Below are 230,686 nucleotides of genomic sequence, written 5' to 3'. Positions count from 1 at the left end.
CGATGCAGATGCAGGCCGACATCCTCGGCGTACCGGTGAGCAAGCCGGTCGTGGCCGAGACCACGGCCCTGGGTGCGGCGTACGCGGCCGGCCTGGCGGTCGGGTTCTGGAAGAACAAGGAAGAGCTCGTCCAGAACTGGAACGAGGACAAGCGGTGGGAACCGCAGTGGAACGACGAGCAGCGGGCGAAGGGGTACGCGGGCTGGCAGAAGGCCGTCTCGCGCACGCTGGACTGGGTTGACGTCGACTAAGTAGCAGTACCGGAATCGGAAAGAAGGGCAGCACAGTGGCGGTAGTAGCTCTGTCACCGCAGGCAAGGGCCGACGCGATCGACGCGATGGCCGACGGACGAGAGCTGGACGTCCTGGTGGTCGGTGGCGGGGTGGTCGGCACCGGCTCGGCACTCGATGCCGCGACCCGGGGCCTGACCACCGGACTGCTGGAGGCGCGCGATTTCGCGAGCGGTACCTCCAGCCGGTCCAGCAAGCTGATCCACGGCGGTCTGCGCTACCTGGAGATGCTCGACTTCCGACTGGTGCACGAGGCGTTGCAGGAGCGCGGCCTGCTCCTGCAACGCCTCGCACCGCACCTGGTCAAGCCGGTGCCGTTCCTCTACCCGCTCCAGCACCGTTGGTGGGAGCGGTTCTACGCCGGCGCCGGCGTCGCCCTGTACGACGGGATGGCGATCAGCTCGGGCCTCGGCGCCGGTCTGCCGATCCACAAGCACCTGACGCGTCGGGGCGCGATGCGGCTGGTCCCGTCGCTGAAGAAGTCGGCGCTGGTCGGTGCGCTGATGTACTACGACGCCCAGGTCGACGACGCGCGGCACACGATGGAGCTCGCGCGGACGGCCGCGTCGTACGGCGCTCATGTCGCGAACCGGGTGAAGGTCACCGGTTTCCTGCGCCAGGGCGAGCGCGTCACCGGGGTGCAGGCGAAGGACCTGGAGAGCGGGCGTGAGTTCGAGGTCCGCGCCAAGCAGGTCGTGAACGCGACCGGTGTGTGGACCGATGACACGCAGGCGATGGTGGGGGAGCGCGGGCAGTACCACGTGCGCGCTTCGAAGGGCATCCACCTGGTGGTGCCGAAGGACCGCATCCAGTCCAGCACCGGCATGATCCTGCGCACCGAGAAGTCCGTGCTGTTCATCATCCCGTGGGGCCGGCACTGGCTGATCGGCACCACCGACACCGACTGGAACCTGGACAAGGCCCACCCGGCCGCGACCAGCAAAGACATCGAGTACCTGCTCGAGCACGTGAACTCCGTGCTCGTCACCCCGCTGACCCGCGAGGACGTCGAGGGCGTGTACGCCGGACTGCGGCCGCTGCTGGCCGGTGAGTCGGAGAGCACGTCCAAGCTGTCCCGCGAACACGTGGTCGCCCACGCCGCGCCGGGGCTGGTAGTGGTTGCCGGTGGCAAGTACACGACGTACCGGGTGATGGCCAAGGACGCGATCGACGCAGCCGCGGCGGCTCTCGACGGCCGGGTGCCGAAGTCGGTCACCAAGACCACGCCGCTGGTCGGTGCGGACGGCTATCACGCGATGTGGAACCAGCGGCACCTGATCGCGCAGCGGTCGGGTCTGCACGTGGCCCGGATCGAGCACCTGCTCAACCGGTACGGCGCTCTGATCGACGAGGTGCTCGCGCTCGTCGAGGAGGACCCGTCGCTCGGTGAGCAGCTGCCCGGCACCCAGGACTACCTGCAGGCCGAGGTCGTCTACGGTGCGAAGGCGGAGGGCGCTCGCCACCTGGACGACGTACTGGCGCGGCGGACCCGGATCTCGATCGAGGCCTGGGACCGGGGTGTCGCCGCGGCGGAGGCGGCGGCCCGGTTGATGGCGCCGGTCCTCGGCTGGGACGAGAAGGCGATCGAGCGCGAGGTGTCGTTCTACCTGCGGCGCGTCGAGTCCGAGCGGGCCTCGCAGGACCAGCCCGACGACGAGTCGGCCGACAAGGTCCGCCTCGAGGCACCGGACATCGTCTCCCCGGCATGATGGCCGTGTGGAACTGACTGAGCGGATCGAGCGGGCCGAGGCGGAGTTCGTCTGGAGTTTTGGCGACGACTCCGGCCCCGGCCCGTCGCTGCTGGGCATGACGCGGCGGCGCTTCGGTTCCGTCGTCGCGTTGGCAGCGCCGCGGGACACGCTGTCGTTCTGGTCCCGCGTGTCCGGGTTCGGTCTGGACGGGCCGGTCACTGCGGCGGTGATCGGTGAGGTCGTGGACTATCTGACGGCGGCCGGCTGTACGACGGCCAGCCTGAGCATCATGCCGAGTGCCCTCCCAGCGGATTGGGACGACATCGCGGCGGCGTTCGGAATCACCCCTGGCCCGACCGAGGTCCAGGTCGTCGGCGAGGCGTCGCCGGTCCGGCAGGCGCCCACCGACCTCCGCATCGAGACGGTCGGGCCGGAGCATGCCGAGGCCTGGGCGCAGGTACAGATGGACGCGTACCAGATGCACGAGGACGGTTTCCGCGCCATGGTCGAGGCTTACACCGACTGGCCGGGCATGACGGCGTACGCCGCCTGGGACGGTGACACGATCGCCGGCACCGGCTCGCTGCACGTCGTGGACGGTGTCGGTCGGCTGCGCAGCGGAGCGACCCGGCCGGAGTACCGGGGGAGAGGCGCCCAGTCCGCGCTGCTCACCCGACGGATCGCGGACGCCTTCGCGCAAGGCTGTGACCTGGTCACCACCGGCTCGGCCAAGCCGGAGCCCGGCGGACACAATCCCTCGCTGGCCAACATGCTGCGGCTGGGTTTCACACCGCTTACAGATCGCACACCGCAGACCTGGAGCCTTTCTTAACTGGCTACAGTATTCGTTATGGAGCTGACTGAGCGGTTGGAACGGGCCGAAGGCGAGATGATCTGGGCGCTCACGCAGAGCCCGCCGGCAGTGCGGGAGGCGCTCGGCATCAGCGGGCAGCGGATCGGCAAGGGCATCGTCGTTGTCATGAGCAACGACTCGATCGACTACTGGTCGCGCGCCTCCGGCTTCGGATTCGACGGACCGATCGACGGCGCCCTGGTCGGCGAGATCCTCGACGCCGCCCGCGCCGCCGACGCCCGCGCGCTGAACTTCCACCTCGCCCCCGAGGTGCTCCCGGCGAACTGGGCCGAGATCTGCGCCGAGCACGGCATCGTTGCCGGCGGCACCTGGGTGAAGGCCGTCCGCGAGGCCGGCCCCGTCGACCCGGTCCCGACCGACCTGCGGATCGGCGTGATCGAGCCCGACGAGGCTGCGACCTGGTCGGCCCTGCAGATCGAGGTCTTCGGCATCCCCAAGGACCAGACCGACCTGCTCACCGCCTTCGCCTCCGCGCCCAACGTCACCGCGTACGGCGCCTGGGACGGCGACACCCTGGTCGCGACCGGCGGCCTGGTCATCACCGGCGAGGTCGGCGAGTGCGTCAGCGGTACGACGCTGCCGCCGTACCGAGGGCGTGGTGCACAGTCGGCGATCCTGGCCCGCCGGGCCGAGGACGCCTTCGCGGCCGGCTGCCGCTGGGTCGCCTCTGAAACCGGCAAGCCCGGACCGGGCGAGCACAACTCCTCCCTGGCCAACATGGAACGCGTCGGCTTCAAGGTCGCCTACGACCGCCAGATCTACCGCTGGAAGGCTTGAACGCTCCTGACGCCCGCCGACCGACTCAGGCACGCCGAGGTCGGCTGGGGCTCGATGCAGGAACTACGGCCGGCAGGACTCGTACCTGCGATCAACGGATTAGAAGTTGCGACCATCAGCCCAGGTCAGATTAAGTCACCAAACCTCACCTGACCTGGGCTTTCACGCCGTCGCGAAGGTGCTTGACTTCATCAACCATCAGGCCGATTCACCACCAATAACCCCCATCACCGGTAACTCCACCGGTAACTCCCGGGCATGCAGATCTCCGCACAATCATTCATGACCGTGCGGTCACCGCGACCTGTGGCAAGCAGGGGATCGCGCGTGGCCTAGGGCGCTACCTGCGGAATTCACTCGCTCGATCCATGTGACGTCGTGTACTACGTGTCCATGGGTACTCCGCCGAGTGAGGTCGAACTCACCGAGCAAGTTCGGCCTGGCGAACATCGACATCCATCGTGTAGCAGTGCCGGTCGAATTGGCTGACGGAACAACCGCGGTGAGCCGGGCATCGATGATCCGGCTTCCTGAGGGCACGGCACCCAGCCGTTCGGGACACTACTGGATTGACCTCTCGAGGGGCTGGCTGCTGCACGGTGACAGGAAGCGGACGCTTGCTTCCCTCGAGGCCGCGCGACGGGTCGCGCCACAGGTGACCCGCTATCACCCTCAGGTTCATGAGACCGTACAGTCGCTCGCCGTCAGTGATAAGCGATCGACCGCCTCACTTGCGAGGTTTGCCGCCTGGTGCGGCATTCGCATCTGAGGAGAGAGGTACGGCGACCATGCCCTCGACCCGCTCGCCAGTTCTGTATGCCCTGGTGACAGGATCACCCGCTGCGCGAGATATCGGCCGGCTCGTCGACCTGGCCCAGGCCGACGGTTGGGAAGTTTGCGTCATCGCCTCGCCGGACGGGCGGCGCTTCATCGATTGTGACGCGCTGGCTGCGAAGACCGGGCACGTGGTGCGAAGCTCGTACAAAGACCCCGATGCTCCCGACATCCTGCCGCCGGCGGACGCCATGATCGTCGCGCCGATCACCTGCAACAGCCTTGCCAAGTGGGCGGCGGGGATCTCGGATACGTTGCCGCTGGGCTTCCTCGTGGAGGCGGTGGGGAAGAAGCAGCCTGTGGTTGCGATGCCGTTCTCCAACTGGGCACAGATCGGCTTCCCTGCCGTGCAGGCAGCCATCGTGAGCCTCACTGAATGGGGCGTGACTGTTCTTGTGGGGGACGGGGTCTACAAGCAGCACGACCCTGGGACGGGCGCGAAATACATTCACCTGTTCCCGTGGCACCTTGCCTGGCAAGCGGTTCTGGATCATCCCTGGCTCCCGCCGGACCTCCGATCAAGTGATCGAGCGGTCGGCGGCCTGTAGCCAAAGGAGCAGAGACCCCAGCCGTCGCGACGGCTGGGGTCCTTGCCGTGTCTGAACGACGGGCTCAGCCGATGCTGACGGTGTAGTGGGCGCCGTCGTCGGTGAACTCGTAGTTCCCGGCGCCGGTGATCCGCTTGGCACCGAGGTTGTCGTCGTCGTCGGGGAAGTCGCCCTCCATTACCGTCAGCACCTTGCCCTGCTCGATCGGAATGTCGGCGATGTCCTTGTCGTCGCCGTTGGTGAACTGAATCGAGTTCATGATCACGGTGCCGTCGACGGTCAGATAAATGTCGTCCGCGCCGGTGTTGTCCTCCTGCGCATGACATTTGATCCTGGTGATCTTCAACGCCTGCGTACTGTCGGTGGAAGCCTGCGCCACCACCGGCCCCGCGCCCACTGAAGCCACCCCGAGTGCTACCGCCGCCAAGACCCTCATGGTCGAAGACATTTCATTTCCTCCCGAGTTCGTTGTATTTCCCGGGACATTAGACGTGCCCTGTATCAAGCGTTTGAAAGTAACATCACGATCGACGCTCTTCGAACACCGCCGAAAGGCTTGCGGATTCAGTAACCGGCTCATTGACCGGCCGTCCGATGGGGAAATCATCGAGATGTCAGCGAGCAGTCAGTGACGTGGCGTGTACTCAGGGCAGTAGTTGTCCGCCCCACGTCGAGGAGTTGTCATGCTCAGAGTCCTAGCCGCGCTGGTGCCAGTGGTGGCACTGGCTACACCTGCTGTCGCGGCCGCACCGCCGCCCGCGACGGTGAACCACAGCTATCAGGCCCGGTCCGCGCAGACCACGGCGTACTGGACGGCCGACCGGATCGCGTCTGCGCGGCCGGCGCCGGTGCCTGCCGGCAGTGTTCGGTCGACGCCTGCGGCCGGTGGCGCGGAGTACGGCATGCCCCAGAACGGGCCGGCCGACCAAGGCTCCGCGCACACGACACAAGGCACCGTGCAGCGCTACACCACACCCGGTTTCCTCAAGCGGGTCAACGGCAAGGTCTACTTCACGTCCGCCGGCCAGAACTATCAGTGCTCCGGGAGCGCGGTGAACAGCGCGGACCGGGACATCGTGGTGACCGCGGCCCATTGTGTGTACAGCAACAACGCGTTCGTGACGAACCTGGTCTTCATCCCCGAGTTCGAGGACAACGTGCGGCCCTGGGGCACCTGGACCGCGACCGAGGCGCACATCACCCGGTTCTCGGCCCAGCCGCAGCCCGATCTGGCCTACGACTACGCCGTCTTCGAGGTCGCCGCTCAGAACGGCCGCCAACTCGGCGACGTGGTCGGCGGCCTGGGCTGGGCGGTGAACTCGGCGAAGTCGTACGCCGGCACCACGTTCGGCTACCCGGCCGACAGCGTGAACCAAGGCCGGTATCTGGTCTCCTGCAGCGACACGACGTACGAGAACTCCCGGGACCCGCGCACGATCGGGCTGGCTTGTGACATGTACGGCGGGACCAGCGGCGGACCGTGGATCCGGCAGGACCCGGGCAACACCTACATCAACGGCGTCAACTCGTTCAGCTACACCTCGGACTCGTCGCAGGAGTACAGCCCGTACTTCACGAACGACTTCCGCAACCTGATCACCAACGCCGACGCCGACTGACCCCGGAACCTTCGGCTGGGTCCGTTCACTGATCGGGGCGGATCCAGTTGAAGGTTCGTTCGACGGCGGCTTTCCAGTTGGCGTACTCGGAGGCTCGGCGGGCGGGGTCCATGTCGGGCAGCCACTGGCCGGCGCGGTGCCAGTTGGAGCGGAGGCCTTCGAGGTCGGGCCAGTAGCCGACGGCCAGGCCGGCGGCGTAGGCGGCGCCGAGGGAGACGGTCTCGGTGACCATGGGGCGGACGACGCGGACGTCGAGGAGGTCGGCGAGGAACTGCATGAGGAGGTTGTTGGCGGTCATGCCGCCGTCGACCTTGAGGGCGGTGAGGGCGATGCCGGAGTCGGCGTTCATGGCGTCGACGACTTCGAGGGTCTGGAAGCCGGTGGCCTCGAGCACGGCGCGGGCCAGGTGGCCTTTGGTGATGTAGCCGGTGAGTCCGGCGATGACTCCGCGGGCCTCGCTGCGCCAGTGCGGGGCGAACAGGCCGGAGAAGGCCGGGACGATGTAGGCGCCGCCGTTGTCGTCGACCGTGCGGGCCAGCGTCTCGATCTCGGCGGCGGTGTGGATCAGGCCGAGGCCGTCGCGGAACCACTGGACGAGGGAGCCGGTGACGGCCATCGAGCCTTCGAGCGCGTACGACGCGGGCTCGGTACCGATCTGGTAGGCGACCGTGGTGAGCATGCCGTGTTTGGAGCGGACGATCTCCTGGCCGGTGTGCAGCAACAGGAACGAGCCCGTGCCGTAGGTGCACTTCGCCTCGCCCGCGCTGAAGCAGGTCTGACCGAACAGCGCGGCCTGCTGATCGCCGAGCGCGGCGCCGATCCGGACACCGGGCAGCACCTCGGTGGCGGTGGCGAAGACTCCGGACGACGGCCGGATCTCCGGCAGGACAGCCCGCGGTACGTCGAACGCCGCGAGCAGCTCGTCGTCCCATTCCAGCGTGGCGATGTTCATTAGCATCGTCCGGCTGGCGTTCGTGACGTCGGTCGCGTGCAGGCCGCCGTTCGCACCACCAGTGAAGTTCCAGATCAGCCAGGTCTCCATGGTGCCGAACAGCACCTCGCCACGTTCGGCGCGCGCCCGCAGACCGGGGGTGTGGTCGAGCATCCACTTCAAACGCGGCGCGGAGAAGTAGGTGTTCAACGGCAGGCCACACAGGTCCGCGAACCGGTCCGGGCCTTCGTCGCCGGCCAGCTCGGCGACGAGACGGTCGGTGCGGGTGTCCTGCCAGACCACGGCGTTGCCGATCGGGAGGCCGGTCGCGCGGTCCCAGAGCAGGCTGGTCTCGCGCTGATTGGTGATGCCGATGGCAACGATCTGACTCGGTGCCGCGCCGATCTGGCGCAGCGCGGCGGGAACCACTCGGGTCACGTTCCGCCAGATCTCGGCGGCGTCGTGCTCGACCCATCCCGGTTTGGGGAAGACTTGGCGATGCTCGCGTTGCGCCACCGACACGAGCCGGCCGCGCCGGTCGAACAGGATGCAGCGGGTCGAGTTCGTGCCCTGGTCGACGGCCGCGACGTACTGCTCAGCCATTCAGGTCAGCCATTTCAGGAGTCTCCCCGCAGGTCGCGCGCGATGGCCTCGGCGGTGGCGCGGACCATGGTGACGAGATCGGTACGGTGCCGCAGACGGCTGTCGCAGATCCGTTCGATCCGGCCGGTCAGGCCGACCGCGCCGACGACCAGGCCGCCGAGTCCGCGGATCGGTGCGGCGATCCCAGCGGTCTCGATGGTGTGCTCCTCGAACTCGCCGGCCCACCCGCGGCCGCGGACCGTGGCCAGTTCCTCGAGGAGCCGGGCCGGGTCGGTGATGGTCCGGGTGGTGAAGGCCTCGAGACGTTTGGGCTTGGCGACACCGCTCGCGTCGTACGCGAGCACGGCCTTACCCAATGCGGTCGCGTGCGGCGGCAACGTCGTACCGACGTCGAGGTCCTGGTCGCTGTCGTCGGGGCGAAAGACGTGATGGACGACGACGACCTTGCTCTCGACGAGCCGGCCGACGCGCACGACCTCGCCGCTGCGAGCGGCCAATGAGTCGGCCCAGTTGATCGCGCGGCTGCGCAGTTCGTTCGGGTCGAGGTAGCTCTCGCCGAGCCGGCCGAAGGCGTCGCTGAGGTGATAGTGCGCACCGCTGCGGTCCTGCTCGACGAACCCGACCTGATGCAGCGTCCGCAGGATGCCGTGCACGGTTGTCTTGGCCAGGCCGAGTGCGTTGCCGACATCGGCGACGCCGAGCCCGTTCGGGGCGGCCGCGAGCAAGCGGAGCACGGCCGCAGCCCGCTCGATGGACTGCACGCTGCCCGGCACACCCGCAGGCTACCGGTGAAACCACCGCCTGGCTGCTACTCACTGGCGATGGCCGCGCAGGACGTTCAACCGGGTTGCACGGCGTGACGGCCAGACCGCAGTGAGTACTTCGATCTCAGCCGGCTATGGCCGGATCGAGACTCTTCATCGTGTCGACTACGGCCTCGGCTGTTGGGTCGGGCAGCTCCGAGCGCAGCCGGCCGTCGGCGAGGAACAACACCCGATCCGCGTACGACGCCGCGGTCGGATCGTGGGTGACCATCACCACGCTCTGCCCGAACTCGCGCACCGACTGGTGCAGGAAGCCGAGCACATCGGCCGACGACTGCGAGTCGAGATTGCCGGTCGGCTCGTCGGCGAAGACCACATCCGGCCGCGACGCGAGAGCGCGGGCGCAGGCGACGCGCTGCTGCTGGCCACCGGACAGCTCGGACGGCTTGTGCTTCAGCCGGTCACTCAGACCGATCGAGTCGATGACCGTTCTGAGCCACTCGCGATCCGGCGTCCGCCCGGCGAGATCGATCGGCAGCGTGATGTTCTCGAACGCTGTCAGCGTCGGAACCAGGTTGAACGCCTGGAAGACGAAGCCGATCCGGTCGCGGCGCAGATGAGTCAGCTGATCGTCGGCCAGCCCGCTCAGCTCGACATCGCCGATGAACACTTGCCCGGACGTCGGCTGGTCCAGACCGGCCAGGCAATGCAGGAGCGTCGACTTGCCCGACCCCGACGGCCCCATGATCGCGGTGAACTGGCCCTTGCCGAACTCCGCGCTGAGCCCCACCAACGCGTCGACCTGCGTCTGACCGGCGCCGTACCGCTTGGTCACGCCGACGGCCCGCACAGCAGCTTCATTCACGCTCATCCGACGAACCGTATCGAGTGCAAGTTCCGCTGGCGGGCTGCGGTCAGCCGTCGGCGCTGATCAGGTCGACGCCGGCGGACTCGACTGCGACCTCTTCGACGCTTCGTCGGGGCAGGGGTGGCGGGGTGCCGCCCCAGGACGGGCACAGCGGCTTGTAGTCGCACCAGTCGCAGAGCGGGCCCTTGCTCGGCCGCCAGTCACCGGACTCCAGCGCGTGGCTGATCGCCTTCCACAGAGCCGTGACCTTCCGCTCGCAGGCGCGCAGGTCGGCCTCGTCGGGGATGTAGCGCACGATCTCGCCGTTGCCCAGGTAGACCAGCTGGAGCATCGCCGGCACGACGCCGCGCATCCGCCACAGCACCAACGCGTAGAACTTCATCTGGAACAAAGCCTTGGCCTCGAAGAACTCCGACGGCGACCGGCCGGTCTTGTAGTCGACCACCCGGATCTCGCCGGTCGGCGCGACATCGAGGCGGTCGACATAGCCGCGCAGCACCAGGCCCGACTCGAGCTCGGTCTCGACATACAGCTCGCGCTCGGCGGGCTCCAAGGCATTCGGGTCCTCGAGGGCGAAGTACTTCCCGAGGAGTTTGTGCGCTTCGGCCAACCAGCTCGCGAGCTCCTGGCCGTCGGCGTCCTCGGCGAACAGCTCGGCCACCTCGGGCTCGGCCTCCAGCACCTGCTGCCACTGCGGCTCGAGCATCTCGGCAGCGTGCTCCAGCGTCCGCTGACCGCGCGGAAGATCGAACAGCCGCTCCAGCACCCCGTGCACGACCGTGCCGCGCACGGCCGCGGACGACGGTTTCTCCGGCAGCCGGTCGACGACCCGGAAGCGGTACTTCAGCGGGCAGCTCATGAAATCGGCCGCACGGGACGGCGACAACGCCCCCCGGGGATGCCCGCTCACTGGAACCTCGACCGCAACACTCATACCGAAACCCTAGGCGAGGCCATGGACACTTTCCGCCAAAAGGGCTTCCCGGCTCCCAGACAATTCCCAGCGGACTTTCGGTCAACCATCGGTCCGGCTTGCCAGGCTGTTGATATGAAGCCGCCACGTGAACACGATCTCGGCCTGGAGTACGACCTCGGCACGCTGCGCCGTCGGCAGGTCCTGAGCCTGTTCGCCGGTGCCGGCCTGGTCGCCGTCGCGGGCTGCGCCCCCGACCCGGCCCCATCAACCTCGACCACTCCAGCAACGTCGGCCACTCCCGCAACCTCGACCACTCCGTCGACGTCGAGCACTCCGTCCACGTCCACCGCGGGCGTTGACGAAATCCCCGCCGAGACGGCCGGCCCCTACCCGGGTGACGGCTCGAACGGCCCGAACGTCCTCACCGAATCCGGCATCGTCCGCAGCGACATCACCAAGTCGTTCGGCTCCGCGTCCGGTACGGCGACCGGCGTACCGCTGACTGTCGAGCTGACCATCCTGGACGCGGACAAAGACACGCCCCTGACCGGTGCTGCTGTTTATGTCTGGCACTGCGATGCGCAAGGCCGCTACTCGCTCTACTCCGAGGGCGTCACCAACGAGAACTACCTGCGCGGTGTCCAAGCCACCGACGCCGACGGCAAGATCACCTTCACGACGATCTTCCCGGCCGCGTACCCGGGCCGGTGGCCGCACGTCCACTTCGAGGTCTACGCGAGCCTCACCGAGGCCACAGCCGCCGGAAAGATCAGCGCCACCTCACAACTCGCCTTCCCCGAGAACGTCTGTACGGCGGTCTACGCCACCACCGGGTACGACGGGAGCGCGGATAATCTGCGCCGTACGCCGCTTGCCGACGACAACGTGTTCGGCGACGACGACGGCGTCCACCAGCTCGCGGCGGTCGCCGGTGACGCGGTCAAGGGCTACACCGCGCGGCTCACCGTCGGCGTGTGACGTGGGTAGGTAGCAGCTTGTTACCGCTGGACCAGTAGCGTTGGGGTGATGTCCGAACAGCGTGAGCCCCAGAGCCCCGCCCAGTCGGCCGGCCCACCGCCGCCCGGAACCTGGGTACTCGGTCGTATCCGGGGGATCCGGCTCACGATGCGGTTCACCTGGTTGCCGGTGGCGATGCTGCTCGCGTTCGGGTTCTCCGCGGTGATCGGCCAGCAGTTCCCCGAGATCGGCGTCTGGCGCTACGCGGCGGCGTTCGCCTTCGTGGTCGCGTTCACGCTGTCGATCCTGGTGCACGAGCTCGCGCACGCGCTGATGGCCTTGAGGTTCGGGATCGGCGTGTCCGAGATCAACCTCGGGTTCTTCGCGGCCGGCACCCACATCGAGGGTGAGCGGAAGACGCCGTTCGAGGAGTTCGCGGTCTCCGTGGTCGGGCCGATCGCGTCCCTCGTGGTCGGCGGACTGGCCTTCGTCGGTTCGCGTGCGGTCGATGACGGCGGAGTCGTGTACATCGCGCTGTGGCAGCTCGCGGTCGCGAACCTGATCGTCGGCGCCACCAACCTGCTGCCCGGCCTGCCGCTGGACGGCGGCTGGGTGCTGCGGGCGATCGTCTGGAAGTTCACCGGCAACATGCACACCGGCACCATCGTGGCCGCCTGGGGCGGCCGGGTGATGGCGATCCTGGTGCTCGCGCTGCCCGTCATGCTGCAGGAGATGTGGGGCCGGCAGCCGACGCTGATCGACTTCGTGATCGCACTCGCCGTCGGGTTCTTCCTCTACATGGGCTCGACCGCCCAGCTGATGAACGCGCGGCTGCGGCACAAGCTGCCCACCCTGCAGGTGCGGACGATGGCTCGCCGCGCGATCGCCGTACATGCGAACACGCCGTTGTCCGAGGCGGTGCGGATGGCCGGCGCGTCGTCGGCCGGTGCAGTCGTCGTCATCGACGGCGACGGCAAGCCGCACGCACTCGTCTCCGAGAACGCGGTTGCCGCGGTGGCCGAGAACCAGCGTCCGTGGACCACGGTGAGCGAGGTTTCGACCCGGATCGGCGCGGGCCACATCATCGGGGTGAACGACACCGGCGAGGAGATCCTGAAGACGCTGCGCGAGCACCCGGCGTCGGAGTACCTGGTCCTCGACGCGGCCGGCAGCGTGTACGGCGTACTGGCGACGGCCGACATCGAGCGGGCCTTCCGCGGCCGCTGACGACCCTCAGTGACGGGCGCCGCCGTACCGAAAGTTAAGGTGAGCGCCTTATGGCTGACTTGCGCGACTTTCCCGATCAGGCGTTCTCCGGGGTCCATCACGGCCCGCTGCAAGCGGGGGAGTGGATCACCCTGCAGGACTCCAAGGGCCGCCGGCACTCGGTGTTCCTGGAGCGCGGAAAGGTCTTCCACACCACCAAGGGCGGGATCGAGCACGACGAGCTGATCGACGGCCCGGACGCCGTCGTGATCCGCTCCAAGGGCAACGTCGAGTACCTCGCCCTGCGCCCGTTGATGGCCGACTACTCGGTCTCGATGCCGCGGGGCGCCGCGGTGATCTATCCCAAGGACACCGCGCAGATCGTGACGATGGCCGACATCTTCCCGGGTGCGAAGGTGGTCGAGGCGGGCGCCGGTTCGGGCGCGCTGACCACCGCGCTGTTGCGGGCGGTCGGCATCCACGGCCAGGTCATCTCGTTCGAGCGGCGCGAGGACTTCGCCGAGGTCGCGCGGAAGAACGTGACCGGCTTCTTCGGCGCCGAGCACCCGGCGTGGCGGCTCGAGGTCGGTGACCTGGTCGAGAAACTCGACGAGACCGACGTCGACCGGATCGTCCTGGACATGCTGGCCCCCTGGGAGTGCGTGGAGGCCGCGGCCGGTGCCCTGAGCCCCGGCGGCGTGCTGTGCGCGTACGTCGCCACCACGACCCAGCTGAGCCGTTTCGTCGAGACGTTGCGGGCACACGGCGAATTCACTGAGCCGCGCGCGTGGGAGTCACTCGTGCGAGACTGGCACGTGGAGGGTCTGGCGGTTCGTCCGGGACACCGGATGCAAGGTCACACCGCCTTCTTGGTCACTGCCCGACGGATGGCGCACGGGGTTCAGGCACCCCGCAAGAAGCGCCGGCCGGCACCGGGCGCGTACGGCGACGACTACACGGGCCCCCGTCGCGGTGAACCAAATAACGACGCTGTTGAAGATGTGTCGAATGCAAGCGGTTCATCCGCAACCGACACGTGATGGGATTCAGCTTGCCCGGACCGGTTTTCTGGGTAAGGTCCATAGGGTCGAGCCCCACATGGTGAGGTGATGATCGTGGCTGGAGACGAGAGTCCTACCGCGGCAGAGCTGCGTAACCAGGTCCGGTACCTGGAGGCCGAGGTCGCAGCGTTGCGGCGTCGGTTGTTGGAGCACCCGGCTGACAGCCGGTCGCTCGAAAGCAGGCTGTCCGAAACACAGGCCTCCTTGGCGAGTGTCACCGCTCAGAACGAGCGGCTGGCCGACACGCTGCGGGAGGCGCGAGAGAAGATCATCGCCCTGAAGGAGGAGGTCGACCGGCTGGCGCAACCGCCGTCCGGATTCGGCACCTTCCTCGGCCGCAACGACGACGACACGCTGGACGTGTTCACCGGGGGCCGCAAGCTCCGGGTGGCGGCCAGCCCGTCGATCGACCTGGACGAGCTCAAGCTCGGCCAGGAGCTGATGCTGAACGAGGCGCTGAACGTGGTCGAGGCCTGCGACTTCGAGGTCGTGGGCGACGTGGTGATGCTGAAGGAACTGCTGGCCGACGGCGAGCGGGCACTGGTGATCGCGCAGGCCGACGAGGAACGGGTCGTCCGGCTCGCCTCGCCGCTGCTCGACATCGCGCTGCGCACCGGCGACTCGCTGCTGCTGGAGCCCCGCTCCGGCTATGTGTACGAGAAGATCCCGAAGTCCGAGGTCGAGGAGCTGGTCCTCGAAGAGGTGCCGGACATCGACTACACCCAGATCGGCGGTCTGGCGGGCCAGATCGAGCAGATCCGGGACGCGGTCGAGATGCCGTACCTGCACAAGGACCTGTTCCTGGAGCACGAGCTCAAGCCGCCGAAGGGTGTCCTGCTGTACGGACCGCCCGGCTGCGGCAAGACGCTGATCGCGAAAGCGGTGGCGAACTCGCTGGCCAAGAAGGTCGCCGAGAAGACCGGTGTCGAGGGCAGGTCGTTCTTCCTCAACATCAAGGGTCCGGAGCTGCTGAACAAGTACGTCGGCGAGACCGAGCGGCACATCCGCCTGGTCTTCCAGCGTGCCCGGGAGAAGGCGTCCGAGGGGATGCCGGTGATCGTGTTCTTCGACGAGATGGACTCGCTGTTCCGCACCCGCGGATCCGGTGTCTCCTCCGACGTCGAGAACACCATCGTCCCGCAGCTGCTGAGCGAGATCGACGGTGTCGAGGGCCTGGAGAACGTCCTGGTCATCGGTGCCTCGAACCGTGAGGACATGATCGACCCGGCGATCCTGCGTCCGGGCCGGCTGGACGTGAAGATCAAGATCGAGCGGCCGGACGCCGAGTCCGCCCGCGACATCTTCTCGAAGTACCTGACCACCACGCTGCCGTTGCACGCCGACGACCTCGGCGAGTTCGGCGGTGACCGGGCGTCCTGTGTGAACGGGATGATCCAGCGCACCGTCGAGCGGATGTACACCGAGGCCGACGAGAACCGGTTCCTCGAGGTCACCTACGCCAACGGTGACAAGGAGGTCCTGTACTTCAAGGACTTCAACTCGGGCGCGATGATCCAGAACATCGTCGACCGGGCCAAGAAGATGGCGATCAAGGCCTTCCTGGACGAGAACCAGAAGGGTCTGCGGGTGCAGCACCTGCTGCAGGCGTGTGTCGACGAGTTCAAGGAGAACGAAGACCTCCCGAACACGACCAACCCCGACGACTGGGCCCGGATCTCCGGCAAGAAGGGCGAGCGGATCGTCTACATCCGGACGCTCATCTCCGGCAAGCAAGGCACCGAGCCCGGCCGGTCGATCGACACCGCGACCAACACGGGTCAGTACCTGTAAGACGTGTTCACGAACCGCCTCGGCACCTACTGGGTGTCGGGGCGGTTCGTCGTTCGGGCGTAGCGGCGGTCGACGGCCAGGGGAGCGACGGTGGCGAGGCCGGCCTTGGCGAGTACGAGGAGCCAGAGCCCGGCCAGCACGAGCAGCTCACGAGGCCGGAACCACCGGTCCAGGTCGGTGCCGAGCGTGGCGAGCAGCCAGGTGCCTCCGACGAGCCAGTAGGCGCTCAGTACGGCGTACAGGATTCCTAGGACACCGATCGTCCAGGCGACGGTTCGGACTGCGGTTCTGATGATTTCTCGACGCACGCGGAGGAGTCTCTCAGGGGTGCCGCCGAGGGGCAGGGGAAGGGTGGGGGTTTCCCCCGATATCTCCGGAGGCCCGGCGGTCCTACCGTGATCGATATGGCGACGGATGATGTGCGCAAGGACCTGCGGGCAGCGGTGGCGGCGCGGCAGGAGCTGGGTCCGGAGTACGAAGCCGAGATCATCGAAGGCTTCCTCGAACGGCTCGACGCCCAGCGCCGGGCCACCGCACTTCCCGTACCGGTGCCGCCGCCGGCGAACCCGAGCCGCGAGAAGGACCCGGGCGGCCTGGCTCTGGCGATCGTCTCGATGGGCGTCGCGATCCCGATCACCGCGATCTCCGCCAACATGATCGGCCCGTTCGGCGTGGTCGTCAGCTGGGCCGGTCTGGTCGGCATCAACCTCGCCCGCTCCTGGGGCCGCCGCCGCTAGCGGAACGACCTCACCAGCGGACCGACCAGAGCGGCGGTGTCGGGCATGACTGGCCATGAGGGGTCGTCCAGCTTGGCGATCAGTTCGGCCGGGGACATCCAGGCGCCCCACGCGACCTCCGAGGGCTGGTGTTGGATCGGGCCGTCCCAGACACAGCTGTAGAGATAGGCGTGGTACGTCGTGGCGTCGTCCGCGTAGTCGCCCTCGGGCAGCTTCACCAGGTCGACGCCGCTGATGCCGAGCTCCTCGGCCAGTTCGCGCACGACCGCGTCGTACGGGTCCTCACCGGCCGCCACGACGCCGCCGGCCATGAAGTCGTAGTGCGACGGGTAGACGTCCTTGGTGGCGGTCCGGCGGTGCACGTAGATGTCACCGGCCGGATTCCGGACGAGTACGCCGGTCGCGGAGTGGCGCAGGTTGTCGCGGCGCATCACCGAACGCGGCTGGGCATCGATGACGACGTTGTCGGCACTGAGAATCGCGACCATTTCGTCCACGCGGGCAGTCTCACACGGTGCCTGTGGACAAAGCACCCCGATTTGGGGGCGCAACCGCGTAGGCTCGGAAGCATGAGTGTGCGGCGGATCATGGGAACCGAGACCGAGTTCGGCATCTCGGTGCCCGGCCAGCCGGGGGCCAACCCGATGCTGACCTCGAGCCAGGTGGTGAACGGGTACGCCCAGACGCAGCCACTGGCGCGCAAGACCCGGTGGGACTTCGACGAGGAGCACCCGCTGCGGGACGCGCGCGGCTTCGACCTGAGCCGGGAGGTGGCCGACTCCAGCCAGCTCACCGACGAGGAGACCGGCCTGGCCAACGTCATCCTCACCAACGGCGCCCGCCTGTACGTCGATCACGCCCACCCGGAGTATTCGGCGCCCGAGTGCACCAACCCGCGCGACGTGGTGGTGTGGGACAAGGCCGGTGAGCTCGTGATCATGGAGGGCGCGCGGCAGGCCCGGCAGATCCCCGGTGCCCCGCAGCTGAACCTCTACAAGAACAACACCGACAACAAAGGCGCGTCGTACGGGTCGCACGAGAACTACCTGATGCGCCGCTCGACGCCGTTCGCGTCGATCGTGCGGCACCTGACGCCGTTCTTCGTGAGCCGCCAGGTCGTCACCGGCGCGGGCCGGGTCGGGATCGGCCAGGACGGCGGCACGCACGGTTTCCAGATCAGTCAGCGGGCGGACTACTTCGAGGTCGAGGTCGGCCTGGAGACGACGCTGAAGCGGCCGATCATCAACACCCGCGACGAACCGCACGCGAATCCGGACCGCTACCGCCGCCTGCACGTGATCATCGGCGACGCGAACCTGTCCGAGATCTCGACGTACCTGAAGGTCGGGACGACGTCGCTGGTGCTGGCGATGATCGAGGACGGCTGGCTGACCGACGACCTGGGCGTCGACCGCCCGGTCACCGCGCTGCACGAGATCAGCCACGACCCCACCTGCACGCATCTGATGACGCTCAAGGACGGTCGCAAGCTGACCGCCGTCCAGCTGCAGACTGAGTACTTGGAGCAGGCCCGCAAGTATGTCGAGGACAAGTACGGCGACGACGCGGACCGCCAGACCAAGGACGTGCTGCACCGCTGGGAGTCGGTGCTCGACCAGCTCGCCACCGACCCGATGAAGCTGGCCGACCAGCTCGACTGGGTGGCGAAGTACAAACTCCTGCAGTCCTACCGCGACCGCGACGGCCTGGAGTGGGACGACTCGAAGCTGCATCTGGTCGACCTGCAGTACGCCGACCTGCGCCCGGACAAGGGTCTCTACTACAAACTCGTGAACTCCGGCCGGATGCAGCGCATCGTGTCCGACGAGGAGATCCGGATGGCGGTCTCGCACCCGCCGACCGACACCCGCGCCTACTTCCGCGGCCGCTGCATGCAGCAGTACGCGGGCCAGGTCGCGGCCGCCTCCTGGGACTCGGTGATCTTCGATCTGCCGGGCAAGGAGTCGCTGCAACGGATCCCGACCCTGGACCCGCTACGCGGCACGAAGGCCCATGTCGGTGCCCTTCTGGACCAGTGCGACACCGCGAGTGACCTGGTTCGCACCATCACTGGGGGTGCCGCCGGGTAGGGTCGCTCCTAGAAGCACGGAGAAGCGGTTGGGCGTCTTCTCCACTGCGGTTCTAGGAGGTGTGTGCGATGGCGAAGGACGGCGGGCAGCAGCACAAGCAGCCGAAGCGTTCGACGACCGAGGAAGAGGTCGAGCAGGCGAAGACGTCGGAAGACGTGGCCGAGCGCAAGGAACGGCTCGACGACGACGTCGACTCGATCCTCGACGAGATCGACGAGGTGCTCGAGGAGAACGCCGAGGAGTTCGTCCGCGGGTTCGTGCAAAAGGGTGGGGAGTGAACCGCTCGATGACATTTGACGCCTCCGGCCGGTTGCCGGAAGCCTTCCTGACCCCAGGTGGCACGTCGTTCATGGACTTCCTGGCCGGGCACGCGCCCGACCTGTTGCCCGGACGGCGCAGCCTGGGGCAGGCCGACTTCTCCGACCAGGTCCCGCACGGTACGACGATCGTCGCGGCCACCTTCGCGGGTGGCGTGCTGATGGCCGGCGACCGGCGGGCCACGATGGGCAACATCATCGCGTCGCGGGACATCCAGAAGGTGTTCCCCGCCGACGAGTACTCGGCGGTCGCGTTCGCCGGATCGGCCGGTTTCGGGATCGAGATGGTCCGGCTGTTCCAGGTCGAGCTCGAGCACTACGAGAAGCTCGAGGGCACCACGCTCAGCCTGGACGGCAAGTCCAACCGGCTGAGCGCGCTGATCCGGGGCAACCTGGCGATGGCGATGCAGGGGCTGGCCGTGGTGCCGCTGTTCGCGGGCTACGACCACGACCTCAAGGGCGGGCGGATCTTCTCCTACGACGCCACCGGCGGCCGTTACGAGGAGACCCACTTCCACAGTGTCGGTTCGGGCTCGCTGTTCGCCCGGGGCGCGCTGAAGAAGCTCTACCGCGAGGACCTGTCCGCGACCGAGTGCGCGACGGTGGCGATCCAGTCGCTGATCGACGCCGCCGACGACGACTCAGCCACCGGTGGTCCGGACATGCTGCGGCGGATCTTCCCGGTGATCGGGGTGGTCACCGCCGACGGCTACCAGCGGCTGCCCGAGGACGAGGTCGCCACGCTGGTCGACGCGGCCTGGGCGCAGCGCCACGAGCGCCCCGACGGCCCCGCCACGGCGTCCCTGACCTGATCCCATCGACTGATAGAGGACGACACCTTCGATGAGCACGCCGTTCTACGTATCCCCAGAACAGCTGATGCGCGACCGGGCGGACTTCGCCCGGAAGGGCATCGCCAAGGGCCGCAGCGCGATCGCGCTGCAGTATGCCGACGGCATCCTGTTCGTCGCCGAGAACCGCTCGCCCGCGTTGCACAAGGTCGCCGAGATCTACGACCGGATGGCGTTCGCGGCGGTCGGCCGCTACAACGAGTTCGAGAACCTGCGGATCGCCGGCGTCCGGCTGGCGGACATGCGGGGCTACTCCTACGACCGGCGCGACGTCACCGGCCGGGCGCTGGCCAACGCGTACGCGCAGACCCTCGGCGCGATCTTCTCCTCCGGTGGCGAGAAGCCGCTCGAGGTCGAGATCCTGGTCGCCGAGATCGGCGCGACCACGGCCGACGACCAGATCTACCGGCTCACGTACGACGGCTCGATCGCCGACGTCCGGGGGTACGCGGTGATGGGCGGCCAGGCCGAGCAGGTCGCGGAGTATGTCGGCGAGCACTACCGCGAGGGCATCTCGCTGGCCGGCGCGCTGCGACTGGCCGTCGACGCGCTCGGGCACGACAGCAGTGAGCCACGCGAGCTGACCTCCGACCAGCTCGAGGTCGCCGTACTGGACCGGACCCGCACCCAGGTCCGGAAGTTCAAGCGGATCTCCGAGGAGACGCTGGCCCGGATCCTGTCCGAGTCCCAGCCGTCGGCCGACATCGAGGAGGCCACCGCCGCGGAGGCCGCCGAGCACGCCGACGCCACCACGGCGGAGACCACGGCCACGTCGGCCACCTCGCCTACGTCGGCCTCTTCGGTCACGGAGTCGGCTTCCGATGACGACGCACCGATCGCGCCGCCGGAGGATCCCGACGACACCCGTCCGCTGTGACGGACCGATCGCTGGACTCAGCCGCCACGTCCGACGTGGCGGCTGAGTCGTCTCGGGCCCCCGACCCGGAGCCCTGGGAGCTGCTGGGGGAGAAGGTCGCCTACCAGCGGTTCCTGACGGTGAAGGTCCGCCGCTACCGGATGCCGAACGGTCACGAGGTCGACTGGGACGTCACCGGCCCGGAGTCCGCGGGAGCCGTCGCGGCCGGTGTCACCGTGCTGCCGCTCACGCCGGAGGGCCGGATCGTGACGATCCGGATGTTCCGTCCCGGGCCCGACAGCGTGGTCACCAACCTGCCCGGCGGCCTGATCGAGCCCGGCGAGGATCCCGCGGTTGGCGGGGCCCGCGAGCTCGAAGAAGAGACCGGTTACACCTGCGAGAGCATCGAGGTCGTCGGCTGGCTCTGGGCCGGCACCTCCTCGACCTTCCGCAAATACGTGGCCATCGCCCGCGGCTGCCGCCCCAACGGCACCCAGAACCTCGACGAAGCCGAAGACTGCGTCCCCGTCGAGCTCACCGTCGCCGCCTTCCGCGCCGAACTCCGCACCCCCGGCGCCACCACCGGCACCGACACCGCCTACCAAGCCCTGGACCACGCCAACCTCCTCTAACAGACCACCCACGCGGCCGGTGCACCCCGCCGCCTTGAGCACCCACCAACCGTTTTCGCCGGGTCCAAGTGGTCGATGGGTGCCCAAAGCCACGCGCAGTCGTCCGCCTTGAGCACGCCTCAACCATTTGCGCGCCTCCTGGACGGTTGATCGGTGCTCAAGGCCCGCGATCTCCCACCCACCCCCCACCCCGCCGTACCGCATCACCCCCGCCCCGCCGTGCCGCATCACCCCGCCCCCGCCGCGCCGTACCGCATCACCCCGGCCCAGCCCGCGATCCGCGCAAAGGTGGGTCGGCTGCTCTTTGGGCACGAAGTGCATCTTTGGGTATCCACCAACCGTTCTGCGGGCCCGCGGATGGTTGGTCGGTGCACAAAGATGGCGTCGGTGCACAAGGGTGGGTGGGCTGCTCTTTGGGCGGGGTGGGCGGCGGTGGGTAGGGTTGGGGTGGGTCGTGACTGGCGTTGGGGTGGGGTACCACCGGGGAGCGGCCTGCCGGATCAGCCGGCTCGAGAGCGAGAACGCTCTGCCGCGCGCCTGGGCATAGGACTTGATGCCTGGAGGAGTGCGTGCATGACTGCTGAATTGATGGTTGGGACCGAGCTCGCGGCCGAGATGGTGGCGCGGGCGGGGGTTCGGGCGGAGAAGTTGCGGGAGAGCGTCGGCGTGCAGCCGTGCCTCGCGACGGTGCTGGTGGGTGACGATCCGGCGTCCGCGACGTACGTGCGGATGAAGCAGAACCGCAGCAAGAAGGCCGGGATCGGTTCGCGCAGCGTTGTGCTGCCGGCCGCGACTACCACCGACGAGCTGGTCGCTGCGCTGACCGAGCTGTCGAACGATCCCGAGGTGCACGGCATTCTGCTGCAGCACCCGGTGCCGAGCCACATCGACGAGCGGGCGGCGTTCGAGGCGATCGACCCGCGCAAGGACGTCGACGGTGTGACCATGCACGGGTTCGCGGCGATGGCGTTCGGCGAGCCCGGGTTCCGGTCGTGTACGCCGGGCGGGATCATGCGGCTGCTCGAGGCGTACGACGTACCGATCTCCGGGGCGCACGCGGTGGTGATCGGCCGCAGCCCGATCCTCGGCAAGCCGGCCGGGATGTTGCTGCTGGCATCGGATGCGACCGTGACCTACACGCATTCGCGGACCGTCGGGCTGCCGGATATCGTCCGTACGGCGGACATCGTGGTCGCCGCGGTCGGCAAGGCGAACTTCGTCCGGGGCGACTGGCTGAAGCCGGGCGCGGTCGTGGTCGATGCCGGGTACAACGAAGGCAATGTCGGCGACGTGCACTTCGGCGAGGCGTCCGAGGTGGCGCGCCTGATCACGCCGGTTCCGGGCGGGGTCGGGCCGATGACCATCGCGCTGCTCCTGGAGCAGACCGTCGACGCGGCGGAGGCCCAATCCGAGACGGCTGTCCAGCCTGTGGTTGGTCTGGCCTAGGCTGTATTCGTTGCGAAGGTGATTTGACGAGGAGGCGTGACGTGGCGGTGCGGGCGATCCGGGGAGCCACCCAGCTGGACGCGGACGAGCGCGGGCATCTGCTCGAGCGGTCGGCCGAGCTGGTGAAGGCTGTTCTGGAGGCGAACGATCTGGACAGCGCTGATCTGATCAGCATCCTGTTCACCGTCACGCCGGACCTGCACGCGGAGTTCCCCGCCGTGGCCGGCCGGCAGATCGGGCTGACCGACGTACCGCTGATGTGCATGCAGGAGATCGACGTACCGCACGCGCTGCCGCGGGTGGTGCGGATGATGGTGCACACCGAGACCGAGCGCTCCCGCGACAAGATCCAGCACGTCTACCTGCACGGCGCGTCCGCGCTCCGTCCCGATCTGACAGGCGCCCAGTGACCGAATTGCGTGGCCCGGTCCGCGTTGTCGGCGCCGGCCTGATCGGTACGTCGATCGGCCTCGCGCTGGCGCGGTTGGGTGTCGTCGTGGAGCTGGTCGACGCGAACCCGGACAACGCGCTGATGGCCGAGCGGATCGGTGCCGGGTCGCGGCTGGTCCAGATCGAGCCGCAGCTGGTCGTGGTCGCCGTACCGCCGGATCATGTCGGAGCGGTGATCGCCGAGCAGCTCGCGCAGACCGACGCGATCGTCACGGACGCGGCGAGCGTGAAGTCGAAGCCGTTGACGGATGCGCGGTTGCTGTCCGCGGACCTGACCCGGTACGTCGGCGGTCACCCGATGGCAGGCTCGGAGCGCAACGGGCCGTTGGCCGCGCGCGCCGATCTGTTCGACGGCGCGACCTGGGCGATCACGCCGCATGAGACCAGCTCGCCCGAGGCCGTCGAGCTCGTCCGCTGCCTCGCCGAGGCGTGTGGTGCGCGAACGGTCGAGCTGTCGGTCGAGGACCACGACCTGGCCGTTGCCCGGGTCTCGCATCTGCCGCAGCTGATGTCGTCGCTCGCGGCCGGCACGCTGGTCGACGCGCCGAACTCCCACCTGCAACTGTCCGGCCAGGGCGTTCGCGATGTAACCCGGATCGCCGCCGGTGACCCCGGCCTGTGGACCCAGATCGTCTCGGCGAACTCGGTCGCCCTCACCGGCCTGCTCGAGCAGATCCGCGACGAACTCGACCGCGTCCTCGTTGCCCTAGGCAAGGAAGAGGCCGGCGAGGAACTCACCTCGATGCTCGCCCGCGGCGTCTCCGGCGCCATCCGCGTCCCCGGCAAGCACGGCTCCCCGCACATGGACCTGGTCAGCGTCCTGGTCACCATCCCCGACCGCCCGGGCCAGCTGGCCCGCCTCTTCAACGACGCGGCCGCGTCCGGTGCCAACGTCGAAGACCTCCGCATCGACCACAGCCCCGGCCGTCCCGTCGGTGAGGTCGAGCTCCTCGTCAAACCAGGCTCCGACGACCAGCTGGTCGACACCCTCACTGAGCGAGGCTGGGTAGTCCACCGCTAGGCGAAGAAGTCCCGCAGCGCTTCGACCACTAGCTCCGGTTGTTCTTCGGGGAGGTAGTGGTCGCAGGGGAGGGCGTGGCCGCGGACGTCGGCGGCGTACTCGTTCCAGACTTTCAGTACGTCGTAATGCGTGCCGACGAAGCCGCGTTGGCCCCAGAGCGCGAGCAGAGGCATCTCCAACCGGTGGCCGGTGTCTGTGTTGTCGTGGGTGAGGTCGATGCCGGCGGCGGCGCGGTAGTCGGAGCAGGAGGCGGCGATGGCGGCTGGGTCGGAGAAGCAACGGATGTAGTCGGCCAGCGCGGCGGGGTCGAAGGGGGAGCCGCCGGCGTGGCGGGCGTTCAGCCGGGCGGTGATCCAGAATTCGGGGTCGCCGCCGATCAGGCGCTCGGGAATACCGTTGCCCGCGGCCAGGAAGAACCAGTGGTAATAGCCGAGGCCGAAGGCGAGGTCGGCGTTCTCGAAGGTGTGCCGGGTCGGCACGATGTCGAGCACAGCCAGTGCGGAGACCGCCTCGGGCGCGTCGAGGGCGAGGCGGTGGGCGACCCGGCCGCCGCGGTCGTGACCGGCCACGGCGAACCGCTCGAAGCCGAGCGCCTTCATCACGAGCAGTTGGTCGTGGGCCATCGCCCGCTTGGAGTACTCGCGGTCCCCGGAAGTCGGCGCGGGTTTCGCACTATCGCCGTACCCACGGAGGTCCGTCAGTACGACGGTGTGGTCGGCCGCGAGTTGCGGCGCGACGTGATGCCAGATCAGGTGGGTCTGCGGGTAGCCGTGCAGCAGCAGGAGCGGCGGTCCGGAACCCGCGACCGCGCAGTTGATCTCGATGCCGTCGGCATCGATCTTCTGGTAGCTGAAGGGCAGCGGGATCGTCATGTGAACTCCAGGAGGGCGCGGGTGAACTCCACGGTGGTCGCGGTTCCGCCGAGGTCCGGCGTCCGGATCGGGGTCCTGGCCAGTACGTCGGCCATCGCGGACCTGATCTGGTCGGCGGCCTCGGGGTGTTCCAGGTGATCGAGCAGCATCGCGGCCGTCCAGATGGCACCGAGCGGATTCGCGATCCCGCGCCCCGCGATATCCGGCGCCGAACCGTGCACCGGCTCGAACATCGACGGAAACTCGCGCGACGGGTCGAGGTTCGCGGCCGGCGCGATCCCGATGCTCCCGGCAACGGCCGCGGTCAGGTCGCTGAGGATGTCGCCGAACAGATTCGACCCGACGATGACGTCGAACCGGCCCGGGTCCAGCACGACCTTCGCGCAGAGCGCGTCGATGTGCTCCGAGTTCCAGGCGACCGATGGATGCCGGCCCGCGGTCTCCGCGACGACCTCGTCCCAGAACGGCATCGTGTGGATGATCCCGTTCGACTTGGTCGCCGACGTCACGTGCCGGCGGCGGCCGGCGGCCAGGGTGAACGCGTACTCCGCGATCCGGGTGATCCCGGTCCGGGTGAAGACCGACTCCTGTACGGCGAGCTCCTCGGGGAACCCGCGATTCAGCCGGCCGCCGATCTCGCCGTACTCGCCCTCGTTGTTCTCCCGGACGACGACCAGGTCGACCTCGCCCGCCCGAGCGCGCCGTACCGGGCTCTCGACGCCCTCGAAGACCTTCACCGGGCGCAGGTTCACGTACTGGCGGAAGCCGCGCCGGATCGGGATCAGCAGACCCCACAGTGAGACGTGGTCGGGGACCGACGGATCGCCGACCGCGCCGAGGAAGATCGCGTCGTGCCCGCGGATCTGGTCGAGTCCGTCGGCCGGCATCATCGCGCCGAGTTCGACGTACCGGCGGCAGGACCAGTCGAACTCGTCGTACCCGAAGGTGATGCCGTGCCGCTTGCCGACGGCGTCCAGGACCTGGCAGGCCGCGGGGGTCACCTCTTGGCCGATGCCGTCGCCGGGGATGAGTGCGATGCGGTGCGTGGTCATGGTCCGATCGCACCATCTGGGCGAGGCCGGCGTCCAAGACCTGGATTCACTGCGGCTGATCGCATGTGGCTATAGGACGGCTTCGAGGAAGGCGCTCGCGGCCGGCGTCCGGCCCGGTCGGCTAATCAGCGCGAGGTGCAGGTGGCGTGGCGGGGTGAGCTCGAGGACCCGCGCGCCGGCCCGGCGAGCCAGCGGCGCCCAGGACTCGGTCAGCACGGTCACCCCGACCCCGGCCAGGACGAGCGGCAGGATCATCTCCCGGTGCTCGGTCTCGACAACCTCGGTCAGCTCGACCCCGCTTGCCTGGATCTCGTCCACGACCCGGCGCATCCCGCTGCCGACCTGCCCGACGATCACCCGCTGACCAGCCAGAGCCGAAGCCGGTACGGCGTCCTGTCCGGCGAACGGACCGTCCGGCGGGGCAACGAGCACGAACCGTTGGTGCCCGATCTGATGCACCTCGATGCCGCTCGCCACCAGCGGCTCCTCGGACGCCAGCAGGCCAAGCTCGGTCTCGCCACCCCGGACCTGGCCGACGATCTCGTCGACCGTGAACGAGGCGCGGACCGAGACGGTCAGGCCCGGGTACTGCGCGGTGACGGCGCTGATCATCCCGGCGAGTGGGTCGACCGACTGGGAGGGCATCGCGGCGATCTCGACCCGCCCGGCCTGGAGGCCGGCGACCGAGTCGACCTGGGCTTTTGCGTTCTCCAGGCCGCGGACCACCTGGCGAGCTGGTTCGATCAGGGCTTCGCCGGCCGAGGTGAGCACCAGCCGACGGCCGACCCGGAGGAACAACGCGGTCCCGAGCTCCCGCTCGAGCGCCCGGATCGCCTGCGAGAGGGACGGCTGAGCGACGTACAGGGCCTCGGCCGCCCGGCTCACGGTGCCGTGGTCGACCACCGCCAGGAAGTAGCGGAGGTGCCGGGCATCCATCCTCGCAGTTTCACACACGCAGCTAGTTGGTCAGGGGATGTCCGAGGCGGCGGATATTCTCTGGGCATGATCATCGCTGTGGACGGGCCGAGCGGGTCCGGTAAGTCGAGTACCGCTCGGGGTGTGGCCGACCGGCTGGGGCTGCGGTTCCTGGACACGGGCGCGACGTACCGGGCGGTGACGTGGTCGGCGATCGAGCACGGGCTGGACCTGGACGACACCGCGGCCGTCGCCGAGCGGGCCCGCGAGCTGCGGCTCGAGCTCAGCACCGATCCGCTGCACCAGTTCGTCATCGCGGACGGGACCGACATCACCGCGGCGATCCGCGAGCCCGGGATCAGTGAGCGGGTCAGCAAGATCGCGACCAATCTCGACGTTCGCAAGGAGTTGATCCGACGCCAGCGCGAGATCATCGACGACGCCCAGCCCACCGGCGGGATCGTCGTCGAGGGCCGCGACATCGCCACCGTGGTCGCGACCGACGCCGAGCTGAAGGTGCTGCTGACCGCCGACCAGGAAGCCCGGTTGGCCCGTCGCGGTGCTGAACTGGCCGCGGGGTCGGTCAGCGCGGAGCAGTTGCGGGACCAGATCGTCCGCCGGGACGCGGACGACTCGACCGTGGCGGAGTTCCAGGTCGCGTCGGACGGCGCGGTCACCATCGATTCCACCGATCTTTCCCTGGAGGAGGTCATCGACGTGATCAGCAGACTCGCGAAGGAGGCCTCGACAGGGTGACAGCCGAGCTCACCAGACGGCAGGAACTGCCGGGCACCGACGATCTCTCGTCGATGCCCTATCGGCTGGCGCTCCCGGTCCGGGCGGTCGCCGGCCGGTACTTCGCGCGGAGATACGACCTGCGGGTGCACCACGAGGAGCTCTTCCCGCGGACCGGGCCGGTGCTGATGACGCCGAACCACCTGAGCCTGCTCGACGGGCCGCTGCTGGGAGCGATCGCACCCCGGATGCTCCATCAGCTGGCCAAGATCGAGGCCTTCGGCGGCCTGCAGGGCTGGTTCCTGCGCCGGGTCGGGCAGATCGCGATCGAGCGGACGTCCTACGACCCGCGCGCGATCCGCCAGTCGATCCGGGTGCTGCGGGACGGCCGGGTGCTGAACATCTACCCGGAGGGCACCCGCGGCGCGGGGGACTTCGGCCGGATCCACCTCGGTACGGCGTACCTGGCGATGGTGACCGGGGCCCCGATCCTGCCGGTCGCGCTGCTCGGGACCCGGCTGCCGGGCGGCGACATCGAGGGGTTCCCGCCCGCCGGGAGCCGCGTGGACGTGGTGTACGGCGAACCGTTCACGGTTGACCGAGTATCCTTTCCTAGGCGGCACTCCGACGTACGGGCGGTTGCCGACCAGATCGGCGACATGCTGCGTGCCCATATCAAGGCCGCCGTCGCAGCCACCGGCCACCCGCTCCCGGGTGCGCCAGACAAGAAGGACCCTGATGACTGACCTGCCCACGGGCTACGACTTCGCCGAGCCGACGCACGACGAAGAGGACTCTGGTCCCCTTCCCGTGCTCGCCATCGTCGGCCGGCCGAATGTGGGCAAGTCCACGCTCGTCAACCGCATCATCGGCCGCCGCGAGGCGGTCGTCGAGGACACCCCGGGCGTCACCCGGGACCGCGTCTCGTACGACGCCGACTGGGCCGGCCGGAGCTTCACCGTCGTCGACACCGGCGGCTGGGACCCGGACGCGGTCGGCATGGCCGCCCTGGTCGCGGCCCAGGCCGAGGTCGCGATCAACGCCGCCGACGCGGTGCTGTTCGTGGTCGACGCGACGGTGGGCATCACCGACTCCGACGAGGCCGTCGTCCGCGTCCTGCGCAAGTCCGGCAAGCCGGTCGTGCTCGCGGCGAACAAGGTCGACGACCAGCGCGTCGAGTCCGAGGCGATGAAGCTGTGGGGGCTCGGCATCGGCGAGCCGTTCCCGATCTCGGCCATGCACGGCCGGGGGACCGGTGACATGCTCGACGCGGTCCTGGCCGCGCTGCCCGAGGCGCCGCCGGAGCGCGACGCCGCGACCGGTGGCCCGCGCCGGATCGCGATCGTCGGCAAGCCGAACGTCGGCAAGTCCTCCCTGCTGAACAAGGTCGCCAAGGAGGACCGGGTCGTCGTCAGCGACATCGCCGGGACGACCGTCGACCCGGTCGACGAGCTGATCACCCTGGTCGGCAAGGAGTGGCGGTTCATCGACACCGCCGGTATCCGCCGCAAGGTGAAGAACGTCCAGGGCCACGAGTACTACGCCTCCCTGCGCACCAACGCCGCGATCGAGCGGGCCGAGGTCGTCGTCGTGGTGGTCGACTCGTCCGAGCCGATGACCGAGCAGGACATCCGGATCATGAACTCGGTGGAGGAGGCCGGCAAGGCCCTCGTCATCGCCTACAACAAGTGGGATCTGGTCGACGAGGACCGGCGGTACTACCTGGAGAAGGAGATCGACCGGGACCTGGTCCAGTTCCGCTGGGCGCCGCGGGTGAACATCAGCGCGCTGACCGGGCGGCACATGGAGAAGCTGGTGCCGGCGATCGAGGCCGCGCTCGAGGGCTGGCAGACGCGCGTCCCGACGGGTCAGCTGAACGCTTTCCTCGGCCGCCTGGTCGCGGCGCACCCGCACCCGGTCCGCTCCGGCAAGCAGCCGAAGATCCTGTTCGGCACCCAGGCGACCACGATGCCGCCGACGTTCGCGATCTTCACCTCGGGCGCGATCGAGCCGTCGTACCAGCGGTTCATCGAGCGGCGGCTGCGCGAGGACTTCGGCTTCGTGGGAAGCCCGGTGCACGTCCAGATCCGGCCCCGGAAGAAGCAGAAGCGCTGAGCCTGCGGTCCTTCGGGGCTGGATTGACCAGCCTTTGGACCGGCCTCAAATAGCTGGGCAAGTAGGTGAGCTGTCAGGCAGAGTGGTCTGGTCCGACACGCTCTCCGGAGGCCGCCCGTGTTCCGCTCGCTCAAAGTCGCCGTCACTCTTGCCGTTCTGACGGCACCTCTGGTGGTCGTCACCGCTCCCGCGGTGGCGGCCGAGGTGGTCGGCGTCGCCCGTTCGTACGAGGTTGAGGCCGTCGGTGCCGTCCCCTCCGGCTGTACGACGCCTGCCGGGAAGGGCGCCGCTGCCGTCAGCACGGAACGCGGTGTGAACGCGAGTGCTCGTTCTCTCGTCATCAACGACGTGTCGACTTCGTCACACACGGTGGTCGTTTGCCCGCTGGATGCTGCGCCGAGCACGTCGCTGTCGTTCGCGACGTACCCGGCCAGCGTTCCGAACGGGTTCCTGGTCAGCCTGCTCGGTCGCTGGCAAGGCGGCGCCGCCGGGGTGATCTACCACCTGAACGTTCAGTCCAACGGCGCGATCCAGTGGTACAACGGCACCAGCTGGTCGCCGCTCGCCCCGGCTGGGACCGTTCACCTCGGGGCCTGGAACACCTTCCGGATCGACGGGGGAGCGGCCTCCGCACAGGTCACGGTGAACGACGCCGTGGTCGGTACGGCGAATCGCGCCGGAACCGCGGCCGTCCTCGACCTGACCAGCTACCAGTTCGCCAGCAACGGCACGGTCCCGCAGGGCGACAAGGTCTTCTTCGACGACGTGCGCACCACGGCCGGCCGCAGATTCGAGTCCGAACCGGTTGACGCCGTACCGGCCGGATGCAGCACGCCTGCCGGCAAAGCAGCCGCGGTGGTCAGCACGCTGCGCGCCAACACCGGAGCGCGGTCGCTGCGGCTCAACGATCGAGCCGCCGACAAGCAGACCGTGATCTCGTGCCCGGTCGTCCCGCAGCGCGGGGTGGACCTGAAGCTCGCGGTCTACCCGGTCGCGCTCGCTCAAGGCTTTCAGATTTCGCTGCTGGGTCACATGGAAGGGTTCGCCGACCAGCGGCTCGTGTTCCACATCGCGGTCGGTGCGGACGGCAGCCTGCGCTGGTACGACGGGAACTTCTGGACGACCGTGAGCGCGCCGGGCGCCGTACGGGTCGGGGCTTGGAATCAGGTCGCGGTGAAGGTTGCCGCAGACCAGGAAGAGGCGCAGGTGTCGGTGAACGGCGTCCGGCAATTGGCCGGTGGGCCGATCGGGATGCGGCGGGTCACCGACCTCACAACCTTCGAAGTGTCCAGCAATGGGACCGCGCCGGTTGGGGACGAGCTCTTCATCGACGATGTGTCAGCGTTGCAGGCTCCCGATGTTGCGGCGCCTGGGCCGGTCGCGGTCGGGCCCGCGGTCACGGTCGACTCGGTGAACAACGATCTGCTGCAGATGCCGCATTCGGCGATCAACAACGGCTCTGAGGCCGTGGTGACCTACGCCGCACACCCGGACGTCACCGCCAGCAACGGCACCCGCATCGCCACGTCACCCGACCAAGGCACAACCTGGCGACCGGATCCCGCGCGCAACCCGATGCCGACCGCGCAGTCCTACGCGCTGTCCCGGCTGGCCAACGGTGATCTGCTCGCGGTTTCGTACCACACCTACATGCGCACCGGAAACCGCAGCGCGGACGTCGAATCGTCCGTCTCTCACGACGGCGGCCAGACCTGGAGCGCGGTCCGCGTCGGCGCGATGACGACTCCCGTACTGATGAAGCCGATCAGCTCGACCAGCAGCCGGCCTGGCCGCACGATGGGCGGCTTCGTCCTCGTCCACAGCGTCGTCGAGGACCCGGACGGCACTTTGTACCAATCGGGGTACGGCTACTACGACGGCGACACCCGCTACCGGCAGCTCCTGCTGCGCTCCACCGACGGCGGCATCAACTGGACGACGCAATCCACGATCGCCTACAGCGGGACCATCAACGGCGAAGGCTTCTGTGAGGCCGGCGTCGCGCGGGTCGCCGACGGCAGCCTGATCGCAATCATGCGCATGGGCTCCTACCTGAACATGTACCAGGCGCGCTCCACCGACAACGGCAAAACCTGGACGGCCCCTACAGTCATGCGCGCCACCAACGGCGTACCGATGACCGGCGTCTATCCCAGCCTCGTCGTCCTCCCCGACAACCGCGTCCTCCTGTACTACGGCCGCCCGGGCCAGTCCCTCGCCGTCTCCACCGACAACGGCACCACCTGGGCCCCACCGACCTACATCGACTACCGCAACTCCGCCAACGGCTCCCTCATCCAGACCGGCCCCACCACCGTCCTCACCTTCGGCGACCGAGGCGCCAACTGGAGCCTCAACAAGCCCACCACCTCCACCATCTGGTCCCGAACCATCACCCTCCCACCCCGTTCATAACCACCCCTCCGGATAGGGTAAGGTTCTTCCTGCTCGCTTCTTCGGAGTCGAGCGGCGGGCTGTGGCGTAGCTTGGTAACGCGTCTGGCTGGGGGCCAGAAGAGCGCAGGTTCAAATCCTGTCAGCCCGACCCCAAGAGGGGCACCGATTTTGTCGGTGCTCCTCTTTAGTTTTGGGCTCATGAACACTCTGGGGGATCGACGAAACTGGACCGACGATGATCTGCGGTCGGCCATCAGCACCAGCCACTCCTGGCGCGGCGTGGCGAGAGCACTCGGTTTGAAAGGGACATCCGCCGGCTCGATCCGGGTCCTGAAGCGGCACGCCGAGCGGCTCGGTCTCGACTCGGCTCACTTCACTGGTCAGCGCCCGTGGTCCGACGCCCAATTACGGGCCGCCGTGCCGGCGGCGACCTGCTGGGCGGACTTGCTCAGCGCACTCGGGATTCTGGACAACGGTACGGTCCGCACTTCCGTCAAGGGTCACGCGGTTCGGTTGGGCCTGGACCTCACCCATTTCGAACGTCCACGAGACCCGGTGCCGGATGGTGAGCTCTTCGACCGCCCGGTCCAGCTGACGACCTTGCGGTACGCGGCCTCCGCGGTCGCCATGGCCTGGTTCACTCTGCGAGGCTGCGCGGTCGCATTGCCGATAGAGCCGCAGGAGTACGACTTGCTCGTCACAACCTCCAACGGCGTTCAGCGGGTTCAGGTCAAGACGTGCGCTACGCGTAACAAGAAGAAGAACTATTGGCATGTGGGCATTGGCCGCCGGCCCTATACGCTCGACAAGACCGCGAGCAAGATGCCGTACGACCCTGACACGATCGATCTGTTCTTCATCCTGCTCGGTGACGGCAGCATCTACCTCATCCCCAGTTTGGTGGTGGCCGGGCGAATCTCGATCTCGGCCGAGAGCTACCTGCCGTATCGGGTGGGGGATGCGTCGAGCCTGTTGCAGTGAAAATCGTTTGATGGGTGGTGCCGGAGCGGACAGTATTGACGGCTGTGCCTGAACCGGATGTGCGGCCGCTTCGGTCGGCTCCGTTCCGGTGGTTCTTTGCCGGGTGGTCGATCTCCGCCGCGGGCAGTGCGATGGCGCCGGTCGCGCTGGCGTTCGGCGTGCTGGAGCTCACCGGCAGCGTCGGCTGGCTGTCCGCGGTTCTGACGGCTTCGATGGTTCCGATGGTCGCGGCCATGATCTTCGGCGGGGGTGTCGCCGATCGCTACCGGCGCGACGTCGTACTGGGGTGGTCCAGTCTCGGTGCCGGTATCAGTCAGGCCGGTGTGGCGATCGTCCTGCTGACTCACCAGGACCCCGGCTTCTTGCTGCCGCTCGCGGCCCTCAACGGCATGTGTCAGGCGCTGATCGCTCCGACGATGCGCGGCATCGTTCCGCAACTCGCCGGCGGGCGTGGCATCCAGGTGGCGAACTCGCTGCTGGCGTCGAGCAGAAATCTCGCGAGGATGATCGGCCCGGCCGCGGCCGGATTCCTGACGGTCTCGGTCGGTGGCGGCTGGGCCATCGCCGCGGACTCCGCCTCGTTCGTAGTGGCGGCGTTCTGCTTCGGCCGGATGTCGCTTCCCGCCCGCCCGACTCGCGCCGAGGCTTCCTCGAGCATGCTCGACGAACTGCGGGAAGGCTGGAGCTACTTCAGCTCCAACGCGTGGATCTGGTCGGTGACGCTGGCCTTCGCGGTCCTGAACGCCGTCTACCAAGGCGTCTGGCAGATCCTCGGTCCGGTGATCGCCGCGGACACGATCGGCCCGCAAGGGTGGGGCCTGGTGCTGAGCGCCCGCGCGGTCGGCGCGCTACTGGCCACCCTGGCGATGGTGAAGCTGACGGTACGACGGCCGATGGTCTGGGCGCTGTCCCTGATGACGCTGCCTGCCGTGCCACTGGTCTTGCTCGGGACCGGCGCGAACGTCTTGTGGTTGGCCGCGGCCGCATTCGCCGCCGGAGTCGCCTCGGAGTTCTTCACCGTCGTCTGGTCGACGGTCTGTCACCAGCAGATCCCCGAACGACTCCTCTCGCGCGTCGGCGCCTGGGACGAGTTCGGGTCGTTCGCGTCGATTCCGGTCGGCCAACTGTCCGTTCCGTTCCTGGCCGCAGCCTTCGGTACGGCGGCTGTCGCGGTCACCGGTGGGGGACTGCTGGCCGTGGCGATGCTGCTGCCCCTGCTCGTCCCGGCGCTGCGACGCGTCGAATTCGGCGCCGACAGGTGAGGGGGCACCGGATCGGTGCCCCCTCACATGCTCAGTGGACTTCGGCTAGTTCTTTGGGTTCGGGCTTTTCTTGGACCCGGAGGGATTCGCCTTCGATGTCTACGTTCGGGGTGATGCGGTCGAGCCACTTGGGGAACCACCAGGCGGCCTTGCCGAGGAGGCTGAGGACGGCTGGTACGAGGGTCATGCGGACGATGAAGGCGTCGATCAGGACGCCGATCGTGAGGCCGAAGCCGATGGCCTTGATGATCGGGTCGTGGACGAGGATGAAGCCGGCGAAGACCGAGGCCATGATGAGGGCGGCCGCGGTGACGACCCGGGCGCCGTGGCCGAGGCCTTCGACGGTGGCGGGGGTGGCGGGCTTGCCGTGCACGAACTCCTCGCGGACGCGGGAGACGATGAAGACCTCGTAGTCCATCGCCAGGCCGAACAGGATGCCCATCATGATGATCGGCAGGAAGCTCACCATCGGGCCCGGGTTGTCGATGCCGAAGAGGCTCGCGAGGTGGCCCTGCTGGAAGACGGCGACCGTGATGCCGAAGGTCGCGCCGATCGTGAGGACGAACCCGAGGGTCGCCTTGAGCGGGACGAGGATCGAGCGGAACGCCAGCAGCAGGAGCAGGAAGGAGAGCCCGACGATCAGCAGGAGGTAGATCGGCAGCGCGTCGGCCAGCTTCTGGGATACGTCGACACCGACGGCCGTGTTACCGGTCACCGAGATCGTCGCGCCGTTTGTGGCGAGCGGTTTGACCGTGTCCCGGACGGTCTTCACCAGGTCGCTGGTGGCCTCGGAGGCCGGTCCGCTCTTCGGGATGATCTGCAGCAACTGCGTCGTACCGTCCGGGCTGGCCGCTGCGGGCTGCGCCGCGATGACGTCCGGCAGGCTCGGCGCCTTCGCGAGCACCTGCTGGACGATCGCGCCGGAGACCTTCGGGTCAGTGCTCTTCACCACGACGATGAGCGGGCCGTTGGCACCCGGGCCGAAGGCCTCGGCGGTGAGGTCGTAGGCGACCCGCTGGTGACTGCCGGCCGCCGCGGAGGCGCCGTCGGGCAGCGCGAGCCGCATGTCCTTGGCCGGGATCGCGAGCAAGCCCAAGCCAATGATGCCGACGGCAACGATCGGCACGCGGAAGCGCGTCACGAACCGTCCCCACCGGAACCCGAAGCCTTCCTTGACCGGTACCGCGGCCGGTGCCTTGCGGATCTTGCGCGGCAGGATCCGGTCACCGATGAAGCCGAGCATGGCCGGCACCAGCGTGAGTGCGACCAGTACGGCGGTCAGCACGGTCGCCGCGGCCGCGAGTCCCATCGCGGTGAGGAACGGTACGCCGACCACCGACAACCCGGCCAGCGCGATCACCACCGTCGCCCCGGCGAACAGCACAGCGGAACCCGCGGTCGCGGTCGCCCGTGCCACTGACTCCTCGGCGTCCAGGCCCTCGGCGAGCTGGGTGCGGTGCCGCGAACTGATGAACAGCGCATAGTCGATGCCGACCGCGAGGCCGAGCATCAGCGCCAGGATCGGGCCGGTCGACGACACGTCGGTGAACGCGGTCACGATGAACAACCCGGCCATGCCGGCCAGTACGCCGAGCAGCGCGGTCAGCAAGGTCATACCGGCTGCGACGAGCGAGCCGAAGGTGATCACGAGCACGAGTGCCGCGACGACCACACCGATGATCTCGGTGACGCCGATCTCCGGTACGCCGCCGACCACCTGACCACCTGGGACCACCTGCAGGTCACCCGTGCTGAGGCCGGACAGGCCGTCGTACCCCTCGGTGGTTGCCTTGGACAACTCGTCGGCGGGCTTGGCGAACTGGATGCTGATCAGGCCGGTCCGCCCGTCCGGGCTGATCGCCTTGCTGGTGAAGGGGTCGATCGCGGCGATCACGTCCGGCACCTTCGCGGCCTTGGCGACGGTCGCGCCGACGGCGGCCTTCACATTCGGGTCCGCCAGCGTCCTGCCTTCCGGAGCCTTGACCACGACGGTCGCCGACGCGCCACTGGCCGCCGGGAGGTCGTGCTTGAGGGCGTCGAGCGCGCGCTGCGACTCGGTCCCCGGGATCGAGAAGGTGTTCGTCGTCTTGCCGCCGAGGGTCAGCGCACCGACTCCGAGCGCGACGATGATCACCGCCCAGATCGCGGCGACCAGGCGCCGCCGCTGGTAGGAGAACCGGCCGAGCCGGTACAGGAGGTTGGCCATCGGAAAGGCATCCGTTCTGACGTGCGGGCAGAAGCCGGCCGCCCCTCAACTGTCGGCAGACCGGTGGAACAAAACTCTGGTGTGATCAGCTGGGTCTGAGCAGGCGGCGCAGGCCGATGTCGCAGAACCGGCGCAACTCCTCGTCGTTGCGGTCGCCGGGGAAGCGGCACTCACCCATCAGGCCGTTGATGGCGAATCCCGCCAGGTCCTGCTCCAGCGGATCGTCCGACCCGGCGAGGTAGTCCTTCAGCCGGATACCGTCCGCGACGAGCTGCCCCAACTCCGGCACCTCTTCGATCACCGGTATCAGCTCCTGGACCACATCCATCACCCCGCGGTAGCGCACGGCCAGATCGGTGAACTGCCCGATCGTGTACTCCTGCGCGTCAGTGCGCGACATCTTGCCGGCAGCCGCCACGATCACGGCGAGGTCGGCCGCAGCCGGCTCCAGCACCGCGGCCAGTACGGCGGCCTTGCCGTTGAAGTGGTAGAGCACAGTCGCCTTCGAACACCCCGCGGCCGACGCGATGTCCTGCAACGACACCGCGCTGAACCCACGCCCCTGGAACAACCCCGCCGCCTGCCGCACGATCTCGTGCCGGGTGCGCTCACGCGCCGGAGTGGTCATGCCCACAGCATGCCTGACCGATCGGCCAGTTTTCAACCGATCGGTCAGGATTGTGCCCCGCATCACGAAATCCCGAGGCGCCCCACGCCCGAACCCGACACACTGACCAAGTGATCCTGATGCACCCCGACGCCATCCGGCTCACCATCGACACCTACCCGGGCGGGAGACGGCAGTCATCACCGCCATCACCCGGGTGCTCGATGTGGTCGGCTAGTTCACCGGAGACTTACGGACAGCTGGGCTGTGGTCGGCCAGGTGGTGGGGACCTCGTCCGTGTAGTAGACGTACTCGAGGTAGCTCAGCAGGCCGTCGTCGACGAACAGGATCACCGAGCCTGGTACGCCGTCCGCGTCCGGTTCGACCTGCAGTTCCGCGGGAACCAGCCGACCCGGCATCGGCGCCCGGGGTGCTGCCTGGTCCGCGACGAGTAGGTCGATGGACGGGCAGCCGCACGCGCAGCCGCCGACGGACTGGGCGCTGGTCGCCTGGATGCGCAGGTCGGGTGCTCCGGGGAAGTCTGCTGAGAGCAGGAGGTCGAGGACGTCCTGCTCGTCAGCGGTCAGTGGGCGTGGTGCCCACCGTGGTGCGGCTACCAACCGCGCTCGCGCCATTCGGCTACGTGGGGGCGTTCGGTGCCGAGGGTGGTGTCGCCGCCGTGGCCTGGGTAGACCCAGGTCTCGTCGGGGAGGGTGCCGAAGAGTTTGGTGTCGACGTCGTCGACGAGGGACGCGAAGCGTTTCGGGTCCTTCTCGGTGTTGCCGACGCCGCCGGGGAAGAGGCAGTCGCCGGTGAAGACGTGCGGGGCGCCGTCGGGGTCGTCGTACACGAGGGCGATCGAGCCGGGGGTGTGGCCGACGAGGTGGACGACGCGCAGGCGGCAGTCGCCGACGGAGATCTGGTCGCCCTCGTCGGCGAGCTGGTCGGTCGGTACGTCGATGCCCTCGGCGTCGAAGCGGCCGGCGACCGTGGTGGCGCCGGTGGCGGCGACGACCTCGGCGAGGGCCTGCCAGTGGTCGCCGTGGCGGTGGGTGGTGACGATCCGGGCCAGGCCGCCGTCGCCGATCAGGGTGATCAGCGTGCTCGCGTCGTTGGCGGCGTCGATCAGCACCTGCTCGTCGGTCTGCCGGCAGCGCAGCAGGTAGGCGTTGTTGTTCATCGGGCCGACCGCGATCTTGGTGATCATCAGCTTGGCCAGCTCGTGGGTCTGTGCGGGTCCGCCGACCTCGACGTTTCCGTGGTACTCCGGCATGCGCCTGCTCCTGGATTCTAGGTGGGTACCCGATCCTCGCACCCCGCCCGATTTGCGCGGAAGCCGGTTCCGATCGAATATACTTTCGAACACGGTTGCTCCGCTCAGCGCCGACCGATCCACCAGTGAAGGCCCTGAGATCCGCTGCCGGAAGTTTTTGTCGGTGGGCCTCGTTAGCATCACGGGGCATGCCCCGGTCAACCCCCGAGAACGTCTGAGAGTGAGCTTGTGTCTGACCGTCTGATCGTGCGCGGAGCACGTGAGCACAACCTGAAGGACGTCTCGGTCGACCTGCCCCGGGACGCGATGATCGTCTTCACCGGGCTGTCCGGCTCCGGGAAGTCCAGCCTGGCCTTCGACACGATCTTCGCCGAGGGCCAGCGGCGCTACGTCGAGTCACTCTCGGCGTACGCACGGCAGTTCCTCGGTCAGATGGACAAACCCGACGTCGACTTCATCGAAGGTCTGTCGCCGGCGGTCTCCATCGACCAGAAGTCGACCTCGCGCAACCCGCGCTCGACGGTCGGCACGATCACCGAGGTCTACGACTACCTGCGGTTGCTGTTCGCCCGCGCGGGCCGGCCGCACTGTCCCGAGTGCGGCGAGGCGATCGCGCGGCAGACACCGCAGCAGATCGTCGACCGTGTGCTGGAGCTGGAGGAGGGCATCCGCTTCCAGGTGCTCGCCCCGGTCGTCCGCGGCCGCAAGGGGGAGTACCTCGATCTCTTCCGCCAGCTGAGCGGCCAGGGCTTCGCCCGGGCCCGGGTGGACGGCGAGATCATCCAGCTCACCGAGCCGCCGAAGCTCGACAAGCAGAAGAAGCACACCATCGAGGTGGTCGTCGACCGGCTCGCGGTGAAGGGCTCGGCCAAGCAGCGCCTGACCGACTCGGTCGAGACCGCGCTGAATCTGGCCGGTGGCCTGCTGCTGCTCGACTTCGTCGACCTCCCCGCTCAGGACCCGGGCCGCGAGCGCCGGTTCTCCGAGAAGCTCGCCTGCCCGAACGACCACCCCCTCGCGATCGACGAGCTGGAGCCGCGGTCGTTCTCGTTCAACTCGCCGTACGGCGCCTGCCCGGTCTGCTCGGGTCTCGGGACCCGGATGGAGGTCGACCCGGAGCTGCTGATCCCGGACCCGGAGAAGTCGCTCGAAGAGGGCGCGATCCAGCCGTGGTCCGGCGCGAACGTCTCGCAGTACTTCGAGCGTCTGCTCGGGGCGCTGGCCAAGGACCTGAAGATCAAGACGAGTACCCCGTTCGCCGAGCTGCCCGCGAAGGCGAAGAAGTCGCTGCTCACCGGGCACGATAAGCAAGTGCACGTGTCGTACCAGAACCGCTACGGCCGCGAGCGGTCCTACTACACGACCTTCGAAGGCGTCATTCCGTATGTCGAGCGCCGGCACGCCGAGGCGTCCAGCGACACCGGCCGGGAGCGCTTCGAGGAGTACATGCGCGAGGTCCCGTGCCTGGCCTGCAACGGCGCCCGGCTGAAGCCGATCTCGCTGGCGGTCACCCTGGGCGGCAAGAACATCGCCGAGATCAGCGCGATGTCGATCGACGAGGTGCACGACTTCCTGCGCGGGATGGAGCTGTCGCCGCGCGAGAAGCAGATCGCCGAGCGGGTGGTGAAGGAGATCGGCGAGCGGCTGCGGTTCCTGCTCGACGTCGGCCTGGACTACCTCGCGCTCAGCCGGCCGGCGGGCTCGCTGTCCGGTGGTGAGGCGCAGCGGATCCGGCTCGCGACCCAGATCGGTTCCGGCCTGGTCGGCGTGCTGTATGTGCTGGACGAGCCGTCGATCGGTCTGCACCAGCGCGACAACCGGCGGCTGATCGACACCCTGGTCCGGCTCAAGGACCTGGGCAACACGCTCATCGTGGTCGAGCACGACGAGGACACCATCGACCACGCCGACTGGGTGGTCGACATCGGCCCGGGCGCGGGGGAGCACGGCGGCCAGGTCGTCGTCTCCGGCACGGTCGAGGAGCTGCGCAACCACCCGGACTCCATCACCGGTGCGTACCTGTCCGGCCGCAAGGAGATCCCGATCCCCGCGGTTCGTCGGCCACTCACCGAAGGCCGCGAGCTCACGGTGTACGGCGCCCGCCAGAACAACCTGCAGGACATCGACGTGACCATCCCGCTCGGGGTGTTCGTCGCGGTCACCGGAGTGTCGGGCTCGGGGAAGTCGACGCTTGTCAACGACATCCTCTACACCTCGCTGGCGCGGCAGATCTACGGTGCCCGCACGGTGCCCGGACGGCACACCAAGATCTCCGGGATGGACCAGGTCGACAAGGTCATCCACGTCGACCAGTCACCGATCGGCCGCACCCCGCGGTCGAACCCGGCGACGTACACGGGCGTCTGGGACCACGTCCGCAAGCTGTTCGCGGAGACGCCGGAGGCGAAGGTCCGCGGATATCTGCAGGGGCGGTTCTCGTTCAACGTCAAGGGCGGTCGCTGTGAGGCCTGCTCCGGCGACGGCACGCTGAAGATCGAGATGAACTTCCTGCCGGACGTCTACGTCCCGTGCGAGGTGTGTCACGGCGCGCGGTACAACCGCGAGACGCTCGAGGTGCACTACAAGGGCAAGACGGTGGCCGATGTCCTGGACATGCCGATCGAGGAGGCGGCGGAGTTCTTCGCGGCGATCCCGGCGATCTCCCGGCACCTGACCACGCTCGTCGAGGTGGGTCTCGGGTATGTCCGGCTCGGGCAGCCGGCGCCGACCCTGTCCGGTGGTGAGGCGCAGCGCGTGAAGCTGGCCTCCGAGCTGCAGCGCCGGTCGACCGGCCGCACGGTCTACGTGCTGGACGAGCCGACCACGGGTCTGCACTTCGAGGACATCCGCAAACTGCTCGGTGTTCTCGGTGGGCTCGTCGACAAGGGCAACTCGGTGCTGGTCATCGAGCACAACCTCGACGTGATCAAGACCGCCGACTGGATCATCGACCTCGGTCCCGACGGCGGCCGTCGCGGCGGCACGCTGGTGGGGGAGGGGACGCCGGAGGAGATCGCGGCGAACCCCGCGTCGTACACCGGCGAGTTCCTCCGCGAGATCCTGGAGGGCCGCGCCGCGAAGCCGAGCGCGAAGGTCCTGGCCGCCGAAGCCAAGGCCCTACCGACCAAGAAGGCAGCCGCGAAGAAGACCGCCCCGGCCAAGAAGGCGACGGCTACCAAGGCGGCTGCCGCCAAGGCTGCACCTGTGAAGAAGGCTACGGCGACGAAGGCCGCCGCGAAGAAGGCTCCGGCCAAGAAGGCGCCGGCGCGCAAACGCGTCGCCGGCTGACACCGACGTAGCGCGTCGGGCTTCGGCTGGGACCGAAGCCCGGCTGGCAGGTCGGAGAAGGTTTGCGGCTGGGGTTCAAAGCTTCCCAGGAACGGCCGCGTGGGCCTCACCCCGCGACGAGCGCGTACCGGATAGTTGCCTGTATCAACGAGGCCGGGCAGGTGAACGGAATGACCCGGCGCTCCGTCTATGGTGGCGTTCGCGGCGTGCCGAATTCAGGAGGAGACACAGTGAACCAAAAGTGGGAAATCGTCGATCAGGCGCTGGGGAACCTGGCGAAGCAGACTTCGACCAGCACCCAGGATCTCGGTGGCCTGGTGAAGAAGCTTGTTGAGGTGGCGGCGCCTCTCGAGGGCAAGATCGAGGGTGCGGGCAAGGCCGCCTTCGACGGTCTGAAGGCCAACGTCGACCAGATCGCCTACGACCTGAACATGGGAATGGGCAGTATCGCCCAGGGCCAGCAGGGCATGGATGCCGCCTTGAACGCCGGGCAGACTGCGATGGCTGACGAGGCGAACCGGGCCAAGAAGAACTCGGGCTTCGACGCCGCCAAATTCAAGGGCTGAGGACAGGACTGAAATGAGCGACAAGAACAGCTACGACACCGGCGTCTCCGCCCAGGTCCAGTCCGCGATCAACGCGCTCTCGGGCCAGATCACCGCGCTGATCGAGCAGCATCGGGGCAATGTGGACAAGGCCTCGGCGCAGGCGAAGATCGACGGCGCCATGGACACCTACCTGGCCAAGGAAGCGAAGTTCAACACCGCGGCGGACGCGACGCTGGGTGCCATCAAGGCTGTGCAGGACACGATGGCCAAGAACGACAACACCGCCAGGGACGCGATGAAGAAGGCACAGGCCGCCGCCGACAGCATCGGCGGCTGAACGCGGTCAGGTCCGGCGGCAAGTCTGAGGAGTAGCAGTGGACTGGGATATCAGGCCCGAGGGTGTGCAGAAGGTGCTGACGGACACCCAGACGGCGGCCACGCAGTTCGATCCGCTGGCCAAGCAGTACAGCGACAACATCCGGAACGCGATGGTCGGCACGAACGATTTGATGTTCGGCGTGATCGCGGTGGCGATCGGTGAGTATTCCGAGCACTGGGGCCCGAGCTTGGAATCGGCCGCGAAGCAGGTCGGTGCCTCGATCACCGGGGCCTACAACGCGACCAAGGCCTATATCGATGGGCAGAACGAGATGGTGCTGAACGCTCAGCGTGAGGCAGCCGCCGGCTACACGCCGCCCCAGCCCGGTGATCCCGACTACGGCAGTGGCGGGGCGAAGGCGATATGACGGCGCAGCAGGCAGCAACTCGACCCGTGTGAACGAGGACTGAACTGACATGATCGAACCGAACGGCATCCCGATCTCGACGCTGACCAATGTCCTGGAGACGCTCGACTCCTGTGGTCCGCAATTCCGCGATCTGGGGCCCAAGTTCGCCACCCTGGGCAACGATGTGCACCAGAAGTTCCAGGGGCTGCGCGAGGTCTACCACGCGCCCGAGGGCGAGCAGCTGTTCATGTCGACCTTGAAGGTCCAGACCGAGCTGAACAAGTTCGGTCCGAGTCTGCCGGCGATGGCCCAGCACCTGCTGAACATGCGTGACTTCATCGCCCCGCGGCTGAAGACGCTCAAAGATATTCGCCTGCAGGGATTCGAGTGGCACAAGAAGAAGGATGCCAACCCGGACTGGCGGGCCGACCATATGATGGTCGACTGGAACAACCGGATGGTCGGCGACGTCACGCGGATCATGAAAGAGTTCCGTGAAGGCGCTATCGCCTGTGCCAACGCGATCGCCGGGTTGCAGGGTGGCAAGCAGTGGAACTCCGAGACCGGACTGCGCGAAGGTGAGGAGCCACAGGCGGCTCCCGAGGGAGACCCGCCACCGCCGGCCTGGGGAACCACCGAAGAGTTCGATGAGCCGTGGATCATGGACGCCCTGCACGAGCTCGGTCAGTTCGGCCTGGGAATCCTGACCACCGTCGGGGAGTCCGTGGAAGGCCTGCTGACTCTGATCCCGGTCCTGCCGGCGCTCGGAAGCATCCCCGCCTTGCGCGACTGGGCGCACAACGAGCTCAAGTACGACATCCCGACCTGGGGGAAGTCCTGGGAAGCGTTGAAGGGCGTCGGCCAACTGGGTCAGCACATCATGTTCGGTGCGGTCGAGTTGCAGTGGTGGGCCTTCGACAAGCTCACCGGACTGGACACCCGTCCCCAGTTCGTCAAAGAACTGGGCGAGTCGGGTGTCAACATGCTGAAGGGAATCTCCGCCTGGGACGAGTGGTCGAAGAATCCCGCGAAAGCCCTGGGCATGGTCCTGACGAACATCGTCACCACGGTCGGTACGGGTGGTGCCGGCGCCGGGGTCAAGGGCGCGGCCCTGGCAGGAAAGTTCGGAGCCGTCGGTGCGAAGGTAGCCAAGGCCGCCGACGCCGCCGCCGCCGCGAAGGTCGCGGCTCACGACGGTGTACTCGCCCTGGCCAACAGGGTTCCCGGGGTGAAAGCTGTCACGGACGGTCTACAGAAGATCCCGATCATGGGCGACCGCTTCAAGCCCTACGCGGTGCCGAAGGTCCCGGACGTTACGACAGTCCCGGCGCACGTGCCTGTGGGCAAGGTCGACGCGACGCCGTCCACACCGCTGACGCACCCGTCAGCTGTCCCACATCCGAGCGACCCGGTCTCGGTTCCCGGCTCTCATGCCGACCCCGGGGTGCCGGCTCACGCGGACCCGATGACGACGCCGCGGACCACTCCGGGATCACACCCGGATCCGTCCACGCCGAGCGGTCACCCGGACCCGGTGCTGCCTCCTCCGACCAACCCGTCCCCTGGTATGCCAGGTGCCCACGGGCGGCCGGGCGATGGCCCGGGGCCCACGCCGCCTTCCCACACCGAACCAGGTACGACACCGGGCAGCACGCCCGGTACGACACCGGGCACCACGCCCGGTACGACACCGGGCACCACGCCCGGTACGACACCGGGCACCACGCCACCTGGTACGCACGGGCAGCCGGGCAACCCGCCCGCATCGGACGGTGAACTTGGAACCGGACCGGGCCGGACCGGCGAACCAGCGTCTCCTCCCGGAAGAGTCGACGGGCCTGGTCACCCGACTGCGCAGCATCCGCCGGTCGACCCCCAGGTCGGCGGGCACGGCCGCACCGATGGTCCTGATCTGAAGCAGCCGGTCGGTCCGGTCAAGTCGAACGACGACTGGCACAAGGGCGACGAGCCCGGCACCCCACCCGGCCGCACGCCTCCTCGCTCGGACACTGGCCAGGGCCGGCCGACGCCCCCGGCAACGCCTCATACCCCCGACACTCCGGGGACGTCTCACCCGTCCAGCGACCTTCCGGGAAAGGTGCATACCCCCGGCGATCTTCCCGGCAGGCCGCGGGAAACGCCGCCTACCGCTGAGCCTCCGGCAACGCCCGAAGGTCCGCATGGACCGGAGACCAACCCGACCGCACCCGCGACCCGGCCAGCAGATCCGGCCGTCGTCAGCCCGCCCTACCTGCCGACGCCCGGCATGCCGCACCCTGGTACGCCGGGCACTCCGCACACCGGAGTACCAGATGCTCCGCACAGCGGTACTCCCGGTACGCCGTCGGGTCGCACACCTGAGGGAGGTCGCCCGCCCCGCACGCCGGAGACTCAGCCGACCCCGAACCGTGGCGACTACGGCAAGCCGTCGATAGCGGATCGTCTCGGCGGCAAGGAACCGCCCTCGACCCCGACGCGAGGCGGTTCTGAGGGGCGGCAGCCTCACGACGGCATGGATGCCGACAAGACTCCTGACGGCCGCAGGGAGCCCGGGAACCGGACTCCCGACTCAGGACGGCAGCCGGACCAGCCTGCAGCGCCGACGCCACCGCACGAGCAGCCGCCGCGTGGAGAGTCGCCCAAAACACCGGAGCGCCCGCTCAGTGACCTTCAGGCTCGTCTTGAGGGTAAAGACGCGCCAGAGGCGCCGCCGCGCCGTCCGGCCGCGTCGCCCGAGGGCGACGGCATTCGCCGTCCCGAGTGGCAACGCCGGCCCGAACCGGCGGACTCGCCTGCAACTCCGGCGTCACACGTGCCAGAAGGCCGGCACGCGCCGGAACCCACGAGTCCGCACACTCTGGACGGAACGCCCGAAGCTCCGCATCCGACGCGTTCCCCGGACGGCACCCACGTCCCAGACCTGGACCGTGTGCCGGAGGGGCGCCGGCCGCATGAGGATCCAGATGCGACGCAGCGGGTTCCGCGTGACGAGATCGGTAAGGCGGACGGGCAGGGTAGTCCGCGTCGGCCGCATGAGGATCCAGATGCGACGCAGCGGGTTCCGCGTGACGAGATCGGTAAGGCGGACGGGCAGGGTAGTCCGCGCCGGCCGCATGAGGATCCAGATGCGACGCAGCGGGTTCCGCGTGACGACATCCGCAAGGCGGACCGTCAACCAGGCGACCCGGGACAACCTCGTGAGGCGTCGCGGCACGCGCGGCCGTCTCCGGAGCAGCCTCGGCCTGCCTCGCCGAGCAATCACCAGCCCGATCCCCACCAGCCCGATTCCCACCGGCCCGAGTCACGGCAGCCCCAGGCGGAGAACAATCTGGAGCGCCTGTACAAGAACCATCCCGACGCGGACGCGGTTCCGACCGATCTGGACCGCAAGCTCGACGACCTCTACAAGAACCACCCGGACACGCCGGACTCGGCCGCGGACGGGTGGCCGATGGGTGACAAGGAGTTCCGGGCGTCGGACGCGGACCAGGCGGCTTTCCGTGAGCGGTTCCCGAAGTACGACGCGGGCCGGATGCAACTGCATCGGGAACGTGGCCGGGATCAGCTCGGTGACGGGATCGACGACCTGACCGACGTCGACATCGAGGCGACCGAGAAGCTGCTGCAGATGGATCACCAGGGCATCAACCGTGGTCTGCGCGACGGCGACCCGGCAGTCGAGGCGAGTCCGATCGTCCGCAACGCGATGTCGGCATTGCACAAGCTGCCGGACACCAAGGCGCTCGTGCACCGGGGCATCGGGTGGACGGACCCCGCGAAGATCCAGTCTTTCCTGGATCGGTACGTGGTCGGTGGCACTGTGCGCGAGAAGGCGTTCACGCACTCGGACAAGCAACTGGAGGCCAGCCACCCGGGCAAGGTGCAACTGCACATCGACAGCCGGCACGGCAAGGACCTCACGTTCCTGCGCGACAAGCACATCGGCATCCAGGAGGTCGTGCACCTGCCGCACACCGATTTCTACCCGACCGCCAAGCGCTTTGATCCGGAGACGGAGACCTGGCACGTGTATGTCCGCGACTATGGTGGACCTTTCGTGGAGGGTGCGGCGCCGACCCACCTGGCAGGAGGTGCGCCCGATGTCGGGTAGTTACGGCACGCAGGTGATCGAGTCGGTGGCGGTTCGCCGCCGCCGGCTGCGGGAGGCCTGGCTGTTCGGGGCAGACCGGATCCGGAACACGTTGAACGAGCAGACCGGCAAGGTGTTCGCGAGCGTGGTGATCGCGGCGGTCGCCTGCGCGGGTTGTGCCGGCGTCTCGTACTACAAGACGTCGATGGCCAAGGACCAGCAGAAGCAGCAGCCGGTCAACGGCTCGACGACCGGTCCCGCCAGCCCGCAACCCAGCCGCTAGTCAGCGTCCGAAGAGGTGCCGCAGCCACGTTCGTCGCGGCTGCGGCTTCAGCGCGCCCGGCAGTATGGCGGTCGGCGGCGAAGCCAGCGTGACAGGGACGTGGACGAGTTGGTCCCCTTGCAGCCAGAACAGATCGGGCGAGCACTGGTCCGGTGCGTCCCGATAGGTCTGCGCGATCCACCGCGCGAGTTCGTCGGCGCGTTCCTGTCCGGCATCCGCGGGGCAGTATCCAACTGTGCTCAACCGCGGTACGCCCACCAGCAGACCGGCCCCGATAGATGCTGCTGGCAACATCGTCTCGCGGTCGACCAGTGCCATCGAGATCAGCGGATCGCCGGCACGTCGCAAGAACGAGAAGTTTCCGGCGTCCACAGCAGTCAGGCCGGTGATCTCGGCGAGGGTCAACTGCACCGGAGACGGCACGTCCGGATCGCCGAGCCCCAGCATCGATCGCCGGACGACTGTCAGTCGGCGCAACTGTGCTCCGGTCCGGATGAACACCACGACCTCGAAGTAGTCCCCGAACGGCAGTAGGACGTCCGCAACCGGCCCGGCGGTCCGGGCAGACCAGCCACGCTGAACCAGGAGGGTCCGCTGCCGCTCGGCGACGTCGCCGTACCGGTGCTCCTCGGTGGCGAGTTCGCCCTCGGCGACGACGGCCAGCAACCACGCCTCGATCTGCTCCGGCCACAGCCGCCTTGGTAGCTGTTGGCAACGTTCGACGATCTCCGAAACGTCGACCACCGCCGACATCTGGCTGGCACCGCGGCCCCAGCCGACCTCGACCGTACGCTGCTCGCGATCGACAGTGGTGCCAGGCAGCCAGATCGGCGCCAGTTCGCTGAGCACGTCAAGAATCGCCGCGTGGTGGTCGGTAGGTGTCATTCAATTGACCTCTGGCCACCACTAGAGTGTGTGGCGGATCCGATCGGTAGAAGTCCCCCGCGAGAAGCGGGCTGGTCAGCGGAGGAAACTTTAGTGGCAAGCCGGCTCGTGCACCGCCCCGCGCGGCGCACTCCCAGCCCGGGGGCACAACAACAACGCGTCATCGAGCCCGGCCCGACGCTCGGTGGAGCCGGCGGTGGTGGCGGTGCCGGAAGCATGGTGCAGTCCCTGGTGCCGATGATCGGCGGTCTCGGATCGGTCGCGATGATGACCATGGGCCGGTCCGGCCCGATGGTGATGGTCGGGATCGTGCTGCTCGTGGTGACTCTGCTCGCGTCGCTGATCGGCGCGTTGTCCTCCCGCGGCAAAGGGGGCAAGGACCGTCGGCACCAGCGCACTCGCTACCTCGACTATCTGGAGCGGCTGCGCGAAGAGTTCTCGGTCGAGGAGCGCAAGGCTCGTGGTCAGGCCCTCGAGCTGAACCCGCCGCCGGACGCGCTGCTCGACTGCGTGACCGATGTATCCCGCCTGTGGGAGCGACGCCGTACAGACAGCGACTTCATGCAGCCGCGGTGCGGTAGCGGCCGGGTTCCTGTGGTGCCGGCCGTTGTCGGTCGGTCCGGCTCGGCGATGGAGCCGCCGGATCCGTTCATGATGGCCGAGGCGAACGCACTGGTCCGGCGATTCACGCTGATCCCGGACATGCCACTGACCGTCCCGCTGGACCATGTCGGCAACGTGAGCATCGTCGGCGACCGTGAAGGTGTCGTACGGGTCGCCCGTTCACTGATCGTCCAGTCCGCGGTATGGCATGCTCCCGAGGACCTGGAGATGGCTGCCAGTTTCCCGCCGGCCGCGTCACCCGAGTGGCAGTGGATGACCTGGCTGCCGCACGTGCAGGACCCGGACCGCAGGCAAGGCGGGGTGCCGTTCCGGCGGCTCGCGGAGACGCCGGACGAGCTGACCCAACTGTTGTCGGACGACCTCGGTCGACGAGTCCGATGGGCGACCGAGTCCCGCCGTGGATCCGTCGACCTCAACGACCGCCGCAAGCTGACCCAGCGGCTGCTGGTGCTGCACGACACCTACGGCGATGTCAGCTCCGAGGTGCGCCCACAGGCCGACGACTCGCTGGTGCCGGGGGAGCTCGGCGTCACGGTGCTGCACCTGGTCGCCGACCGCGTCCAGGAGCCGAGCACGGTGACGATCCGCATCACCGTCTACGGAGACGACGTACGGGTCGAGGATCTGCGCGGGCCGTACCCGATGGTGGCCGGCGGTCAGGTAGACAAGTTCGACGCTGCCGCGGCCGAAGGCATCGCGCGCGAACTGACGCCGCTGAGACTGTCCGCGGAGTCTCTTGAGGAGGACGCGCAGCTCGAGGACGTCGAGTTCATGGGGCTGCTCGGCATCGAAGATCCTGCCAACCTGGACTTCCGGCGGCTCTGGCAACGCCGACCCGACCGTGCCTTCCTCCGCGTGCCCGTCGGGATCGACGAATCCGGTGCTACGACGCTGATCGACCTGAAGGAGTCTGCCCAGCTGGGGATGGGCCCGCACGGACTGTGCATCGGGGCGACCGGATCCGGAAAGTCGGAGCTGCTCCGGACCATGGTGATGGCGCTGCTCGCCACTCACAGCCCGGACGATCTGGCGCTGGTGCTCATCGACTTCAAGGGCGGTGCCTCGTTCGCGCCGTTCGAGGGCGCCCCGCACGTGGCCGGCATCATCACCAACCTCGCCGACGACGCGTCACTGATCGAGCGGGCCTATGCCAGCCTCTCCGGTGAGGTCCAGCGGCGCCAGCAGGTCCTGAAGGACGCCGGCAACGTCGCCAACATCACCGACTACCGGCTGCTCCGCGATCAGCGACCGGAGATGGATCCGCTACCTCATCTGTTCGTGATCATCGACGAGTTCGGCGAGTTGCTGAACGCGCGGCCGGACTTCATCGACCTGTTCCTGTCCATCGGGCGGATCGGCCGGTCGATCGGCGTACACCTGTTGCTGTCCAGTCAGCGGATCGAATCGGGTGCGCTGCGTGGACTCGACACGTACCTGTCCTATCGGCTTGGTCTGCGCACGTTCTCCGAGGACGAGAGCCGGACGGTGCTGGACACGAACGACGCGTTCCATCTGCCGCCGCTGCCCGGATTCGGGTACCTGAAGGTCGACACCAGCGTCTACCAGCGCTTCAAGGCGGCCTACGTGTCGGGTCCTTACACCGGTGTGACCGAGCTGCAGGTGGATGACGGCGATCAGGCGGTTCGGCCGTACCCGTTGCCGCTGTACCAGCAACCCGAGTCGGAGGTAGCCGCGGCACCCGACGCCGAGCAGCAGGCCACCGTGCGGACCACCGGTCCGACGGTTCTCGGTGTATTCGTCGACCAGGTACGCAAGGCCGCTGACTCGGTACTGAAGATCTGGTTGCCGCCGCTGCCGGCCGCCTGCACACTCGACCAGGTGTCCGGACGGGCGGACTTCTTCGATGACCGCGGTCTGCAGCTCGCGGTCCCGGTGCCGGTGATGAATCCGCCGATCGGCGTGATCGACGACCCGCGGAACCAGCGGCAGGAGGTCTTCCGGCTGGACCTGACCAAGGCCGGCGGGCACGTCGGCATCGTTGGTGGTCCGCAGTCGGGCAAGACAACCGCCCTGCGAACCATCGTCACGGCCCTGGCCCATACGCACACACCGCGCGAAGTGGCGATCTATGCGATCGACCTGGCCGGTGGCGGTATGCAGGCGCTGGAGAACCTGCCGCACGTCGGCGGTGTCGCACTGCGGACCGACCGGGAGCGGATCCGGCGGACGCTCGAAGAGATCCGGGGCATGCTGGACCACCGTGAGCGGGTGTTCCGCAACAACGGTATCGACACCATGGAGGCACTCCGCCAGGAACACGCGGCCGGGCGCCTGCCGGAGCTGGCCACCGCCGACATCGTCTTGGTGATCGACAACTTCGGTGCGATCCGGACCACTTTCGACGAGCTCGACGAGCCGGTCTCGGACCTGCTGCAGCGCGGCAGCAGCTACGGCATTCACGTCGTTACCTCGATGATGCGCTGGAACGATGTACGCATGCAGAACCAGTCCCTGTTCGGCACGATGCTGGAGCTGCGACTGAACGACGCCGCCGACTCCAACATCGACCGCCGGTTGCAGGAGGTTCTGCGCAAGGCCGGACCTGGGCGGATGCTGGTGCCTGGCAGCAAGCTGTTCGTTCAGATCGCGCTGCCGCGGGTGGATGGGACTCCGACCGACGACAACCTCAGCGACGTACTGGCCGCTCAGGCAGTGGCCGTTCGGTCGACCTGGCAGGGACCGACGGCACCCCAGATCCGGATCCTGCCGTTGCAGCTGCCGCGCATCGAGGTCCCCGACGAGATCCGGCAGCCGGGCGTCATCCCGATCGGTGTGGACGAGCGGGTCCTCGGGCCGGTGTACTTCGACCTCGCCGGTCGCGACAGCAACCTGGTCGTGTTCGGCGACAGCGGGTCCGGCAAGACGAACGCGGTCAAGCTGATCGTTCAGCAACTGCTGGAGCGGCACACGTCCGAGCAGCTGGTCTTCGGCGTGATGGACCCGCGGCGCGGACTGCGCGGCCTGATCCCGGACGGCTATCTGGGCGGCTACGCCCCGACCTCACGGGTAGCAGCCGGCCTTGCCGCGGGCATCTCGGAGGAGCTCGCCAAGCGGATGCCGGACGATTCGAGCACCGCCGTCAGTCCGGCGCCGACCGGCCCGCGCATCGTCATCCTCGTCGACGACTACGATCTGCTGACCGCTGGTGCTCAGGCGCCGATGACGCCGTTCCTCCCGTATGTCGCGGCCGGACGCGACATCGGCCTACATTTCATTGTGACCCGACGGGCTTCCGGGGCGTCACGGCAGATGTACGAGCCGTTCCTGGCGGCCGTGCTGGAGACCGGTTCCGCAGGTTTGGTGCTGTCCGGTGAGCGCAGCGAGGGGCAGCTCTTCACGGGCGCGGCCCCGGGCGACTACCCGCCGGGACGTGGCTTGTTCGTCCGACGGGGTGACGGTCCGGAGCTCGTTCAGACGGCTCTTTCCGACGTGCTACCGATCGAGGGCAGTGGAGGAACGGTATGACCTACGACTTGGTGGCTTTGGTGGACGGGCGACCGTCGTCCAAGGATGTGCTGGCCGGACTGATGGCCGCGGGCGAGGACCTCGGGGTGCGCGCCGTCAGTGAGGGTGCGGTGATCCAGCTGTGCGACGAGGAGAACAATCCGCTGGTTTCGATGGAGGCACCGCAGCTTGTGCAGGTGCCGGGCGAGGTCGAGCGGATGCTCGGCGTCGGCATCGGTCCGATCCAGACGCCGGTGTGGTGGATCGAGGTCCGGGCGTCCGCGACCCAGGGTGCGCGAGAGCTGGCCGAGAGGTACGTGGACACCTTGACGACGCGGCTCGGTGGGCGGGTGTGGAGCCCCGAAGGCGCCGGCGAAGTGCGGCTTCCGAGCACGGCAGACGGGGAGTAGTCGAGATGCCGAACCAACTGAGCTACAGCCCCGGCGTGGACCTGATCACCGACAAGGTCGCCGTGGTCATGCAGGACCGCCCGGTGGTCGGGATGTCAGCCTGGCTGAGTGATGCTTTGGTCGCGGCCAAGATGGAAGATCGCGACGTGCAGCTGGTGACCTCCACGAAGGCCACGCTGACCTGGCCGGTCCGTTCGATGTTGTTCCGGGGCCGGTACTCGCGCTGGGTGGTCACCACCGGCAGCGGGGAGTCCTTCGACGGCATCACGGGCGTCCGCCTCAAGTGGAACGGCGACATGTTCGTGCCGCGGGCAGCCGTGCCGGCGGGGGAGAGCACTTCGGACATCCACCCGGATTTCGTGGTCATGGAGGACCTGAACGGAATCCTGCAGGTGACGGTGCGGGTTCGGCACAAGCCGGTCGCGGCGACGGAACTCGGCCGCGTGGCGGAGTTGTTGTTCAACCGGACCACCGGAGCGGGACCCGCGGGCTGGTCGACCTCCGAGCCGGTGACCCAGCCGTGGAGCACGGAGGCCCTGACGGAGTATTGCCGCGGCCGGGCGCCGGAGCCTACCTGGCTCGTGGTGACCGGTCAGCCGGGCAAGGAGCTCAAGCCCGCCGTCGGCACGCTCGAGGCCCGACGTGGCCGATCCGGGCTGGACGAGACCGTGTCGTTGGCGATCGGGCAACCAGGAAAAGACTTTCCCGCCCTAGGCGTGATCGGCGACCTGATCGATGAGGTCGCCGACCACTTCGAGCTGATCTCGGCGACGGTGCTCGGCGGGAACGGCTCGTCCGACGGTACCTACCAGCCGCGGTTCGTCGGGATGACCTGCCCGGTCGGCCTCGCCTTCGGCAACGAAGCGGTCGAGGCATCGTCGCTGGAGGACATGCTGGCGGTCGAGGGCATCAATGCCCAGGCGATCGGTCCGGTGCACACGCCGGCTGTCTGGTACCCGGTCGGCGACGGTCGCGACCCCTCCGCCTGGGAGCGGTACGCGACGGTGGTCAAGAAGATGATGCCGATCCAGCAAGCGGCCGACGCCGCCATTCGGCGATGAAGTACGAGCAGGACAGGAGTTCGGAACGATGAGTGTCTACAGCCGTGTGACGGTGATCGGGCAGCGCCGTCGGCTGGATGCGGTGCTGCCGGCGGACCAGCCGCTCGGCGTCCTCCTGCCCGACCTGCTCCGGATGCTGGACGAGCCGCTGCAGCCCACGCCGCAGCGCCGGTTCCTGACGACTGCGACCGGAGTGCTGGTGCCCCCGGAGGGGACGCTGGCTTCCGCGCAGATCATCGACGGGACAGTGCTGCGGCTGGCGTCCGAGGGCGAGTTGCCGCCGCCTCCGACCGTGTACGACGTGACCGAAGAAGCCGTCGAGGACCTCAAACGACGCGGTACGACGTTCAAGCCCGCCCACCGGCGCGTGCTGGCTGGGACCGGGCTGGTGTTCTCGGTCGTGTCGGGGGCGGTCTCGCTGCTGGTCGCGGCGCCGAACGCGATCACTGCCGCGGTGTTGCTGGTGATCGCTGCGATCGGCGCCTTCGTCGGCATCGCGCTCGGGCGGTCGGGCAACAAGGTGATCGCGATCCCGCTGGTCTTCGTGGCGACGGTGCTGCTGTCGCTGGCGGTCGGGTTCTGGGGGCTGGACGCGGGCTGGGACCTCGGGCTGGTCATCAGCATCGGGGCACTGTGCCTGGCGATCGGCCCGTTGTTCTTCTCGGCAGCCGGGCTCGCCGGTGGCGGAGTGGTCGCGGGTGCGACGTCCGTGCTGTTCGTTCTGGTCTGGATGGTCGGTGTCGGCACCGGTCTGGCCGCGGACCGGATCGGTGCGCTCGCTGCGCTGCTCGCCGTGCTGCTGCTCGGTCTGCTGCCCCGGATGGCGCTCGCGCTGTCCGGACTGTCCGGTCTGGACGACAAGCGCGCCTCCGGTCAGGAGATCATGCGCGGTGACGTGCAGAGTGCGCTGAACGCGGCCCACCTCGGGCTGGCGCTGGCGACGGTGCCGATCGCGGTGTCGTCTGGTGTGGCGGGCATCATGCTGCTCCGGGCCGGTGGCCCGTGGGCGGTCGCGCTGGCTCTGGTGCTGGCGTTCCTGCTCGCTTCGCGGTCGCGGTTGTACCCGCTGGTGCAGGAGGTCGCCGTACTGTTCGCAGCGGCGTTCACTGTGGTGTCCGGGTGCGTGCTGATCGCCGCGCTGAACGGTCAGGGCGGTGCGTTCATCGCGCTCGGGCTGCTGGTGCTGGTGGCGATGTTCTGTGCCTTCGGTCTCGGTTTCGCACCGGCGGAGCATGTCCGTGCGCGGCTGACGCAGCTGCTCGACTATCTTGAGGTTGGCGCGATCATCGTGACGGTCCCGCTGGCGCTGGGAGTGTTCGGCGTCTACACCAACCTGCTGCACGCATTCTGACGACCGGATGGAATGACTGAATCTGACTGGCAGGGTGACATGCTGCGCCGGATGGCGGCGGAGCAGTCACCGGCCGAAGAGCCGTCCCGCCCCGACACTCCGCCGCCGGCCGACCAGCCGGTAGCGGAGGAGCCGCCCGCTCCGCCTGCGCCCGGGCCCGCTTCCGGGCCCCCGCCTGAGCAGCAGCCGCCGTGGCCCTGGCCTACGCCGGACCAGCAGCCGCCGCCTGCCCAGCAGCAGTACACCCAGCAGCCGTATCCCGAGCAGCAGTACCCGCCGCAGCAGGCGCCGTACCAGCAGCCGGGGTACCCGCCGCAGCAGTACCCACAGCAGGGGTACCCGCCGCCACCTCCTCCGCCTCCGTACCAGCAGCCGCCGCAGTACGGGCAGGTCCCGCCGGTGGAGCCGCCGCCGTACCCAGTGCCCGAGTACCCGGCCCAGTACCCGCCGCAGCAATACCCGCCTGCCCAGCAGCAACCGCCGTACCCGCCGCAGCAGTATCCGCCGCAGCAGGGGTACCCGGAGCAGCAGCCGTACCAGCAGCCCTATGCGGATCCGCAGTACCAGCAGCAGCCCCCGCCGTACCACCAGCAGCATCCGGGGCAGGCGCCGTACCAGCAGGCCCCGCCACAGCAGCAGCCGAACACCGGCTGGGGCCCGCCACCACAGACCGACCAGCCCGGTACGCCGGCGAACGCCGGGGAAGGCGACTCGGTGTTCCGGCGCTTCCGGCGGTTCGCCTCCGAAGCGGCGTACCTGGTCGGCGCCTCGGGCCGCATGCAGCGCGACGTGGACAACATCGCCACCATCCGCCGCCCGATCGCGATCATGCGCCGGGTCGGCGTCCTCAGCCCGGTCACCAACTCCGGTACGTCGACTGTGAGCGCCCTGCTCGCGATGATGCTGGCCAGCCAGCGCTCGGACCGGGTCGTCGCCATCGACGCGGATCCCGGCGGCGCCGAACTGTCCCGCCGCCTGGAGTTCAACGTAGGCGCCGGTCCGATCGAGCGTGTCAGTCTCGTCCGCAGCGAAGGCACCGCCGACGCAGTACGTCGATCACTCGCTGAGGCCCAGAGCCAAGGCGCACGTGATGTCGGGCTCGCCGTCGTCGACTGCCCAGGCAGCATGTACGACGAGGTCAGCATGGAGATGGCCTCCTCGGCGCACTGCATCGTGCTGGTCGTTCCGTCTGTGCAGCACCTGGCGAACTACTGCCTCCAGCAGCTCGACCAGCTGACACCGGACGGCCAGAACGTGCTGCTGACCCGCGGCGTACTGGTGATCACGATGGTGGAGCGGGCGGAGCCAAGCACGGTCGACTGGCTGATCGAGGCGTTCCGCCAGCGCGGTCTCGAGCCGCTGGTCCTCCCGCACGACGCGCATATCGCCCAAGCCTGGCCGCTGCGCTCCGAGGAGGTGCAGGACGAGACCCGCCGATCCGTCCTGGATCTGTCGGCCCGAGTGGTCCAGACCGTCACCGGTGCCACCTAAAAGTCTCAAACTGCGGTTCAATCGAGCAGTGGATTGAACCATCCGGACCGCCCACCCGTTTGTCAGAGCATTCAACTATTTCTGCCGGCAAGCTCTTGGAGGTCCAGATTCATGAGCGATGACACGATGGCACCACCCACCTCGCAACCAGGCGCGGAACCAGACGGCCTGTTGCGCGACCGGAGGTCGGTGCTCCGCTGCGCGGCGATCGCCGCGATGGTGGGTGCCAGCGCCCCGATCCTCGCCGCGTGCGGTAGCGGCGACAGCACCACCGGAGCAGGTCCGACGACCGGCTCCAGCTCCGGGCCGACGAGTGCACCGACCACTGCACCCAGCAGCAGTGCACCCACGACGGGCGGCAGCTCGAGCGCTCCGAGCGGCAAGGTGCTTGGAGCGGTGTCCGACGTACCGGTCGGTGGCGGCAAGGTGTTCGCCGACGCCAAGGTCGTCGTGACACAGCCGACCGCGGGCCAGTTCAAGGGCTTCTCCGCGGTCTGCACGCACCAGGGCAACCCCATCGGCTCGGTGGAGGGCGGTCAGATCATCTGCCCGTTCCACCAGAGCCACTTCAGCATCACCGACGGCTCTCCGGTCAGCGGACCGGCGCAGACGCCACTGCCCGCGGTCAACGTCGCGGTCAGCGGCACGAACGTCGTACAGACGGCCTGACCCACGAAAGGCCCGGCCACTCGGCCGGGCCCCTTCGGGGGAGTGCTGCTACTGCTGAGCCGGATCCACCTTGCCGGCGAAGAGCAGCTTGTTCGGCGAGCCGGTGCCGGGGTCGCCGACCTTGTCCGGTGTGGATGCACCGACGAGTGCGGTGGCCACATCAGCAGGCTTGGCGTCCGGGTGGTCAGCCAGGTAGAGCGCGATCGCACCAGCCACATGCGGCGTGGCCATCGACGTACCGCTCATCTTCGCGGTCGAGTCCGGCCCGGTGATCCCGACCGACACCACGTCCACGCCCGGACCGAACAGGTCGACGCACTTGCCCCAGTTCGAGAACGACGCCTTGTGGTCCTCGTCGTCGGTCGCGCCGACGGTGATCGCGCTCGCTTCGCGCGCCGGTGACGAAGTGCAGGCATCCGCGCTTTCGTTGCCAGCGGCAACGGCATAGGTGATGCCGGCATCGACCGACGCCTTCACCGCCGCGTCCAGCGCGTCGTCGTTCGGGCCGCCGAGGCTCATGTTCGCGACTGCGGGCTTCTTCGCGTTCTTGGTCACCCAGTCGATCCCGGCCACCACGGTCTCGGTCGTGCCGGAGCCCTTGCAGTCGAGGACGCGGACCCCGAAGATCTTCGCGCTCTTCGCGACGCCGAACGTCGTACCGGCGATGGTGCCGGACACGTGGCTGCCGTGGCCCATGCAGTCGACGCCGTTCTGCCCGTCGCCGACGGTGTCGGTGCCGACCGAGGCACGGTCACCGAAGTCCTTGTGGGCCGCGTAGATCCCGGTGTCGATCACGTAGACGTTGACCTTGTCCGCGGGCGAGGTCGGGTCATACTTCTTGTCGAGCGGCAGGTCCCGCTGGTCGATCCGGTCCAGACCCCACGGCGGGTCGTCCTGGTTCGCCGTGAACTTCTGGTTCTGCTGCACGAACGCGACCCGCTTGTCGCCGGCGATCTTCTTCGCCTGCTCCTCGCTCATGTTCGCCGAGAAACCCTTGATCGACGCGTCGTACTGGTCACGGACCTTCACGTCGTACGTGCTGGACAGGCTCTGGTTGGTCGCGCGGGTCTCGCCCTGGCTGCGCTGGCCGGCCAGCACGACGATGTAGCTGCCGGGAACGGCGGTCGGGCTGCCCGCGCCGCGGATCGCGACACCGGTCTGCTCCGGTTGCGCCGCCGTACTGGTGGTGGCGATGCCGGTCACGGCGAGCGCTGCTGCGGCGAGCGCACCCAGTGCGACGCGTGGTCTGATGAGCTTCAGGGACATGGGCGGAAACTCCCTCGAGTCGACGCAAGGCCTTGTTGCCTCACGCAAAGGACCTGCGCATCTACCCTGTGTCACAGGTTACGCACCGCGCGCATCCCAGCTGGGGGTCAACTTCGCCTTATGACCGAACCCGCAACACGACCGCCGACCAATCGCAAGGTCACTGGGGGAGGCGGCTTTGGTGGTTGGCGTATTTGCGGGCGGCGAACTCGTAGGCCTCGGTGATCAGGGGGAGGAGCGGGTCGAGGGCGGTCGGGTTGACGATCGCGACCCAGTGCTGGGAGGCGTAGAAGGGGTGCGGCATCAGGGTGTCGCGGGCGGCGTAGTCGTGGCCGGAGGTGAGCACCCAGTCGGCGTCGCGCTCGGTCGGCGGTGTGCCGAAGAGACTCGTGTACGTCGCCTTGGTCAGGCCGAGGTTGAGCCGCCAGGAGCCGGGTTCGTCCAGCCGGGAGACCCGCTCGTAGTGGTCGCGGGTGACAATGGTCGCGAAGGGTTGCTGCCGCTCCGGTGGGAGGTCGGCGGCCGGGTCGTAGAGGTGGAACAGGTCGCCCTGGGCCTCGAGCACCCGCACCCCGTCGTACCGGCGGATCAGCCGATCGAGTTCGTCAACAGTCATGCCTTCAAGTCTGTCATTGAACTGGCAATGGAGACTTCGGCAGAATTCCGGTTTTGTCGGCGGGCCGAACTAGGGTTGTCGAGTGGCTGATCCAGCGTCCTACCGACCCGCCCCTGGGTCGATCCCTGACTCGCCCGGTGTCTATCGCTTCAGCGACTCCGCCGGGCGGGTGATCTACGTCGGCAAGGCGAAGAACCTGCGGGCGCGACTCTCGTCGTACTTCCAGGACCTGGTCAACCTGCATCCGCGCACGCAGGCGATGGTGACCACCGCGGCGAAGGTCGAGTGGACCGTCGTCGGCACCGAGGTCGAGTCGCTGCAGCTGGAGTATTCCTGGATCAAGGAGTACGACCCGCGCTTCAACGTGAAGTATCGCGACGACAAGTCCTATCCCTGGCTCGCGATCACCCTCGACGAGGACTACCCGCGGGTGATGGTCGGCCGCGGCCAGAAGAAGAAGGGCATCCGGTACTTCGGCCCCTACAGTCACGCCTGGGCGATCCGGGAGACCGTCGACCTGCTGCTCCGGGTGTTCCCGATGCGCTCGTGCAGCAAGGGCGTGTTCAACCGGCACCGCCAGATGGGCCGGCCCTGCCTGCTCGGTTACATCGGCAAGTGCGCCGCCCCCTGCACCGGTCAGGTGACGCAGGAGGAGCACCGCCAGATCGTCGACGACTTCTCCGCCTTCCTGTCCGGCCAGACCGCGACGTACGTGCGGAGGCTGCAGCAGGAGATGAAGGCCGCGGCTGCCGAGCTGGAGTATGAGCGGGCTGCCAAGATCCGCGACGACCTGGCCGCGCTCGACAAGGCGCTGGCGAAGAACGCGGTCGTCCTCGGCGACGGCACCGACACCGACGTGATCGCGCTCAGCGAGGACCCGCTCGAGGTGGCCGTCCAGATCTTCTACGTCCGCGGCGGCCGCATCCGCGGTGAGCGCGGCTGGATCGCCGACAAGGCCGACGGTACGGCGACCACCGGCGACCTCGTCTCCCGGTTCATCCAGCAGACGTACGCCGGTGACGCGGGCGACGCGATCCCGCGCGAGATCCTGGTTCCGACGATCCCCGACGACGTCGACGCACTGACCGAGTGGCTGGAGGAGACGCGCGGGACGCGGGTCGCGATCCGGGTGCCGCAGCGCGGTGACAAGAAGGCGCTGATGGAGACGGTCGAGCGCAACGCGCTGCAGACGCTCACCATGCACAAGACCAAGCGGGCCAGCGATCTGACCACCCGCAACCAGGCGCTGGAGGAGATCCAGGCCGGGCTCGACCTGGCCGAGGCGCCGCTGCGGATGGAGTGCTACGACGTCTCGAACCTGCAAGGCACCGAGGTGGTCGCCTCGATGGTGGTGTTCGAGGACGGCCTGCCCCGCAAGAGCGAGTATCGGCGGTTCGTCATCAAGGAGGTCGAGGGGCAGAACGACGTGGCCTCGATCGCCGAGGTGCTGACCCGGCGGTTCAAGCGGATGATCGAGGACCGCAAGGACATTCCGGCGGGGGAGGACCCGACGGCGTATCTGGTGGATCCCGAAACCGGGCGGGCGAAGAAGTTCGCCTACACACCGGGCCTGGTCGTGGTCGACGGCGGTCCGCCGCAGGTCGCGGCCGCGCGGCAGGCGCTCGACGAGCTGGGGCTCGGCGACATCCCGATCTGCGGTCTGGCCAAGCGGCTCGAAGAGGTCTGGGTGCCGGACGAAGAGGATCCGGTGATCTTCTCCCGGACCTCCGAGGGGCTCTACCTGCTGCAGCGGCTGCGCGACGAGGCGCACCGGTTCGCCATCACCCACCACCGCAACCGGCGATCGAAGTCGATGGTCGAGAGCGTGCTCGACGACGTGGCAGGGCTGGGGGAGGTGCGGCGCAAGACGCTGCTGAGGCATTTCGGGTCGCTGAAGAAGTTGCGGCAGGCCACGGTCGACGAGGTGGCCGAGCTGCCCGGATTCGGGCGCCGTACGGCGGAGTCCGTCGTACTGGCGGTGAACGCTGCCGCAACGACGGCCGAAACCGGCCGGGCGCCGTCGGTGAACACGGCAACAGGCGAGATACTGGATGACGACGTCCCGGTGGCCGGGGCGGCCAACGGGGATCCAGGGAGAACTGAGAACTGATGGACGACACGAACGGCAACCTGATCATCGTGACCGGGATGTCCGGCGCGGGGCGGAGCTCGGTTGCGGACGTGCTGGAGGACCTCGGCTGGTTCGTGGTCGACAACCTGCCGCCGATCTTCCTGACCACCATGGTCGAGCAGACCATCGACACCGGGACGCAGCCGCGGCTCGCGGTCGTCGTCGACGTCCGGACCGGGATGTTCTTCGACGAGCTCAGTAACGCGCTGCACGATCTGCGGGTGAAGGGCTACCGGCCGCTGACGCTGTTCCTGGAGGCCTCGGACGACGTCATCGTCCGCCGGCAGGAAGGCGTGCGCCGGCCGCACCCGCTGCAGGGCGAGGGCCGGTTGCTGACCGGGATCCAGCGCGAGCGCGAGCTGCTCGGCGACATCCGGGCCGGCGCCGACCTGGTCATCGACACCTCGAACATGAACGTCCACCAGCTCGCCGCGAAGATCGTGAACGCCTTCGGCGACGAGGAGAACGCCGAGCTGCGGGCGACCGTGGTGTCGTTCGGCTTCAAGTACGGCATCCCGGTGGACGCCGACGTGGTCGCCGACATGCGCTTCATCCCGAACCCGTACTGGCAGCCCGACCTGCGCCCGATGACGGGGCAGGACAAGCCTGTGTCAGACTTCGTGCTCGGCCATCCGCTGGCCCAGCAGTTCCTGCAGAACTACTCGGACGTGCTGGACACCCTGCGGACCGGCTACCTGAACGAGGGCAAGCGCTTCGTCACCGTCGCGATCGGCTGCACCGGGGGTAAGCACCGCAGCGTCGCGATGTCCGAGGAGATCGCCCGCCGACTGCGCGAGAAGGGTTCACCGACCTTGGTCGTCCACCGGGATCTGGGGCGGGAGTGACGAGGGATCCTTGGGAGAGTCCTGCCCGCGGAGAGCGCGGGCTGGAGGACCCGGGAGGGCGACCGCCAGGCACCCGAAGTCCCCGGGTCGTCGCTCTGGGCGGAGGACACGGCTTGGCCGCCTCTCTGTCCGCCCTTCGTCATGTCACCGATCACCTGACCGCGATCGTGACCGTCGCCGACAACGGCGGCTCCTCCGGCCGGCTGCGGCGCGAGCTGGGGGTGCTGCCGCCGGGTGACCTGCGGATGGCGCTGGCCGCTCTGTGCCGTGACGACGAGTGGGGCCGCACCTGGGCCGACGTGCTGCAGCATCGCTTCCGCAGCAACGGAGAGCTGCACGACCACGCGGTCGGCAACCTCCTGATCGTGGCGCTGTGGGAGCTGCTCGGCGAGGCCGTCGAAGGCCTCGACTGGGTCGGCCGGCTGCTCGGCGCCCAAGGCCGCGTGCTGCCGATGTCCGCCGTACCGCTCGACATCACCGCCCGCGTGATCGGTCTCGATCCGGAGCACCCGGAGCGGCTGACCGAGATCCGCGGCCAGGCCGAGGTCGCGACCACTGATGGTCACGTCGTCGACGTCGCGCTCGACCCGGCCGATCCGCCGGCTTGTCCCGAGGCTCTGGTGGCCATCGCGGAGGCCGACTGGGTCGTGGTCGGCCCGGGCTCATGGTTCACCTCGGTCATTCCCAACCTGCTCGTCCCCGCGCTCTGCCGCGGCCTCGAGCAGACCAGCGCCCGCCGCCTGCTGACGCTGAATCTGGGCGAGCAGAAGGGCGAGACCGACGGCTTCTCACCCGAGACCCACCTCGAGGTCCTGGCCGCCCACGCCCCCGACCTACGCATCGACGTAGTCCTCGCCGACGAAGGCCACGTCCCGGACCCCGACTCACTCCGCCGTACAGCCCACTCCCTAGGCGCCGACCTGGTCATCGCCGACATCGCCGATGACGACCAGCACCTCCACCACGCCCCCGACAAACTCACCAAGGTCTACCGCGAACTGCTGGTCTAGCTGGCGTCGACCTCGTGCTTGGCGTCGTACACCTGCTTGCCTTGGGCGTCGAAGCCGCGGATCCGGACGTTCTTGATGTCGGAGGTGCCGCCGGTCAGTCCCCAGATGAAGTAGCCGTTCTGGATCAGGGCCTTGGTCGGCCCTGTCTTCGGGAGATCGACGACGATCTGTGCCACGCCGTCCGGCACCTGACCCCAGTTGAGGTCGACCCCGAACTTGCCGGTGGCCGGTACGGCGTCGCGGCCGTAGTCGTAGCCGGTCCCGCCGGACAGGCTGCACCAGGCGACGACGTTCTCGCCGGGTGACACCAGCAGGGCGGACACGTCGGTCCCTGTCCCGGTCTTCAGGACGACCTTCCAGGCCGGCGAGAGCTTTCCGGCGTCGTACGGACGTTTGTCCTCTCCGAGATGGGGCGAGCTCTTGAGGTACGCCTCGTCCGGCACCTTGCAGCGGGTCCGGATCGACTCGTCGCTCACCACGCTGACTGGTGGGGTCGCGGCGAGCGGCTTGCCGGTCTCGGGGTCCTTGGTCACCTCGACCTGCACCGGTGGGACGTTCGCCGCCTTGATCTTCACCTCCGGACCGGGGTCCTTGGGCAGCTGCGGCTTGGTGTACTTCCAGCTGTAGAGCTGCTTGCCGCCGGCGTCATACGCCCGGATGCCCTCGATCGCCGGCGCCGAGGCGTAGATGTCGCTCTGATAGGGGTAGCCGAAGGTGTAGAACCCGTCAGAGCCCACGAGTGCTTGCCGAGGGACGGCCTCCTTCGCGAAATCCGCCAGCACATACGCGACGCCTAGGGCCGGGATCTGCACGTTTCCAGCGACGGCAGGCGTTCGCTGGTCGCCACTTGCCTTGCCCGGATAGTCCGCCCGCAGGCCGCTGGTGTTCATCCGCTGCCACGTAACCGACCCCTTCTTGGCAGTGCAGACGGCGACAACCGAACGGTCCGGGTCGGTGAGCAGGGCCAGCAGGCGGTTCTGGTCGCCGGTCTTGGTGACCACCTTCCACCGGCTGTCCACCGGGTTCTCCTGTTTGTGGGGGCTCTCGGCCGGGAGGATCGGTGCACAGCGGCTGAGCACCGCGGCGTCGGACAGCCGGCTGACCGGTGGCGGGGCTTTCGGGGTGTGGCCGGTGCCGTCGTCGACCACCAAGCCGTCCTTGATGGTGATGCCGGCGCTGCTCGCAGGCTCGGTGCCTTGCTTGTCGAAGGTGTTCGACCAGGCAGTGACACCGCCGAGGATCGCCGTGGTGGTCAGCGCCGCGGTGCAGCCGACGGCGATCCGCGATCGGCGGACCGAGCGGCGGCCGCGGGTCAGGATGGCGTCGATGTCGGTGTGCAGTGGCTGGTCGCTGTCATCGGCGGCGGTGTTCAGCAGGCGTTCGATGTCGTTGCTCACAAGGCGCTCCTTTCGGTCTGGACGAGTAGTTCGCGAAGGCGGTCGAGTCCGCGGGAGGTCTGGCTCTTGACGCCGCCCTGCCCGACGCCGAGGACTTCGGCGGTCTCTTCGACGCTGAGGTCGTTGTAGTAGCGCAGGACGACGCAGGCGCGTTGGCTGGGCGGCAGTTGCGCAAGGGCCCGGACGACCATCAGCCGGTCGGCGACCGGCCCGCCGATGTCGGGCAGCACCTGTCCTGGTTCCGCGGCGTCGTCCAGGTGTTCGCGGCGCCACGGTCTGCGGGCCTGGTCCAGGACGGAGGTGACCACAGCCCGGTGCGCGTAGGTGCGGATCCCTTCGCGGCGTTCGAGTCGGCCCCACTTGCGGTACAGCTTGACCAGGGCGTCCTGGGCGGCATCCTCCGCGCGATGCCAGTCACCACACATCAAGTACGCCGTACGGCGTAGTGGCCGGATCATCGTCGCGGCGAACTCGCTGAACTCGGCTTTGTCTCGTGCTCTCATGCCCCTCCTCGCGAACTTGTCGGGGAAGGAACGCGACCCATCCGGGGTTGGGTTGCAGTGGAGCCGTAACGCGGATCGCCTGGGCGGAGTTGGACGTTCTGCCGCGGGGCTCGGTGGCGAGGGTCTTTGACAACGGTGGGAGGATGCCTTCTATGGCGATGACAGCACAGGTGAAGTCCGAGTTGACCAGCATCCAGGTCACGAAACCCTGTTGCCGCAAGGCCGAGGTCTCGTCGGTACTGCGTTTCGCGGGCGGCCTGCACCTGGTCTCCGGCCGGATCGTCGTGGAGGCCGAGCTGGACAGCGGAGCGGCCGCGCGCCGGCTGCGCAAGGACATCGCCGAGATCTTCGGGCACCCGTCGGACGTCGTGGTCATCTCCCCGTCCGGAATCCGGAAGCAGACCAAGTACGTCGTTCGCGTGGTTCGCGACGGGGATGCGCTGGCCCGCCAGACCGGGCTGGTCGACAACCGTGGCCGGCCGGTCCGTGGCCTGCCGCCGGCGGTTGTGTCCGGTGCTTCGTGTGATGCGGTGGCCGCGTGGCGTGGTGCGTTCCTGGCCCACGGTTCGCTGACCGAGCCGGGACGTTCTTCCTCGCTCGAGGTGACCTGCCCGGGTCCGGAGGCGGCGCTCGCGCTGGTTGGTGCGGCCCGTCGGCTCGGCATCGGTTCCAAGGCTCGCGAGGTGCGCAACGTCGACCGCGTGGTGATCCGCGACGGTGACGCGATCGGTGCCCTGCTGACCCGCCTGGGCGCGCATGAGTCCGTGCTGGCCTGGGAAGAGCGCCGGATGCGTCGCGAGGTCCGCGCCACGGCCAACAGGCTGGCGAACTTCGACGACGCGAACCTGCGCCGTTCCGCTCGCGCTGCAGTCGCGGCCGGAGCGCGGGTCGAGCGGGCGCTCGAGATCCTGGGCGACGACGTACCGGATCACTTGCAGATCGCCGGCAAGCTGCGCCTCGAGCACAAGCAGGCAAGCCTTGAGGAGCTCGGCCAGCTGCACGAGCCGGCCCTGACCAAGGACGCGGTGGCCGGCCGGATCCGTCGCCTGCTGGCGATGGCCGACAAGCGCGCCAGCGACCTCGGCATCCCGAACACCGAGGCCAACCTCACCCCGGAGATGCTCGACCCGGCGTAGTCGCTAGGGACGGGGGCTGACGCCGTCGAGGAGACGGTTGAGCCCCCACAGATACTGCTCGGTCGAGATGTAGCCGGCCATGATCGGTACGGCCGCTGCCGACCGGGGAAAGACGTCCGGCGGGATCTGGTCGAAGACCCGCCGGCGGTCGGCGATGCGCTCGGCCTCGGACGGTAGGGGACCGGGCTCAGGCTCGTCCGCGACCTCCAACGCGATCGAGCCGAGCACGTAGACGATCAGCAGGTACGTCGCCCGCGCCGCCTCGTCCGGTTGCAGACCGCCCGCGAGCAGCACGTCCAGGAGCTGCTCGCCGAGTGCGGTGGCGCGTGGGCCGTCCATCGGGCCGCTCATCAGCAGGGCCGCGGCGCCGGGGTGCGCCACCATCCGGGTGCGGAGGTCGGTGGCGAGCGCCTCGACCCGCTCCCGCCAGTCGCGGGCGGGATCTGCGAAGACCCCGTGGTCCGACGCGCCCAGTAACCGCTCGACGAGCGCCCGGTTCACGGCCGCCTTGTCGGCGAAGTAGGTGTAGACGGCGTTCGGCGCGACGCCGACCCTCGCGGCGATCCCACGGATCGAAGCCGCGGCCGGCCCGCCTTCGTCGAGCAGTGCCAGCGCCGCATCGAGCACCTCGTCCTCGTTCAACGCCCGCCGCCTCCCCACCGGTGCCATCCGTCGCCTCCCTCTTGACTCGTTACTGGACACCGTACATTATTTGGACACCGTACAGATTCTGTACGCCGTACAAATTCTGAGGGGGCATCATGATCCGCCGCGTCACCGGCACCTTGTTCATCCTCGCCGTGCTCGCCTTCGGGGCGACCGCGAGCATCCTGTCCGCGACCTTCGACTGGCCGGACATCCTGCGCGAACCCGCCGACGTCGTCCTCCCGGCCTTCACCGCAGGCGGCACCGGCCTGATCTGGACGTGGTTCGCCGTCGCGTGGACCTACGCCCTGCTCGCCGTACCCATCCTGCTGCTGCCGCAGGCGCTCGGCCGCCGCAACGATCCACTCGTCCGGACCGCCACCTGGGTCGGTGCCGCGTCGGTCCTGCTGTCGCTGATCGGCTTCCTGCGCTGGGTTTTCGTCGTACCGCCACTAGCTCGTGCGTACGCCGAAGGCGACCCCGCCGTCGCGGCCGCGTGGACCGCGCAACACCTGTACGGCGGTGCGCTGCTTGGTGAACACCTCGGCCAGCTCCTGGCGATCATGTGGGGGATCGGCATCTCGATCGCCCTGTTCCGCGGGCACCGCCGGCTCGCCGTCGCCGGTTTCCTGGCCAACGTGCTCTACCTGACCAACCAGGGCGACATCCTCGCGACAGCCGTACCGGGCTTTCCGGTCTGGGATCTGGGTGGCCTGCTGGGCAGCAGCGCCTGGGGCCTGTGGATGATCGCCCTCGGCGTCAGCCTCGTTCTCCCCTTGAGCGACGGCACCAGGGGGTCGACTGGTATTCATCCGGAGGTCCGGCCGGGTTCCCGGCCGGTTCGCACGGTTGTCTGGTCTGGTCCGGAGGACACCGCCGTGTGACGGTGGTCTGCTGTGGATAGCACCAGTTGGCCGAGTGGGCGGTTGGGCTAATGTTCGGGGTGAAGAGCAGTGCTGGAACGCTAGTTCGAGGAGACGTAGTCCCGTGACCGTACGCGTAGGTATCAACGGCTTCGGCCGGATCGGCCGTAACTTCTTCCGCGCCGTGCAGGCGTCCGGTGCCGACATCGAGGTCGTCGCCGTCAACGACTTGACCGACAACCAGACGCTGGCCCACCTGCTCAAGTACGACTCGATCCTGGGCCGTTTCCCCGGTGAGGTCTCCGCCACCGACACCGACATCTCGGTCGGCGACCACACCTTCAAGGCCTTCGCCGAGCGCGACCCGGCGAACCTGAAGTGGTCGGACGTCGGCGCCGACGTCGTGATCGAGTCGACCGGCTTCTTCACCGACGCCACCAAGGCCAAGACGCACGCCGACAACGGCGCCAAGAAGGTCATCATCTCCGCCCCGGCGAAGAACGAGGACCTGACGATCGTGATGGGCGTCAACCACGAGCTGTACGACGCCGAGAAGCACACCGTCATCTCGAACGCGTCCTGCACGACGAACTGCCTCGCCCCGATGGCCAAGGCCATCCACGACGAGTTCGTCATCCAGCAGGGCCTGATGACCACGGTCCACGCCTACACCCAGGACCAGAACCTGCAGGACGGCCCGCACAGCGACCTGCGTCGCGCCCGCGCCGCCGCGATCAACGTCGTACCGACCTCGACCGGTGCCGCCAAGGCGATCGGCCTGGTCATGCCGGAGCTCAAGGGCAAGCTCGACGGCTACGCGCTGCGCGTCCCGATCCCGACCGGCTCGGCCACCGACCTGACCGTCAACGTCGGCCGTGAGACCACCGCCGAAGAGGTCAACGCCGTCGTCAAGGCCGCGGCCGAGGGTGCGCTCAAGGGCTACCTGCGCTACACCGAGGACCCGATCGTGTCGAGCGACATCGTCACCGACCCGGCCTCCTGCATCTTCGACGCCGGCCTGACCAAGGTCCTGGGCAACCAGGTCAAGGTCGTCGGCTGGTACGACAACGAGTGGGGCTACTCCAACCGCCTCGTCGACCTCGTCACGTACGTCGGCAAGTCCCTCTGACGTTTCTTCCCAGCATGCGCTCGAGGGTGACCCTGGTGTCCTCCTTCGGGCGCATGCCTGTTTCGTAGACAGGAACCCCTGAACCGTGCTGAGGAGTTTAAATGAGGCGAATTGACGACCTCGGAGATGTCGCGGGCCTGCGCGTCCTCGTGCGCTCCGACCTGAACGTACCGATCAAGAACGACGTGATCGGCGACGACGGCCGGATCCGCGCCTCACTGCCGACCCTGGTGAAGCTGGCCAAGGCCGGCGCCAAGGTGATCGTGACCGCACACCTCGGCCGCCCCAAGGGTGAGCCGAACCCGGCCTACACGCTGGCCCCGGTCGCGAAGCGGCTGAGCGAGCTGCTGCAGGACGAGGGCATCACCGTGCACTTCGCGGCCGATGTCACCGGCGACGCGGCCCAGACCGCCGTACAGGACCTGGACGAGGGTGAGGTCCTGCTGCTTGAGAACGTGCGGTACGACCCGCGCGAGGAGAGCAAGGACGAGGCGCAGCGCGACCAGCTGGCCGACGAGCTCGCGGCCCTGGCCGACGTGTTCGTCAGCGACGGCTTCGGAGTCGTGCACCGCAAGCAGGCCAGCGTGTACGACGTCGCCCGCAAGCTGCCGCACGCCGCCGGTGGCCTCGTGCTGGCCGAGGTCGAGGTACTGAAGAAGCTGACCGAGGAGCCGGCCCGCCCGTACGTCGTCGTGCTCGGCGGCGCCAAGGTGTCGGACAAGCTCGCGGTGATCGACAACCTGCTGGCCAAGGCCGACAAGCTGCTGATCGGCGGCGGGATGGTCTTCACCTTCCTGAAGGCGCAGGGCCACGAGGTCGGCAAGAGCCTCCTCGAGGAGGACCAGCTGGACATCGTCCGCGGCTACCTGAAGGAGGCCGGCGACAAGATCGTGCTGCCGACCGACATCGTGGTGGCGCCGGAGTTCAAGGCCGACTCGCCCGCGACCGTCGTCGCGGCGGACGCGATCCCGGCCGACCAGCTCGGCCTGGACATCGGCCCGGACTCGGCCAAGGCGTTCGCAGCCGAGGTGGCCGCGGCCAGGACGGTGTTCTGGAACGGCCCGATGGGCGTCTTCGAGATGGCGGCGTTCGCGGGTGGAACCAAGGCCGTCGCGCAGGCGTTGACCGAGGTGACTGGCCTGAGTGTCGTCGGTGGCGGTGACTCCGCGGCCGCTGTGCGACAGCTAGGCTTCGCCGACGATGCGTTCGGCCACATCTCGACCGGTGGCGGCGCATCCCTCGAGTACCTGGAGGGCAAGGAGCTCCCGGGACTCGCCGTACTGGAAGAGGACTGACGAGATGGCAGAAGCTGCCCGTACGCCCCTGATGGCGGGCAACTGGAAGATGAACCTCAACCACGTTGAGGCCGTCCACCTGTTGCAGAAGCTGTCGTGGACGCTGCAGGACAAGAAGCACGACTTCGCGCGCGTCGAGGTGGCGGTCCTGCCGCCGTTCACCGACATCCGCAGCGTGCAGACGCTGGTCGACGGTGACCGGATGAAGATCAAGTACGGCGCCCAGGACGTGTCGACCAAGGACGCCGGCGCCTACACCGGTGAGATCTCGGCGGCGATGCTGAGCAAGCTCGGCTGCAGCTACGTGCTGACCGGCCACTCGGAGCGCCGGCAGTACCACGGCGAGGACGACGCGCTGGTCAACGCCAAGACCGCCAAGGCGCTCGAGGCGGGCCTGATCCCGATCGTGTGTGTCGGTGAAGGCTTGGAGATCCGCAAGGCGAACGGCCACGTGGACCACTGCCTGACCCAGGTCGACGCCGGGCTGGCGGGCCTGAAGCAGGACGACGTCCGCAAGCTCGTGATCGCCTACGAGCCGGTCTGGGCGATCGGCACCGGCGAGGTGGCGACCCCCGAGGACGCGCAGGAGGTCATCTCGGCCATCCGGGCGCGGATCGAGGAGACGATTTCACCCTCGGTCGCCGACTCGGTACGGATTCTTTACGGCGGATCGGTGAAGATGGCCAGCGCAGGTGGCATCATGGCCCAACCGGATGTCGACGGCTGTCTTGTTGGGGGTGCGAGCCTCCAGGTGGACGAGTTCGCCGGCATCTGCCGTTACCTGGACCTTCAGTTAGGCTACTCCTCGTGATCCTCGCTTTCTCTATCGTCGTGCTCATCTGCAGCCTCATCCTCACGCTGCTCGTGCTGCTGCACAAAGGCCGTGGTGGCGGCCTGTCCGACCTCTTCGGTGGGGGAGTGTCGTCCAGCCTGGGCGGCTCCTCGGTCGCCGAACGGAACCTGGACCGCATCACGATCGGCGTCGGCCTGATCTGGTTCGCCTCCATCGTCGCGCTCGGCCTGCTCTACAAAATCGGCTGAGGGGGTAGGGACCCGTGGCTGGTGGTGGTAGTGCTATTCGTGGCAGCCGGGTCGGTGCCGGCCCGATGGGCGAGGCGGAGCGCGGTGACACCGCGCCCCGCCAGCGCGTCGTCTTCTTCTGTGCCAACGGGCACGAGACGGCGACCGTCTTCGCTGTCGAGGCTGCTGTCCCGGAGGCGTGGGACTGTCCGCGGTGCGGTCTGCCGACCAGCACCGATGTGAACAACCCCCCGCCGCCGACGAAGATCGAGCCCTACAAGACCCACCTGGCCTATGTGAAGGAGCGGCGCTCCGAGCAGGAGGCGGCCGAGATCCTCGAAGAGGCCCTGGAGAAGCTTCGCGCGCGGCGTGCCCGCGGCGAAGTCATCTTCTGATCCACCGTCGTGCAACCCGGACCGGCCACGTGGCCGGTCCGGGTTGTCGCGTTGTGTGCCTGGGTTCTGACTCCTTGTAGAGTCTGCGCATGAAGGCTTCGATCGCTCCCGTCCGCTGGACTCCGCCGCCCGCCGACCCGGTCCGCCATCCCTCGGCACTCGAGGTCACGACGGTCGCCGTGCCGGGGCACGGGCCGGAAGACACCCTGATCGACGAGGACGGCAGCGTGCTGACCGGCGTCGCGGACGGCCGCATCCTGCGCGTCTCCGCCGACGGTACGGCGATCAGCACGCTCGCGGACACTGGAGGCCGGCCCCTCGGTCTGGAGTATCTGCCCGACGGCAAGGTGCTGGTCTGCGACGCCAACCGCGGCCTGCTCACGCTCGACAAGGACGGGCGCGTGGCAACGCTGCTGGCCGAGATCGAGGGCCGCCCGATGCGCTTCTGCAACAACGCCGCCGTCGCCGCTGACGGCACGATCTACTTCAGCGACTCGTCCACCCGCTTCGGCGTCGACAACTGGAAGGGCGACCTGCTGGAGCACTCCGCCACCGGCAGCGTCTACCGCCTCACCCCCGACGGCACACTCACCCGCCTCGCCGGCGACCGAGCCTTCCCGAACGGCGTAGCCCTCAGCGCCGACGACCAAACCCTCTACTGGGCCGAGACCGCGACCTACGCGGTCTACACACTCGACCTCAGTACGCCGGACGCGCAGCCCGGCGTACTCGCCCGTGTCCCGGGTCTGCCCGACAACATCTCCCGCGGCTCCGACGGCCTCATCTGGGTCACCATCGGCTCACCCCGCAACGCGCTCCTGGATCTGCTTCTCCCGAAGCCAGCCATCCTCCGCAAACTCGTCTGGGCCCTCCCCGACGCCCTCCAACCCAAGCCCGCCGACATCATCGAGCTCCAGGCCTACGACGAGTCCGGCGCTCTCGTCCACGACCTCCGCGGCAAACACCCCGACTTCCGCATGCCCACCGGCGTCCGCGAACTCAACGGCCAAGTCTGGCTAGCCAGCATCGGCACCACCACCCTTGCCACCTTCCCAACCCCCACCCGCTAACAGCCACCCCCTCCCTAACGTCCGATGAACCGGAGTGCCCTGTCTCTGATCGTTCGGACGTTAGATGCTGCGCTGCGGTAGCGTCCGATGAACTGGGGTGCCCCGTCTCCGATCGTTCGGACGTTAGCCATTAGGTATTCGTGGATCTCCCGTTTCGAGGTGGTCAACCAGTACGGTGTGCGCGGTGGCTGGGCACTTCGGCTGGTCAGGAACCCCGCGCTCCTGAAGGTGCTCGTCCCGTCCGGCCGCTCGGATTCGGCCGGTGGGGTAGGCGGTGGCTGGTCGCCGCTGCGGCCGGTTTTACTGAAGCGGTGTGGCTGGGGTGGTCTGGGGCTGGGCGGGATGGTTCGGTCGGCGACCGAGGTTCGACGTTGTCTGTGGCTGACGGGCTGTGGTTGCCGCCGACGATCAGGAGGCTTGGTAGCTGACCCGTCGCGGTGGTTGCTGCCGCCAGGATCAGCAGGCTGAGATGACCCGGCCGCGAGTGAACCCGCCGTACGAGGTCGACCTGCTGGGACGTCGAGTGTGGGGAGTGGCGGAAATCGCGGTCCGGCGGCACGCTTCTTACACTCGGGTGCTGATTGCACGGTTGCGCCACTCGCGGCGGCCGTGATTGTCGGGCCGGGGAGCGAAGCACCCCCGAAAACGACCGACAACGCTCCCCAACCCCACCTTCCCCAGCGACCGGAAGCGCGCGCACCATCCCCCTCAGCCAGAGACCCGCTCAGCCACGCGCTTCACTGTCAATCGGCCGCAGCGGCGAGCAACCACCGCGTTCGGGCCCGCCGTTTCGGATCGGCGAGGAGCACGACGTAACCCCACGGACCCCGGTACGACGTTGAGCACGGATCAGTCACCTGGCCGGCCCAAAAATGGGTGCTCAAAGCGAACCGGCCCGGCCTTGAGGACCCACCAGCTGTGCACACCCCCTGTGGTGGGCTTGAACAAGCTGTGACCTGTCCACGCCCACCAGGTCTTGTTCACGCCCCCGATTGGCGGCTCGGTTAGCCGATTTGCCAGGAGCGCTTGGAGAGGCCGTACCAGAAGCCGTTGATGACGGTTTGGGCGGTGGGGAGGTGGTGGGCGGCTGCTCCCAGGGTGACGAAGAGCGGCGCGAAGTGTTCGGTGCGGGGGTGGGCGATGGTGGCGGCGGGCGCCTTGTGGAGGAAGTCGATGAGGGCGTCGACGTCTTGGGACTCGAGGGCTCGGCGGGTCCAGTCGTCGAACTCGATCGACCAGTTCGGGGCGGGGGCGTCGGAGCCGGCGGCGAAGTTCATCTCGCGCAGGTTGTGTGTAGTGAAGCCGCTGCCGACGATGAGGACGCCTTGGTCGCGAAGTGGCTCCAGCTTCTGGCCGATCCGGAAGAGCTCGGTGGGGTCGAGGGTCGGCATCGACACCTGCAGGACCGGGATGTCCGCGTCGGGGTACATCTCCTTCAGCGGCACGTAGGCCCCATGATCGAGACCGCGGGTCGGGTCGTCGTAAACCGGCGTACCGGGGGAGTGGAGGAGCTTGCGGACCTGGTCGGCGAGTTGCGGTGCGCCCGGTGCGGCGTACTTGACCTGGTAGTAGCGCTCCGGGAAGCCGCCGAAGTCGTAGAGCAGCGGCACGGTCTCGGTCGCCGCGAGGGTGAGTGGCGCTGCCTCCCAGTGCGCGGAGACGATCAGGATCGCGGTCGGGCGATCGAGCCCGGCCGAGACGTCGGCCAGTTCAGCGGTCCAGCGGCGGTCGTCGGCCAGCGGGGGAGCGCCGTGGCTCAGGTACAGCACCGGGGTAGTCATGTCAGTCGAGAACATGGTTGAACACTCAATCTATTCCCGGGTCGGTAAGGTGCGAGCATGCGATTCGGGATCACGATCCTGCCGGAATACCGGTGGAAGGAAGCAGAGCGGCGCTGGCGAGGCGCGGAGGAGCTCGGGTTCGACCATGCCTGGACCTACGACCATCTGACCTGGGGAGGCCTGCAGGACTCACCCTGGTACGGGACGACGCCGACGCTGACCGCGGCCGCGCTGGCCACGTCGACGATCAAGCTCGGCACCTTCGTCACCTCACCGAACTTCCGGCACCCACTCGCGCTGACCCGCGAGATCCTTGCCCTGGACGACATCTCCGGCGGCCGGTTCCTCTGCGGCATCGGCGCCGGCGGCGGCATCGACACCACCATCCAGGGCGGCCCGGAGCTCGGCCCGCGCGAGAAGGTGGACCGGCTCACCGAGTTCGTCGAGTTGCTGGACGAGCTGCTCACCACCGACGGCGTCGACTACAAGGGTGAGTACTTCGAGGTCCGCAACGGCCGTACGCTCCCCGGCTGCGTCCAGCAGCCACGCGTGCCCTTCGTGATGGCCGCCAACGGTCCGCGCTCCCTTCGCCTGGCCGCCAAGTACGGCGCCGGCTGGGTCACCACCGGCGGTCGTGCCGACGACCTCGACGGCTGGTTCAAGACGGTCGCCGACCTGACCCACCGCCTCGACGACACCCTCGCCGCCGCCGGCCAGGATCGCCCGTTCGACCGCTACCTCTCGATCGACAACAGCCTCTACGCCCTGACCAGCGTCGCCGCCTTCGAGGACATCGTCGGCCGCGCCGCCGCCCTCGGCTTCACCGACGTCATCACCCACTGGCCCCGCGCCGAAGGCATCTACGCCGGCAGCGAGGACGTGCTCGAGCAGGTCGCCGCGGAGGTCATTCCCCGGTTCCGTTAGGCATGGTGCGCCGGACCCATTCGGGGATCGCGTACCAGAAGATCACGAACCAGACGAAGACGATCGACGTGAGCGCGATCGCGACCGGCCGGGACATCACGACGTCGGTCGCGAGCAGGACACCGCCGGTCAGCGCGACCACCAGGAAGGCGAGGCCGGCGATCGCCATCCGGCTCGCGATCGGGAGCATCCGGTCGCGCAGTTTGTGGCGGTAGACGATGCGGTGGAACGACACCGGCGCGAGGAACAGGCCTACCGCGAGAGCCGACGCGATCAGCGTTACGGCGTACACGTGATGGGTGAACGCGTCCGCACTTTGGAACGCGCTCTGGAATGCGATGCTGAGCAGGAACGCGAACAGGATCTGGGTGCCGGTCTGGGCCAGGCGCAACTCCTGGAGGAGTTCACCCCATTGCCGGTCCAGCCGCTCGCCGGCGTCTTCGCCCGGCCGGCTGTAGCGCGCGTTCTCTGTCATCCAGGTCATTGTTACCCGAAGTGCCTCGGGACAGGGAAAGGACCACACACCCGAAGGTGTGTGGCCCTTTCTTCAGTTTCGAGAAGAGCTGATCCGAGGATCAGATCGGACGGATGTTCTCCGCCTGAAGGCCCTTCTGGCCCTGGGTGATCTCGAACTCGACGCGCTGGTTCTCGTCCAGCGAGCGGAAGCCCGAGGTCTGGATGGCCGAGTAGTGCGCGAACACGTCCGCGCCACCGTCATCCGGGGTGATGAAGCCGAAGCCCTTGTCAGCGTTGAACCACTTGACAGTACCGACAGCCATTTGTGTCTATCTCCTTGATGGCTTGTAACAAGACGCGATCCACACCTCATGAACCGCGTGTCGCCGAAAGGCCCCAGACGACGAAACCGGCCGTACAGCACAGCGAAAGTCAGTGGGAGTCCAAAACTGCAACGCGATAACTGTAGCCGATCTGGGGCCGCGTGGAAGGGGTGATCGAGAACACGTGTCGCTGATTGTCGCCGGGTACCACGCTCCGTGTTCACATGGATTCACCCGCCGGCTGCCCGCCGCGAGCCTGCCGCGGTGGGCCGAATCCCGCGCCGACCTGCTGATTCGTCCTCCGGAGCGGGGTCGCGGTGATGGCAACGTGAGACAAACGAGCCGGTACGCCGGGTAACGGGCGTCCGTTGATGATCGAATTTATCGGCGTGTCGCGCGGCTCTGGACATTCGTTGCGCCGCGCGCAATCGTGGTGCCCCACCTGCCCCGAGGAGTGCCTTGATCGTCACCGTGACCCGCAGCGGAGGGTTCGCCGGGCTCGTTGCCCAGGGCGAGCTCGACACCAGCAGTGCGCCGGATTCCGAGCAGCTGGAGGCCGCCGTACAGGCTCTCGGGACGGCTGAGCTCGGCAGTGGTCGTCCACAGCCGGATCGGTACGTCTACCGGTTGGAGGTGCGCGCGACCCCGGACGGGGCCGCGACGCACCATACGGTCGCCGAGCAGGACCTGGACGCGTCCACGGCCTGGCTGCTCGAGCGGGTCCTCGGCTAGCGGGAAAGCTCAGCGCCAGGCGATCTCCGGCGCCCGGTAGAAGTTGACGCTCAGAGCGTCCCAGCGCGAGCCCTGACCGGCGAGCCGGTCCTTGTACGTCGTCCAGTTGAGGGCTGAGGCCGGTGACCAGCCGAGCTCGGCGATCCCGGGCAGCCGTGGGAAGGCCATGAACTCGACCTTGTCGATGTTGTCGAGCGTCTCCGACCACAGCGGCGCCTCGACGCCCGCTACGGCGCTCTGGGGGAGGTTCGGGATCAGCGTGGTGGGATTCCAGCTGTAGGCCTTCTCGACGCTCACCAGGCCGGCCCAGGACAGGCCGTAGGGGGTGTCCTTGTTGTACTTCATGTCCAGGTAGGCGCGGTTGGCCGGCGACATGACGATCTGGGCGCCCTTAGTCGCGGCCAGGCGGGCGAGGTCCCGGGACTTGGTGTCGTCGGTGCCCCAGTACTGCACGATGCTCCCGGCCGGGAGAGCGGTATCTCCGATCTCGTGCCAGCCCATCACGCGCTTGCCCTTGCCGGCGACGATGGCCGAGGCCTTGTTCAGGAACGTCACGTAGTCGGCGTGCGGCGTCGAGTGCGCCTCGTCGCCACCCAGGTGGACGATGTCGCCCGGGGCCTGCGCCGCGACTTCACGGAACACGTCGTCGAGGAACGAGTAGGTGACAGGCTTCGCGACGCACAGCGAGCTGAAGCCGACGTTGGTGCCCGTGTAGAGCGGCGGGGCGACGCCGTTGCAGTTCAGATCCGCGTACGACGCCAGCGCCGCGTTCGTGTGCCCCGGGGTGTCGATCTCCGGGATCACGGTGAGATAGCGCTCTCCGGCGTACCGGACGATCTCCGCGAAGTCGGCCTTGGTGTAGTAGCCGCCCGGCGTGCCGCCGACCTCAAGACTGCCCCCGTACGTCGTCAGTCGCGGCCAACTGTCGACCTGGAGCCGCCAGCCCTGGTCGTCGGCCAGGTGCAGGTGCAGTTTGTTGAGCTTGTAGAGCGATGCGAGGTCGATGTACCGCTTGACCTCGGTGACCGAGAAGAAGTGCCGGGAGACGTCGAGCATGGTGCCGCGGTAGGCGAACCGGGGTGAGTCGGAGATCGCGGTCCCGGCGATCTGCCACGGACCGCCCTGCGGGGCAGATGCCTCGGCCTTGGCGGGCAGCAACTGCCGCAGCGTGGTGACACCCCGGAACAAGCCCTCGGGCGTCGCTGCGGTGACGGTGACGGCCGCGCGATCGACGCGCAGTTCATAGCCTTCGGCGCCGAGCGAGCTGGCGCCGTTCGTCGAGAGCCGGATCGTGCCGACGTCGGCGGCAACCGGGACGTTGAACCCGGTCGAGCGCCGCAGTTGCGTGGACAGCTGCTCAGCGACCTTGGTGGCGGCTGTGCGTTCGTCCGGGCTGGCGATGACGCCGACGGCCGTCGACGCCTGCAGCGTGAACGTCTCGCCGGAGAGGGCCTGCTGGGAGACAGGCTTCGGGATCAGTGCGGGTGCCGCGGGCGCGGCGGTGGCTGAGGGGACGAACAGGGGAGTTGCCAGGAAGGCGGCGGTCAGCAGACCGAGCAGCGGACGACGACAGGGGCGGAGTAGTCGCTTCATGACCGTCAGTGTTCGGGCAGGCGCTCTCCCCGTCAACACCAGACAACTACCCGACGTAATCTCCCTGACCGATCAGGAAGGCGTGTCGAAAGGTGCGAACTGTCCCATCGACCTGTCATCGTAGGCGGCCGGGCCTTCCGACCAGATGGGCCCGTAGGTCCTGCCCCGACAGGAGCAGGCTGTCGTAGAGACGAAGCTGGAGGACAGATGACGCAGGTGGCAGAGCAGCCGGGCAGTACTGCCGGGCGGCTCGGCTCGGTGGTTCTGGATTGCCCGGACCCGCTGGAGCTCGCCCAGTTCTACTCGGCGCTGCTGGGGCTGGACGTCGACGAGACCGGTGACGACGATTGGCGGAGCCTGACCGGCCCCGGCTCGTCGCTCGGGTTCTCGACCCTGGCCTTCCGGCGCACGGAGGAGTACTTGCCGGCCACGTGGCCCGGCACCGATGCGCAGGATCTCCACCTCGACCTCATCGTCGAGGATCTTTCCAGCGGCCACGCCACTGTGGTCGCGCTCGGAGCGGAGCCGCTGGACCCGCTCGACCCACCACCGGCCGACAATGCGCGCGGCTGGCGGATCTACGCCGATCCGGCCGGACACCCGTTCCGGATCTGTTTGGAGTAGCACCCAACTGATAACACCTCGCCCGCCCCGGGCAGCACGGCCGGGGCGGGCCTTTTCCGTCACCCGCTGCTTCACCGCCGCCCACGAGGTCTCGCCACGCGACTTCAGAAACCGCTCTCAGCGGGCCTTCGTGCCCTGAGCCTCGAGATACGCGATGACGTCCGCCCGCTTGAACCAGTACGCCCACCCCAGGACGTCGGCGTTGAAGCGCGGGTCGGCGATCGCCAGGTCGGCTCCATGCTCGACCAGGAATCGCACCGTCTCGAGTGCCCCGTTCCCTGCGGCCAGATGCGCCGCCGTGAATCCGTTGGTTGTCATCTCATCCAGCCCGAAGCCCAGCTCCGCGAGCCGGGGGATGACGTCCCACCGCTGGGCCGCAGCCGCGTCGGCCACCAGTGTCGGATGCGCAGCCGGCGTCAACTCACCGGCGAGCGCCTCGTCGAACGGATCCTCGGGATGCGTACCCCGATAGAAGTCGCGCACGGTTCCGACCTCGGCGCCGTGGTGGATCAACTCGTCGAGGATGTGCAGCGCGAACGCCGTACCGTCATCATTCGCCCATGGTCCCGCGATCTGACCCATCCGCCGGTCCAGGTCCTCCTGACTCAGCGCTGCCAGTCGCCGCCGCCAGACGTCGTACGAGTGATCGAGCGCTGTGAGCGCCTCGGCCGCCGATCCGGGCACCGGGGGCTGTCCGTCCGCAGGGTCGGCCTCATGCCCGAACCAGGTTGCGGTCCGGTCCTCCTGGAGGATGTCGACGATGTGGCTGATCCGCCAGGCGAGAGTCGTGAACGGCGACGGCTCAGGCGGAATGTCCGACGAGTCCTGGACAAAGCCGGCGCCCGTCTTCCGGATGCTCCAGCACCCGTCGAACGGCTCCCAGAAGTACTCCTCGTCTGTCAGCCCCTGGACCCGAGCCCGCAGCCGCTGCCAGGCGAAGTCGGACAGCTTCAGCAAGTTCTCCAGTGTCGTGGTCATGGATCCACCGTAGAACGACCTGAGGACAGGATCGGTCCGCAGGTTGCGGCAAACTGGCTTCATGGATACCGCGACCCGGCTGCTCCGACTCTTGTCGCTGCTCCAGTCGCGCCCGCAGTGGGACGGCGCCGAGCTCGCGACCCGGCTCGACATCACGCCCCGGACGGTACGGCGTGATGTCGCGAGATTGCGCTCTCTCGGCTACCCGATCGACGCGGAGGCCGGGATCGGCGGCGGCTATCGCCTCGGCCCAGGTGGACGGCTGCCCCCGCTCCTGCTGGAAGACGAGGAGGCCGTCGCCGTCGCAGTCGGCCTCCGTGCCGCGACGACCGCCACCGTCTCCGGGGTCGAGGAGGCAGCAGCCTCGGCGCTGGCGAAGTTGAACCAGGTGCTGCCCGCCCGACTTCGCGAGCAGGTCAGCGCGATCGGTGCCCAGGTGACCGCGCTACCCCAGGGCGAGCTGCCCACCATCGACGGCGAGGTTCTCACCATCCTGGCGGCCGCCTGCCGCGACACCGAAGGCCTTCGCTTCGCCTACCGCACCCACGACGGCACCGACTCCGCCCGCAGCGTCGAGCCCCTCCGGATCGTCCACACCGGCCGCCGCTGGTACCTGGTAGCCCGCGACCGCGACCGCGACGCCTGGCGCACGTTCCGGGTGGACCGCATCACCCACCCCGAACGCACCGGGATCCGCCACCACTTCGACAACCCACCCGACCCGGTGGCGCTGGTTGCCGAGGGCACCAACATCGCACCCTGGCAGCTAGTAGCCCGAGTCCGCGTTCAGGTCGACGCCGAAACCGCCCGCAAAGCCCTCCCACCCAGCGAGGTGATCGTCGACCCGATAGACGCGCACTCCTGCGAACTCCGCTTCGCCGCCAACGACCTGAGCCCCCTCACCTTCCAAACCACCCGCATCCCCTGGCCCTTCGAAATCCTCGACCCACCGGAACTCCGAACCGCCGTCCACGCCCTGGCCCACCGCCTCCTCAACGCCTAACCCCCAACCCATTTGATGGGCTGACCCACCATGTGCGACGGCCTGGGCGTCCGGACCTGCGCCACTCACCAACCCTCGCCGGGCCGCCCGGCCAGCGCTCGGCTGAGCGTGCACGGCACGCGATGGTGGAGTTTGGTGAGTGGCGGCGGTCCGGGTCAGGCAGTGGACAGGGCTTTGCGGATGCGTTTCTCCGAGACCGGGTACGGCGTGCCGATCGTCTGGGCGAACAGGCTGATCCGCAGCTCCTCAAGCATCCACCGCACCTCAAGCAGCTCAGGGGAGGGGTACTTCCCGGTCGGTACGGCGCGCAGCCGGTTCTGGTACTCGTCCGTCAGCATCTGCACGATCGCCATCCCGGACCGGTCGCGCATCGCGTTCGCGCCGATCTTGTCGAGCCGCTGCTCCATCCCGCGCAGGTAGCGCACCAGATCCGGCAACCGCGCCGCCCCGGTCCGCGTGATGAAGCCCGGGTTGATCAACGCCTCCAGCTGACCGCGCACGTCCGACAGCGCCGCGAGCAACGCCGGCGACGAAGCCCGTGAGATCGCCTTGTCCACGGTCCGCGCGTGACCGAGCACCTGCTCGACCTGCCGCAGAATTCCGAGCACGGTATCCGCCAGATCCGACCGTACGGCGTCTCGCAGGACCGAGAAGGCGGTCAGGTTCCACGCCGGCCCATGAGCGGCCGCCATCAACTGGTCGACCGCGGCGGCGATCGCGTCGTCGAGAAGCTCGCCGACATTGCGATGCGGCCCGGCCATCAAGGTCATCTTCTGCTGGTTGGTCAGATGACGCTGTACGACGTCGATCACCGAAGGCATCGTCAACAGCAGCAACCGGCGCGTGCCGTTCCACATCGCCGCGGTCTGGTCGCGCTCGGTCTCCTGCAACCGGATCGCGACCGTCTTGCCCTCATCCACCAGCGCCGGATACCCCGCGACCGTCAGCCCGTTGCGATGCTCGGAGAAGCTTCGCGGCAGGTCACCGAACGTCCAGTCGGTCAGCCCGGCACGCTCCAGCCCACTGACTGCCTTCGACGCGACCTTCGAGATCGCCGCAGTCGTCTTCGGCTTCAGCCGTTCCTTGAGCTTGGCCAGATCCTTGCCTTCGGCCACTGTCTTGCCCTGGTCGTCGACCACCCGGAACGTCATCCGCAGATGCTCCGGCACCCGGCTCCAGTCCCAGTCGGTGTCCTCGATGATCACTTCGCGCAGGTTCCGCAGCTCGTTCGCCATCGCCGTGGTCAGCGGTCCATCAGCCGGGTCCAGGAACGGCAGGATCTGCCGGGCGTGATCCGGAGCCGGCACGATGTTGCGCCTGATGGCCTTCGGCAACGACTTGATCAGTGTGGTGACCAGCTCCTCGCGGAACCCGGGCACGCTCCACTCGAACCCGTCCGCCGTCACCTGATTGAGCACCAGCAGCGGCAGATGGACAGTCACGCCGTCCGCGTCCGTACCAGGCTCGAAGGCGTAGGTGAGATCGAAGGTCATCCCGTTCTGCGACCAGCGCAGCGGGAACTCCTCCTCCTTCACCTCCGCACCCTCGCGGACCACCAGCGACCGCTCGAAGTCGAGCAGGTCGGCGTCGCGTTGCCGCGCCGTCTTCCACCAGGTGTCGAAGTGCCGCCCGGTGACGACGTCCGCACCGATCCGCTCGTCGTAGAACGCGAACAGCGTCTCGTCGTCGACCAGCAGGTCGCGTCGCCGGGTGCGCTCCTCGAGCTCCTCGACCTCGGCGATCAGCTTGCGGTTCTCGTGGAAGAACTTGTGGTGGGTGTCCCAGTCGCCCTCGACCAGCGCGTGCCGGATGAACAGCTCCCGGGACGCCTCCGGATCGACCTTCCCGTAGTTGACCTTGCGCCGGGCAACGATCGGTACGCCGTACAGGGTGACCTTCTCGTAGGCCATCACCGCGCCGGCCTTGCGTTCCCAGTGCGGCTCGGAGTAGGAACGCTTGATCAGGTGCGGTGCGAGGTCCTCGGCCCACTCGGGCTCGATCTTCGCGTTCACCCGCGCCCACAGCCGCGACGTCTCGACGAGCTCGGCGGCCATCACGAACTGCGGTGGCTTCTTGAAGAGCCCCGAGCCCGGGAAGATCGCAAAGCGGGTTCCCCGAGCGCCGAGGTACTGGTGCTGGTTCGCCGGGTCCTTCATGCCGAGGTGCGAAAGAAGCCCGGACATGAGCGCGATGTGCACGCTCTGCGGATCGGCGGGCTCGCCGCTGTTGAGCGTGACGCCGATCTGCGCGGCGACCTGACGCAGCTGCGCGAAGATGTCCTGCCACTCGCGGACGCGCAGATAGTTCAGGTACTCGCCGCGGCACATCCGGCGGAACTGGTTGCCGGACAGCTCCTTCTGCTGCTTCTTCAGATAGCCCCAGAGGTTGAGGTAGCCGAGGAAGTCGCTGTTCGGGTCGCGGAACCGCGCGTGCGCCTGCTGAGCCTGGGCCTGCGCCTCGGTCGGCCGCTCGCGCGGATCCTGGATCGACAGCGCGGCCGCGATCACCATCACCTCACGCACACACGCGTGCTTGTCCGCCTCGACGATCATCCGCGCGAGTCGCGGGTCGAGCGGGATCTGCGCGAGCTGCTTGCCGGTCGGCGTGAGCCTGCGGTGGCGCTCACCAGTCTTGGCCGGCTCGATCGCGCCGAGCTCGGTCAGCAACTGCAGCCCGTCGGTGATGCTGCGCTTGTCCGGCTCGTCGATGAACGGGAATGCCGCGATGTCACCGAGCCCGATCGCGGTCATCTGCAGGATGACGGAGGCGAGGTTGGTGCGCAGGATCTCCGGGTCGGTGAACTCGTCACGACTCTCGAAGTGCTCCTCGGAGTACAGCCGGATGCAGATACCGTCGCTGGTCCGCCCGCACCGGCCCTTGCGCTGGTTGGCGCTCGCCTGCGACACCGCCTCGATCGGAAGGTGCTGCACCTTGGTCCGATGGCTGTACCGCGAGATCCGCGCCGTACCGGGGTCGATCACGTACTTGATCCCGGGCACCGTCAACGACGTCTCGGCCACGTTCGTCGCCAGCACGATCCGGCGGTTGCCGCTCGGCTGGAAGACCCGATGCTGCTCGGCGTTCGACAACCGCGCATACAGCGGCAGCACCTCGACCGCGTTGGACCGTCCGCGCTGAGCGGCGTACTTGTCGTTGAGCGCGTCCGCGGTGTCGCGGATCTCCCGCTCACCGCTGAGGAACACCAGTACGTCGCCGTCCGCCTCGTACTCGAGTTCGTCGACGGCGTCCAGGATCGCCTGGGTCTGGTCGCGATCGATCGTGCTCGGGTCATCGGGGTCGTTGATCGGCCGGTACCGCACCTCGACCGGATAGGTCCGCCCGGACACCTCGACGATCGGCGCCGGCGTACCGTTGCCGTCGGCAAAGTGTTCGGCGAACCGCTCCGGATCGATCGTCGCCGAGGTGATGATCACCTTCAGATCGGGACGCCGGGGGAGCAGCTGCTTGAGGTAGCCGAGGATGAAGTCGATGTTGAGGCTGCGCTCGTGCGCCTCGTCGATGATGAGCGTGTCGTACCGGCTGAGGTCGCGGTCGCGCTGCAACTCGTTCAGCAGGATGCCGTCGGTCATCAGCTTGACCAGCGACCGCTCGCTCACCTTGTCGGTGAACCGCACCGCGAAACCGATCGTCTCGCCGAGCTCGGTGTCGAGCTCCGAAGCGATCCGCTCGGCCACCGTCCGCGCCGCCAGCCGCCGCGGCTGCGTGTGCCCGATCATGCCCCGGATCCCGCGCCCGAGCTCCAGACAGATCTTCGGCAGCTGCGTCGTCTTCCCCGACCCGGTCTCGCCGGCCACGATCACGACCTGATGCGCCTGGATCGCCGCCGCGATCTCATCCTTCAACTGGCTGACCGGCAACTCCGCCGGATACGTGATCTCCGGTACGGCGCTCCGCCGGAACTCGACCCGCCGCTCCGCCTGCTCGATCGCCCCGATCACACCCTGCAGCGCGTCAGCCCGCTTCCGAGCCTCCTTGGTCCCCCGAACCCGCTCCAACCGCCGCCCAAGATGCTCACGGTCATAAACAGTCAGCTCCGCCAGCCGACCAACCACCTCACCGAGGTTGACCTCAGCAACGTCGTCCCCGGCCTCGGCCGGAGCAGCACCCTCACGTGCCGCGCCGCCCTCACGCGGTGCTCCGCCTTTGCCGCCGGACCGACGCCGACGTCGCGGTCGAGCGCCTCCACCGTCCGCGGCTGGGGCCTGGGGAGGCGTTGGGGAGTCCTGGGTGGGACGGGGGGCTGGGGGAGGACTCGACAACTCGGTCCGTGCATCAGACATGTCATCAGCAAGTTTAGGCGGCCCAGCCCACCCACTCACATGGTTTACCCAACCACCACCCCCAACACCCGCCCACGAGCCCTCTGGTGCGTGCTCAAGGGGGGATCGGTCGCGCAGTTTAGAGCGCACGCGCAGGCTCGAGCTGCCGCCGCCAACCCGGCGTACCGATTCCGACGCCTTGAGCACCGGTCAGTCGTTGCGGAGGTCCTGAAATGGTTGGTGGGGGCTCAAAGCGCGGTCGGTCAGTCGTCGTGGGGGGAGGGGGCCTTTACCGCGAGGACCGGGACCGGGGACTCGAGGAGAACGCGTTGGGCGGTGCTGCCCAGGATGAGCTTGCCGACGGGGGAGCGGCGGCGCAGGCCGAGGACGATCAGGCCGACGTCTTCGGCTGCGGCCGCCTTGAGGAGCTCGCCGGCCACGTCGCCGTTCGAGACGGCTTGCTGGATGGTGACCTCGACGCCGTGCTCGCGCAGCTTCGCGGAAGCCGCCTCCAGCTCGGCCTCGTTGGCGTAGCGGGCGTCGATGTAGGCGTCGCCGCGGCTGGTGTTGAGCAGCAGCACCGAAGCACCGCGCAACGAAGCTTCGCGGCCGGCGGCGTCGAGCGCCGCCTCGCCTTCGGCCGTGGGGACATAACCAACCAGGATCTTCACGACGCCCACTCTCTCATTGCCCGCCGCCGGCGGCGGGCTCATCACGATCAGTCGTCCTCGCCGAAGGTCAGCCGCTGGTGGGCGGGCTGGGTGCCGCGCAGGCGCGCCACGATCCTCGGCAGGTACGGCACGAACAGCGCGAGCACGGTCAGCACGATGATGATCAAGCTCAGCGGCCGGGTGAAGAATACGCTGCCGTCCCCGTTGGAGATGACCAGCGCCCGGCGGAACTGCTCCTCCATCGTCGGCCCCAGGATGACGCCGAGGATGACCGGCGCGATCGGGAAGTCGAGTTTGCGCATGAAGAAGCCGACCACACCGATCACCAGTGCCATCAGAACCTCGTAGCCCGAGCCCGACAGCGAGTACACCCCGAGGCACGCGAAGACGAGGATCCCGGAGTACAGGAGCGGCCGCGGGACCTTCAGCACCTGCACCCAGATCGCGATCAGCGGCAGGTTCATGATCAGCAGGATCAGGTTGCCGACGTACAGGGACGCGATCAGTGTCCAGACCAGCGTGCTGTTGTTCTCGAACAGCTGCGGTCCGGGCTGCACGTTGAAGATCTGGAACGCGGCCAGCATCACCGCGGCCGTCGCCGACGTCGGCAGACCGAGTGTGAGCAGCGGCACCAGCACGCCGGAGAACGACGCGTTGTTCGCGGCCTCCGGACCGGCCACACCCTCGATCGCCCCGTTCCCGAACTCGTCGCGCCCCTTCTTCCGCGCCTGCCGCCGCTCGATCGAGTACGACAAGAACGTCGGCACCTCGGCGCCGCCGGACGGAATCGCGCCGAACGGGAAGCCGAGCGCCGTACCGCGCAACCAAGGCGCCCACGAACGCTTCCAGTCCGACTTGGTGAGATACCCGGTCCGCAGCCGGCCCTTCTCCAGTACGGCGGGCCGGTCCGGAGTCGACCGTAGTTTCGACGCGACGTGCAGCGTCTCGCCGATCGCGAACAGACCGACGATCACGATCACCACGTCGATCCCGTCCAGCAGCCGCAGCGAACCGAACGTGTACCGCGGTGCGCCCGACAGACTGTCCAGTCCGATCAGCCCGATGAAGAGCCCGACCGTCAGTGACAACAGGCCGCGGACCATCGAGTGACCGACCAGCGCGGTCACCGCGACCATCGCGAGCAGCGTGACGGCGAAGTAGTCCGTGGCCTGGAAGTGACTGGCCAGGCTGCCGATCGGCTTCGCGACGAAGGTCAGCAGCACGGTCGAGATGGTGCCGGCCACGAACGACCCGATCGCCGCCGTCGCCAGCGCCGCCCGGGCGCGGCCTTTCAGCGCCATCTTGTGACCCTCGATCGCGGTCGCGACCGAGGCTGACTCACCGGGAGTGTTGATCAGGATCGAGGTGGTCGACCCGCCGTACATGGCGCCGTAGTAGATCCCGGCGAACATGATGAACGCGCCGATCGGGTCGGAGAAGTTGAACGTGATCGGCAGCAGCAGCGCGATGGTCAGCGCCGGGCCGATCCCGGGCAGGATGCCGACGAGCATGCCGAGGGTGACGCCGAGGACGGCCCAGAGCAGGTTCATCGGATCCAGGACAGTGCCGAATCCGTGCAGCAGGTCGCCGCCGACACCGAGCGCGATCACAGGCCGAGCACCCCTTCCGGCAGCGAGATGTCGAGGAACCGGGTGAAGGCGATGTAGACGACGATCGCCAGGACGAGCGCGACGACGATGTCGCGGACCAGCTGCCGGCTGCCGAGGACCCGGGCCGCGGCGAAGAACAGCAGGGCGGTCGCGACCATATAGCCGAGCGGTACGACGAGGAGCGCGTACAGCACGAGCAGCGCGGACAACGCGACCGGCTCGAACCAGCTCCGGTCGCCGTCGTTCTGAGCGGCCTTCGGCGCCCGCAGCCCCTCGATCAGGTAGCCGATCGAGAAGAGCAGCCAGGCCGTTGTCACGAGCAACGGAAAGAACCGCGGTCCGGCCGGGTCGAAGCCCTTGGGGCTGCGGATGTCGAAGACGCCCACCAGGAACGTCGCGCTCAGGACGATCAGCACGATCGCCGCGATGATCCGGACCAGCCGGGAGGCCTCGACCTCGACGTCGGTGGCCCTGACCTCAGGCGCTTCCACTTCTTCGGCGGCGCTCATACGATCCCCAGCTCCTTCAGCAGCGCCTGCACCCGGGTGGTCTCCTCGGCGATGAACCTGCTGGCGTCGTCACCGGTCTTGAAGAACTCGGTCCAGCCTTGCTTCTTGCGGATCTCGGCCCACTTCGGCGAGGTGTTCACCTTCGTCACGAACTCGACCAGCCGCTTCCGGTCGGCGTCCGGGATCCCCGGCGGTGCCACGATCGCCCGCCAGTTCTGGACCTCGGCGTCGTACCCCTCGGACTTCATCGTCGGCAGTTGCTTGCCGGCCACGGTGAGCTGCTCGGCGCCGGTGGTGGCGAGCACGCGCATCTTGCCGGCGGTGATCTGCTCCTCGAACTCGCTCATCCCGGAGATGCCGACGGTGACGTCACCGGACAGGATCGCCGCGGTCGCCTCGCCGCCACCGGAGTAGCTGATGTACTTCACCTTCGACGGATCCAGGCCGGCGGCCTTCACCAGGGTGCCCGCCGTGATGTGATCCGTACCGCCGATGGTGCCGCCGCCCCAGCTGACCTTGGCCGGGTCGGACGTGTAGAGGTCGACCAGATCCTTGAGCGTCTTCAGCGGGGAGTCGGCCTTGACCACGATCACCTCCTGCTCGGCGGTGATCGTCGCGATCGGCGTGGTGTCCGAGACCTTGATCTGGGACTGGTTCAGGGTCAGCGCTCCGACCATCACCAGGCCGGTGATCATCAGCGTGTGCGGGTCCTTGCGGTTCTTGGTGACCAGCTTGGAGATCCCGACCGCGCCACCCGCGCCGGTCACGTTCACGACCGAGACGGAGCGGTCGGCCAGCAGCTTGTCCTCCTGGATCACGTGCTGGAACTGCCGTGCGGTCAGGTCCCAGCCGCCACCAGGGGCGGCGGGCACCATGATCTCGACGTTGCGGCTCGGGAAGTCACCGGCGACGCTGCCGCCGTCGAGTGTCTTCGACAGGGCCGAGCAGCCGCTGAGCAGCAGGCTGACGGCCAGGCCCGCGGCGATCAGCGCCGTCCTGGGCTGTGCCGTCCTACGACGGGCCATGGGATGCCTCCGGGGGGCGAGGGGGTCCAATTGTCGGAAACGTAGCAGCATTCCACCAGGGGGTACAGAGATTCCGTTCTGTGGTACGTCGGTCTATGGTCGGAGTGACACCCGAGAGAGGGGATTCGGATGGCTGACGGTGACGGGGTTCGCAGTGTGCACCGCGCGCTCGACCTGCTGGAACGCTTCGATGACGAGCACCCTAGCTGGACGCTCGCCGCGCTCACCACCGCCAGTGGGTTGCCGAAGACAACAGTTCTGCGACTGGTCACGACGCTCGAGCAGCGCGGTCTGGTCGCGGCGATCGGCCCGGGGAAGTACGCGATCGGTCCGGGCTTCCTGCGCTGGTCGCGACTGAGCAGCGCGACGATGGAGATCCCGCCGGCCGTTCGCGCCGCGATGGGCCGGCTCGCCGCGGATACCGGCGAGACCGCCAACCTGTACATCCGCGTCGGCCGCACCCGGGTCTGTCTCGCGCAGGCCCTCGGGACACTGAGCATCCGGCACTCGATCGCGGTCGGTTCGTCGATGCCGTTGTGGAGCGGTGCCGCGTCGAAGGTGCTGCTCACGGACCCGCCTGTGCTGGGCGTTGATCCGTCGGTGATCGAAGAGATCGCTCTCGAGGCACCTCGCCCGCCGGGGTTCTCCAAGCGCCTCCGGGCCGCGGCGACCGACGCTGCCGCTCGTGGGTTCGCGATCAGTCATGGAGAGCGCGAACTCGGTGCCTCCGGCGTCGCTGCCCCGATCCGCCGTCCGGACGGTCGGGTCGTCGCGGCCATTGCGGTCGGCGGTCCAACCACTCGCTTCAGCGACGACCGCCTTCCTGCCTACATCAACGCCGTACGACGCTGTGCCGCCACCATCAACACCACCAACTGGAGCGGCTTCAGTGCGACCTGATGCGGATCTGTTGGCCGGGGTCCGGGTGCTGGACCTGACGAACGTGCTGGCAGGCCCGTTCGCGGGATATCAGCTCGCACTGATGGGCGCGGATGTCATCAAGGTGGAGGTCCCCGGCACTGGCGACCTGGCCCGGAACCTCGGGGGAGACCCGGAGCTCTCCGCGGCCGGTCTCGGGATCTCGTTCCTGGCTCAGAACAGCGGGAAGCGCTCTCTCACGCTCGATCTCAAGAACCCCGCCGGCCGCGAGGTCTTCGAGCGGCTGGTCCGCGAGGCCGACGTCCTGCTGGAGAACTTCCGCCCCGGTGTGCTCGCCCGCCTCGGCTTTCCGGTCGAGACCCTGCAGGACCTCAACGCCGGTCTCGTGTACTGCGCGGTCTCCGGCTTCGGGCAGACCGGTCCGATGCGCGGGCGGCCGGCGTACGACCAGATCATCCAGGGTCTCTCCGGGATCATGAGCGTGACGGGAACGCCGGAGAGCGCTCCAACGCGGACCGGCTTCCCGATCGCCGACACGCTCGGCGGGTACGCGGCCGCCTTCGCGATCTCGGCCGCACTGGTGAAGCGCTCGCGCACCGGGATTGGTAGCTACCTGGACGTGTCGATGCTGGAGACCGCGGTTGCTGCGATGGGCTGGGTCGTCTCCGACTACCTGGTCGGCGGCCGGGTACCACGGGCCATGGGCAACGAAAACGCCACCTCCGCCCCGTCCGGCACCTTCCGCACCGCCGACGGCGCGCTGAACATCGCCGCCAACAAACAGGAGCAGTACGTCGAACTGTGCCGCGTGCTCGACCGCCCGGACCTGATCGCCGACGAACGCTTCGCCACCCGCGAATCCCGCAAGGCCCACCGTGCCGAGCTCAAGGCCGAGCTCGAGAAGACCCTCGAACGCGCCTCAGCCACGCACTGGGACAACCTCCTGGCCGACACCGGCGTACCGGTCGCCCCCGTGCTCACCGTCGAGGAAGCGCTCTCCCTGGACCAACTGGCCGACCGCGAACTCTTCCACGAGGTCCCCATGCCCGACGGCAGAGACCGCTCTCTCCGCGTCCTGGGCAGCAGCGTCCACGTCAACGGCCAAGCCATCGGCCCCGCCACCCGCCCACCCCGCCTAGGCGAACACACCACCCAAATCCTCACCGCCCTCGGCTACACCGAACAGGAGATCGACTCGCTCGCAAAGGAAGGCGCCACATGACCGGTACGACGGACGCGGCCGACTGGTGGGCAACCGGGATCTCGGACATCGGGCCCGGGAGTATCCGCTTTCACGGGTACGCGATCGAGGAGCTGATCGATGCGGTGTCGTTCCCGCAGATGATCTGGCTGATGGTCCGCGGCGACCTGCCGACCCCGGGCCAGGCCCGCCTCCTGGAGCGAACCCTCGTCGCCGCCGTCGACCACGGCCCCCAAGCCCCCTCGATCGCCGCCGCCCGGATGGCCGTTTCCTGCGGCCTCCCGCTCAACAACGCGATTGCCACCGGCGTCAACCTCCTCGGCGACATCCACGGCGGCGCCGGCCAGCAATGCCTCGAGCTCCTCTACGCCATGCACGACTCCGCCGCCGACCCGCACGACGTAGTCGCGTCGTACAAATCGCGCAAGGCCTACGTCCCCGGCTTCGGCCACCGCTTCCACCCCCGCGACCCCCGTCGCGACCCCCTCATCACCGCCGCCCACCAAGCAGTTGCCGAAGGCACCATCCCCGGCCACCACCTGCAAACCGCCCTGGCCCTGGAGTCGGCCCTGGCCCCCGTCCCCATGAACGTAGACGGCGCCACCGCCACCATCTACGCCGAACTAGGCTTCGACCCCCCACTGGCCCGAGGCCTCTTCGTCCTCTCCCGCTCAGTAGGCCTCCTGGCCCACGCCCACGAACAGTCCCAAGACCCCACCCGCATCAAAGGCCCCCTCCCCAAATCCATCCTCCCCACCTACACCGGCCCCGCCCCCAGAACCCTCCAGGCCGAACCCAAAGCCTGACCCCAACCTCAAGTAGAGGTTGAGCTCACTGCACGTCGATGGCGAAGCTGGACGTCGTCCCGTCCGCCGCAGTCAACGTGACCGGCCCGAACGTCATCACGGTGTACCCGCTGCCACCCGGCCCCCGGTAGTAGCCCGCCGCCCGCGTCACCCGCACGGCAATCGCCGTCAAGCTCGCCACCTGCGAATCGTCAGCCTTCCGGCTCGGTTCAGCCAGACTGTGGTGCCCACCGGCCTCCGCCCACTCCCGCACCGCCAGCGAATCCCGGCTCATCTCCGGCAGGATGCTCTGGTTCGCCCAAGCCCACATCCACGACCCCGAGTTGTGGCTGTAACTACCGAGAATCTGCGCCGGCGCCGTCGCGACCTTGTCCGGGAAGGTCCACGTCAGCAGCCCGGTCGTCTGATCGAGCCCCCAGCTGTCGGCCGACCCCAACCCCCACCCCTCGAGATGCGCCACCTGCAACTGCTGCAGCATGTCCTCGCCCTCAAGCAGCAGCTGCGCCAACTCTGCATTCGCGGCCAGGTTGTCCTGCTTGACCTTCTTCTTGAACAGACCCATGCCGAGGATGATGGCAGACACTCAGGCCAGGGCTTTGTGCACGGGTCAGTCATTTGTGGGGCGTATTGGTGGCTGATGGGTGCTCAAGGCTGAGCGGTCACGAGCCGAACTTGTTGCGGAGGATCTTGCCCGTGGCGTTGCGGGGAAACGAGTCGACGATGACGATCTCGCGGGGTGTCTTGTAGCGGGCCAGGTTCGCCCGGACGTGCGCGATCAGTTCGTCCGCCGTCGCCGAGCCGCGCAGTACGACGTACCCGACCAGCCGTTGCCCGTAGTCCGCATCCGGTACGCCGACCACCGCCGCCTCGGCGACCGCCGGATGCCGAGCGAGGCATTCCTCCACTTCGACCGGATACACGTTCTCCCCGCCGGACACGATCATGTCGTCCTCGCGCCCGTCGACGAACAGCCGCCCGGAACCGTCGAGATGCCCCATGTCCCCGGTACTCATCCGCCGATCGACAACCGTCTTGCTCGACCCATCGGAGTACCCACCGAAGACCAGCCCACTGCTCACAAAGATCCGCCCAGTCTCGCCCACCGGCACCGACCGTCCGTCGTCATCCAGGATCCGCACCGAACTCCCGAGACAAGCCCGCCCAACCGTCCCCGGCGCAGCCAGCAAGTCAGCAGACGTCGCGATCGTCGCGATCCCGACCTCACTGGACCCATACGCATCACACAACACCGGCCCGAACACCCCAATGAACTCCGACGCCAGCGAAGCCCCCAACGCCGACGCTCCCGAGAGCACAATCCGCAACGAACGCACATCGATCTCACCAGGCCCGAGATCAAGCATCCGCCGCAACATCACCGGTACGGCGACGATCACGCCGACCCGATGTTCCTCCACCGACCGCAACGCCGCCGCAGCATCGAACTTCCGCGCCAGAACCAGCGGCGACCCCAGGAACAACGCCAGCATCGACGTCAGCAACCCGAGCCCATGGAACAGCGGCGGGCAGATCATCACCGGCTCCCCGGACCGCAGCCCACACCGGCTCAACGCGCTCGCCGTCAGCCCGGCCAGCCCGAGCGCGGTCGGCACCCGCGGCGCGGCCTTCGGCGTACCGGTCGTCCCGGACGTAAGAATCGTGATGTGCCCCGGGCTCTCCGGCTTCGGCGCTTCGTCCGCCTCGGAAGCAACCAGCCCCGACAGATCGGACAGCACCGCCGGAATCCCAGCCGGTACGGCGAATTCGGCATCATGCACGAGCAGATCCGGCCGATGCCGTTCCAGTACGGCGGCCAGCTGCGGGGGAGCGAACTCCGTGTTCACGAACAGCACGTCCGCCCCGACCCGCGAAGCCGCCAGCGTCGCCTCGAGGAACCCCCGATGGTTCCGGCACAACACCGCAACCTTGCTCCCGGCAACGATCTGGTACGACGAGTGCATCCCGGCCGCGATCCGCTCACACCGCCGATCCAGCTCGCCGTACGTCGTCGTACCGTTCTCGTCGATCACCGCCGCGCGATCGGGATACCGCACCGCGGCCACCGCACCGAGCGCGGCCATCGACTGCCCCCAATGCCGCAGTGACCGCTCGATCCCGAGCACGTGCGCGGGATGCACCGGCCGCCAGATCCCCGACTTCGCCACCGCGATCGGCACCCGACCCAGCTCCAGCAGCGAAGAAGGCGAGATCACTCCGCGCTCCGCGGTTTGCGCGGCCGATCCGATCGCCGGAAGTACGCCTCGAGCAACCGATCGGTCGGCACCCGGAGCAGATTCCCCAGTACGTCGGCCGGCCGGACCATCGGCGGGGTGATGTTGTTCGGTCGGGTGGCGATCGCCGTACAGACCTGATCCGCGGCCTGCTCAGGACTCAGCCCGGGCATCTTGTTCAGCATCGGCGTCGGCTCGCTCATCCGCGTGTGCACCAGCCCCATGTAGACGGTCGACGTCGTCACCCCGTCACCCCGAATCTCCTGCGCCACACACCGCAACCACACGTCAAAAGCCGACTTCGACGCCAGATACGCCGACCAGCGCGCCATCGGGGGAGTCCGCACCCCGGCGGTCGACACGTTGACGATGTGCCCGGAACGTCGCGACCGCATCGACGGCAGCAGCTCGAGCACCAGCTTGGCCGGGCCGAGGTAGTTGACCGCGTTCGTCCGCTCGATGTCGTGGAACCGCTGGTACGAATCAGCGACCGACCGCCGAATCGACTTCCCGGCATTGTTCACCAGTACGTCGACCCGCCCGTGCGCATCAAGGATCCTCCGAACCAGCGCTTCGACGGCCGCCGGTTCAGCCAGGTTCGTGGGATAGGCGAAGGCCTTGCCGCCCGAAGCATTGATGTCGGCGGCGACCAAGGAGAGCTGATCAGCCGTCCGTGCCACCAACAGCACCGTCGCCCCGGCGCGGGCCAGTCGGCGGGCAGTCGCTTCACCGATCCCGTACGACGAGCCGGTCACCAGCACGACGCGATCTCGGACAGCGGCCGCGAGCTGGTCGTCGGGGATCCGGGACCGGCCGTTCGTCAGAGCGACGAGCAACGGCCATCCGGGCGGGCGCTTCGCGGTCACCATGTGGGCGACATTACCCGTAAGTAGTCACCAGCGACAGAGGAAAGGTTAAACCGGGTTTACAGCGGAGCTGCCGGGGTCATCGGCCACCAGACCCCGGCGTTCCGCACGAGTCGTACTACAGCTTTCAGACAGTCCCACCGGCGGCGTGCGGCGCCGTCGGGTCGCTGCCGTTGTCGCCGACGGTCTCCCGCGCCATGAAGTCCTCGAGGTGGAACAGGTTGTCGCCGGCCCGCTTCGCGACGTTCACGAGGGTGTTCATCGCGGCGACCTCCTCGACCTGCTCCTTGAGGAACCACTGCATGAACTGCTCGCCGACGTAGTCGCTCTCGTCGCGCGCCGTCCGGGCCAGCGTCTCGATCTGCTTGGTGACGGTGATCTCCTGCTGCAGCGCGAGCTCCAGCGGCTCGAGGGCCGACTTGAAGTCCGAGGCCACCTCGCCGACGCCGGGGATGTGCGGCCGGATGTCCTTGTCCAGCAGGTACTGGACCATCATCATCGCGTGGTTGCGCTCTTCCAGGGCCTGCTTGTAGAAGTGCGCCGCCAGTTGCGGGAGGTCCTGGTCGTCGAACCAGACAGCGACCGCCACATACTGCTGGGAGGCCGTGAACTCATTGCGGATCTGCTCTTGCAGAAGTTTCTCGTACGTGCTCATGCAGCCAATGTAGCCATCCCGAGCGGATTTATCATCGTTGGTTTGGCTGGCCTAACCACCCAGCGTGACGACCTCGGAATCCCCGCCGGGCAGCGTGATCCGCACCGTCCGGCCGTCCACCACGACATCGATGCCTTCGGCAAGCGCTTCCGGCCGGAGCGCGTCCCTGGTCAGCACCACGGCGCTGACCAGCACCAACGGCTCACCGTGATGCGGAGCGGTCAGGTACGGCGTCGCCGAGTGCGGCCCGAAGGCGTTCGCCCCGAGCCCCCGGTGGATGCCGGCCCCGTCGTACCCGGAGAGGCCGACGATCGCGGAGAGTAGTCCGTCGTCGTTCCGCGCCGAGGCTGCGGTGGACGAGGCAGTTGCCGAAGGCAAGGAATCACCGGCGACCGCGAACCCGCCGCTGCGGATGATCGCACCGGCCGGTCCGTCGACCAGCGCACACCGGATCTCCCACCCGCCGTGCACCACCGACGTGGTCTCGATCCGCCACGGCCCCTCGGCCCCGAGCCAGGCGTTGTGCCACGACGACGCCGTACGGGAAGTGATCCCCAACCGCCGGATCCGCCCGCGCGCACTGGACTTCCCGTCGGCGACCAGCGAGATCAGGTTGTCGATCCGCGGCGCCTCGTCACTCAACTCCGGACCGGCGTGGTTCGCATAGGCCAACCGGTTGTAATGCGGGTCGCCCTCCGGCTCCACGCCCGCGGGCTCGGCCAGCGGCTGCTTGTCCGCGCCATGGTTGATCAGCTGCACGACCTGGCTGTTACGGCTCCCGTGCACGAGCCACCCCGGTGCCGGCATCGACCGCACCTGGTCGGCGTCGTCCAGCGGAATCGTGTCCTCCGGATCGGCCCACACCGGGTGCTCCGGCGGCAGGATCAGCCCGACGAACCCCTTCGAGGCCCAGTACGGCGATCCCGGCCCGGAGTACGACTGCGTAGTCGGCAGGAACGTGTCGTACCAGCCGAGCGTCAGCAGCCCACGCTCATCCGGCACGCCGTGCTGCACGAAATGCCGCGCGATCCCGGAGCACAGCCGCCGCGTCTGACCGGGCGAGAGGGGAGTGGCGTCGAGCAGTGCACCCATCCAGTACGGCGCCGCCGCGGCCATCCGATAAGTCAGCGACCGGCCCTGGTAGATCGGCGCGCCGTCATTCCCGACCAGGTGCACCGCATCCTCGAGGAACAGACTCAGCCGCTCGCGGTAGACCGTCAGCCGATCCTCGTACGCCGCTCCGGGCGTGGCCGCCGCCATCCGCGCCCACAGCCCGGGGTAGAGGTGCATCGCCCAGCCGATGTAGTTGTCGAAGGCCTGCCCGTCGCCGTCGGAATACCAACCACCGCCGACGTACCAGTCCTCGATCCGATCGAGCCCGCCGTCGATGTCCTCCTGGGAGAACGGCGCGCCGACGGACGCCAGGAACTGCTCGCTGACGACCTGGAACAACCGCCAGTTGTTGTCGTGCGTGGTGGACCCGATGAACCCACCGAGCCACTCGGCGACATGCTGCTGCGCGCGATCGTCGAGCCGCTCCCAGATCCATTCGCGACTCTCGTGCAGCGCCACCGCGATCGCCGCGGCCTCCACCATCTGCTGCGAGCGCGGTGTCAGTCGGAGCCACGACTCCGGGTGCTCCGGGTTGGCGCCGTTCGCGACACCCCGCGCATACCGCTCGATCAGCGCCTCGCACCCCTTGCCCTGCACTCCGGCAATCCGGAACGCGGCCAGCATGAACGACCGGGCAAACCCCTCCAGCTGGTCGGACGCCGTACCGGACCGACTCGGCCGCCCCGGCAGCGCGATCAGCGCCGACCCAGGGGAGAAGTACGGCACCAACGAGTCGAGCAGGTGGTCCGCCAACCCCTCCCAGTGCGCACGGGTCCACCCAGTCTGCCGGGAGAGGACGCGGTCGGTGTCAGGCAGGATCAGGCGGGTCATGCGAGCCTTCCGAGTTCCGTTGGGCTGATGGCGTGTTGCAGGGGGCGGCCGGCGGTCAGGTGCTCGAGCTCGCTGACGGCGAGCTCGCCGAGGCGGGCGATCTCGTTGCCGACGGCACCGGCGACGTGCGGGGTGATGAAGACGTTCGGCAGGTCGAGCAGCGGCGACTCTGCCGGGAGCGGCTCCGGGTCGGTCACATCCAGTACGGCGTCGATCCGGCCGGACACGCACTCCGCCTCGAGCGCGGCGGCGTCGATGATCTTGCCGCGTGCTGTGTTGATCAGCACCGACCCGTCCTTGAGCAGGCCGAGCAGGTGCGCGTCGACCAGCCCGACGGTCTCCGGCAGCAACGGAGCGTGCACGCTCAGAATGTCGCTGCGCCGGAACAGGTCGTCGTTCGAAACCAGCTCGGCACCCAGTCCGGCAGCCTCGTCCGCATTCAGGTACGGATCGCTGATCAGCACTTCGAGGTCGTAGGTCTTCAGCCGCTCCGCGACCAGTCGCGCGATCCGCGACGCTCCGAGCAGGCCGACCGTCGTACCGTAACTGCCCGGCATCCCGTGCGGGTCCGCCTTCCGGCGCTCGATCCGGTACTGCGCGGCGAGGCGGAAGGCTCGCTTCCCCGACAGCACGATCGCGGCGACCGTGAACTCGGCCACCGGGAGCGCGTTCGCGAACGCCGCCGACGAGACCTGGATACCGCGGTCGAACGCGGTCGGGTCGATGATCGCCTTCACTGATCCGGCCGCGTGCAGGATCGCCTGCAGCTTCGGCGCCGCCTCGAGCACCTCGGGGCTGATCCGCGGGCAACCCCAGCCGGTGAGCAGCACGTCGACATCCGCGAGCGCGGCCACGATGGCCGGGTCGTCGAGGAACGACGTACCGGGGCCGACGGGCAGCACTTTGGCGACCGCGTCCAGGCGGGCCCGGACATGGGGGACCAGGACGCGTTCGCGGCTGGCCTCGTTCATGGCCAGCATCACGGTCAGGGCGGGAGCGGATTCGGTGCGCACGAGAGCAACTTAGCAAGCGCTTTCCCAGCCTGTCGCCTGGTGTACCGCATCCCGGGCGTGGCGAGCGGAAATTCGCTGAGTTTTTTTCCAGATCCCGGAATGCGGAGCCGGAGTCCGGACGTTGTCACCACACAGGGCAGGATGGGGATAGAGCGCCTACCCGCCCGGATGGCGACGATGAAGGAGACGACGATGCTGCGACCGGACGACCTCTACGAGATCGTCGACGAGTCGGTGGCGACCGGCCCGGCGGCGACCCCCAAGGTGCTGGTGCACTCCCTGGACGGGTTCATGGACGCCGGCCAGGCCGGCCGAGTGACCGCGGACCACCTGCTGGAGACCCTGGAGAACCGCCTGCTGGCCCGCTTCGACGTCGACCTCCTGCACGACTACCGGGCGCGCCGGCCCGAGGTGACCTTCTCCGAGGACCACTTCACCGAGTACACGCCCCCGCAGCTGAACCTCTGGCTGCTGACCGACGACGCTGGTGTGGACTTCCTCCTGCTCGAGGGTCCGGAGCCGGACAACCACTGGAACCGGTTCGCCGGCGCGGTGCGGCAGCTGATCGAGCTCTACAACGTGACGCTCACGATCGGCGTCCACGGCATCCCGATGGGCGTCCCGCACACCCGTCCGCTGGGCCTCACCGCGCACGCGACCCGGCCCGAGCTGGTCACGCGGTCGAACATCTGGGACGGCGAGATGCGCCTCCCGGCGAGCGCGGGGACGATGCTGCAGGTTCGCCTCGGCGAGGCCGGCAAGGACGCGATGGGCTTCGCGGTCCACGTGCCGCACTACCTCGCAGAGAACCGCTTCCCGGGCGCAGCGCTTGCCCTGGTGCACGCGATCTCCGCAGCGACCGGTTTGCTGCTCCCTAGCAAGGCCCTGCTCGACGAGGCCGCAGTCACCGGCCGCATGGTCGACGAGCAGGTGGAGGGCTCCGAAGACGCCTCCGCAGTCGTCAACGCACTGGAGACTCAGTACGACGCCGCCGCCGGATCGGTCAGCCGCAAGAGCCTGCTCGCCGACTCCACGCCCTCCGCAGAGGAGCTGGGTGCCGAGGTCGAGCAGTTCCTCGCCGAGCTGAACCGCGAAGACGACAAGTAGTTCCCACAAGCAGCGTCGGCCCACCCCGGGGCGGGGGTGGGCCGACGCTTTCGTTCAGGCCGGGTGGATCCCGGTCATCGAGAGCTCGCCGGTGCCGAACTGCAGCCGGTACCACCCGCCTCGGTCGACGACCTGCGGAAGCGGGCAGCCGAAGGCTGCGGCGAGGTGGACGAGGACGGCCGGGATGAGGTCGCCATGTGAGCACAGCACGGCGTGGCCGCCGCTGTGCCGGGAGACGAGCTCGTCGACCACGGCGATACCGCGCCCGGCCACCCACGCGCCACCGAGTGCTTGGCCGATCGGCGCGAAGATGCCCTCGGTCCACACTGCGGGCTCCGCGAAACCGCTGGCCTCGCGGAGCCTGTCGTCCAAGGTGATCGGTGCTCCGACGATCTCAGCCAGCGGCTCGACCGTCTGTCGGCAGCGGGCCGCCGGACTCGTGTAGACAGCCTGCACGCCTGCGGCCGCGAGTGTGGCCAGGATGGCCGCTTCCTTGAAGCCCTTGTCGCTGAGTGGGCGCTCGTCGTCAGCTCCTTGCCATCCGTCCCGCGAGACCGAAGAGCAGTGCGGGAGGACGTCCAGGACCATCGGAGCCGAGTTGGAGAACATGCAGAGGATTATGCAATCGGCCTCGGGCTATGCCGCCACGAGTTCGCGTTCGGGAGTGCGCACGATCAGCCGGTCGAGGCTGAAGCGGCCGGGGCCTACCGCGGCGACGACCAGGGCGAAGAGGCCGAGAGCGCCGACGAGTTCCCAGCCGCCGTCGCCGGCGAAGACGCCGTTCGGCATGTGCACGAACAGGAAAGCGCCGAACATGTCGAGCGCGAGCAGTACGCCGGCGATCGGCGTGAGGATTCCGAGGATGAGCGCCGTACCGGCGATGAGCTCGGCGCCGGTGGCGTAGTACGCCGAGATGGTGGGCGACGGGACGCCCATTCCCTGGAAGGCCTGGGCGGTCGCGTCGATGCCGTTGGTCCGGAACTTCTGCCAGCCGTGCGCGACGAACACGATGCCGACGCCGACGCGGGCGATCAGCAGGACGAGATCCTGGGCAATGGGGGGCAGCTTCACGACAGGGTCTCCTTCGATCAAACGGTTGCTGGTTGAGTGTTCAACCAGGAGTCTACCGATCGCGACCGAAAGCTCACCGAAAGCGTCCGCGGGACGGGATCCCCACTTGGCTGGAGTGACCTGTCAGGATGAGACATGCCTGAGTCGCTGGAGGACCTGGTCGAGCTGCTCGACCTGGAGATGATCGACGTCGACCTGTATCGCGGTCGGCAGCCACAGACCTCCCTGCAGCGGGTGTTCGGCGGGCAGGTGCTCGGCCAGGCGCTGGCCGCGGCGAGCCAGACGGTCGACGGCGGCCGGGCGGTGCACTCGCTGCACGCCTACTTCCTGCGCGGCGGCGACACCGCCGTACCGATCATCTACCGGGTCGAGGGCACGCGGGACGGCGGCAGCTTCTCGAGCCGACGGGTGGTGGCATCGCAGCACGGCAAGCCGATCTTCTACATGTCCACCTCGTTCCAGAAGCCCGAGCCCGGGCTGGATCACCAGGAGCCGATCCCCGCGGACGTCGTACCGCCGGAGGAAGCACCGACGCTGTCGAGCGTGCTCGAAGCGCAGTCGGGTCGGGCGGCGGCCGACTGGGACCGGGAGTGGTCGGCGCTGAACGTCCGGCTGGCCGGTGTCACCGGACGGCAGTTCTGGATCCGTGCCTCCGGCAAGCTTCCCGACGAGCCGGCGCTCCACGCGTGTGTGCTCGCCTACGCAAGCGACCTGACGCTGCTCGGCGCGAGCCTACTGCCACACGGCATCGTCATCGGCGACCGGCGGATCCAGCCGGCCTCGCTGGATCACGCGCTCTGGTTCCACCGGGAGTTCCGCGCCGACGAGTGGCTCCTCTACGACCAGACCTCGCCGTCCGCCTCCGGCGCCCGCGGCTTCGCAACCGGCCGCCTCTACACCGAGGACGGCCGCCTGGTCGCGTCGGTCGCACAGGAAGGCCTGATCCGGCCGGTCGGCCTGGACCTGAGCAAGTAATCAGTGCTTGAGCAAGTGAGCAGTTCTGCTACCGTGGGAGACATGTTGCAGCGCGCAGTAGAGACGACGACGCCGGAGTATGTCTCGGCGCGCTGACACCTGACTGTCAAAACCCCGGGGCGACTGCCCCGGGGTTTTTCTTTGTCTGCCTCGTGCAGCGTGGGATCTCGGGGGCGCCCCATCTCAACGAGGAGAAGAGATCATGTACGACCACCGCAAACTCGGCCGTGAGCTCGGCCTGTTCGACTCCGACCCGCTGATCGGCGCGGGTCTTCCGTACTGGCTTCCGGCGGGCGCCGCCGTACGGCACGCTTTGGAGAGCTACATCGGCGAAGTCGAACGGCGAGCCGGGTACCAGCAGGTCTATTCGCCCGTGCTCGCGAAGAGAGCGCTCTACGAGATCTCCGGCCACTGGGACAAGTACAGCGACGACATGTATCCACCGATGGACATGGGTGGTGAGGAGCTGGTCCTGCGGCCGAGCATCTGCCCGCACCACGCGCTGATCTACCGCTCGCGCGCACACAGCTATCGTGAGCTGCCGCTGCGATTGTCCGAGCTCGGCGGCCAGTACCGCTCCGAGCTGTCCGGTGTCATCGGCGGACTGAGCCGCGTCCGCGCGATGCAGCTGAACGACGCGCACATCTTCTGCCGCCTCGACCAGGTCGCCGAGGAAGCCGCCGCCGCGCTGGCGTTGATTAACCAGGCGTATCTCGACCTCGGAATCAGCGCCGCCCGCTACGTCCTTGCCCTCCCGGCCGAGGATGCGGTCATCGGCAGCGCGGAGAGCAAGTACGTCGGGGATGCCGAGAGCTGGGCACATGCCGCCGGACTGCTCCGCGAGGTGCTCGACAACGCGGGAGTCGAGTACGTCGAATCGCCGGGTGACGCGGCGTTCTACGGACCGAAGATCGATGTCCAGGTGGTCGATTCGGCCGGCCGCGAGTACAGCCTGTCGACCATCCAACTCGATTTCAACCAGCCGGAGCGGTTCGGCCTCGAGTACATCGGTGCCGACGGCAACAAACACCGGCCGGTGATGGTGCATCGGGCGATCGTCGGGAGCATCGAGAGAGCGGTTGCCCAGGTGGTCGAGGTACACGGCGGCTCGTTCCCCGCCTGGCTGGCGCCGGTGCAGCTCGTGGTGCTGCCGATCTCCGACGACGAGGAGAAGCTCGCGGTCGAGGTCGCTCGGCGGGCGTCGTCGCGTGGGCTCCGGGTCGAGATCGCGCATGCCGACGAGGGTGGTCTCGGAGCGCGCATCCGCGAGAACCGGCTGGCGCCGTACCAGGCGATCCTGGGCGCCCGCGAGGCCGCCGAGGGCCTGCTCGCGATCCGCGAACGCGACGGCAGCCGTCGCGATCCCGCACCGATCGGCGAAGCGCTCGACCGGATCGCGCAGGAGGTGATTCCCCAGGCCATCGCAATGGGCCACTGACGCTCTCGGGCGAGCGTCAGTCTGCCTGCAGCTGGCCGATCAGGTGGGTCACCTCGTGCGCGTCGTCGTACAGGACGAAGTCGGTGGTCTTGCCGACGGTGTTGTAGCCGAACTGGACGCGGGACGGGAGCAGCAGCGGTTTGCGGAAGTCGACCCGGACCGTGAACGCCTCGGGAAGCTTCCCGGCCCGCTCCAGCGAGGCGAGCGCGGCGGCCTTCGCCCACATTCCGTGTGCGATCTGGCGCGGGAACCCGAACGCCTGCGCGGTCAGCTTGAACAGGTGGATCGGGTTCCGGTCGCCGGACGCGGCGGCGTACCGGCGGCCGAGGTTGCCGCGAAGGTCCCACCAGGCCTGCGGCGGCAGCTCCGGATCGGGCAGCAGATCGACATGACCTTCGGAGCCCTTGGAGCGGCTCAGCAGCGTGGTCAGATCCGACCAGACCACATCGCCGTCAACGAGCACCTCGCTGACGATGTCGAAGACCGTCCCCTTCGGATGCGGGCGCTCCGGCGTACTGTGCACGCGGATCGCCGGCTCCGCGTGGATCGGCAGCGGCCGCTTCTGCGTGATCGTGTTGGACAGGTGCACGATCCCCATCGGCTTGTAGGGGAACGACGGATCCGACATCAGGTCGAGGTGCAGCGGGAAGGCCAGGACATGCGGGTAGGTCACCGGCAGGGCCGGTCCGGCCGGGAAGCCGGTGACATCCCGGTACGCCGCCAAGTGGTCCTGGTCGATCGCCGAGTGCGGGAGCTCGAGGGTGAGCCCGTCCTCGTTCGGCTCGTAGTCCGCCCGCCGCAGCGTCGCCTTCACCGTCTTCGCGTAGAGACCGCTCAGGCTGGGGGAGTCGTCGTACCGACGAGTGGGCATGTCAGGCGCCCAGCAGGCTCTGGCCGCAGACGCGGATCACGTTGCCGGTGACGCCGGCCGAGGCCGGGTCGGCGAACCACGCGATCGTCTCGGCCACGTCGATCGGCAACCCGCCCTGCTGCAGCGAGTTGATCCGGCGGCCGACCTCGCGGATCGTGAACGGCACCTTCGCGGTCATCTCGGTCTCGATGAACCCGGGCGCGACCGCGTTGATCCGGATCTGCTTCTCGGCCAGCTTCGGCGCGAGCGCCTGGACCAGCCCGATCACACCGGCCTTCGAGGTGGCGTAGTTCGTCTGCCCGTTGTTGCCCGCGATCCCGGCGATGCTCGCGACCCCGATGATCGAGCCGCCGGCCCGCAGCGTGCCGGAGTCCACCAGATGCTCGGTGATCCGCTCCGGAGCGCGCAGATTGACATCCAGCACGGCGTCCCAGGTGTCGGTGCGCATGTTGGCGAGCCGCTTGTCCCGGGTGATGCCCGCGTTGTGCACGACGATGTCGAGACCGGCGTACTGCTCCTGGGCGTGCGCGGCGATCCGCTGCGCGGCGTCGACCGCGGTCACGTCGAGCAGCAGCTCGGAACCGCCGAGGCGAGTCATGACCTTGCGCAGCGGCTCCGCGTTCTGCGCAACGTCGACGCCGAGGATGGTCGCGCCATCCCGGGCGAGCGTGTCGGCGATCGCAGCACCGATCCCACGGGCCGCACCGGTCACCAGGGCGACCTTGCCGGCCAGCGGGCGCTCCGGGTCGTTGCCGACCAGCGGCCCCGTCCCGACCCGCGCCACCTGACCGTCGACGTACGCGGACTTGGGGGAGAGGAAGAAGCGCAGGGTCGAATCGAGCTGCTCGTGCGCATCGGGAGCGACGTACACGAGGTTGACCGTCGCGCCGCGTTTGACCTCCTTGCCGAGCGAGCGGGTGAAGCCCTCGAGCGCGCGCTGCGCGATGTGCTGCTCGGTCGAGGTCGCGAGCTCCGGCGTCCGCCCGACCACGATCACGCGGCCGGCCGGCGCGAGCTGGCGGATGACGGGGGAGAAGAAGCGTTGCAGGCTGGTCAGATCGGCCGTCGAGGTGGCGCCGGTCGCGTCGAAGACGAGAGCCTTCGGGCGGATCTGACTCGACGCCACGCCTTCGGTCGCCGTACTGAACGAGGCGCCGATGTCGCGCAGCAGCGCCTGGATCGCCTTACCGGCATCGGTCTCGCCGATCGCGCCGAACACCACCGAGCCGTCGATGACGCGCGAACCCTCGGTCCAGCGCTGCAGCGGCACCGGGTCGGGCAGCCCGAGGTTCTTCACCAGGGTCTGGCCGAGCGGGGTCCGGGTGAAGGTCTGGTAGCGGTCCGTCATGGTCTGCTCCTACTTCTCGAGGATGGCGACGACACCCTGGCCGCCCGCGGCGCAGATGGAGATCAGGCCGCGGCCACCGCCGTTCTCGTCGAGTTGCTTGGCCAGCGCGGCGACGATCCGCCCGCCGGTCGCCGCGAACGGGTGGCCCGCGGCGAGTGAGCTGCCGTTCACGTTCAGCTTGTCGCGGTCGATCTCGCCCAGCGGCGCGTCGAGACCGAGCCGTTCCTTGCAGAAGATCGGATCCTCCCACGCCTTCAGCGTCGACAGCACCTGGGAGGCGAACGCCTCGTGGATCTCGTAGTAGTCGAAGTCCTGCAGCGTCAGCCCGGCGCGTGCCAGCATCCGCGGCACCGCATAGGCGGGCGCCATCAGCAGGCCCTCGGCGCCCTTCACATAGTCGACCGCCGCGGTCTGCGAGTGGGTCAGATAAGCGAGCGGCCGCAGGCCGTGCTCCTCGGCCCACTCGTCCGTGCTCAGCAGCACGGCGGACGCGCCGTCGGTCAACGGGGTCGAGTTGCCTGCTGTCATGGTGGCCGTCTCACCCTTGCCGAACGCCGGCTTCAGCCGGGCCAGCTTCTCGACAGTGGTGTCCGGGCGCAGGTTCTGGTCCTTCTCGAGCCCCAGGTACGGCGTGATCAGGTCCTGCTGGAAGCCGCGGTCGTACGCCGCGGCCAGGTTGATGTGGGAGCGGTACGCGAGCTCGTCCTGAGCCTCCCGGGTGATGCCCCACTCGAGCGCGGTCAGCGCGGCGTGGTCACCCATCGACTTGCGCGTGCGCGGCTCGGCGTTCCGCGGGATCTCCGGTACGACGTCCTTCGGCCGCACGCGGGCGAGCACCTTCAGCCGTTCCGGATAGGTCTTGGCCCGGTTCAGATCGAGCAGGATGTTGCGCAGCTTGTCGTTGACCGCGATCGGCGCGTCGGACGCGGTGTCGACGCCACCCGCGATGCCGGCGTCGATCTGCCCGAGCGCGATCTTGTTGCCGACCAGGATCGCCGCCTCCAGCCCGGTCCCGCAGGCCTGCTGGATGTCGTACGCCGGGGTCGTGGCCGCGAGCTTCGACCCGAGCACCACCTCGCGCACCATGTTCCAGTCGCGGGCGTGCTTGAGCACCGCACCGGCGACGACCTCACCAACCTCTTGCCCACCGAGCCCGGTCCGGTCGACCAGGCCGTTGATCGCGGCGGTCAGCATGTCGGAGTTCGACGAGTGCCGGTACGTCTTGTCCTGGCGCGCGAACGGAATCCGGTTGCCGGCGACAACGGCCACTCTGCGGGGCTCGGTCATGATTTGTCTCCTGCTCTGCGTGCTCTCTTGGGAACCTCATAAGCGAAGCGCCCCACTGCTGTCGCCAAGGTCGCGGTGATGGCGGTCGCCCGCACCGTGGCCACCTCGGCATGATGCACCACCGGATGACCCGGCTTCCCGCTCGACACGATCAGCCCGACCCTTGCCATGTGCAACGACCCGAGGGTCTGCGTGTACAGGTGGTTGGCCAGGTAAGCGGTGTCCGCCTTGGCGAAGGCGCCGGACCGCTGGCCCGCTTCCAGTACGACGGCTATCCGGCCCAGGGCGGCGGCCATCGCCGTACCGAGTGTCATCATCACCGGCTCGGTGATCTCGCCGAACAGCTCCTCACCGGTCCTGCGGAGCAGGCTCATCGCGCAGTCGGTGAAGGCCGGGAACTCCAGGCAGAAGTCGACGAACACCTCGCTGAGCGCCTTGAGCCGGTTGAGCGGCGCGCGCCGCGGATTGTCCACCGCACTGAGGCGGTCGTCCAGCTCGCCGAGGTAGTCGACCAGGGTGAGCGCGAAGAGCTCCTCCTTGCCGGAGAAGTGCCGGTAGATCAGCGCCTTGTTGATCCCGACCCGCTTGGCGATGTCGTCGATCTGGGCGTCGATCGTGCCGCGCTCGTCGAACAGCTCCCGGGTCGCCCGGATGATGTCCCGCTCGCGGTCACGCCGACGCTCCGCCGTGGTCCGGCGGCGTCCGATCGCGAGCAGCGCGGAGCTCATGCACCGATCTTAGCCATACCGGTACCCCCTGGTGCAAACGACGGTTACACTCATCGGTAACATATGGTTTCTCGGTACCCCCTGTTTGTCGCCGGAGGATGTTGATGACGATGACCGACCCCAAGCCCGCGGTCTCCACCGATGTGATGTCGCTGGCCGGTGAACTCGGCGCCGAGCGGTCGAAGCCAGGCTGGAGCCCGTTCTCGTTCGCCCTGAACGACGAGCAGCGCGAGATCCGCGACTGGACCCACACCTTCGCCGCCGACGTGATGCGCCCCGCCGCTGCCGAGTGGGACGAGCGCGAGACCACCCCGTGGCCGGTGATCCAGGAGGCCGCCAAGATCGGCCTCTACGGCCTCGACATGAACATCAACCTCTTCGTCGACCCGTCCGGCCTGCTGATGCCGCTCGTCCACGAGGAGCTGTTCTGGGGCGACGCCGGCATCGGCATGTCCTTGAAGGGCACCGGCCTCGCATCCTCAGCCATCTTCTCCAACGGCACCCCGGAACAGTGGAGCCAGTGGATGGGCCGCTGCTACGGCACGCCTGACGACGTTCGCGTGGCCGCGTTCTGCTCCTCCGAGCCAGGCGCCGGTTCCGACGTCTCCGCGATCCGCACGCGCGCGACGTACGACGAGAAGACCTCCGAGTGGGTCATCAACGGCCAGAAGGCCTGGGCCACGAACGGCGGCATCGCCGACATCCACGTAGTCGTCGCCACCGTCGACCCCGCCCTGGGCACCAAGGGCCAGGCCGCGTTCGTCGTACCTCGGAGTGAGGTGCACGGCCTTGAGCAGGGCACCAAGCTCCGCAAACACGGCCTCCGCGCCTCCCATACCGCCGACGTCTTCTTCGACAACGTCCGCATCCCCGCCGCCAACGTCCTCGGCGGCAAGGAAAAACTCGACGAACGCCTGGCCCGCGCCCGCGCCGCCGCCTCGGCTCCCGCCGGCGAGGCCAAGGTCCGCAACGCGTCCATGGCCACCTTCGAGATGACCCGCCACATCGTCGGCGCCCAAGCCGTAGGCATCGCCCGCGCCGCCTACGAGTTCGCCCTCGACTACGCCAAAGGCCGCGAACAGTTCGGCCGCCCCATCATCGACAACCAAGGCATCGCCTTCAAACTCGCTGACATGGCCATGGAGATCGACGCAGCCCGCCTGCTCGTCTGGCGAGCCGCCAACATGTCAGCCGCCCTGATGCGAGGCGAAACCCCCGACTACCGCCACGGCGAAGGCTCCATGGCCAAGCTGAAAGCCGGCGAGGTCGCGGTGAAGGTCACCGAAGAAGCCATCCAAATCCTCGGCGGCAACGGCTACACCCGCGAGTACCCCGTAGAACGCATGCACCGAGACGCCAAGATCTACACCATCTTCGAAGGTACGTCGGAGATCCAGCGCCTCGTCATCTCCCGAGCCATCTCCGGCATGCGCATCAGGTAGTTCATTTACCCCCGCCAGTGCTACGCCCGCTCCTTCGTCGCGTGCTACGCACCGGCCCCACCCACCCCTAGCTCTCCTGCGGGCTACCGCCCGCCCCTTAGGCGCTACCGCGCCCAATCGACCGCCCGTGGCCGGCGTGGCCCGCAGTTCAACTGCGGTCGCGCCGACCGGGTAGTGCACCCCGCCAGCGCTACGCCCGCTCCTACGTCGCGCGCCATGCGTGGCCCGCCCACCCCTGGCCTAGCTGCGGGCTACCCCCGCCTTGCGCTGCCCGCGCCAGTCCGACTATCCGTCGTCGCCGTCATCCGCACACGCACCGTGCTAGCGGCGGACCGGTAGTTTCGCCGACGGTGCTACTTCACTCCCTGGTGATTGTTCTCTGCCCGTTCCACGCGCAACAAGCGGTGGGCTCAATGGCTGACGACGTACAACTTTGGGCCAGCTAGCTCCGGCCGTCGTGCAAGTAGGCGACAGTCTGTGACTCGGCAGCCTTGAGGGCTGCTTCCAGGCGAAGCCAGACGTACGGGCGGAGCCTGTGGCGAGCCTCGTCGGGGGAGAGGAAGGAGTAACGGCGTAGCTCGCGGAGGTCAGGTTCGAGGCGCGCAACCTGATCGGGGGAGAGACGGCCGGCGTCAAAGATGAACATCAACGAGTCATCCCATGGGCCGTGCGGTGAGACCCAGTCGACGCAAGCAAGCGTCAGATCGGAGGCATCTAGCTGCAGACTCAGCTCCTCGTTCAGCTCGCGTAGAAGCCCGTCAAGCGGTGGCTCATTAGCCTCGACCATTCCGCCTGGGAGATCCCAGTCGGGCTTGTAGTCGGGGTCGACGAGCAGGATTCGACCATCCGCATCTCTGAGGATGGCGTCGGCACCCACGCGCTTGCGCGCCTGCTTGGCGTTGCCCTCGGCCAGATGCTCCCGCCACGCCTCCGGGTCGCGTTTGTACAGCGGTTCCTCGGCCGTCATCGTTGCTCAGCCTGCGCGTCGCTGGTGCCGGGAATGATCCACTGCTGTAGCCATGCCCGCTGCCGCAGGGTCTCGGCGAGCATCTGCCTGGTTTCGCTGACGGTGTTGATTCCTGTGTACGGCGTAAGGCGTTCGTAGATCTCCCGGAGTTGCTGAACCACGAGGTAGGAGCCCAGGCTCTGTGTCGATTCCACCACTTTCTGCAGGACTCGACAGGCATGTTCCGGCTCGCCCTGATCAATGAGCGCAGTCGTCAGGAAGAGCTGCCCAAAGGCATGACTGCGAGTCCGGTTCGACGGCCGCAACCGAATGATCGCCTCGGCGTGGTCTTGTGTCTCCGCGGGGCGCCCAAGTTGTCGCATGCAACGCGCAGCCTCGCTCGCCAGACTCCCGCTGTCGAAGTGGCTGATCCACTCGGACGATGCATCTGATGACGATCCTCCGAGCGCGGATTCCGCCTTGGCAAGCAGCTTTCGCGTCTCGTGACCGTCACCCAGCGCCGCCCGCCCACGCGCCTGCATGGCGAGCAGCCGTGCTCGGAGTTCGGGATTCGCGGGTCCCTTAGCAAGTGCCGTTTGGCCCGCTTGGGCGAACCGAATCGCACCATTCGGATCGGCCCGATGATGCGCTAAATGGCTGAGGCTGGCGAGCACATGAATCCCGAGTTGACGATCCTGGCCGGCCTTGGACAGGTGAAAAGCGCGGAGGAAGTGGCTGTAGGCGCGGTCGTCTCGTCCCGCGTCGTGCGCCATCCAGCCAGCCATCTCCGTCAGCCCGGCAGCGGCCGTGAAGACGCCGGGATCTTGGACAGGATCGTCACCGCCGAACAGCCGCGGACCGACCTCGGTACGTAGGTACTTCACGACTGAGCCATACAGGTGTCCACCGCCGACCTGCAGATCGGCAGATCGGCAGATCGGAACGAGCGCATGGCGAGCACATCCGGATCTTGAGTCCGCCTACGCGCGAGCGTCGCACCTGGCCGATGCTCCAGAGCGGCCGCAGCCGTCGGCGCGGGAATTTCCTGTTCGGCGGCCTCCAGCCGCGCAGCGAACCTTGTCCGTGCCTCATCGCTCGCACCGGCCAGAAGCGAATCCAGACCCTCCTGGTTGATCGGCCTGGGGCGGATCCGTTCACCACCGGCCTCCCAGCGGGAGACCATCCGCTCACTCACGCCGATCCGCGCCGCGAACTCGCGAATGCTGAGCCGCTGGCTTTCGCGCAGAGCTCGCACCTCACGACCCGACCAGACCTGCACCATCACAGGCCCAGTCTGGCACCCCGCATCGCACCTCTCCAGCCGGACGGCGGGTGTCAGGTTCAGTAGAAGTTCAGTGCTGCGTCAGCACCAAACCATGTCCCCGTCAAAGCCCCCTGCCCGACGCTGATCACACATCACCAGCTCACCACCAACGGGGTCAGACATGCGGTTCGCCTTCGGCTACTTCAAGAAGCACTTCCTCATGACAGACGCCGAAGTAGCCACACGCCGCCAACGAATTGTCGACTGCGCAAAAGCCCACCAGCGCGAGCTGGTAGCCCTCTTCATCGACGAGATCGCCACCGCTCCTGACGAACTCCACAACGCGCTCGCAGCAGTCATGGGTCTGGACGACCGAGCCCTCATCGTCCCCAACCTCTTCCACTTCGCAGGCAGCGGCAATCCGCTTGAGTTCCGCCAGGTGCTCCAGGCCCAGCAGATCAACGTCCTGCTATCCGAGCCTCCTCAGCAAGCGGGGCGGGCGTGCTGACGCCACGTCCGCGTTCGTCCCGCTCTCCATCCGAGGACCCCCTAATGCCCTCCCCGAACACAACACTCCGCGAAGCAAGACTCCTCACACCGTCCCCCATCCGATGCCGGCCGCCCCATGTCTCGTGCCGAGCTGGCGCACGCCGTCTGCACCTGGCTCTGGCACACCCAGCGCCTGAACTGCGCCCTCGACGCCCACTACATAGCCAGACTCGAACGCGGAGCCGTTCGCCGCACCGGAGCCTCCTACCGCGAAGCCCTCCGGGCAGTCCTAGGAGTTCCCACCGACGCCTACCTCGGCATGCCCCCCGACATCTACCTGCGCCGTGAATCCATCCCCCATCGTGGCCAAGGCTGACTCAAAACCAACCCCCTCTGGGCCAGCGAAAGCGCCTGCCTGAGCTCCGCATTAGCGGCCTGAAGCGCTCCAACCTGCCCCTCTAAACGAGCCACCTCCTCCGTCAGTTGGTGCACTCGATCGCTCCTGACCGGACTCTTGGCACTCGCTCGCTTGCTACGCCGCCATCGCTGAAGGCGACACGGATCCGAGCAGTATCGCTGATCAGATCGCCCTGCGATGTAGTCGGCCGCACACCACGCACAAACCCGCTGACGAGCGCTCAAATCGATCCCAAAGGGCGGCCGAAGATCATCCATACCTCCTCAACGTCCGACGCTGCCGATAACCGCTACAGCCGTTTCTGCTGGCTGAATACGGCTCAGATGCCAGACGTGTGCCGGTGCTGACATGGTCCGAGGTGGGCAGAATGAGGACCAGACGCTGCGAGCGATCCGGAGGCTCGCAGCGGTCGGTGCTGGTTAGACATTCGGAAAGGCCGGACCGTACGTAAGTAGAAGTCTGTGTGCAGCAGCCAGTGCCGCCCAGCGGTCGCTCGTCGGTTGGCACTGAAGGATGAGAACGGGAACCACAAGTTGGCCGCGCGCCTCGAACTGATGGGAGTAGTCCAGTAGTTGCCCGATGCCCAGTCGGATCTGCTGGTCTTCAGCGGTCCCCCGCAAGCTCTTGACCTCTCCAATGAAGAGGTTCGATCCGTCGTGCCAGCCGATATCGAACAGGGGAGCCCCGCGGCTCGGTCCTTGGGCAATGTGACCTGCGCGCTGCAAGTGTGCAGCGAAGGCCGCAACAGTCGCCTCGTGTGCTTGCGTGCCAGCGTCCAAGGCGCTCATGTCCGTCGTGAGCTCTAGGGCGTCATGAGTGACGACTGCGCGAGGACGGAGCGGTCCACCGAGCACGCCCTCGCCGATCTCGGGCTGTACCCGCACCCCGCTTCCGCTGCCTCGCAGGTTGCGACACCTGGCGGGCAGACCATCGAGGAGATTAGCGAATCCGTCAGAGTCAATAACGTGCACGTGAGGCCGTCCCCGCACGCGCGACGCCTGCGCGCCGACAAGCTTCATGCTGTATCCCCGGGATGGGTCGGTCACAGCCTTGCCGTGGAGTTCACCTTCGACAACGAGTGTGATGCGGCTGGAGAAATCGGAGGCAGTGGAAGCACCCTGCGCTCGAGCCTCCCGCTCGCACTCGTTACGTGGGAGGTGCTTGCCGTCCACGTTCACGCTGCCGGTGAACGTTACGGTCTGACTTCGCAGAGAAGAAACCCAGCGGTCAGGGCAATCGCGGACGGACATACAGACCCCTTTCGCTGTCCGGGATATTCATGGTCAGCCTGAGCTTGAGGGCGATGCCCGCCGCTCGCGCTAGTCGGACTCTCCGCGTCAGCAGTAGGTGACGGTTCCGAACCGAGCTGTGCGTCGGCCCGATGGCGACTTAGAACCCATACAAGTGGTGACGTGCATCGAAGGCGTCCTTCCCGCCCTCCAGGAGGCGCTCGGCATGCCTTCGAACAAGTGGATCGTCCAGCGAACCGACTCCATCACTTGCAGGCCGGCCCTTGAGGCCATCGCCTTCAAGGGTGATGATCAGTTCGGCATCACCAAGTACCGGAACGTTTGCGTTGTGAGTGCTCGCGATGATCTGTCGTCGGCCTTTCAAGGCGCGGAGCTTCTGTACGACGCCGTCGTAGACGAAGCGGTTGTCTAGGTCGTCCTCCGGCTGATCGATCACAAGTGGGCTGGCCGATGCTCCCAATAGCAGCAGCAATAGCGCTGTCGCACGCTGCCCCTTCGACAGGGCGTCGAGCTTATGTAGGATCTGCTTGTCACCTGGCTGAGCAACGTTGAGGAGGACGTCCACAGCCTGCCCTACGCTGAGCTCCTCCAACTCACGGAAGAGGGCCTCGCCTGGGCTAAGGACTGCATCCAACTGTGCGCCTCGGATGCCGTAGCTGGCCGTGAGCCGCGCCCTGCCCTCTCGCGCTGCAGTGGCGAACGCGCGCGGTGAGAAGCCGTCCGCTTTAACCGCGTCCCTCACCTGGGTGCGAATACCTCGCAGATGCCTGTCGATGACACCCATAATCATTTTTCGATCTGGTGATGGGATAGGCCGCACGACCACCGTTCCTGTCGTCGCTTCATTGGCGGTTCGAATCGCCGCATTGAGAGCCTTTGATTGCTCCGCCTCAGTGCTGGCCAACTCGCCGAGGAGTTGGACCCGCTCAGCGGCAAGAGATTCGATCTGTTTTGACAGTCCTTCGCGTCGCTGGGCCCTACTATTGAGTGCTTCGAGGGCTTTTGTGCTTGAGAGGTACTTATCTGGATCGTGACCTTCAGCGACGAGTTGTCGTCGCACGCCTGCGTGCCCGGCACGAAGCGGATCTGTCAGTGATTGCCATTCCTCCTTAGCGCCGGAAATCTCATGCTCGGCCGCGCTGAGCGAGGCCGTCAGTGACGCTGTGGCGTCATGGATCTCCCGCCCAAGTCTCTGCACTGCGGCCTCAACTCTTCGTAGAGATTGCTCTTGCGTCGATCCCTCAATGCCACCGAGACCAGCTGAGAGGACGGCTGAGATATTTGAGACATCGAGATCCCGGAGAAAGGATCGGGCGCTATTCAGGCGTCCTTCACTCTCTTTGAAGATGGCCTCATCTTGGACGAGGCGACTTTGTTCTTCTAGCCTATCTGGCAGATTTGTCGCCTTGAATCGCGCGATTTGCTCCTCGAGGCGCGGGATATCTGCGAGTTCGCCATCCAACTCTGTCAGATCTAACTCAGATTGAGCTAGGTGTTTACGATTCTCTTTTAGCTTCCTTCGCACATCGGGCGCGTCCAATTCCACAACGGTTCCTGAAAATCGCTGGATCATGACGGCAACGCTGGACTTGCTCTGAGCGAGTTCGGCCAATTCGTGCTGGCCGAAAATCTCAATAGGACCGACGACATCGAGCGGCTTTTGAGCGGTTGCGGTACCACTTGAATCTCGGACGATGGGAGGATTCGGGACTGAGCGTTCGATGACAAACCTGGACTCGGACGGGGTGACTGCGTCAATCACGACTCGAACAGTTGTCCCCGACTGGAGAACATTGCTCACAATTCCTGCGTGATCGGCTCGTGTGGTGTCGCTGATAGGTTCGACATCAAGGGCAAACCGTAGGCTCTCGATGACAGTCGACTTCCCAGTACCTCTGCCTCCGATAAGCGTTGTGAGATCGTCCGCGAAAGGAATCGTCACACCATCAAGAAACCCGCCGGTCCACGAGATCTCGCGGACCAACGCCCGCGGCACGGTAGTGGGATCGACAATGGAGACCCTGGTCGAAGGTGTGCGGACAGCCAGTTTGAGACTTTCGAGGCATGGGGTGCTCACCTTGAACCAAGTGCTCGTTCCAGGATTGGTTAGGGACTCCGGACGATTAACATCATCTGCGTGGATAATCGACAAAGGGTGCAGTCGATCGAACGGCTTCAGGCCCCGGATGATCGCCTCCTGATCGGCGGCGGCCGTGGTGCCTGGGGAGATGGCGATTGCGTGGAGTTGCGCCTCATGAATCATGTTCACTAAAGGGATTCCCGTCCGGCCCGTCAGCATCCCACTGTTGGCTACGTTGGCATGAGCCGGTATGACAAGAGCGCCTTCGCTAGCCATGGCCTCGAGGATCTCGCTGTAAGAGTCACCGGTCGTTCCGTTTGGCGCGGCCGGCTTGGCGCCGCACGCTCCGATCGCGGCATTAATGCTTGATTGATCTGTTCCGGCTTCGAAGATGACCAGTAGATGGATACCTTCGGCGGAGTTTGCCTCAAATCCGGGCAGTGCAACGATGCCGGTGGCCGTCGCGTCGGCGATTAGTCCGGTCGCGCTCTCTACATTCCAATGATCTGTCAACGCGATGAGGCCGATGTCCTTGGCCGTCAGTGCCGAGATCAGTGCGGAGTTATAGGCCTTCTCGTTGGGAAAATATGCCGACGGAGCATTCTGACCGATGTATCCGTAAGGATTGACCTGAAGTGCTGCCCTAATCCACCGCGCGCCAATAGTTGTCATGGTCATGCTGTGTCCCCATTCGCGAAGCTCACCGCCCCCGGCCCCCCAGCGGCTACTCTGCGAGCTTCGATTGAGCACTATGCTCTGATTACGCTCTGTTGCCAAGGGGTCGACCGCAGATTGATCGAGGGCGGCGCGTCGTTACTGGCGGGTTGGAGCGCTACATCACGAGGGTTGGGCCCTGTAGGCCTGCTACGCAACAGTTGAAGCGGTCGGAAAGTAGTGGCGCGGCCTAAGGCGAATCGTTGCGCAAGGCAACCTGCTGCTCCGCAGCAGCTCCGTGCGACGCTGCGAACAGACGGGCAAGGTTGCTCATCATGGAGAGATAGAACGCATGTCAAGGACGGATCTGAATACCACGGCCTGATCTCCCCACGACGTTTGAGGAGATCTACACAATCTTCAAAGGCACCTCAGAAATCCAGCGCCTAGTCATAGCCCGAGCCATCTCCGGCATGCGCATCCGCTGACGTTTCTGCAGGTCAGAGACCCATTTGAGGTTCTTCTAGGTACAGGCCGTCGTCCGGTTCCCAAGTAGTAGTGGGGGAGCGTACGGCGACCCGCTCACCGCGCAGCGGCCTTCGGGTCAGCGGGTGAGTGGGACTGCGATCCGGCCGGGGAAGCGCGGGTTCTCCGCTTCGTCAAGCATCGCGGCGGCAACGGTGTCTCGGCTCACCATGATGCGGAAGATGCTCTTGGGGGAGGCATCGAGGCCGACGGTGCGCCGGTCCGGGCTGATCGGTTTGTTCGACAGGGGTCCGGCGTGGAAGACCGTCCCGCCGGCTTCGGTGACCACGGCGTCCGACTCGACCTTGTCGGCGACCTCCGCACCGAGTCCCTTGAGGACCAGGCGGTTGAGCACGCTTGCCGCCGCGGCCGAGGGGCCTGTGCCGTAAGCACTCAGCCAAATGATGCGGGCACCCGACGCCACCGCCGACTGGGCGCCCGCGGTCAGCACGCCCGGCTTCGTCCCCTTGGGAACGCCCAGTCCGGACAGCACCACTTCACTGCCTTCGAGCGCCGAGTCGATCTCGTCGGTGTGGAACACGTCCGCGACGATCTTGGTCAGCCCCGGCGCGTCCGGAACGGTGATCCGGTCCGGATTGCGGGCGATCGCTCTGACGATGTGGCCACGTTCGAGTGCCTGCCGGGTGAGGGAGAGTCCGGTCGGGCCGGACGCGGCGAGAACGGTGAGGTGCATGAAGATCTACTCCTGGGGGATTTCAGTCGAGGATGTTCAGCTGAGCCGATGCGTCCGGGGCGTCGACCGGATCGAGGTAGAAGCGGACCGCTCCGGCGCGGCCGTCCTCGACCCGGATGATGACTGTGCCGCGGATGGTCTCGACGACCCCGTCGGCACGGGTGCCGATCATCTCCCACTCCGTCCAGACCCGGTCACCGTCCACCACGGAGTCGATGACCCGGGCGTCCAGGCCGTTTGAATACCGGGCGAAGATCTTCGTGTAGTTCGCGCGGACCTGGTCGGCGCCGCGGAACGAGCGATCAGGGTGCAACGGCATCACGCAGTCGAAGTCTTCGGTGTAATTAACCACCAGCTTTTCGACGTCACGAGCGGACATCGCCGCGGCCATGCGCAACGGAACGGCGCGGACTTCATCGGTGGATGCACTCATTTCTCGCCCGCCTTGTCGGTGGAACCCTTGGCGATCGCATAAAGCTCGGGGTTGCCTGCGAAAGGGGCTTTCCGTACGACGCGGATGCGCTTCAGCCGCCATTCATGATCGACCCGCTGCAGGTCGACGTACCAGAAAGCACGGGCGACGAGCCAGTCGACCTCGTCGGTGGGAACGTGGTGGTAGGCCACCACGAAACTCCGGTAAGTAGCGTGGTCCCCCGCGACTTCGATGATGACGTTGGAGGTCGAGTGGTGAGTACTCTGGAACCCTTCCAGCACCGCCCGGCAGGCGGCCACGAAGTCATCTGCACTCAATTCTTGCGGCGGCGCGCCCACGTGCTCGGAGACATCCATCGTGACGGTGTCGGCGACGATCGCACGCAGACCGTCCCATTCCTTGAGATCCTGTGACCAGGTGAAACGGGCCACGGTCTCGGCGACAGCGACCCGGTCGGCGAGGTGATTGACATCAGTCATGAAATTCCTTTGTCGAGACCACAATCGGTAACACATCGAGGGCGGAGTGCGTGTCGCCACAGATTCGCGCGCATTGTCTCCGCTTTCCTGGTGGTCATTCTTCCGGGTTTCGGCCGCGGTAGCAGGGGCCAGGATGTCCCTCCTTGCGGATGCCGCTGATATTCTTCGGTCATGTCGGACGCGAGCACTTTGGGAACGGTGTTGCGGGAGCGGCGTGAACGCACCCGACCCGAAGAAGTGGGTGTCGTCGGTTACGGCCGCAGGCGCACGGGCGGCCTGCGCCGGGAAGAGCTCGCCGAATTGGCCGGGGTGTCGGCGGATCACCTGAAACGCATGGAGCAGGGGCGTCGGCACCCCTCGCCCGGCGTGTTGAACGCCTTGGCCCGAGCACTCCGGTTGAGCAGGACGGAGTACGAGCACCTGTGCACGCTGGCCGGTTACGCGCCGGTGGAAGGGCGGGTGCCACGACGGCTCAGTGCCGGCGCGCGCCGGCTCGTGGACCGGATAGAGGGCACGCCGGTGTGCGTGCTCGACGCCACGTGGACGGTAGTCGGCTGGAACCGGGCCTGGGAAACGCTGGCCTGCGGGGTGCCCTCGCTCCACCCGCGCGAGGGCAACATCCCCTGGCGGGTGTTCGTTGGCCAAGGCCGCCGGGTGCAGCGATCGCCGGGTGACGACGCGCGCTTCCAGCGCCTGCTGGTGGCCGAGCTTCATGCGGCCTCGACCCGCTACCCCGCGGACGAAGACCTGGCGTCGTTGACCGCCGACCTCCAGCGCGCCAGCGCCGTGTTCGCCGAGCTCTGGGCGAGTACGCCTACCGTCGGGCAGCACGACAGCCGGATGCTGTTGCAGCAGGAGGATCTGGGGCAGATCCTCCTGGACTGCGACACCATCCACATTCCTGACGGCGACCTGAGGGCGGTGGTGTTCACGGCAGACCCGGGCTCGGCCGACGCGGACGCCGTTGCCGATGACAAACACTTCAGCCGGTGATCACTTCCCAACATTGGGCAGTGAACTTCACCTGCCCGTTCCTCAAGCAACCCTGACGACAGACAACGCCTGAGTGGAATTGTCGTACGTTGTTGTTGTGCCTCGACCCCGGCAGTACGACTTCGCCCGCAGGACCACATCCTCGACGCCGCCTCGACGTCATCACCGAGTTCGGCGTCGCGGACACGACCCATCGGCGTCACCACTGTGCTCACGACCCTCGCTGCCGCGATCGACGGCGTCAGCAGCAACCCTCACGCAAGGAGCACTCCATGATGCTCGCCGTCACTGACGCCGAACTCGACGATCTGCGCTCACGGCTACGCAACACCCGCTGGCCGACGCCGTGGCCGGTGCACGGCTGGGAGGCTGGCGCCGACCCTGGTGAACTACGTCGTCTCGTGTCCTACTGGGCCACCGACTACGACTGGCGCACCCACCAAGCGGACATCAACGCGCTTCCGTCCCACTTCGCGGACATCGACGGAACACCGGTGCACTACCTCCGCTTCGAAGGCGAACGCCCTGATTCGCTGCCGATCGTGCTGACCAACGGCTGGCCCAGTTCCTTCCTCGAACTGACGACCCTCGCGCGCCGACTGGCCTCGCCGTCTCAGTACGGCGGCGATGCGGCCGACGCGTTCACCGTCATCGTCCCATCACTTCCCGGCTTCGCCTTCTCACCGCAGCGGCCGTCGCTCACCGAACCGCCGCAGACGCACGAGATCTGGCACCAGCTCATGCACAACGAACTCAACTTCGATCGCTACGGAGCGCACGGCGGAGACCTGGGCGCCGGCATCACGTCCCGGCTCGCCGAAGCCCATCCAGAAGCGGTGGTGGGCATCCACCTGATGGCCGTCGCAAGCCCGGTTACCTACGACCCCGACAGCCTCACCGCCGAAGAACGCGCCTACCTCGACGCCGTTGCAGCGTGGTCCGCCGACGAAGGCGGCTACCAGCACGAGCAAAGCACGCGCCCACTCACATTGAGCTACGGGCTGGCCGATTCCCCGACCGGCCTGCTGGCCTGGATCGTGGAGAAGTACCGGGCCTGGAGCGACTGCAGCGGCGACCTGTCCTCCCGGTTCAGCGACGACTTCCTGCTGACCCAGGCGTCGCTGTACTGGTTCACCCAGACTATTTCGACGTCGATGCGGCCTTACTACGAATACGCCCGGCAGCTGACGAGGAGAGTGGAGCGGGTCGAGGTGCCAACGGCCGTCGCACTCTTCCCCGCCGACCTGTCCCAGCCACCCCGCAGTTGGTGCGAACGCACCTACAACGTCACGAGCTACCATGTCCTGCCTCGCGGCGGCCACTTCGCCGCCCACGAAGAACCTGAACTGCTCGCCCGTGACCTCACCCAATTCTTCCGCGCCCACCGGTGACCTAACGCTCCGCGCGCAATCGGGCGGACCCCCGCCCACCCCTGACCTACCTACGGGCTACCGCCCTTCGTCGGCGCGCTGCCGCGCGCGACCGACCGCCCCGTGACTAGCGATTCCGCCACGTTAGAGGTGAGACGGTTAGAGCGGCTTCGGCGAGGCGTTTGGCGAAGGCGGTTCGGAGATTGGCTCGGGAGGATTCGATCTAGCCGTCGGTGCGGGTGTAGCCGGACTCGCGGTACTCGATGGCTTGCAGGAGGCACTCGAGGCGGTCGGCGTCTTTGGCGCAGCGGGCTTCGAGGCTGTCTTGGCCCTCGTACTCGGCCACTGCCTCGCGGATGCTCTTGGCGGCGTTGTCGGGCAGAGCTGCGATCTGATCTTCGGTGATGCGCTCGTTCGAGGCCACCTAGACATAGGGGCGTGCGCTGTGGGGGATGTCGCCGATGCGGGTTTCCTGGGAGTCGTGCCACATGCCTAGATAAGCGGCACGGGCGGGGTCACCGCCTTCTTCGGCTGCGATCAGGGCCGCGAGCTGCGCGACGCGAAGGCTGTGTTCGGCGACCGACTCGGGGTCGCGGACGCCGACGTGCCACCAGCCGGCGCGGCGGAGGCGTTTGAGGACGCCCATCTCGTAGGCGAACGCGATAGTGCCTGCGGCGTCCTGGTCAATGGTGTCGTCGGCCACGGTCGTCCCTTCGTCTGCGGTCAGCGAGTTGCACTGCATGTCGCAGGTTAGTGAAGTCGTCGTCGGGTAACCCCGGCCAATCGCCGGGAGTGCCAACTTCAGAAGCGGAAGGTCTGCCGTATCTCATCGGCCGTCCGAACTGCGCGTGCGGTCTCGGGAAGGCCGATGCGACGATTGAACGGTGAGCAAGACCAAGCCGGTAGGCCTGCGAGACGTGTGGATGTGGACGTACGTCGCGAGTCTGTCGCTCGTCCTCGCGCAGACCATCCGCCTGGTCGAAACCGCGGTCTCGAGCCGACACCTGGAGGGTGCGCGTCGATGCCGCGGGAAGGCTCACGGTTGCGGTGCCCATCGTAGGGGTGCGCTGAAGGGAATGCCCGCGGTTGGGAAGGACTCGCCAGCGGGCTGAGCACCCGACGGTGGGCGGCGATGCTGCATAGGCTCTGGAGTCTGGTTCTCCGACATGATCTGAGGTGGGCGTGAGCGACGTCAGTAGCTGCTTGGTCGATGGTGCGGACCTTGTCTACTCGTACCGGTCTGGTGCTGGGCCGTGTGTGGTGTTCATCTCTGGGCTGGGTGAGTCAGGGGTGACCTGGCGGACGACGATCGGGCTGATGTCGGAGGGTGCAGCGACCTTTACCTATGACCGGGCGGGCTGTGGTGGCTCGGGTGGGCTGCCTGCGGAGGTTGCTGCTGAGGAGCGGTCGATTGGGTGGGGCGCGGAGCAGTTGCTGAAGGTGCTTGAGTTGGACCAAGAGGTGCTGGTCAGGAGCGGGGGCGCGGTGCGGGTGAGTGTGGAGGACGGCGCATTTACTGTCTGGGACTCAGCCGGTCCCCGTGGCGCCGCGTGATGGAGTGGAAGAATCTCGGCGAGCGAGCGGTCTATGAGAACCCTTGGTTTCGGGTGAATCTTGCTGATGTCGAGTTGCCGGATGGACGTCATCTGGACCACTTTGTGATTCGTCAGCGGGCGGTTGCGTTGACGGCGGCGGTCAATGAGAGGGACGAGGTGCTGCTGTTGTGGCGGCATCGGTTCATTACGCAAACGTGGGGTTGGGAGTTGCCGGCTGGGGTTGTTGACGACGGGGAGGATGTCGTCGACGCCGCTGCTCGGGAGTTGCTGGAGGAGACGGGGTGGCGGCCTGGGCCTCTGCAGCTTCTGATGACTGTTGAGCCGGCGAATGGGCTGTCGGATGTGCTGCATCACGTCTACTGGGCTGATGGTGCTGAGTACGTGGGTCACCCGGTGGATGACTTCGAGTCGGACCGGCGGGAGTGGGTTCCGCTCAAGCGAGTGCCCGACCTTGTGCGAGCGGGAGAGATCAAGGCGGCCAATACTGTCGCCGCACTCTTGCTGCTGCATCACATGCGCGAGGGCTGACGCGCTTGCGTTAGGCGTTGATCTGGTTGGTCGCGTGTTGGATGAAGGTGGCGGTGTCTAGGGAGGTTGCGGCGGGGGACCAGACGAGGCGTAGTTCGCTGGGGGAGAGGCCTGCTACCTGTACGGCGGTGGTGCCGGTGAGGTTGAGTTCTTCGAGCAGGGACTCGGGGACGAAGCCGATGGCGCCGCCGAGGCGGATGGAGGCGGTGTACTGCGCGGCGTCGGAGACCAGGGGGCCCTGGATCCATTTGTGGTCGGCTAGGTCGGTTGCGGTCCAGTAGGCGTTGCCGGCTGGGGTGTCGCCGTTCCAGGTCGGGATGGTTTCGCCTGCCAGGTCGGAGCGTTCGATGACGCGGCTGGCGGCCAGCGGGTGCGCGTCGGGAAGCAGGGCGACGCGGGGGTCGGCGCGGAAGAGCTCACTCTCCAGGCCGCGGCACTCGAGGGGTGAGCGCAGCAGCGTCACGTGGGTGGCGCCGGAGCGGACCTCTTCGACCTGCTCCGGTCCGTCGACGACGGCGGCGTGGGCGGGTGCGCGATCTGGGTACGTCGCGTTGTACGAGACGACCAGGTTCTCGAGCGCGGCGATGTCGCAGGCGCGGGCTGTGACGTTCAGCTGATGGACCTCCTCGCGTCGCGCGGCCGCGCGGGTGAGCGCCGTACGGGCTGCGGTGTCGACGGCGCGGGCGTCGTCGATGAGGGCTCGGCCTGCGGGGGTGAGGGTGGCGCCGTGGTGGTCGCGGACGAAGAGCTCGGTGCCGAGCGTGGTCTCGATGCCGCGGATGGCGCGGGAAAGTGCCGGCTGGGTGATGCCGAGCTGGGCGGCTGCGCCGGTGAACGTGCCGTCCTCGGCGACGGCCAAGATGTAGCGGAAGTGTCTCAACTCGATCTCCGGCCCCATGGTGACGAGTCTGTCACCTGCGGCCATGCGCTGCGGGCATGGGGCCATGACGGGCAGGCCTTGGACAGGGGTGTCTCGCTGGTTGTCTGCTGGATACAGAGGACAAACGAGGGGGATGAGCGTTGATGCGCGAGGCAGTGGTGACCGGCGGTACGGCGGGATTCGGGTTCTACGCAGCGGTGGAGTTGCAGCGTCAGGGGTACGACGTGACGGTCGTGGGGCGGGATGCGGAGCGTGGGGCCGAGGCGGTGCGGGCCATCGGCGGGGGTAGCCGGTTCGTGCAGGCCGATCTGTCGTCGCTGGCGGAGGTGCGGGCACTGGGGGCGCGGTTGGCGGCGGAAGGGCCGCTGGACCTGCTGGTGAACAACGTGGGCGGTCAGTATCCGAAGCGATGGGAGACGGTGGACGGGATCGAGGCGAGTTTCGCGCTGAACTACCTGTCGCCCGTCGTCCTGACCAGCCTGCTGCTCGACTCGCTGAAAGAGGCGGCGCCAAGCCGGATCGTCGAGGTGAGCTCGTCGTCGATCACCACGCTGACCGGCGTACCGACTTACGCGGGTGTCGAGGAGGACGGCGAGTACTACGGGATGGCGGCGACTGGGCGGGCCAAGCTCGCGCACCTGGCGCATTCCCTGGAACTGGCCGGCGAACTGGAACGCACCGGGGTCAGTGTGATCGTCGTCGACCCGCTCGGGCCGGCAGCGGCTGCGACACCCAACGGGTTGGCGATGACGCCGGAGTTGCTGCCACCGGAGTTCCGGCATCTGTGGGGTCAGATTCAGGATGGCCTGCGGCCGGCCGATGCCGGCGCACCGGCGATCGTGGCCGCTGCCACGTACAACTGGCCGACCGGGTCGGTGCTGGGCCCGGACGGTCGTCCGTCCGACGACCTGGTGAAGTATCTGACGCCCGAGATCTCGGCGGCTGTTCGCTCGCTGACCGACCGGCTGCTGGGCTGAGTCGCGATGGAGCAGGAGTTTGCGGCCTTCGTCGATGGGCGGTTCACCGATTTCCAGCGCCTCGGCTATCTGCTCACGGGCGACTGGCGGGTGGCCGAGAAGCTTGTGTACGCCGCCTTTGCCAAGGTCCGTCGGAGTGCGGGTTGGGAGCGCGCTGCCCAGGTCGCGCTGGTGCGGGCGAGCCTGAGGTGGTGGCGGCCGCCGTACGTGGGCGACGAACTGCTGCAGTCCCTGTCGCGTCGTACGCGGGCCATGGTCGTGCTGCGGTACTACGCGGAGCTGCCGGACGGCGACATCGCGGAGATCATGGGCTGCTCGGTGGCTGCGGTGCGGACGCGATTCAGTCGTGTACCGACCGGAAGAACCAGTCGGAGACCGTTCCATCGGCTGGGTTAGCTCCGGCCCCCTCATCGAGCAGCGGCCTACCAGCCAAATGTGGCGCGACCGAGGCCATGGCGTCTGTTTGCGAGGATCTGCTGTCGCTGGGTGACAGTAGATCCCCGCGAAGGTGAGCCTTGCTCGGTTGGCATGCTGCGTGGCGGCGTACACAGTGGCGGCTCGCAGGCTCCGGTCGTCTGAACCGCAAGGGCCGCGGACCGCGTCCATGGCTGAGCGAGAGGGGATTGGGAGTTATCCACAGGCGGGTTGAGGGGAGGTGGGGAATGGGGGTGGGGGCGTCTAGGGTCTTGGCATGGCTGACGGGACTTTGACTCTGACCGAGGAGCGCGCCGGGATTGCGGGTGGCGTGATCCAGGCGATCGCGGGGGAGAGCGCGCGGTTGCGGGCCGACCAGGAGACTGCGGTTGCTGCTCTGTGTGAGCCCGCGGCGCGGGTGCTGGTGGTGCAGGCGACCGGGTGGGGCAAGTCGGCGGTCTACTGGGCGGCGACCGCGATCCGGCGGGCCGAGGGAGCGGGGCCGACGCTCGTGGTTTCGCCATTGCTTTCGCTGATGCGGGACCAGGTCGGTGCCGCGGGGCGAGCAGGGTTGCGGGCAGCGACGCTGAACTCGAACAACGTGGACGAGTGGTCGGGGATCGAGCAGGAGCTGCGCTCCGGCGCGATCGACGTGCTGCTGGTATCGCCTGAGCGACTGGCCAACCCCGGCTTTGGTCGGCGGGTGCTCGACAGCCTCGCGGGCGAGGTTGGGCTGCTGGTGATCGACGAGGCGCACGCGGTCTCCGACTGGGGACATGACTTCCGACCGGACTACCGCCGGGTGTCAGACGTGCTGCAGCACCTGAACCCGAAGACACCGGTCCTCGCCACCACAGCCACCGCGAACGAACGCGTCACCGAGGACGTCGCCCACCAGTTGGGCGAGTCAACGCTTGTACTGCGTGGTCCGCTGGCTAGGTCGAGTCTGCAGCTCGCGGTGGTGGACAGGTTGTCGCCCCTGCAGAGGTTCGCTTGGGTGGTCGATCACCTGCCGAAGCTTCCCGGGTCGGGCATCGTCTACGCGTTGACCGTGGCAGATGCTCAACGCCTGGCAGCGACGATCCAGGAGATCCACGGCCGCGACGTACCGGTCGCGGCGTACACGGGTGGTCTGGAGGCGGGGGAGCGGGAGAGCCTCGAGGACGCACTCCGCGAGAACCGGTTGAAGGCCCTGATCGCGACGTCCGCGCTGGGTATGGGCTACGACAAACCCGACCTCGGGTTCGTCGTTCACGTCGGCTCGCCGCCGTCGCCGGTGTCGTACTACCAGCAGGTCGGTCGTGCAGGCCGTGGCATCGACCACGCCATCGTGGCCTTGCTGCCCTCGGATGCAGACTCCGGCATCTGGGACTACTTCGCCACCGCTACGATCCCGGTCCCGGAAAATGTGAACCGCCTGCTCCACGCGATGTCGGCGTACGGACCGGATCAGCCGGCCAGCGTGCCCGCGCTCGAGGCCGAGACCGGCCTGCGGCGGACGCGGGTCGAGTTGATGCTCAAGCAGCTCGCTGTCGACGGAGTCACCGAGCGGCTCGAACGCGGCTGGATCCGGACCGGTAAGGACTGGACGTTCGATGCGGCCCACTACGACGGGATTGTGGCGGTACGGCGGCGCGAGGCCGACATCATGCGCGCCTACACCCGCGGTGAACGTTGCCTGATGCAACTGCTTCAGGAGTCGCTGGACGACGCCTCCGCGGAGCCGTGCGGGCGCTGCTCTGTGTGCCTGGGCGCTCTTCCCGAGCCGCTGTCCGCAGCCCCCGACGCGAATACGGTCGCCACGGTCACCGGACTGCTGCGCGGCGAGGTGCATGTGCTCGAACCGCGCAAGATGTGGCCCGGTGGTTCGTTCGGGCCGCGCGGCAAGATCCCCGCCAACCTGATGGCCGACCCCGGCCGTTCCCTCATCTACGCGGATGCCCCCGAATGGCGTGAGGTCCTCGCCGCCGCCTTCTCCGGCGGCGAACCGCCCGCCGACGCGATCGAGGCCCTTCAAGCCGGTGCGGTCGCGGCCCTGTCCCGCTGGCGCAGCACGTGGTCCAGTCGTCCCGAGATAGTCGTCCCGCTCGCCGCAGCCGGCCACACCGCGGTTACCGCCGCAGTGGCGGATCGCATCGCCGCAGTCGGCCGCCTGGACCGAGCTGACCTGACCGTCGATCGCCACGGTTACACCGACGACCTGTCCTCAGCCGATGAGGCCCGAGTCTGGCGCGACGGCCTCCAGGTCGACCCCACCACCGCGCAGACCGTCGCCGGCCGCACGGTCCTGCTCCTCGTCGACGCGAGCTCCTCACAATGGCCGGTCACCGTCGCGGCCGCCAAACTTCGCGAATCCGGAGCAGGCGCCGTACTGCCACTACTCCTCCACAAACGCCCGTGATCAGCTCACGAGTGCCGGGGAGGTCTCGACGAAGGACTTGAGGTCGGCGAGCAGCGCCGGCCAGCCCTCGCAGATCATCTCGCGGACCGACCTGCCCCGGACCGGCCATGGTCGTGTGGACGAAGTCGTTGTCGCTCATGGTTTCGGCCTCCAGCACCGCGAGGTGCTTGCTGACCGACTGCCGGGCCATCGACAGCCCCGCGCACAGCTCCCGCAGCGTCTGCCCGTCCTGCGCGTTGAGCGCGTCGAGCAGTTGCCGCCGGCTGGGATCGGCCAGTGCCCGGAACACCTCGTCGTCCATCCCGCTCCGTTCCAAATAGGCAGCCTGTCAAGAATGTCGTTGACGGGCCCAGGACGATGGACGGGTGGAGATCAAGAGCCTCGGCTACCGAACCGACCTGTTCCTGCTCGGCCTCGGCGGCAGCGAGGTGCACGACACGGGGGAGTACGTCGTCGTGCGGACACCGGCGAACCCGACGTTCTGGTGGGGGAACTTCCTGCTCTACCGCACGCCCTTCGCGGCCGGTGACGTGGAGCGGCGGCTGGCTGAGTTCCACACGCAGTTCCCAGATGCGGAGCACGTAGCGATCGGCGTCGACACCACCGACGGCACAGTCGGAGCGGACGGCATCAAGGAGGAGCTGGCCGAACGAGGTGCCACGATCGAGTTCAGCACGGTGATGGCCGCGAACACGGTCGTCGCGCCGGCCCGGCCGAACACGACCTCGACGTACCGGATGCTGTCGGGCGACGACTGGGAGCAGGTCTACACGATCGGCCTGGCGACCGCGACGATGACGGTCGACGACGGGTATCGGGAGTTCCTGCAGCGCCGGGTGGCGAGCGATCGGGCCCGCGTCGAGGCCGGGCATGGCGTGTGGTTCGGTGCGTTCGACGGGGACCGGCTGCAGGCGTCGCTCGGGTTGATGTTCGACCGCCAGGGCCTGGCCAGGTTCCAGAATGTGCAGACGCATCCGGACGACCGGAACCAGGGGATCGCGAGCACGCTCGTGCACCACGCGTCGACGTACGGGTTCGAGCATGGCGCGGAGACGCTGGTGATGGTCGCCGACCCGGACTATCTGGCGATCCGGATCTATCGTGCCCTCGGGTTCAGCGACTCGGAGACCCAGTTGGGGATGTCGATCCCGCCCGCCTCCTAAGGTGGTCCCATGACGGTCGTACTGGTGACAGGTGGGAGCCGCGGGATCGGCGCCGCGGCGGCGGTCGCACTCGCGGCCGACGGTTGGGATGTCGGCATCGGCTATCGCTCTCGGAAGGACGAGGCAGCGAAGGTGGCCAAGGCCGTCGAAGACCAGGGCCGGCGCGCGGTCGCTGTCCAGGGCGACGTCACTGAACCCGAAGACATCGAGCGCCTCTTCACCGAGGTGACCGAAGCCCTGGGCCCGCTCAAAGCTGTGATCAACAACGCCGGCATCGTCTCGCCGTCCGGTCGCGTCGACGAGTACGACGCCGAGAGGCTCGACACCGTCTTCCGGACCAACGCGATCAGTGCCTTCCTGGTCGCCGGCGCCGCCGTCCGCCGGATGTCCACCAAGTACGGCGCGGACGGCGGCGTCATCGTCAACGTGTCCTCCCGCGCGGCCGTCCTCGGTTCAGCCGGGGAGTACGTGGACTATGCCGCCAGCAAGGCCGCCGTCGACGCCCTCACGATCGGCCTCGCGAACGAGGTGGCCAAGGAAGGCATCCGCGTGCTCGGCGTCCGCCCCGGCCTGATCGAGACCGACATCCACGAGCCAGGCCGCCTCGATCGCCTCGGTACGACGCCGCCGCTCGGCCGGCCGGGCAAGCCGGAAGAGGTGGCCGAGCTGATCGCGTTCCTCGCCTCCAGTCGCTCGTCATACATGACCGGTACCACGATCGACGTGTCCGGCGGCCGCTGACGATGGGCCTCCGGCCGGTCGACTTGGCGCGACGCGCGGGCGTCTCGACCCAACTCATCCGCAACTACGAGGCGGACGGCATCCTGCCGCCGGCGCCCCGCACGGACAGCGGCTACCGCCAGTACGGCGAGGAACACGTGTCCGCGCTGCTCACGTACCGCGCCCTCGCGCCGGGGTTCGGCGCCGAGACCGCGCGGATGATCATGCAGGCGGTCCACGCCGGCGACGAGGAATCGGCGTACCGGCTGGTGGACCGGGCGCATACCGGGCTCTACGAGCAACGCCTCGCCACCGACGCTGCCAGCGAGGCACTCGGCGCAGCCGCGGCCGAGTTCAAGGACGAGCCCGCACCGACCGGCCCCGCGCTGCTGGTAGGCGAGCTGGCTCACCGCCTCGGCGTCCGCACGTCTGCGCTGCGCGTGTGGGAGGCGGCCGGCCTACTGATGCCGACCCGCGAGCGAATCACCAAGTACCGCCGCTACGAGCCAGAGCAGATCCGCGACGCCCGCATCATCCACATGCTCCGCCAGGGCCGCTACTCCTTCGACCAGATCCGCCCAGTTCTCGACGGCCTGCGCAAAACCGGCAGCACCGACGCCCTGCGCGACGCGATCGCCGAACGCCGAGCCGCACACGACCGCATCACCAAAGCGATGCTGTACGGCGCCGGCCTGCTACACCAACTGGTCGAAGAGCAGCGCGCTACTGCGGAACGGCCAGCTGAGTCGGTTCCGACCGCCCTCTGACCGTCACTCGATCACCGGGCCGCCAATGCGCGCCTTCGGTCGGGCCCGCGTCAGCAACCGTCGACATCGACGCGATCAAGCGGTCCGGCGTGTTCTTCGCCAGCTCGCTCAGCCGCGCCGCCTCGTTCACCGGATCACCGATCACCGTGTACTCAAGCCGCCGTACGTCGCCAACCGTGCCGGCCACCACGATCCCGGCCGTCACCCCGATCCCGGCCGTTGCCTCCGGCAACTCCTCGCTCAGCCGCTTGCTCAGCGCCCGCCCCGCGCGCAACGCGGCACCGGCCGGATCGATCAGCTCGGCCGGAGCCCCGAAGATCGCCAGCGACGCGTCACCGGCGAACTTGTTCACGAAGCCGCCCTCGCGGACCACCTCGTCGACCACGATCGCGAAGAAGCGGTTCAGCAGCTGCACCACCTCGGTCGGCGGCCGGTCCGCCGCGAGCTTCGTCGACCCGACCAGATCGACGAACAGTACGGCGACGAACCGCTCCTCGCCGCCGAGCCGGTCACTGGTCAACGCCTCGCGGACGACCTCGGGGCCGACGTACTTGCCGAAGACGTCCCGGATCCGCTCGCGCTCCCGCAGCCCGGCCGCCATCCGGTTGAACCCGGCCTGCAGCGAGCCGAGCTCGGTCCCGTCGAAGACTGGGATCCGGATGTTCAGCTCGCCCTCGCCGATCAGCGTGAGCGCGTCGCGCACCGAGCGGACCGGCGCGACCACCGAGCGCGCGGACAGCAGGATCAGCAGCCCACCGTTGCCGAGGACAACGAGGCCGAGGGCAAGGATCATCACCGACAACCGGGTCGCCGAGACCTCGCCGTCGATCAGGGCCAGTACCGCGGCGAACATCAGGCCGGCCACCGGCGTCGCCGAGCCGGCCGCCCAGAACACCAGCGTGCGCGCTTTGAGGCCGAAGGCAAGCAGCCGGCGCGGCGGCGCCGAGTCGGCCAGCGCCCGCGCGGCCACCGGCCGGAGTGCGAACTCGGTCAGTAGGTAAGAAACCGCGCAGGTGACGATCATGCCGTCGAAGATCGTCACCGCGATCCGCAGCGCGTTCTCCGGCTGGAGGGCGATCGTGACCGCGGTGAAACCGATCGCGGCGATCATCCACAGCACGACCTCGATCAGGGTCAGGCGCAACGGCAGCCGGAGTGTCGAGATCTGCTCACGCCGCGTGGCCGGGCGATCCTCGTCCACCCACGCAGTACGCCGTACCGTCACGCGCGTGCTCCACACGCAGCCCACCAGCATCGCGAGCAGCAGGTACGACGGGACGAAGATCGCCTCGAACCGCTGCAGCTCATCGGTCAGCGGGGGACCGGGCAGGACGAACACGGCCAGCGCGAAGACCACGGCCGCGCCGATCAGGTTGGTGCCGATCGAGAACGTTGTCATCAGCACCCGAAGCCGGATCCGCAGCATCCGGGTGCTCTGATCGACCGGCCCGAGCAGCCAGGAACCGAACGGCCGCCGTTTCAGGACCAGTTCGGCATCCCCGTGCGATGTCATGCTCACAGTCTGCTCCGGCGACTGCAGCTTCGTGCAATACCCCCGCCGTTGAGGCGTGATGACACCTTGTATTTGGCACGGTGGTGCGGGTGGCCCAGATCGGCCGCCTGAGACACCTTGCCCGTGGGTAATGTTCCCCGGACGCACTCACTCGGGAGCTTTCCGTGACGCACGATCGCCACTCTTACGCCGAACCGCTGCAGGTTCGGACCACCCATCTCGAGCTAGACCTCGAGCTGGATTTCACCGCGAAGGTGCTCACCGGCACCGCCACGCACACGCTCAACTGGGCGGGGTCCGGTGATCGGCTTGTGCTGGATACGCGGGACCTGACCGTCCTGGCGGTCGAGGGCGAGTCCGCCGACGGCTGGGAACCGCTGGAGTACAGCCTCGCGGTGCCGGACAAGGAGCTCGGATCCGCGCTGTCGATCCGGACCACGCGGCAGGAGCGGGTCCGGATCAGCTACCGGACGGCGCCGACCGCGACCGGGCTGCAGTGGCTGGAGCCGTCGATGACGGCCGGTGGCGTGATGCCGTTCATGTTCAGCCAGTCCCAGGCGATCCACGCGCGCAGCTGGGTACCGCTCCAGGACACCCCTGGCGTGCGGTTCAGCTATGCCGCACACGTGACCGCGCCGCCCGAGCTGATGGTGCTGATGGGCGCCGACAACGGCACGGCCTCCCGCCGTACCGGGTCGTACGACGTCGTGATGCCCGAGCCGATCCCGTCGTACTTGCTGGCGATCGCAGCGGGTGACCTCGTTTTCGAGCCGATCGGTGAGCGGTCCGGCATCTGGGCCGAGCCGGCGATGGCCGGGCGGGCGGCGCAGGAGTTCGCCGACACCGAAGAGATGATGCGCGTCACCGAGGCGCTCTTCGGCCCGTACCGCTGGGGCCGCTACGACATCCTCGTGCTGCCGCCGTCCTTCCCGTACGGCGGGATGGAGAACCCGCGGATGACGTTCGCGACGCCCACCGTGGTGATCGGGGACAAGTCGCTCGTCAGCCTGGTCGCGCACGAGCTCGCGCACAGCTGGTCCGGCAACCTGGTCACCCAGGACAGCTGGGACGACATCTGGCTGAACGAAGGCTTCACCGCGTACGTCGAGAACCGGATCGTCGAGGCGGTCTACGGGACCGAGTTCGCGGTGATGGAGACGGCGATCAAGCAGCACGCGACCGTGGTGAAGCTCGACCCGCTGACCCCGGCCGAGCTCGCGGTCGAGCTGCCCGGGCTGAACCACCGGTCCGAGTACCACGGCACCACGGCGCTCGGTCCGCTGAAGGGCACGTGGTTCTTGGCGTGGCTGGAGGAGCGGTTCTCGCGGGACGTGTTCGACCCATTCATCCGCGGCTACTTCGACCGGTTCGCGTTCCGCAGCATCAACACCGACGACTTTGTCGGCCACATGCAGGAGCACCTCCTCGACGTACACCCCGGTGTCGTCACCGACGCCGAGCTGGCCGCCTGGCTCGAGGAGCCCGGCATCCCGGCCTTCGCCGAGCGCGCCGCCTCCGCGCGCTTCCAGGTCGTCGACGCGGCCCGCACCCAGTGGCTGACCTCCGGCGAGCTTCCTGCTGGCGCTGGCAACTGGACCACCCAGGAGTGGCTCCGCTTCCTCGACGCCGCCCCCGACATGCTCAGCCCCGAGCAGCTCCTGCAGCTCGACCGAGCCTTCGGCCTGTCCGGCACCGCAAACGGCGAGATCGCTCGCCGCTGGTACCAGATCGTCGCCGCCAGCAGCTACGAAGCCGCCTACGCCGAGCTGGCCGCCTTCCTCACCGAAGTAGGCCGCATGAAGCTCGTCCTCCCCGTCTACCGAGCCCTAGCCGGCAGCGACCGAGCCTTCGCCTCCGAAGTCTTCGCCAAAGCCCGCCCCGGCTACCACCCCATCACCACCGCCGCAGTCCAAAAAATCCTCGGTCAGTGACTGAGGTCCAGTAGGCAGCGGTGGTTGGTGTGGGTGGGGGTGTAGCCGAGGGCGTTGTTTGTGTGGCGCATCGGGGTGTTGGTGTCGACTGTGTCGGTCAGGAGGCCGGCCAGGTCGGGGAAGCGGGACTGGGCCCAGCGGATCTGTTTGGTCTTGAGGCAGCGGGCCAGGCCTTGGCCGCGGTGGCCCGGCAGGACGGCGGTGCCGTAGTTCTGGGCGTCGCCTTTGCCGTCGCCCGGTACGACGAGCTCGGTGAACGCGACGATCTGACCGGTGAGCTGGTCGATCGCGGCCACGGTCATCAGGTGCTCGCCGCGCTGTTCGATCAGCGCAGCGGCTTTCCGCGTGCGGTCGGTGTCCCACGGCTCGGAGCCATAGCTGATCGCGCCGGTCGGAGTGTCGTCCATAGCGGTCCGAGCGTCGGTGAACGTCTGCAACAGCTCATCCGGTACGACGCCTGTCCAGGTCGCCAGCCGATAGCCGCGTGGCGGCGCCACCGCCACCAGCCTGGCGGCGAGATCGAGCCGGCTGTAGATCAGCGTCAGCCCGACTGTGAACCCGTGCCGCACGAGGAACCTGTACGCCGGTGTGTCCGCCCCGACCTCGGCCAGCACGTGCTGCACGTTCCGATCGCGGGCGGCAGCGGCGGCGGCGTACAGGAGTTCGGTGCCGACGCCGCGTCGGCGTTCGGCTGGGTGCACGGTGATCTCGAGATCGGCCAGATGTGCGATCGAGTCGCGGTTGTGCAGCCGGAGGAACGCTGAGCCGACCGGGTTGCCGTCGGCATCCGAGGCGAGCCAGGCGAGGCGGTGACTGAACGGCCGGAAGTCCGGATCAGTCAGGGGAGTCAGTCTGATGCTCAAACCAGCACCTCAGTGTTCTGAGTCAAAACTTCGACGGCACTGGAGGAGCCCAGGCACGCACCTCGCGGCGTTGGCGAAACGCCCACGATGAACCCCGCATCGAGGACGCTCCGCCGCCTTGCGATGCACGCACCTGGACACCTCCAGCACTCGCCGAACTTCTGACTCAGAACACTAGTGTGTGAGTGGGCCACGTGCTCTGACACGGTGGATCGGCTACGGTGCTGCGGAGCTGACGGGGTCGAGCGGGTGGGAGAGCACGTGGTGGACGAGCTGGCGGTTGACGCGATCCGGACGATCGGTGCCGATCACATCGCCTTACGCGAGCAGGTGCTGTCGGAACTGCGTCGCCGGATCGTTGACGGCGACTACGCCCAGGGCGAGCGGTTGACCGAGACGCGGCTGGCCGACGACTTCGGTGTCTCTCGTAACCCGGTCCGCGAGGCGCTCCGCGTGGTCGAGGCCGAAGGCTTCGTGCAGATCCTGCCCCGGCGCGGTGCGATGGTCGCCACTCTCGACGAGACCGCGGTCCGCGATCTGTTCTCGGTCCGCGAGCAGCTCGAGACTCTGGCTGCCGGTCTGGCCGCCGAGCGCGCGAGCCAGGAGGACATCACCCGGCTGCGCACGCTGTGCGACGAAGCGCGGGTAGCGACCGACGCGAAGGACTTCGGCCGAGTCGCCGAGCTGAACAGCGAATTCCACCGCGCCGTGATCGAGGTCAGCGGTAACCGCTGGCTGCACTCGATCTCGGCCGCCATGTACCACCACGTCCACTGGGTCTTCCGCGTCGGCGCCGCCCAACGCGCCCCGCACTCCTCCGAAGAGCACGTCCGCCTGGTCGACGCCATCGCCGCCGGCGACGCCCCCGCAGCCACCGAGGCCGCCCGCCTCCACGTAGAAGCGGCAGCCAAGGCAGCGCTGGGTCAGCGGCCGACGGCGTAGCCCTGCATGCCGCGCGGGTTGGCGGCTGCGGACAGCAGACCGTCGGCATCCCGCCGTACGGCGCACAATCGGCCGAGGCTCCACGGATCAGACTCGGTCACCACGTGCCCCCGGCGTACCAGATCATCCCGTACGGCGGCGCCCAGCCGGCTCTCCATGACCAGCCCGCCGGGCTCGTTCGCGCGCGGGTAGAACGATGACGGGAACCCGGTGGTGTGCCAGGCCGGCGCATCGATCGCCTCCTGCAGATCCATCCCACCGCCGAGATGCCGCAGCAGGAAGAGCAGTTGCCACTGGTCCTGCTGATCTCCGCCGGGCGAACCACACGCCAGCACCGGTCGGCCATCGCGCAGCACGAGCGTCGGTGTCAGCGTGGTCCTTGGACGCTTGCCCGGCGTAAGGGATGCGGGCAGGCCTTCCTCCAGCCAGAACATCTGCGCCCGGCTCCCCAGGCAGAACCCCAGCTCAGGAATCGTCGGCGAAGACTGCAGCCAGCCACCACTCGGCGTCGCCGAGATGATGTTGCCCCACCGATCCACCACATCCACGTGGCACGTGTCGCCCCGCGTCACCCCGTCCCGCGCAACCGTCGGCTCCCCGACGCTCGCATCGACCTGATGGTTGCCCGCAGCAACAGCCGGCATCCGCGGCGCGCGTCCGTCCGGCGAGCCGGGCCGTAGCTCGAACGTCGCCTCCCCGCTGACCAGTCGCGCCCGCTCAGCGGCGTACGCGGGGGAGAGCAACGACTTCAGCGGCACGTCGACGTCGCCGTACCAGGCCTCACGGTCCGCATACGACAGCTTCATGACCTCGACCGTCGTGTGCACACCCTCTGCACCAGCCAGATCGACGTCGCCAAGCTCAGCCAGCACCGCCAGCGATTGCAGCAACGCCGGCCCCTGACCCCAGGCGCCGGTCTTCGCGACGGTGTGTCCATTCCAGTCGTACGTCGCCGGCTCCTCCCAGCTCGCCTCGAAGGCCGCCATGTCAGCGCCGGTGATCAAGCCTCCGTGACTGGAGCCGCTCGAATCACGATGCGGCAGCCGCGAGAACCCATCGATCGCCTCGGCGACAAACCCTTCCCGCCAGGCCAGCCGAGCTGCTGAGATCTGCTCGATCCGGTCCGCCCCAGCTGCCTCGCCCTCAGCCACGAGCCGCTCCAGCGTCGCGGCGTACGCCTCATTGCGGAACATCCCGCTCGGCGGCCGCCCGTCGACCAACCACAGCGCCGCCGACGTCGGCCAATGCGACGCGAACAACTCGTGCACCGTCGCCACCGTGTCGGTCACCCGCGGCACCAGCGGATGCCCGTTGCGCGCGTAGCCGATCGCAGGCTCCAGTACGACGCGGAGCGGCAGCGTGCCGTGATCGCGGAGCAGCAGCAACCACGCGTCGACCGCACCCGGCACAGTCGCGGCCAGTGGCCCAGACCCTGGTACGAGATCGAGCCCCAGCGACCGGTAGTGCGCGATCGTCGCCCCAGCCGGCGCGACTCCCTGACCACACAACACCCGCGGCGTCGGATCGTTCGCCGTCGCGATGATCGCCGGTACCTCACCGCCAGGCCCGTTCAGATGCGGCTCGACCACGTGCAGCACGAACCCGGCGGCGGCCGCTGCGTCGAACGCGTTCCCGCCGAGCTCGAGCATCCGCATCGCCGACTGTGACGCGAGCCAATGCGTCGACGAGACCATGCCGAACGTGCCTCGCAGGGTGGGCCGGGTCGTGAAGCTCATCGAGCGACTCCTTCGATTGTCCGAACGTCGGGACCGCTACCGTCCGCCTCGACCAGATGGCAGGCGACCTGATGTCCACCAGATCCGATCACACGAGTCTCTGGCACAACAGTCCGGCAGCGGTCGACCGCCACCGGACATCGGGTATGGAAGCGGCACCCGGGCGGCGGATCAAGTGCTGACGGCAGGTCATCACCGAGCAGCACGGGCTTCTTCAGCCGCTGCGCCACCGGGTCGGAACCGGCGCGGCCGACAACAGCGCCTGCGTGTACGGATGAGCCGGCGCACCGAAGATCCGCGCTCGCGGCCCCTGCTCGACCAGCTGACCCAGATACATCACTGCGACCTCGTCAGCCAGATACTCGACCGCGGACAGGTCATGCGTGATGAACAGACACGCGAACCCGAGGTCCCGCTGCAGATCGGCCAGCAGATTCAGTACGGCGGCCTGCACCGAAACATCAAGCGCACTAGTCGGCTCATCGGCCACCAGCAGCCGTGGCTCGGAGATGAGCGCCCGAGCAATGCTGACCCGCTGCCGCTGGCCGCCTGAAAGCTCATGCGGAGCGCGCTGTGCGACCTCAGGCCGGAGCCCCACGCGTCGCAGCGCCTCAGAGACCTGTACGGCGATGTCTTTGCGACGCATCAACCGCAGCGGCTCACCAACGATGTCGCCGACCGACAGCCGCGGGTCGAGCGATCCTGCCGGATCCTGGAAGACGATCGAGACGTCCCGCCGGTGTGGTCGGAGCTGGCGCCGACTGAGGTGCGTGATGTCCGCACCGGCAAGTCTGACCGTGCCTCCGGTCGGCTCGAGCAGTCTGACGATGCAGCGGCCGACTGTGGACTTCCCAGAGCCGCTCTCACCTACCAGCGCGACGACTGAGCCTTCACGGATCCGCAGCGTCACACCGTCGACTGCCCGGACCGGTCCGAAATGCATGACCAGGTCTTCGACCTCTAGTGCGTTCATGAGACTCCCACCGGGTTCCAGCACGCCAGTCCGTGCTTGGTGCTCGTCAGATGCGGCTGAGACGTCGTACAAGTGTCGACAGCTTGGCCGCAGCGGTCAGCAAAGGTGCACGCGTCCGGCTGCTCGGACAGCACCGGCACCAGTCCCGGAATCTCATCCAGACGGTGCGTATCCGCATGCCGGCCAGCAGCGGGCGAGGCACCGAGCAGACCGGTCGTGTACGGGTGCTGTGGGTGCGCGAACAGCTCGTGCACCTCCGCAGTCTCGACTACGCGACCGGCGTACATCACTGCGACCCGATCGGCGAGGTCGGCGACCACTCCGAGGTCATGGGTGATCAGCACGACGCTTGTCCCGAGCCGTTCGCGCAGACCACGCAGTACGTCGAGGATGCCGGCCTGGATGGTCACGTCGAGCGCGGTGGTCGGCTCGTCGGCGATCAGGACCTTCGGATCGCACGCGACGGCCATCGCGATCATCACCCGCTGCCGCATCCCGCCGGACAGCTGATGCGGGTAGTCGTCGATCCGGCGTTCGGCCGACGGAATCCCGACCAGCTTCAGCAGCTCGATCGACCGTGCGCGGGCTGCGTTCCGGCTCGATCCCAGGTGCGTTCGCAGGACCTCGCCGATCTGCGTGCCGACCGTGAAGACCGGATTCAGCGAGGTCATCGGCTCCTGGAAGATGTACGCGAGCTCGCGGCCGCGGATCGAGCGCAGCGTGCGTTTGTCCGCCCCGATCAGCTCGACGCCGTCCAGCCGGACCGAACCCTCGACCCGCGCGGACCGGGGGAGTAGCCCGGCCAGACTCATCGCGGTGACGCTCTTCCCGCACCCCGACTCACCGACGATCGCGAGCACCTCGGCCTCCCCGACCTCGAGCCCGACCCGGTCAACTGCCGACAGCAGACCGTCCTCGGTCCGGAACGACACCGATAGATCGCGCACCTCCAGTACGGCGCTCATCGGCGGCTCGCCTTCGGATCGAGAGCGTCCCGCAGACTGTCGCCGACGATGTTGAAGGCCAGCGTCAGCAGCATGATCGCCAGGCCCGGCATCACCGCGGCCCACGGAGCCCGCGCCGCGAACTGCTGCGCATCGGAGAGCATCGTCCCCAGACTCGGAGCCGGTGGCTGGATCCCCAGCCCGAGGAACGACAGCACGGCCTCGCCCAGAATCGCGGCCGGGATCGCAACCGTTGCCTGAACGATGATCACCGAGGCCGCGTTCGGCAGGATGTGCCGCCCGAGCACCCAGGCATCACTCGCCCCTTCCACGATCGCGGCCGCGACGAAGTCCAGCGACTTGAGCCTGAGCGTCTCCGACCGAACGATCCGGATCACCCCAGGAATCTGCGCGATCCCGATCGCGATCGCGGCGTTGCCCAGACTCGCGCCCCGGATCGCAGCCAGCCCGACCGCGAGGATCAGGAACGGGAACGCCAGGACGAGGTCGGTCAGGCGGGAGATCAGTGCGTCGATCGCCCGGAAGTACCCAGCCATCAGCCCGAGCGGCACGCCGATGACCAGTGAGGTGGCGACCGCGAGCAGCCCGACATGCAGCGAGGCCCGCAGCCCGAACATGATCCGCGACACCACGTCCCGGCCGAGATCATCGGTCCCGAGCAGGTGCCCCGCCGTACCGGGTGGTGCGAAGGCTTGGTCGAGCTGTGTCTGGGTCGGCTCGTGCGGCGCGAGCACGTTCGCGAAGACGGCGAAGATGATCGCGAGGACCAGTACGGCGAGGCCGGTGATCGCGAGCGGATTGCGGAGGATCCGGCGCACCACCTTGCGCCGGTTGCTGCGGATCGGGACCGCGATGGTGGCCATCACGCCTCACCCCGAACCCGGATCCGCGGATCGATGACGGAGTACAGCAGGTCCACCAGCAGATTGATCAGGATGTACGCCGTCGCCGTGACCAGCACGACCGCCTGGATGACTGGATAGTCGCGCTGGAAGACCGCGTCGACGGTGAGCTTCCCGAAGCCGGGGAGCGCGAAGATCCGCTCGGTCACGACCGCGCCCGAGATCAGCGCGCCCAGCTGCAGACCGACGATCGTGACCACGACGATCAGGCTGTTGCGCAGCGCATGCCGGCCGATCACCGCGCGCGGTGGCAACCCCTTGGCCTCCGCGGTGCGGATGTAGTCGGCGGAGAGCGCATCCAGCATCGACGAGCGGGTCTGCCGCATGATCACCGCGGCCAGCCCGGTGCCGAGGATCAGTGCGGGGAGGACGAGGTGGTGCAGATTGGCCGCCGGGTTGGTGAAGAACGGGACGAATCCGGATGCCGGAAAGAGGCCGAGGGCAACGGACAGGTAAAGGATCGCCATCAGGCCGAGCCAGAAGTTCGGCACCGACAACCCGAGCAGGGCGAGCGCGTTCGCCGCCCATTCGGCCGGCCGACCTCGCCGTACGGCGGCAATCACGCCCGCGCCGACGCCGATCAGCCCGGCCACCAGCAGCGCGAGAACCGACAACTCGATCGTGACCGGCAACGCACCGGCGATCATGCCGCCGACCGGCTCACCGGTCCGGATCGACTGGCCGAGGTCACCCCGCGCCGCGTGACTGATGAACTGCCAGAACTGCACCAGCCAGGAATCGTCGAGCCCGTACTGCTCGCGGATGGCCCGCAGCGACTCCGGGTCGCGATCCTCGCCGGCCAGGGCCAGCGCCGGATCACCCGGCAGCGCGCGAACCCCGGCGAACACCACGATCGTCGCGAGCACCAGCGTGACCGCCGACTGCCACAGCCGGTGCAGTAGGTAGCGGCTCATTTCGCGAACCCGGCGAACGCCGTACGGATCACCCCGTCCGGGTAGGTCTTCACACCGAGCAGCTTCTTCGAGACCCCGGTCAGGTTGCGCTGCCGGTACAAGTAGATCAGCGGCTCGTCCTGCTGCAGCTTGGTGACGACATCGCCGTACAGCTTGACGCGCTGGGCCTTGTCGGTGGCCTGCCGCGCGTCGGTGAGCAGCTTGTCGACCTCGGGACTGCTGTAACCGGCCACGTTCTGGCTGCCGGTGCTGCCGACGAAGTTGAAGATGTTCGCATCGGGGTCGACCCGCCCGGACCAGCCGAGCTGCAGGATCTCGAAGTCCCCGCGGTCCTGCTGGTCGAGAAGTGACGCATACTCGACCGGCTTGATCACCAGCTCGAATCCACCGTCCTTCACCATCGCCTGCAATGCCTGCGCGAGCCGCAGGCTGTCGGGGTTGTTCGAAGTGATCATCGAGACTTTGTACGGCATACTGACGCCAGCCGCGGTGAGTAGTTCCTTGGCCTTCGCCGGGTCATGCGCGGGGCAGACCTGAGCAGCGTCGGACGTGAACTCGCTCTTCGGTGAGACCGGTGAGCAGGCGACCGTGTTGAGCCCGTTGAAGATCGACTTGACCAGCGCGGCCCGGTCGATGGACAGGTCGAACGCCTGCCGGACGCGCGGATCCTTCGCGATCGGGGTGTCGAGCTGCTTGAGGGGGTTGCCGACGCCGTTCGCGTTGGCGATGTTGATCGTGACTCCCTGGTAGCCGAGCGACTGCGACTGCAGGACGCTGACCGTGCTGTCCTTCTGCAGCGCAGGCGCGTCCTGGCTCGAGAGCGAATCCGCGACCTGCGCGTCCCCGGCCTTCAGGTTGGCCGAGCGGATGCTGGAGTCGGTGATGATCCGGTACTCGATCGCGTCCAGGTGCACCTTGGCGGCGTCGTAGTACAGGGGGTCTTTGACGACCTTGATCGAGTTCTGCGCGACGCGGTTGGCGAACTTGAACGGGCCGACGCAGGCCGGGGCGGTGGAGAAGTTCGCGCCGAGCTTGGTGATCGCGGCCGGGCTCAGCACCATGCCGGCCCGGTCGGCGAGCGCGGCGGTCAGCGGCGCGAACGGCTTCGACAGCTTGATCACCACGGTGTTCGGGTCCGGGGCCTCGACCGCGCTGATCGGGCCGAGCTCACTCTTGCGGGCCGAACCCGCCAGCGTCAGACCGCGCTCGAGCGTCGTCTTCACTGCGGCGGAGTCGAAGGTGCCGCCATCGGCGAACTTCACGCCCTGCCGCAGCGGGATGGTCAGACTGAGCCCGTCCGGCGCGACAGTAGGCAGCGCGATCGCCAGCTGCGGCACGACCTTCGCGTCCGGGCCGAGGTCGTACAGCTTCTCGCACATCGTGTGGAAGACGTACCGCGAGTACAGGCTGCGCGACAGCGTCGGATCCAGCTTGTCGGGATCGGCCGAGAGCGCGACCGTCAACGTCCCGCCGGGCTTGACCTGGCTCGGGTCCGCCGGGTCGCCGAAGACGTCCTGGCCGGCCGAGCTGGTGGCGCCGGGCGTGTCACCGGAGGGCTGCACCGGCGAGCAGCCGACCGCGACGAGGGCGATCACGGTCGCGGCGGCTGTCGCGGTCGCTCTCGCAGTCGCTCTCGCTTTCGCGGTGGCTGTCGCGAGGACGAGCGGAAGTCGAGGAGTCATCACATGCTCCCTGTGTAGGCGGTTCCCAGACTGTTTCATGTATACAAGCGACCTGCGCAAGGGATTGGGCGAGTTTGTTTCAAACCTTTGCCAATCGTGGTCAGCCTCCGACGGCAGGCCGGAGGGGGAGGTGCCCACGAGCCGGCCTGCCGTTGGACCGCCATTACCCGCCCAGTTGCCAGGCGTCGGCCTTCAGCAGGTCGACTGGGCCGGTCGGTGTGGTCGCGGTGACGGTGAGGCCTTCGCCGCCCAGGACGACGTCGGTGTGGACGGAGGAGTTGTTCAGCCCGCGGGCGTAGCGCTCGTCGGCTGTCAGATCGACGCCGCCCTCGAGCGCGAAGGGGAAGCTCTGGCCCCAGGCGATGTGGCAGCCCGCGTTCTCGTCGAACAAGGTGTTGTGGAAGACGAGGTCCGCCTGCGCGACCCGGGACTCCTGGTCGACCAGGGCGACCTCGCCGAGGCTGCGAGCGCCGCTGTCGCTGTCGAGTTGGGCCCGGACCAGGTCGGCTCCGCTGGTGGCCGAGACCTCGGTGATCCGGCCGCCTGCGAACGTGAGCTCCAGACCCTCCACCAACTGGCCAGCGATCACCACCGGCTTGGTCAGCCGGGCGACGCCATCCGCCCGGTGCCGGTCAGGGCTGGTGAAGACCTCCTCGGTCGGGATGTTCGGCAGGAACGGGATGCCGGCCGGATCGGCCACCGACCCGCCGGTCCAACGACAGTCAGGCAGCAGGCCGATAGTCAGGTCGGTGCCTTCACCGACGTACCGGAGCTCGCTCATCTGCAAGGCGTTCAATGTGGCACACCGCCCAGCGAGGGCCGCCGATCGGTCCCGCCACGCACTGACCGGATCGGCTTCGTCCAGCCGCATCGCCCGCGCAACGACGTCCCACAATCGGTCGACGTCGGGTTCGCCGTACACCTGGGTCGCCCAGCCTTCGTTCGGCGCGGCCACCACCGTCCACCGCCATCGCCCACTCATCACCGCCTGCTGCCGGGCGATCCGTTCCTGCGTCCGTACGGCGGCTACCCGCGCGGGGTCGATGCTGGCGTACAGGTTCGGATCCGGCGTACCGACCAACGCGATCGACGCAATGCCTTCCTCGGCCCAAGCGCGCGTGCGTTCCAACGCCCAGGGCCGATCGGCGGTCAGTGCCGCGAGATCGCTGTGCACGAGGTCGGACCGATGGCTGACTCCGTCGGCCCAGAGCACCTCCACCCAGCCCGCTCCGGCCACGTAGGCGCGCTCGACCACCGCCCGGGCGACCTCTGCCTGCGCGAGGTCGGCGTTGATCACCACGCCCTGCCCGGGTTGCACGTTCACTCCGACCTGGACGACCAGATCGGCGAATCGCTCCAGCAGTTCTTCCTTCATCCCAGCCCCTAGAGGTAGTTTTAGGTATTCACGCTGGCGTGAACATTGGCAGATGTGTGAACATCGCACAAGACATTCTCGCGAAGGAGTTGCCATGCATGGACCGGACGAGCCCCGGCCGGTTCGGGTCATCACCGATGTCGAGACGATGCGCGCGCTGTCGGATCCGACCCGGGTCGCCATCTTGCGGCTACTGATGAGCGGCGATCGGAGCGCGCCGCCGGTAATGTCGGCCAAGGAGCTCGCGGCCGCGCTCGGCGAACCGCAGACCAAGCTGTACCGGCACCTCAAGCAACTCGAAGCACTCAACCTGATCGAGGTGGGGGAGACCCGGCTGGTCTCCGGCATCCAGGAGCAGCGATACCGAACCGCCCAGCTCGACTTCAGTATCAGCCGCGACCTCGTCACCAACGGAGGCTCGGCCGAGTTCGCCGACACCCTCACGGCCCTCTTCAGTGAGTTCCGCACCGATCTGCTCTCGGGTCTGCGGGCAGGCCGAGTCCCCGTCGGCACAGCGGCGGAGACGCCGCTCGGCCTGGTGCTCGGCCGCGGCATGGTGGCCAGGGTGAGCCCGACTCGCGCGGCCGAATTCCGCCGGCGCTTGGTCGCGCTGCAGGCCGAGTTCGACGCCCTCGAAGACGACGATCCAACTGGCATTCCGGTCCACCTCCTTATTGGCTGGTACGCGGTCACCGACCCTGACTGACGCCTGGATTCCCTTGTGGGGCTGGGGATTTGCCGCGTTACTTTTCTCTGACTATATTAGAACACATGTTCGAAGCAGAGATTGCGTCGCTGTCGACGGCCGACTTGCTGGAGTCGGCTGCCGGGGAGCGTGCGGCCGAGTATCGGTCGGCGGCGCGGTCTCTGGTGTATGCGGTGGTGTATGCGGATCGTTTCCATCCTGATGTGCATCCGGGGCGTTCGGGTCGTCGGGTGGGTGATGGTCGGGAGCGTGCGGTGGTGCTGGGTGGTGAGGGGTGTCCGCTGGTGCTGGAGTTCTGTGTTGCGGAGTATGCGGCTGTGGTGGGGGTGTCGCCGGGTGTGGGGCGTCAGTATTTGGCGGATGCGTTGGGGTTGCGGCATCGGTTCCCGCTTCTGTGGGTGCGGGTGCTGGCTGAGGAGGTGACGGCGTGGAAGGCGCGCAATCTGGCGCGTGAGTGCGAGAAGTTGTCGTTGGAGGCGGCGCTGTATGTGGATAAGAGGGTCGCGCATCTGCTGGACACGATTTCGCCGACGAGGCTGGCCAAGATCATCAAGGCCGCGAAGATGTATGCCGATCCGGGTTTGGCGAAGTCCGAGGCTGACGAGAAGGCTGCGGAGCGTGGTGTCTGGGTGGGTCAGTCGGATGAGCACGGTACGAAGACTTGTGTGATCAAGGCGGGTTCGGCGGCGGTGCGGCGGCACAAGGCGAAGATCGATGAGATCGCCGAGGCCCTGCTGGTCCAAGGTGATAAGCGCAGTGTCCAGGCCCGCCGCGCGGAGGCGGTCGGCATCATGCCCGACCCCGTCTTCACCAACGAACTCCTGGCCCAAGCCCGAGAACACCAACGCACAACTTCCACCCCCGCTCCCGCGCCCACCCCAGCATCCGCGCCCGCTACCGCGACGGCGCCCGCGCCTACTGCGGGTCCTGCCCCTGCGCCTGATCCTGCTTCTACGTCCGACTCCGGGCCAACGTCAGGCGCCGACTCTGCGCCTGTTCCCGCACCTCCGGCCCGCTTCACCCCCGCATCGGATGGCTCGGGCCGGTCGGCCATCACTCCCAGCCCGAACCCCACCGCTCTGCCGGATCTCGCCCACGCGCGGAACTCCGCCTCTCTATCGGATCTCGCTCCTGCGTCAGGCGCCGCTCCCGTGCTTGATCCCGCTCCCGCGTCGGGCACCGCTCCCGTGCCGGGTCCCGCGCTCGCCGTCGGCCAAGCCCGCGCGTTGGGCAGAACTCCTATGTCGGGTATCACGCCGTCGCCGGATCTCGCCCAGGCGCTGGACTCCGCCGCTCCATCGGATCCCGCTTCCGTGCTGGGTTCCGCCTGCGTGGCGGGCGTCGCTGCCGTATCGGGCGCCGCTCCAGTGTCTGATCGCACATCGATCGCCGGCTCAGCCGCTGCGTCGGGCATGCGCATGTTGGACGTCGCTACGGGACCGAACCCAACTCCGGCGCGTATCTGCGCTCCCGCGCTTGATCTGGCTTACGCGCGAACTGCCGCCTCCATGTCCGGCCTCGCTCCCGTGATGGGTGCCACTGCCGTAGTCGGCGTCACTCCCGTGCTTGGTCCTGCGCCCACGACGGGTCTAGTCGCCGCGCCGAACCTGACTCCTGCCTCGGATCTCGCGTCAGCGCAGGACTTCGCGCCAAGGCGTGCCGACGGCGCCGCGCCCATGGTTGGGCCCGGTCGGGTGGGCGCAGACGGACCAGCTCCCACGTCGTGCCCCGGTCTAGAGCGAGCAGGCGCCTCCGCCTCCCTGCCTGATCCCGAACCCGCTTCCTTGCTTGATCCCGAACCCGCCTCGGTCTCCGCCCCCGCGCCTGCTGCCGCCTCCGGTCGAGATCCAGCAACCGATGATGTTGCTACAGGCAACGACCCGCGGGCTGAGTGGGTAGACGACGCGAGCGCCGATCTGGGTTGCCAGGGCGAACCGATTCGGGGCGCCGAGCGCAGCCGGAACGATCTGCTCGGTGTAGATGACGAGCCCAGGCTCCATGGTGAGCTCAAGGTTGATGGTGAACCTTGGCTCGACGAAGAGCTCGGGACGGGTGGAGGGCTCGGGATGGGTGACGAGCTCGGGCTCCGTGGTGAATCTGGGCTGCATGGTGAGCTCAGAGTTGATGGTGAACCTTGGCTCCGCGAAGAGCTCGGGACGGATGGCGAGCCTGGACTGGATGATGAGGCCGACCGTGACGCGCCCCATCCCAGTACCAGCGATCTGCCTGATCCGCTCGATCAATGCGATGGCTGGGCGACCGAGCCGTTCGAGGCGGTCGGCGGCGGCGACGATTCTGAGGCGGGCGAGTCGATGACCCCCGACGAACTACGTGCCCTCGCCGCCCGGCTCGCCCAGGTCAAACGAGACGCCCATGCCCGCCCACAGGGTGAACGTCCTGCCCCGCCACGGCCAGGGAAGACCGAGGTGTACGTGCATCTCACCGACTACACCCTCGCCAGCGGTGACGGAGTCCTGCGCACAGAAGAGATCGGGCCGCTCCTACTCAGCCAGTTCACCGAACTCACCGGCTACGGCCCCTACATCGTCAAGCCCGTCATCGACCTCAACAAAGCCGTCAGCTCAGATGCCTACGAGAGCACCGGCCAGATCCGCGAACACGTCAAGCTCACCCACCCCGCCGAACTCTTCCCCTACGGCACCCGCGAAACCACCAACCACATCGACCAAGACCACCTCGAGGCCTACGACCCCGACGGCCCACCCGGCCAAACCAACACCGACAACCTCATCCCCCTCAGCCGCTACGCCCACCGCGTCAAAACCCACGCCTCCGGCTGGACAGTCCACCGCATCGACGCCAAAACCATCGAATGGACAACACCCCACGGCTTCATCTTCCGCATCGACCCCACCGGCACCCACCGAATGCCGAAGGACCCCACCAAGCCTGTCACCAGGAGGCAGGGGAACAGGGACGACGCACCACGGGGTGAGAGGTGAGGGGGCGAAGGGTGAGAGGTGGGAGGCCGGGGGAGTGATGGGCCAAGCAGCGGTGGGCGAGGGGTCATGGGCACGAAGGCGGACGGTGCCGGGTGATGGGTACGAAGGCGGGCGCTGCCAGGTCATGGGTGAGGGGGCGAAGGTCAAGCAGTGACGGGTTGCGGGGAGCGAGGCGGGCGGCGCGGGGCCACCTAGCCGCCAGGCGGCCGCCCTTGACGGATGAGGGGTCATGGGGGCGAAGGTCGAGGAGCGACGGGTGAGAAGTGAGGGCAGCGGATGAGGTGCCGAGGGAGGAGTCCAGGCCTGTGGGGCAGGCGGATGGGTGTCAACGAGAAAGCCGGGATGGGCGCCAAGAAGGTGGCGAGGGGATGGGGGGAACGGCGCCTGGGGGAGGGGTGTCAACGAGGATGCGGGGGATGCGGGGGTGACGGACGAGGAGGCGGGGGACGAGAGGGGACAGACGAGGAGTGTGGGATGGGAGAGCAGAGGCCGGCGAAGCGGGGAGGCGGGGGAGCCGCGGGCCCGCCATGCCAGTGGTCACGGTCTTCGCGGTCAGCCAGGCGTTGACGGTTGGTCGCGAGCTCAAGGCGGGTCGGGGCGCCGAACTCGGCCGGCTGATCGCCGGGGACCGGTACGGCGGTGCTGCGATTCCGGTCTGGGACGCGGCGTATTTGACGAAGGCGGCCCCAGACGGAGTTGCCGGCGTTCATCATCCGCCGCGCGGCGAGAGCGCGGGGCCTGCGTCGAGTTCGTGGTTGCGGAGTCCGGACGAACCGACTCCAGTGTGCTTCAGCGGTATCGGTGGCCGGGGATGCGCCACTGGAGGCACGTGTGTGCTTCTGGAGTTCTGAGGTGATCCGGCCGGGCCAGATATGGACGAGGTCCTGGTGGTGGGGCGGACGAACGCTCCCTGATATTTCGGGCTGTGGTTGGACAAAGTGCAACTCGCGATGCTGATGCCGAACTGGAGTGAGCCGGAGTACCTGCTGAACTGATCTACGGATGTTTGCTGCCGGTCCGTGACAGTAGGACTCCGTAGACCTCCGGTTCTTGAGTGTCGTTCGGCGCCCGGGTGCGGGCGCGGCGTCGGTCAGGTCCTGTGGGCTTTGGCTGCAGGGGGTACGCCTGGGATTCGGTTCGGTTCGGGCTGGGATCCATCGCCGCGGACGGATCCCAGTGGCGGCTGCCCACCGGTGCTGCCGCGGTCGGACCAGGGAGTCGCTCGGAAGGCTCGGTCGCCTAGAGCGAGGTTCACAATGGTCTTTGTACAAGAGCTCTTGTCTAATCGCTAGGGCGCTGCGCGTCTCAGGAGGGAAGGCAACGGCCTTAAGCGGGTGGGGTCACCAGTCGAGGGTTAAGGCTATTAGGGGGTCGGGGGATGCGGGGGCGGCTGGGGTCCAGGTCTGTTCGTTTAGGCGGTAGGCGTGCCAGTTGCCGTGGTGGTCGAGTCGCAGTTGGGTGTCGGGGCGGACGGTCACTCGGTTGCCGGTGACCTCGATGTCCTCGACCTCTTCCGCGAGGAGGTCGGTGCGGGCTCGGGCCAGTTCTGCGGGGGTCGGTTGCCAGGGGTGCTCGAGTACGTCGAGGCCGGCTACGCCGCCGTACCGCCAGGCCTGGACGCCTAGCCCCAGCTCGGTCGCTCGGCCAGTGGCCTCGGCTAGAGGGGTGAGCAGTTCGGGGAAGTCGGCTGCTAGGCGGACGGCGTCCTGCCATTCGTCGAGCGGTTGTGGTTCGGGTGTCCCGTTGAGCAGGGCGATGAGCAAGGAGCGGGCTCGTCGGGATGCGTCGAGGACGAGCATCGGGAGTACACCGGTGGCGATCGGCGAGGGCGGTTCGATCCCGCTTACCGCCAGTTCTTCGAGGAGGACCTTGCGCGGTACGACGGGCAGCGGAGGCAGCTCGCGGATGGCCGGAGGTACGTCAGCAGGCGCGCCGAGAACCTCATCCTCAACCTCAGCTTGACCCGTGGACCGGGCGACGAGCTGGTCGAGCAGGAGCTCGCGGGAGCGGCCGCGGAGGTGGAGCAGGACGAAGGGATCGGAGTCGAGCAGCCAGGCGACTTGGTAGGACAGGCCGGCGGCGTGCTGGCAGGGGAGTTCCCAGTCGTCGCAGGTGCAGCTCGGGTCGAGGTCGCCGATCCCGGGCAGGAACGCGACTCCGGCCGCTTCGGCTGCCTCGATCAGGTCGTGCGGCATCTCACCGTCAAGTAGAGCTGCAATGTGCCCGGCCCGCGCCGCGACCTGATCCAGGAACTGTTCCCACTCGGCCTCGGTCAGCTCGTCGACCCGGACGACGACCTCGTAGGTGTCGTCGGGCGAGTAGACCGTCGCGCCGATCCGGCCGGGGCTGATCGTGATCGTGCCGACGTGCCCGGAGTTCGCGTACCGGCGGCCCTTCTTCAGTTGGGTCGCGTCCAGCGAGGTGTCCTCCAGGGCCTGCACCCACGCGCGGGCCCACCAGGAGTGGCCGCGCGTACTGCGCTGCTGGGCCGGGAACGCCGGATATCCCTGAGCCATGCTCATCGCAGACCTCCCCGCAGCTCGACCAGATCGGCGAGCTCGTCGTTCGAGAGCTCGGTGAGTGCCGCTTCGCCACCGGCCAGGACGGCGTCGGCGAGCTCCCGCTTGGCGGCGAGCATCGCCGCGATCCGGTCCTCGATGGTGCCCTCGGCAATTAATCGGTGCACTTGGACCGGCTTGGTCTGACCGATCCGGTACGCCCGGTCGGTCGCCTGGTCCTCGACGGCCGGATTCCACCAGCGGTCGTAGTGCACGACATGGTCCGCGCGGGTCAGGTTGAGCCCGGTGCCGGCGGCCTTCAGGGACAGCAAGAACACCGGTACGTCGCCCGCCTGGAACCGCTCGACCATCTCCTCGCGCTTCCGCACCGGGGTCCCGCCGTGCAGCAACTGGGTCGCGATTCCGCGGGCGGCGAGGTGACGCTCGAGCAGGCGCGCCATCGCGACGTACTGGGTGAATACCAGGACAGCGCCGTCCTCGGCGACGATCGTTTCGAGCAGTTCGTCGAGGAGTTCGAGCTTGCCGGAGCGGCCGGTCAGGCGGGCGTCCTCGCCTTCCTTCAGGTACTGCGCTGGGTGGTTGCAGATCTGCTTGAGCCCGGTGAGCAGTTTGACGATCGCGCCGCGGCGCGCCATCCGGTCGCTGGCGGTGACTGCGGCCATCAGCTCGCGAACGGTCGCTTCGTAGAGCGCGGCCTGCTCGCGGGTCAGTGAGACGCTCTGATCCGTCTCGGTCTTCGGTGGCAGCTCCGGCGCGATGCCGGGGTCGGACTTCTTCCGTCGGAGCAGGAACGGTCGCACCAGCTTCGCCAGCCGGTCCGCGACCTCTTCGTCCTTGTCGGCCTCGATCGGTGTCGCCCATTGAGTCCGGAATGTGCTGAGCCGGCCGAGCAATCCCGGCGTCGTCCAGTCGAGGATTGCCCAGAGCTCGGAGAGATTGTTCTCGACCGGTGTACCCGTCAGGGCGACTCGCGCCTGCGAGGGCACGGTCCGGAGCGCCTTCGCCGTACCGGATGAGGGGTTCTTCACGTGCTGCGCCTCATCGGCGACGACGAGACCCCAGCGTTGGGCGCCTAGCCGGGCGGCGTCGCGTCGCAGGGTCCCGTACGTCGTCAGCACGAAGCCGTCCTCGGCGCCGTCCAGCGACCGAGAAGATCCGTGGAAGCGGCGCACCGGGGTGCCGGGGGCGAAGCGGTTGACCTCGCGTTCCCAGTTTCCGAGGAGGGAGGCGGGGCAGACGACGAGGGTCGGGCCGGTGGTCCCGGCGGACTCTTGGCGGTGCAGATGCAGGGAGATCAGGGTGATCGTCTTGCCGAGACCCATGTCGTCGGCGAGGCAGCCGCCGAGGCCGAGCGAGGTCATCCGGGCAAGCCATCGGAGGCCGCGCAGTTGGTAGTCGCGCAGGGTCGCTTGCAGAGCAGCCGGTACGTCGATGAGCTCGTCGGCGCGTTCGGGATCGGCGATGCGAGTGCGCAGCTCGGACAACCAGGCGGTGGGCTCGACCTTGATCTGGCGGCCGTCCACCTCGGTGGTCCCGGTCAGTGCGGCGCTCAGGGCGTCGATCGGAGTGACCGGTTTGAGGATGCGGTCGCGCGCCTTGCGGGCCAGCTCGGGATCGATCAGCATCCACTGGTCGCGCAGCTTGACGACCGGCCGGGTTGCCTCGGCCAGCTGGTCGAGCTCGTCCTCGGTCAGTGGGTCGTCGCCGAGCGCGACCTGCCAGCGGAAGTCGAGGGTCGCGTCGCCACCGAAGAAGCTCGGCAGGTCGCTTGGTCGGCGCTGCGGTGCGGTGATCGCGGCGCGTGCTTTGAGGTCGCGGCCGAGGCTGCGCGGCCAGTGCAGATCGACGCCGGCGGCAGCCAAACGCTGACCGGATCCGGCGAGTAGATCGGCGACCTCTTCGTCGGCCAGCTCCAACCGGTCCGGCACGGCGGAGTCCAGCAACCGGGCCAGCGCGGGCCAGACGCGCCCGGCCCGGCGGATCGCGAGGGTTGCGTCGATCCGGGCGCGCGGTCCGAAGCCCGGCACCTCGGCGGCCCAGACGTCGTCTGCGTCTCGCACGAGGGTTGGGTCTTTGAGGCTGTGGAGTTGGACGATCGCCTGGAACGCCTGCGACTCCGACATCTCGATGCGCAGGGAGACGCGGACTCCGCTGTCGAGTCCGACTGATACCTCGTCGGCCCAGCGTCGCAAGCCGCCGGCTGGCTGTGGTGCCTTGGCGGCGAACAAGCTGCCTTGGGCCTTGGCTGCGGCGGGGGAGCGTGGCATTCCATCGGCGACCGCGTCCCAGAAGGCTCGGACCAGTCCTTCAGCGGCGAGGTCGCCGGGCAGTGCGGTCAGCGGCATCGCCTCGGCGAGCGCGACCAGGCGGGTGATGTCGTCGGGATCCAGCGGGCCCATCCGCCAGGCGTCGTAGCCGTCGGGCGAGACGCCGGGCAACAGCTTGCCTCGGGCAACCAACTGGAGGGCGGCGACTGCCACGGCACCCCAGAAGGCGGCTGACGGGTGGGCACCCGGTTCGCGCCGCATCCGGCCGAGCATCGGTACGGCGTCGGCGACGCTCACGCTGATTGCGCGCGAAGAGTCGTCGAGCCGCACCTGCTCACCGATTCCGAGTGGGAGCTCGCCACCCTCCGGATCCCAGAACAGCACTCGACCGTCCCGTGGTGGATCCGCAGGCTCGAACCCGACCACACACCCCGACAGAGCAGACAACCGCACTCCCAACATTCCGACCGATCAAGACCCGACGCCGCCTCAACTGCCTTAGACCGTGAGGACCTCCGCGTCGGTCTGGCCAGCACCGGGCTGGTCGAACTGAGTTCTGTAGAGCTCTGAGTAGCGTCCCTCGGCGGCCAGGAGGCTGGTGTGGGTGCCCTGCTCGACGATACGGCCGTCTTCGATCACGAGGATCTGGTCGGCGGCGCGGATGGTCGAGAGCCGGTGGGCGATCACGACGGCGGTCCGGCCGGCGAGTGCTTCGGTGAGCGCGGCCTGGACGGCGGCCTCGTTCGTGGAGTCGAGCGCAGCCGTTGCTTCGTCGAGAATGACGACGCGCGGCTGAGCCAGCAAGAGCCGAGCGATGGTGAGGCGCTGGCGCTCGCCGCCGGAGAGGCGGTAGCCGCGCTCGCCGACCACGGTGTCGAGGTCATCAGGCAGGGATCGGATGAGGTCTTCGAGTCGGGCTCGCCGCAGTGAGTCCCACAGGTCGTCTTCGGTTGCTTCGGGCCGGGCGAGGAGCAGGTTCTCCCGGATGGAGTCGTGGAAGAGGTGTCCGTCCTGGGTGACCATGCCGAGCGTGGCCCGCAGCGACTCGGCCGACACATCCCGTACGTCGACGCCCGCGAGCCGGACCGAGCCCGAGTCAACGTCGTACAGGCGGGGGATGAGTTGGGCGATGGTGGACTTGCCGGCCCCGGAGGATCCGACCAGGGCGACCATCTGGCCAGGCTCGGCCCGGAAGGTCATGTCGTGCAGGACCTCGACGCCGCCGCGGGTGTCGAGCTTGGCGACCTCCTCGAGGGAGGCGAGTGAGACCTTGTCGGCGGAGGGGTAGGCGAAGCGCACGTTGGTGAACTCGACCGAGACCGGGCCGTCGGGGACCGTGCCGGCGTCCAGCTTGTCCTCGATGAGCGGCTTGAGGTCGAGGACCTCGAAGACGCGCTCGAAGCTGACCAGTGCTGTCATCACCTCGAGGCGCGCGCTCGCGAGCGCGGTCAGTGGGGCGTAGAGCCGGGTCAGGAGGAGTGCCATCGAGACGACCGCGCCGGCGTCGAGTTGGTCGCGGAGTGCGTAGAACCCGCCGAGGCCGTAGACGACTGCGAGCGCGAGCGCGGATACGAGGGTCAGTGAGGTGACGAAGATCCACTGGACCATCGCGGTCCGGACGCCGATGTCGCGCACTCGCCGGGCCCGGGAGGCGAACTCGGCCGACTCCCGTGCCGGGCGGCCGAAGAGCTTGACCAAGGTGGCGCCGGGAGCGGAGAAGCGCTCGGTCATCTGGGTGCTCATGGTTGCGTTGTAGTTTGCCGCTTCGCGTTCGAGGGCGGCGAGGCGGCCACCGACCCGGCGGGCCGGAATGACGAAGATCGGCAGGATGACCAGCGCCAAGAGGGTGATCTGCCAGGAGACGCGCAGCATCACTACCAGGGTCAGCGCGAGCATCACGAGGTTGCTCACCACGCCGGAGAGGGTGTCGCTGAACGCGCGCTGCGCGCCGATCACGTCGTTGTTGAGCCGGGAGACGAGGGCGCCCGTCCGGGTGCGGGTGAAGAAGGCGATCGGCATCCGCTGGATGTGGTCGAAGACCGCGGTGCGCAGGTCGAGGATCAGGCCTTCGCCGATCCGGGACGAGAGCCATCGGGTGAGCATGCTGATCCCGGCCTCGGCGACGGCGATGACCGCGATCAGCAGCGCGAGGCGGAGCACGATCTCGAACGGTTTGCTGTCGACGATCGCGTCGACCACCTGGCCGGCGAGCACCGGGGTGGCCACGGCGAGCACGGCCGCGGCGACGCTCAGCACGAGGAACGAGATCAGCTGTTTCTTGTGCGGGCGCGCGAAGGCGAGGATCCGCAGCAGTGTCTCCTTGGAGAACGGGCGTCTGTCGTCCTGTGCGTGCATCGCGTGGTACAGCGAGTTCCACGCGGTCATTTCCATACTCACAGCGGGCTCCACGGCGTCGGTCGATCGGGTGTGTCGATGATTCCGTATCTCACCGACAATTTCCGACCGTAAGACCTCAATGAAACTTGAGGTCAAGCGACGATCGAACTGGGTACAGTGTACGAAGAATATCCGATCCGGCAGAATCGCGCACATGACCCAGGAGTACAGCGGCAGTGGAGACCCGGCGAAGAGCCTCGAGCTGCTCTGGCGCAAGCAGAAGCAGCCGACGCGTGGCCCGAAGCCGGCGCTGACGGTCGAGGGTATCGTCGAGGCCGCCCTGCGGGTCGCCGACACCGAGGGGATCGCGGCGATGTCGATGCGCCGGGTCGCGGACGAGCTCGGTGCGGGCGCGATGACGCTGTACCGCTATGTCCCCGGCAAGGGTGAGCTCCTCGACGTCATGCTCGACACTGTGTACGGCGAGTTGCCGAAGCGCGTCGTACCGGGGGATTGGCGGGTCAAGCTCGACGAGGTCGCCCGGGAGAACCGGGAGCTGTATCTGCAGCACCCCTGGATGCTGCATGTGGCGGTGAGTCGTCCGCCGCTGGGTCCGCAGGTGATGGCGAAGTACGAGTACGAGCTGGCCGCGATCGAGGGGATCGGGCTGACCGATGTCGAGATGGATGCGACGGTCACGCTGGTGAACGGCTACGTGCATGGCGCGGTCCGGGCGGCGGTGGAGGCGCGGCAGGTGATCCAGCACTCGGGGATGACCGACAAGGAGTGGTGGCTGGCTCATGTGCCGCACCTGGACCGGATCGCCGACGCCGACAGTTACCCGCTGGCGAGCCGGGTGGGGAGTACGGTCGGGGACGAGTTCGACGCGCCGTACGACTCCGATCACGGCTTCGAGTACGGCCTGGCCCGGCTGCTCGACGGGGTCGCGAAACTGGTCCTGGACCGCAACAAGGATCGCCCGTAAATACAGTTGTGAGTGAGTACTCACTCAGTTACCCTCGTTCGCGTGTCACCACGAGCCGCACCACTGCCCCCCGAGGAACGCCGCGCCGCCATCGTCGCGGCGGCGCTGCCGTTGCTCCAGGAGTTCGGCCCGGACGTGAGTACGAAGCAGATCGCCGAGGCCGCGGGGATCGCCGAGGGGACGATCTTCCGCGCGTTCGGCAGCAAGGACGCGCTCATCGACGCCGCGCTGGCCAAGGCCTTCGACATCAGTGACCTGCTGACGGCGCTCAGCGAGATCGACAGCGCGCAGTCGCTGCGCGAGCGGGTGGTCGCCGCCGTCGACATCGGCCAGCAACGGCTGCGGGACGTGTTCAAGCTGATGTTCGCGATGCGGGTCGCCCGCCCGCCGGAGTTGAAGTCGACTCCGATGGAAGAGGCCAGGCGCAAGCGCCAGTCCGATCTGGTCAACCTCGCGTACGCCGATCTGCTGCGTCCCGACGCGGATCAGTTGCGCTTCTCGCCCGAGGAGGCCGTGCGCCGGCTCCAGATGGTCACGTTCTCGGGAACCCACCCAATGATTTCCGGTGGCCAGGTGCTGACCGCCGAGGAGATCGTCGACTTCGCGTTCGGCGGTCTGCTCCGGCACGACAGCGGTCAGGCACCGGTCGCCACGGAGGTCGCCGAGTTCGCGCTCGGTGATCTCCAGCCACACCATTCAGGGGATGATCGATGTTAGTACGACTCTTGCGTACGCACCTGCGTCCGTACGCGGGATACCTGTCCCTGGTGGTCGTCCTGCAACTGGTCGGGACGATCGCCTCCCTCTACTTGCCCAGCCTGAACGCCGACATCATCGACAACGGTGTGGCCAAGGGCGACACGGGTTACATCATGAGCACCGGTGGCTGGATGCTGGGCGTCAGCCTGATCCAGATTCTCTGCACGGTCGTCGCGGTGTACTTCGGGGCCAAGACGGCTGCGCTGTTCGGGCGTGACGTCCGGGCCGCGGTGTTCCACCAGGTCGGTGCGTTCTCCGCCCGTGAGGTGAACCAGTTCGGCGCGCCGACACTGATCTCGCGCAGCACGAACGACGTGACCCAGGTGCAGATGCTTGTCGTCACCACCTGCACGATGCTGGTCGCCGCGCCGATCACGATGGTCGGCGGCTTGTTCATGGCGATCCGTGAGGAGGCCGGCCTGGCTTGGCTGGTCGCTGTCGCGGTGCCGCTGCTGGCCGCGGCGATCGGGCTGATCGCGGGCCGGATGGTGCCGCAGTTCCAGCGGATGCAGAAGTACGTCGACGGCGTGAACCGGGTGCTGCGTGAGCAGATCACCGGTATCCGGGTGGTCCGGGCGTTCGTCCGCGAGCCGCACGAGACCAAGCGTTTCGCGACGGCCAACGCCGACCTGACCGATTCCGCGACGCGGGCCGGCCGGTTGATGGCGCTGGTCTTCCCGGTGGTGATGCTGATCCTGAACGTGTCGAGCATCGCGGTGCTGTGGTTCGGCGCCTCCCGGGTGGAGAGCGGAGCGATGGAGGTCGGCGAGCTGACTGCCTTCCTGAGCTACCTGATCCAGATCCTGTTCTCGGTGATGATGGCGACCTTCGTGATGATCATGGTGCCGCGTGCCGCGGTCTGCGCGGACCGGATCACCGAGGTGCTGTACACCGACTCGTCGGTGCAGCCGCCGGCCACGCCGATCAAGTCCTTCACGGGGCGCGGTCAGCTGAGCCTGGAGCACGCGTCGTTCAAGTTCCCGGGAGCGGCCGAGCCGGTACTGCGGGACATCAACTTCGTGGCGTCACCGGGGCAGACGACGGCGATCATCGGGAGCACCGGCGCCGGTAAGACGACGCTGCTGTCCTTGGTGCCGCGCCTGATGGACGCGACCGACGGCCGCGTGCTGGTCGACGGCATCGACGTACGGGATATCGAGCCGGAGGCGCTCTGGGAGCGCATCGGTCTGGTTCCGCAGCGTCCGTACCTGTTCTCCGGGACCGTCGCGAGCAACCTGCGCTACGGCAATCCGGAGGCGACGGACGAGGAGCTCTGGACGGCGTTGGAGATTGCCCAGGGCAAGGACTTCGTGGAGTCGATGCCGCAGGGGCTGGAGTCCCCGATCGCCCAGGGCGGGACCAACGTGTCCGGTGGTCAGCGGCAGCGGCTGGCGATCGCGCGGGCGCTGGTCCGTAAACCGGAGATCTACCTGTTCGACGACTCGTTCTCGGCGCTGGACCTGGCCACCGATGCCCGCCTGCGGGCGGCGTTGCGGCCGGTGACGCGGGAGGCGTGTGTGGTGATCGTGGCGCAACGTGTCTCGACGATCATCGACGCCGATCAGATCATCGTGATCGAGGACGGCGCGATCGTCGGCAAGGGCCGGCACGACGAGCTGCTGGACAGTTGTCCGACGTACGTCGAGATCGTCGAGTCCCAGCGTTCCGCGGAGGAGGCAGCATGAGTGAGGAAAACGCTGCCCCTGAGGGGGAGCAGACGGTGAAGGCGACCGACCGGCCGACCACGGGTCGGGCGTTCGGCCCTCCGGGAGGTATCCCGGGGGACAAGTCGATGAACTTCGGTCCGTCGGCCAAGCGGTTGCTGAAGCGGCTGCGTCCGCACCGGGTGCAGGTGTCCGGGGTCGTCGTGCTGGCGATCTTCAGCGTCGGTCTGTCGGTGCTGGGGCCGAAGATCCTCGGTCGGGCGACGGACATCATCTTCGCCGGCTACATCGGCAAGAGGTTCCCGAGTGGGGTGACCAAGGAGCAGGTCATCGACCAGACCCGCGCCGCCGGCAACGGCCGGCTCGCGGACCTGCTGCAAGGCGTCGACCTGATCCCCGGCGTGGGGATCGACTTCGATGCCCTGCGCAACGTCTTGATGATGGTGCTGGCCTTGTACGTCGGTGCCTTCTTCCTGTCCTGGATGCAGGGCTACATCCTGAACGGCGTCGTCCAGCGAACCGTGTACGACCTGCGGTCCGAGGTCGAGGACAAGCTGAACCGGCTGCCGCTCAGCTACTTCGACGGTGCACCGCGCGGTGAGCTGCTGAGCCGGGTCACCAACGACATCGACAACATCTCGACCAGCCTCCAGCAGACGCTGAGCCAGTTGCTCACGTCGCTGCTGACGGTGGTCGGCGTACTGGCGATGATGTTCATCGTTTCGCCGGTACTGGCGTTGATCGCGCTGGTGTCGATCCCGATCTCGATGATTGTCACCGCGCTGATCGCGAAGCGGTCGCAGGCGAGGTTCGTCGCGCAGTGGCGGCACACGGGGGCGCTGAACGGCCAGATCGAGGAGGCGTTCACCGGGCACGAGCTGGTGAAGGTGTTCGGCCGGCAGAAGGAGATCGAGGCGTCGTTCGCGAAGAAGAACGACGAGCTGTACCAGGCCGCGTTCGGGGCCCAGTTCATCTCCGGTCTGATCATGCCGCTGATGATGTTCGTCGGGAACCTGAACTACGTGGTGATCGCGGTCGTCGGCGGTCTGCGGGTCGCTTCGGGTCAGCTGTCGCTGGGTGACGTGCAGGCGTTCATCCAGTACTCGCGGCAGTTCACCCAGCCGCTCACCCAGGTCGCCTCGATGGCGAACCTGCTGCAGTCGGGTGTCGCGTCGGCCGAGCGGGTCTTCGAGGTCCTGGACGCCGAGGAGCAGGTGCCGGAGGACGCGACGCCGGAGACGGTCACGCAGGCTCGGGGCCGGGTCGAGTTCGAGCACGTGTCGTTCTCGTACAACCCGGACAAGCCGTTGATCACCGACCTGAGTCTGGTCGCGGAGCCCGGGATGACGGTCGCGATCGTCGGCCCGACCGGCGCGGGCAAGACGACGCTGGTCAACCTGATCATGCGCTTCTACGAGTTGAACGGCGGCCGGATCACGCTCGACGGTGTGGACATCACCGAGCTGACCCGGCACGATCTGCGGTCGCGGATCGGCATGGTGCTGCAGGACACGTGGCTGTTCGGCGGCACGATCCGGGACAACATCCTGTACGGGAACCTGGACGCGACCGAGGAGGACATGCTGGCCGCGGCCAAGGCGACGTACGTCGATCGCTTCGTGCACAGCCTGCCCGACGGGTACGACACGGTCATCGACGAGGAAGGCAGCAACGTCAGCGCCGGTGAGAAGCAGCTCCTCACGATCGCTCGGGCGTTCCTGGCCGACCCGCAGTTGCTGATCCTGGACGAGGCCACCAGCTCGGTCGACACCCGCACGGAGGTCCTGGTCCAGCGGGCCATGGCTGCGCTGCGGTCGGACCGGACCAGCTTCGTCATCGCGCACCGGTTGTCCACGATCCGCGATGCCAACCTGATCCTGGTCATGGAGAACGGCGCGATCGTCGAGCAGGGCAACCACCGCGAGCTTCTCGCGATCGATGGTGCTTACGCGAACCTCTACAACGCGCAGTTCAGCGGCGCGGTCGCTGATGTCGATGCCGAAGCGGTTCCGGCCGGTCCGCCGACTCGACGGAGCTGAGGTGTTCTCGCCGTTCATGACTTCCAACCGGAGTCATGGACGGCGAGAGGCCCGCAGTAGCTCTCTGATCTGATTCACTGCGCAGCGTGCCTCGCAAACTTTTCGCCGTCCTGATCAGTGCCCTGTTGCTCGCAAGCTGTGGAACTCAGCCGGCGCCCGCGCGAGAGGTGCCGGTCGATTCGTCCTGCGAGACGCCGCCTGGTGGGGACGCAGCCGTTCCGAAGTCCGGAGTTCGGATCACCGGGGTGAGCCGGGTAGCGCCGTACTGCGCGCAGTTCGAGGTCACCAACTCCGGCAAGGAGGCTGCTGACTACACGGTCACCTTCGCTTTCCAGACGGGCGCCGGCGAGGCAGTGGTGAACCCGGCGCGGACGGTGGCAGGTGTGAAACCGGGCCGGTCCGCGAAGGACTCAGTCACCGCAGATGACTCTCGCGGGGTTCAGTTGCGGGTGAAGATCCTCAAGGTGCGGAGCATCCCTACCGCCGAAGCGCCCTCCAAAGGCGGCAAGTGCCCGAGCTCGGGGGTGCGCCTGTACGCAGATGAAGACGCCGACGCGACCATGGGAGAGCGCACCCTGGGGATCCACTGGGTGAACTGCGGTACGCGAACTGTCACCGTCGTCAGCCCGCCGAAGGTGCAGCTCCTCGACGAGAGCCACCGACCTGTCAGCGGTGTGGCGATCACAACGGACGGTAAGGCGCAGCGGCTGGTTCTGAAGCGCGGTGAGCGTGCCACTGCCACTCTGAACTGGCGCAACACTCTCGAGGCCGGCCGCACCAATGTGAACAGTCCCTATGCGAGGGTCTGGGCCGAGCCTGGCGCCGCACCGGTCATGTTGACCCCTGAGTTCGACCTGGGCAGCACGGGCAAGGTCGTCGTCAGTCCTTGGAAGAAGGACCAGCCCTAGCTTGCGTGGTGGGTTATCCATTCGCGGAACGCGGCAGGCGCCGAGTACATGGGCATGTGATCGGCGTGCGGGAGGATCGAGAGCGTCGCGTTGGGGGCCTGGGCAGCTAGGCGCTGCGCCCAGAGCTGGGTGCCTTGGAAGTCGTGTTTGCCGACGAGGACATGCACCGGTACGGCGAGTTCGGCGAAGCGGGCCTTGATCGGCGGATCGAGTTCTTGGCCGTGGGCCTCTTCCATCACCAGGATGCGGGAGTTGGCCACGGCGAGCCCGGTGAGTAGGCGACGGTCGGCTTCGGTGACTTGCGGGCACCAGCCGTCAATGTCGTGGGCGGCCGCCGCGGGGACGCCTTCGGTCTCGAGGAGGTCGGTGATCTCGGCGAAGTGGTTTCGCATGACGACCCGGGCCGTCTCTTCGGCCGGTGAAGGCTCGGGGAACTCACCGAACGACGGCCCCAGGGCACAGACCTTCGCCACGCGTTCGGGGTGCCGGTGGGCGAAGGCGAGCGCGCGGCGGCCACCGTCGGACGATCCGACCAGGACGGCCCGCGAGACCTCGGCCGCGTCCAGTACGGCGAGCAGATCCGCGATCTCGTCGTACGGGGCGAAGGATGCCGACGAGAGACCGTTGTCGCGATAGTCCCAGGTGGTGACTCGCGCGGACTTCGCCAGCCAGGCGATCGTCGAGTCCCACATCCGGGTATCGGCGAGGCCGCCGTTCAGGAGGACGACATCGGGACCGCAGTCGCCGTGCTGCTCGTAGTACAGGTACCCGTCAGGTACGTCGACATAGTGTCCGCGCATGCCCCGGAGTTTCCCGCTCGGCGGGGCCTGCGCGCATCGGGAATTCTCCCTAGGCGGACTGTGTGCGGCGCGCGTAGGCCCGGGCTGCCCGGGCGCGGTCGCCGCACCGCGTCGAGCACCAGTGCCGGCGGCCATGGCGCAGCAGGTAGCGGTTGCAGGGCGGGGAGGCGCACAGGGCGAGTGCATCGCCTTCGGGGCTGGTGAGGAGATCGGCGGCACTGCCGGCGATCGTCGCCAATGCGCGGTCGAGGATCTCGGTCGGAGGGCAGCTCGCCTCGCGGTACGGCCCGGACCGGGCGTCCCAGCGGAGCAAGGACGCGGTCGGCACCCGGGTCAGGGCGTCGTTGACAGCGGACAGCGCCGACGGCAACGCGGCCAGGCCGTCCACCCGGGCGGCGAACAAGGATCGCAGGTGCTCACGGAGGGCGCGAAGCTGCGCGGCGCACATCTCCTCGACGCCGGCGCCCGCGGCGGCCAGCCCCCAGCTGGTCAGCCAGTGGTTCACGGCCGCGGGGCTCCCGAGGAGATCGGCGTACTGGTTGCCCGGCAGGGCGATCGCGGTGTTGACGAAGTCGAGCGCCAGCGAGTCCGCAGCGCCGGGCGCCGGTGGCAAAGGAGGCTCTTCGATCACGGTTCTCATGGTAGCGGTTGCAATTATCCGTGAGAAGTAGCTACCGTGTCTCACGGATAATCCGCAATCTAACCGTGAGGTGAAATGAAGGGCACTGTGGCGGCGCTGATGGTCTGCGTCTTCGGTATCACCACCGGCGAGTTCGTCCTGGCCGGTATCCTGCCGGCGGTCGCCGGTGATCTGGAGGTCTCGATCCCGGCCGCGGGACTTCTGGTCACGGCCTACGCGCTGGGCATGATCGTCGGCGGTCCGTTGCTGACGGCAATCACCGCGGGACGTCCCCGCAAACGGCTGATCGTCGTCCTGCTGCTGGTGGCCGTCGGCGGCAACGTGGTCTCGGCGCTGGCTCCCGGGTACGGCGTCCTGTTCGCGGCCCGCGTGGTCACGGCCCTCGTCACGGCCACCTTCTTCGCGACGGCGATCGTGATCGCGACGACCGGCGCCCCGCCCGGCAAGCAGGCCTCGACGGTGGCCAGGCTCGTCTTCGGGATGAACCTCGCAATGATTCTGGGCGCACCGCTGGGCACCTGGATCGGTGACTCGGCCGGTTGGCGGGCGACCTTCGGCGCGATCGCCGCCTGCTGTGTTGTCGGCCTGCTCCTCGTCGTCGGGCTGGTGCCGGCCGATCAGCCCGGGACGAGCGGCCGTGCGCTCGGTGAGTTCGCCGTCTTCCGGGACCGCAACCTGATCCTGGCGATCGTCACGACGGCCGTCGCGAACCTCGGCCTGCTCATGGTCTTCACCTACCTCGCGCCGCTGCTGACCGGGCCTGGTGGGTTCGCCGCGTCGGCGGTCGCGCCGATGCTCCTGGTGTACGGCGTCGGTGCGACGATCGGCACCTTGGTCGGTGGCCGGCTCGCTGACCGCGCCCTCCTGCCGTCCCAGCTCGGGGCGCTGACCTTGTTGGTGGTCGTGCTGCTCGCTCTGTGGGTGAGCCCGACCGCACTGACCACCGGACTGCTTGTCCTGGTGGCCGGTGCCGTCGGATCGTCGATCATTCCTGGGCTACAGACGCGAGTGCTCAGTACGGCGACCGCCGCTCCGACATTGGCGATCGCGGTGAACGCCTCGGCGTACCAGCTCGCGGCCGCCGGTGCGGGCTGGCTGGGTGGACGCGTGATCGCAGGCCCCGGACTCCCCGCGGTCTACGTTGCGGCTGCGCTCACCACGCTGCTCGGCATCGGCTTCACGATCCTGGCCCTCCGCCGGGACCGTGCCGTAGCGCCTAGCCGCGTTTGAGCCGCCGTACGGCGAGCTCGGCCAGCAGGGCGGCGGCGTCGGGGAGGACCGAGTCGTCGAAGTCGGCCAGCGGTGAGTGGTTGTCGGCCGCCTGCTCGGGGTCGGCGGCGCGGCAGGCGCTGAGGTTGAGGTAGACGCCGGGGACCTCGTTGAGGATGTACGACATGTCCTCGGAGCCGCAGCGCGGGTTGGCACGTTCGCGGAACCGGTCGGCGCCGAAGAGGTCGACGATGGTGTCCCGGGCGAAGGCGAACTCGTCCGGGTTGTTGACGGTGACGGGGTAGCCGATGCGGTACTCCGCCTCCGCGACCAGGCCATGCGCGGCCGCCATGCCTTCGACCAGCTGCACGGACGTCTGCTGGATCTTGGCGCGGGCCTCCTCGGAGAACGTACGGACGGTCGCGTCGAAGAACGCGTCGTCCGGGATGATGTTCTCCTTCGTGCCGCCCGCGATCCGGCCGACGGTGAGCACGACCGGGTCGAACACGTCGAACTGCCGGGTGATCATCGTCTGCAGCGCGGTCACCATCTCGCAGGCGACCGGGATCGGGTCCTTGCCGCGGTACGGCGTCGAGCCGTGCGTGCCGGCTCCGACGACGCGGACCGAGAGCTGGTCGGCCGCGGCCATGAAGGAGCCGGGCCTGCTGCTCCACATCCCCAGCGGCTGTACGGCGGAGCCGACGTGCAGACCGTAGGCGGCGTCCGCCCGGCGTCCCGCGGCGTCGAGCACGCCCTCGCGGATCATGATCGGCGCGCCGCCGGTGGTCTCCTCACCGGGCTGGAACATGAAGACCACGTCACCGGCCAACGAGGGCTGCAACGCCGACAGCACCTTCGCGGCGCCGACCAGGCCGGCCACATGCAGATCGTGGCCGCAGGCATGCATCAGGCCGGGGTGCTGCGACGCATACGGTACGTCGACGCGCTCGGTCACCGGCAGCGCGTCCATGTCACCGCGGAGCAGGACGGCCGGTCCGGGCCCGGCGCCTCCGCGCAGTACGGCGGTGACCGAGGAAAGCTCCTTGCCGAGCGTGATCTCCAGCGGCAGACCGGCGAGCGCGTCGAGGATGAGCTGCTGGGACTTGGGCAGGTCGAGGTCGTACTCGGGCACCTGATGCAGCGCACGGCGCAGCGTGATGATCTCGTCGGCGAAGGTCCGGGCGAGGTCCTGGGTGGCCGTCATGAGCGGGGTCCCAGGTTGAGGGCGCTCATGACGCGCTGAGCGCTGGTGCGGAGCTCGAGCAGCTCGATCAGTTCGAGCCAGCGTTCGGGGTCGTGCACCTGCTGCGGCATCTGGAAGTTGGCCACGGTGACCGGTGCGTCCTTGGCGACCGCGACCACCTTCGGTGCGACATCCAGGTAGTCGGCCGCGTCGAGGATCTTGCGCTTCACCGACGCCGACATCGGCGTACTGGCGTCGGCGGCCGCCGCGCGGATGCTGTCGAGATCCCCGTACGCCGTGATCAGGGACGCGGCGGTCTTCTCGCCGACCCCCTTCACACCGGGCAGCCCGTCGGAGGCGTCACCGCGCAGCGTCGCGAAGTCGGCGTACCGGTTCGCGGGGATCTCGTACTTGTCGAGCAGCGCCTTCTCGTCGTACACGTCGGCCCGCCCGACACCCTTGGCCGCGGTGTAGATGACCCGGACGCCGCGGCTGTCGTCGATCAGCTGGAACAGGTCCCGGTCACCGGTGACGACGTCGACCGGCATCGTCGCCTGGTGCGACAGGGTCCCGATCACGTCGTCGGCCTCGTGGTCGGCCGCGCCGACGATCGCGATACCGAGCGCGTCCAGGCAGGCGCGGATGTAGGGCACCTGCACCTCGAGGCGGTCCGGCACCTCCTCGACCTGCTCGCCCTTCGGCGACACGTACTCGACGCGCTGGGCCTTGTACGACGGGATCAGTGCGACCCGCCAGGACGGCCGCCAGTTGTCGTCCCAGCAGGCGACCAGATGGGTCGGCCGGTGGTTGTCGACCAGGCGGGCGATGAAGTCCAGCAGCCCGCGGATCGCATTCGTCGGCGTACCGTCGGCGGCCTTCATCGTGTCCGGCACGCCGAAGAACGCACGGAAGTACAACGACGCGGTGTCGAGCAGCATCAGCCGCTGTCCTGTCCCAGGATCCATCTCAGCCATGAGGGGATGCTTTCATGCCGGGGTCCCACGGCAGTAGGGTCTCCAGGATGGAGGACCTGGACCGCAAGATCGTCGGCCTGCTCGCGGGCGACGGCAGGATGAGTTTCACCGACCTGGGCAAGGCCACTGGCCTGTCCACCTCGGCGGTGCACCAGCGGGTGAAGCGACTCGAGCAGCGCGGCATCATCCAGGGGTACGCGGCGCTGATCGACCACACCGCTCTGGACCTGCCGCTGTCCGCGCTGATCTCGATCCGCCCGATCGACCCCTCCCAGCCGGACGACTCTCCCGAACGTCTGCGCGAGGTCCGGGAGATCGAGTCCTGCTACTCGGTGGCCGGCGACTCCAGCTACATCCTGATCGTCCGGGTCGCTTCTCCACACGCCTTGGAGAACCTGCTGGCGGTCATCCGTGCCCGGGCGAACGTGTCCACGACGACGACCATCGTGCTGAGTACGCCGTACGAGCACCGTCCGCCCGCGCTCTGAGGGCGCCTAGCCGAGCAGGTTGAGCAGCCGGAGGTCGGCGAGGTACTTCGCGATCAGTTCCGCCGACAGGTGCGGGAGCTCGAGTTTTGCGTCGCGTACGGCGGTTTCGAACTCGGTGGCTGGTACGCCGCCGCCGGGGATCGCGGGAGCCGGGTCCTTGAAGGCGTGCAGCAGGGGGAACACCGAGTGTTGCTTCTGGTCGTCGGGCAACGTGCGGAGCTTGGCTTCGAACCGGGTGAACCAGTCGCGGTAGTCGGGGACCCGGGTGATCGGTACGCCGGCTTGGCTCAGCCAGCCGACGATGGTGTCCAGGGAGATGCCGTCGTCGTGCGGGTTGAGGGTGTTGTAGGTGTGCAGGCCTGATCCGGTCTGTTCGCCGATGGTGGTGATGGCCTCGGCGGTGAAGTCGACGGGGAGGCCGTCGTAGTGCGCGCGTTCCGGGTTCGACTCGTAGAACGAGGCGGGTGCGATTCCGGTGACGGCCAGGCTGAACAGCAGCCGGGTGAACATGTCGGGCACGTTGACCTGTCCGGCGTACCGGCTGTGCGCGAGGATCAGGTCGGAGCGGAAGACCGCGACCGGTAGGCCGTAGTGCTCGCTGGCCTCGCGCAGCAGGACCTCGGCGGCCCACTTGCTCGCGCCGTACCCGTTGGCATAGCTGTCATCCAGATGCCGCTCCGGACTGCTGACCCTGATGTCGGCGTCCTCGGCCGCGGTGCTGACGTCGGCGAACAGGACGGCGATCGTCGACAGGAACGTGACTGGCTTGACCCGGTCGGTCAGTGCCAGCCGGATCACCTCGGCGGTGCCGACGACATTGGGACCGAACAGCTGGTCGTACGGCAGGACATGGTTGACCAGTGCGGCCGGATGCACCACCAGGTCGACAGTGCTCGTGAGTCGCTCCCAGGTCTGCTGGTCGAGGCCGAAGGCAGGCTCGCCGAGGTCACCGGCCAGTACTTCGAGATGGTCGGCAGCCAGCTCGTGGAAGCGGCGCAGGAGCTCGGGGTCACCGCTGTCGAAGGCCTCGGTCAGGCGGGCCCGCGCGGCGTCGGCGTCCCGGCCGCGGACCACGCAGATCAGGGTGCCGTCGCGTTCGGCCAATCGCTCCAGCCAGCCCAGGCACAGGAAGCGGCCGAGGTAGCCGTTCGCGCCGGTCAGTAGCACCGTGCGTGCAGTGTCGGACGGCTGCTGGCGGTCGGCGTCGAGGACGGTGGCGTCGATGAAGGTGTCCAGCTTCAGGTCGGTCGCGCGGACGACCGTGGCGCCGATGCCGTGGACTGTCGCGGCGGTTGGGCGGGCTGCGCCGAATCGTTGGGTCTTCTCGATGTGCTCGGCCAGGCCGCGGAGAGTTGTCACCGGACTCACCACCAGGTTGACCGGGACGTCGACCTCGAAGATCTCCTGCAGCAGGCTGGAGAGCGTGAGGGCGGACAGCGAGTCGCCGCCGATGTCGGCGAAGCGCTCGTCCGGTGCGACGGAACCGGTGAGATTCAGTGCGGCGCGGACCGCGCGCTGCACCGCCTCCAGGGGCGGCTGATCCGGACCGGCCGCCCGCAGGGACTGCAGTTCGCCCGTTTCCAGGGCCGCGAGTTCGGCGTACAGGCGCTCCAGTTGGTCGCCGTACCGGGCCTTGAGTTGGGGGCGGACCAGTTTGCGGACGCCGCTGAGCAGACCGTTGTCCGTGCTGAACGGCTCGGTCTCGATGACGAAGTCGCGGGGGATCTCGTAGGCGTTCAGGCCGGCTTCGTCGGCGAGGCGGCGGATCTCGGCCCGCAGCGCGGTCTGCAGATCCGGTACGTCGGACGTCGGGACGACGACTGCCAGCAGGTACGAGCGTGAACTGTTGCCGTAGACAAAGATCTGCCGGATCAGCGGACTGGCGACGAACAGGGCCTCGAGGCGGGACACGGCGACGAATTCCCCCTGGGCCAGCTTGAGGACGTTCGAGCGGCGATCGACGTACACATAGCGGTCCTCGCCGACCCGGGCCATGATGTCGCCGGTGTGGTAGTAGCCGTCCGCGTCGATCACCTCGGCGGTGACGTCGGGACGCTGGTAGTAGCCGGGGAAGAGGTTCGCGGCCTTGACCAGCAACTCGCCGCGGGGATGCGGAGTGTCGGTGGTGAAGTACCCGAGCTCCGGAACGTCTTCGAGCTGTACGTCGTGCACCCACGGCCGAACGACCTCACCGTCCTGGAAAACGCAGCCGGCCTCGGTGGATCCGTACACGTCGTGGAACGGAACCGCGAGCAGGGACTCCATGAACTCGGCCAACTCAGCGCTCATCGGGGCGGACCCGGTGCTGGCCCACACCACCCGACCACCGAGCACGTGCTCGCGGACGTCGGCCAGGTCGCCGTTCGCGTAGTTCTGGAACAAGGTGTCGCAGACCCGCGGAACCAGGATCAGCTCGGTCGGCCGGGCCAGCGCGAGATCCTCGAAGAACGTGGACATGTCGGTCGACGCCGTGAAGTACGCCGTGCCTCCGGCCGAGAAAGTCGTGTACAGACCGAGGCGGCCCATCATGTGGCTGAGCGGCAGGTAGTTGAAGGTGATCCGGGGGAGATCGGGGTAACGCGGAAGAACGTCGAGCCAGGCGTTCACGACCATCCGGTCGGTGTAGATCGCTCCCTTGGGGGTGCCGGTGCTGCCGGAGGTGTAGAGCAGCAGCGCGGTGTGGTTGTCCTGGATCGGGGCGCTGAAGTCCGGCGCGGGCGGGGTGTTGCGTCCGCGTTCGAGCAGGTCGGTCAGGGTTTCGAGCGCGATGCCGGCGGCTGCGAGTCGAGTGCGCGCACTTTCGAGATCCGTCGCGGAGTGGTGGTCGAAGACGATCACGCGGCGGATTGTGGTGCTGGCCAGCGCGCACTCCACCGCGGTGTCGAGCATGGCTGCGCTGGTGGCGAGGACGCGTTGCTCGGTCTCGGCGATGATCGGCGTCAGGTTGGCGACCGTGGCACCGGCCTGCAGGGGTACGGATACCGCGCCCAGGCGCAGGATCGCCAGGTCGACGACGGTGAAGTCGATGCTGCCGGCACCGATGACCCCGATGAAGTCGCCGGCCGCGACCTCATGGGCATGCCACTCGGCGGCGAGTGCGCCGGCGCGTTCCCACAGGTCGCGGTAGGTGATCGTCTCGTAGTGGGGCTGCAGCTCGGAAGCTGTCCGGGGACGTTCGGCGAGGGCGGGCCGATCCGCGTACGCCGTCATCAGTGTCCGCACCAAGTCGACCAGCGGCAGGTCCGGCCGATGGACGAGCTCGGTGATCTCCGGGAGCGGGCGCGCCGCGCCGATCGCCGCGTCGTCGGCGTACAGCGCGGCGAGCAGCTGGTCCTGGCGGTCGGTACGGGCAGCGGGCACGGTCGGCATCGGTGAAATCCCCTCAGAGGCTCTGTGTGGTGGTTCGGTAGCTCAGTGTTATTAGACGACATCGTCTAGACGGTTTCGTCAAGCGTCTTTAGGGTGATGTGATGATCGCCACCGAAGCTGAGGGGGAGCGATGACGACGCGCGTCGAGACGCACCGGGACCGGCTGCTGCGCGAGGGGATGGTGCAGCTCTACGCCCGCGGCTTCCACGGCACCACCGTGGACGGGATCCTCGCGAGCTCCGGCGTACCGAAGGGGTCCTTCTACCACCACTTCGGATCGAAGGAGGCGTTCGCGGCCGAGCTGCTGCGCGGCTACACCGAGCGTCAGCTCGAGCGGATCGACCGGTGGAGCGCGACCCCCGGTCTCAGTACGGCGCAGGTCCTCGCCGGGTACTTCGGTGAACTGACCGGCATGCTCGTCGACTCCGAGTACCGGCGGTCCTGCCTGATCGGCAAGCTCGCCACGGAGGTTGCCGTCAGCAACGACCAGTTCCGCGACCAGCTGAGCCTGGATCTCGAGGTCTGGAAGGCGCGCCTGCGGGACGTGTTCGAGCGGGGCCGGCAGCGCGGTGACGTCCGCACCGACCAGTCCGCCGCCGAGCTGGCCGACGTCGTACTCGCCCTGATCCAAGGTGCCTTCGTGGTCGCCCTGGCCACCCGCGACCGCACCTCGCTCGAATCGGTCGGCCGCGCCCTGGAGGTCCTGATCACCTGCCCAGGGCAGTGAAGCGGTCGGCGAGGTCGGTCACCCAGGCTCCGGGGGTTCGGTGGTCGGGGAGGGGGACGCCTGCTTCGGAGCGCCGGTGCTGGGGAAGAGGCGGAGGTCGTATTCGGGGTCCGCGAGGCCGGCGGTCTCGAAGTCGACGACGATGCTGAGCCGGCCGTCGGACCAGACCTGGTTGCCGCCGTGCAGGTCGCCGTGCACGAGGACGGGTGGGCGCGGGGGCGCCAGTACGTCGTCCGCCCAGTCACACCACCGCAGTACGGCAGCACGCTGGTCGGGGCGGATCCAGCTGGGGAAGCGGTCGCGCAGGAGGTCGGTCGAGGCCGGCTGTAGGGACGCTGGTGGGAGCTCGCCGATTGCGGACTCGACGCGGCTGCGGGTCGCCGGATCGTGCAACGCGCTGAGGAAGTGGGCGAGCTGCCGTCCCACCTCGTCGCGGTTCAGGGAGTCGACGACGTCGAAGAGCGCCTGGCCTGGTGCTCGTCTGGTGACCAGCAGGACCGGGCTGGTGCTGCTGGCAACCACCTCGGGCAGGTAGGGAAGGTCTAGCGACTCCAGTACGGCGATCTCATGGGCCAGCCGGAGTGCGGCCGGCTCCGACCAAGCGAACTTCACCACGAACCGTTCGCCCAGCATCGCGCTCGCCGACCACCACGTGGGATCGTCCTCAACCCGGCCGGCTCGGAATGCTAGCGGCAGGGTCCCAACCTCGGGAGCGACCTGCTGCAGCGCCGCGGCAACGGCCTCGGGGGAACCGTCTGCTAACCACTTCACAGAGCGAGGTTATCCCGCGCGTGACGTAGGGTCTGGGGATGCGGCGAGTGCTTCTGAGTGACCTGTTCAGCACGTTGATTCCGGGTGGGGATGCTGAGCGGGGGGTGTTGAACGAGGCGATGGCGCGGTTGCTGGAGGTCGACACGGCCCGGTTCATCCGGGAGTTCGACGCAGCGGCGTACGAGCGCTTCACCGGCGTGTACGGCGACCTCGAGACCACCGTGCGGCTGATCGCCGAGCGGGCCGGCGGCGCGCCGAGCGACGAACAGGTGCTGGAGGCAACAAACCTGCGCCGTGCACTCACTCGGAGGCTGATGCAGGGCGCGCCCGCGGCCACCCTCGGGACGCTCGCCAAGCTGCGCGCCGACGGTTGGCGGATCGGGCTGGTCAGCAACATCACCAGCGAGACCCAGCTCCAGTGGCGCAACAGCCCGCTCGCGCCGTACTTCGACACGACCGCCTTCTCGTCCGAGCTGGGCGCGGCCAAGCCTGAGGCCGCCATCTACCTGGCCGCATGCAGCGCCCTCGGAGTCACGCCGGCCGAGTGCGTCTACATCGGCGACGGCCGCGACAACGAACTCCCCGCCGCAGCCGCCCTCGGCATGCACGCCATCCGCACCCTGGAGCACTCCAACAGCCACCCCGCCTGGCCCGGCGACACCGTCAACACCTTCGCCGAGCTGCCGGGCCTGCTCGACTAGCCCTGCTCGACTAGCTCCGTCTGCGCCTTGTGATGGCTAGACCGGCTGTGAACAGGAGCAGGAGGATGAGTGAGGCGGCTCCGGCTTCCAGGCCGAGGCGGGTGTTGGGCGGCAGATAGCCACAGGAGACCATTTTCGCGGCGGCGCTGACCGGGACGGTGAGTAGCGTGCTCTGGGCGAGGGGTGCCGTTGCGGCTCCGTCGACCTTGCAGCTCCAGCCGTCGAGGTTGAGAACGGCGATGGATACGGTGGCGGCGCGGCCGGGCCTGCGGTGGATGGTGATGGAGTGGCCGCTGACCTTGACCGCCGCCGGAGCGGACGCGGTGAGCCTTTGGACGGCGGTGGCCAGCCGGGTGCGGTCCAGACAGCCGATCGAGTCGTCCGCGATCCTGCTGTCGCGGTCCGCACGGATTCCCAGGCCGAACAGGCCGCTGGCATCGGTGGTGCCGACCCGGATCAGGGGCGAACCGCTGTAGATGCCCGGACGGCGGTCGTGCAGGGTCGGCTCCCAGATGCCGTCGATCTGGAGCGAGCCGAGGAAGGCCGGATCGGAGAAGTAGACCTCGGACCCCACGGGGCAGCGGACGGCCAGGGTGCGGCTGCCGTCGGCCGGGATGCGCAGCGGGCGGTGCTTGGGCACGGTGTAGACGTCGGCGCCGAGCAGATTCTCCTGAAAGCCGTACACGCCCGAGTCGGTCGACCGGAACGGCGTGGCCGGGCGGACGGTGACCAGGGGCGCGACGACATCGTTGCGCTCCAGCTTCGGATTCTCGAACTCACTGTCGCGGGTCACGCGCCCGCGGATCGCGAACACGGCATCGACGACGGGGTTCTGCGGATCGTAGGTGGCGCGCCCGTACGACGTGTAGCCGAACCCCATCGCGATCAGCGCCTGCGACGTGGTGTTGGGGATGGTGCTCGAGTAGTACTGCGGTCCCTGCCCACCCATCAGCATCGGATCGTTGAACGTGACGAGTTGTCCCGGCGCGGTCCGATGCGTGGGCCAGTCGTCCATCGACTGCACGAGCGCGCGCGCCTGCTCGTGGTCGGATCCCCAGTACGCCGTGTTCGAGATGTTCGGGAACCGCCTCTTGTCGATGGCCACCGAGGACGCCGTGATCTCGCCCAGCACGGCGCAGACCAGCACCGCGACCGCGCCCCGGCGCAACCACTGCGGTGCCCGATCGCGAGTCAGCAGCCAGACAAGCAGCGCGACCGCCATCAACGCCGGTACGACGATGCGCGCGGTCGACGTGACGTACTGCACGTCCCACGTCCACACGTACAGCCCGGTCACCAGCACGATCGGCGCGATCACGGCGAGCAGCGAGCGCACTCCCGCGCTCGCCGACATCCAGCCGATGATCACGAACATGCCGGCGATCACGAAGGCCTGGCGGTAGGCACTGCCTTGGGGTGTGTCGAAGCCGTGCCAGGCCATGTGCGTCCACGTGATCTGCATGCTGGCCACAGTCAGGCCCACCGTGAGCGTCCAGACCAGTCGCTGCCGCACCGCGATCGACCGGTTGAACGGAAAGCTCAGCGCGAGCAGCAGCATCAGCGTGCCGATGGCGAACCCCGGGCTGCTGCCGACGCCCTCGCTGCCGGACAGGAACCGGGACAGGAAGTCTCGCGTGCCGGTCCGCACGAAGGCGGCGGGCGGACTCGGGGTCGCGGCCTCCACCAAGCCGAACGTCGGAGCCAGCAGCGGCGCGGTGAGACCGATGCCGAGGGCCACCGCGACGACGCAGCGCAGGCCGCCGCTCAGCCGGTGTCGCCAGGACTCGGCCGGGTCGGACGTCAGGAGCCGGGCCAGGGTGATCAGGCCGGCCCCGATCGTCGCCATGTAGACGGTGTAGAAGTGCGAGGTCCACAGCAGCGCGATGACGATCGGCGCCACGATCGTCGCGGTGAGCGAGCGTTTCTGCAGGATCCACTCGCAGAGCAGACAGATCACCGGGAACGCGACCATCCCGCTCAGCCAGATGGTCATGTAGGCGCCGTCGTCCACCGCCCACGCGCAGGCGCCGTACGAGGCTCCGGCCGCGACGGCGATCCAGACCGGCCCGGCCGGACGGATCATCCGCAGGTACGCCGTCATCGCGCCGGCGCCGAGGCCGATCGCGGTCACCGCGATCAGGAACAGGGCCAGGTCGATCCTGTCGCGCGGCAGCAGGAAGGAGATCCAGGACAGCGTCGACCCGACGTAGGCCATGAAGTCGCCGATGAACGGGACCCCGAAGCCGCTCTGCCAGTTGAAGATCAGGTCGCCGGCGGCCTGGCCGGTGCCGACGTCGCGCAGGTGCGCGGCCATCGGGATGAACTGCTGCCCGAGGTCGTTGGTGCTGCGGGTCAGATCGCCGAACGGGTAGGTGCCGCGGATGATCCCGCTGACCACGAACGTGGCGGACGCGGCCGCTCCCGCGATCGGGGCTGGCCAGTAGCGCCGGACCTGCATCGTGGACGATCTCCTAGTTTCGGCGATGACCGAGATGTCATCGCACCCAGTAAATGCGATCAGCACACCATGAGGTTGCGTGCCTTGCCGAATTGGCCCACGAGTGTTCGGCGTGGTGCACGAGAGGTCGCTCTCCGTGAGCTTTTCGCGACCTCGCCGTGATGCTTGTCAGGACCAGAGCTCGTCGACTAGCGTGTTTATTAAAGCCGGTTGGATAATTGGTTGGGGTCGATGGAGACTGCACCAGGGGCTGCTCATGCGGAGCGGTCCGCGAACCAGGTCGCGTGCCTACGCTTCCTGGCCGATGCGGGAGTTGCCCAGACGGTCGGCGTGATCAGCGCCGAGACCGGGCTGTCGCGTCCCACGGTGCACGCCGTACTGGACGATCTGGTCGCGGCCGGGCTCGTCGAGCCCAGCAACGCCGCGTCGGCCGGGCCGGGGCGGCCCGCGCGGTCGTTCCGCTTCGTCCGGGAGGCCGGGCTCGTCGCCGGGGTCGACATCGGTCCCCGCGGCGCGCGGGCGGTGCTCTGCGATCTGGCCGGCGAGCGACTCGGGTACGCCGAACTGGGCCGCGCCGGCCGTGGTGTCGACGCCACGGTGATCGCCGCGGTCGAGGCGGCCGCCAAGGAGGCCGGGACCGATCTCGAGCGGCTGCGGGCAGTCGGCGTCGCGCTGCCCGGTGTGGTCGAGGAGAGCGGCCGGCTCCGCGCGAGCCTGGTGCTGCCCGAGGTGGTCGGCGAGCCGATCGCGGAAACAGCCTCGGCGAAGCTCGGCTGCCTGGTGACCGTGGACAACGACATCAAACTCGCCGCTCTCGCCGAGCAGCGTGGTGGCGCCGGCCGCGGCCACACCGACGTTCTCTACCTGCAGGTCGGCAACCGGCTGTCGCTGTCGATCGTCCTCGACGAGGAGATCCGGCAAGGCAGCCACCGGCTGGCCGGCGAGCTCGGCGCCCAGCGCGGCATGCGCTGGACCCGCAACGCCGAACGCGGCCAACTCGTCTGGACATCGCGGCCGACCGGAGAGGCCGTGCTCCAAGCGGCCGCCGACGGCGACGCGGACGCCCAGGCCGAACTCGAGGATTTCTGCCACCAGATCGCGGGACGGATCGCGACCGTACTCCTGGTCGTCGACCCCGATGTCGTCGTCGTGCGCTGCGGCGGCGCCGCCGAGAGTACGACGCTGCTCCGCCCCCTGGAGGCAGCCGTCGCGAAGGAACTCGTCGTTCCGGAGCGACCCCCGTTCGTCGCCGCCGCCTTGGGCCGTGAGGCAGCGGTGCTCGGAGCCGCCGGTCATGCGTTCGACCGGTTCGGCACCGACATCTACGGCGTCCAGAGCTACCCAAGTCCGTGGAACAAGCTCACGCATGACACTGCGTCAACCGTTACCTAGAGAGGAACTACCAGTGAAACTGGGCGTCAGTTCGTACAGCTTCCAAAAGCTCATTGCCAGCGGCGAGATGGACCTGGTCGGGGTCATCGACTGGGTGGCCGACTCACCCGCCGAGCACCTGGAGATCGCCGCCCTCGGTGACGACCTGCTCGAAGACGACAAGCTCGTCGAGACCGTGGTCAAGGCCGCGGGCGATCGCGGCGTACCGATCCTGAACTACCTGATCGGCGCCGACCTGCGCGGCGGCGACCCCAAGGAGCTCGACCGCGTCCGCCGCCACATCGACGTCGGGCACCGCCTCGGCGCCCGACTGTTCCGCCACGACGTCCTGCCGTGGGGCTGGCGCGAGGCGAACCAGGGCGAGTTCGAGCAGGTCTTCCCGGACCTGGTCGCCGGTGCCCAGGCGCTCGCCGACCACGCCGCCGGCCTCGGCATCACCACGACGGTCGAGAACCACGGCATGTCGATGAACGGGTACGAGCGGGTCGCCCGGCTCGTGCACGCCGTCGACCGGGAGAACTTCCGCGTCACCCTCGACCTCGGCAACGGCCTGTGCGTCGGTGAGGTCCCCGGCCGCACGGTCTCCGGTCTGCTCGACGTCGCGGCCGCCGCCCACGTCAAGGACTTCCATGTACGGCGTTCCGTCCCGGGTGCCGGCTGGCTGAAGACGCTGGCGGGGGAGTACCTGGTCGGGACCATCCCCGGTCACGGCGACCTCGACCTGCGGGCGCTGCTCGCGCTCGTCCAGACCAAGCCCGACCTGCCCGTGACGCTGGAGTTCGAGGGTCTGGAGGCGGCTCCCGGCGCGGTCGAGCTCGGCCTGAAGAACGTCGTCGCGCTGGCCCAGGGAGCCTGACAATGACCACCAAGATCGCCGTGATCGGCGTGGGCACGATCGCCCAGGAACACATCAAGGCGTACCAGTCGAACCCGGGCGCCGAGGTGGTGGCGCTCTGCGACATCGACATCGAGCGGGTCAAGCAGCGCGGCGAGCAGTTCGGCGTCCAGCGGGTGACCGGCGACCGCGCCGAGATCCTGTCCGACTCCGAGATCGACGCCGTCAGCATCTGTGTCCCGAACAACAAGCACGCCGAGATCGCCGAGGACGCGCTGCGGGCCGGCAAGAACGTGCTGCTCGAGAAGCCGATGAGCGTGTCGGTCGCCGAGGCCGAGGCGCTGGTCAAGGCCACCAAGGAGACCGGGAAGTCACTGCAGATCGGCTACGTACGGCGGTATGCGCCGAACGCGCTGGTCGCGAAGCGGTTCCTGGACGAGGACGAGTTCGGCCGGATCTACGCGGCCCGGACGACGATCCTGCGCAACGCCGGTAACCCCGGCGGCTGGTTCGGCGACAAGGACGTGGCCGGCGGCGGACCGCTCATCGACCTGGGCGTGCACGTCGTCGACCTCTGCTGGTACCTGATGGGTCAGCCGACCGCGGTGTCGGTCTCGGGAGCGACCTTCGACCCGATCGGTGCCCGGGACAACATCCAGAACCTGTCCCGCTACCGGGCCGCGTCACCGACGCTGGTCAACAACGTCGAGGACTACGCGACCGCGCAGATCCGCTTCGACGGCGGCGCCGTACTGAACGTCGACGTGTCGTACTCGCTGCACACCCGCAACGAGACCGCGGTCCAGCTGTTCGGTGAGAAGGGCGGCGTGGAGATCGAGCCGGCCCTGCACATGGTCACCGAACGCCACGACACCCTGCTGCACATCGAGCCGCAGATCGACTCGCTCGGCTTCGACTTCACCGTCGGCTTCGCCAACCAGATCGAGAACTTCCTGCGGATCTGCCGCGGTGAGATCCCCGCCGACGCCCCGGCCGAACACGGTCTCGAGATGGCCCGCATGCTGACGGCCATCTACGAGTCCGCGTCCACCGGATCAGAGGTGAAGATCACCCACTAGTAGCCGCCGGCGTCGACGAGCTGCTGGTCGTACGCCACGATGCGGATCTTGTCCTTGCCCTTGCGGGGAATGACCAGGACCACGTCGTCGAGGCGGGTGGAGGTCAGACCGCTGCTGTACTGGGTGGCCGGGAGGCTGAACGTGGTCTCCTCGCCCTCGCCCCAGTAGAAGGTGTAGCCGCCGTTCCCCACCACCAATTCGTACTTTCTGGTTGATGGTGGCCAGCACGACCGCCTCGCCGCTCTTCGTGATGAAGGCGGCGGGCGGCGCGGCCTGGCTGTAGGCGCGGCCGATGGAGGCCACGGCTCCGGGCGTCTTCTTCCAGTCCGCGCGCCATCCCGCGATCTGCTTGAAGTCCGCGTCGAACTGCGGAAGGACGGCGAACGAGGCGCCGTTCGGGGACTTGCCTTCCGCGGTCAGCCACTGACTGAGCGCCGTGACGGCGGCCTCCGGCGCCAGCTTCAGATCCTTGTCGTCGGCGGCGGTCGCCGGCCGCATCCCGGTGAGGTCGGGCAGCTTGGCCGACTTCTGCAGGGTGCTGTTGTGCGTCTGCAGCCAGGGGCTTCCGGCGCTCGCGCGCTGCCACAGGCTCACGGTCGAGCCCGCGGTGCTGACGAACCGCATCGGATAGCCGCCGTACTCCGGTGCTGCGAAGACGGGCTTGGCGGGCGCCGCGGGCTTGGGGATCGGGCGCTTGAGCTTCCGGCCGATCGCGTACGCGGCGCGGGTCTGCTTGACGAGCTCGCCGCCCTCGACCTGCCCGATCTGTCCCTCGTCGCGCTTGCTCCCGGCGGCGGTGCTGACTTCGGTGTACCGCTTGAGGACAGCCTGCCCGGCCTCGTCGCCGATCGCGGGCCGGGTGATCGTGGTGATCGTGTCGCGTTCAGGCACGACCGAGCATCCGGTGAGCAGCCCCAGTACGGCGGCGCCCGCGACCACCCGGTACGCCGTCGTACCGGCCGGTGCCTGCGGCTGAGGTTGCGGCTGAGGTTGAGATTGCGGCTGCGGTACGGCGGGGGTCGGGCGGCGCCGGACGACGATCAGAACGATGCCGAGGGCAAGGATCAGCAGACCGCCGATGAAGATCACCAGGGCGATCGTGAAGGCGTTCGGGATCTCGATGCCGAACCGGACCTGGACGTCCGGGGCGGTCTTGCCGTCGGCCGACATGATGACCACGTCGTACGGCCCGTCGGCGATCGGCCAGCGCAGCGACTGGCTCCCGGCACCGGACGCCTTCGCCACCCACCAGTCCAGCCCGGCCGGAGCCGCCAGCGGATCGGTCGCGCCCTTCAGCTCCTGCGGGGTCAAGGCGATCGGATACGACAGCTGCACAAGCTCTGTGTGCGCAACGTTCTTGAAGTAGCTCGCCACATCGAAGTCCCGGGCGACACCCACGAAGACCGGCTTGCCATTGGTCGCTCGCGCCTCGACATGCAGGATCGGGCCATGCCGGTCCAGCAGCTCCGGCGCACTGGCGATCCCCAGGCCCTTGCTGGTCAGATGTTGCTCGCCGGACTGAACGGTGTCGTCCGGCCCGATCACCCAGAAGGCCGCCGCACCTCCGCCCAGCGTGAGAATCAGGCCGACCAGAGCCAGCACAACACCAAGTAACACCCGAACGACCCGCACGCAGAACTCCCCGAGTTAGTGTCTCGTCAAGAGGCTCCAGATGCTAGCGGCCAACTACGGTCCGCAACCCCCGAAAACCGGCAGATTGCACGAAGCTGCAAAGGCGGGGCGAGCTCAGTAGCCGTCGGCCTTGAGGACCTGGGTGCTGAAGGCAACCACTCGCGGATCGCCCTTGGCCGGGAAGGCCAGCACCACCGAGTGCGAGTAGACGGCGTTCAGGCCGTCCTCGTAGTCGCGTGTACTGAGGACGGATTCGTCGCCGTCGGCCCAGTTGATCGGATGGCTGCCGTCGGTGGCGACGATCAGCTTCTCGGTCAGGGTGAAGAACGTCAGCGACTCCCCGGACGGGGTCAACAGGGTGACCGGGTGCGAGGCGAGGGCGAACTTGTCGGTGGTCGACCGGATGGCGGCGCCGTGGATCTTGGTCTGGGACCGGCGGGCCTGCTGGATCTTCAGGAGCGCGTCGACCCCAGGGTTGAGCGTGAAGGCCTTGCTGTCCGGCGCGCTACCGCTCGCCGCCGGCGAGGTGCCGCTCTTCTCCAAGAATCGCGCAAAGTCTTCCGCCGCAGGTGCCGTCCGGTCCGACGAGATCTCCCGGGCGCCGGTGATCGACGGCACCTTCGCGGCGGCGTCCGCGGTGGCGGCGAAACTGCGCCGCCACGGGGCACCCGCCGTCGGGCGCACCCAGACGCCAAACTGCCGGTCGCCGGTCTGCGTCGCGAACCGCATCGGGTAGCTGCTGTACTCGGGAGCCGCGACTGCTGCCTGGGCGAGGGGAGTCGGTGGCTTGGCCGGGCCTTTTCGCAGGCCGGCCAGCTGGTACGTCGTTTGGGTGCGCTCCAACTGTTCGTCGGCCTCGACGGTGCTGATCGCCTTGAGGTCGCGCGTGCGAGCCGCCTTCGCCGCGACCTCGTCGTACCGGGTGAGGATCGCGCGGGCGCTGTCGGCGGTTACCGCAGGGCGGCTGAGAGCGGTGACTGTATTGGCCTCGGGAAGACCTGCGCACCCAGCGGTGAGCGTGAGCACAGCTGTGACGGATAGCGCCGTACGGAGCGCTGCCGGCTTCTTCGCGACCGGCTCCTCCTGCGCTACCGGCGCGGTGGTCGGTTTGGCCTTGGGCTTGCGGCGGAATGTGCGCCAGGCAAGGAAGAGAAGCACCAGACCGATGAGCAGTACGGCGAGTGCTGCCAGGAACGCGTGGGGGATCTCGAGGCCGAACTCCAGCTGCACATCCACCGGTGCATCGCCGCGCGCAGGCATCACGACGACCTGATAGGGGCCGTCCTGGATCGGCCAGACGAGCTCCTGCTTCGCAGGTCCGGTCGCCTTGGCCAACCACCAGTCGAGCGTGGCCGGCGCGGTCAAGGGGCTGGTCGCGCCGATGTGCTCCTCGGTGCTGAAGGCAACCGGATACTTGATCTGCACCAGCGACGTATAAGCAGCGGCCTCGGCATAGCTCACGACGTCGAAGTTGCGACCGACACCGATGAATACCGGCATGCCGTCGACCGACTGAGCGCGAACATGCAACGTCGGGCCGTGCTGGTTGATCAGCGTCGGGCTCGTGACCAGGGTCCGCCCTTGAACAGCGAGGTGCTGCTCACCGGAGTAGACCGTGTCGTCAGGACCGATCAGCCAGAAGGCTGCTCCTGCGCCGACAGCGGCCACGAGCAGACCGAGCACGGCGAGCAGAGCGCCGAGGACACCACGAAGAACCCGCACCACAACCCCCATGAGAACCAAGAGGGCGTGATCATAGTGCCTTCGGTGCCATCCCCTGCATTGATGGCACCGAAGGCAGCTTGGGGGGTGGCTAGATCAGCGGGAGTAGCTTCTGGGCTTCGGCTGCTTCGCGGGACGCGGCGGCACGGGCTTCGGCGTCGGCCAGCGACGTGGGGGCGTGCTGGGTCCACCAGGCCTGGCCCTCGGCGGGCAGGGAGTCGATCGGGTCGTAGTACTCGTAGGTGCGGTTCAAGGCCTCCGGGTCCTGCTGCTCGATCCCGGTGCGGTAGTTCTTCTTCCAGTACGAGACGCCGCGAACCTCGTCGTACTCCGAGAGCTGGTGCACCCAGCGCTTGCCGACGTACGGGACGTCGCAGACGATGCGCGGGGTGGCGAAACCGGGGAGGTAGCCGAGGATGCCGTGCTGCAGGTGCTGGGCTTCCTTGACCGAGACCCGCCAGTGCTCGGAGAACGGGATCATGTCGCACATGTAGAAGTAGTACGGCGTGATGGTCGCGCCGTCGAGCAGTGCGAAACAGAGGTCCAGCAGCTCCGGGATCGAGTCGTTCACACCGCGCATCAGCACGCCCTGGTTGCGGACGTCGCGCAGACCGGCCTCGAACATCGCCTTGGTCGCCTCGGCCACCAGCGGCGTGACCGACTGGGCCGCGTTCACGTGCGTGTGCATCGCGATCATCACGCCACGCTGACGACCGAGCTGGGCGACCCGCTCGACGCCGGCCCGCACGTCGTCGGACAGCCAGTGCTGCGGCATCCCCATCAACGCCTTGGTGGCCAGCCGGATGTCGCGGATGTTCTCGATCTCGAGCAGGCTGGTCAGGAACGACTCCAGCCGCGGCCAAGGCATGTTCGCCACATCGCCACCGGAGACCACGACGTCGCGGACGCCGGGATTGCGGCGCAGGTAGTCGAGCATGTCGTCGACCCGCTGCCCCGGCTTGGTGACGAACTTCAGCTTGTCGATGACCGGCGTAGAGTTCCCGACCAGGTCCATCCGGGTGCAGTGACCGCAGTACTGCGGACAGGTCGGCAGCAGCTCGGCCAGCACCTTGGTCGGATAGCGGTGGGTCAACCCCTCCGTGGCCCACATCTCGTGCTCGTGCAGCGAGTCGCGCGTCGCGTGCGGGTGCGACGGCCAGTCGCTGCGGCGGTCGGTGAACACCGGCAGCATGTAGCGGCGTACCGGGTCGGCGTAGAAGGCCTCGGTGTAGTCGCCTGAGAAAGCTTCTGGGCCGTGCGGGACGATCGTGTTCAGCATCTGCGGCGGCAGCAGCATCGACATCGTCGCGCGCTCGGCCTGGTCCCGGGTGAGGTCCTCGTAGAAGCGCTCCTCGACCAGGTCACCCATCACGTCACGCAGCTGCTTGACGTTCTTGACGCAGTGCGAACGCTGCCACTGGACCGACCGCCATTCCTCGGCCGTCACGTCCTTCCAGCCGGGCAGCCGGGTCCAGTCCGGCTCCACGAGCTCGGCGCGCCGATAGGCGTACGGCTGACCCGCAGCACTAGCGGGGTCGATCAGGTCAGCCGGGCTGATCAGGTCGGTCACGAAGTCCTCCGGGGCTTTCAGACGATGTGGTCAGATGTGAGGATAGCGATAGAAAGTAGCCTCAAAGCAACAGTACGCCGCAAGAATTCTCGTCACACACGTCTTTCGGTAGTATTTTGCCTGACCGTTCAGAGGAGGACAGGTGCCGTCGAGCCCGGTAGGACTACACCGCGTGATCACGCCGTCGGGCGTGTTGCCGCAGGCGGCGGAGCGGCTGGACGCCCGCGCCGAGATCTGGCCGGACGAGGTCCGGATCGCCGTCGAACGGCTGAATCTGGACGCCGCGTCGTACCGGCAGCTGGCCGGCGCGCACGGCGGTGACGGCGCCGCTGTCCGTACGGCGGTGCTGGAGATCATCCGGAGTCGCGGCAAGATGCAGAACCCGGTGACCGGTTCCGGTGGGATGCTGGTCGGCGTCGTCGACGAGGTCGGGCCGGAGTCGCCGCTCGGTCTCGTAGCGGGTGATCGGGTCGCGACGCTGGTTTCGCTGACGCTCACGCCACTGCAGATCACCGACGAACTGCAGCGGTGGGACGGCCAGGGGGAGCAGGTTCCGGCTTCGGGGCACGCGATCCTTTTCGCGCGCTCGATCGTCGCGAAGCTGCCGGACGACCTGCGGCCCGAGCTGTCGCTGGCCGTGATGGACGTGTGCGGAGCGCCCGCGCTGACCGCCCGCGTCGTCCGCTCGTATGTCGACAAAGGAATTAAGCCTGTCGTGTCAGTCATTGGCGGCGCAGGTAAGTCCGGCTCCCTGTCCCTCGCCGCCGCGCGCGACGCGGGTGCGGCCCGGACGATCGGCATCGTCCCGGTTCAGCGCGAGGCCGACGTACTGGGTGCGGCCGGTCTGGCCGATGTCGTCGCGCTCGCCGATGCCCGGGATCCGGTCGCGTTGAACGCGGCGGTCGAGGAGGCCGGGGGACCGGCCGACATCACGGTCGTCTGCGTCGACGTCCCCGGGTGCGAGCACGGCGCCGTACTGTCCACTGCCGCCGGTGGCACGGTGATCTTCTTCTCGATGGCGACCTCGTTCTCGGCCGCCGCGCTCGGCGCCGAAGGGCTGGCCGCCGACGTCACGATGCTGGTCGGGAACGGGTACGTGCCCGGTCACGCGGAGTACGCGATGCAGCTGTTGCGGAACGAGCCGGGTGTCCGAGGTCTGTTCGAGAGCAGGCTGGCGGAGGATTAGCCCGTGCGCACACTTCTGACCAACGGTTCCGTCTACTCGCCCGCCGACCCGCATGCGACCGCGATCGCCTTCGACGACGGGGTGGTGACGTGGCTCGGCGACGAGATCGGAGCTACCTCGTACGCCGACGGCGCGGACGAGGTGATCGACCTCGACGGCAAGCTCGTCACCCCGGCCTTCGTCGACGCCCACGTCCACGCGGTCGGGACCGGCTTCCTGCTGAACGGCCTCGACCTGACAGGGACGCGGTCATTGACCGAGGCGCTCGACCGGCTCGCGGCTCACGCGGCCGGGCTGGCGGCGGACGCGGTCATCGAGGGATCGAACTGGGACGAGACCCGCTGGCCGGAGCACCGCCCGCCGACGGCGGCTGAGCTCGACCGGGCTGCTGGCGGCCGGCCGGTCTACCTGTCCCGGGTCGACGGTCACTCAGGTGTGGTGTCGTCAGCGCTGATCGCCGCCGTACCGGGTCTTGCTGGCAGTGAGGGTTTCGACGCGAGCGGCCGCGTGGAGCGGGCTGCCAACCACGCGGTGCGGGACGCGCTGTCTGAGGAGTCCCTCGGTGGTGCGGATGCGCAGAGCCGTGCGCTCGAGGACGCCCGTACTGCCGTCCGGGCGATGGCGGCGCGGGGGATCGGCGCGTTCCATGAGATGGCGGCGCCGCACATCGGTCCGCGCTGGGAGCTTCCGCTGGTGCGTCAGGCGGCCGAAGAGGCCGGTCTGCACGCGACTCTCTACTGGGGCGAGCCGGGCGTCTTCGAGGTGCTCGACGAGTACGGCGTCGTCGGCCTGGCCGGTGACCTCAACGCTGACGGTGCCCTGGGGTCCCGCACTGCGGCGCTTCGTGAGGCGTATGCGGATCAGACCGATCACCGTGGGCACGCTTACCTGACGGCTGAGCAGATCGCCGAGCACGTGATCGCGTGCACCGAGCGCGACGTGCAGGCCGGCTTCCACTGCATCGGCGACCAGGCGCTCGACAACATCGCCCGCGGCTTCGAGCTGGCGGCCGAGAAGGTCGGTGCCCAGGCGCTCGTCGCCGTACGGCACCGGCTGGAGCACGTGGAGATGCCGAGCCCGGAGGCAGTCGCGACCTTCGCCCGGTACGGCGTCGCTGCGAGCGTGCAGCCGATGTTCGACGGACTGTGGGGTGGCCCGGACGACATGTACGCCGAGCGTCTGGGCGAGCGTTGGCGCGGGATGAACCCGTTCGCGTCGCTGGCCCGCGCGGGCGTCGTACTGGCGTTCGGTTCGGACTCACCGGTGACCGAGCTCGGCCCGTGGGAGGCCGTGCGGGCGGCGGCATTCCATCACAACCCGGATGAGCGGATCACCGTTCGGGCCGCGTTCCAGGCGCACACCCGGGGTGGCTGGCGGGCCGCGGGCATCGATGACGCGGGCGTGCTCGCGCCGAACATGCCGGCGACGTACGCGATCTGGCAGAGCGAGGCCGAGCTCGTCGTCCAGACCCCGGATCAGCGGGTCGCGGCCTGGTCGACCGACCCGCGCGCCGGCGTACCGGTGCTGCCGGATCTGTCCGAGGGTTCGCCGGTGCCCACTTGCTTGCGGACCGCGGTTGGCGGTCGCATCGTGTACGACTCAGAAGGATGGGCGCAATGACGCGTGCCGTGAAGAAGCTCGACCTCGACCCGGTCACCGTCCGGAAGGCGCGCAGCCTGGCTCGCAAGGCCGGGCGGCCGATCGTCAACCTGGCCAAGCAGCACACGACGGTCTCCGTCGAGCGCGCCGTACTGCGACTGGCCGGGCTGGCGGGCGCCGACTCCGAAGGCATCCCGTGGGTGAACCGGCTCGCGGACACCGTCCGGGCCGACGTCGGGCTGGAGCACGGGTTCGCGCTGCCGGTGTGGGACGCGCTGCTGCGCGGCGAGGCCGAGGACCTGAACGTGCTGGCGCAGAAGGCCGCTTCCGGCTCGGTCACCTTCCGGCTGCCGGAAGGCCGGGATGCGGTGCGCGCCCGTACGGCGGCTCGCAAGGCCGCGGCGGGCGGTTTGAAGCTGATCGACGGCAGGCGGCGCGAGCGCGACCGGCTGATCAAGAAGCATGGTGATCCCGAGCAGCGGCCGTGGATCTACCTGATCGTTGCCACCGGCGACATCTACGAGGACATCCCGCAAGCCCAGGCCGCGGCCCGGGCGGGCGCGGACATCATCGCGGTGATCCGGTCGACCGGGCAGTCGCTGCTCGACTACGTTCCCGAGGGTGCGACCCGTGAAGGCTTCGCGGGCACGTATGCGACCCAGGAGAACTTCCGGCTGATGCGCGCCGCCCTCGACGAGTCGTCGCGCGAGCTCGGCCGCTACATCCGGCTGACCAACTACGCCTCCGGACTCTGCATGCCGGAGATCGCGACACTGGCCGGGCTGCAGCGGCTCGACATGATGCTGAACGACTCCATGTACGGGATCCTGTTCCGCGACATCAACCCGATCCGCACCTTCGTCGACCAGCGCTTCAGCCGCCAGATCCACGCCCGCGCCGGGATCATCATCAACACCGGTGAGGACAACTACCTGACGACGGCCGACGCGGTCGACGCCGCGCACACCGTGACGGTGTCGCAGTTGCTGAACGAGTACTTCGCCAAGGAAGCCGGGCTCGAGGACTGGCAGCTCGGTCTGGGGCACGCCTTCGAGATCACCCCGGAGATCCCGGACTCCTTCCGGATGGAGCTCGCGCACGCGATGCTCGCCCGGCAGCTGTTCCCGGACGCGCCACTGAAATGGATGCCACCCACCCGGCACATGACCGGTGACGTGTTCCGCGGCTACCTGCTGGACGGCTTCTTCAACCTGGTCGGCGCGCTGACCGGTCAGGGGATTCTGCTGGTCGGGATGATGACCGAAGCGGTGGTCACGCCGTGGATCTCGGACCGCGACCTGGCCCTGCAGAACGTCCGCTACGTATTGGGTGCCGCGGGCAACCTTCACGAGGACTTCCATCCGGCGCCGAACGGGTTCATCGCCCAGCGCGCGCGGCAGGTGCTGGGGGAGTCGGTCGAACTGCTGGAGAAGATCGTCGACGACGGTCTGCTGAACGCGATCGGCGACGGCACCTTCGGCCTGATGAAACGGCCGCAGGACGCCGGTCGCGGCCTGGAGGGCGTCGCGCGCCGATCGAGCGAGTACTACAACCCAGCGATCGAATTGCTCGAGGAGGCAGAGTGAGCATCATCCGGCCGTACGGCGACACCACCGGGGACGGCATGGTGCAGATGTCGTTCACCTTGCCGATCGCGCACGACAAGCGGGCCGAGGGTGCGGCGGTTCAGCTTGCGAACAAGATGGGCATGGATCCGGCGCTCGTCGTACATGCGAAGCCGATGGGACCGGACTTCACGTTCTTCGTGGTTTACGGGCCCGTGAACCATCTGGTCGACACCGACAAGGTTGAGGTGATCGAGCGCGACTACCCGCTGCTCTCTCCGAAGGAGGTGAACCTGTCGGTCCGCAAGAACCTGCGCCGGCGGCTCACCATTGTTGGCGCCTGTATCGGGACCGACGCGCACACGGTCGGCATCGACGCGATCATGAACATCAAGGGGTTCGCCGGCGAGAAGGGCCTGGAGTACTACCGGGAGCTGAAGGTGGTCAACCTCGGCGCCCAGGTCGCCGTACCGGAGCTGGTCCGGCGGGCCAAGGCCGAGAAGGCCGACGCGATCCTGGTCTCCCAGGTGGTCACCCAGCGCGAGGCGCACGTACTGAACACCAAGGAGATGTCCGCGGCCTTCCGGGAGGCGTACACCGAGAACGCGCGGCCGGTATTGGTTGCCGGTGGCCCCCGTTTCACCGAGCAGATGGCCGGGGAGCTCGGCGTCGACCGGGTCTTCGGCCGTGGGACCACGCCGGGCGAGGTCGCCAGCTACCTGGTCGATGCGCTTGTCACCAGACGTCAACCGGTTAGGCCCGGCGTACTTGAAAAGATGGGTGCATAAGGATGTCAAAGGCAACTATTGGCTTGTCGGTCACGCACCGGCGGTATGTGCCGTACAGTCACGCGCACTATGCGGGGAACCTGGTCGACGGGGCCTACGTGCTGGCGCTGTTCGGGGACGTGGCGACCGAGGTCTGCATCCAGGCCGACGGTGACGAGGGCCTGTTCGCGTCGTACTCCGACGTGCAGTTCCTGCAGCCGCTGCGGGCCGGCGACGTTGTGGAGGTCAAGGCAACGATCACCCGGGTCGGCAACCGCAGCCGCGAACTCGACTTCAGCGCGTACGTCGTCTGCCGCGGCCGGCCGGACCGGTCCGCATCGGCCGCCGACGTGCTCGCCGAGCCCCTTGTGATCACGCGCGCGAAGGGCACCGTCGTAGTACCGGTTGGGTGACGAATAGTTGCCCTAGGTAACAGTCACGTGGAGTGACACAGGTGTAACTTCTTGTAGGGCAGACGAAAGTGTTACAACGGCCCTAAGAGGCCGATGGAGAGGTTGACACCGTCGTCGGCAGCGAGCATCGTTTTGGGAGTCGTCAGACCCCGTTGGACTGTTGGTCACACGGAGTTCGGCCACCGGATGATCCCGCGACGCTGACCAGGCCAGTGCCAGGCTTGAGTCGACGGGGGCTGAGATCGCCGGTGGTTAGCCCCCCGCGGGGCAGAGGTGGAAGAGGCTCGGCGCCCAGTAGACAACAGCTGTCCGGTTCGCATCCAGCGATCCGCCGGTTGGTCCGAAGGGCGCCGAGCCCCTTTCCGTTTTTCTCCCCGATAGAGTTGTCTCGCCGGTGGTGCCGGTGGTGAGGACTTAGGGAGACGGCGTGGACCGGTTGAAGGCTCTGGGGCGGTTACTGCCGCGCATCGTGGTGGCTGTGGCGGCGGGCATCGCGCTCGGGTTCGCCTTCGAGCCGCACACCCATCCGTGGTTGACGGTGATCGCCGTTCCGCTGTTCTTCGCCGCACTGAACGGTCCCCAGCTCTCCTCGAAGGCCGGGTTCCTGATCGGCGCCGGGTTCGGGATCGCGTACTACGCGACCCTCGTGCCCTGGCTGAGCGTGATCGGGGGAGACGCCGCGATCGCGCTGGCGATCCTCGAGGGGCTCTTCTATGCGGTCTTCGGCGCCTTCGCCGTCCGCGTGTTCCGGCACAAGCTGTGGGCGCTGTGGATCCCGTGCCTGTGGGTGGCGACCGAGTTCGCGACCGCGTCGGTGCCCTTCGGCGGCTTCCCATGGGGGCGGCTCGCCTGGGCCTTCTCCGATTCCCCCTTGGGCAGACTTGCGGCGTACGTGGGAATCCCGGGGCTGAGCTTCGTGATCGCCGTACTGGGTGTGCTTGTGTACGTCGTGTTCCGGCAGGCGTCGAAGTTCCGGGTGCGGGTGCTTGCCGTGATCGCCGGCGTGGCGATCTTCGGGGGCAGCGCGCTGATCAACCTGTCCACCGACGGCAACGGCAAGACCGTGACGGCCGCGATGGTCCAGGGCAATGTCCCGGGGAAGGGGCTGGAGTTTCTCGGCCGCGCCCGGACGGTGACCAAGAACCACCTGGCCGCGACGCTCGACCTGCAGAAGCGTGTCGAGGCCGGTACCGAGGCGAAGCCGGACGTGGTGATCTGGCCGGAGAACTCGACCGACATCGACCCGTTCAAGGACGACGAGACCCGCGCGGACATCGAAGAAGCGGTCAAGGCCGTCGGCGTACCGGTCCTGGTCGGTGCCGTCCTCGAAGGCCCGGGCCCGAACGAGCGCCAGACCACCGGCGTCGTCTGGGACCCGCAGACCGGCCCCGGCCAGGTCTACGCGAAGCGGCACCCGGTGCCGTTCGGTGAGTACATCCCGTTCCGCGACCAGCTGCTGCCCTACATCAAGCGGCTCGAGATGATCGGCCGGCAGACCGCGCCCGGCACGGTCCCCGGCATCGTGCCGATCCGCGGCGTGACGTACGGCGACGTGATCTGCTTCGAGCTCGCCTACGACAACGTCATCGCCGATGTGATGAACGGCGGCGCCCAGGTCCTGATCGTGCAGACCAACAACGCGACGTACGGCGGGACCGGGCAGCCGGAGCAGCAGTTCGCGATCACCCGGATGCGCGCGATCGAGACCGGCCGGACCGTGCTCATCGCCTCCACCAGCGGCATCTCCGGCGTCATCCAGCCGAACGGCAAGGTCGAGCACAAGTCGGGCCAGTTCGTCTCCGACGTGTACGTCGCGAAGGTGCCGGTGCGCGACGGCAAGACACTGGCCATCCGGCTGGGGGCGTGGCCGCAGTGGATCCTCACCGGGCTCGGCCTGCTCGGCATCGTTCTCGCGCTCGCGTCGCGGTCGACCCCGAAGCGCCCGCAGGAGCCGCCGGCCGCGAAGCCGGCGCGGCAGAAGGTTCCGGTCTAGAGCTTGGTGGGACTCCGTATCCTGGGCTGAAGCAGGAGAGGGGTAGGACATGGGCTGGTTGGTGGCGCTCGCGCTGCTCTTGGTGCCGATCGTGGAGATCTACGTGATCATCCAGGTCGGCCAGGTGATCGGCGGCTGGCCCACGGTCGCCTTGCTGATCGTGGAGAGCGCGCTCGGCGCGTGGCTCATCAAACGGGAAGGCCGCCGCGCCTGGGCCGCCCTCCAAGCCTCCTTCGAGACCGGCAAGATGCCCGGCCGCGAACTCGCCGACGGCGCCCTGGTCCTGATCGGCGGCACCCTCCTGCTCACCCCAGGCTTCGTCACCGACATCTTCGGCTTCTTCTTCGTCCTGCCCTTCACCCGGCCGCTCGCCCGACGAGCCCTGACCGCCTTCCTGGGCCGCCGGGTAACCCACCTGTCCACCAACGGCCTAGGCGGCCTCGGCGGCAACCTGGGCGGCTTGGGCGGCCCCACCTTCGGTCCCACCTCGGGCCCCCGCCCCAACGACACCCCCGGGCCACGTTCCCCCGCGGACAACGTCGTACAAGGCGAAGTAATCGACCCCGACAAGTAGCCCCCGCCGACCCCATTTGGTGGGTCAGCCAATCAAATGCAGCCCCGGAGCCAGCGGCGCCGGTGCTGGTCGACGGCAATCTCGTGGGTTCCCCCATCAGGTTGTGGGTTCTGTACTCGCATGGGCGGGTTCTCGTGGTCGTTGCAACGCCTTGATCTGGAGGAGTTGCAATGTCTGTGTCGTTGGCTGTGGATGTTGAGCGTCATGGTGGTGTGTTGTTGCGGTTGGTTGATGGTGGGGTTCTGGTCTCGGTGGCGTGTGAGTCGTTGGGGATCAGGGCTGATCGTGGCTATGAGGTGTTGCGGGCTCTTGGCCGGAGTGGGGCTGGCCGGCGGACGGTGATCACTGATGTGTTGCGTGAGCGGGTGATCGCGGAGTTCAAGGACTCGGGGAACATCACGGGTGCTGGTAGGTCGTGCGGGCTGCGGCATGACACTGCCCGGCGGATCCTGGCCGTGGCGGGGCTGGTTCCCGCGGTGCGGGCGGTGAAGCACAACGCGCAGGCCCAGGCCCGGTTCAGCGAGCTGATGGGGTCGGGCTGGTCGATCACGGCTGCGTCGCGTGAGGTGGGGGTGGATCGGCGCACCGGCTGGGACTGGCATCACGGGGTCCGCACCGTCGACGGCGCGCGGGTCTATCCCGACGGGCGGGTCGTGGGCGCCGCTACTGCCACCGCGACCCGATACTGCAGGTCTATGTCCCCATCTGGCGAGGCCGTGATCAGTGACCGTTACCTGTCCTTGGATGATCGGCTGGCGGTCGCTGACGGGCTGGTGAACAAGCGCACTTTCACCGTGATCGCTGAAGGTATCGGGAAGAACAAGTCCACGGTGTCGCGTGAGGTGGCTGCGCACAGCGTCGAGGGGATCTACCTGCCCCACCAGGCCCACCGCGACGCCGCGGCGAGCCGGGCCCGGCCCAAGACCTCCAAGCTGGTCACCGATCCCGTCCTGCGGGCCCAGGTCGAAGAGTGGCTGGAGCTGAAGTTGTCTCCGGAGCAGATCTGTCACAGGCTCGTCAAAGACTTCCCCGATGACGAGAGCATGCGCGTGAGCCCAGAAACGATCTACCAAGCGCTCTACTTCCAGGCCCGCGGCGGCCTCAAACGCAAAGTCGCCGAAGCACTGCGCACCGGAAGGACCCGCCGCAAACCCCACCGCGACCCCGAACAGCGCCAGTCCCGGTTCATCGACGACATGCTCATGATCTCCGAGCGCCCCGCAGACGTCGAAGACCGCGCAGTCCCAGGCCACTGGGAAGGTGACCTGATCATGGGCGCGGGCAACCAGTCCGCGATCGCGACCCTGGTCGAGCGCACCACCCGCTACACGATGCTGGTCCACCTGCCCGGCAGCCACGAAGCCGAACCCGTCCGTGACGGACTCATCAAAGCGATGCAGACCCTGCCCGAACACCTACGCGGCTCGCTGACCTGGGACCAGGGCTGCGAAATGGCCCGCCACAAACAGTTCACGATCGCGACCGACATGGCCGTCTACTTCTGCGACCCCCACTCACCCTGGCAGCGCGGCACCAACGAGAACACCAACGGGCTCCTGCGCCAGTACTTCCCCAAAGGCACCGACCTATCCGTCCACGGACCAGCCGACCTCGAACACGTCGCCCAGCAACTCAACGCCCGACCACGCAAAACACTCGACTGGGACACCCCAGCCGAACGCCTACGTGATCTACTCACTACCTAGAAACCCACACAGCGTTGCAACCACCCCTAGAAATCGCCATGCGGGTCCATAAGCCACAACCTCATGGGTGGACCCCAAGGCCGGTTAGTTAGGGGGGTGGGGGTGGTGTCAAGGCGGTGATGTTGATGGTGATGGTGGCTTTGTAGGTGGTGCGGTTGATGTTGAGTCCTTTGGCGGGGTATCTGGATGTGGCTCGTTTGACGGCGCGGGGGCTGAGGCGGGTTCGGCGTTTGGGGAGGAGGTTGGCCAGGACGAGTCGGCCGATGTGGCCGACGAGGTCGGTGACGGTGTCGGCGATGATGCCTGCGGCTTGGACGAGTTGGTCGCGGGCGGCGTTGAGGGTGATGGTGAAGCTGGCTCGGTCGGGATCGGTGCCGGGCCGGGTGTCGGTGGCGTTGGTGATGGCTTGGCGCAGGATCTGGTAGGTGGTCAGGAGGGCGTAGACCTCTTGGGTGATGCCTTCGGGAGTGCGGGCTCGGAGGATGTGTCCGCCGAGGATGGTGGATTTGAGTTCGAGGTAGGCGGTCTCGATTTCCCAGCGCTGGTGGTAGAGCGTGACCAGATCGAACGCGGGGTAGGTGTGGGGGTCGAGCAGGGTGGTGACGAGCCGGTAGCTGCCGGTGCGTCTGCCGTCGCGGGTCGCGATGGTGATCTCGGCTTCGATGACGCGGACCGGGGTTCCCATCCAGTGCGACAGGTAGGAGCCGTCGGCCAGGCGGTCCACGGCGGGGAGTTTCCGGTTGGTTTTGCAGCGGATCAGCAGGTCGGCGCCGGTGCTGGTGATCGCGGTGATGATGTCGTTGGTGGCGAAGCCCCGGTCGGCCAGCACGATCATGCCGGCGCGCAGGGCACGGGTCAGTAGCGCGGGGGCGTAGCTGGTTTCACCGATGCCGGACGGGCCGAAGACGGCGTCGATGACGGTGCGGGTGCCGCAGCAGACCACAGCCAGGAGCCGTAGATGTGGATACGACCCGGTGTTGCCGCTGGCCTTTTTGGTGAACACGGCCAGGTTTGTGGCCGTGTCGGGCACCGACAAGGTGGTGCCATCGATCGCGGTGACCAGTAGCCCCCGCCAGCACACCCAGCCCCTGGTGCTGGTTGCCGCCGGGCCGCGGACCAGGTCGAACAACGCCTTCAACGGCGCCGCCCCGAGCCGCACCCGGGCCTGGGTCAACGCGGCCGCGGTCGGTGCAGCCACGGCCAGGCCGTGCAGCCCGGCGACCATCCGGTGCCACACCTGGCCATAGCCACGATCGTTGAACAAGCACCCGGCCAGCAACAGGTAGACCACGACCCGGGACGGCAGATCCCGCACCCTGACCTGGGTCTTACCGGTCTCGGTGAGAACCGCATCGACCATCTCGAACGGAACATGCTGGGTCAACTCGCCCAGATGACCAGGCGCGAAAGCACCCTCAGCCACCTTGATCGTGCGAGTAATGACAGACTGAACAGACAGCGGAGCCCCTCAGGTAGCTGATTGTCTCGCGAGGACAAATCTGTCTACCCGGGGAGCTCCGCTGCTCCATGTTCAACACGCCCTTGACACCACCCCGACCCTCTTAACTAACCGGCCTTGGGGTGGACCCATCAGATGCGCCACACCCGGGAGCCCGAATGTGGCCCGCCGGGAGCGATCGCGACAGGTGGGGGCGGGCGCAGTGGCTGGGCACTTCGGCTGGGCAGTAGCCCCTCCTTCCTGAATGTGCTCGTCCCATCCGGCCGCTCGGATTCGGCCGGCTGGGTAGGCGGTGGCTGGTCGCCGCTGCGGCCGGTTTGACTGAGACGTGTGGCTGGGGTGGTGTTCGGCTGGGCCGGATGGTTCGGTCGGTGACCGAGGTTCCCCGTTGCCTGTGGCTGATGTGCTGTGCTTTCCGCCGACGATCAGGAGGCTTGATAGCTGACCCGTCGCGGTGGTTGCTGCCGCCAAAACAGTGGGCCGAGGTGATCCCGTCGGTGCCGGCCGCCAGTAAGCCCCGCCGTGCTGCCCGAGTGAAGCCACCGTGCTGCCCGCGAGTGAAAGCCACCGTGCGAGTGTGAGGACTGGGTCGCCGAGCGTGAGCTGGCTGGGGTGATGGTTCCCGCGAGTGAAGCCACCGTGCGGTCGCCGAGTGAAGCCTCCGTGCCGGCCGCGAGTGAAGCCACCGTGCGAGTGTGAGGAGTGGGGCGCCGAGTGTGAGGAGAATCTCGCCGGCAATCGATATCCGGCGGCATGGTCCTCACACTCGGGTGCTGATTGCACGGTGGCGCCACTCGCGGGGGCGGTGATGGTCGGATTGGGGAGCCTGACCTGCCGAAACGGCCAGTAGAACTCCCCAGACCCCGCTGGCCCGCTGGACCCCGCGCCACCACCGGCGGCCGGAGACACTAAGCGGGGGCCGGAGACACCAAACGGGGGCGGGAGACGTATGGCAACAGGTCCCCAGCAACCACAAGGTGTCTCACGCCACCACTGGTGGCGCGGGACCGGCCGCCTGCCCGGTTCGCTGGCCGGTGCTTTTCTGGGGATAGCGACCAGAACTTACCTACTGCCGTCACCCCGCCGACCTCAGCCGTAGCCCAGAACCTCAGACAACGGGAACCTCGGTCGCCGGCCTCGCCATCCCCCTCAGCCAGAGAACCGCTCAGCCACCCGTCTCAGTAAATCCGGCCGCAGCGGCGACCAACCACTGCCTACCCCGTCGGCCGAATCCGAGCGGTCGGATGGGACGAGCACATTCAGGGAGGAGGGGTTACTGGCTAGACGAAGACCTCAACCACCGCAGAACCTCCCCGGCCGCACCCCCACCAGGCCAATCCCGGCTTAGCGGGGAACTACTGCCACCCAGCGACAGCAGATCCCCGCAAACACGCACAAACCCCCACCAGCCACAGATCCACAGATACCTACTGCCAAATACCGGCAGTAATCATCCGTGAACCCGCGCCGGAAGGGCCTGCCCTCGCTAATCGGTAAGAAAGCGGGGCAAAAGCTTCCGACTAGTGGGGTTCGGGGCCCCAGCCAGAGTCCGGAAGCTCAAGCGGCGGGCACGTGGTCGCCGGGCTCGCCAACCCCCTCAGTCACGGACCGCTCAGCCGCCCGTCTCTGTAAATCGGCGCAGCGGCGAGCCCCCCGCACCACCTCGCCAGCCCCCTTCGAGCGGTTGGGCCGCTTCGGCGGTCGTTAGAGGGTGGCTAGGTCTACGGATACGTGGAAGGGGACGGCGGCTTTGACTTCGCCGGCGAAGACTTCGGTGTCTCGGTAGGTCTGGCTGGCTGGGTCCAGGACGTAGGTGTACACGATCGGGAGGCCGGTGGCGGCTTGCTCGATGCGCCAGTAGAAGCCGATGCCGGCTTTTGCGTACTGGTCGACCTTGACGATGCGGTCGGTGGTTTCGGAGCCGGGGGAGACGACCTCGACGACGAGCAGCACGTGCTCGGGGCGGGTGGGGGAGATGTCGATGGTGTCGGCTCGGTAGACCACGACATCCGGACGGCGGTTCGTCAGGGGGGTGTCATTGAGCCGTACGTCGAAGTCGGTGTCGGCGTTCCACTCGGGGCCTGCGGCCTGGTCGAGGGCGTTTGCCAGGAGGCGCGCGATGCGGTTGTGACGTTTGGAGGCACTCGGTGCCACAGCGACTATCCCGTCGACGATCTCGATGCCGGCGCACTGCTCGGGGGTCCACGAGTCGTACTGCTCGGCGGTGATCTGGCTGTGCATCCAGGCCGGAGCGACCATGTCGACTGCCATGGCGTACCTCCCTCGAATCAGCGCTACCGACTTCAGCGTACCTGGGACGGTGCCGCGAAGGGGCCCTTTCCGGTGAAGGCGAGGGTTGCGAACCGGCCGGCGATCAGGGCGTGGGTTTCCTCGTCGGGGTGCAGGTTGTCGGGCAGCGGGTGCGACGGGGTGTCGGCCTCGCCGTAGAGCTCGCGGCCGTCCAGGTAGTGCAGGTTGGGGTCGTCGGCCGCGCGCTGGGCGACGACGTGGGCCAGCTCGGTGCGGATGGCGTTGAGGCTGAGCTTGCCGTCCGCGACCTCGTCGGCGTCGCCGTGGGCGACGAAGTTGAGCCTGCCTTCGGCGAAGGCGGCAAGGTCCGGGCCGGTCGGGCCGGGTGTGTCCTCGTGGATCGGAGCCAGCAGGGCCGAGATCACCAGGAGCGGCGTCGTGGGATGGCCGTCCCGGATGGTGTCCAGGAAACCGTGCAACGCCGGGCCGAGGGCGCCCAGCCGCATGACGTCGGCGTTCACGATGTTGATGCCGAACTTCAGGCTGATGAAGTCGGCCGGGATGTCCCGGATCGTGCGCGCGATGAACGGCTGCAGGCGGGAGCTGCCGCCGAAACCAAGGTTGATCAGCTCGACGCCTGCCTGCTTGGCGACCAGCGCCGGCCAGGTGGCTGTCGGGTGGGTCGCGTTGGATCCGTGGCTGATCGAGCTGCCGTGGTGGACCCAGACCGGGCCGTCGGCCGTGGCCGGCTCGATGGGGGAATCGGTGCGCAAGGCAACGAGCTCGGTCGTCTCGTCGTGCGGCAGCCAGATCTCCACGAGCTTCGAACCGTCGGCCAGACCGTCGAAGCGCAGGACCGCCGGCTCGCCGCGGGTCAGGTCGGAGGTGCCGGCCGCCATGTCCAGCGTGAGGACGTCACCGCCGGTTGCGATCGACTGCGTGACCAGCGTGCCGTCGACGAGTACGTCGTACCGGCCGTCCGGCCGTGCGTCCATGCCGGTGTAGTTCCGCTTGGTCGGAATCGTCTCCAGCTCGACGACGGTGGCCTCGGTCCGGAAGACGAACCGGACTCCGGAGGACTGGGCCTCGGCCATCGCAAGGTGCTGGTCGTCGTACTGGCGACGGGCCCAGGCGGGCAGGCGGTGCGGCAGGATGCCGCGCTCGGTCTGCTCGAGCTCCAGCGCGCCGCGCAGGATGTCAGTGGTGATGGGGGTGGTGATCATGACTATTACCTCTCGGGCCAGTTGCGAAGGAGAGAGTCGAGAGCGTCCAGGATGCGTGGCCAGCTCTCGTCGCTGGTGGGGGAGCTGTGGGCGAACGCGCCCGCGCTCTCCAGGCTGATGTAGCCGTTGACTGTGCTGCCGATCAGCCGGACGGCATCGGTCTGAGCGGGCTCGTCCAGGTCGTAGCCGCGCAGGACCGCCCGGGACAGCTCGGAGTGTCGCCGGCCCGCGTCCACCGCCTCGCTGCCCGGATCCACCCGGTACTGCACGGCGGCGTACCGGCCGGGGTGCTCACGGGCGTAGTCGCGGTAGACCGTGGCCAGGGCCACGAGAGCGTCCCGCCCGGCGCGGCCGGCGAGCGCGGCGACAGCGCGGTCGGCCATGTCGTCGAGGGCGACCTGCGCGATCCGGGTCTTGAGGTCGTGGGCATTGCGGACATGCGAATACAGACTTGCGACCTGTACGCCGAAATGCCGGGCGAGCGCCGAGGGGCTGACCTGGTCGAAGCCGATCTCGTCAGCGAGCTCGGCGCCGGCCTGGGCCAGCCGATCCGCGGTCAATCCTGCTCGTGCCATAACTCATTATGTGCATACCTAAAAGTATTAGGCAAATGTATCCACGAAGAAGCCCGGATCGCGCCATTGCGATCCGGGCTGCTCAGCACTACGTCAGGCGGTGCGCTTGGTGCGGTGCAGGTGGGCCGGGCCGATCTGGCCCTTGCGGAGCAGATCCAGCCGCTCGGCGAGCAGCTCCTCCAGCTCCGAGATGCTCCGGCGCTCCCGCAGCATGTCCCAGTGCGTCCGGGCCGGCTTCTCCTGCTTCGGCTCCGGCTTCTCACCGGTCGAGCGAGCGGCCTCGCTGCCGCAGTGCGGGCACTCCCAGATTGCGGGCACCTCGGCGTCGTGCGCCATCGTCACCTCGACCACGTGACCGCGGGGGCAGTCGTACGTGATCATCTGGCGCGGCGCAAACTCGACACCACGGTCATCCTCGAAGCTGACCCCACCCAGCCCCGAACCACGCAGTACGCGATTAGACATGTCAAACCTCCGAGATCGTCATCCGTGCCAACGGTCGGTCGGCCCGGATCATTCCCATTTTGGCATGCCCGAGCGCTATGTACGCACCTGACAGCACCGTCATGACGCCCTGTCATCAGGCGTACACAGATCACGGTGTGTCGCGGGCCTACCCAAAAAAAGAGAAACAGTTACTGACGCGCGAAGTTCACAGTCAGTTGCCAGGAATCAAGGACCACTTCCTCAGCAACCAACTCTAGCTTCAGGTCCCATGGTGCTACCCCGCCACAAACTCCGTGGCCTCAGTCTGCTCAATGTCACCCTGGTGGCAGTCGTCGCCGCGATCGCCGTCACGGCGTACTTCCTCTTCTTCCGCGGTGACGAACCGTCGGCGGCGGCCACCCGTCCGAGCGTGGCGGTGACCCGCGGCGACGTGGTCGCGAGCGTCAGCTCCAGCGGCACCCTGGCCAGCTCGCAGACGGCCTCGCCACAGTTCGAGACCTCCGGCACGGTGACCCAGATCCTGGTCAAGGTCGGTCAGGTCGTCGCCAAGGGCGCCGCGATCGCCAAGGTCGACCCGGCCGCGGCCGACCGCCAGTCCCGGATCGCCGACCAGAACCAGATCGCCGCGGCGAACTCGGTGACGGCGGCCGAGGAGTCGCTGGACGACGCCGAGGACGCCAAGGAGGCGGCCGACGAGGCGTCGGCCTCACCCACGCCGACAGGTCAAGCTCAGGCACAGGGTCAGACCCAGAGCCAGAACCCGGAGGTTGCCGTCAGCAACGCCGAGGCGTCGCTGGCCAGGGCGAAGGCAGACAAGGAGCAGGCCGACCAGGACGTCGAGGCAGCCAAGGCCGCCGTCGCCGCGACCACGCTGAAGGCGCCGATCGCCGGCACCATCACCGCGATCAACGGCTCGGTCGGCTCGGTCGCCGGTGGGTCGAGCAGCAGTTCAGGCTCCGGGGCCACGGGCGGTTCGGGCTCGACCTCAGGTCAAGGTTCAACCTCCACCAGTACGACGTCCGCCGCCGGGACGGGCTTCGCCGACATCTCCGACCTCAAGGCCCTCCAGGTCTCGGCCGCCTTCCCGGAGGCCGACGCGATCAAGATCAAGGCCGGCCAGTCCGCGACCGTCACGCTCAACGCCGACCCCGGCAACAACCTGACCGCGACCCTCGCCTCGGTCTCGCCGACCCCGACCACCACCAACGGCGTGGTCGCGTACTCGGCCACCTTCTCGCTGGCCAAGCTCCCCACCAACGCCCGGATCGGCCAGACCGCGAACGTCACCGTCCAGACCGCCAAGGCGGCCAACGTCCTCTTCGTGCCCAGTACGGCGATCGTCACCAGCGGTACGACGAACACCGTGACGATGGCCGACGGCACCAGCCGCGAGGTCGGGATCGGGATCAAGGGCGGCAGCTTCACCCAGATCAAGACCGGCCTGAACGAGGGCGACCAGGTCGAGCTGCTCCAGGGCGCGATCGGCGGCGGTACCGGTCAGACCGGCCAGGGCCGCACCGGGCAGGCGCCGGGTGGCGGACAGTTCCCCGGTGGTGGCGGCCAGTTCCCGGCCGGTGGCGTGCAGCAGCGCAACGCCGGTGGCACCCGGTGAGCACAGACGCTCTGATCGACATCCGCGGTGTGACCAAGACGTACGGCGCCGGCGAAACCGCCGTACACGCGCTGCGGGGTGTCTCGTTGCGGGTCGAGGCCGGCGAGTACGTCGCCGTGATGGGCTCGTCCGGTTCGGGCAAGTCGACGCTGATGAACATTCTCGGCTGCCTCGACGTACCGACGCGTGGTGAGTACTTCCTGGACGGCAGTGACGTCGCCGGGCTCAGCGAGGACCAGCAGGCCCTGGTCCGCGGCCGCAAGATCGGCTTCATCTTCCAGTCCTTCAACCTGATCCCACGCACGAGCGCGCTGGCCAACGTCGAGCTCCCGCTGACGTACGCCCACCTTCGGCGCAGCGAACGACGCGCCCGGGCGAACCGAGCGCTGGAGCTGGTCGGACTGTCCGACCGGGCCGGCCACCGGCCGAACCAGCTGTCCGGCGGCCAGCAGCAGCGCGTCGCGATCGCCCGCGCGCTGGCCACGGGCCCGCGGATCCTGCTCGCCGACGAGCCGACCGGCAACCTGGACGCGCACTCGACCGACGAGGTGCTCGGCATGTTCGACGAGTTGAACGCCGAGGGCCGGACCGTCGTGGTGATCACCCACGAGAACGACGTCGCCGCGCGCGCCCGGCGGCTGATCCAGGTGTCCGACGGCCGGATCGTCGTCGACGAGGTGACCCGCTGATGACACCTCGCGATCTGTTCGGAGCCGCCCTACGCGGCCTGAGCGCCAACAAACTCCGGTCGCTGCTGACCGTGCTCGGCGTCTCGATCGGGGTCGGCGCGGTCATCGTGCTGGTTGCGGTGGGCAACGGTTCCGGCAAGGCCGTGCAGAGCCGACTGGAGGCGATGGGTACGAACCTGCTGACGGTCTCGACCACCGGCGGAGGTGGCGGATTCGCCCGCGGCCAGGCCGGTCCGGCGGCTCAGCAGTACGCCCTCACCCTCGACGACGTCACCGCTCTCGGTGACCGCCGGCTCGCTCCGGATGTGGCCGCGGTGGCCCCGGTGATGACGAGCTCCGGTACGGCGACCAACGGCGACACCAGCTACACGATCAACCAGGTGATCGGTACGACGCCGACGTACCTGCCGGCGACCAACACCCCGGTCGGAACCGGCAACTCGTTCACCCAGCAGGACGTCGACGGCGCCGAGCGGGTGATCGTGCTCGGCCAGACCACCGCGACCGAACTGTTCGGCCGCGCCCAGGCTGCGATCGGTCAGACGGTCAAACTCGGCGCGGTCGACTTCGTGGTTCGCGGAGTCCTCGCGAGCAAGGACAGCACCGGGTTCAACGACCCGAACGCGACCGCGATCGTCCCGATCAGCACGCTCCGCGCCACCCAGGCCGGGTACGGCGCGCTGAGCCAGATCGTCGTCCAGGCGGCCGACAAGGACCGGGTCGACCTGGCCCAGGCCGAGGTCACCCAGTTGCTGACCGCGCGGCACCAGGTGCCGGCCACCACGACCTCGCCGTTCCGGATCACGAACTCGGCGCAGATCCTGCAGACCAGCCAGGACACCGCGGCGACGTTCACCGCGCTGCTGGCCACGGTCGCGGCGATCAGCCTCGTGGTCGGGGGCATCGGGGTCACCAACATCATGCTCGTCACGGTCACCGAGCGGACCCGGGAGATCGGGATCCGGAAGGCGCTCGGGGCGCGGCGGCGGACGATCCTCGGCCAGTTCCTGATCGAGGCGACCCTGCTCAGCCTGATCGGCGGTGCCGTCGGAGTCGGCGCCGCGCTGATCCTCACCCAGTTCCAGCTGGCCGGTGTGGTGCCGGTACTGGTCCCGTCGTCGATCGCGCTCGCCCTCGGGGTGTCCGCCGCGGTCGGCCTGTTCTTCGGCAGCATGCCGGCGCACCGAGCCGCCGGTCTTCGTCCCATCGACGCACTACGTCACGAGTGAGAGGCAACACCCATGTCGAACCAGACCCCCGATGAGTTCGCCCAGATCGGGTCCGACGAAGAGGTCCAGGAGGCGCTGAAGCCGAAGAAGACCCTCAACCTGCCGGCGGCGACCGCCGTACTGGCTGGGGTGGTCGTCCTGGCGATCGGCCTGGCCGGTGGCGCCGGGCTGCACGCTGCCTTCGCGTCGGACAGCACCCCGGCAGCGGCAACGCCCGGGCGCGGAGCCGGAGCAGGCGGGTACGGCGGTTTCCGTGGACAGGGCGGTCAGGCGCCTGGCGCGGGCGGCGCCGGGGGAGCGGCCACGGTCGGCACCGTTGTCTCCGCGACCGACTCCCAGCTGGTCGTGAAGACGCAGACCGGCGATGTCACGGTGAAGCTCACCGGCGAGACCGACATCGAGATCACTGCCGCGGGCAAGGCCACAGACCTCAAGGCCGGGCAGCAGGTGGTGGTCACCGGGCAGAACACCGACGGTTCGGTGACCGCCAATAGTGTCCGTCAGGGCGGCACTTTCCCGGGCGGCGGCGGCCGCAGCCCAGGCGCGACCCCCTCGCGCTGACCCCGATCTGAGCGCCCGGCCAGCACCCCGGCCGGGCGCTCACCCATGTCACGGCCCGGCAACAGAGATCCGATGACTCATTGACCTTCTCGCTCGGAAAGCGCTATCTTCCGACGAAATGAGGCGCAAAAAGTACAAATTCGCCTCCTCGTTGAGTGGAGTGGGCGGGATGTCGAGGACATTGAAGTGGGTTGCGGCCGGGCTTGGGGCAGCCCTGGTTGTCGGGGGATGCGGTACGTCGGGCGCGCAGAACGTCGCGCAGGACCCGAAGGCTCCGCTGGAGCTGTGGACGCGGACGACGCCAGGTGGCGACGGCGAGAAGGGGATGAAGAAGCTGGCCGCCGCCTTCGAGCAGGCGACCGGCCAGAAGATCGAGGTGACCGCGATCTTCGACGACTTCGAGACCAAGCTGTCCCAGCGCGCGGCGCAGAAGGACCTGCCGGACATCGTCATGAACGACTCGTCCCAGCTCGGGACGATGGTCACGCAGGGCATCGTCCGCGAGGTCGACCCGGCCGCGGTCAAGGGCAGCGACCAGCTGCTCGACTCGGCACTCGCCGCGGCCAAGTCCGGCGACGGCAAGATGTACGGCGTTCCGTACTCGGCTCAGGCGTCCGCGCTGCTGATCCGCAAGGACTGGCGGCAGAAGGTCGGGCTGCCGGTGCCGACCGATCTGACCCAGTTCGCCGCGCTGGCGAAGGCGTTCACCACGAAGGACCCCGACGGGAACGGCAAGAACGACACCGCCGGCCTCGCCGTACCGGGGTCGACCAAGCGCGGCTACGCGTCGTGGTACTTCTCGAACTTCCTGTGGGGCGCCGGCGGCGACTTCATCGCGAAGGGGGCCGACGGCAAGTACAAGCCGGCCATGTCCACGCCGGAGTCGGTGGCAGCGACCAAGTGGTTCCGCGACCTGGCCTGCACCGACAAGGTCATCCAGCCCGGTGCCGCGACGATGGACACGCCACCGACCAACGAGACGTTCGAATCCGGCAAGGCCGGCATGTACGTCGTCGGCCCGTACCTGATGCCGCGCTTCGACGGAACGCTCGGCAAGGACAAGTACGAGGTCGTCCCGGTGCCGAAGGGCGTGAAGGACTCGACGGTCCTCGCCGAGGGCGGCAGCGCCTACCTGATGGCCGGGTCGAAGAACGAGTCCGGGCAGAACGCCTGGGCGTCGTACATCATCTCGCCGGACGCGCAGAAGCTCGGGATGGCGGGCGAGAAGGCCTTCAACGTGCAGCTGCCGGTGAACAAGACCGTCGATGTCACGTCGGTGCGCAAGGACCCGCGGTGGAAGGTGTACTCGGATGTGTACCGCGACCACAGCCGGTACGCGCCGAACATCCCGAACTGGACGCCGATCCGCCAGGCCAGCGCCGACACGGTCAACGCGCTGATCGCCGACTGCGGTCTCGACGTCGGCGCCGAGCTGACGAAGCTGGACGGCAAGCTCGCCGAGTCGCTCAAGCAGCAGGGCATCGGCGCACAGTGAGTGTCCGTGAGGCGGAAGCCCGACCGGCGGGGCGGGAGCCGCAAGCGGCAGCAGGGGTGCCGCGGCGGACGCCGTCGCGGCGCCTCGGCCGCAACCGGCGCAGCCCGGGTTCCTGGTGGGTCCCGTGGCTGTTCCTGGCCCCGGCGCTGATTCTGTTCCTGTACTTCAAGTTCATCCCGATGGCGCAGGCCATCTCGATGTCGGTGCAGGAGGTCCGGCCCTATCTCGGCAACCTGTGGGTCGGGTCGGCGAACTACAGCGGGATCCTGTCGTCGGAAGGGTTCCGGTCGGCGACCTGGAACACGATCGTGCTGGCCGTCGGGCAGACGGCCGGCTCGTTGATCCTCGGGTTCGTACTGGCGCTTCTGGTGGAGGGCCAAACTCGCAAGCTCACGTTCATCCGGTCGGCGGCGTTCCTGCCGGTGGTCGTCCCGATCGCCGTGGTCGCCGAGCTGTGGCGGATCATGTACCACCCGACCGGCGACGGACTGCTCAACCAGATCCTCGGTCTGGTCGGGCTCGGGCCGTCAGGATTCATCAACGACCCCGACACGTCGCTCGCCTCGATCGCGGTGACGGGCATCTGGCGCGGGGCGCCGTACGACATGATGATCTTCCTTGCCGGGCTGGCCGGGATCGACCGCGGACTCTATGAGGCCGCGGTCGTCGACGGGGCCTCGACCAGGCAGCGAATCCTGCACGTCACGCTGCCGGGGTTGCGGCCGGTGTTCGCGATCTTGTTCGTGCTCGCCGCGGTGCGCGGGTTCCGGGCGTTCACCGAGGTGTTCCTGCTGACGAACGGCGGGCCGAACGGCTCGACCGAGGTCTTGATGACGCTGATCTACAAGCTCGGGTTCGAGCAGAACCGGCTCGGCATCGCGTCCGCAGGCGCCGTACTGCTGTTCTTGGCGACGCTCGTCCTCACGGTCTGCGTCCAGCTGCTCCGACGAAAGAAGATCGCATGACCGCCGCCACCGACACCGCGCTGGGGCTCACCGAGAGCACGGGACTCGGCGCCCGGATCGCCAAGACGGTGATCTACAGCCTGCTGTTCATCGTCTTCGCGGGTCCGCTGCTCGCGCTGCTGGTCAGCTCGTTCAACCACGTGTCCGATCCGACGCAGCTGAGCGTGCTCCCGAAGAGCCCGACGCTGGACAACTTCAAGGTCGCGTTCGATCACGGCGTACTGAAGTATCTGGCGAACTCGTTCTTCGTGGTCGGCTTCGGGCTGCTGCTCCAGGTCGCCGTCTCGGTGCTCGCCGGCTACGCGCTGGCCCGCAAGATCTTCCCCGGGATGACCCTGGTGATGGTCGCGATCCTGGCCACGATGATGCTGCCCGAGGAGATCCTTGCTCTGCCGCTCACCCTGGTGCTGGCCGACGTCCCGCTGGTGCACCTCAACCTGATGGGCACGCTCGCCGGGATGATCGTGCCGCTCGGCGCGTGGGCGTTCTCGATCCTGGTGATGACCGAGTTCATGAAGGACGTGCCGCGCGAGCTGGAGGAGGCGGCCCGGATCGACGGGGCCGGCGAGTTCCGGATCTTCGCGCAGATCATCCTTCCGCTGTGCAAGCCGGCCCTCGGCGTGATCGGGGTCTTCGGCTTCACGATGATCTGGGACCAGTACCTGTTGCCGTTGCTGGTGGCAACGAACTCCGACTCGTACACGCTGCCGCTGGCACTGCGCACGTTGCGGATCGACCCGGTCGTCACGCCGGGCGTGGTGATGGCGGCCTCGCTGCTGGCCCTGCTGCCGTCGGTGACGGTCTTCCTGTTCTTCCAGCGTTCCTTCGCCCGCGGACTGACCGCGGGCGCGTTGAAAGGGTGAGGTTCATGAACCGCCGTACGTTTCTCACGACCGCCACCGCGGGAGTTGCCTTGACCACTGCTGCCGTCCGCCCTGCCGCAGCATCGACTCTGGACCGGCGGCACGTCCGGACGCTCGACGAACTACGCCGCGCCATCGGTACGGCGGCGCCGGGCACGGTGATCACGGTTGCCGACGCCATCTACGCCGTACCGGCCGGGCAGCCGATCGCGATCACCGGCCTGCGCGGCCGCCCGCACCGGCCGATCGTCATCCGCGCGGAATCGACGGGTGGCGTCGTCCTGACCGGGGAGCAGAGCTTCGTGCTCACCGGGTCGTCGGACATCACGCTGCAGGGCTTCGCGTTCCGGCAGAGTACGACGTTCGAGCTGCCGCCGGACTGCCGCCGGATCCGGCTCACCCGCAACGACTTCCAGCTGGCCGACATCGCCGGGGTGCACTGGGTGATGATCCGGGCCGACCACACGACGCTCGACCACAACGCCTTCCACGGGAAGACGACGCTCGGGATCTATCTCGGCATCGAGGGCGCCGGGACCGACCAGATGGCGCAGGGAGTGCATGTCTACCGCAATCATTTCAGCGACCACAGCTTTCCTGGTGACAATGGCGGTGAGCCGATTCGGCTGGGAGTTAGTCCGCGCGCGCTCTCGACGGCGGGAGCGCTGATCGAGTCCAACCTGTTCGAGCGGGCGAACGGCGACCCGGAGGCGATCTCGGTGAAGTCGTCCGGCAACCTGATCCGGCACAACACCATCCGTTCCTCGCTCGGTGGCATCGTGCTGCGGCACGGGAACGACAACCGGGTCGAGGGCAACTACATCCTTGCCGGTCGCAACGGGATCCGGATCTACGGCAACGACCACCAGATCGTGAACAACTACGTGTCGGAGATCGCCGGTACGGGCGTCGTGCTGGGCAGCGGCAACGTCCGCGACCACTTCCCGGGTGAGCCGCCGACGTCGCGGACCGGGAACGACGCGCCGGACGGCGTTCAGATCGCGCTGAACACGATCGTGGACTGCGACAACGCGGTCGCCGGGGAGAGTCACCGGACCCTCCCACCGCTCGGTTGCACGATCACGGACAATCTTCTGATGGGTGATCGAGGGCAACTGATGAACATGCCGTTCCAGGACGGCATCACCTGGTCGGGCAACCTGCACTGGGGAGCGGCGACCGATGGGAACGCCCCGGCGGGCGGGTTCCGGCGGGCCGATCCGCGGCTGGTCGCGGGCCCGGACGGCATTCGCCGGCTCACCGCGGGCAGCCCGGCGATCAACGCCGCCACGCGCAGCTACCCCGATATCGACACCGACCTCGACGGCGATCGCCGTACCGGGCGGGCCGACGTCGGCGCCGACGAGTACTCGCGGCGTCCGCACTGCCGGCGGCCGTTGACAGCCGGCGACGTCGGGCCGCACGCGTCATGACTACGGCGCTTGCGTCGCAGCAGCAGGAGCTGATCCGGGCGCAACTGGACCGGCTTCGGCTCGACCTCGTGGTCGCGGCCCGGATCACCAAGGTGCACCGGGAGTGGTCGCGGGCGTTGCTGCCGGATCCGTTCTCGCGGCTGTACCTGATCCTCGAGGGCGAGGGGCGGCTCGTGGTGGGGGAGCAGGAGCTGTTCCCGCAGCCGGGGGAGCTGGTGTATCTGCCGGCCGACGTACCGGTCTCGTACGAGACGATCAGCGAGAATGTGTTCCGCAAGCACTGGCTGCACTTCTCGGCCCAGATCGGTGACCGGGACATCGGCGAGGTGCTGACGCTGCCGTACATCGTGCCGAGCAAGTCACCGGACGAGGCCGCGTTGCTGTTCGAGCAGGTCGGCGCGGCCGACCGGGACCCGCCCGGTCTCGCGACGCCGCTGCGGGTGCGCTCGGCGCTGACCGCGCTGTTCGCGCACTACCTGGACAGTGCGCCGGCCGGCTCGGTTCGGCTCGCGCAGCAGGCGACGAGCGAGACCAGCGTCGTGCAGTACATCCAGGAAAACCTCGGCAATGCGCTGACGGTCGACGTACTGGCCGCGCACTTCGGTCAGGACCTCGCCACCTTCGTGCGGCGGTTCCGGACCGAGTTCGGGCTGTCGCCGAAGCAGTACATCAAGCGCACCCGGATCGAATGGGCCCAGCGCGAGCTCACCACCACGAACCGCCCGATGGAGGAGATCGCCGCCGCCGTCGGGATGGACCAGTCGTACTTCTCCAAGGTCTTCCGTCAAGTCAGCTCGGTCACCCCGAGTGAGTACCGAAAGCTGTACCGCCCACGCAGTTGAGGAGACTCGCATGAAACGTCGTACCTTCCTGGCCGGCACCGTTGGGGTCACGGCCGCCGTCTTCCAGATCAGGCCCGCGTTCGCCGCCCCGGTGACGTCGCTGGCCCAGCTCCAGTCCGCGATCAACTCCGCCACCGCCGGTACGACGATCACCCTGGCCAACGGCTCGTACGCCGTCGGGTCCAGCGGGATCACGATCACCGGCCGCAACGGGACCACCAGCTCGCCGATCACCATCCAGGCCGAGACGCGTGGCGGGGTGACGCTGACCGGGGCGAAGAGCTTCGTGTTCTCGAACTCGTCGAACATCACGATCAGCGGGTTCGTGTTCAAGCAGACTTCGTCGCTGGATCTCGCGGCCGGGTCGAACCGGATCCGGTTGACCCGCAACGAGTTCGCGCTCGGATCGGCGGCCAGCCACTCGGTCGTCGTACGGGGTGATGATGTGAAGATCGACCGGAACCTGTTCCGGGACAAGTCCACCGTCGGGTGTTACCTGGTGATCGACGGTCCGGCCAACAACGATCCGCAGCACGAGACGATCGCCCAGCGCACCTACATCCTGCGCAACCACTTCCGCGACCACAGCTTCAGCGGAGACAACGGCGGTGAGCCGATCCGGCTCGGCGTCAGCGGCCGTGCGCTCGCCGATGCTGACGCGACGGTCGAGTACAACCTGTTCGAGCGGGTGAATGGTGATCCCGAGGCCATCTCGGTGAAGTCTTCCGGGAGCACGATCCGCTACAACACGATCCGCTCGTCCCTCGGCGGCATCGTCCTGCGGCACGGCAACGGCAACCGCGTCGAAGGCAACTACATCCTCGGCGGCGAGAACGGCATCCGGATCTACGGCAACGACCACCTGATCGTGAACAACTACGTCGACGGCGTCCACGGCGCCGACGGCAGCACCAGCGCGGGCATCGTCCTCGGCAGCGGCAGCGAGCGCGACCACACCCCCGGCGAGTCGGAAGACAGCCGTCGCGGCAACGACGCCCCCGACCGCGTCGTCATCGTCCTCAACACCCTGCGCAACAACGACAAGGGCATCGCCGGCGAAAGCAACCGCACCGTCCAGCCGCTGTCCTGCCAGATCCGCGACAACCTCCTGGTCGGTACCACCGGCAATCTCACCGACCTGCCCTACCAGTCCGGAATCACCTTCTCCGGCAACATCCTCTGGGGCTCCGCCTCCAACGGCACCATCCCATCAGCCGGCTTCACCCGAGCCGACCCGCGGCTTGCCGCCGGCACCGACAGCGTCTACCGCCTCACCACCGGCAGCGCCGCCATCAACGCCACCACCGCGAACCACGCCAGCCGCGTCACCGACGACCTCGACGGGCACGCCCGCACCGCGCCGTACGACGTAGGCGCGGACGAGTACTCGACCGCCACCCCCGTCCGCCGCCCCCTGACCTCCGCCGACGTCGGCCCGAACGCCACCTAGCCGCATCTTTGTGCACCCACCAACCACTCGCAGGCACGAAAAACGGTTGGTGCGTGCACAAAGCCGGGCCTCGCGCACAAAGAGCAGCCGACCCACCTTTGCGGCGGACCTTCAGACGTCCGATCCGTGGGCATGGCATCTTTGGGGACTTGCTGCCTCCAGGTGCCTGTTGCGGTATCGCGACAGGTAACCGGTCGGGGTGGCTGGGCACTTTGGCTGGCCAGGAACTCCTCCTTCCCGAAGGTGCTCGTCCCGTCCGTCCGCTCGGATTCGGCCGGTTGGGGTAGGCGGTGGCTGGTCGCCGCTGCGGCCGGTTTTATTGAGACGGGTGGCTGGGGTGGCCTTCGGTTGAGGGGAATGGTGCGGTTGGTGACCGAGGTTCCCCGTTGTCTTGTGGTTGACGGGTAGTGGTTGCCGCCGACGATCAGGAGGCTTGCTTGCTGACCCGTCGCGGTGGTTGATGGCTTCGTCCTGCCCGATTTCGCTGGCTAGGTACCGAGCTTGGGGGTTATGCACTCTGATTCTGAGTGCATAACTCCCAGTGCGACTGGTTAGCCAGGCAATCGGCGAGGGCGGGGCCTCCCCGCGAGTGAAGCCACCGTGCGGGTATGAGGGCTGGACCGTCGAGTGTGAGGAGAATGTCACCGGAAATCGATATCCAGCGACACGGCCCTCACACTCGAGTGCTGATTGCACGGTGGCTTCCCTCGCGGAGGGCACTTTGTTCCAAAAGCGACCTGAACGTACCGACTACCGTCACCTCGCCTAGCTCAGCCATAGCCCGGAAGCTCAAGCAGCCGCAACTGTGGTCACCGGCCCCGCCATCCCCCTCAGCCGTAGACCACGCCCGCCTAGCGCTTCAGTAAATCGGCCGCCGCGGCGACCAGCCACCGGGTACGTGTCCGGCCTGTCCGGTGCGGCGCGAATCGGGGGCACACCAACCACCTTTGCGGGGATCTACTGCCTCCCAGAGACAGCAGATCCCCATAAACACCCACCAACCCCGCCCAGTCACCGGATTGCAGTCACCAACGCCCATGCCGATTCTGCAACAGGCTCTGGGTGGCCGTAGATCCCCGCAAAGCTGAGCCGCCGCGGCGAGCGACCAGCGCCGACCGGGCCGGCCGCATTCGGAGCGGCGCGCAACCACCGTGCGGTAGGCCGTCAACCACATGCGCGCGGGGCAGCGCCGCCGTACGGGGAACTGCCTTGAGCACGCACCAACCACTTCGCGGGCACGAAAATGGTCGAACCGTGCTCAAGGGCCAGCTACCGGCGCCGCCTTGTGCACCCGTTGACCAGATCGGCGGCCGGGGAATGGTCGAGGGGTGCTCAAAGCGGCACTTCAGGCGAGCGTTAGACGAGGGTGGGCTGGGTGTTGCCGGCTTCGGTGATTCCTTGGCGCATGTTGACGCGGCTGAGGAGGATGAGGCCGATCAGGAAGAAGATGCCCAGGGCGACGATGGCTGGGCGGTAGGAGCCGGTGATCTGGTGGACCAGGCCGAAGACGAGGGTGCCCAGCCAGGAGGTGCCGCGTTCGCCGGCTTGGTAGAGGGAGAAGTACTCGGCCTCGCGGCCCTTCGGGATGAGCTGGCTGAAGGCGGAGCGGGACAGTGCCTGGGTGCCGCCGAGGACGATGCCGATCGCGGCGCCCATCGCGAGGAACGGGAGGATCTGGCCGGCCGGGAGCAGGAAGCCGGCGATCACGATCAGCATCCAGACGACGAGCCCGCCCATGATCGTGCGCTGGGTACCGAACCGCCGCGCGAACCGGCCGAAGGCGAGCGCTCCGAAGAACGCGATGAACTGGACCAGCAGGATGGTCATGATCAGCACCTGGGTCTCGAACCCGAGCTGCTTCTCGCCGTACGTCGAGGAGACCGAGATGACGGTCTGGATCCCGTCGTTGAAGAACAGGTACGCGACCAGGAAGAGCAGCGTCACCGGGTAGGCGCGGATGTGGGTCAGGGTCGCCGCCAACTGCCCGAAGCTCTGCCGGATGATGTTGCCTTCACGAACCTGTACGACGTTCGTCGGCGGCCGGTTGCGGAGCCTGATGAACGGGACGAACGTGAACGCGCCCCACCACAGACCGGCGCTCAGCAGACTGAGGCGGACGGCCGTGCCCTGGCTCAGGCCGAGGGCCTCGTGCGCGGTGACGACGCCGAGGTTGACGGCCAGCAGGATGAAGCCGCCGAGATACCCGAAGGCCCACGCGCGCGACGAGACGTCGTCGCGGGCGTCCGGCGGTGCGATGTCGATCAGGATCGAGTCGTACACGACCAGCGACGACCCGAGACACAGGTTGCCGATGAACAGCAGCAGCGCGCCGAGCTGCCAGTTCCCGCCCTCCACGAACACCATGCAGGACGCGGCGAGCGCACCGGCCCACGCGAAGCCGCACATCAGCAGCTTCTTGCGTTCGAGCCGGTCCGCGATCGCGCCGACGATCGGCAGGAAGAACGCCGAGAACAGCGTCGCGATCGTGACCACGTAGAAGGCGAGCGAGCCGGGGGAGATGCCGAGCCCCAGTACGTCGAGGTTCGTGTGACAGGGCCTGTCCGTCGTACCGGAGTAACCGCAGGCTGCGGTTTCGGCGACCGACGTCAGGTACGGCGCGAAGAGCACCGTGCCGACCGTCGTGACGTAGCCGGAGTTGGCCCAGTCGTAGAGGCTGAAGCCCCAGTACTCCCGCTTGTCGACTCCGGCGGGGGCGGAGAGAATTCCCATGCGCAGAGTGTGGCAGCTCCGAGGGACCAAAGGGTGGTCTGTCAGGAAGCTGACTGTGCCGCGTCGGCCGCGGCAAGCCCGGCCATCAGCTTCTCCTGCGCTCCCGGCTCCCACGGACCCGAGGAAGTCAACGGAATGTCGGCCATGAACCGGCGTTCGGGCGAGGGGATCCGAGCGACCACGAGCTCCGGCTGTTCGGCCGCCAGCCGGTACAGCTCCGGGCCCGCGGCCGAGAACAGGTCGGCGATCACCAGCCGCCCGCCCACGCTGCGCATCACGTTGTCCGGGTTGACGTCGAGCGGTCCACACCACGGCAGCTCGGCGTCAGCACGCCGGTGGACCCGGCTGGTGATGTCGGCCAGCTCAGCAACCTCGGGCGCACGCTGCGCAATCGCCTGGTGGAACGCGATCGCTTCCGGCTCAGGCACGGCGTCGAGCCACTCCATGACCTGGAGATCGCCGCCGCCAGTCAGCCGGCGGTGTGCGAACAACCGTGGGACCTGTCGAGTGTGCGCGGCCTCCCGATAGACCTCCGCGACATACGGACCGGCTGGATCGAACGGACTGATCCGTACTGCGAACTCCCCGTCCGGCGAGCGGAACGCCCAAGCCCAGTCGCCCACCCCACACGCCGTCCACCCCTGCGCGAGAAACGCCCGCTCCGCATCGCGGTGATCCGCCTCAGCCCCCAACAACGCGTCCACCTCGTCCAGCGTCATACCGCCGAACCCTACGCACCACCCCAGCCTCCCGCCCCCGTTTTCACAACGTCCGAGGATCCGGAGACGGGGTGTGCGGGTTCTTCGGACGTTAGGGAGGAGGCGGATACAACGTCCGAGGATCCGGAGACGGGGTGTGCGGGTTCTTCGGACATTAGCGAGGAGGCGGATACAACGTCCGAGGATCCGGAGACGGGGTGTGCGGGTTCTTCGGACGTTAGCGAGGAGGCGGATACAACGTCCGAGGATCCGGAGACGGGGTGTGCGGGTTCTTCGGACGTTAGGGCCATTGGTTGCGTTCGAGGAGGACTTCGCGGAGGAGGTCGGTGCGGTCGGTGATGAGGCCGTTGACGCCGGCGTCTAGGAGGCGGCGCATGGTGGTGGGGTCGTCCACGGTCCAGACGTGGATCTGTTTGCCGGCGGACTGGGCGCGGTCGATCAGGCCTGGGGTGAGGACCCGGAGCGCCTTGTACTTCTCCGGGATCTGCAGGCAGGCGCCCTTCGACGGCAGCGCGATCGGCAGGAACCGCAGCAGCACGATCTCGAGTTCGCCGTACCCGGTGCAGAGGCTGGGCCCGAGGAGTTTGCGGATCCGGCGGACGCGCGACTGCGAGAACGACGAGACGCAGATCCGGTCGATCGCGTTCGCGGCCCGCAGTACGTCGGCCGCCGGGGCGAGGCCGTTCTCCGCCTTGATGTCGAGGTTGAACCGGATCTCGGGGAAGTGCTCGAGCAGTTCGTCGAGCCGGGGGATCGGCTCGTGGCCGTTGATCTTGGCCTTGCTCACCTCCGACCAGGGCAGGTCGGCGATCCTGCCGGTCCGGTCGGTGACGCGGTCCAGCACGTCGTCGTGGAACGCGATCACGACCCCGTCGCTGGTCGCGTGCAGGTCGGTCTCGAGGTAGCGGTAGCCGAGGCCGACCGCGTGCTCGAAGGCGTGCAGCGAGTTCTCGTAGCCGATCAGGTCCGGGTGCTTGGCGCCGCCGCGGTGCGCCATCGCGATCGGACCGTCGTGGTCGAGGTAGGGGTACACGTCAGGAATTATGTACCGTTTGGCTGGTGACGGTACTCAGCCCCCGCCCAGACCTGTGGACCCTCGACCCCGCCGTGGTGCATCTGAACCACGGCTCGTGGGGCGCCGTCCCACGCCGTACCCAGGAAGTCTTGGCCGGGCTGCGGGCCGAGGCCGAGGCGAATCCGATGGTGTGGTTCCGCTCCGTGCCCGAGCGCCTGAGCGCCGCGCGGCTCGAGCTGGCCGCGTTCCTGGAGGCCGATCCGGCCGGCTTCGCCCTGGTCCCGAACGCGAGCGCCGGCATCACCGCCGCCTTCGCCACCGTCCCGATCCGCAGTGGTAGCCGCATCGTCACCACCAATCACGTGTACGGCGCCTCCCGGTACGCCGCCGAGCGCGTCGCGCGGGCCCGTGGAGCGGAACTGTTCGTGGTGGATCTGCCGATGCAGGCCGACGACGACACGGTGGTCGCGCTGATCGAGCCCGCTCTGGATGCGGGGTCGGTGCTGCTCGTCGACCACGTCAGCGCCGCGACCGGCACGATCCTGCCGATCGCCCGACTGGTCGAGCTGGCGCACAGCCGCGACGTACCGGTGATCGTGGATGGTGCGCACGCTCCTGCGCTCATCGATGCGCCTACCGGTGACGGGGCCGACTTCTGGACCGGCAACTTCCACAAGTGGCCGGCCGCTCCGCGCGCGACCGCCGGGCTGGTGGTGGCCGAGAAGTGGCGGGCTGCGTCGTACCCGCTGATCACGTCGTGGTCGGAGTACGACGAGCGGCTGCCGGAGCGGTTCGACATGCAGGGCACGCAGGACTACGCCCCGTGGATCGCGGCGCCGGAGTCGCTGCAGGTGCTGGCCGAGCTCGAGTGGTCGGTACGGCGGCCGCAGATCACCGCGATGTTGGAAGAGGGCGCGCGGCTGGTGGCCAAGGCGCTCGGTACGTCGATCGGCGAGGTGGCGAATCCGGCGCCGACTCTGCGGCTGGTCGAACTGCCGATGGTGGTGGCGGACGCCGAGGTCTTCAAGCAGCACGTGTCGCAAGAACTGCAGATCGAGGTCACGCTCACGGGGTTCGAGGGTCGGTCGTACCTGCGGTTGTCGGCGCATGCGTACAACACTCCGCAGTGCTATCAGAAACTGTCGGAGGGCCTCCCTAAAGTCCTGGCATGAACGACATCCAGGGCTCTTACAACGCGGCTGCGGCTGACTATCACGACATGCTCAAAGACCTCGTCGCCAAGGGCGTGGCCGAGCGGATGATGCTGAAGTACTTCAGCGAGACGGTCTCGCCTGGGCCGATCGCAGACCTCGGTTGCGGCACCGGGCGGGTGACGTCGCACCTGGCTCAGGACGGGCTCGATGTGTTCGGCATCGATCTCAGCCCTGGCATGGTCGAGGTCGCACGCGAGGCGTACCCGGATCTGCGGTTCGAGGTCGGCTCGATCTTCGAGCTGGACCTGAAGGACGGCGAGCTCGCGGGTGCGCTCCTGTGGTACTCGCTGGTCCACACCCCGCGCGAGCAACTCCCCGCCGCGTTCGCCGAGGTGTTCCGCGTCCTCCAGCCCGGCGGCCACCTCATCTACGGCTACAAGGCGGCAGCGACCGGCGCTGGGACATACCACCTCGCCACCGCGTATGGGCACGATGTCGATCTCGACGTCTTTCTGCAGGAACCGGCGGACGTGGCGACGCTGCTTGCTGATGCTGGTTTCGAGGAGGTCGCCACGCTCACGCATGCCCCGGAGTGGGGCGAGAAGCAACCCCAGGCCTACGCGCTGGTCCGCAAATCACTCAGCCTTTGACGGCTCCGGACGTCATCCCGGCGACGATCTGACGGTTGAAGAAGAGGAACATGATCAGCGGTGGAATCGTGATCAGCAGAATGTTCATGAAGAGCAGGTTGTACTGCGTCGAGTACTGGCTGGAGAAGTTGTAGAGGGTCAGCTGGACGGTGGCGTTCTTGTCGCCGGGCAGGAAGTAGAGCGGGTTCACGAAGTCGTTGAACACGGCCACCGACTGCACCACCACGACCGTCACGACGACCGACCGCAGCAGCGGGAAGATCACCCCGAAGAACAGCCGCAGCGGGCCGGCGCCGTCGATGATCGCGGCCTCGTCGAGCTCCCGCGGGATGGTCGCCACAAATGCGCGGAACAGCAGGATGCAGAACGACAACCCATAGGCGATCTCGATCAGGATCAGACCGGGCATCGTCCGGAAGAGGCCGAACTGCTGCAGGACCCAGATCGTCGGTACGACGGCCGGCGGGATGATGAGTCCGGCCAGCACCAGGAAGTTGATGAAACCGTTCCACCGGCTCTTCCGGCGCTGCAGCACGAACCCGGCCATCGCCGCCAGCACGACCATCCCGGTCACGCTGGCCACGGTGAGGATGGTCGAGTTGATGAACGCGATCACCAGCATGTAGTCGCGGGCCTCGACCACCTCGATGAAGTTCTGCACGAACCGGAACTGATGCGGCCAGGAGAAGTCCAGCAACGCGGACTGCTGCCGGTCCTTGACCGCGGTCAGCACGATGAACACGAACGGCACCAGGAACACGACCACGGACGCGACGATCGCGACCGCACTCAGCGCGAGCTTGCGGCCCGGCCGGTGGTTGACCAACTCCGCCGTACTCACAGCTCCACCTCCCGCCGGTTCAGGAACCAGGACAGCGGCAGGATGATCGCGGTGACGACCACGAACAGTACGACGTTGCCCGCGGTCGACAGGCCGTAGAAGCCGGCCTGGTACTGCTTGTAGATCACCGACGCGATCACGTCCGAGGTGAAACCAGGCCCGCCGCGCGTCATGGCCCAGATCAGGTCGAACGAACGCAACCCACCGATCAGCGACAAGATGATCACCGTCACCGTGGCCGGCCGGGACAGCGGTAGCACGATCCGCCGGAACGTCTCCCACGAACCAGCCCCGTCGACGCGCGCAGCCTCGACGTACTCGCGCGGTATCGAGACGATCCCGGCGATGTAGATCAGGGTGGCCAGGCCGACGCCCTTCCAGACGTCGACCGCGGCCACCGACAGCAACGCCCACTTCGGGTCGGTCAGCCAGCCCGGGCCGTCGATGCCGATCACGCTCAACGCGCCGTTGATCAGCCCGCGTTCGGGGTTCATCAGCACCGTGAAGGTCAGTCCGACGCCGATCGTCGAGACCAGGACCGGGAAGAACACCACCGAGCGAAGGTAGCCGCGGGCAACGATCTGCGAGGTGAGCAGGACCGCGAGCAGCAGGCCGAGGACGACCTTCGAGCCGGAGGTGACGAACGCGTAGATCAGCGTGTTGGTGAAGCCCTTGATCAGGGCCGGTTCCTGGAAGAACAGCTTGAAGTTGTCGAGCCCGATGAACTTCGACTCGAACAGGCTCCACCGGGTCAGGCTGAAGTAGAGCGAGGCGAAGGTCGGGACCAGGAACAGTACGCCGTAGATCAGTGCGGTCGGCAGGTAGAACCAGTTCGAGTAGGGGCGGTACACCCTCACCATCCCGCCAGCCCCAACTGCTGCGCCTGCTTCTTCACATCTTCGTCGTACCGGGCGGCGCCGTCCTTGGCCTTCCGGATTCCGGAGCCGACCTCGACGGTGATCTGCTCCAGCGACGGGCCCTTGACCGGTGACAGGAATTCCAGCGCGAGGCTGGACCCACCGGGCTTGTCCAGGTACGGCTGCATGTCCTTGATTGCCTGCGGTACGTCGGCCGGGAGCGTGCAGCCCTTGACCGCGTACGGCCCGGTCGGGGCACCGGCCCTGGTCATCGACGCGCAGCCGTCGGGGCTCGCGATGAAGGCGAGGAACTTCTTGGCCGCGTCCAGCTTGTCGCCGGTCGTGGTCTTCGGGATGTAGTTGGCGCCGGGCGTCCAGACGGTCAGGCCGTTCTTGCTCGCGTCGTCACCAGGCAACGCGAACAGTCCGACGTTCTTGGCCGCGTCCGGGTAGGTCGCGATCAGGTTCGCGATCACGCCGGACAGCATCGGGTAGTGCGCACCCTTGCCCTGGGCAAGCATCCGGAGGCCGTCCGGGAGCTTGGCCGAGGCGAAGTCGGTGTTCTCGTAACCGGCGTCGTGAACAGCCTGCGTGTGCTCGAACCCCTTCACCGCCGCGGGAGAGCTCGCGTACTTCGCCTGGTTCTTGGTGTAGCGGTCGGCGAAGTCGGGCTCGGCGGCGGCCACGTTGTGGAAGTCGCCGAGCACGAACAACTGCGAGGTCCAGGTCTCGCCGTACGTCTGGATCACCGGTGCGACCCCACCAGCAGCCTTGATCTTGGCGTTGTTGGCCATGAACTCGGCCCAGGTGGTCGGGATCTTCAGTCCGAGCTTCTCGTAGACCGGCAGGCTGTAGAGCACGCCGCCGCCCATGAAGCCGCCGCCCGGTACGCCGTACACCTGGCCGTCGGCGGTGACGGTCTTGGCGAAGTTCGCGTCCAGGTCCTTCACGTACGGCTGGTCGCCGAGCGGGACCAGGTTCTTCTGCGGCGCGATCGCCTGGAACAGCGACCCGGTGTTGTAGCCGAACACGTCCGGCATGTCGCCGGTCGACAACCGCGTCTTGACCAGGTTGTCGCCCTCGGTACCCGCCGGCCGCGTCTCGGTCTTGACCGTGATCCCGGCGTTCTTCGCGGTGAAGTCCTTCACGAGCTGATCGGCCGTCTTGATGTCCTGATCCTGATTGCCGATCAAATAGGTGATCGTGACCGAACCCCCACCCGAATCGTCGCTGGAACCGAGACTGCCTGCGCTGCAGGCCGTCAGGGCGAGGGAGCCGACTGCAAGTACGACGGCAGCTCGCATGCCTGGGCGGAACGTCATCATGACCTCCTAGGGGATGGGTGCGTGATCAGTGATTGAGGAGGGCTTCGAGAGCGGATCGGAGCGCGCCGGAGTCGCCTGCCACCTCCTTGAGCCGGGCGGCGGGCTGGTCGAGGTAAGGCGCGAGCCGGGCGGCGAGCGCGGCGTCGTCGGTCGCGAAAGCGCTCTCTCGTGCTCCTGCGACGATCGCGTTCCAGCTCGGCTCGTGGTCGATGAGTTGCCGCACGGTCGGTGCGGAGGCGAGCGGCGCAGTCTCGACGTCGGCAGCCGTCCACTCGTGCGTGCCGTGACCGACCTCGACCATCTCGGCAGTCCCCGGTACGGCGACCTGCGCGCGGCTGCCGACCGGAACGGTCACGGAGAGCGCGATCTCGCCGTCACGACGGCTCCACGCGACCGCGGCCTCGCCGTACGGGGTGAGGTGTTTGGCGGAGGCGTGGGTGAGGCTGCCGGTGAGGAGTGGGCGGATCACGAGAGAGCGGTATCCCGGTTCGCCCGGAGCGAGGCCGGCGACCCGACGATGCATCCAGTCGGCGACCGCGCCGAGGGCGTAGTGGTTGAACGACGTCATCTCGCCGGGGTTGATGCTGCCGTCGGGCAGCATGCTGTCGTAGCGCTCCCAGACTGTCGTCGCGCCCATCGTCACGGCATACAGCCAGGACGGGCAGTGCGTCTGCAGGAGAAGGCGGTAGGCGATGTCCGGGTGCCCGGCATCTGAGAGCGCGTCCGCGATCAGCGGCGTACCGACGAAGCCCGTGCTGATCCGGAAGGCCGCCGAGCGAACGAGGTCAGCGAGGCGCTCACCGGCACGCGCCCGCTGGCCGTCGTCGGGGAGCAATGCCCACTGCAGAGCCAGCGCGTACGCCGTCGGTGCGTCGCTGAGCACCCGGCCGCCCGCGGTGACGTACTCGGAGGCGAACGCCCGCCGGACCTGCGCGGCCAGATCGCGGTAGTCGGTCGCGAGATCGCGCTCTCCGACGATCTCGGCGGCCTGGGCTACGACCTCGGCGGAGCGGGCGAAATGCGCGGTGGCGATCACGTCCGGGTTGGCCTGCGCCTTGGCCGCGTTCTCCGGGGGAGCGGTCGGGTCGAGCCAGTCGCCGAACTGGAATCCGCCGGCCCACAGCAGATCGTCCCCGGCCAAGGCAGCCATCTTGTCCACCCAGGCGCGCATGCTCGGCAGTTGCCGAGCGAGTAGCCCGGCATCACCGGTCCGGTGGTAGAGCACCCACGGCACGATCGTTGCCGCGTCGCCCCAAGCGGCCGTGGCCGGCTCGGCGTTACGCAGTACGTCGGGAATCACGAACGGGACCGAACCGTCCTTGTACTGCTCGGCGGCCAGGTCGGCCAGCCAGCTGCCGAGGAAACCGGCAGTGTCGAACAGAAAGCTCGCAGTGGGGGAGAAGACCTGGATGTCGCCGGTCCATCCGAGCCGCTCGTCGCGCTGCGGGCAGTCGGTGGGGACGTCGACGAAGTTACCGCGCATCCCCCAGACGACGTTCTCGTGGAACCTGTTCAGCAGCTCGTGCGACGAGTCGAACCAACCGGTCCGCCGCAGATCGCTGCCAACGACAACCGCGGTCAGATCTTCGAGGCGCAGATCCGGTACGCCGGTCACCTCGGCGTACCGGAAGCCGTGGAACGTGAGTGGGGAGTCGAGCAGCACCTCGTCCGGGCCCGCGAGCACGTAGGAGTCGGTCGCCTTGGCGGTCCGGAGCGGACGGACGCCCAGCTCGCCGTTCTCGAGCACCTCGGCATGGCGGATCACGATCTCGTCCCCGGCCGTGCCGCCGCGGACGGTGAGCTGGACGCGGCCGACGAGGTTCTGGCCGAAGTCGATCAGGGTCTTACCGCTCGGAGAAGTAGAGAGCGCTCTCGCCGGGAGTTTCTCGGTGATCCGGACCGGCGGGCCGTCCGGTGCGACGAGGAGGCCGAGGTCGGCGTCGAGAACGTCGACCGGGGCGGCGGATCCCGGCGTACGGCGCAGGTCGGTGCGCTGACCGTCGTACAGATCGTCGGCCAAGATCGCGCTCTCTCGCGCGTTCCACGTGTCGTCGGTGCCGAACGTGTGGAGCTTGCCGTCGCCGGTCGCCACCTCCAGCTGGGCGAGAACCGCGAGCCGGGTGCCGTAGACCTGGTCCTGGTCGCGGAAGCCGAGCCGGCCGCGATACCAGCCGTTGCCGACCAGGAACTCGAGCTGGTTGTCGCCGGCGAGAACGAGTTCGGTCACGTCATACGTCTGATAGCGGAGTCGATGCTGGTACGCCGTCCAGCCGGGCGCGAGTTCGTCCTCGCCGACCCGGCTCCCGTTGAGCTCGGGAACGTAGATGCCGTGGGCCGTGACATAAAGCCGGGCCCTGGTGATGTCACCCGGTAGATCGAGCGTGGAGCTGAGCAGGGGAGCGGGCGAGCCGAGCGGGCCGTCCTGAGGGCTGATGAAACGGGCGGTCCAGTCGTCCGGACCAAGTAGCCCGGCCTCGACCACCGCCGGCTCACTCCACGCACTCCAGTCGCCATCGCCTCGGACGCGGACCCGCACTGCCACCTGCTGGCGCGAGGCCAGTGGCTCACCAGGCCACGGGACCAGCACCTGCTCGGTGGATTCCACGGTGTACGACTGCGTCGTCGTACCGGTGATCTCGACCTCGTACGCCGCTTGGACGTAGTCGGCGGGTGCGGTGGCGAGCTGCCAGGACAGGCGGGGTGTGGCGGTACCCAGTCCGAGGACGGGACCGGAAGCGCTGGTGTCGGTGCGGTGTTCGAAGCGGATGCTGCTCGGTGCGGCGAGATTCGGCATGAGGCTCCAACCGGTGCGAATGAAACGATTCAGGGCCAGCTTGCGACGAGTACCCCCTCAGAAATAGTCCGGAGTGCACGAGTCCTAGCACGAAATGAACCTCGGCCCCTATCGTGAGGCATGGTCGACGAGCCGGTACGGACGCAAGGCACTTTGCTGCACTTCGTCGACGGCGCGATCCTGCACGCCGGACCCCATGTGCACGTGGATTCGCACCCGCTGCACACGCACAGTTTCTTCGAGATCGCGCTGGTGATCGGCGGCACCGGCGTCCATCACAGCCAGGCCGGCCGGCAGCGTCTGCAGTCCGGTGACGCGATCCTGCTGCGGCCGGGCGTGTGGCACGAGTACGAGCAGTGCGACGACCTCGAGGTCTACAACTGCTGCTTCTCCGCCGACCTGGTACGGCGCGAACTGGCGTGGACCCGGGAAGATCCGCTGCTCGGATATCTGTTGTGGACCGGACCGTTCTCCGCCCAGCGCCGTGGGGTGTTGAGCACACATCTCGACGCCGAAACCTTCGCCGAAGCGCGTCGGCATCTGGACCAACTCCGGTCGCTGAAGGATCGGCCGATCGGGCAGCATCGTGGTGACCTGATCGGCTGGTTGTCGCTCTACCTCAGCTGCCTGGCCCGGGCGGTCGCCGAGCGTGACGATCTCCGCGCGCGCACGCATCCCGCCGTACTGGATGCGATGCGGTTATTGGAGGCTGACCCGGCGCGGCCGTGGACGCTGACCGACCTCGCGCAGTCCCTGCACCTGGCGCCGGGATATCTGGTGCGGCTGTTCAAGTCGGCGACCGGCCTGCCGCCGATGGCCTATCTGTCCCGGCATCGCGTCGAGCTGGCGGCCGTTCAGTTGCTGCACACGGACCTGCCGGTGAGCCGGATCGGCGAGTCGGTCGGCTGGCCGGACCAGAACTACTTCGCCCGCCGCTTCAAGTCGCACTTCGGCCTGAGCGCCAGCACGTATCGGCAACGTTTCAATACGCCGAAGCTCACGCCTTCCGGCTCGTGATGAGCAACTCCAGCCCGTCGAGGATGCGCTGAAGGCCGAACTCGAGGCCCTGGTTGTCCTGGCCGGCCGACTGCATCGCGGCGGCCAGGCTGGGGAAGCGGTCGGCATGCGTGGTGAGGATCGCGGCGAAGTCACTGAGGAACGCCTCCTCGGTGAGGCCTTGCCTGCCGCCGGGCACTGAGGTCGTCTGCAAGGCGAGCGTCCGGACGTGGCCGACCAGCACCACGATGGCGTCGAACTTCTCGCTGCCGTCGAGGCCTGAGTCGGTCAGGGCGCGGACGCCGCGATCCAGCCAGGTGAGCTCGTTCGGACCGATCGGGCGGCGGCCGAGCGTCGACAGCAGCAGCCACGGATGCCGGGCGAACCCCTCATGGAGGTCCATCGACCAGGCGTAGAGGGCTTCCCGCCAGGGGAGCTCGCCGCGTTCCGGCGGCTCACCCATGGCGAGATCGCTCATCACCGCGACCAGCTCGGCCTTGCCAGGAACGTACCGGTAAAGCGCCATCTTGGTGACCGGCAGGTCGTCGGCGACCCGCTGCATCGACACCGCCTCGAGCCCTTCGGCATCGGCGATCCGGATCGCGGCCTCGGCGATCCCGGCGAGCGTGACGGCCGGCTTCGGCCCACGGCTCGGCGGCTGGGCCGAGCCCCACAGCAATTCGGTCATATGACTTCCCTGATCGGTTGATCTGTGTCTACCATACACATTATTGTGTCCGCCGGACACAGTTAAGGGTGAGGAGCGGGAGCGATGAAGATTCTGGTGTCGGGGGCAAGCGTGGCGGGGCCGTCGGTGGCGCTGTGGCTGGGTCGCGCGGGACACGAGGTGACGGTGGTGGAGATCGCGCCGGGACTACGCCAGGGCGGGTACGCCGTGGACTTCCGGGGTGAGGTGTTCCTGACCGTGCTGGAGCGGATGGGGGTGCTCGCCGATCTGCGGGCACGGCAGACCGGCGGTAATGCGTGGCAGTTCGTCAACGCGTCGGGCAAGCCCGTGATGCGGCTGCCCGCGGAGTTCGCGGGCGGCGAGCTGGAGGTGCTGCGCTCCGACCTGTCCCAGGTGCTGTACGACCACGGTCGGGGCGCGGCGACGTACCGGTTCGGTGACTCGATCGCGAGCCTGCAGGAGACGGCGACCGGGGTGGATGTGACCTTCGAGAGCGGTGTCGCGGAGACGTACGACCTGGTGATCGGTGCCGATGGCATGCATTCGGTGGTGCGCCGGCTCGCGTGGTCGGCCGAACGGGTGACCGAGCGCCATCTCGACTACTACGTGGCCGGCTGGGAGGTCCCGAACACGCTGGGTGCCGTCGAGGACACACTGCTCTACAACGTGCCCGGGAAGCTGGCCAGCGTCAGCGTCGACCAGCGGGACCCGGCGCTGGCGTCGACTCTGTTCGTCTTCAAGTCACCTGTGCTGACCTACAACCGGCGCGACCTCGACGAGCAGAAGGCGATCATCCGCGATCAGTTCAGCGGTCTCGGCTGGCGGGTGCCCGAACTGCTCAAAGAGTTGCCGTCGGCAACGGAGTTGTACTTCGACTCGATCAGCCGCGTGCACGTGGACCGGTGGTCGACCGGCCGGATCGTGCTCCTCGGTGACGCCGGGTACGGCGCAACCTTCGGAGCGCTCGGCACCGGGTCGGCCGTGGTCGGCGCGTACGTGCTGGCGGGGGAGTTGGGCCGGGCCGGCAGCGACTACGGGACTGCGTTCGAACGGTACGAGTCGGTGATGCGGAAGGCGGTCTCGACGACGCAGGACGGCAGCCAGGCCGGCCGGTTCATGGCGCCGCCGAGCAGGTTCGGCCTCGCCGTACGGAAACTGATGCTTGGCAACCGGGTCGGCCTGGGCATGATGCTCAAGCTGGCGCAGAAGATGAGCACGCTGGTCGACCTGCCGGACTACTCAGTGCAGGAGGGGCAGCTTGTGCAGGAATGACTCCCAGGAATCGGGCAGCCAGCCGGGGACGCCGAGCACGGCCATGTAGAGCCAGATCGCGATCAGCACGCAGCAGAACAGCGCGATCGTGCCGAGCGTCTTCAGCCAGGCGGGCTGCTTGCCCGTCCAGGCCGTCAGCTGCTTGACCCAGTCCTTGACCTTGTAGAGCAGGCGTTGCGCCCACTCGAACTCGCTGGCCAGGACGGCGAGACCCGCGATGAACAACGGGATGCCGCCAGGGCCCGGCAGCCAGCCGGTCAGCGGCGCCGCGATGATCAGCACACCACCCACCACGCCGACCACGATGCGATAGATCAGGTGCTTCTTCGGATTCGCCCGGATCCGGCGCCGCCACTCCCACCGGTCGTCTTCAGCGTCCAAGGTGATGTTGTGATCAGTGCGGTCGGGACTATCGTGCTCGGCCACGGCACCACCCTACGTCCTGCCCCGGCCGAAATCCCGGAAATACACCTGACGAATCAGGAGCGGTTGGCGCGGCCGAACTCCCAGTGCCAGGGCTCTTCGCGGTTGCTGCCCTGCTCGGCCCAGTCCGGGTGGATCCAGCCGAACGCGGGCGCGTGCGACTTCATCCAGCTGTACTGCGCGGTGTTGTACTTGTCGATGCCGCCGCACAGGTCGACCGCGACACCCCAGCCGTGGTTCGACGTGCCCGGAAGGGCAGCCAGGGACGGCTTCCGCGAGTACAGGCTGACCTGTGCCTGGTAGGAGCGGTAGGAGTCGGTGATGCAGAGGTTCTTGCCGAAGGCCTTCTTGAAGGAGCCCGCGAGCTGGAGATAGGCCGCCGCCGCGTCGCAGCGCAGCATGTGACCGCTGCCGATCGCACACAGCTTGCTGGACGGGATCATGCCGTTGCTGTAGCCGCCCCAGCCGGTGGTCGCGGACCCGGTGGCCAGGAACGGCATCGGGTTGACCGGGTCGCCGCCGATCCGGACCTCGAAGTGCAGGTGCGGGCCGGTCGAGTTGCCTTCGGTGCCGACCGCGCCGATGCGCTGCCCGGCGACGACCTGCTGGCCGTCGGTCACGTTCACCTGGCTCAGGTGCGCGTAGAGGGTTTCGAAGCCGTTGCCGTGATCGATCCGGATCAGGTTGCCGGCCCAGCTCGGGTGTTCGACCCGGACCGTGCCCGCCGTGACCGCGCGGACCGGCGTACCGATGGCGGCCGGGAAGTCCTGGCCGGTGTGGAACCCGGTCGACCACATCGAGCCGGACTGGCCGAACGGCGTACCGATCTCGTAGGTGCCGTCGGCCAGCGGCCACGTCCAGGCGCCGGTGCCGACGTTGTACGACGAGACTCCGGTGTTGCCGCAGCGGAAGTTGACCGCGCCGGAGCCTGCCGTCGGGGAGACCTGGGCCTTGGTGGGAGCGCCGAGAGTCGGGCGGAGCGCGGCCCAGAGGTTGTCCGGGACCGGCGTGACGACAACCGAACCCTTCGCCTCGTCGGACGCGATCATCTCGTCGTTGTCGAGAGCGACGCCGATGTGGACCAGGCCGAGCGACCGGCTGCCCATCAGCATGATGTCGCCGGGCTGGATCTGGTCCGGCGGGACCTGCTGGTAGCCGGGGTAGACCTTGCTGATCGTGTTCGGAAGTTTCGCGTACGGCGCCCACGCGGCGGTGGTGGCGCCGAGGCAGCCGTACTGATCCGGGCCGGTGGCGTCGATCGCGTACGCGCGGCCGACCAGATTGAACGCCTGGTTGACCGCGCGGATCGTCTCGGCCGAGAGCACCCGAAGGGTCTTGCCGGCGACCGTCACCGTGGCCGCACCGGGCACCGGCTGACCACCGGCGACGAGCTGGCCGAGGCCGGCCGGGAGGGCAGCGGGGTTCTTGATCGTCGCGGCAGGCGGCAGCGTCACCTTCGCCGTGGTCAGCTCGGTGAGGTAGGCCTGCCAGCGCAGCAGCGCCTGCTGGTTGCGCGCGAGCTGGAGCTGCTTGGACAGCTCCGAGGCACCGTCGAGCTCCGGAAGCTGGTCGATCGCGCGGGACGCCGCGTCGGCGGCCTTCTGCTTCACCTCGTTGCCGAGCTGCTGCGCACGCGCTGCGGCTGCCTTGGCCGCCGCGCGCTTGGCGTCCGCCTCCGTCTTGGCCTTGTCGGCCACGGCTCCGGCGTTCATTGCCTTGTTGTACTGCGCGGTCTGCGTGGTGCCGAGCTGCTGGATCGCGGTCTGGCGGTCGGCGATCTCCTGCAGGTTCTCCGCGACCGGGGCCAGTGACCACAGGATCGACTCGGCGCCCAGCTGGGTCGGGATGCCCATCTGGTAGGCCTGCGCGGTGATCACGCCGAGCTTGCGCCGTTCCTCGTCGGCCGAGGCGGTGACGGTGCTCGCCGAGGTCTCGGCCTTCTTGGCGGCGGCCTCGGCGGTCTCGGCGCTCTTGAGCGCGTTGGTGTAGGCGATGGTCGCCTTGGCGAAGTCGGCCTGCAGTACGGCGGCCTCGGCCTGGAGCTGCTCGAGCGACCGCTTCACGTCCGTGACCGAGGCGGGAGGCGGTGGAGTGGGCGTGCCGGCGTACGCGGGCAGGGCCATCACTGCCAGCACCGTGCCGAGCGCCGCGAACCGCAGCCCCCGACGGTTCCCCAGAACCATCAGGCTCCCCATTGTCGTCTTGCCTCACGCGCGCAAGCAGGACGTGCCCCCGCGCGCCCCCAGCGTAGGCCGGGAACGGTCCGGACGGAAGAAAGCTGCCCGATCGTCACGTGACGGGCGTCACCGACTAAAGTCTGGAGTATGGCCTCGCACTTTGACGTTGTTGTCCTCGGCGCAGGTCCGGGTGGGTATGTCGCGGCGATCCGCGCGGCTCAGCTCGGGCTCAAGACCGCCATCATCGAGAAGAAGTACTGGGGCGGTGTCTGCCTGAACGTGGGCTGTATCCCGTCCAAGGCGCTGCTGCGGAACGCGGAGCTCGCGCACATCTTCCGGACGGAGGCGAAGACCTTCGGCATCAGCGGCGAGGTCAGCTTCGACTTCCCGACCGCCGTCCAGCGCAGCCGCAAGGTCGCCGACGGCCGGGTCAAGGGCGTCCACTTCCTGATGAAGAAGAACAGCATCACCGAGTTCGACGGGTGGGGCGCGTTCACCGACGCGAACACCCTCGACGTGACGCTGAACGACGGCTCGTCGGAGACCGTCACCTTCGGCAGCTGCATCATCGCCACCGGAGCCACCACCAAGCTGCTGCCGGGCACCCAGCTGTCCGACCGCGTGGTCACCTACGAGGAGCAGATCCTCACCGAGGAGCTGCCCGGCTCGATCGTCATCGCCGGCGCCGGCGCGATCGGTGTCGAGTTCGCCTATGTGCTGGCCAACTACGGCGTGAAGGTCACCATCGTCGAGTTCCTGGACCGGATGGTCCCGCTCGAGGACCCGGACGTCTCCAAGGAGCTCGCCCGCGCCTACAAGAAGCTCGGCGTCGACGTCCTCACCGGCACCAGGGTCGACTCGATCGACGAGTCCGGCTCCACGGTCAAGGTGACGGTGACCGGCAAGGACGGCGCGTCCAAGGTCATCGAGGCCGACAAGGTCATGCAGGCGATCGGCTTCCAGCCGCGCGTCGACGGCTACGGCCTGGACAAGACCGGCGTCCAGCTCACCGAGCGCGGCGCGATCGCCATCGACGGTCTGTGCAAGACCAACGTGCCGAACATCTTCGCCATCGGTGACGTCACCGCGAAGCTGATGCTCGCGCACGCCGCCGAGGCGATGGGCGTGATCGCGGCCGAAACGATCGCCGGCCACGAGACCATGGAGCTCGACTACGCCATGATCCCGCGGGCCACCTTCTGCCAGCCGCAGATCGCCAGCTTCGGCTACACCGAGGAAGAGGCGAAGAAGCTCGGCCACGAGGTGAAGGTCGCCAAGTTCCCCTTCACCGCCAACGGCAAGGCCCACGGCCTCAACGACCCGAACGGCTTCGTGAAGGTCATCAGCGACGCCAAGTACGGCGAGCTGCTCGGCGCGCACCTGATCGGCCCCGAGGTCACCGAGCTCCTCCCCGAGCTCACCCTCGCCCAGAAGTGGGACCTCACCACCAAGGAACTGGCCCGCAACGTGCACGCCCACCCGACCCTGTCCGAGGCCCTCCAGGAAGCCTTCCACGGCCTCGAAGGCCACATGATCAACTTCTGATCGCACCCCTGCAGCCGCCGTGGACCCTGGGTCTGCGGCGGCTGTTCTCATGACGGCGTGACCACTACGCTGACCTTCCGTTCTCAGCCTCGGAGGGACAGCGTGGCGAAGAAACAAGCCGAGCCCTTGCCGCAACACACGGTCGACGAGATCCGCGCCGCGTGCGAGGCTCCCCTCCCGCCGGGCGTGACGATGGTCCTGATGAACAAAACCGTCACCGGACTGCACGTGAACCAGTCGGGCGTCGCGGTCCTCGAGCGCCCCGATCGTCCATGGCGTCAACTGCCCGCGGTGACGAAGGTGTCCCGTGGCGCCTTCATCCGCAGCCGCATCAGGCTCCGGTTCGCCGACGGGACCAAGACGACGGTGCGTCCGTACAAGGAGAAGTTTCGCTGTCTCCTCGAGACGGGCAAGCGCGACAGCCTGAACTTCTCCTCGCCGAGCAGCGGCGACGCCCGCAGCAACGACTCGCCTCTGGACAGCCTCGCCGCCGTCTTCGTGATCCTGGTGGCGATCGTCCTGTTCCCGATCTCGCTGGTCATGCTGGCGCGTGAGCTGTTCGGTACCTCCGCCCGCGCGAAGCAGGCGGCCCTCCTGCTGCCGCAGTTGCAAGCCGTCGCCCAGCCGCACTGAGGCCTCAGGGGAAGCGGTAGAGCGTCTGCAAGGGCTCGCTGGGGTAGTGGATGTGCAGAGCCAGGCCAGGGCCGGCCTTGGGATCGAGCATGCCCCTGTTGGGGACAGGCGGCTCGAACGGGAGCGGGATGGTCGAGCGAATGCCGGGAGCGCCCAGCACCTGATGACCGGCAAAGGACGTGACGATCGCGTTGTGCACATGCCCGGTCAGGATCGCGGTGATGGGTTTGCCGGTCAGCACGGCCGCGAGCGCCTCCTGAGCGCGCAGCGGCCACTGGTCCATGACCGGGTGGTGCATGTCGAGCGGCGGATGGTGCATCGCCACGAACACCGGCCCGTCGAACGGCTGTTGCAGTACGCCGTGCAGCCAGGTCAGCGTCCCGCCCGTGAGCAGCCCGTAGTCCTCACCAGGCACGCTCGTGTCGAGCAGCACGAACCGCGCACCGGCAACCTCACGCACCTGATGGATCGGGTGCGCCTCGCCGGGGGAGTCCAGGAAGTCCGCGAGCCCCGCCCGCAGCGGTGCGCTCACGTCGTGGTTGCCGGGAATCACCAGCACCGGTACGTCGGCCGGCAGCTCAGCCGCCAGCTCGTCGTACTCGGCCGCGAGACCATGGTCAGTCAGATCCCCACTGACCAGTACGACGTCCACCGGCGTACGGAACGCCTTCAGGTACGACGTGATGCGCCGCAAGCGGTCACGGGCAACGTCGGTGCCGTCCAGATGAGGGTCGCTCAGGTGTGCGATGACGATCATCGCAAGACACTAACCGCAGAACCCCGTCGGCAGATCGCCGCAGGGGACGAGACCGCCGCGTTCGAGGACCGGCCGGGCCTTGGCCGACCCGAGGTAGTCGAGGAAGGCCGATGTGAGCGACTTGGGCTCGGGAGCCTTGTAGGTGTAGGCGTGCTCGACCTCCCAGAACCGGTACGACCGGTCCGCCACCCTCGCGGTGTCCGGGGCGACCTTGTCGATCGTCACGGTCGAGACCTGCGCGAACCTCCGCGCGCTCCCGAGCTCGGCGTACCCGATCGCGCCGTCGATCTCGTTGACGCGGGTGAGCAGCTCCTCCGTCGTACCGACCTCGCAGCGGTGGTACTTCGCCACCGCGTCGTCGTCGCGGGCGCAGTTGTCGGAGGAGATACCGAGCTCCTGGTCACCGGCGAGTACCTTCTCGCGGAACACCCGGCGCGAACCGGAGTCGGGTCCGACCCGGCTGACCATCCGGATCGGGAGATCGCTGCCGCCGACCTGTTTCCAGTTGGTCGACCTGCCGCTGTAGATGTCGCGCAGTTGCGTCGTGGTCAGCGCGTTGACGTCGGCCGCCCGGTTCACGGTCACCGCGAA

203 protein-coding genes, 1 tRNA gene, 1 pseudogene and 1 riboswitch (2 of these 206 only partly in view) are annotated in these 230,686 nt (G+C 68.0%); of the genes and pseudogenes, 113 read left to right on the top strand and 92 right to left on the bottom strand.

Annotation, left to right across the window (positions count from 1 at the left end):
• The 5 genes from glpK (OG474_RS40665) to OG474_RS40645 all read left to right on the top strand — a co-directional run.
• On the top strand, positions 1-251 hold the end of the coding sequence (glpK, locus tag OG474_RS40665; protein WP_405058994.1) for a glycerol kinase GlpK. Its footprint begins 1,267 nt before the window's first position; 251 of the gene's 1,518 nt are visible here — the last part of the coding sequence; the start codon falls outside the window, past its left edge; it ends in the stop codon at positions 249-251.
• Positions 252-286: 35 nt separating this feature from the next.
• Entirely contained in the window at positions 287-1,999 is a 1,713-nt protein-coding gene (locus OG474_RS40660) for a glycerol-3-phosphate dehydrogenase/oxidase (RefSeq protein WP_405058993.1), read from the top strand.
• Between the two features lie 7 nt (positions 2,000-2,006).
• A complete protein-coding gene (locus OG474_RS40655) occupies positions 2,007-2,813 on the top strand; it encodes a GNAT family N-acetyltransferase (protein ID WP_405058992.1) in 807 nt (268 codons plus the stop codon).
• Between the two features lie 18 nt (positions 2,814-2,831).
• Complete coding sequence (locus OG474_RS40650; RefSeq protein WP_405058991.1) at positions 2,832-3,632, top strand: GNAT family N-acetyltransferase; 801 nt, start codon at positions 2,832-2,834, stop codon at positions 3,630-3,632.
• A 788-nt stretch (positions 3,633-4,420) separates the two neighbouring features.
• Positions 4,421-5,014, top strand: a complete 594-nt coding sequence (locus OG474_RS40645; protein WP_405058990.1) for a flavoprotein — start codon at positions 4,421-4,423, stop codon at positions 5,012-5,014.
• Between the two features lie 64 nt (positions 5,015-5,078).
• Here OG474_RS40645 and OG474_RS40640 read toward each other — a convergent pair whose 3' ends face one another.
• The gene (locus tag OG474_RS40640) at positions 5,079-5,450 is read right to left on the bottom strand and encodes a hypothetical protein (RefSeq protein WP_405058989.1); all 372 of its coding nucleotides are present in this window, start codon (positions 5,448-5,450) and stop codon (positions 5,079-5,081) included.
• Between the two features lie 247 nt (positions 5,451-5,697).
• Between OG474_RS40640 and OG474_RS40635 the strand changes: the two genes are divergently transcribed.
• Positions 5,698-6,633, top strand: coding sequence for a trypsin-like serine peptidase (locus OG474_RS40635; protein ID WP_405058988.1), 936 nt, complete (start codon positions 5,698-5,700; stop codon positions 6,631-6,633).
• A gap of 25 nt (positions 6,634-6,658) precedes the next feature.
• On the opposite strand, the gene glpK (OG474_RS40630) is transcribed toward OG474_RS40635, so the two are convergent.
• The 4 genes from glpK (OG474_RS40630) to OG474_RS40615 form a co-directional block, all read right to left on the bottom strand.
• Positions 6,659-8,167 carry a glycerol kinase GlpK gene (glpK, locus tag OG474_RS40630; RefSeq protein WP_405058987.1) on the bottom strand — a complete coding sequence of 503 codons (1,509 nt, stop codon included), beginning with the start codon at positions 8,165-8,167 and terminating at the stop codon, positions 6,659-6,661.
• A gap of 14 nt (positions 8,168-8,181) precedes the next feature.
• On the bottom strand, positions 8,182-8,940 hold the full coding sequence (locus tag OG474_RS40625; RefSeq protein WP_405058986.1) for an IclR family transcriptional regulator: 759 nt from the start codon (positions 8,938-8,940) through the stop codon (positions 8,182-8,184).
• A gap of 115 nt (positions 8,941-9,055) precedes the next feature.
• Positions 9,056-9,802, bottom strand: coding sequence for an ABC transporter ATP-binding protein (locus OG474_RS40620; protein ID WP_405058985.1), 747 nt, complete (start codon positions 9,800-9,802; stop codon positions 9,056-9,058).
• 43 nt (positions 9,803-9,845) lie between these two features.
• The gene (locus OG474_RS40615) at positions 9,846-10,733 is read right to left on the bottom strand and encodes a RecB family exonuclease (protein WP_405058984.1); all 888 of its coding nucleotides are present in this window, start codon (positions 10,731-10,733) and stop codon (positions 9,846-9,848) included.
• A gap of 114 nt (positions 10,734-10,847) precedes the next feature.
• Here OG474_RS40615 and OG474_RS40610 point away from each other — a divergent pair, with 114 nt between their 5' ends.
• From OG474_RS40610 to arc, 4 genes are all read left to right on the top strand, one after another.
• The gene (locus tag OG474_RS40610; protein ID WP_405058983.1) at positions 10,848-11,693 is read left to right on the top strand and encodes an intradiol ring-cleavage dioxygenase; all 846 of its coding nucleotides are present in this window, start codon (positions 10,848-10,850) and stop codon (positions 11,691-11,693) included.
• 48 nt (positions 11,694-11,741) lie between these two features.
• Positions 11,742-12,899 (top strand): site-2 protease family protein, encoded by a 1,158-nt coding sequence (locus OG474_RS40605; RefSeq protein WP_405058982.1) that lies wholly within the window; start codon positions 11,742-11,744, stop codon positions 12,897-12,899.
• 50 nt (positions 12,900-12,949) lie between these two features.
• On the top strand, positions 12,950-13,918 hold the full coding sequence (locus OG474_RS40600; protein WP_405058981.1) for a tRNA (adenine-N1)-methyltransferase: 969 nt from the start codon (positions 12,950-12,952) through the stop codon (positions 13,916-13,918).
• A 69-nt stretch (positions 13,919-13,987) separates the two neighbouring features.
• Complete coding sequence (gene arc / locus OG474_RS40595) at positions 13,988-15,730, top strand: proteasome ATPase (RefSeq protein WP_405058980.1); 1,743 nt, start codon at positions 13,988-13,990, stop codon at positions 15,728-15,730.
• Between the two features lie 26 nt (positions 15,731-15,756).
• On the opposite strand, the gene OG474_RS40590 is transcribed toward arc, so the two are convergent.
• Positions 15,757-16,038 (bottom strand): hypothetical protein, encoded by a 282-nt coding sequence (locus tag OG474_RS40590; RefSeq protein WP_405058979.1) that lies wholly within the window; start codon positions 16,036-16,038, stop codon positions 15,757-15,759.
• A gap of 96 nt (positions 16,039-16,134) precedes the next feature.
• On the opposite strand from OG474_RS40590, the gene OG474_RS40585 reads away from it, so the two are divergent.
• Positions 16,135-16,467 (top strand): hypothetical protein, encoded by a 333-nt coding sequence (locus OG474_RS40585; protein ID WP_405058978.1) that lies wholly within the window; start codon positions 16,135-16,137, stop codon positions 16,465-16,467.
• On the opposite strand, the gene OG474_RS40580 is transcribed toward OG474_RS40585, so the two are convergent.
• Positions 16,464-16,955 (bottom strand): NUDIX hydrolase, encoded by a 492-nt coding sequence (locus OG474_RS40580; RefSeq protein WP_405064666.1) that lies wholly within the window; start codon positions 16,953-16,955, stop codon positions 16,464-16,466. The two genes, OG474_RS40585 and OG474_RS40580, sit on opposite strands and share 4 nt — an antisense overlap.
• 81 nt (positions 16,956-17,036) lie before the next feature.
• On the opposite strand from OG474_RS40580, the gene dop reads away from it, so the two are divergent.
• From dop to OG474_RS40540, 8 genes are all read left to right on the top strand, one after another.
• Positions 17,037-18,557, top strand: coding sequence for a depupylase/deamidase Dop (dop, locus tag OG474_RS40575; protein WP_405058977.1), 1,521 nt, complete (start codon positions 17,037-17,039; stop codon positions 18,555-18,557).
• A 68-nt stretch (positions 18,558-18,625) separates the two neighbouring features.
• Entirely contained in the window at positions 18,626-18,835 is a 210-nt protein-coding gene (locus tag OG474_RS40570) for a ubiquitin-like protein Pup (protein WP_132168923.1), read from the top strand.
• A gap of 8 nt (positions 18,836-18,843) precedes the next feature.
• A complete protein-coding gene (gene prcB, locus OG474_RS40565) occupies positions 18,844-19,686 on the top strand; it encodes a proteasome subunit beta (RefSeq protein WP_405058976.1) in 843 nt (280 codons plus the stop codon).
• Between the two features lie 31 nt (positions 19,687-19,717).
• Positions 19,718-20,602 (top strand): proteasome subunit alpha, encoded by an 885-nt coding sequence (gene prcA / locus OG474_RS40560; protein ID WP_405058975.1) that lies wholly within the window; start codon positions 19,718-19,720, stop codon positions 20,600-20,602.
• Positions 20,599-21,213 carry an NUDIX hydrolase gene (locus OG474_RS40555; RefSeq protein ID WP_405058974.1) on the top strand — a complete coding sequence of 205 codons (615 nt, stop codon included), beginning with the start codon at positions 20,599-20,601 and terminating at the stop codon, positions 21,211-21,213. The genes prcA and OG474_RS40555 overlap by 4 nt, the downstream gene beginning before the upstream one ends.
• Before the next feature lie 444 nt (positions 21,214-21,657).
• Positions 21,658-21,763: riboswitch (ZMP/ZTP riboswitch) on the top strand.
• 23 nt (positions 21,764-21,786) lie between these two features.
• Positions 21,787-22,659 carry a bifunctional 5,10-methylenetetrahydrofolate dehydrogenase/5,10-methenyltetrahydrofolate cyclohydrolase gene (locus OG474_RS40550; protein ID WP_405058973.1) on the top strand — a complete coding sequence of 291 codons (873 nt, stop codon included), beginning with the start codon at positions 21,787-21,789 and terminating at the stop codon, positions 22,657-22,659.
• 41 nt (positions 22,660-22,700) lie between these two features.
• Positions 22,701-23,069 (top strand): chorismate mutase, encoded by a 369-nt coding sequence (gene aroH / locus OG474_RS40545; protein ID WP_405058972.1) that lies wholly within the window; start codon positions 22,701-22,703, stop codon positions 23,067-23,069.
• On the top strand, positions 23,066-24,130 hold the full coding sequence (locus OG474_RS40540) for a prephenate dehydrogenase (protein ID WP_405058971.1): 1,065 nt from the start codon (positions 23,066-23,068) through the stop codon (positions 24,128-24,130). Before aroH ends, OG474_RS40540 begins: the two co-directional genes overlap by 4 nt.
• On the opposite strand, the gene OG474_RS40535 is transcribed toward OG474_RS40540, so the two are convergent.
• From OG474_RS40535 to OG474_RS40525, 3 genes are all read right to left on the bottom strand, one after another.
• A complete protein-coding gene (locus OG474_RS40535) occupies positions 24,127-25,002 on the bottom strand; it encodes an alpha/beta fold hydrolase (RefSeq protein ID WP_405058970.1) in 876 nt (291 codons plus the stop codon). The two genes, OG474_RS40540 and OG474_RS40535, sit on opposite strands and share 4 nt — an antisense overlap.
• Positions 24,999-26,054 carry a tartrate dehydrogenase gene (locus tag OG474_RS40530; protein WP_405058969.1) on the bottom strand — a complete coding sequence of 352 codons (1,056 nt, stop codon included), beginning with the start codon at positions 26,052-26,054 and terminating at the stop codon, positions 24,999-25,001. Before OG474_RS40530 ends, OG474_RS40535 begins: the two co-directional genes overlap by 4 nt.
• Before the next feature lie 69 nt (positions 26,055-26,123).
• A complete protein-coding gene (locus OG474_RS40525; RefSeq protein ID WP_405058968.1) occupies positions 26,124-26,990 on the bottom strand; it encodes a LysR family transcriptional regulator in 867 nt (288 codons plus the stop codon).
• Between the two features lie 66 nt (positions 26,991-27,056).
• On the opposite strand from OG474_RS40525, the gene cmk reads away from it, so the two are divergent.
• From cmk to OG474_RS40490, 7 genes are all read left to right on the top strand, one after another.
• Positions 27,057-27,725: a (d)CMP kinase gene (gene cmk, locus OG474_RS40520; RefSeq protein WP_405058967.1), complete on the top strand. Its 669-nt coding sequence runs from the start codon at positions 27,057-27,059 to the stop codon at positions 27,723-27,725.
• Positions 27,722-28,450 (top strand): lysophospholipid acyltransferase family protein, encoded by a 729-nt coding sequence (locus OG474_RS40515; protein WP_405058966.1) that lies wholly within the window; start codon positions 27,722-27,724, stop codon positions 28,448-28,450. Before cmk ends, OG474_RS40515 begins: the two co-directional genes overlap by 4 nt.
• Positions 28,443-29,819 (top strand): ribosome biogenesis GTPase Der, encoded by a 1,377-nt coding sequence (gene der, locus OG474_RS40510; RefSeq protein WP_405058965.1) that lies wholly within the window; start codon positions 28,443-28,445, stop codon positions 29,817-29,819. Before OG474_RS40515 ends, der begins: the two co-directional genes overlap by 8 nt.
• Positions 29,820-29,936: 117 nt before the next feature.
• Positions 29,937-32,234, top strand: coding sequence for an exo-alpha-sialidase (locus OG474_RS40505; protein WP_405058964.1), 2,298 nt, complete (start codon positions 29,937-29,939; stop codon positions 32,232-32,234).
• A 55-nt stretch (positions 32,235-32,289) separates the two neighbouring features.
• Positions 32,290-32,363: transfer RNA gene (locus OG474_RS40500), tRNA-Pro, on the top strand.
• Between the two features lie 26 nt (positions 32,364-32,389).
• Positions 32,390-33,196 (top strand): group I intron-associated PD-(D/E)XK endonuclease, encoded by an 807-nt coding sequence (locus tag OG474_RS40495; RefSeq protein WP_405064665.1) that lies wholly within the window; start codon positions 32,390-32,392, stop codon positions 33,194-33,196.
• A gap of 44 nt (positions 33,197-33,240) precedes the next feature.
• On the top strand, positions 33,241-34,458 hold the full coding sequence (locus OG474_RS40490; RefSeq protein WP_405058963.1) for an MFS transporter: 1,218 nt from the start codon (positions 33,241-33,243) through the stop codon (positions 34,456-34,458).
• A 31-nt stretch (positions 34,459-34,489) separates the two neighbouring features.
• On the opposite strand, the gene OG474_RS40485 is transcribed toward OG474_RS40490, so the two are convergent.
• The 4 genes from OG474_RS40485 to OG474_RS40470 form a co-directional block, all read right to left on the bottom strand.
• Entirely contained in the window at positions 34,490-36,664 is a 2,175-nt protein-coding gene (locus OG474_RS40485; protein ID WP_405058962.1) for an MMPL family transporter, read from the bottom strand.
• A gap of 85 nt (positions 36,665-36,749) precedes the next feature.
• A complete protein-coding gene (locus tag OG474_RS40480; protein WP_405058961.1) occupies positions 36,750-37,292 on the bottom strand; it encodes a TetR/AcrR family transcriptional regulator in 543 nt (180 codons plus the stop codon).
• A 218-nt stretch (positions 37,293-37,510) separates the two neighbouring features.
• Complete coding sequence (locus OG474_RS40475) at positions 37,511-37,906, bottom strand: hypothetical protein (RefSeq protein ID WP_405058960.1); 396 nt, start codon at positions 37,904-37,906, stop codon at positions 37,511-37,513.
• Positions 37,885-38,544, bottom strand: coding sequence for an MBL fold metallo-hydrolase (locus tag OG474_RS40470; RefSeq protein ID WP_405058959.1), 660 nt, complete (start codon positions 38,542-38,544; stop codon positions 37,885-37,887). The genes OG474_RS40475 and OG474_RS40470 overlap by 22 nt, the downstream gene beginning before the upstream one ends.
• Before the next feature lie 228 nt (positions 38,545-38,772).
• On the opposite strand from OG474_RS40470, the gene uvrA reads away from it, so the two are divergent.
• From uvrA to OG474_RS40440, 6 genes are all read left to right on the top strand, one after another.
• Positions 38,773-41,832, top strand: coding sequence for an excinuclease ABC subunit UvrA (uvrA, locus tag OG474_RS40465; RefSeq protein WP_405058958.1), 3,060 nt, complete (start codon positions 38,773-38,775; stop codon positions 41,830-41,832).
• Between the two features lie 170 nt (positions 41,833-42,002).
• A complete protein-coding gene (locus OG474_RS40460; RefSeq protein WP_405058957.1) occupies positions 42,003-42,398 on the top strand; it encodes a hypothetical protein in 396 nt (131 codons plus the stop codon).
• A 13-nt stretch (positions 42,399-42,411) separates the two neighbouring features.
• Complete coding sequence (locus OG474_RS40455; RefSeq protein WP_405058956.1) at positions 42,412-42,717, top strand: hypothetical protein; 306 nt, start codon at positions 42,412-42,414, stop codon at positions 42,715-42,717.
• A 37-nt stretch (positions 42,718-42,754) separates the two neighbouring features.
• Positions 42,755-43,126: a DUF6507 family protein gene (locus OG474_RS40450; protein ID WP_405058955.1), complete on the top strand. Its 372-nt coding sequence runs from the start codon at positions 42,755-42,757 to the stop codon at positions 43,124-43,126.
• Between the two features lie 49 nt (positions 43,127-43,175).
• Entirely contained in the window at positions 43,176-47,219 is a 4,044-nt protein-coding gene (locus OG474_RS40445; RefSeq protein WP_405058954.1) for a hypothetical protein, read from the top strand.
• Positions 47,209-47,481 (top strand): hypothetical protein, encoded by a 273-nt coding sequence (locus tag OG474_RS40440; protein ID WP_405058953.1) that lies wholly within the window; start codon positions 47,209-47,211, stop codon positions 47,479-47,481. Before OG474_RS40445 ends, OG474_RS40440 begins: the two co-directional genes overlap by 11 nt.
• Here OG474_RS40440 and OG474_RS40435 read toward each other — a convergent pair whose 3' ends face one another.
• Positions 47,482-48,366: a hypothetical protein gene (locus tag OG474_RS40435; RefSeq protein ID WP_405058952.1), complete on the bottom strand. Its 885-nt coding sequence runs from the start codon at positions 48,364-48,366 to the stop codon at positions 47,482-47,484.
• A 216-nt stretch (positions 48,367-48,582) separates the two neighbouring features.
• On the opposite strand from OG474_RS40435, the gene eccCa reads away from it, so the two are divergent.
• The 6 genes from eccCa (at position 48,583) to OG474_RS40405 (ending at position 57,437) form a co-directional block, all read left to right on the top strand.
• Positions 48,583-52,476, top strand: coding sequence for a type VII secretion protein EccCa (gene eccCa, locus OG474_RS40430; RefSeq protein WP_405058951.1), 3,894 nt, complete (start codon positions 48,583-48,585; stop codon positions 52,474-52,476).
• Positions 52,473-52,865, top strand: a complete 393-nt coding sequence (locus OG474_RS40425) for a hypothetical protein (RefSeq protein ID WP_405058950.1) — start codon at positions 52,473-52,475, stop codon at positions 52,863-52,865. Before eccCa ends, OG474_RS40425 begins: the two co-directional genes overlap by 4 nt.
• Positions 52,866-52,870: 5 nt before the next feature.
• Positions 52,871-53,926: a DUF6177 family protein gene (locus tag OG474_RS40420; RefSeq protein WP_405058949.1), complete on the top strand. Its 1,056-nt coding sequence runs from the start codon at positions 52,871-52,873 to the stop codon at positions 53,924-53,926.
• A gap of 28 nt (positions 53,927-53,954) precedes the next feature.
• Positions 53,955-55,277, top strand: coding sequence for an EsaB/YukD family protein (locus OG474_RS40415; RefSeq protein WP_405058948.1), 1,323 nt, complete (start codon positions 53,955-53,957; stop codon positions 55,275-55,277).
• A gap of 12 nt (positions 55,278-55,289) precedes the next feature.
• Positions 55,290-56,768, top strand: coding sequence for a MinD/ParA family protein (locus tag OG474_RS40410; protein ID WP_405058947.1), 1,479 nt, complete (start codon positions 55,290-55,292; stop codon positions 56,766-56,768).
• A 111-nt stretch (positions 56,769-56,879) separates the two neighbouring features.
• On the top strand, positions 56,880-57,437 hold the full coding sequence (locus tag OG474_RS40405) for a Rieske (2Fe-2S) protein (RefSeq protein WP_405058946.1): 558 nt from the start codon (positions 56,880-56,882) through the stop codon (positions 57,435-57,437).
• Between the two features lie 48 nt (positions 57,438-57,485).
• Here OG474_RS40405 and OG474_RS40400 read toward each other — a convergent pair whose 3' ends face one another.
• Both OG474_RS40400 and OG474_RS40395 read right to left on the bottom strand, forming a co-directional pair.
• Positions 57,486-58,703, bottom strand: a complete 1,218-nt coding sequence (locus tag OG474_RS40400) for a S8 family serine peptidase (RefSeq protein ID WP_405058945.1) — start codon at positions 58,701-58,703, stop codon at positions 57,486-57,488.
• 160 nt (positions 58,704-58,863) lie between these two features.
• Positions 58,864-59,319: a DUF6194 family protein gene (locus OG474_RS40395; RefSeq protein ID WP_405058944.1), complete on the bottom strand. Its 456-nt coding sequence runs from the start codon at positions 59,317-59,319 to the stop codon at positions 58,864-58,866.
• Between the two features lie 82 nt (positions 59,320-59,401).
• Here OG474_RS40395 and uvrC point away from each other — a divergent pair, with 82 nt between their 5' ends.
• The 3 genes from uvrC to yvcK are packed head-to-tail and all read left to right on the top strand — an operon-like array spanning position 59,402 to position 63,305.
• The gene (gene uvrC / locus OG474_RS40390; RefSeq protein ID WP_405058943.1) at positions 59,402-61,429 is read left to right on the top strand and encodes an excinuclease ABC subunit UvrC; all 2,028 of its coding nucleotides are present in this window, start codon (positions 59,402-59,404) and stop codon (positions 61,427-61,429) included.
• Entirely contained in the window at positions 61,429-62,295 is an 867-nt protein-coding gene (gene rapZ / locus OG474_RS40385; protein WP_405058942.1) for an RNase adapter RapZ, read from the top strand. Before uvrC ends, rapZ begins: the two co-directional genes overlap by 1 nt.
• Before the next feature lie 41 nt (positions 62,296-62,336).
• Positions 62,337-63,305: a uridine diphosphate-N-acetylglucosamine-binding protein YvcK gene (gene yvcK, locus OG474_RS40380; protein ID WP_405064664.1), complete on the top strand. Its 969-nt coding sequence runs from the start codon at positions 62,337-62,339 to the stop codon at positions 63,303-63,305.
• On the opposite strand, the gene OG474_RS40375 is transcribed toward yvcK, so the two are convergent.
• On the bottom strand, positions 63,302-64,702 hold the full coding sequence (locus tag OG474_RS40375) for a hypothetical protein (RefSeq protein ID WP_405058941.1): 1,401 nt from the start codon (positions 64,700-64,702) through the stop codon (positions 63,302-63,304). The genes yvcK and OG474_RS40375 overlap by 4 nt on opposite strands.
• Entirely contained in the window at positions 64,699-65,205 is a 507-nt protein-coding gene (locus tag OG474_RS40370) for a SigE family RNA polymerase sigma factor (protein WP_405058940.1), read from the bottom strand. Before OG474_RS40370 ends, OG474_RS40375 begins: the two co-directional genes overlap by 4 nt.
• A gap of 152 nt (positions 65,206-65,357) precedes the next feature.
• Here OG474_RS40370 and whiA point away from each other — a divergent pair, with 152 nt between their 5' ends.
• The gene (whiA, locus tag OG474_RS40365) at positions 65,358-66,341 is read left to right on the top strand and encodes a DNA-binding protein WhiA (protein WP_391544461.1); all 984 of its coding nucleotides are present in this window, start codon (positions 65,358-65,360) and stop codon (positions 66,339-66,341) included.
• Between the two features lie 3 nt (positions 66,342-66,344).
• Here whiA and OG474_RS40360 read toward each other — a convergent pair whose 3' ends face one another.
• Positions 66,345-67,010, bottom strand: coding sequence for a TetR/AcrR family transcriptional regulator (locus OG474_RS40360; RefSeq protein WP_405058939.1), 666 nt, complete (start codon positions 67,008-67,010; stop codon positions 66,345-66,347).
• 92 nt (positions 67,011-67,102) lie between these two features.
• Between OG474_RS40360 and OG474_RS40355 the strand changes: the two genes are divergently transcribed.
• The 7 genes from OG474_RS40355 (at position 67,103) to OG474_RS40325 (ending at position 72,758) form a co-directional block, all read left to right on the top strand.
• Positions 67,103-67,870, top strand: coding sequence for a DUF4386 domain-containing protein (locus OG474_RS40355; protein WP_405058938.1), 768 nt, complete (start codon positions 67,103-67,105; stop codon positions 67,868-67,870).
• 103 nt (positions 67,871-67,973) lie between these two features.
• Positions 67,974-68,978, top strand: coding sequence for a type I glyceraldehyde-3-phosphate dehydrogenase (gap, locus tag OG474_RS40350; RefSeq protein ID WP_405058937.1), 1,005 nt, complete (start codon positions 67,974-67,976; stop codon positions 68,976-68,978).
• Between the two features lie 101 nt (positions 68,979-69,079).
• Entirely contained in the window at positions 69,080-70,273 is a 1,194-nt protein-coding gene (locus OG474_RS40345) for a phosphoglycerate kinase (protein WP_405058936.1), read from the top strand.
• Positions 70,274-70,277: 4 nt separating this feature from the next.
• Positions 70,278-71,084, top strand: a complete 807-nt coding sequence (tpiA, locus tag OG474_RS40340) for a triose-phosphate isomerase (protein WP_405058935.1) — start codon at positions 70,278-70,280, stop codon at positions 71,082-71,084.
• Positions 71,081-71,314 (top strand): preprotein translocase subunit SecG, encoded by a 234-nt coding sequence (secG, locus tag OG474_RS40335; RefSeq protein ID WP_132403979.1) that lies wholly within the window; start codon positions 71,081-71,083, stop codon positions 71,312-71,314. The genes tpiA and secG overlap by 4 nt, the downstream gene beginning before the upstream one ends.
• A gap of 14 nt (positions 71,315-71,328) precedes the next feature.
• Positions 71,329-71,688 (top strand): RNA polymerase-binding protein RbpA, encoded by a 360-nt coding sequence (locus OG474_RS40330; RefSeq protein ID WP_405058934.1) that lies wholly within the window; start codon positions 71,329-71,331, stop codon positions 71,686-71,688.
• 89 nt (positions 71,689-71,777) lie between these two features.
• On the top strand, positions 71,778-72,758 hold the full coding sequence (locus tag OG474_RS40325; RefSeq protein WP_405058933.1) for an SMP-30/gluconolactonase/LRE family protein: 981 nt from the start codon (positions 71,778-71,780) through the stop codon (positions 72,756-72,758).
• A 1,004-nt stretch (positions 72,759-73,762) separates the two neighbouring features.
• Here the strand turns inward: OG474_RS40325 and OG474_RS40320 are convergent.
• On the bottom strand, positions 73,763-74,554 hold the full coding sequence (locus tag OG474_RS40320) for a dioxygenase (RefSeq protein WP_405058932.1): 792 nt from the start codon (positions 74,552-74,554) through the stop codon (positions 73,763-73,765).
• 42 nt (positions 74,555-74,596) lie between these two features.
• Here OG474_RS40320 and OG474_RS40315 point away from each other — a divergent pair, with 42 nt between their 5' ends.
• A complete protein-coding gene (locus OG474_RS40315; protein WP_405058931.1) occupies positions 74,597-75,463 on the top strand; it encodes an LLM class flavin-dependent oxidoreductase in 867 nt (288 codons plus the stop codon).
• Here the strand turns inward: OG474_RS40315 and OG474_RS40310 are convergent.
• Both OG474_RS40310 and OG474_RS40305 read right to left on the bottom strand, forming a co-directional pair.
• On the bottom strand, positions 75,444-75,938 hold the full coding sequence (locus OG474_RS40310) for a DUF6328 family protein (RefSeq protein WP_405058930.1): 495 nt from the start codon (positions 75,936-75,938) through the stop codon (positions 75,444-75,446). The two genes, OG474_RS40315 and OG474_RS40310, sit on opposite strands and share 20 nt — an antisense overlap.
• 100 nt (positions 75,939-76,038) lie before the next feature.
• Positions 76,039-76,242, bottom strand: coding sequence for a cold-shock protein (locus OG474_RS40305; RefSeq protein ID WP_012921273.1), 204 nt, complete (start codon positions 76,240-76,242; stop codon positions 76,039-76,041).
• 459 nt (positions 76,243-76,701) lie between these two features.
• On the opposite strand from OG474_RS40305, the gene OG474_RS40300 reads away from it, so the two are divergent.
• A complete protein-coding gene (locus OG474_RS40300; protein ID WP_405058929.1) occupies positions 76,702-76,974 on the top strand; it encodes a protealysin inhibitor emfourin in 273 nt (90 codons plus the stop codon).
• Positions 76,975-76,983: 9 nt separating this feature from the next.
• Here the strand turns inward: OG474_RS40300 and OG474_RS40295 are convergent, their stop codons facing one another.
• Positions 76,984-78,567 carry a beta-N-acetylhexosaminidase gene (locus OG474_RS40295; RefSeq protein ID WP_405058928.1) on the bottom strand — a complete coding sequence of 528 codons (1,584 nt, stop codon included), beginning with the start codon at positions 78,565-78,567 and terminating at the stop codon, positions 76,984-76,986.
• Between the two features lie 207 nt (positions 78,568-78,774).
• Here OG474_RS40295 and OG474_RS40290 point away from each other — a divergent pair, with 207 nt between their 5' ends.
• A complete protein-coding gene (locus OG474_RS40290) occupies positions 78,775-79,191 on the top strand; it encodes a VOC family protein (RefSeq protein ID WP_405058927.1) in 417 nt (138 codons plus the stop codon).
• 117 nt (positions 79,192-79,308) lie between these two features.
• Here OG474_RS40290 and OG474_RS40285 read toward each other — a convergent pair whose 3' ends face one another.
• Positions 79,309-80,169 carry a DinB family protein gene (locus OG474_RS40285; RefSeq protein WP_405058926.1) on the bottom strand — a complete coding sequence of 287 codons (861 nt, stop codon included), beginning with the start codon at positions 80,167-80,169 and terminating at the stop codon, positions 79,309-79,311.
• A 61-nt stretch (positions 80,170-80,230) separates the two neighbouring features.
• Here OG474_RS40285 and OG474_RS40280 point away from each other — a divergent pair, with 61 nt between their 5' ends.
• Complete coding sequence (locus OG474_RS40280; protein WP_405058925.1) at positions 80,231-81,172, top strand: helix-turn-helix transcriptional regulator; 942 nt, start codon at positions 80,231-80,233, stop codon at positions 81,170-81,172.
• Positions 81,173-81,327: 155 nt separating this feature from the next.
• Here the strand turns inward: OG474_RS40280 and hrpA are convergent, their stop codons facing one another.
• The 5 genes from hrpA to OG474_RS40255 all read right to left on the bottom strand — a co-directional run bounded on the left by hrpA (position 81,328) and on the right by OG474_RS40255 (position 89,267).
• The gene (hrpA, locus tag OG474_RS40275) at positions 81,328-85,473 is read right to left on the bottom strand and encodes an ATP-dependent RNA helicase HrpA (RefSeq protein WP_405058924.1); all 4,146 of its coding nucleotides are present in this window, start codon (positions 85,471-85,473) and stop codon (positions 81,328-81,330) included.
• Positions 85,474-85,715: 242 nt separating this feature from the next.
• Positions 85,716-86,123 (bottom strand): universal stress protein, encoded by a 408-nt coding sequence (locus OG474_RS40270; protein ID WP_405058923.1) that lies wholly within the window; start codon positions 86,121-86,123, stop codon positions 85,716-85,718.
• A 47-nt stretch (positions 86,124-86,170) separates the two neighbouring features.
• Positions 86,171-87,733, bottom strand: coding sequence for a tripartite tricarboxylate transporter permease (locus OG474_RS40265; RefSeq protein WP_405058922.1), 1,563 nt, complete (start codon positions 87,731-87,733; stop codon positions 86,171-86,173).
• Positions 87,730-88,242, bottom strand: a complete 513-nt coding sequence (locus OG474_RS40260; protein WP_405058921.1) for a tripartite tricarboxylate transporter TctB family protein — start codon at positions 88,240-88,242, stop codon at positions 87,730-87,732. The genes OG474_RS40265 and OG474_RS40260 overlap by 4 nt, the downstream gene beginning before the upstream one ends.
• Entirely contained in the window at positions 88,239-89,267 is a 1,029-nt protein-coding gene (locus tag OG474_RS40255) for a Bug family tripartite tricarboxylate transporter substrate binding protein (protein WP_405058920.1), read from the bottom strand. The genes OG474_RS40260 and OG474_RS40255 overlap by 4 nt, the downstream gene beginning before the upstream one ends.
• A 129-nt stretch (positions 89,268-89,396) precedes the next feature.
• Between OG474_RS40255 and OG474_RS40250 the strand changes: the two genes are divergently transcribed.
• The 3 genes from OG474_RS40250 to OG474_RS40240 are packed head-to-tail and all read left to right on the top strand — an operon-like array spanning position 89,397 to position 92,153.
• Positions 89,397-90,167 carry an IclR family transcriptional regulator gene (locus OG474_RS40250; protein WP_405058919.1) on the top strand — a complete coding sequence of 257 codons (771 nt, stop codon included), beginning with the start codon at positions 89,397-89,399 and terminating at the stop codon, positions 90,165-90,167.
• Positions 90,157-91,368 carry a CaiB/BaiF CoA transferase family protein gene (locus OG474_RS40245; protein WP_405058918.1) on the top strand — a complete coding sequence of 404 codons (1,212 nt, stop codon included), beginning with the start codon at positions 90,157-90,159 and terminating at the stop codon, positions 91,366-91,368. Before OG474_RS40250 ends, OG474_RS40245 begins: the two co-directional genes overlap by 11 nt.
• Positions 91,365-92,153 (top strand): citryl-CoA lyase, encoded by a 789-nt coding sequence (locus tag OG474_RS40240; protein WP_405058917.1) that lies wholly within the window; start codon positions 91,365-91,367, stop codon positions 92,151-92,153. The genes OG474_RS40245 and OG474_RS40240 overlap by 4 nt, the downstream gene beginning before the upstream one ends.
• Before the next feature lie 25 nt (positions 92,154-92,178).
• Here the strand turns inward: OG474_RS40240 and OG474_RS40235 are convergent, their stop codons facing one another.
• From OG474_RS40235 to OG474_RS40210, 6 genes are all read right to left on the bottom strand, one after another.
• Complete coding sequence (locus OG474_RS40235; RefSeq protein ID WP_405058916.1) at positions 92,179-92,715, bottom strand: DUF6882 domain-containing protein; 537 nt, start codon at positions 92,713-92,715, stop codon at positions 92,179-92,181.
• 97 nt (positions 92,716-92,812) lie between these two features.
• Positions 92,813-94,366, bottom strand: a complete 1,554-nt coding sequence (locus tag OG474_RS40230) for an AMP-binding protein (RefSeq protein WP_405058915.1) — start codon at positions 94,364-94,366, stop codon at positions 92,813-92,815.
• Positions 94,363-95,253 (bottom strand): SDR family NAD(P)-dependent oxidoreductase, encoded by an 891-nt coding sequence (locus OG474_RS40225; RefSeq protein ID WP_405058914.1) that lies wholly within the window; start codon positions 95,251-95,253, stop codon positions 94,363-94,365. Before OG474_RS40225 ends, OG474_RS40230 begins: the two co-directional genes overlap by 4 nt.
• A gap of 124 nt (positions 95,254-95,377) precedes the next feature.
• Positions 95,378-95,905, bottom strand: a complete 528-nt coding sequence (locus tag OG474_RS40220; protein WP_405058913.1) for a ferritin — start codon at positions 95,903-95,905, stop codon at positions 95,378-95,380.
• Between the two features lie 51 nt (positions 95,906-95,956).
• A complete protein-coding gene (locus tag OG474_RS40215) occupies positions 95,957-97,849 on the bottom strand; it encodes a DUF2264 domain-containing protein (protein ID WP_405058912.1) in 1,893 nt (630 codons plus the stop codon).
• Positions 97,846-98,862: a hydroxyacid dehydrogenase gene (locus OG474_RS40210; RefSeq protein ID WP_405058911.1), complete on the bottom strand. Its 1,017-nt coding sequence runs from the start codon at positions 98,860-98,862 to the stop codon at positions 97,846-97,848. Before OG474_RS40210 ends, OG474_RS40215 begins: the two co-directional genes overlap by 4 nt.
• A 141-nt stretch (positions 98,863-99,003) precedes the next feature.
• Here OG474_RS40210 and OG474_RS40205 point away from each other — a divergent pair, with 141 nt between their 5' ends.
• A complete protein-coding gene (locus tag OG474_RS40205; protein ID WP_405058910.1) occupies positions 99,004-99,969 on the top strand; it encodes a proteasome assembly chaperone family protein in 966 nt (321 codons plus the stop codon).
• 54 nt (positions 99,970-100,023) lie between these two features.
• Here the strand turns inward: OG474_RS40205 and OG474_RS40200 are convergent, their stop codons facing one another.
• Both OG474_RS40200 and OG474_RS40195 read right to left on the bottom strand, forming a co-directional pair.
• Positions 100,024-100,578 carry a histidine phosphatase family protein gene (locus tag OG474_RS40200; RefSeq protein ID WP_405058909.1) on the bottom strand — a complete coding sequence of 185 codons (555 nt, stop codon included), beginning with the start codon at positions 100,576-100,578 and terminating at the stop codon, positions 100,024-100,026.
• 27 nt (positions 100,579-100,605) lie between these two features.
• The gene (locus OG474_RS40195) at positions 100,606-101,040 is read right to left on the bottom strand and encodes a DoxX family protein (RefSeq protein WP_405058908.1); all 435 of its coding nucleotides are present in this window, start codon (positions 101,038-101,040) and stop codon (positions 100,606-100,608) included.
• 135 nt (positions 101,041-101,175) lie between these two features.
• Here OG474_RS40195 and OG474_RS40190 point away from each other — a divergent pair, with 135 nt between their 5' ends.
• Positions 101,176-102,015, top strand: coding sequence for an acyl-CoA thioesterase (locus OG474_RS40190; RefSeq protein ID WP_405058907.1), 840 nt, complete (start codon positions 101,176-101,178; stop codon positions 102,013-102,015).
• Between the two features lie 202 nt (positions 102,016-102,217).
• Entirely contained in the window at positions 102,218-103,453 is a 1,236-nt protein-coding gene (gene thrS, locus OG474_RS40185) for a threonine--tRNA ligase (protein WP_405058906.1), read from the top strand.
• Between the two features lie 16 nt (positions 103,454-103,469).
• Here thrS and OG474_RS40180 read toward each other — a convergent pair whose 3' ends face one another.
• The 4 genes from OG474_RS40180 to OG474_RS40165 are packed head-to-tail and all read right to left on the bottom strand — an operon-like array spanning position 103,470 to position 107,687.
• Entirely contained in the window at positions 103,470-104,324 is an 855-nt protein-coding gene (locus OG474_RS40180; RefSeq protein ID WP_405058905.1) for a MaoC/PaaZ C-terminal domain-containing protein, read from the bottom strand.
• A 1-nt stretch (position 104,325) separates the two neighbouring features.
• Complete coding sequence (locus OG474_RS40175) at positions 104,326-105,672, bottom strand: 3-oxoacyl-ACP reductase (RefSeq protein ID WP_405058904.1); 1,347 nt, start codon at positions 105,670-105,672, stop codon at positions 104,326-104,328.
• Between the two features lie 9 nt (positions 105,673-105,681).
• Positions 105,682-106,959, bottom strand: coding sequence for an acetyl-CoA C-acetyltransferase (locus tag OG474_RS40170; protein ID WP_405058903.1), 1,278 nt, complete (start codon positions 106,957-106,959; stop codon positions 105,682-105,684).
• Positions 106,956-107,687, bottom strand: coding sequence for a TetR/AcrR family transcriptional regulator (locus tag OG474_RS40165; protein ID WP_405058902.1), 732 nt, complete (start codon positions 107,685-107,687; stop codon positions 106,956-106,958). Before OG474_RS40165 ends, OG474_RS40170 begins: the two co-directional genes overlap by 4 nt.
• Before the next feature lie 104 nt (positions 107,688-107,791).
• Here OG474_RS40165 and OG474_RS40160 point away from each other — a divergent pair, with 104 nt between their 5' ends.
• On the top strand, positions 107,792-109,129 hold the full coding sequence (locus tag OG474_RS40160) for an acyl-CoA dehydrogenase family protein (RefSeq protein WP_405058901.1): 1,338 nt from the start codon (positions 107,792-107,794) through the stop codon (positions 109,127-109,129).
• Between the two features lie 442 nt (positions 109,130-109,571).
• On the opposite strand, the gene OG474_RS40155 is transcribed toward OG474_RS40160, so the two are convergent.
• Genes OG474_RS40155 through OG474_RS40145 form a run of 3 tightly spaced genes read right to left on the bottom strand, consistent with a single transcriptional unit; the run spans position 109,572 to position 111,357 of the window.
• Positions 109,572-110,096 carry an NUDIX domain-containing protein gene (locus tag OG474_RS40155; protein WP_405058900.1) on the bottom strand — a complete coding sequence of 175 codons (525 nt, stop codon included), beginning with the start codon at positions 110,094-110,096 and terminating at the stop codon, positions 109,572-109,574.
• Positions 110,093-110,959: a hypothetical protein gene (locus OG474_RS40150; protein WP_405058899.1), complete on the bottom strand. Its 867-nt coding sequence runs from the start codon at positions 110,957-110,959 to the stop codon at positions 110,093-110,095. Before OG474_RS40150 ends, OG474_RS40155 begins: the two co-directional genes overlap by 4 nt.
• Entirely contained in the window at positions 110,956-111,357 is a 402-nt protein-coding gene (locus tag OG474_RS40145) for a helix-turn-helix domain-containing protein (RefSeq protein WP_405058898.1), read from the bottom strand. Before OG474_RS40145 ends, OG474_RS40150 begins: the two co-directional genes overlap by 4 nt.
• A gap of 163 nt (positions 111,358-111,520) precedes the next feature.
• Here OG474_RS40145 and OG474_RS40140 point away from each other — a divergent pair, with 163 nt between their 5' ends.
• On the top strand, positions 111,521-111,847 hold the full coding sequence (locus OG474_RS40140; RefSeq protein ID WP_405058897.1) for a hypothetical protein: 327 nt from the start codon (positions 111,521-111,523) through the stop codon (positions 111,845-111,847).
• A gap of 117 nt (positions 111,848-111,964) precedes the next feature.
• Positions 111,965-112,204: a hypothetical protein gene (locus tag OG474_RS40135; protein WP_405058896.1), complete on the top strand. Its 240-nt coding sequence runs from the start codon at positions 111,965-111,967 to the stop codon at positions 112,202-112,204.
• Positions 112,205-113,635: 1,431 nt separating this feature from the next.
• Here the strand turns inward: OG474_RS40135 and OG474_RS40130 are convergent.
• The 4 genes from OG474_RS40130 to OG474_RS40115 form a co-directional block, all read right to left on the bottom strand.
• Entirely contained in the window at positions 113,636-116,254 is a 2,619-nt protein-coding gene (locus tag OG474_RS40130) for a TrlF family AAA-like ATPase (protein WP_405058895.1), read from the bottom strand.
• Between the two features lie 580 nt (positions 116,255-116,834).
• The gene (locus OG474_RS40125) at positions 116,835-117,449 is read right to left on the bottom strand and encodes an NAD(P)-dependent oxidoreductase (RefSeq protein WP_405058894.1); all 615 of its coding nucleotides are present in this window, start codon (positions 117,447-117,449) and stop codon (positions 116,835-116,837) included.
• Between the two features lie 22 nt (positions 117,450-117,471).
• Entirely contained in the window at positions 117,472-117,882 is a 411-nt protein-coding gene (locus tag OG474_RS40120) for a nuclear transport factor 2 family protein (protein WP_405058893.1), read from the bottom strand.
• On the bottom strand, positions 117,879-118,361 hold the full coding sequence (locus OG474_RS40115) for a nuclear transport factor 2 family protein (RefSeq protein ID WP_405058892.1): 483 nt from the start codon (positions 118,359-118,361) through the stop codon (positions 117,879-117,881). The genes OG474_RS40120 and OG474_RS40115 overlap by 4 nt, the downstream gene beginning before the upstream one ends.
• Positions 118,362-118,532: 171 nt before the next feature.
• On the opposite strand from OG474_RS40115, the gene OG474_RS40110 reads away from it, so the two are divergent.
• Entirely contained in the window at positions 118,533-119,354 is an 822-nt protein-coding gene (locus OG474_RS40110) for a helix-turn-helix domain-containing protein (protein WP_405058891.1), read from the top strand.
• Between the two features lie 272 nt (positions 119,355-119,626).
• A complete protein-coding gene (locus OG474_RS40105; RefSeq protein ID WP_405058890.1) occupies positions 119,627-120,745 on the top strand; it encodes an epoxide hydrolase family protein in 1,119 nt (372 codons plus the stop codon).
• Between the two features lie 202 nt (positions 120,746-120,947).
• On the opposite strand, the pseudogene OG474_RS40100 reads toward OG474_RS40105, so the two are convergent.
• Positions 120,948-121,370 (bottom strand): annotated as a pseudogene (locus tag OG474_RS40100) (HD family hydrolase).
• 536 nt (positions 121,371-121,906) lie between these two features.
• On the opposite strand from OG474_RS40100, the gene OG474_RS40095 reads away from it, so the two are divergent.
• On the top strand, positions 121,907-122,278 hold the full coding sequence (locus tag OG474_RS40095) for an alpha/beta fold hydrolase (protein ID WP_405058889.1): 372 nt from the start codon (positions 121,907-121,909) through the stop codon (positions 122,276-122,278).
• The gene (locus tag OG474_RS40090; RefSeq protein ID WP_405058888.1) at positions 122,278-122,808 is read left to right on the top strand and encodes an NUDIX hydrolase; all 531 of its coding nucleotides are present in this window, start codon (positions 122,278-122,280) and stop codon (positions 122,806-122,808) included. The genes OG474_RS40095 and OG474_RS40090 overlap by 1 nt, the downstream gene beginning before the upstream one ends.
• 10 nt (positions 122,809-122,818) lie before the next feature.
• On the opposite strand, the gene OG474_RS40085 is transcribed toward OG474_RS40090, so the two are convergent.
• Positions 122,819-123,706, bottom strand: coding sequence for a LysR family transcriptional regulator (locus tag OG474_RS40085; protein WP_405058887.1), 888 nt, complete (start codon positions 123,704-123,706; stop codon positions 122,819-122,821).
• A 125-nt stretch (positions 123,707-123,831) separates the two neighbouring features.
• On the opposite strand from OG474_RS40085, the gene OG474_RS40080 reads away from it, so the two are divergent.
• The 3 genes from OG474_RS40080 to OG474_RS40070 all read left to right on the top strand — a co-directional run bounded on the left by OG474_RS40080 (position 123,832) and on the right by OG474_RS40070 (position 127,480).
• The gene (locus OG474_RS40080) at positions 123,832-124,665 is read left to right on the top strand and encodes an SDR family NAD(P)-dependent oxidoreductase (RefSeq protein ID WP_405058886.1); all 834 of its coding nucleotides are present in this window, start codon (positions 123,832-123,834) and stop codon (positions 124,663-124,665) included.
• Between the two features lie 6 nt (positions 124,666-124,671).
• Positions 124,672-125,061, top strand: coding sequence for a sigma factor-like helix-turn-helix DNA-binding protein (locus OG474_RS40075; RefSeq protein WP_405058885.1), 390 nt, complete (start codon positions 124,672-124,674; stop codon positions 125,059-125,061).
• A gap of 295 nt (positions 125,062-125,356) precedes the next feature.
• Positions 125,357-127,480, top strand: coding sequence for a RecQ family ATP-dependent DNA helicase (locus tag OG474_RS40070; protein ID WP_405058884.1), 2,124 nt, complete (start codon positions 125,357-125,359; stop codon positions 127,478-127,480).
• On the opposite strand, the gene OG474_RS40065 is transcribed toward OG474_RS40070, so the two are convergent.
• Complete coding sequence (locus OG474_RS40065; RefSeq protein ID WP_405058883.1) at positions 127,404-127,781, bottom strand: ArsR/SmtB family transcription factor; 378 nt, start codon at positions 127,779-127,781, stop codon at positions 127,404-127,406. The two genes, OG474_RS40070 and OG474_RS40065, sit on opposite strands and share 77 nt — an antisense overlap.
• A 64-nt stretch (positions 127,782-127,845) precedes the next feature.
• Between OG474_RS40065 and OG474_RS40060 the strand changes: the two genes are divergently transcribed.
• The 3 genes from OG474_RS40060 to OG474_RS40050 are packed head-to-tail and all read left to right on the top strand — an operon-like array spanning position 127,846 to position 130,130.
• Positions 127,846-128,643 carry a GNAT family N-acetyltransferase gene (locus OG474_RS40060; protein ID WP_405058882.1) on the top strand — a complete coding sequence of 266 codons (798 nt, stop codon included), beginning with the start codon at positions 127,846-127,848 and terminating at the stop codon, positions 128,641-128,643.
• Between the two features lie 9 nt (positions 128,644-128,652).
• Positions 128,653-129,384, top strand: a complete 732-nt coding sequence (locus OG474_RS40055) for an SDR family oxidoreductase (protein ID WP_405058881.1) — start codon at positions 128,653-128,655, stop codon at positions 129,382-129,384.
• Positions 129,385-129,386: 2 nt separating this feature from the next.
• Entirely contained in the window at positions 129,387-130,130 is a 744-nt protein-coding gene (locus tag OG474_RS40050; protein WP_405058880.1) for a MerR family transcriptional regulator, read from the top strand.
• Here the strand turns inward: OG474_RS40050 and OG474_RS40045 are convergent.
• Positions 130,087-131,643 carry an adenylate/guanylate cyclase domain-containing protein gene (locus OG474_RS40045; protein ID WP_405058879.1) on the bottom strand — a complete coding sequence of 519 codons (1,557 nt, stop codon included), beginning with the start codon at positions 131,641-131,643 and terminating at the stop codon, positions 130,087-130,089. The genes OG474_RS40050 and OG474_RS40045 overlap by 44 nt on opposite strands.
• 164 nt (positions 131,644-131,807) lie before the next feature.
• On the opposite strand from OG474_RS40045, the gene OG474_RS40040 reads away from it, so the two are divergent.
• Positions 131,808-133,574: a M1 family metallopeptidase gene (locus tag OG474_RS40040; protein ID WP_405058878.1), complete on the top strand. Its 1,767-nt coding sequence runs from the start codon at positions 131,808-131,810 to the stop codon at positions 133,572-133,574.
• Here OG474_RS40040 and OG474_RS40035 read toward each other — a convergent pair.
• A complete protein-coding gene (locus OG474_RS40035) occupies positions 133,568-134,437 on the bottom strand; it encodes a GNAT family N-acetyltransferase (RefSeq protein ID WP_405058877.1) in 870 nt (289 codons plus the stop codon). The two genes, OG474_RS40040 and OG474_RS40035, sit on opposite strands and share 7 nt — an antisense overlap.
• 249 nt (positions 134,438-134,686) lie before the next feature.
• Between OG474_RS40035 and OG474_RS40030 the strand changes: the two genes are divergently transcribed.
• Complete coding sequence (locus OG474_RS40030) at positions 134,687-135,379, top strand: GntR family transcriptional regulator (RefSeq protein WP_405058876.1); 693 nt, start codon at positions 134,687-134,689, stop codon at positions 135,377-135,379.
• Here the strand turns inward: OG474_RS40030 and OG474_RS40025 are convergent.
• From OG474_RS40025 to OG474_RS39990, 8 genes are all read right to left on the bottom strand, one after another.
• The gene (locus tag OG474_RS40025; protein WP_405058875.1) at positions 135,361-137,115 is read right to left on the bottom strand and encodes a gamma-glutamyltransferase family protein; all 1,755 of its coding nucleotides are present in this window, start codon (positions 137,113-137,115) and stop codon (positions 135,361-135,363) included. The two genes, OG474_RS40030 and OG474_RS40025, sit on opposite strands and share 19 nt — an antisense overlap.
• Entirely contained in the window at positions 137,112-137,321 is a 210-nt protein-coding gene (locus tag OG474_RS40020; protein WP_405064663.1) for an oligopeptide/dipeptide ABC transporter ATP-binding protein, read from the bottom strand. The genes OG474_RS40025 and OG474_RS40020 overlap by 4 nt, the downstream gene beginning before the upstream one ends.
• A gap of 8 nt (positions 137,322-137,329) precedes the next feature.
• The gene (locus OG474_RS40015; RefSeq protein WP_405058874.1) at positions 137,330-138,088 is read right to left on the bottom strand and encodes an ATP-binding cassette domain-containing protein; all 759 of its coding nucleotides are present in this window, start codon (positions 138,086-138,088) and stop codon (positions 137,330-137,332) included.
• Entirely contained in the window at positions 138,085-139,053 is a 969-nt protein-coding gene (locus OG474_RS40010) for an ABC transporter ATP-binding protein (protein ID WP_405058873.1), read from the bottom strand. Before OG474_RS40010 ends, OG474_RS40015 begins: the two co-directional genes overlap by 4 nt.
• Positions 139,050-139,916, bottom strand: a complete 867-nt coding sequence (locus tag OG474_RS40005) for an ABC transporter permease (RefSeq protein WP_405058872.1) — start codon at positions 139,914-139,916, stop codon at positions 139,050-139,052. Before OG474_RS40005 ends, OG474_RS40010 begins: the two co-directional genes overlap by 4 nt.
• On the bottom strand, positions 139,916-140,869 hold the full coding sequence (locus OG474_RS40000; RefSeq protein WP_405058871.1) for an ABC transporter permease: 954 nt from the start codon (positions 140,867-140,869) through the stop codon (positions 139,916-139,918). Before OG474_RS40000 ends, OG474_RS40005 begins: the two co-directional genes overlap by 1 nt.
• Positions 140,866-142,551, bottom strand: coding sequence for an ABC transporter substrate-binding protein (locus OG474_RS39995; protein WP_405058870.1), 1,686 nt, complete (start codon positions 142,549-142,551; stop codon positions 140,866-140,868). Before OG474_RS39995 ends, OG474_RS40000 begins: the two co-directional genes overlap by 4 nt.
• 163 nt (positions 142,552-142,714) lie before the next feature.
• Positions 142,715-143,926, bottom strand: a complete 1,212-nt coding sequence (locus tag OG474_RS39990) for an aminopeptidase (RefSeq protein WP_405058869.1) — start codon at positions 143,924-143,926, stop codon at positions 142,715-142,717.
• Positions 143,927-144,020: 94 nt separating this feature from the next.
• On the opposite strand from OG474_RS39990, the gene OG474_RS39985 reads away from it, so the two are divergent.
• The 3 genes from OG474_RS39985 (at position 144,021) to OG474_RS39975 (ending at position 148,446) form a co-directional block, all read left to right on the top strand.
• On the top strand, positions 144,021-144,632 hold the full coding sequence (locus tag OG474_RS39985) for an ArsR/SmtB family transcription factor (protein WP_405058868.1): 612 nt from the start codon (positions 144,021-144,023) through the stop codon (positions 144,630-144,632).
• Positions 144,633-144,661: 29 nt separating this feature from the next.
• Positions 144,662-147,595 carry a hypothetical protein gene (locus tag OG474_RS39980; RefSeq protein ID WP_405058867.1) on the top strand — a complete coding sequence of 978 codons (2,934 nt, stop codon included), beginning with the start codon at positions 144,662-144,664 and terminating at the stop codon, positions 147,593-147,595.
• Positions 147,596-148,122: 527 nt separating this feature from the next.
• Positions 148,123-148,446, top strand: coding sequence for a hypothetical protein (locus tag OG474_RS39975; RefSeq protein WP_405058866.1), 324 nt, complete (start codon positions 148,123-148,125; stop codon positions 148,444-148,446).
• A 489-nt stretch (positions 148,447-148,935) separates the two neighbouring features.
• On the opposite strand, the gene OG474_RS39970 is transcribed toward OG474_RS39975, so the two are convergent.
• The 3 genes from OG474_RS39970 to OG474_RS39960 are packed head-to-tail and all read right to left on the bottom strand — an operon-like array spanning position 148,936 to position 154,766.
• Entirely contained in the window at positions 148,936-150,117 is a 1,182-nt protein-coding gene (locus tag OG474_RS39970; protein ID WP_405058865.1) for a hypothetical protein, read from the bottom strand.
• A complete protein-coding gene (locus OG474_RS39965; RefSeq protein WP_405058864.1) occupies positions 150,114-152,843 on the bottom strand; it encodes a DEAD/DEAH box helicase in 2,730 nt (909 codons plus the stop codon). Before OG474_RS39965 ends, OG474_RS39970 begins: the two co-directional genes overlap by 4 nt.
• 36 nt (positions 152,844-152,879) lie before the next feature.
• Positions 152,880-154,766: an ABC transporter ATP-binding protein gene (locus OG474_RS39960; protein ID WP_405064662.1), complete on the bottom strand. Its 1,887-nt coding sequence runs from the start codon at positions 154,764-154,766 to the stop codon at positions 152,880-152,882.
• A 166-nt stretch (positions 154,767-154,932) separates the two neighbouring features.
• Here OG474_RS39960 and OG474_RS39955 point away from each other — a divergent pair, with 166 nt between their 5' ends.
• The 5 genes from OG474_RS39955 (at position 154,933) to OG474_RS39935 (ending at position 161,073) form a co-directional block, all read left to right on the top strand.
• The gene (locus OG474_RS39955) at positions 154,933-155,703 is read left to right on the top strand and encodes a TetR/AcrR family transcriptional regulator (RefSeq protein WP_405058863.1); all 771 of its coding nucleotides are present in this window, start codon (positions 154,933-154,935) and stop codon (positions 155,701-155,703) included.
• A gap of 42 nt (positions 155,704-155,745) precedes the next feature.
• On the top strand, positions 155,746-156,420 hold the full coding sequence (locus OG474_RS39950) for a TetR/AcrR family transcriptional regulator (protein ID WP_405058862.1): 675 nt from the start codon (positions 155,746-155,748) through the stop codon (positions 156,418-156,420).
• Positions 156,414-158,147: an ABC transporter ATP-binding protein gene (locus OG474_RS39945; protein WP_405058861.1), complete on the top strand. Its 1,734-nt coding sequence runs from the start codon at positions 156,414-156,416 to the stop codon at positions 158,145-158,147. The genes OG474_RS39950 and OG474_RS39945 overlap by 7 nt, the downstream gene beginning before the upstream one ends.
• Positions 158,144-160,165 (top strand): ABC transporter ATP-binding protein, encoded by a 2,022-nt coding sequence (locus OG474_RS39940; RefSeq protein ID WP_405058860.1) that lies wholly within the window; start codon positions 158,144-158,146, stop codon positions 160,163-160,165. Before OG474_RS39945 ends, OG474_RS39940 begins: the two co-directional genes overlap by 4 nt.
• A gap of 86 nt (positions 160,166-160,251) precedes the next feature.
• The gene (locus OG474_RS39935; protein WP_405058859.1) at positions 160,252-161,073 is read left to right on the top strand and encodes a DUF4232 domain-containing protein; all 822 of its coding nucleotides are present in this window, start codon (positions 160,252-160,254) and stop codon (positions 161,071-161,073) included.
• Here the strand turns inward: OG474_RS39935 and OG474_RS39930 are convergent.
• The gene (locus OG474_RS39930) at positions 161,070-161,873 is read right to left on the bottom strand and encodes an alpha/beta fold hydrolase (RefSeq protein ID WP_405058858.1); all 804 of its coding nucleotides are present in this window, start codon (positions 161,871-161,873) and stop codon (positions 161,070-161,072) included. The two genes, OG474_RS39935 and OG474_RS39930, sit on opposite strands and share 4 nt — an antisense overlap.
• A gap of 49 nt (positions 161,874-161,922) precedes the next feature.
• Positions 161,923-162,504, bottom strand: a complete 582-nt coding sequence (locus tag OG474_RS39925; RefSeq protein WP_405058857.1) for a CGNR zinc finger domain-containing protein — start codon at positions 162,502-162,504, stop codon at positions 161,923-161,925.
• 84 nt (positions 162,505-162,588) lie between these two features.
• Here OG474_RS39925 and OG474_RS39920 point away from each other — a divergent pair, with 84 nt between their 5' ends.
• The gene (locus OG474_RS39920) at positions 162,589-163,743 is read left to right on the top strand and encodes an MFS transporter (RefSeq protein ID WP_405058856.1); all 1,155 of its coding nucleotides are present in this window, start codon (positions 162,589-162,591) and stop codon (positions 163,741-163,743) included.
• Here OG474_RS39920 and OG474_RS39915 read toward each other — a convergent pair.
• Positions 163,730-164,926, bottom strand: a complete 1,197-nt coding sequence (locus OG474_RS39915; RefSeq protein ID WP_405058855.1) for a M20 family metallopeptidase — start codon at positions 164,924-164,926, stop codon at positions 163,730-163,732. The genes OG474_RS39920 and OG474_RS39915 overlap by 14 nt on opposite strands.
• The gene (locus OG474_RS39910) at positions 164,923-165,843 is read right to left on the bottom strand and encodes a 5'-3' exonuclease H3TH domain-containing protein (protein WP_405064661.1); all 921 of its coding nucleotides are present in this window, start codon (positions 165,841-165,843) and stop codon (positions 164,923-164,925) included. Before OG474_RS39910 ends, OG474_RS39915 begins: the two co-directional genes overlap by 4 nt.
• 83 nt (positions 165,844-165,926) lie before the next feature.
• On the opposite strand from OG474_RS39910, the gene OG474_RS39905 reads away from it, so the two are divergent.
• Complete coding sequence (locus tag OG474_RS39905; RefSeq protein WP_405058854.1) at positions 165,927-166,367, top strand: Lrp/AsnC family transcriptional regulator; 441 nt, start codon at positions 165,927-165,929, stop codon at positions 166,365-166,367.
• Positions 166,368-166,373: 6 nt separating this feature from the next.
• On the opposite strand, the gene car is transcribed toward OG474_RS39905, so the two are convergent.
• Positions 166,374-169,736 carry a carboxylic acid reductase gene (gene car, locus OG474_RS39900; protein ID WP_405058853.1) on the bottom strand — a complete coding sequence of 1,121 codons (3,363 nt, stop codon included), beginning with the start codon at positions 169,734-169,736 and terminating at the stop codon, positions 166,374-166,376.
• Positions 169,737-169,866: 130 nt separating this feature from the next.
• On the opposite strand from car, the gene OG474_RS39895 reads away from it, so the two are divergent.
• Positions 169,867-170,463: a TetR/AcrR family transcriptional regulator gene (locus OG474_RS39895; RefSeq protein ID WP_405058852.1), complete on the top strand. Its 597-nt coding sequence runs from the start codon at positions 169,867-169,869 to the stop codon at positions 170,461-170,463.
• Between the two features lie 18 nt (positions 170,464-170,481).
• Here the strand turns inward: OG474_RS39895 and OG474_RS39890 are convergent, their stop codons facing one another.
• Positions 170,482-171,096: an aminoglycoside phosphotransferase family protein gene (locus OG474_RS39890; RefSeq protein ID WP_405058851.1), complete on the bottom strand. Its 615-nt coding sequence runs from the start codon at positions 171,094-171,096 to the stop codon at positions 170,482-170,484.
• A gap of 176 nt (positions 171,097-171,272) precedes the next feature.
• On the opposite strand from OG474_RS39890, the gene OG474_RS39885 reads away from it, so the two are divergent.
• Positions 171,273-171,935 carry an HAD family hydrolase gene (locus tag OG474_RS39885; protein ID WP_405058850.1) on the top strand — a complete coding sequence of 221 codons (663 nt, stop codon included), beginning with the start codon at positions 171,273-171,275 and terminating at the stop codon, positions 171,933-171,935.
• A gap of 10 nt (positions 171,936-171,945) precedes the next feature.
• Here the strand turns inward: OG474_RS39885 and OG474_RS39880 are convergent, their stop codons facing one another.
• Entirely contained in the window at positions 171,946-174,459 is a 2,514-nt protein-coding gene (locus tag OG474_RS39880) for a YfhO family protein (RefSeq protein ID WP_405058849.1), read from the bottom strand.
• 165 nt (positions 174,460-174,624) lie between these two features.
• Here OG474_RS39880 and OG474_RS39875 point away from each other — a divergent pair, with 165 nt between their 5' ends.
• From OG474_RS39875 to OG474_RS39865, 3 genes are read left to right on the top strand one after another with little or no spacing between them, the layout of a single operon-like run.
• Positions 174,625-175,785: an ROK family protein gene (locus OG474_RS39875; RefSeq protein ID WP_405058848.1), complete on the top strand. Its 1,161-nt coding sequence runs from the start codon at positions 174,625-174,627 to the stop codon at positions 175,783-175,785.
• Positions 175,786-175,798: 13 nt separating this feature from the next.
• Positions 175,799-176,641, top strand: coding sequence for a sugar phosphate isomerase/epimerase family protein (locus tag OG474_RS39870; protein WP_405058847.1), 843 nt, complete (start codon positions 175,799-175,801; stop codon positions 176,639-176,641).
• Between the two features lie 2 nt (positions 176,642-176,643).
• Positions 176,644-177,699 (top strand): Gfo/Idh/MocA family protein, encoded by a 1,056-nt coding sequence (locus OG474_RS39865; RefSeq protein ID WP_405058846.1) that lies wholly within the window; start codon positions 176,644-176,646, stop codon positions 177,697-177,699.
• Here the strand turns inward: OG474_RS39865 and OG474_RS39860 are convergent.
• From OG474_RS39860 to OG474_RS39850, 3 genes are all read right to left on the bottom strand, one after another.
• Positions 177,676-179,331 carry a hypothetical protein gene (locus OG474_RS39860; RefSeq protein ID WP_405058845.1) on the bottom strand — a complete coding sequence of 552 codons (1,656 nt, stop codon included), beginning with the start codon at positions 179,329-179,331 and terminating at the stop codon, positions 177,676-177,678. The genes OG474_RS39865 and OG474_RS39860 overlap by 24 nt on opposite strands.
• A gap of 114 nt (positions 179,332-179,445) precedes the next feature.
• On the bottom strand, positions 179,446-181,053 hold the full coding sequence (locus tag OG474_RS39855; RefSeq protein WP_405058844.1) for a hypothetical protein: 1,608 nt from the start codon (positions 181,051-181,053) through the stop codon (positions 179,446-179,448).
• 91 nt (positions 181,054-181,144) lie between these two features.
• Positions 181,145-182,623 carry a KamA family radical SAM protein gene (locus OG474_RS39850; RefSeq protein ID WP_405058843.1) on the bottom strand — a complete coding sequence of 493 codons (1,479 nt, stop codon included), beginning with the start codon at positions 182,621-182,623 and terminating at the stop codon, positions 181,145-181,147.
• 172 nt (positions 182,624-182,795) lie between these two features.
• On the opposite strand from OG474_RS39850, the gene OG474_RS39845 reads away from it, so the two are divergent.
• The 8 genes from OG474_RS39845 (at position 182,796) to OG474_RS39810 (ending at position 192,426) form a co-directional block, all read left to right on the top strand.
• Positions 182,796-183,809 (top strand): L-erythro-3,5-diaminohexanoate dehydrogenase, encoded by a 1,014-nt coding sequence (locus tag OG474_RS39845; protein ID WP_405058842.1) that lies wholly within the window; start codon positions 182,796-182,798, stop codon positions 183,807-183,809.
• A gap of 3 nt (positions 183,810-183,812) precedes the next feature.
• Positions 183,813-185,429, top strand: coding sequence for an amidohydrolase (locus OG474_RS39840; protein ID WP_405058841.1), 1,617 nt, complete (start codon positions 183,813-183,815; stop codon positions 185,427-185,429).
• A complete protein-coding gene (locus OG474_RS39835; protein ID WP_405058840.1) occupies positions 185,426-186,994 on the top strand; it encodes a lysine 5,6-aminomutase subunit alpha in 1,569 nt (522 codons plus the stop codon). Before OG474_RS39840 ends, OG474_RS39835 begins: the two co-directional genes overlap by 4 nt.
• The gene (locus tag OG474_RS39830) at positions 186,991-187,761 is read left to right on the top strand and encodes an OAM dimerization domain-containing protein (RefSeq protein ID WP_405058839.1); all 771 of its coding nucleotides are present in this window, start codon (positions 186,991-186,993) and stop codon (positions 187,759-187,761) included. The genes OG474_RS39835 and OG474_RS39830 overlap by 4 nt, the downstream gene beginning before the upstream one ends.
• Positions 187,762-187,763: 2 nt before the next feature.
• On the top strand, positions 187,764-188,153 hold the full coding sequence (locus tag OG474_RS39825) for a hotdog domain-containing protein (RefSeq protein WP_405058838.1): 390 nt from the start codon (positions 187,764-187,766) through the stop codon (positions 188,151-188,153).
• Positions 188,154-188,580: 427 nt separating this feature from the next.
• Positions 188,581-190,146: an apolipoprotein N-acyltransferase gene (gene lnt / locus OG474_RS39820; protein WP_405058837.1), complete on the top strand. Its 1,566-nt coding sequence runs from the start codon at positions 188,581-188,583 to the stop codon at positions 190,144-190,146.
• A 49-nt stretch (positions 190,147-190,195) separates the two neighbouring features.
• Positions 190,196-190,720, top strand: coding sequence for an FxsA family protein (locus OG474_RS39815; protein ID WP_405058836.1), 525 nt, complete (start codon positions 190,196-190,198; stop codon positions 190,718-190,720).
• A gap of 527 nt (positions 190,721-191,247) precedes the next feature.
• Positions 191,248-192,426, top strand: a complete 1,179-nt coding sequence (locus OG474_RS39810; protein ID WP_405064660.1) for an IS30 family transposase — start codon at positions 191,248-191,250, stop codon at positions 192,424-192,426.
• Between the two features lie 88 nt (positions 192,427-192,514).
• Here OG474_RS39810 and OG474_RS39805 read toward each other — a convergent pair whose 3' ends face one another.
• The 5 genes from OG474_RS39805 to OG474_RS39785 form a co-directional block, all read right to left on the bottom strand.
• Entirely contained in the window at positions 192,515-193,849 is a 1,335-nt protein-coding gene (locus OG474_RS39805) for an IS4 family transposase (RefSeq protein ID WP_405057913.1), read from the bottom strand.
• Between the two features lie 1,740 nt (positions 193,850-195,589).
• Positions 195,590-196,156, bottom strand: a complete 567-nt coding sequence (locus tag OG474_RS39800) for a Uma2 family endonuclease (RefSeq protein ID WP_405058835.1) — start codon at positions 196,154-196,156, stop codon at positions 195,590-195,592.
• A gap of 32 nt (positions 196,157-196,188) precedes the next feature.
• Positions 196,189-197,358, bottom strand: coding sequence for an SGNH/GDSL hydrolase family protein (locus tag OG474_RS39795; protein WP_405058834.1), 1,170 nt, complete (start codon positions 197,356-197,358; stop codon positions 196,189-196,191).
• 5 nt (positions 197,359-197,363) lie between these two features.
• Positions 197,364-197,933, bottom strand: a complete 570-nt coding sequence (locus OG474_RS39790) for a TetR/AcrR family transcriptional regulator (RefSeq protein WP_405058833.1) — start codon at positions 197,931-197,933, stop codon at positions 197,364-197,366.
• 93 nt (positions 197,934-198,026) lie between these two features.
• Entirely contained in the window at positions 198,027-198,398 is a 372-nt protein-coding gene (locus tag OG474_RS39785) for an RNA polymerase-binding protein RbpA (protein ID WP_132166100.1), read from the bottom strand.
• A 250-nt stretch (positions 198,399-198,648) separates the two neighbouring features.
• Between OG474_RS39785 and OG474_RS39780 the strand changes: the two genes are divergently transcribed.
• From OG474_RS39780 to OG474_RS39735, 10 genes are all read left to right on the top strand, one after another.
• Positions 198,649-199,992, top strand: a complete 1,344-nt coding sequence (locus OG474_RS39780; RefSeq protein WP_405058832.1) for an efflux RND transporter periplasmic adaptor subunit — start codon at positions 198,649-198,651, stop codon at positions 199,990-199,992.
• Positions 199,989-200,681 carry an ABC transporter ATP-binding protein gene (locus tag OG474_RS39775; protein WP_405058831.1) on the top strand — a complete coding sequence of 231 codons (693 nt, stop codon included), beginning with the start codon at positions 199,989-199,991 and terminating at the stop codon, positions 200,679-200,681. Before OG474_RS39780 ends, OG474_RS39775 begins: the two co-directional genes overlap by 4 nt.
• Positions 200,681-201,910 (top strand): ABC transporter permease, encoded by a 1,230-nt coding sequence (locus OG474_RS39770; protein WP_405058830.1) that lies wholly within the window; start codon positions 200,681-200,683, stop codon positions 201,908-201,910. The genes OG474_RS39775 and OG474_RS39770 overlap by 1 nt, the downstream gene beginning before the upstream one ends.
• A 12-nt stretch (positions 201,911-201,922) precedes the next feature.
• Positions 201,923-202,471: a hypothetical protein gene (locus tag OG474_RS39765; protein WP_405058829.1), complete on the top strand. Its 549-nt coding sequence runs from the start codon at positions 201,923-201,925 to the stop codon at positions 202,469-202,471.
• Between the two features lie 169 nt (positions 202,472-202,640).
• Positions 202,641-203,966, top strand: coding sequence for an extracellular solute-binding protein (locus tag OG474_RS39760; RefSeq protein ID WP_405058828.1), 1,326 nt, complete (start codon positions 202,641-202,643; stop codon positions 203,964-203,966).
• Positions 203,963-204,931 (top strand): carbohydrate ABC transporter permease, encoded by a 969-nt coding sequence (locus OG474_RS39755; RefSeq protein ID WP_405058827.1) that lies wholly within the window; start codon positions 203,963-203,965, stop codon positions 204,929-204,931. Before OG474_RS39760 ends, OG474_RS39755 begins: the two co-directional genes overlap by 4 nt.
• Positions 204,928-205,794 carry a carbohydrate ABC transporter permease gene (locus tag OG474_RS39750; RefSeq protein WP_405058826.1) on the top strand — a complete coding sequence of 289 codons (867 nt, stop codon included), beginning with the start codon at positions 204,928-204,930 and terminating at the stop codon, positions 205,792-205,794. The genes OG474_RS39755 and OG474_RS39750 overlap by 4 nt, the downstream gene beginning before the upstream one ends.
• Before the next feature lie 5 nt (positions 205,795-205,799).
• A complete protein-coding gene (locus OG474_RS39745; RefSeq protein WP_405058825.1) occupies positions 205,800-207,227 on the top strand; it encodes a polysaccharide lyase 6 family protein in 1,428 nt (475 codons plus the stop codon).
• Complete coding sequence (locus OG474_RS39740) at positions 207,224-208,069, top strand: AraC family transcriptional regulator (RefSeq protein ID WP_405058824.1); 846 nt, start codon at positions 207,224-207,226, stop codon at positions 208,067-208,069. The genes OG474_RS39745 and OG474_RS39740 overlap by 4 nt, the downstream gene beginning before the upstream one ends.
• Positions 208,070-208,079: 10 nt before the next feature.
• Positions 208,080-209,519: a polysaccharide lyase 6 family protein gene (locus OG474_RS39735; RefSeq protein ID WP_405058823.1), complete on the top strand. Its 1,440-nt coding sequence runs from the start codon at positions 208,080-208,082 to the stop codon at positions 209,517-209,519.
• Between the two features lie 1,356 nt (positions 209,520-210,875).
• Here OG474_RS39735 and OG474_RS39730 read toward each other — a convergent pair.
• The 3 genes from OG474_RS39730 to OG474_RS39720 all read right to left on the bottom strand — a co-directional run bounded on the left by OG474_RS39730 (position 210,876) and on the right by OG474_RS39720 (position 214,001).
• On the bottom strand, positions 210,876-212,249 hold the full coding sequence (locus OG474_RS39730; protein ID WP_405058822.1) for an MFS transporter: 1,374 nt from the start codon (positions 212,247-212,249) through the stop codon (positions 210,876-210,878).
• 41 nt (positions 212,250-212,290) lie between these two features.
• Positions 212,291-212,968, bottom strand: coding sequence for a hypothetical protein (locus OG474_RS39725; RefSeq protein WP_405058821.1), 678 nt, complete (start codon positions 212,966-212,968; stop codon positions 212,291-212,293).
• Positions 212,969-213,248: 280 nt separating this feature from the next.
• Complete coding sequence (locus OG474_RS39720) at positions 213,249-214,001, bottom strand: glycerophosphodiester phosphodiesterase (RefSeq protein ID WP_405058820.1); 753 nt, start codon at positions 213,999-214,001, stop codon at positions 213,249-213,251.
• Between the two features lie 26 nt (positions 214,002-214,027).
• Between OG474_RS39720 and OG474_RS39715 the strand changes: the two genes are divergently transcribed.
• Both OG474_RS39715 and OG474_RS39710 read left to right on the top strand, forming a co-directional pair.
• Positions 214,028-215,155 carry an aminotransferase class V-fold PLP-dependent enzyme gene (locus OG474_RS39715; RefSeq protein ID WP_405058819.1) on the top strand — a complete coding sequence of 376 codons (1,128 nt, stop codon included), beginning with the start codon at positions 214,028-214,030 and terminating at the stop codon, positions 215,153-215,155.
• Positions 215,152-215,787, top strand: a complete 636-nt coding sequence (locus OG474_RS39710; protein WP_405058818.1) for a class I SAM-dependent methyltransferase — start codon at positions 215,152-215,154, stop codon at positions 215,785-215,787. The genes OG474_RS39715 and OG474_RS39710 overlap by 4 nt, the downstream gene beginning before the upstream one ends.
• Here OG474_RS39710 and OG474_RS39705 read toward each other — a convergent pair.
• From OG474_RS39705 to OG474_RS39690, 4 genes are read right to left on the bottom strand one after another with little or no spacing between them, the layout of a single operon-like run.
• Complete coding sequence (locus OG474_RS39705; protein WP_405058817.1) at positions 215,777-216,628, bottom strand: carbohydrate ABC transporter permease; 852 nt, start codon at positions 216,626-216,628, stop codon at positions 215,777-215,779. The two genes, OG474_RS39710 and OG474_RS39705, sit on opposite strands and share 11 nt — an antisense overlap.
• Positions 216,625-217,488: a carbohydrate ABC transporter permease gene (locus OG474_RS39700; RefSeq protein ID WP_405058816.1), complete on the bottom strand. Its 864-nt coding sequence runs from the start codon at positions 217,486-217,488 to the stop codon at positions 216,625-216,627. The genes OG474_RS39705 and OG474_RS39700 overlap by 4 nt, the downstream gene beginning before the upstream one ends.
• Positions 217,482-218,807, bottom strand: coding sequence for an ABC transporter substrate-binding protein (locus tag OG474_RS39695; RefSeq protein WP_405058815.1), 1,326 nt, complete (start codon positions 218,805-218,807; stop codon positions 217,482-217,484). The genes OG474_RS39700 and OG474_RS39695 overlap by 7 nt, the downstream gene beginning before the upstream one ends.
• Before the next feature lie 28 nt (positions 218,808-218,835).
• Entirely contained in the window at positions 218,836-221,604 is a 2,769-nt protein-coding gene (locus tag OG474_RS39690; protein ID WP_405058814.1) for a family 78 glycoside hydrolase catalytic domain, read from the bottom strand.
• A 120-nt stretch (positions 221,605-221,724) separates the two neighbouring features.
• Between OG474_RS39690 and OG474_RS39685 the strand changes: the two genes are divergently transcribed.
• Complete coding sequence (locus OG474_RS39685) at positions 221,725-222,621, top strand: AraC family transcriptional regulator (protein WP_405058813.1); 897 nt, start codon at positions 221,725-221,727, stop codon at positions 222,619-222,621.
• Here the strand turns inward: OG474_RS39685 and OG474_RS39680 are convergent.
• Entirely contained in the window at positions 222,602-223,288 is a 687-nt protein-coding gene (locus OG474_RS39680) for a TetR/AcrR family transcriptional regulator (RefSeq protein WP_405058812.1), read from the bottom strand. The two genes, OG474_RS39685 and OG474_RS39680, sit on opposite strands and share 20 nt — an antisense overlap.
• Before the next feature lie 84 nt (positions 223,289-223,372).
• Here OG474_RS39680 and OG474_RS39675 point away from each other — a divergent pair, with 84 nt between their 5' ends.
• Positions 223,373-224,560, top strand: a complete 1,188-nt coding sequence (locus tag OG474_RS39675; RefSeq protein ID WP_405058811.1) for an FAD-dependent monooxygenase — start codon at positions 223,373-223,375, stop codon at positions 224,558-224,560.
• On the opposite strand, the gene OG474_RS39670 is transcribed toward OG474_RS39675, so the two are convergent.
• Together OG474_RS39670 and OG474_RS39665 are read right to left on the bottom strand one after the other, a co-directional pair.
• Complete coding sequence (locus OG474_RS39670; protein WP_405058810.1) at positions 224,528-224,986, bottom strand: PGPGW domain-containing protein; 459 nt, start codon at positions 224,984-224,986, stop codon at positions 224,528-224,530. The two genes, OG474_RS39675 and OG474_RS39670, sit on opposite strands and share 33 nt — an antisense overlap.
• Positions 224,987-225,039: 53 nt before the next feature.
• The gene (locus OG474_RS39665) at positions 225,040-227,166 is read right to left on the bottom strand and encodes a peptidoglycan DD-metalloendopeptidase family protein (protein WP_405058809.1); all 2,127 of its coding nucleotides are present in this window, start codon (positions 227,164-227,166) and stop codon (positions 225,040-225,042) included.
• Positions 227,167-227,307: 141 nt separating this feature from the next.
• Here OG474_RS39665 and lpdA point away from each other — a divergent pair, with 141 nt between their 5' ends.
• Together lpdA and OG474_RS39655 are read left to right on the top strand one after the other, a co-directional pair.
• The gene (gene lpdA / locus OG474_RS39660; RefSeq protein ID WP_405058808.1) at positions 227,308-228,705 is read left to right on the top strand and encodes a dihydrolipoyl dehydrogenase; all 1,398 of its coding nucleotides are present in this window, start codon (positions 227,308-227,310) and stop codon (positions 228,703-228,705) included.
• Positions 228,706-228,807: 102 nt separating this feature from the next.
• Positions 228,808-229,338, top strand: a complete 531-nt coding sequence (locus tag OG474_RS39655) for a hypothetical protein (protein WP_405058807.1) — start codon at positions 228,808-228,810, stop codon at positions 229,336-229,338.
• A 4-nt stretch (positions 229,339-229,342) separates the two neighbouring features.
• On the opposite strand, the gene OG474_RS39650 is transcribed toward OG474_RS39655, so the two are convergent.
• A complete protein-coding gene (locus OG474_RS39650; protein WP_405058806.1) occupies positions 229,343-230,095 on the bottom strand; it encodes a metallophosphoesterase in 753 nt (250 codons plus the stop codon).
• A gap of 9 nt (positions 230,096-230,104) precedes the next feature.
• On the bottom strand, positions 230,105-230,686 hold the 3' end of the coding sequence (locus tag OG474_RS39645; protein ID WP_405058805.1) for a PstS family phosphate ABC transporter substrate-binding protein. Its footprint extends 927 nt past the window's final position; 582 of the gene's 1,509 nt are visible here — the last part of the coding sequence; its start codon lies beyond the right edge, outside the window — the gene reads right to left on this strand; the stop codon is at positions 230,105-230,107.

The sequence above is a fragment of the Kribbella sp. NBC_01505 genome (assembly GCF_045040285.1).
GTDB lineage: Bacteria > Actinomycetota > Actinomycetes > Propionibacteriales > Kribbellaceae > Kribbella.
This window is presented reverse-complemented; position numbering and strand designations above follow the sequence as displayed.

Coding starts and splice junctions, on each gene's coding strand:
- OG474_RS39790 (WP_405058833.1), bottom strand. CDS start 197,933: ATGGCACGAGCAGGATTGACCGCGGATCGGCTGGCCCAGGCCGGCGCC.
- OG474_RS40360 (WP_405058939.1), bottom strand. CDS start 67,010: ATGGCACCGGTGGGGAGGCGGCGGGCGTTGAACGAGGACGAGGTGCTC.
- OG474_RS40635 (WP_405058988.1), top strand. CDS start 5,698: ATGCTCAGAGTCCTAGCCGCGCTGGTGCCAGTGGTGGCACTGGCTACA.
- OG474_RS39685 (WP_405058813.1), top strand. CDS start 221,725: ATGGTCGACGAGCCGGTACGGACGCAAGGCACTTTGCTGCACTTCGTC.
- OG474_RS39995 (WP_405058870.1), bottom strand. CDS start 142,551: ATGACTCCTCGACTTCCGCTCGTCCTCGCGACAGCCACCGCGAAAGCG.
- OG474_RS40110 (WP_405058891.1), top strand. CDS start 118,533: ATGTCGGACGCGAGCACTTTGGGAACGGTGTTGCGGGAGCGGCGTGAA.
- OG474_RS39910 (WP_405064661.1), bottom strand. CDS start 165,843: ATGCTGCTCGACACCGCGTCGTTGTACTTCCGTGCGTTCTTCGGCGTG.
- car (WP_405058853.1), bottom strand. CDS start 169,736: ATGCCGACCGTGCCCGCTGCCCGTACCGACCGCCAGGACCAGCTGCTC.
- OG474_RS40005 (WP_405058872.1), bottom strand. CDS start 139,916: ATGGCCACCATCGCGGTCCCGATCCGCAGCAACCGGCGCAAGGTGGTG.
- OG474_RS39735 (WP_405058823.1), top strand. CDS start 208,080: ATGAAACGTCGTACCTTCCTGGCCGGCACCGTTGGGGTCACGGCCGCC.
- OG474_RS40535 (WP_405058970.1), bottom strand. CDS start 25,002: ATGACGATCCCGCTGCCCTTCAGCTACCAGAAGATCGATGCCGACGGC.
- OG474_RS39905 (WP_405058854.1), top strand. CDS start 165,927: ATGGAGGACCTGGACCGCAAGATCGTCGGCCTGCTCGCGGGCGACGGC.
- OG474_RS40045 (WP_405058879.1), bottom strand. CDS start 131,643: ATGACATCGCACGGGGATGCCGAACTGGTCCTGAAACGGCGGCCGTTC.
- OG474_RS40055 (WP_405058881.1), top strand. CDS start 128,653: ATGACGGTCGTACTGGTGACAGGTGGGAGCCGCGGGATCGGCGCCGCG.
- OG474_RS40395 (WP_405058944.1), bottom strand. CDS start 59,319: ATGACTGTTGACGAACTCGATCGGCTGATCCGCCGGTACGACGGGGTG.
- OG474_RS39695 (WP_405058815.1), bottom strand. CDS start 218,807: ATGACGTTCCGCCCAGGCATGCGAGCTGCCGTCGTACTTGCAGTCGGC.
- hrpA (WP_405058924.1), bottom strand. CDS start 85,473: ATGTCTGATGCACGGACCGAGTTGTCGAGTCCTCCCCCAGCCCCCCGT.
- OG474_RS40345 (WP_405058936.1), top strand. CDS start 69,080: ATGAGGCGAATTGACGACCTCGGAGATGTCGCGGGCCTGCGCGTCCTC.
- OG474_RS40165 (WP_405058902.1), bottom strand. CDS start 107,687: ATGAGCTCCGCGCTGCTCGCGATCGGACGCCGCCGGACCACGGCGGAG.
- OG474_RS39835 (WP_405058840.1), top strand. CDS start 185,426: ATGACGCGTGCCGTGAAGAAGCTCGACCTCGACCCGGTCACCGTCCGG.
- OG474_RS40550 (WP_405058973.1), top strand. CDS start 21,787: ATGACTGCTGAATTGATGGTTGGGACCGAGCTCGCGGCCGAGATGGTG.
- OG474_RS39810 (WP_405064660.1), top strand. CDS start 191,248: ATGGGGTCGGGCTGGTCGATCACGGCTGCGTCGCGTGAGGTGGGGGTG.
- OG474_RS39730 (WP_405058822.1), bottom strand. CDS start 212,249: ATGGGAATTCTCTCCGCCCCCGCCGGAGTCGACAAGCGGGAGTACTGG.
- OG474_RS40435 (WP_405058952.1), bottom strand. CDS start 48,366: ATGACACCTACCGACCACCACGCGGCGATTCTTGACGTGCTCAGCGAA.
- OG474_RS40120 (WP_405058893.1), bottom strand. CDS start 117,882: ATGAGTGCATCCACCGATGAAGTCCGCGCCGTTCCGTTGCGCATGGCC.
- OG474_RS40580 (WP_405064666.1), bottom strand. CDS start 16,955: ATGGTCGCGATTCTCAGTGCCGACAACGTCGTCATCGATGCCCAGCCG.
- OG474_RS40070 (WP_405058884.1), top strand. CDS start 125,357: ATGGCTGACGGGACTTTGACTCTGACCGAGGAGCGCGCCGGGATTGCG.
- OG474_RS40415 (WP_405058948.1), top strand. CDS start 53,955: ATGAGTGTCTACAGCCGTGTGACGGTGATCGGGCAGCGCCGTCGGCTG.
- OG474_RS40180 (WP_405058905.1), bottom strand. CDS start 104,324: ATGCCCACTCGTCGGTACGACGACTCCCCCAGCCTGAGCGGTCTCTAC.
- OG474_RS40205 (WP_405058910.1), top strand. CDS start 99,004: ATGGGGATAGAGCGCCTACCCGCCCGGATGGCGACGATGAAGGAGACG.
- OG474_RS40570 (WP_132168923.1), top strand. CDS start 18,626: ATGGCGAAGGACGGCGGGCAGCAGCACAAGCAGCCGAAGCGTTCGACG.
- OG474_RS40485 (WP_405058962.1), bottom strand. CDS start 36,664: ATGGCCAACCTCCTGTACCGGCTCGGCCGGTTCTCCTACCAGCGGCGG.
- OG474_RS40225 (WP_405058914.1), bottom strand. CDS start 95,253: ATGGTGACCGCGAAGCGCCCGCCCGGATGGCCGTTGCTCGTCGCTCTG.
- OG474_RS39710 (WP_405058818.1), top strand. CDS start 215,152: ATGAACGACATCCAGGGCTCTTACAACGCGGCTGCGGCTGACTATCAC.
- dop (WP_405058977.1), top strand. CDS start 17,037: ATGAGTGTGCGGCGGATCATGGGAACCGAGACCGAGTTCGGCATCTCG.
- OG474_RS39930 (WP_405058858.1), bottom strand. CDS start 161,873: ATGCGCGGACACTATGTCGACGTACCTGACGGGTACCTGTACTACGAG.
- OG474_RS40530 (WP_405058969.1), bottom strand. CDS start 26,054: ATGACCACGCACCGCATCGCACTCATCCCCGGCGACGGCATCGGCCAA.
- OG474_RS40145 (WP_405058898.1), bottom strand. CDS start 111,357: ATGGTGCAGGTCTGGTCGGGTCGTGAGGTGCGAGCTCTGCGCGAAAGC.
- OG474_RS39780 (WP_405058832.1), top strand. CDS start 198,649: ATGGTGCTACCCCGCCACAAACTCCGTGGCCTCAGTCTGCTCAATGTC.
- OG474_RS39825 (WP_405058838.1), top strand. CDS start 187,764: ATGTCAAAGGCAACTATTGGCTTGTCGGTCACGCACCGGCGGTATGTG.
- OG474_RS39890 (WP_405058851.1), bottom strand. CDS start 171,096: ATGCTGGGCGAACGGTTCGTGGTGAAGTTCGCTTGGTCGGAGCCGGCC.
- OG474_RS39760 (WP_405058828.1), top strand. CDS start 202,641: ATGTCGAGGACATTGAAGTGGGTTGCGGCCGGGCTTGGGGCAGCCCTG.
- OG474_RS39920 (WP_405058856.1), top strand. CDS start 162,589: ATGAAGGGCACTGTGGCGGCGCTGATGGTCTGCGTCTTCGGTATCACC.
- OG474_RS39815 (WP_405058836.1), top strand. CDS start 190,196: ATGGGCTGGTTGGTGGCGCTCGCGCTGCTCTTGGTGCCGATCGTGGAG.
- prcB (WP_405058976.1), top strand. CDS start 18,844: ATGACATTTGACGCCTCCGGCCGGTTGCCGGAAGCCTTCCTGACCCCA.
- OG474_RS40000 (WP_405058871.1), bottom strand. CDS start 140,869: ATGAGCCGCTACCTACTGCACCGGCTGTGGCAGTCGGCGGTCACGCTG.
- OG474_RS40155 (WP_405058900.1), bottom strand. CDS start 110,096: ATGACGGCCGAGGAACCGCTGTACAAACGCGACCCGGAGGCGTGGCGG.
- rapZ (WP_405058942.1), top strand. CDS start 61,429: ATGGACGACACGAACGGCAACCTGATCATCGTGACCGGGATGTCCGGC.
- OG474_RS40400 (WP_405058945.1), bottom strand. CDS start 58,703: ATGTCCCTGAAGCTCATCAGACCACGCGTCGCACTGGGTGCGCTCGCC.
- OG474_RS40475 (WP_405058960.1), bottom strand. CDS start 37,906: ATGGCGCGAGCGCGGTTGGTAGCCGCACCACGGTGGGCACCACGCCCA.
- OG474_RS39975 (WP_405058866.1), top strand. CDS start 148,123: ATGCCAGTGGTCACGGTCTTCGCGGTCAGCCAGGCGTTGACGGTTGGT.
- OG474_RS40645 (WP_405058990.1), top strand. CDS start 4,421: ATGCCCTCGACCCGCTCGCCAGTTCTGTATGCCCTGGTGACAGGATCA.
- glpK (WP_405058987.1), bottom strand. CDS start 8,167: ATGGCTGAGCAGTACGTCGCGGCCGTCGACCAGGGCACGAACTCGACC.
- OG474_RS40220 (WP_405058913.1), bottom strand. CDS start 95,905: ATGAGCACGTACGAGAAACTTCTGCAAGAGCAGATCCGCAATGAGTTC.
- OG474_RS39675 (WP_405058811.1), top strand. CDS start 223,373: ATGAAGATTCTGGTGTCGGGGGCAAGCGTGGCGGGGCCGTCGGTGGCG.
- OG474_RS40295 (WP_405058928.1), bottom strand. CDS start 78,567: ATGAAGCGACTACTCCGCCCCTGTCGTCGTCCGCTGCTCGGTCTGCTG.
- OG474_RS40525 (WP_405058968.1), bottom strand. CDS start 26,990: ATGGATGCCCGGCACCTCCGCTACTTCCTGGCGGTGGTCGACCACGGC.
- whiA (WP_391544461.1), top strand. CDS start 65,358: ATGGCGATGACAGCACAGGTGAAGTCCGAGTTGACCAGCATCCAGGTC.
- OG474_RS39795 (WP_405058834.1), bottom strand. CDS start 197,358: ATGATCACCACCCCCATCACCACTGACATCCTGCGCGGCGCGCTGGAG.
- OG474_RS39740 (WP_405058824.1), top strand. CDS start 207,224: ATGACTACGGCGCTTGCGTCGCAGCAGCAGGAGCTGATCCGGGCGCAA.
- OG474_RS40310 (WP_405058930.1), bottom strand. CDS start 75,938: ATGACAGAGAACGCGCGCTACAGCCGGCCGGGCGAAGACGCCGGCGAG.
- OG474_RS40250 (WP_405058919.1), top strand. CDS start 89,397: ATGGCTGACGGTGACGGGGTTCGCAGTGTGCACCGCGCGCTCGACCTG.
- OG474_RS39700 (WP_405058816.1), bottom strand. CDS start 217,488: ATGGTGAGGGTGTACCGCCCCTACTCGAACTGGTTCTACCTGCCGACC.
- prcA (WP_405058975.1), top strand. CDS start 19,718: ATGAGCACGCCGTTCTACGTATCCCCAGAACAGCTGATGCGCGACCGG.
- OG474_RS39960 (WP_405064662.1), bottom strand. CDS start 154,766: ATGACCGCGTGGAACTCGCTGTACCACGCGATGCACGCACAGGACGAC.
- OG474_RS40015 (WP_405058874.1), bottom strand. CDS start 138,088: ATGAACGCACTAGAGGTCGAAGACCTGGTCATGCATTTCGGACCGGTC.
- OG474_RS40175 (WP_405058904.1), bottom strand. CDS start 105,672: ATGACGGACCGCTACCAGACCTTCACCCGGACCCCGCTCGGCCAGACC.
- OG474_RS40135 (WP_405058896.1), top strand. CDS start 111,965: ATGTCTCGTGCCGAGCTGGCGCACGCCGTCTGCACCTGGCTCTGGCAC.
- OG474_RS40620 (WP_405058985.1), bottom strand. CDS start 9,802: ATGAGCGTGAATGAAGCTGCTGTGCGGGCCGTCGGCGTGACCAAGCGG.
- OG474_RS39970 (WP_405058865.1), bottom strand. CDS start 150,117: ATGAGCATGGCTCAGGGATATCCGGCGTTCCCGGCCCAGCAGCGCAGT.
- OG474_RS40610 (WP_405058983.1), top strand. CDS start 10,848: ATGAAGCCGCCACGTGAACACGATCTCGGCCTGGAGTACGACCTCGGC.
- OG474_RS39875 (WP_405058848.1), top strand. CDS start 174,625: ATGGAGACTGCACCAGGGGCTGCTCATGCGGAGCGGTCCGCGAACCAG.
- OG474_RS40235 (WP_405058916.1), bottom strand. CDS start 92,715: ATGGGTCTGTTCAAGAAGAAGGTCAAGCAGGACAACCTGGCCGCGAAT.
- OG474_RS40085 (WP_405058887.1), bottom strand. CDS start 123,706: ATGGGGCCGGAGATCGAGTTGAGACACTTCCGCTACATCTTGGCCGTC.
- OG474_RS40305 (WP_012921273.1), bottom strand. CDS start 76,242: ATGGCTGTCGGTACTGTCAAGTGGTTCAACGCTGACAAGGGCTTCGGC.
- OG474_RS40115 (WP_405058892.1), bottom strand. CDS start 118,361: ATGACTGATGTCAATCACCTCGCCGACCGGGTCGCTGTCGCCGAGACC.
- OG474_RS40325 (WP_405058933.1), top strand. CDS start 71,778: ATGAAGGCTTCGATCGCTCCCGTCCGCTGGACTCCGCCGCCCGCCGAC.
- OG474_RS39985 (WP_405058868.1), top strand. CDS start 144,021: ATGCATGGACCGGACGAGCCCCGGCCGGTTCGGGTCATCACCGATGTC.
- OG474_RS40130 (WP_405058895.1), bottom strand. CDS start 116,254: ATGACCATGACAACTATTGGCGCGCGGTGGATTAGGGCAGCACTTCAG.
- OG474_RS40260 (WP_405058921.1), bottom strand. CDS start 88,242: ATGAGCGCCGCCGAAGAAGTGGAAGCGCCTGAGGTCAGGGCCACCGAC.
- OG474_RS40440 (WP_405058953.1), top strand. CDS start 47,209: ATGTCGGGTAGTTACGGCACGCAGGTGATCGAGTCGGTGGCGGTTCGC.
- OG474_RS40240 (WP_405058917.1), top strand. CDS start 91,365: ATGACCGGTACGACGGACGCGGCCGACTGGTGGGCAACCGGGATCTCG.
- OG474_RS40405 (WP_405058946.1), top strand. CDS start 56,880: ATGAGCGATGACACGATGGCACCACCCACCTCGCAACCAGGCGCGGAA.
- eccCa (WP_405058951.1), top strand. CDS start 48,583: ATGGTGCAGTCCCTGGTGCCGATGATCGGCGGTCTCGGATCGGTCGCG.
- OG474_RS40160 (WP_405058901.1), top strand. CDS start 107,792: ATGACGATGACCGACCCCAAGCCCGCGGTCTCCACCGATGTGATGTCG.
- OG474_RS39725 (WP_405058821.1), bottom strand. CDS start 212,968: ATGACGCTGGACGAGGTGGACGCGTTGTTGGGGGCTGAGGCGGATCAC.
- OG474_RS39800 (WP_405058835.1), bottom strand. CDS start 196,156: ATGGCAGTCGACATGGTCGCTCCGGCCTGGATGCACAGCCAGATCACC.
- OG474_RS39955 (WP_405058863.1), top strand. CDS start 154,933: ATGACCCAGGAGTACAGCGGCAGTGGAGACCCGGCGAAGAGCCTCGAG.
- OG474_RS39750 (WP_405058826.1), top strand. CDS start 204,928: ATGACCGCCGCCACCGACACCGCGCTGGGGCTCACCGAGAGCACGGGA.
- OG474_RS40090 (WP_405058888.1), top strand. CDS start 122,278: ATGGAGTGGAAGAATCTCGGCGAGCGAGCGGTCTATGAGAACCCTTGG.
- OG474_RS40425 (WP_405058950.1), top strand. CDS start 52,473: ATGACCTACGACTTGGTGGCTTTGGTGGACGGGCGACCGTCGTCCAAG.
- OG474_RS40140 (WP_405058897.1), top strand. CDS start 111,521: ATGCGGTTCGCCTTCGGCTACTTCAAGAAGCACTTCCTCATGACAGAC.
- OG474_RS40315 (WP_405058931.1), top strand. CDS start 74,597: ATGCGATTCGGGATCACGATCCTGCCGGAATACCGGTGGAAGGAAGCA.
- OG474_RS40290 (WP_405058927.1), top strand. CDS start 78,775: ATGACGCAGGTGGCAGAGCAGCCGGGCAGTACTGCCGGGCGGCTCGGC.
- OG474_RS40010 (WP_405058873.1), bottom strand. CDS start 139,053: ATGAGCGCCGTACTGGAGGTGCGCGATCTATCGGTGTCGTTCCGGACC.
- OG474_RS39915 (WP_405058855.1), bottom strand. CDS start 164,926: ATGACGGCCACCCAGGACCTCGCCCGGACCTTCGCCGACGAGATCATC.
- OG474_RS40355 (WP_405058938.1), top strand. CDS start 67,103: ATGATCCGCCGCGTCACCGGCACCTTGTTCATCCTCGCCGTGCTCGCC.
- OG474_RS40200 (WP_405058909.1), bottom strand. CDS start 100,578: ATGTTCTCCAACTCGGCTCCGATGGTCCTGGACGTCCTCCCGCACTGC.
- OG474_RS40470 (WP_405058959.1), bottom strand. CDS start 38,544: ATGCCGGAGTACCACGGAAACGTCGAGGTCGGCGGACCCGCACAGACC.
- OG474_RS40080 (WP_405058886.1), top strand. CDS start 123,832: ATGCGCGAGGCAGTGGTGACCGGCGGTACGGCGGGATTCGGGTTCTAC.
- OG474_RS40190 (WP_405058907.1), top strand. CDS start 101,176: ATGCCTGAGTCGCTGGAGGACCTGGTCGAGCTGCTCGACCTGGAGATG.
- der (WP_405058965.1), top strand. CDS start 28,443: ATGACTGACCTGCCCACGGGCTACGACTTCGCCGAGCCGACGCACGAC.
- OG474_RS40105 (WP_405058890.1), top strand. CDS start 119,627: ATGATGCTCGCCGTCACTGACGCCGAACTCGACGATCTGCGCTCACGG.
- OG474_RS40605 (WP_405058982.1), top strand. CDS start 11,742: ATGTCCGAACAGCGTGAGCCCCAGAGCCCCGCCCAGTCGGCCGGCCCA.
- OG474_RS40320 (WP_405058932.1), bottom strand. CDS start 74,554: ATGTTCTCGACTGACATGACTACCCCGGTGCTGTACCTGAGCCACGGC.
- OG474_RS40445 (WP_405058954.1), top strand. CDS start 43,176: ATGATCGAACCGAACGGCATCCCGATCTCGACGCTGACCAATGTCCTG.
- OG474_RS39940 (WP_405058860.1), top strand. CDS start 158,144: ATGAGTGAGGAAAACGCTGCCCCTGAGGGGGAGCAGACGGTGAAGGCG.
- OG474_RS40255 (WP_405058920.1), bottom strand. CDS start 89,267: ATGGCCCGTCGTAGGACGGCACAGCCCAGGACGGCGCTGATCGCCGCG.
- OG474_RS40025 (WP_405058875.1), bottom strand. CDS start 137,115: ATGAGCTTCACGACCCGGCCCACCCTGCGAGGCACGTTCGGCATGGTC.
- OG474_RS40285 (WP_405058926.1), bottom strand. CDS start 80,169: ATGACCACGACACTGGAGAACTTGCTGAAGCTGTCCGACTTCGCCTGG.
- OG474_RS40075 (WP_405058885.1), top strand. CDS start 124,672: ATGGAGCAGGAGTTTGCGGCCTTCGTCGATGGGCGGTTCACCGATTTC.
- OG474_RS40455 (WP_405058956.1), top strand. CDS start 42,412: ATGAGCGACAAGAACAGCTACGACACCGGCGTCTCCGCCCAGGTCCAG.
- OG474_RS39665 (WP_405058809.1), bottom strand. CDS start 227,166: ATGGTTCTGGGGAACCGTCGGGGGCTGCGGTTCGCGGCGCTCGGCACG.
- OG474_RS40370 (WP_405058940.1), bottom strand. CDS start 65,205: ATGAGAGCACGAGACAAAGCCGAGTTCAGCGAGTTCGCCGCGACGATG.
- OG474_RS40215 (WP_405058912.1), bottom strand. CDS start 97,849: ATGACCCGCCTGATCCTGCCTGACACCGACCGCGTCCTCTCCCGGCAG.
- OG474_RS40065 (WP_405058883.1), bottom strand. CDS start 127,781: ATGGACGACGAGGTGTTCCGGGCACTGGCCGATCCCAGCCGGCGGCAA.
- OG474_RS39765 (WP_405058829.1), top strand. CDS start 201,923: ATGTCGAACCAGACCCCCGATGAGTTCGCCCAGATCGGGTCCGACGAA.
- OG474_RS40420 (WP_405058949.1), top strand. CDS start 52,871: ATGCCGAACCAACTGAGCTACAGCCCCGGCGTGGACCTGATCACCGAC.
- OG474_RS40480 (WP_405058961.1), bottom strand. CDS start 37,292: ATGACCACTCCGGCGCGTGAGCGCACCCGGCACGAGATCGTGCGGCAG.
- OG474_RS39770 (WP_405058830.1), top strand. CDS start 200,681: ATGACACCTCGCGATCTGTTCGGAGCCGCCCTACGCGGCCTGAGCGCC.
- OG474_RS40410 (WP_405058947.1), top strand. CDS start 55,290: ATGACTGAATCTGACTGGCAGGGTGACATGCTGCGCCGGATGGCGGCG.
- OG474_RS40125 (WP_405058894.1), bottom strand. CDS start 117,449: ATGCACCTCACCGTTCTCGCCGCGTCCGGCCCGACCGGACTCTCCCTC.
- OG474_RS39945 (WP_405058861.1), top strand. CDS start 156,414: ATGTTAGTACGACTCTTGCGTACGCACCTGCGTCCGTACGCGGGATAC.
- OG474_RS39885 (WP_405058850.1), top strand. CDS start 171,273: ATGCGGCGAGTGCTTCTGAGTGACCTGTTCAGCACGTTGATTCCGGGT.
- lpdA (WP_405058808.1), top strand. CDS start 227,308: ATGGCCTCGCACTTTGACGTTGTTGTCCTCGGCGCAGGTCCGGGTGGG.
- OG474_RS39680 (WP_405058812.1), bottom strand. CDS start 223,288: ATGACCGAATTGCTGTGGGGCTCGGCCCAGCCGCCGAGCCGTGGGCCG.
- thrS (WP_405058906.1), top strand. CDS start 102,218: ATGTACGACCACCGCAAACTCGGCCGTGAGCTCGGCCTGTTCGACTCC.
- OG474_RS40280 (WP_405058925.1), top strand. CDS start 80,231: ATGGATACCGCGACCCGGCTGCTCCGACTCTTGTCGCTGCTCCAGTCG.
- OG474_RS40585 (WP_405058978.1), top strand. CDS start 16,135: ATGGCGACGGATGATGTGCGCAAGGACCTGCGGGCAGCGGTGGCGGCG.
- OG474_RS40170 (WP_405058903.1), bottom strand. CDS start 106,959: ATGACCGAGCCCCGCAGAGTGGCCGTTGTCGCCGGCAACCGGATTCCG.
- OG474_RS39865 (WP_405058846.1), top strand. CDS start 176,644: ATGACCACCAAGATCGCCGTGATCGGCGTGGGCACGATCGCCCAGGAA.
- OG474_RS39785 (WP_132166100.1), bottom strand. CDS start 198,398: ATGTCTAATCGCGTACTGCGTGGTTCGGGGCTGGGTGGGGTCAGCTTC.
- OG474_RS40600 (WP_405058981.1), top strand. CDS start 12,950: ATGGCTGACTTGCGCGACTTTCCCGATCAGGCGTTCTCCGGGGTCCAT.
- OG474_RS40640 (WP_405058989.1), bottom strand. CDS start 5,450: ATGAGGGTCTTGGCGGCGGTAGCACTCGGGGTGGCTTCAGTGGGCGCG.
- tpiA (WP_405058935.1), top strand. CDS start 70,278: ATGGCAGAAGCTGCCCGTACGCCCCTGATGGCGGGCAACTGGAAGATG.
- OG474_RS39965 (WP_405058864.1), bottom strand. CDS start 152,843: ATGTTGGGAGTGCGGTTGTCTGCTCTGTCGGGGTGTGTGGTCGGGTTC.
- OG474_RS39895 (WP_405058852.1), top strand. CDS start 169,867: ATGACGACGCGCGTCGAGACGCACCGGGACCGGCTGCTGCGCGAGGGG.
- OG474_RS39990 (WP_405058869.1), bottom strand. CDS start 143,926: ATGAAGGAAGAACTGCTGGAGCGATTCGCCGATCTGGTCGTCCAGGTC.
- OG474_RS39650 (WP_405058806.1), bottom strand. CDS start 230,095: ATGATCGTCATCGCACACCTGAGCGACCCTCATCTGGACGGCACCGAC.
- OG474_RS40460 (WP_405058957.1), top strand. CDS start 42,003: ATGACCCGGCGCTCCGTCTATGGTGGCGTTCGCGGCGTGCCGAATTCA.
- cmk (WP_405058967.1), top strand. CDS start 27,057: ATGATCATCGCTGTGGACGGGCCGAGCGGGTCCGGTAAGTCGAGTACC.
- arc (WP_405058980.1), top strand. CDS start 13,988: ATGATCGTGGCTGGAGACGAGAGTCCTACCGCGGCAGAGCTGCGTAAC.
- OG474_RS39690 (WP_405058814.1), bottom strand. CDS start 221,604: ATGCCGAATCTCGCCGCACCGAGCAGCATCCGCTTCGAACACCGCACC.
- OG474_RS39745 (WP_405058825.1), top strand. CDS start 205,800: ATGAACCGCCGTACGTTTCTCACGACCGCCACCGCGGGAGTTGCCTTG.
- OG474_RS40650 (WP_405058991.1), top strand. CDS start 2,832: ATGGAGCTGACTGAGCGGTTGGAACGGGCCGAAGGCGAGATGATCTGG.
- OG474_RS40615 (WP_405058984.1), bottom strand. CDS start 10,733: ATGAGTGTTGCGGTCGAGGTTCCAGTGAGCGGGCATCCCCGGGGGGCG.
- OG474_RS40050 (WP_405058880.1), top strand. CDS start 129,387: ATGGGCCTCCGGCCGGTCGACTTGGCGCGACGCGCGGGCGTCTCGACC.